Raw genomic sequence first — 219,994 nt, 5'->3', positions numbered from 1 at the left:
CGAGCGCCTCGTCGATGGCGTTGTCGACCACTTCGTAGACCATGTGGTGCAGGCCCGAGCCGTCATCGGTGTCGCCGATATACATGCCTGGGCGCTTGCGCACCGCGTCCAGGCCCTTGAGAACCTTGATGGAATCGGCGCCATAGGCGGCATCCTCGAGGTCGCGGGCAGCATCGCTCATGGTGGGGTCCTTCGGCGGGCGAGCAGGCGCCCGCGATGATCTTGATTCGTCAGGAGAATATAGGGCTTCAGGATGGCTTTTTCACGTGCGCACGCCCGCGTACGCGAGAGTGGCGGATTTAGCCAGAGAATGTCGCGATCGCATCGAGGAAAACCTCGCCGTATTGGGCGAGCTTGCGTTCGCCGACGCCTTCGATGGCCCGCATCTCCTCGAGGCCGGGCGGCCGCTCGCGCGCCATGGCGATCAGCGTTCGGTCGGTGAAGATGATGTAGGCGGCGACGCCTTCCTCGCGCGCCAGTGTCAGGCGCAGCTGGCGCAGATGCTCGAACAGGGCGGCGGTATCACCATCGAGCCCGTCGGCCCGCGCTGCCTCGCGCTGGCCGCGGCGCGAGCGTCGTTCGCCCAGGGGATCGACGCGCAGTGCGATCGGCTCACGGCCGAACAGGATGTCCTCGCCTTTTCCCGTCAGACAGAAGCCGCCATGCTCGCTGCTGGCTTCGGCGAGCGCGCCGGCGGCGAAGAGCTTCCGGGTCAGCGCCATCCAGGCGCCCTTCGGCTTGTCATTGCCGACGCCGAAGGTCTTCAGCCCGTCATGGTTCTGGCGGCGGATCGCCTCGGTCTGGGTGCCGGTCAGGATGTCGGCGAGATGGCTTGCGCCGAAGCGCTGGCCCGAACGCGCCACCGCCGAAAGCAGCTTGCGTGAATCCAGCGTCGCATCGGCGAGCTCGGGCTTGGTCGGACCGCACAGATCGCAGCGGAACGGCGCATTACCGTGCCGACAGGGTGGCACCGCCTCACCGAAATAGGACAGCAGGGCCGAGCGCCGGCAGAGTGCCGATTCGCACAGGTCGATCATGGCGTTGAGGCGCTTGTGCTCGATCCGGCGGCGCTCGTCGTCGATCTGCTTCTCGTCGATCTGGCGGCGGCGCAGCGCCATGTCGTCGACGCCGTAGAGGGTCAGCGTATCCGCCGGCAGCCCATCGCGCCCGGCACGCCCGATTTCCTGATAGTAGCTCTCGATCGAGCCTGGCATGTCGGCATGGACGACGAAGCGGACATCCGGCTTGTTGATGCCCATGCCGAAGGCGATGGTGGCGCAGACCACGACACCGTCCTCCTGCAGGAAGATGTCCTGGTTGCGATTGCGCTCCGCCTGCTCCAGGCCGGCATGATAGGCATAGGCCTTCCAGCCCTTTTCGCGCAGGCCCTCGGCGAGACGCTCGGTTCGGCTGCGCGAGGAGCAGTAGACGATGCCAGAGCCGCCGCGATGGACTTTCAGGAAATCGTCGATCTGCCGGCGCGGCTGATCCTTCGGCGCGAAGGCGAGTTTCAGGTTCGGCCGGTCGAAGGAATGGACGACGAGGTGCGGCGGCTGCGGGAAGAGCTGCTGGGCGATGTCGTCGCGCGTCTGGCGGTCGGCGGTCGCAGTGAGCGCTGTCACCGGAACATCGCCGAGCGCCTCGCGTACCTTCGACAGCAGCCGATATTCCGGGCGGAAATCATGGCCCCATTGCGAGACGCAATGGGCCTCGTCGATGGCGAGCCTGGTGACGCCGAGGCGGCGTAGGCGGGCGACCAGTCCTTCGCCCGCGAGGCGCTCCGGCGAGACGAACAGCAGGCGCAACTCGCCGGAATTGAGCTTGTCCCAGGCCTGTGCCGCTTCGGCCTCGCTGTTCATCGAGTTGAGCGAGGCGGCCGAGACGCCAGCGCGCACCAGTTGGCCGACTTGGTCGCGCATCAGGGCGATCAGCGGCGAGACCACCAGCGTCAATCCGCCCGCGACCAGAGCCGGCAGCTGGTAGCACATCGATTTGCCCGAGCCGGTCGGCATCACCGCGAAGACGTCGCGGCCGCCGAGCGCGGCCTCGATCACCTCCCATTGTCCGGGACGGAAATCGTCATAGCCGAAGACCGACTTCAGGATCGCGCGGGCTTCTGATTCGCGGGGCGCCGACATGGCCCGGATGTGCCGGATTCGGGCGCTGAAAGCCAGCCATTGCGCTATTCCGTCCCCGGCTCCCGCAAGTTCGCTTGATCGTCCCCGGGCTGTGCTTCACCTTGCGTCAGCCAGGTTGGAGTAGCGCCATGCGCCTATCGCTGACTGCTGCCATCTGCTGTCTTGCCGCGATCGCGCAAGCCCGGCCGCTCGAGCGTGAGCTGCCGCCCAAGGGCAATGTCTGCTGGGAGCGCAGCTACGATGCCGCCCATCTCGCCAGCCATCCCCGGCAGAAGGTGGCGAGGATCCGCCTGCTGCACAGCCCGCAGAACTGGCAGCCGGGCGCAGGCGGCAGCCTCTACGTCATGCTCTACTTCAACCTGCGCGGGCGCGTGAATCCCGGCCAGAGCTTCGATTACCAACTCAGCGGCTTCTGCCGGGCAGCCGGGCAGGGCCTGCGCTGCGTGCCGGAATGGGAGGCCGGCAGCTGGCGGATCGAGCCTGGCCCGAACGGCACGCTCGATATCCGCAATGCCGGCATCACCGCCAATCCGAACCCTTACGATGCCGAGGAAATCGCCGACGATGCGGTAAGCATTCCGGCGAAGCCTGACGATGGCCTCTGGCGCCTGTCGCCGGCAAGCGGGCGCTGCGAGATCGAGTAGCCGCGCTCTAAGGGCGCAGCGCCGCGACCTTGACCAGACGTGCCACCATCTTGTCGCGCATGCTGCGCAGGCGCTTCTCGGTGAAATCGCCGTCCTCGCCATAGGCCTTGTCGGCGCCGGCGACCGCGAGCATCTCCGGCACCAGCAGCGCACCGAATCCGAGCTCCAGCACACTGCGCAGCTGGGTCAGGCAGCGATAGGTACCGAGGCTGCCGGCCGAGGCGCCGCCGATCGCGACAACCTTCTCGCGCAGGCCGGGGCCACCGGATCGGACGATGCTGATCCAGTCCAGCGCATTCTTCAGCGCCGGCGGATAGCCGGAGTTATATTCGGGGCTGGCGATGAAGAGCCCGTCATGAGCATCGACCAGCGCCGCCAGCGCCTTCGCCTGGGCCGGTGGGTCGTTGTCATAGGCGCGGGCGTCGATCAGCGGCAGCGGATAGTCACCGAGCGAGATTTGCGTCACCTCAGCCCCCGCATCTGCAAGATTTCCAGCGATTAGGGTCGCGAGCCGGGCATTCATCGAACCCGGGCGCCAGGAGCCGGCGAAGACGAGGATCTTTGGCATGGTCACTCCGACAGGCAGCCGGGCGAACAGCCCGGCCTTCTCATGTCGCGATGTCGGGGCGATGCGGGGCTGGCGTCAAGCCCGCGCTGTCACGGCTTGGCGCGGCGATAGACCCAGACGCGCGCCGGCGGGATGTTGCGCAGCACCCAGTCTGAGACCTGCGCCTTGAGGTGGGAACCCTTGCGCGGCACCGGCGAGATCACCGCATAGGTGAACTGAATGAAGGGTGCGCCGGGCTTGAGCACATTGGTGAAGGCGTCCTGCACCAGCTCGGTCCGCTCGGCTGGCGGCTTGTTGAACAGCGGCAGCGAGGAGACCACTGCGCTCGCCTTCTCGGTCAGATACCCGGTGAGTGTCGTCGAGAGCGCATAGGCATCGCCCTCGATCACCGTGGCCTGCGGGAAGCGGCGGCGCAGCAGTTCGCAGAATTCCGGGCTGTACTCCACCAGGATCAGCCTGGACTCGTCGACGCCGCGCGCGATCAGCGCCTCGGTGACCGGGCCGGTGCCGGGGCCGATCTCGACCACCGGTCCCTCGGCCAATGGGTCGACGTAAGCAGCCATGCGCTTGGCCAGGAATGGGCTCGACGGCGCGACCGCGCCGGTGCGGCCAGGCGAATCGATCCAGGATTTGAGGAAGCGGGCATCGTCGCCGAAACGCGCCTTCGCCTCGTCGGCCGCCTTGCGGACGCGCGACTTGAACTTGTCGGCGGTGTTGCGGACCTCGTCCTCGACCTTGTAGCGCGCCGCAGCGACCCGCAATCTCGCTTCTGCGACGCTGTCGACGAGGTCGGCCGCGGTCAACCGCACCTCATGCTCCAGCCGCGCGGCGACAGATGAGCGCCCGAGGCGGGTGGTGCGCAAGCGCTGACCGGAAGCGGAGTGGGCCATCCAGAACCTCAGTTTGGCGACGGAAATGGCCGCGCCGAAGCGACATGACAATGCCGTGACGTTACGCCGCTGTCATATGGGGTCAAGAGCAGCCCGAAGCCAGCGATTTCTCAAGCAATCGCGGAGCGGGGTGCTCAGATCAGCGGGCGCGGCTGCAATTCGCTGTCGAAAAGCAGCGCCATGCGTTCCGTCAGCCGCGGATTATGGACAGTGAGGCGGCCACGCTCGAGCGAGAACATCCCAGCTTTTCGTAGTTTTGCCCATGTCTTGCTGGTGTGGACGAGCGACAGACCGAGCGCGTCGGCGAGCTGCTGCTGCGTCAACGGGAAGGCGAAGCTGTTCTCGACGACGAGGCCGAGCGCATCGGCCCGGCGATAGAGCGAGATCACCAGCGCCGCGATCCGTTCCTGGGCGCTGCGCTGGCCGACCGAGGTCAGGTTCTCGTCGATCAGGCTCTCCTCGCGTGATCCGAGCCAGGCAAGCTCATAGGCCAGTGCCGGCATCCGCCCGAAGAATTCATAGGTGCGCCGGCGCGGGAAGGCGCAGAGCTCGACCTCGGTCAGCGCCTCGATGCCATGCTGGGAGGCGCTGAGCAGCGAGGCCTGCAGGCCGACGAGATCGCCCGGCAGCAGAAAGTTGAGAATCTGCCGGCGCCCGTCCGGCAGGGATTTGTAGCGAAAAGCCCAGCCGGAGAAGAGTGTGTAGAGCTCGGCATCCTCCTGGCCGGGATGGATGATGTCGCTGCCCGCCGGCAATTGCCGGTGGTCGAGCTTCATCGTCTGGATAAAGCGGATTTCCTCGTCTGACTTGTCCTTGAAGGCCGGCTTCAGACGCAGCGGACAGGCAAGGCAGGACGGACTGCGGTGATTGCGGTGATTGCTCGATGCGACGATCACGCCGGGCTCCCTCGCTCGCCCGGAACTCATGGCGAACGCTTGCGTTTTCTGTGTGGCGCGAAAGCCGTGGCTTAGCAATCGCGCCCGTCCCGGCATAGCAGATCGGCTCAGGAGGCCGCCGCATGAAATCACATGCCTCCGGGCTGCGGCGCTCGCGCCTGCGCCAGTTCTTCCGTGTGGCCCGGCGCTTCTGGACCGGGCAGACCCGGCTGCGCGCTTGGGGCCTCACCCTGGCGGTGCTGCTATTCGTCGCTGCTCAGCTTGGTGCCGCGGTCGGCGTCAACAGCTGGAATCGACTGTTCTTCGACGCGCTGGAGAAGCGCGACCTCGACAAGGTCTGGACGGCCGTCGGCTGGATGCCGCTGATCGTCGCGGCTTCAGCGGCTTCGCTATCCTGCCTGGTGATCAGCAGGATGCTGCTGCAGGTGCGCTGGCGCGAATGGCTGACGCATCGCCTCGCCGGCTGGTGGATCGCCGACCAACGCTATTACCGGATGCAGTTCGTCGCGCGCGAGCAGAGCGCACCGGAATACCGCATCGCCGAGGATGTCCGCCTCGCCATCGAGCCCCTGGTCGAATTTGCGATCGGACTGCTCAGCGCCTTCGTGACGGCTGTGACTTTTGCCGCGATCCTCTGGCAGGTCGCAGGGTCGGCGCATTTCACCCTCGGCGGAACCGAGGTCGTGATCCCCAGCTATATGGCAATCGCCGCGATCGTCTATGCGGTTATCGCCTCGCTGGCGGCCTATTTCGCCGGTCGGCCTCTGGTGCCGCGCATCGCCGCCAAGAACGAGGCCGAGGCGCAGTTCCGGGCCGAGATGACGCGGCTGCGCGAGAATGCTGAGAGCATCGCCTTGATCAAGGGCGATGCCGATGAGCGCGATTCCGTGGGCGAGAACTATGGCCGGGTCGTCGCCGCCTGGCTCAAGGTGATCCGGCAGCAGGGCGTCATCGCGATCGTGCTCAACACCAACGGCGCATTGTTTCCGATCGTGCCGTTGCTGCTGATCGCGCCGAAATACCTGTCGGGCGAGATCACGCTCGGCGCGGTCATGCAGGTCGTCGCTGCCTTCAGCGCCGTGCAGGCGGCCTTGATCTGGTTCGTCGACAATTTCGTCCGGCTGGCGGAGTGGTTCGCTTCGGTGACGCGCGTCGACGAGTTGGCGGAGGCGCTTGAGGCACTCGATGTCGGCGCGATCATGGAGGGTGAGACACAGATCGAACTGGGCGAGAGCGGGGACGATGGCATCCACATCGCCGATCTTTCGATCGCCCACAGCAATGGACGGATCGTCATCGCCGACGCGTCGGTGGTGATTGCCGCCGGAGAGAAGGTACTGATCGCCGGCGAGAGCGGGACGGGCAAAAGCACCTTGATCCGGGCGATCGCGGGCATCTGGCCCTGGGGCTCGGGCTCGATCAAGTTGCCGCCGGGCAAGCGCATCGCCTTCGTGCCGCAGAAGCCCTATCTGCCGATCGGCACGCTGCGCGACGTGCTGCTCTACCCGGAAGCCGAGAGCCGCGTCGACGACGAAGTGGTCAAGGATGCGCTGAAGCGCTGCGGTCTCGCCTCGCTCGGCCGACGACTCGACGAAGAGGAGCGTTGGGACCAGACCTTGTCTGGCGGCGAGCGTCAGCGCGTCGCCTTCGCGCGCCTGCTGATCCAGAAGCCCGACATCATCATCATGGACGAGGCGACCTCGGCGCTCGACGAGGCCAGCCAGGACTCGCTGCTCGGGCTGATCGAGACCGAGCTCTCCTATGCGACGATCATCAGCGTCGGGCATCGCCCCGGTCTCGAGGATTTCCACGAACGCAAGATCACCTTCGAGAAACGCGAGGCTGGCGCGCACCTGACCTCGAAGCGCCTGACGCGGTCACTCTGGCGGCTGTTCCGGCGCCGCGAGGTCGCCAACGACGAGCGGGCAGCCTGAAAAAGAATCCGGATCACTGCGAAATCGGGGCAAACCGGAACAAATCTTCGCCGAACGGGTTGAGAAGCCGTCCCCGCCTTTTTGGGCGACCACACGAACGGGAGAGCGAAGATGACCACTGCCAGCCTTGCCCCCCTCAAGCGCGCCGCCACCTTCTTCGGCGGCATGGCCTTGGTCGTGACCGCGCTCACCATGGGCGCCTCGATCCAGAACGGCTTCGGTGAGAGCTCGGAAGCGGTCGCCCAGGCCAAGCTCCAGCGCGGCGCTCCGACGGACGTCCAGTTCGCAGCGGTGAACCCGGCAGAGATGCGTCGCGACCTCGCCCACCGGGTCGTGCCGACCTCGCAGCGCGAGGCCAGCCTCAAGGGCAACACCGTTCTGCGCTGATACGAAGTTTTGGCGGAACCGATCCGCCCCTCGCGCGTACTCATCTGTGCCCGATCAGCAAAGCCGCCGCGAGGCGGCTTTTTGCTGTACGGAGAGATCGAGGCCGGCTGGGGACGAATATGTATCTGCGCATTCGCCACGCGACGACCTATCGCTATGCCGCGCCGGTCAGTTTCGGCCCGCATCGGCTGATGCTGCGCCCGCGCGATTCCTTCGATCTTCGTGTGATCGACACGGCGATCACGATTTCACCGCAAGCTAATCTGCGCTGGATGCACGATGCGTATGGCAATCCAGTCGCTATGGCGACGTTCGCTGGCAGCTCCGACACGCTCGACGTCGTCAGCGAGCTTGTTGTCCAGCGCTTCGGCTCGGCCTTGCCGCGCAGCAGAGTGGAGCCCGACATCGAGAGTTCGGAAATCAGCTATACGCCGGCCGAGCGCGCCGTGCTCCAGCCCTATCTCGATCTGGCCGCTGCCGATCCCGACGGCGCCCTCGATGCCTGGTTGCAGGAATTCAGGGCACGGTTGAATGGCGGCCATCTGCTTCGGGCGCTGGCGCACGAAATCAGCACCGGCCTGACTTATGCCGTTCGCTATGACGAGGGTACGCAGCACCCGCTCGACACGCTGCAGATGGCGGCAGGCTCTTGCCGCGATTATGCTTGGCTGTTCATCGAGCTGGCGCGCCGGCTCGGCTTCGCCGCTCGCTTCGTCACCGGCTACATCCATGACCGTTCGCCGGAGAGCGGAGCAATGGCCTCCGTAGCCGGGCTGACCCATGCCTGGGCCGATGTCTTCATCCCCAATGACGGTTGGGTCGAGTTCGATCCGACCAACGACCTCGTCGCCGACCGGCAATTGCTGCGCGTCGCGGTGGCGCGGGTGCCGGAGGACGCCTCGCCGATCTCCGGTAGCTATGTCGGTCCGACCGGGGCTTTCATCGGGCTCAGCGTCGGAGTGGCGATCACGCCGGCGGAAGGGCTGGGCTGACCTTCGTTGCCCTTTTGCGGCACGCCATAGCCGAGCCGCCAGACGCCGAGACTCCGGCCTTGCGGCGGGCTGATCTCGACCGCCTCGATCTGCATCAGCAGCCCGGCGAACAGACGTGGCGGCGCGATCCGCGGAGCATCGCGATCGGTTGTGATCGCGATGTCGATGAGGTTCTCTCCGGCATGCGTCACGGCAAGGTCGATGCCGATGCCGGGAGCGGCCCGCAGCGCGCGGGTGATCACATCGACGATCAGGAAGCCGAGCGGGATGATGCGGTCGATCGGCAGGGCAGCTTCCGTTTCGATCCGGCTCTCCAATCGCTGCGTCCGGGCAAGGATCAGGCTCGAAATCATCGCGACGACGTCATCGAGGAAGAGGTCGATGCGCACCGGCTGCATCTCGCCGTCGGCGAGGGTGAAACGATAGGCCGCGGACAGCACGTGGACGCGGCATTCGGCGTCCGAAAGCGCCATGCGCGCCTCGCCCTGATGGTCGCGCTTGGTGAGGCCGATATAGCTCTGCACCACCTGCAGGCTGTTCTTGACCCGGTGATGCAGCTCGCGGACCAGGAAACGGTTGTCGTCGAGCGCGAGCCTGAGCTTGCTCTGGCGCACCTCCTGCTCGTCAACCATCGTATTGAACGCTTCGGCGACGCTGCGAATATCGCGTGGCATCTCATCCGAGAGCGGGACGCGGGCGCTGGCCGAACTGGATCTAGCCCGGGCGGTCGCTTCGATGCCGCGCAACCAGCGGACGCAATGCTGGTCGATCGCCTTCATGTAGACCAGCCCGAGCAAAGCGAGGGTCAGCAATGGCGCCAGCAGCAAGGTGTAGAACAGGGTCGTTGCGGCTTGCTCGGCTTTGCCGTCGAAGCTTACGACGACGTAGAGGTCCGGTTCGGCCACCATGCGGGCGGCGTAGGCCCGGCCTGACCCGGCCCGGCTTGAGGCCGTCCAAAGCGCTGCCAGTTCCGGCACTATCTCAGCCTTTGGGAGCCATGATGCATCAGCCTGCGCGCCGCCGCGCGCCACCACGACCTCGCCGCCCCTTCGGACCAGCGCCGCCATCATGCCGGGATCGCCGCTACCGAGGTCGAAGACATCGTCGAGCGGGTCCGGCTTGGTCAGCAGGAGGGCGTCGCCTTCGTCGAACTGAGTGTAGATGGCGAGATAAGAACGACCCGCGATCGCGACCTGATCGTAGCGGGCCTTTGCGAATTCGGTGCCGCCCCAGAGCTTGATGGGTGGGAGGGTTGCGAGTTGGCTGGTGATTGCCGCGAGCTCGCTATGGGCAATGCTGCCGTCCAGCCCGCCGAGGCAATCCGGCCGGCCCGAAACCCGCAACAACAGAGCCTCATAGCCCGAGACTGCGGCGATCGCCCTCTCGGCGACCCGGTCGCAAGATTCCGAAGGCGGTGGCATGGCACGGAGTGCCGTAGCGCTGGCGACCAGCGAACGCAGCGCGCCGCGATACCAGACGCGGGCGCGCACGGCGAAATCATCGGCCGCCCGCGTGTGCGACGTCTGGATCGCCTCGAAGACCGTTCGGTAGGTCGCGACCGCCGCCGCTGCCGTGAGGCAGGCTATCGGCAGGACGATCGCAACCATCAGTGCCAGCAGGCGGCCGCGGACCGTCCTGAACAGCGAGAGAGCCATTAGCTGCCGACGGTTTCGGGCCCGGCGCGCTGGACGGCTGCGGTGATCCGGCGATCGGGGCCGAGATCGTCGACGCCGCCGATGGACAGAAGCTCCGCCAGCTTGGCGCGCGCCCGGTTGACGCGACTCTTGATTGTACCGATGGCGACGCCGCAGATCTCAGCCGTCTCCTCGTAGGAAAGCCCGGTGGCGCCGACCATGATCAGCACCTCGCGCTGTTCTTCAGGCAGCTTGGCCAGCGCCTTGCGGAAATCGGCGAGGTCGAGATGGCTCTCCTGGTTGCCATGGGTGGCGAGCCGGTCAGCATAGGTGCCGTCGCTGTCCTGCACCTCGCGTCCGCGCTTGCGGTAGAGCGAATAATAGGTGTTGCGCAGGATGGTGAAGAGCCAGGCCCGCAGACTGGTGCCGGGCTGGAACTTTTCGGCATTGCCCCAGGCCTTGAGCAGAGTGTCCTGGACCAGATCGTCGGCAAGCTGCATCGACCCCGACAGCGACGCGGCGAAGGCACGCAGGTTCGGGATTTCGGCGATCAGCCCTTCCTTGAAGTCAGCTGCGCTCATTGGCACCATCCTCGGTGCTCAGGCGTCGCTCGGTCGCCTCGAGCTGGGCCAGCAAGGCCAGGAAGCGATCCGGGATCGGCGCCGTGACGAGGTCCTCATAATGAGCCTTGAGAGATCGGCCGATCGATTCCTGCACCCGCGGATCGAGCACCACGTCCTCGTCGGTTTCGGCTCGGGCCGCCTCGGGCGGATCGGCATTCATCAGATTCATGATCCCTCGCTCCATCGACGCGCCGACATTTTTGTCGATCACGCCTTTCCACGTGTCGCACGCCCGTTGACACGCTTGCACGCGACTGCCCCGAAACGCACTTCATTCGGCCCAATAACGAGGCGGAACGAAAAAGGTTCCGCCGGGAACAAAAAATATTTTTCTTGTCATAACAGTGACTTGGGTGCTCTTCTCCGCCAACTTTGACTGGAGCCGGATCCGATCAGATTGGACCAATCCGATCGGTGAATCCGTCTCTCACTTTTTGGTTGGAGCCCGTTCCGATCCGCTTGCACAGGCAGCTGATCGGAACGGGCTCTGGGGGATAGCACGATGTCGATCGCCACTGAAATTGCGCCGCATTTGCCGTACCTGCGGCGGTTCGCGCGGGCGTTGAGCGGCACGCAGGCAAGCGGCGACGCTTACGTCGTCGCTTCGCTGGAAGCGCTGATCGCCGACCCCAGCACCTTCCCGCGCGAGTTCGGCCCGCGAGTCGGCCTCTATCGCCTGTTCCTGCAGATGTGGTCGTCCGTCGGCCTCAACACGCAGGCTGCTGCGCCAGAGGTGGACCGCTCGGCCGCAGAGCGCAATCTCGATGCGCTGACGCCGCGTTCGCGCCAGGCCTTCCTGCTGCGGACGGTCGAAGGGTTCCCGATCGAGGAGGTCGCCCAGATCATGAACGTCACCACAAGCGACGCCGCCGGCCTCGTACAGTCCGCCGGCCAGGAGATTGCCGAGCAGGTCGCCACCGATGTGCTGATCATCGAGGACGAGCCGATCATCGCCCTCGACATCGAGACCATGGTCGAGGAGCTCGGCCACAGGGTCACCGGTGTCGCCAGGACGCATCGCGAGGCGATCGCACTCGTCGCCAAGAAGCGCCCCGGCCTGGTGCTCGCCGATATCCAGCTGGCGGATGGCAGCTCTGGTCTCGAGGCGGTCAACGAAATCTTGAGTGCGATCGAGGTGCCGGTGATCTTCATCACTGCCTATCCGGAGCGGTTGCTCACCGGCGATCGGCCGGAGCCGGCCTTCCTGATCACCAAGCCGTTCCAGCCGGAAGCCGTGAAGGCTGCGATCAGCCAGGCGCTGTTCTTCGACCGCCGCGCTGGCCGCAAGGCCGCCTGACACCGACTCCGGTGACCGGGAACAAACCGGCCGTCCCTCGCGTTGCCCCGGCCCGGGCGATGCGAAGGAGATCGGTCATGTCCATGGCTCTGCTGGCAGCGCTGATCGTCGCAGCTTCTCTGACGGTCCTGTTCTCGGCCGTCGGCTGACGGCATGCGAAAGCGCTCGCTTGTCAGGCAAGGCGGCTATGCAGTCGTGATCGTGGTGGCCGGGTTTGCCGGCGTCGGCCTCGCATGGGGCCGCGAGGCCAGGCCGCCGACGGCGCCTCTTCCTCCACCTCGACCGGCTTCCCTGCCGGCACCCACTCCCGCGCCGCCGACCGCGCCAGCCAATCGCGAGCCCGTGGTCGCAGCCGAGGGTGGCGCCTGCATCCGTATGCTGACCGGCGTGGCTGGAAACCAGATTCGCCCGGTAGTGCCGGCCGCAAAGCCGGAGGCGGAAGATTGCCGGGTGGTCGATCCGGTCGTGGTCGAGGCGCTGGCGGTCCGCACTCCGTCGGGACCGGCGCAGGTCAGGTTGCTTCCCCCGCCGACCGTGAGCTGTGAGCTGGCGCGCGCGGTTTCGCTCTGGCTCGACACGAGCCTGCAACCCCTGGCGCGTGGAGCGTTCACGCGCGAGTTGACGGCACTTCGCGTTGGTGGCGGGCATGAATGCCGCAGGCGCAATCGCCAGACGCAAGGTCAGCTGAGCGAGCATGCCACGGGGAGGGCGCTCGACATCTTCGCCTTCCAGATCGACGATGAGAAGCAAGGTGGGGTAGCGGTGTCAGTCGAGCGACCCAACGGTCTGGAGCAGGTACGCTTCCTGGATGCGGTGCGCCAATCGGCCTGCGGCGCCTTCATGACGGTCCTTGGGCCTGGCTCGGACGCAGCCCACGCCAATCACCTTCATGTCGATATTCAGCAGCGCCGCGCGGCATCGAGCCGCTTCTGCCAATGATGCCGGCTAGGCTCTATGACGCGATCGTGAAGATGCTGTCGGGTGCGTCCGACTGCGCAACCACTGGCGGGGGGCACTTGCCGCTCGACCAGCTGTCACGCCGACGCGCGAGCTCAGCCAGTGCCGAATCGTGGTCGAAACCTTCGCGCAGAAGTTGTTCGAGGTCCCAGAATGGCGGAAGATCGCGCGCCAGGGTGGGCGTTGGGAATATGCGCACCGGGTCGGTCCGTCCTTGCTTTGGCATTTGCGCGTCCACTGTTCTGTTCCCGTCAACGCAAGCACCGGATTGAGGTTCCGGATTATTTGGGAACTATGGAGCGATTGGGGCGCTTTGGTGCGGTTTCGAGGCGCGGTACGGGTTGTGGAATCGGTTCCGAGCCGGGCGTAGGAGAGAGTGAATGAGACATTTGATCGGAATGCTCCTCCTGGCGGCCGGATCGAGCCTGTCCGCAGCTCCGGGCCTGGCGCAGAGCGGCGCGCCGGCCGGGCGCCTGACCTGCACGATCGGCGCGGGTCTCGCGCAGGCCGTCGCGACCCAGAAGCCGCTCGACTGCCGCTTCCGGCCGCGGCGTGGGCCCCTGCAGACTTACTCGGGTGTGATTCGCGGCTTCGCGCTCGATGCCAGGACGGTCGGCCGCAGCCTGCTCGCTTGGCGGGTCTATGGTCCCTATGCGCGTGCGCCGCTCGGTGTTCTCAACGGCCCCTATGCTCGCAAGCAGGGCGAGGTCGCCCTGACCGGCAGCGTCGACAACGATGTCAGGCTGGTGCCGCGGTCCCTGCCGCTGCAGCGCGGGGCCAATGTCGCGCTCGGCGTCACCGCCTTCGAGCTCAATCTGGTCCGGTCGCCGCGCAAGCGCTGATCGTCGATGCTTACCTTTTCCTAACCATATCCTAGCAATTTGAATTGAATTTGAAGAGCTTACAGCGGAGAATCCGGCCCAGAGCGGAACAAGGCTGATCGAGCAGGCGTTCATGAAGCTCACAAGCAGGTAAATCAGCTTGGGGCGTATCGTGAAAATAGAAGGTTATCTGGGGTTCATGTCCGGTATTCGGGTTCTCATCGTCGAGGACGACCCTTTTATCGCGATGGATATCGAGAGCGCCGTGAGCGAAGAGCTCGGTGACGACGCTGAGCTGATCGTGGTCGAATCGCTGTCGCAGGCGCGCCGCGCCGCCGACCAGCCACTCGACTGCGCCTTGCTCGACATCGACGTCATCGGCGGCAAGACCTTCGGCATCGCTGCCAGCTTGCGCGCCAAGGGAACGCCGCTGGCGTTCGTTTCAGGCTCGGCGCCGAGCGAGGTGCCGCCCGAGCTGCGCGATGTCCGCTTCGTGCGCAAGCCCTTCTCCGCCGGCGAGCTCGGCCGCTTCGTCTCCAAGGTCGTGAACAAGGCCTGAGACCGGCCGGCTATTCCGCAGCCTCCTCCTCGACCAGCTGCTCCCGTTTCGGGAAGGTGACGGCGACGCGCGTGCCGGGGCGCGTGGCGGCGTCCGAGGAGAGTGGTGTGACCTCCATGGTAGCCCGCATGCTGCGCAGCAGGCTGTTGATCACCGACTTGCCCAGCCCGGCTGCCTCCTGATCCTCCGGCATTCCAACGCCGTCATCCTCGACCGAGAGGACCAAATCCTCTTCGGGCGTGCGGCCGAGGCGGATCGTGATCTTTCCCGCGGCACCATCGGGAAACGCGTGCTTGATCGCGTTGGTCACCAGCTCGTTGATGACAACGACGAAGGAGACGGCGTCGCGGCCCGGCAAGCGGATCGCATCCATCACCAGGTCGATCTCGATCGGCCGGCCTTCCGCCGCCTTGCCGATCTCGGCGAGCAAGTCTTCCAGATAGGGCTGAGCCTCGATCTCGTCGGCCTCGATGTCGAGCCGCAGACGGCGCTGGCCCGCCGCGATCGCCTGGATGCGAGATTGCGCCTGGGCGAGCGCCTGTTTGACGGCCGGCTCGCGCGTCTGCCGGCTCTGGACGTTCAGGAGCGCCGAGACCATCGCCAGATTGTTGCCGACGCGATGATTGACGTCGCGCAGCAGCGCCTCGATGCGCAGGCGTTCGTTCTCGAGCTGGAGCGTTCGTTCGCTGACCTTCCGCTCCAGCTCGGCATTCGAGCTGGAGAGCGAGACGGCACGGCGATGCCGAACCCGCAATTGCAGCCAGGCTGCGAAGCACAGACCGGCCAGGGCGACGAGGATGCCGACGCTGGCGAGGACGCGGCGGCGCGCCTCGCGGCGACTGCTGGCGTTCAGGCGAAGGTTCTCTTCGAGCTGGATCGCGCTCACGACCTCGCGCAGTTCCTGGGTGAGCCGGTTGCCGGTACCCTGCGCGACAAGCGCGATAGCATCACTGCGCTGACCGCGCCGCACCAGCGCGATCGTCTCGGCCATTTCGCCGAGCTTCCTGGTCGTAATGGCGCGGGCGCGCTGGAGGCGCTGCAGCTGCGTCGGGCTATAGGCCACGAGCTGCTCGATCTGGTCGAGGCTCGGCAGCAGCTCCGCCCGTCTTTCATTGTAGGGCTCGAGATAGAGCTCGTCGCCAATGAGCATGAAGCCACGCTGCCCGGTTTCCGCGTCGAGCAGGTTGCCGAGGAAGCGTTCGCTTCGTTCACGGATGTCGATCGAGCGCGAGACCAGCCGCGAGGCTTCGTCGGCCTGCATGTTGATCCAGGTGGCGATAAGCACTGCGGCCGTGACCACAGCGATCGCGATCGCCGCTGAGGAGGCGGTGTAGAGGCGCGCACCGAGCAAGGGTAGTCCCGGCAACAGCCAGCGTGGACGGAGCTTCAGCTGGGCATTCATCAATGCCTTGAATAGACGCTGATGACGGATCGCCAAAGGTAAAAAGACACATCACCGAAAGGCGTCCCTGCAAAGGCCGCCGTTTCAGGAGCGATACGCCTTATTTTTCAGTGTCGTCGCCCTGTGCGAACTGTCTCCCCAGAATGAGTCCGAGCAGGACGACGCCGCCGACGAGCCCGGTCCGCCAACCGAGCTTGCGACTACCGACCAGCGATGCCGCGATCGGGGCGGCGGCTACCGCGGCGGCCAGACGCCGATCCGGGCGCGGCCGGTTCTTCACATAGAGCGCGATGCCGAGGGCAAGCAGTGCGGCAGCGAGCAGGCCGCCGGCGATCGACAGGCTGGCGATGATGGCGCCGTAATGCAGCGTCAGCACCGTGTGCAGCGCATCAAGCGCGTAGCCGACGGCAGCAGTCACCAGCACCCCGGCCAGCAGATAGAGCACGATGACCGTGACGTTGCGGCGCACGGCGCCACCGATCTCGCGCGTGACCAGGCCGGTCAGCCCCCCCAGCATGGTCTTAGCGCGCCGAGAGGAAGCCGACGAACAGCCCGACCGCCGCCGCCAGGCCGAGCGCCCGCAAGGGCCGCTCGCGGATCTCGCGGATGATCAGCTCTTCGAGGTCGCCAGCCTGCTCGCGGGCGATTTCGACCATACGGTCGGTGTCGACGCCGACAGATTTCAGCTTGCTACTGACCGTAGCGGCAAGGTCTTCGGCTCCTCGCGTCAGGCTGGCCTCGATTTCCTCGGCCTCGTCCTGCACGCGACGGCCGGCGCGGCGGGCGCGCTGCGTCATGTCGGAGGCGGCGTCGGTCACCTCGTCCTTGGCGCGTTTGACCGAGGCCGCGGCCTGTCGCTTCGCAGTGGTGCTGGTGGCGGCCATCAAACGGCTCCTTTGGTGTTGGAATGGCGACGATGCCATGTGCAATGGCATGGCGCAAAGCTCAACGCGCCAGTGCCGGAGCAGTTCCGGCAGCGGCCGAAGTGCCGGGCGCTGTCCCGCTTTCGGCTTGCTCGGCGTCCTGCTGCGCTTTTCGGTAGTTGGCGATCTCCTCTCGGGCGAGGAGGCCGACCAGCAAGATCGGCGTCGAGAGCACCGCGCCAATCGGTCCCCACAGCCAGAGCCAGAAGATGAAGGAGATGAAGACGAGGAAGGGCGAGATCGTCAGCCGCCGGCCGACGAAAACGGGTGTCACCGCATTGCCTTCGATCAGGTGCACGATGAAGTAGGCTATCGCCGGCCAGGCTGCGACGAGCAGCGAGGATGGTGACAGCAGGCCGGCGGCGAAGAACGCGACCGTGACCATGATCGGCCCGATAAAGGCGAGATAGTTGAGGAAGAAGGCTAGCGCCCCCCAGAACACCGGATAGGGAAGGCCGGCGGCCCAGGCGATCGCCATCGAGATCACGCCCATGCCGAGATTGATCAGCGTTACCAGGCCGAAATAGCGGGCGGTGCGGATCTCGATCTCCTCGAAGAAGGATCCTGCCGATCGACGTGCGCCGCGTCCGAAGCAGAGCCTGAGTACACGGGCCTTGAGATGGCGCCGCGTCGCCAGCCAGAAATAGACTGTCGCGACGAAAATCAGGATCCCGCCCGCGGCCGCGGTCGAGGAGACCGCGATCGAAACCAGCGGATTGCCGTCGGAGACACTGACCTTGGCCCCGTCGCTGGTGGAGAAATTCTCGGCGAATTTCTTGAAGTCCTCCATGAAGGCGAGCACGCCGACGAGCTTAAACTTCAGCGCGGCTACCATCTTCGGGAACTGATCGCTCCAGGCGGCGATCGGGACGGTCAGCGTGCCGATGAGCAGCAGCAGTAGGAGCATTCCGAGCAGAACCACCAACGCCGCGGCAAGGTGCTGCGGCACGCCGCGTCGCACCATCGCGTCGACCGGGGGGCCGAGCACCAGGCCGAAGATCACGCCCGCGGTTATCGGCAGCGCGATGACCCGGGTCAGGTAGAGCGAGGCGGTGGCGAGAATGACGAAGATGCCGACGATCGCGTAGCGGACAATGAGGTCATGGTCCTGGGGCGTGATCTCGCTGGAGGGCGTATCGTCCTCCGGTTCCGCCATATAGCGAGGAAAGGGTCTCCAGGCCGAGGCGTTGAGCATTGTGACCATCCAGTGCGCAAATTGCGCCCCCCGGCGCACTTCGCCTGCTCAACGCGGCGGTTGCGGCGAAGGTTCCGAGGTTCGGGCTGCTGCTCTCAGTGCGCCTCGTCCCAGTTGTCGGCGGCGCGTGCATCGACGACCAGCGGCACTTTGAGCTGCACGGCCGGCTGCGGCGCCTCGACCATGACCTTGCGGATCACCGGGAGCACCGCCTCCACCTGGCCCTCCGGCACTTCGAAGACCAGTTCGTCATGCACCTGCAGCAGCATGCGTGCGTCGAGCTTGGCTGCGGCGAGCGCATCCTCCATGCGGATCATGGCACGGCGGATGATATCGGAGGCCGAGCCCTGGATCGGCGCGTTGATCGCCTGGCGCTCGACGAAGGCCCGCTCGGACGGGTTCTTCGAGGCGACCGCCGGGAAATGGCAGACGCGGCCGAAGATCGTCTCGACCGCGCCCTTGGCGCGCACGGTGGTGCGAGCCTGGTCCATATAGTCGCGGATGCCGGGGAAGCGCTCGAAATATTTGCGGATATAGGCGCTGGCCTCCTCGCGGGATATGCCGAGCTGGTTGGCGAGGCCGAAGGCCGAGATGCCGTAGATGATGCCGAAATTGATCGCTTTGGCACGCCGGCGCACCTCGCTCGGCATGCCCGCGACCGGCACGCCGAACATCTCGGAGGCCGTCATCGCATGGATGTCGACGCCATCGGCGAAGGCCTGCCGCAGCTGCGGAATGTCGGCCATGTGCGCGAGAATGCGCAGCTCGATCTGGCTGTAGTCGGCCGAGACCAGCTTGTGGCCCTTCTCGGCGACGAAGGCGGTCCTGATCTTGCGGCCGGCCTCGGTGCGGATCGGGATGTTCTGCAGGTTGGGGTCGGAGGAGGAGAGCCGGCCGGTGGTGGTCGCAGCCAAGGCGTAAGACGTATGGACCCGGTGGGTCTGCGGGTTCACATAGGTCGGCAGCGAGTCGGTGTAGGTCGATTTCAGCTTGGCGAGCTGGCGCCAGTCGAGGATGCGCGCGGGCAGTTCGTTGCCCTGCTCGGCGAGGTCTTCGAGCACGCCTGCGCCGGTCGCCCATTGCCCGGTCGCGGTCTTCTTGGCGCCGGGCAGGCCCATCTTGCCGAACAGGATGTCGCCAAGCTGCTTGGGGCTGCCGATGGTGAACTTCTCGCCGGCGAGCGTGTGGATCTCGTCCTCCAGCCGCGCCAGCGACTGGGCGAATTCGCCCGAAAGTCGCGACAGTATCTGCCGGTCGATCGAGATGCCGCGCCGCTCCATCCGCACCAGAACCGGCACGAGCGGGCGCTCCATCGTCTCGTAGACCGTGGTCTTGCGCTCGGGCACCAGCCGCGGCTTCAGCGCCAGCCAGAGCCGTAGCGTGACGTCGGCGTCTTCGGCCGCATAGGCGGTCGCCTTGTCGAGCGGCACCTTGTCGAAGGTGACCTGGCTCTTGCCGGTGCCTGCGACCTCCGAATACGCGATCGGCTTATGGCCGAGATGGACCTCGGAGAGCCGGTCCATGCCCTGTCCGCCATTGCCGGCGTCGAGGGCGTAGGAGATCAGCATGGTGTCGTCGATGGGGCCGACCTCGACCCCGTGCCGGTTGAAGACGGCGATGTCGTATTTGAGGTTCTGCCCGATCTTGAGCACGCCGGGATCGACGAGCAGCGGCTTCAGCTCGGTCAATGCCTGGTCGAGCGGGATCTGGCCTTCGAGCAGGCCTGAATCGAAAAGGCCGTCGCCGGCGCGATGCTGCAGCGGGATATAGCAGGCCTTGCCCGGCGCGACCGCGAGCGAGATGCCGATCAGGTCGGCCTGCATCACGTCGAGCGAGTTGGTCTCGGTGTCGAGCGCGACGAAGCCGGCCTCATAGGCCCAGCCGATCCAGCGGGCGAGATCGGCAACCGTGCGCACGCACTCGTAAGCCGCGTGGTCGATCTTGACTGCCAGCGCCGCGTCCTTGCGCGCTGCGGCGAGATCGGCCGGCCGCAGCCAGCCATCGGCTGCAGGAGATGTCGCCGGCGCGGCGCCGTTCGCGGCGGGAGCGGCGGTTGCGGTCTCGCTCGTCGCAGCGACCGGCACATCGGTCTCGGCATAGAGCGCCTTGAGAGCAGCGGCGCGGGCGCCGCCTGGGGCGAGGTCGGGATCGGCGTCGATCGCCGAGACATCGGCCTCATAGGCCTCGGCCGCGCGCTTGGTGATGGTGGTGAATTCCATCGCCTTGAGGAAGGCGATGAGCTTGGCCGGATCAGGCTGGTTCAGGGTGAGCTCACCGAGCGGCGTCTCGACCACGACATCCTCGACCAGCGTGACCAGCTTGTGCGAGATGCGGACCTTCTCGATCACCTCGGGATTGGTCAACGTCTCCCGGCGCTTGGGCTGCTTGATCTCGCCGGCGCGGGCCAGCAGCGTTTCGAGGTCGCCATATTCGCCGATCAGTTGCGCCGCCGTCTTGATGCCGATGCCGGGCGCGCCCGGGACATTGTCGGTGGCGTCGCCGGCCAGCGCCTGGACGTCGGTGACCTTGTCCGGCGTGACGCCGAAATACTCGACGACCTCGGGCTCGCCGATCCGTCGCTCCGGCCGGAATCCGACGCCCTTCTTGGCGTCGCCGGAGGCTGGGTCGTACATGGCGACGCCCGGCCGCACGAGCTGCATCAGGTCCTTGTCGGCCGAGACGATCAGCACGTCGGCGCCGGCCTCGCGCGCCTGCCTGGCGTAGGTCGCGATCAGGTCGTCGGCCTCGTAGACGTCCTGCTCGACCGGAATCAGCCCGAAGGCACGCACGGCATCACGCATCAGCGGGAATTGCGGGATCAGATCCGGCGGCGGATCGGAGCGGTTGCCCTTATAGGCCGGATAGATCTCCTTGCGGAAGGAGTTCTCGCTCTTGTCGAAGACGATGGCGAGATGAGTTGGCTTCACCCCGAGCACGCCTTCGCGCACGAACTGGAACAGTTTTGTCGCGAACAATCGGACCGCGCCCGAGGGCAGCCCGTCCGAGCGGGCATTGTATTTCCGGTCCTGGTTGATCGACTGGAAATAGGCGCGGAAGATGAAGTTCGAGCCATCGACCAGGAAGAGGTGGTCGCCGGGCTTGAGCTGTGAGGCCGGGTTCGTCATGGGCGGGACCATAGGGCGGCAAACCGGGATGGTCTATTGTGCAAGCAGCAGTGCCCGCAAGAAGCTGTCAGGAGGAAATCGATGAACGCCTACGTCACCATGCCGCTCACCTTCCAGGGCCTGCCCGAGGAGGAGATGAAGGCACAGGCGCTCAAGTTCCTGGAGACGATGAGGAAGCGCCGCACGGTGCGCGATTATTCCGACAGGCCGGTGCCGCGCGAGGTGATCGAGGCGGCGGTCGCGACCGCCGGCACAGCACCATCAGGCGCCAATCAGCAGCCCTGGACCTTCGTCTGCATCTCCGATCCCGAGCTGAAGAAGAAGATTCGCGAGGGGGCGGAAGAAGAAGAGCGTGAATTCTATGCCGGCCGCGCCGGGGAGGAATGGCTCGGTGCCCTCGCCCATCTCGGCACCGACGACCACAAGCCCTTCCTCGATACCGCGCCCTGGCTGATCGCGATCTTCGCCCAGCGCTGGGGCTATGACGCCGAAGGGCGAAAGGTGAAGCACTATTATGTGCCTGAGTCGGTCGGCATCGCCGCCGGCTTCCTGATCGCCTCGCTGCATCAGGCGGGCCTGGCGACGCTGACCCATACGCCGGCGCCGATGAACTTCCTCAACGAGCTCTGCGGCCGGCCGGACAATGAGAAGGCGCTGATCCTGCTGGTCGTCGGCTATCCCGCCGAGGGCTGCGTCGTCCCGGCGATCGGCAAGAAGCCGCTGGAGGAGATCGCCAGCTTCCTCTGAGCTGTTGCCGCACTTGAGCAATCGCGCCGGCCATGGCTGATAGGCTGCTATGGCCGGCGGGAGATTCGTTCACGTCATGCAGACCAATTCGCCGCCGATCCGCCGGGCCATGGTGCTCGCTGCCGGGCTCGGCAAGCGCATGCGCCCGATCACCGACACGATGCCGAAGCCGCTGGTCGTGATCGCCGGCAAGACCATGCTCGACCATGCGCTCGACCGGCTGGCTGAGGCCGGGGTCGAGGACGCCGTGGTCAATGTCCACTATCTCGCCGAACAGATCGAGGTGCGCGTCGCCGGGCGTACCAGCCCGCGCATTACCATCTCCGACGAGCGCGACGTGCTGCTCGAAACCGGCGGCGGCGTGAAGAAGGCGCTGCCGCTGCTTGGCGACGAGCCCTTCTTTCACGTCAATTCCGATTCACTCTGGAGCGAGCGCGGCGCGTCGAACATGTCCGCCATGGCAGCTGCCTGGGATGCCGGGCGCATGGACATGCTGCTGCTGCTCGCCGAGCGCGAGACAAGCGTCGGCTTCGACGGCGCCGGCGATTTCTTCCGCGACGAGGCTGGCCGGCTGACGCGGCGCGGAAAGGCTTTGAGCGCGCCTTACGTCTATGCCGGTGTCGCGATCATCAAGCCGGAGCTCTTCACCGATACGCCTGACGGGCCGTTCTCGCTCAACCTGCTGTTCGACCGCTGCATCGCCGCAGGAACCCTTTTCGGCCATCTGCTCGACGGGCGCTGGCTGCATGTCGGCACGCCCGAGGCGATCCCGTTGGCGGAGCAGGCCTACGCCGCCCATCAGGCGAGTTGAGGCCACGATGGCCGGGCTCAACCTGTTCAGCATCCCGGCCGGCGCGCCCTTCCTCTCCGTGCTCGCACAGGCGCTGATCGCAGGTCGCTTTGGCAAAGCGTTCGATCCTGGCGATCCCACGGCGCTTTCGCGCACCACGCTCTATCTGCCGACGCGCCGCGCCGCGCGCGCCTTCTCGGCGGTCCTTTCGGAAAAGCTCGGCGGCCGGCCGCTGCTGCTGCCGCGGATCGTACCGTTGGGGGATGTCGATGAGGCCGAGACGGCGCTGATCACCGGCGCCAGCGATGCTTTGGCACTGGAGCGGACCGCTCCGATCGACCCCTTACGCCGCCGCTTCATCCTGACGACGCTGATCTCGGCCTGGGGCCGCACCGCCAACCGGCAGCACCTCAAGCTCGATCCGGCCGAGCCTTCGCTGATGCCGGCGACCTTGGCCGAGGCCTGGGGGCTCGCCGGCGACCTCGCCCATCTGCTCGACCAGTTGCAGACCGAAGGCGTCTCGCCGGCGCGATTGAAGGGGCTGGACGCCGCCCGCTTCGACGAGATCTGGCAGTTCAACGCCCGCTTCCTCGGCATCATCGCCGAAGCCTGGCCGGCGATCCTGGAGCAGCGCGGCGAATGCGATCCGGCCGAGTTCCGCAACCGCATGCTCGCAGCCGAGCGTGACCGCCTGCTCGCTGGCGACTTCCACGGGCCGGTCATCGCGGCGGGCTCGACCGGAACGGTGCCGGCGACTGCCCGCCTGCTCGCCGCGCTCGCCCGCGCCCCGAACGGCGCCGTCGTGCTGCCCGATCTCGACGAGGCGCTTTCGGAGCAGGGCTGGCGCGCCATCGTCCAGGAACCGGCGCCTTCGCATCCGCAAGCGGCGCTGCATCGCCTGCTCGACGAGATCGGCGCGAGCCGCGACGAGGTTGTCGCCCTGGCCGAGCCATCGCCGACGCTGGCAGCCCGCCGTGACCTGCTGCGCCGTGCCTTGCTGCCGGCCTCGATCACCGATGACTGGGCCGGCGCCGCGCCCCTCGCAGCCGGAGCGCTCGACGGGCTGCGCATCGTCGAAGCCGCGGATGAGCGCGAGGAGGCGCTGGTCGCAGCCTTGGCCTTGCGCGAGGCTCTGGAAGAGCCCGGCGCCCGCGCCGCCCTGATCACGCCGGATCGCGGCCTTGCCGAGCGCGTCGCGGTCGAGCTCCGGCGCTGGGGCATCCAGGCCGATGATTCGGCCGGCCTGCCGCTTGGCCGCTGGCCGGCTGGCGCGTTGCTCCGGCTGGCGCTGGATGCAGTCGATGGCAATCTCTCGCCGGCGAGCCTCGTGGCGCTGCTGGCGCATCCGCTCTGCCGGCTCGGCCTCTCAGAAGTACGCCTGCGACAGGGTGCGGCAGCGCTGGAGATCGGCTGCTGGCGTGGCGAGGCCGTTGGTCCCGGTTTCGCCGGCCTGCGCCGGGCCTTCGAGGCGATGCCGGAGCTGCGCAAGGCGACCTATGCGCCACGCCCGCGCCGCAAGCTGACGGACGAGGATGTCGGCGCGGCCGAAGAGGTGTTGGCGGCGCTGGAAGATGCGCTCGCTCCGCTCGTCGCGGCCTTGGCCGGCCCTGCGCCGGAATTGCGCGAGATCGCGGCGCAGGCCCGCCGCGCCGTCGAGAAGCTGAGCGGCGACGAGGCCGGTGCGATCCTCGCCTGGCGAGGCCCGGATGGCGAGGCGCTCGCTGCGCTCTTCGACGATCTCGATGCCGCCTTGCCTGAAGCGCCCGGCGAGGGCCGCGCCCGCGACTGGATCGCCATTCTCGAAGGCCTGATCGGCGAGCGCGTCGTGCAGCGCCGCGATCCCGGTCATCCCCGCGTCAAGATCTGGGGCCTGCTCGAAGCCCGCCTGCTCGAAGCCGAACATGTCGTGCTCGGCGGCCTGATCGAAAGCGTCTGGCCGCCGGCGACCGAGACTGATTCCTTCATCAACCGGCCGATGCGGGCCGAGCTCGGCCTCTCGCCGCCCGAACGGCGCATCGGCCAGACCGCGCATGATTTCGTCGCGGCGGCGCTCGCCAGCAAGGTGACGCTGACCCGTGCCCGCAAGGCCGGCGAGGCCGAAACCATCCCCTCGCGCTTCTGGCAGCGCCTCAAGGCGGTGGCGCCGGCTGACGCCTGGCAGGCGGCCGAGGCGCGCGGGCGCGATCTCACAGCCTGGGCCGGGCTGCTCGGCAAACCCGCCGATCTCCTGCCGGTGGCGCGGCCAAAACCCTATCCGGCGGCGCATCTGCAGCCGAAGCGGCTCAGCGTCACCGAGGTCGAGACGCTCTATCGCGATCCCTATGCCGTCTACGCCCGCAAGATCCTCAGGCTCGACGCGTTGCCGGAGCTGGTGGAGGACCCCGGCGCGACCGATCGCGGCTCGCTGCTGCACGACATCGTCGGCAGCTTCGCCGAGACCTATCCCGAGCAGGTGCCGGCCGGCGCCTTCGGCAGCCTGATCGAGATCGGCGAGCGGCTCTTCCGTGCCTATGACGAGACGCCCGAGGTGCGCGCCTTCTGGTGGCCGCGCTTCCTGCTGATCGCGCAGAATTTCATCGGCTGGGAGGAAAGGCGGCGGCCCGGGCTTGCCCGCGTCGCGGTCGAGCGCGACACGCAGGCCGAGTTCCCGCTGATCGACGGCGCCTCGATCCTGCTCACCGGCCGGGCCGACCGCGTCGAGATCACCCGCGAGGGCGCCTTGCGCATCATCGATTTCAAGACCGGCGCGCCTCCGAGCGATGATCAGGTCCGCCTCGGCTTCGCCCCGCAATTGACTCTGGAAGCCGAGCTCGCTTTGCGCCACGGTTTCGCCCCGGACATCCTGCCCGGCCCGGTCGAGGCGCTGCTCTATCTCAGGCTCAACCATGATCCCAAGAGCTGGGAGAAGGACAAGAAGCTGTCGTTCAAGGACGAGGCGCAGGCCGACGTCACCGCCCGCCATCTCGCGCAACTGCTTGATCATCTCGCTGTGCTGCGCGCCGGTCGCGAGCCCTGGTTGTCGCGCCGCGCCCCCGCCTACATCAAATATGCCAGCCCCTATGACCAGCTCGCCCGGGTCAAGGAGTGGTCGGCGGCGCCCGATCTCGGTGGCGATGCCGGAGACGAGGCATGACCCCCGCCGGCTGGACGATTCCCGAGCAGACGCGCCGCAACCAGGCGCTGGCGGCCGAGCCTGATCTCAGTGCCTGGGTCTCGGCCAATGCCGGCTCGGGCAAGACCCATGTGCTGGTCAACCGGGTGCTGCGGCTGCTGCTCGACGGCGTCGCGCCCGGCCGGATGCTCTGCATCACCTATACCAAGGCCGCTGCCGCCAACATGTCGAACCGGGTCTTCCGGGCGCTCTCGGTCTGGGCCGTCGCCTCCGATTCGGTGCTGTGGGCCGCCCTGTCTGCCCTGACCGGCCAGTTGCCGGCGGCGAGCGACATCAGCCGGGCTCGGCGCCTGTTCGCGCAGGCGCTGGAGACGCCGGGCGGCCTGAAGATTGAGACGATCCACGCCTTCTGCACCCGCGTGCTGCAGAGTGCGCCCTTCGAGGCCAATGTCCCGCCGCGCTTCGAGGTCGCCGACGATCTCGCCCAGGACGAATTGATGCGCGACGCCAGGCGCGACCTGCTCGCCGCTGCCGAGGCCGATCCTGATGGGCCGCAGGCCAGGGCGCTGCGCTTCATGGCCGAGCATGCGGCGCAGGACACCTTCGACCAGATCATGCGCGAGGCGCTGCACCAGCGCGCCGTGTTCAGCGATGCGGAAGGGCGGGCGCGCAAGCCCGAAGAGATCGTTTCAGGACTCTCCGCCTTCCTCGGCATTGCGCCGGAGCTGACGGCGGAGACAGTGCGCGAGCGCTTCCAGCGCGAGCTGGCTGGCCTGCCCGATCTCGAGCGGCTGGTCGCCGCCTTCGAGGCCGGCAGTGCGACGCGTGCCAAGGCGGCGGCGGCGATCAGGCTCGCGCTTTCGGATGCGCCTGGCATCGATCCGGTCGCGGCCTGCCGCGCCGGTCTGCTCACGGCCGAAGGCAATGTCGCCCAGCATGTCCGCGGCAAGGGCAACAGCGCCCTGCCGGCCGATCTCGACGCGGCACTCGATGCACTCGCCGACTGCCTGACCGCTGCGATTGACCAGCTCAACGCCATCGCGGTGCGCGAGCGCAGCGCGGCGCTCGCCGTGCTGGTGACCCATATCCTCGCCGCCTATCGCCGTTTGAAGGCACAGCGCTCCCTGCTCGATTATGACGACCTGATCGCCAAGGCACGCTCGCTGCTCGACCGGGTCGATCCGGCCTGGGCGCTCTACAAGCTCGACGCCGGCATCGACCACATCCTGCTCGACGAAGCCCAGGACACCAGCGAGGCGCAATGGGCGATCCTGCGCCGCCTCGCCGAGGAGTTCTCGGCCGGAGAGGGCGCGCGCGAATTGGTCCGGCCGCGCACCGTCTTCGTCGTCGGCGACGAGAAGCAGTCGATCTACGGCTTCCAGGGCGCGGCACCGGCGCATTTCAGCGAGGAAAGGCGGCTTCTCGGCCGGCGCCTTTCGGAGGCCGGCCAGCGCTTCGAGCCGATCAGCCTCACCACCTCCTTCCGCTCGGCGCCCGACATCATGCGCGCGGTCGATGCAGTGTTCGCGCCGAAGGAGCACTGGCGTGGCCTCGTCTTCGACGGCGGTCCAGGGCCGGAGCGGCACGATACGGTCAGGCGGGCTTCGATCGGTGCGGTCGATCTCTGGCCGGTCTCGGGCGACGATGCCAGCGAGAAGCCCGATGCCTGGACCGCGCCGGTCGATGCGCCCGAGCGGCGCTCGGGCCTGGTCAAGCTCGCGGCCCGCATCGCCGATGTGCTGAAGCGCTGGAGCGAGGCCGGCCGCGACGATATCGGCCGGCCGTTCAAGCCCGGCGACGTGATGATCCTGCTGCGCCAGCGCGGCGCGCTGTTCGAGGCGATCGTCAAGGCGCTGAAGGATCGGGAGGTGCCGGTCGCCGGCCGCGATCGCCTCACGCTCGCCGACCATCCCGCAGTCGAGGATCTCGTTGCGCTCGGGCGCGCGATCCTCTTGCCGCAGGACGATCTCTCGTTGGCGATCACGCTGAAGACGCCGCTCTTCGGCCTCGATGACGACGATCTGATGCGGATCGCCCCGGAGCGCAAAGGCTCCTTGCGCGAGGCTTTCCATCAGGCGGCGCAGGCCGAACCGCGTTACGCCGCGATCGAGGCACGGTTGACCGAACTCGCCGAGGAGGCCGGACGCTGCGGACCCTTCCGTTTCTTCGCCGGCCTGCTCGGCCCGAGCGGCGGTCGCAATCTCGCCCTCGCCCGGCTCGGCCCGGAAGCAGGCGATGCGCTCGACGCTTTCCTGAGCGCCGCGCTCGACCATGAGCGGCGCTATGGCCCCTCGCTTGCGGGCTTCCTGCACCATATCGGCGCGGTGGCGACGCAGGTGAAGCGCGACCTCTCGGCCAGCGCCGGCGAGGTCCGGGTGATGACCGTGCACGGCTCGAAGGGTCTGGAGGCGCCGGTCGTCATCCTGGCCGATCTCGGCATCGCCCCGGGCGAGCGGCGTTTGCCGAAGCTGATGGCAGTCGAGCCGCCGCGCGGCGCGCAGGTCCCGGTCTGGCCGACGAAGCGGGCCGATGATCCCGCAGCGATGCGGCGCGCCAAGGATGCGATCGTCGCGCAGATGGTCGAGGAGCATCACCGCCTGCTCTATGTCGCGCTGACCCGCGCTGAGGAGCGCTTGATCCTCTGCGGCGTGCAGGCCAAGGGCGAGGCGCCCGAGGGGTCCTGGTACGCCATGGCCGAACTCGGCCTCGCCGGCTCCGAGCCCTGGCTGCGCGACGTGCCGGCTCCCGACGGCGACGGCGAAGTCCGCCGCTTCATGGTCTCGCAGCCAGGAGAGATCGCGGCCGAGGAGAGCGTTTCCGCATCGCCTGCGGCCACACCGCCGGACTGGCTGACGCGTGCCGCGCCTGATGAGGCCGAGCCGGCGCCGCCGCTGCGCCCGTCGAGTGCGCTGGCAGCTGCTGATGCACAAGATCGTCCTAATGACGGGCCGTTCCTTGCCGGAGCGGCTGCGGCCGGCCGGCTTGCGCATCTGTTGTTGCAGGTTCTCCCGGAGGTGCCGCCCGAACGGCGCGTCAGCACCGCCCGGGCACTGGCGAAGGCGCGTGGCGGCTCGTTGCCGGGGGAGCGGCGCGGCCAGATCGCAGAGGATGCGCTGGCGCTCATCGCCGAACCAGAATTCGCCGGGTTGTTCGGGCTAGGCAGCCTCGCCGAGGTGCCGCTCGCCGGGGAGATCACCATGGCGGATGGTGTGAGGCGCCCGGTGCAGGGCCGGATCGACCGGCTCGCCGTTGGTGCTGACGAGGTCCTGATCGCCGATTTCAAGACGGCCGCCCGCCCGCCAGAGAACGCGGCCGCATTGCCGACCTCGACGCTGGCGCAGCTTGCGGTCTATCGCCGGCTGATCGGCGAGATCTATCCCGGCCGCCGCGTCCGCGCGGTGGCGATCTACACGGCGAGCCTGAAGCCGCTGGAGCCGGCCCCCGAACTCCTCGACGCCGCCCTCGCGGCGATGACGGATCAGCCCCGCTTCACCGGAAGGTGAGCCAGTCTTGACCCTGCGGCTGCCCGTTCATAGCTTCGCTGCTGAATGGCGGCGTTGTTGCCGCGCGCGAATCGAAAGGCGATGAGCCATGGCGACGATCAAAGTGACCGATGCGAGCTTCGAGGCCGATGTGCTGAAGTCGAGCGAGCCAGTGGTTGTGGATTTTTGGGCCGAGTGGTGCGGTCCTTGCCGGATGATCGGCCCGGCCCTCGAGGAGATCGCCGGCGAGCTCGACGGCAAGGTCAAGATCGTCAAGATGAACGTCGATGAGAACCAGCAGATCCCGGCCCAGTTCGGCATCCGCTCGATCCCGACGCTGATGCTGTTCAAGGACGGCAAGCTGGCCTCGCAGAAGGTCGGCGCCGCCCCGAAGAGCGATCTCTCGCGCTGGATCTCGGCCGCGGTCTGATCCAACGGTCTTAGAATTAGGGAAGGCCCGCCCTCAACGAGGGCGGGCCTTCTTTGTTTCAGATGTTCCGGATTACTTCGAGCGGTTGTCGAGCGCGAAGGCGCCGGCGCCGGCGAAGACCAGGTAGAAGAAGACGAAGCAGTAGAGGATCGCGGCGTCGCCATTGTTCAGCAGCGGGTAGACGTTCCGCGGCGCATGGAACATCCAGTAGGCATAGGCCATCTCGCCGGCGAGGATGAAGGCGACGGGACGGGTCCACAGGCCGATCAGGATCAGCAGGCCGCCGAAGGCCTCGAGGATCGCGCCGAACCAGAACAGCGTGAACATCGCCGGCAGGCCGCTGGCCGGCGGAGCCGGGAAACCGAACAGCTTCTGCGTGCCATGGGCGATGAATATCAGCGCCGTCGCGATGCGCAGCAGTGCCAGCGCCTGCGGCGCATAGCGAGTCAGGGAGTTGAGAGCCTGCATGGGCGGGTTGCCTTCCGTCCGATTTGAATGGATCTAAGTAATTGTGTTTGCTGGCGAAGAAGCGACTCTGCGCCCGCCGTGCTTGTCCTTGCGCAAAGAAAGCGGATCAAGTCACGTTTTCGTTTGCAGCGCAGCAAAATCGCCGAGCGGCAAATCCGCAACAGCTGAACCCTCGTTCACCATCGCGGAAAATTCGCCGAAATCGGGCTTAACCACCCCTTAAAAGCGCCATGTTTGAATCCTGTCTGGAAAATCGTCGGGCTGGCGTATCGCAGCGCGGTGATGGGGCCTGAACGGGGCGGTATGAACGACCGGTCAAAACGAGGCGGAGAGCGGCGTGAGCCGTCTTTCGAGCGTGCGCGCGACGACTACGAGCGCGACGACGGCGATCTGCGCCTGTCGGCCGAGGATCGCCCCTATCGCGGAGGAAGGAATCCGGTGGCACCGCGCCAGCAACCGAGCCGCCAGAAGACCCCGCCGCGTGGCGGCCGCAAGCAGCGCCGCAAGCGCGGCTCCTTCTTCGGTCGCATTGTCTATTGGGGTTTCGTGCTTGGTCTCTGGGTCGTGCTCGGGCTTGGCGGCGTGGTCGCCTATCACGCTGCGCAATTGCCGCCGATCGACCAGCTCACCGTACCGAAGCGGCCGCCCAACATCGCCATCCTCGCAGCAGACGGCACGCTGCTCGCCAATCGCGGCGAGACCGGTGGGCGCACGATCACGATCGGCGAGGTGCCACCCTATCTGCCCAAGGCCTTCGTCGCGATCGAGGACAAGCGCTTCTATGAGCATTTCGGCATCGACCCGATCGGCCTCAGCCGCGCCGTCGTCAACAATCTGACGAAGCGCGGCGGCGTGCAGGGCGGCTCGACCCTGACCCAGCAGCTTGCCAAGAACCTGTTCCTGACCCAGGAGCGCACGGCAGCGCGAAAGATCCAGGAAGCGATCCTCTCACTCTGGCTGGAGCGGACCTACACCAAGGACCAGATCCTCGAGCTCTATCTCAACCGCGTCTATTTCGGCTCAGGCGCCTATGGCGTCGAGGCGGCGGCGCAGCGCTATTTCAACAAGTCGGCACGCTCGGTCTCGATTGCCGAGGCAGCCATGCTCGCCGGCCTCGTTCAGGCACCCTCGCGCCTTGCGCCCAACCGCAACCCCGAGGCGGCCGAGAAGCGCGCCCAGCTCGTCATCGCCGCCATGGCCGATCAGGGGCTGATCTCGCAGGCCGCGGCCAAGACGGCGCTCGTCGCCCCGGCCGAGGTGCCTGAGCGCGTCGGGGCCGGCTCGGTCAACTATGCCGCCGACTACGTCATGGACGTGCTCGACGATTTCATCGGCGCGATCGAGGGCGACGTCACCGTGCTGACCACGGTCGACACCAAGCTACAGAGCTCGGCTGAGACGATCCTGGTCGACGCGCTCTCGGCGCAGGGGGCCAAGCTCAACGCCTCGCAGGGCGCGGTGGTCTCGCTGGCGCCGGACGGGGCGATCCGCGCGCTGATCGGCGGGCGCGACTACACCAAGAGCCAGTTCAACCGCGCCACGGCCGCCCATCGCCAGCCGGGCTCGTCCTTCAAGCCCTTCGTCTATCTCACCGCGATCGAGAAGGGCCTGACGCCGGATACGATCCGCGACGATTCCCCGGTCTCGATCAAGGGCTGGGAGCCGGAGAACTTCTCCCGCACCTTCCGCGGCCCGGTCACGTTGCAGACCGCCTTCGCCCATTCGCTGAACACGGTCGTGGCGCGCCTGATCCAGGAGGTGACGCCGCGCGAGGTCGTTCGCACGGCCCAGCGCCTCGGCATCAACTCGTCATTGCAGCCCAATCCGTCGCTGTCGCTCGGCACCTCGGAGGTGACGCCGCTCGAGATGACCGCCGCCTATGCCACCTTTTCTAACGGCGGCCAGTCGGTGCTGCCCTATGTGATCCGCGAGGTCAGGTCGACGAGCGGCAAGGTTGTCTACGCCCGCAAGGCCAACAACTTCGGCCCGGTGATCCAGCCGCAGACGCTCTCGATGATGAACTCCATGTTCCATGCGGTGATGACCGGCGGCACCGGCAGCAAGGTCAACCTTCCCGGCTGGGAGGTCGGCGGCAAGTCGGGGACGACGCAGGATTATCGCGACGCCTGGTTCGTCGGCTTCACCGGGCGCCTCGTCACTGCTGTCTGGGTCGGTAATGACGACAACTCGACGATGAAGCGCGTCACCGGCGCCGGCCTGCCGGCCGAGATCTGGGGCAAGTACATGAAAGCGGCCCATGCCGGCCAGCAGCCGGTGCAGCTGCCGGGAGGGCTCTGGCAGTCTGCGCCCAAGTCGATCTTCGACAGTGGCGAGCCGGTCGCCGGCGTCGCGCCGTCGCCGCGGACCCAGCAGGCCGCCACCGGCGACCGCGCCTGGACGCCGCCGGCGCCGCAGGAGAAGAATTTCTTCGAGCGTCTGTTCGGCGGCTGATCCATCAGGTCCCGCGCGGCTTGGCGCGGGTCGTCGGCGCTGCCGCGGAGGGATCGTCCGGCCAGGGATGGCGCGGATAGCGCCCTTTCATCTCGGCCTTCACTGCCGCCCAGGAGCCGCGCCAGAAGCCCGGCAGGTCGCGCGTCACCTGGATCGGCCGGTGCGCCGGGGAGAGCAGCTCCAGCACCAGCGGCACGCGCCCGCCTGCGAGCGAAGGGTGCTGCGCCAGCCCGTAGAGCTCCTGCACCCGGACGGAGATCGTCGGCCCGGCCTCGGCGCCATAGTCGACCGCGAGCTGCGAGCCGGTCGGCGCTGCAAAATGCGTCGGCGCCTCCACCTCGAGCCGGCGCTTCAGCTCCCAGGGCAGCAGGGTCGAGAGAGCTGCGTCGAGATCGCTCGGCGTGATCGCCGAGAGCGAGTTTCGCCCGACAATGTGCGGCGCGAGCCAGTCCGCGGCGGTCTCGGCGAGCCCACTATCGGACAGGTCTGGCCAGCCGGCATCCTCGCCTTCGGCCGCACGCAGGAAGGCGATGCGCTCGCGCAATTGCGCCTGCGCCTTGCTCCAGGTCAGCGCATCGATGCCGAGCGCGGCGATCCCCTTCGCCAGCACCTCGGCATTCTCCGGAGAGGCCTCGACCGGCAGTGGCCGTTCGGCCAGCACCAGCGCCCCGTATTTGCGCGCCGCCCGGGCTCGCAGCGCCCGTGCCTGCCGGTCGAACACGGTCTCGTTGCGCTCTGACAGGCCGATCCGGATCAGGCCGGAGGCGGCGAGCGCGGCGATCTCGTTTTCGCTGATCGCGGCGGCGCTGAGGATGCGGGCCTGCTGGGCGCTTCCGGTCATCTCGCCGACGACGAGATAGGGCTCGCGCGCCAGCCTCTGGCCGGGTTCGAGAGCCGCGCCGCGGCCATTGGCCAGCAGATATTGCCCGGAGCCGGGCTGGCGCGCCTTGGCGACGCGATCAGGGAAGGCGAGGGCCAAAAGGAAACCGGGCGAGAGCGCTTGCTCCGCGCCTGCCGGCGTCCTGCTTGCCGCCTGCCGGGCCCAGCCCTCCGCGAGGCGGCGCATGTCGCCGGCACGGCCGCCGCGCTCGCGTCCGAAACGCTCCAGTCGCTCAGCGAGGTCGATCGTATCACCGCCGAGCCCGCGCTCGACCAGCAGTGCCGCCAGCAAGGCCGCAGGCCCAGCCTGGCGAGAATGTGCTGCGCCGACACACATATGCGCGAGCCGTGGTGGTAGCGGCAGCGCCTGCAAGGCCTTGCCGCCATCGGTGATGCGGCCGTCCGGATCGAGCGCATCGAGATCATTGAGCAGCGCCCGCGCCTCCTTCAGCGCCGGGGCCGGCGGCGGATCGAGGAAGGTGAGCGAGGCCGGATCGGATACGCCCCAGGCGGCGCAGTCGAGCAGGAGCGGGGCGAGATCGGCCGAGAGGATCTCCGGCCGGGCAAAGGCTTCGAGCGCGCCGTTGCCCGCCTCTTCCCAAAGGCGGTAGCAGATGCCGGGCTCGGTGCGGCCGGCGCGGCCGCGGCGCTGGTCGGACGCCGCCCGGCTGGCCCGCTGGGTGACGAGGCGGGTCACGCCGATATCGGGCTCGTAGAGCGGCACGCGGGCGAGACCGGAATCGATGACGACGCGCACGCCCTCGATCGTCAGCGAGGTCTCAGCGATCGACGTGGCGAGCACGACCTTACGTCTGCCTTTCGGCGCGGGCAGCACGGCGCGGTCCTGTTCCGACTGGTCGAGCGCGCCATAGAGTGGTGCGATCTCAACTGAGGAATCGCGGACCTTCTCGCGCAGGCGCTCCTCGATGCGCCGGATCTCACCCTGGCCTGGCAGGAAGACGAGCAGGGAGCCGGCCTGCTCGTTCAGCGCCTGCAGGACGGCTTCCGTGACCTGGTCCTCGATCCGCTTCAGCGGGTCGCGGCCGAGATAGCGCGTCTCGACCGGATAGGCACGGCCCTCGCTCTCGATCACCGGGGCGTCGCCAAGGAGTCTGGCGACACGCGCGCCGTCCAGCGTCGCCGACATCACGAGGATGCGCAGATCCTCGCGCAGGCCTGCCTGCGCATCGAGCGCCAGGGCCAGCCCGAAGTCGGCATCGAGTGAGCGCTCGTGGAATTCGTCGAACAGCACGGCGGCGATGCCGTCGAGCGTGGGATCGTCGAGGATCATCCGGGCGAAGACGCCTTCGGTGACGACCTCGATCCGCGTCTTCGGGCCGATCTTCGAGCCGAGCCGCACGCGCAGGCCTACCGTCTCGCCGACACGCTCGCCGAGCGTCTGCGCCATGCGATTGGCCGCGCCGCGCGCTGCGAGGCGCCGCGGCTCCAGCACGATCAGTTTGCCGCCGCTGGTCCAGGGCTCGCCCAGCAGAGCGAGGGGCACGCGCGTTGTCTTGCCGGCGCCGGGCGGCGCGACGAGCACGGCATTCGGTCGCTTGCGCAGCGAGCTGGCGAGAGCGTCGAGAACCGCGTCGATCGGAAGAGCTGTGTCGAAGGCGCGCATCAGCTTGCGATGTGGCGCAGGCGGCATGACTGCGCAAGCCAGCTCAGGCGGCCTGCTTCAATCCAACCTCGAACGGCGTCATGCTGACCGCACCCGCTTTTGCCGAAACCAGCGTGTTGCAGGGCAGCGCCTGCCAGCAGTCGCGGGCGGCATCGACCGGCTCGGAGGCGATGATCACCGCATCGCCACGATCGCAGAGATAAAGCGTCGGCGGCTTTGAGTCGGAGGACCAGCGCACCGCATGGATTGTCTCGCCATCGGCGAGGGCGGCGGCGCAGCGCAGGGGCTCGCGCACCCCGGCCTCCTGCATCAGCGCCAGCGCGTCACCGAGCGCTCCGGCGAGGGCCTCGCCGGGAGAGGCGCCTTCGGCGATGCGCGCCAGTGCCAGCAGGAACAGCGCCTCGGAATCGGTTGTGCCGACGCGGGCGTCATAGAGGCCGTCCGGAATCAGGCTCTCCAACCTGCGCCTGATCAGCGCGTAGCCGCCGATCTGGCCGTTGTGCATGAAGAGATGCCGGCCATGGACGAAGGGGTGGCAGTTCGCCCGCGTCGTCGCCGTGCCGGTCGCGGCGCGCACATGCGCGAAGAACAGATGCGAGCGCACGAGGCGCGCGATCGAGAGCAGGTTCTCGTCAGACCAGGCCGGCCTGATCTCGCGATACTGGCCGGGCTCCTCCCGCTCGCCATACCAGCCGACGCCGAAGCCGTCGCCATTGGTGCCGGTCTTGGCCTCCTCGGCGTGCAGCGACTGGTGGATCAGCGAATGGCAGGGCGAGGCGATGAAGTCCTCGAGGAAGACGGGGGCGCCTGCATAGGCGAGGAAACGGCACATGGTGGTCCCGAATCAGGTGCGGGCGGGACGCCGCAAGAGAAGATTATTCCACGAGAATGAATGCAGGCATAACGATTCATCTCTCGCCCGCTCATCCGGGTCTCCTTCGTTGGAGAACAGCGGCTGCAGTGCGAGCGAGCCTGTGTCGTTGCGAGCCGCATAGCCTTGATATAACCGTCGCGGCGATGGGTGGCGACGACGTCCCGCGGCAAGCGGGTGGGGAAGGGGCCGATTTTCATGCTGACGAAGCTCGCCGGCGCTACGTTCCTATTCGCCCTGGCTCCGCAAGTCGCCTTCGCCGCTGGCGACATCGGCGGCGCGAGCATGGGAGTCGCCTGGGCCCTGCCCTTCGCCGGCATGCTGCTCTCGATCGCGCTCGGCCCGGTGCTGTTCCCGCATTTCTGGGAGCTGAACTACGGCAAGTTCGCAGCCTTCTGGGCCGTGCTGGTGGTGGTGCCGCTCGTGCTGTTCCGCAGCCTCGATCCCGCGCTCGGCGCGCTGCTGCACACCGGGCTGCTCGACTACATCCCCTTCATCATCCTGCTCTTTGCGCTGTTCACTATCGCCGGTGGCATCCTGATCACCGGCAACCTGCACGGGACGCCGCTGACGAACACCGTGCTGCTCGCGATCGGCACGCTGATGGCGAGCTTCGTCGGCACCACCGGCGCCTCGATCATCATGATCCGCCCGGTTCTGCGCGCGAACGACAACCGGCGCCATAACGTTCATGTCGTCGTCTTCTTCATCTTCCTGGTCTCGAATATCGGGGGATCGCTGACGCCGCTCGGCGACCCGCCGCTCTTCCTCGGCTTCCTGCGCGGCGTCTCCTTCTTCTGGACGACCACGCATCTCCTGCCGGAGACGCTGTTCGCGGTTGCGGTCCTGCTTGCTGTATTCTTCGCGCTCGACAGCTGGTTCTTCCGCAAGGAGGAGACCTATCCGCCGCTGCGCGATCCGACGCCGGACCGCGCCATCAAGCTGTTCGGTAAGGTCAATCTCCTCCTGCTCGTTGGCGTCATCCTCGCCATCCTGATGTCGGCGAACTGGAAGCCGGGCGTCGCCTTCACCATCCATGGCGTCGCCGTCGAATGGCAGAATCTGGCGCGCGATCTTGTCCTGCTCGTGCTGGCAGGCCTGTCGCTCGCCTTGACGCCGAAGCCGGTGCGCGCCGGCAACGAGTTCAGCTGGGGACCGATCAAGGAGGTCGCCAAGCTCTTCGCTGGCATCTTCGCCTGCATCATCCCGGTGTTGGCCATGCTCCAGGCCGGACGCAACGGCGCTTTCGCGCCGCTCGTCGCGCTCGTCAGCAACGCCGATGGCAGCGCCAACAATGTCGCCTATTTCTGGCTGACCGGTGCGCTCTCCTCCTTCCTCGACAACGCCCCGACCTATCTCGTCTTCTTCGAGCTCGCTGGCGGCGATCCCAAGGCGCTGATGACGACCGGAGCGCTGACGTTGACCGCGATCTCGGCTGGAGCTGTCTTCATGGGCGCCAACTCCTATATCGGCAACGCCCCGAACTTCATGGTCTATGCCATCGCCAAGGACCGGAAGGTCGCGATGCCCAGCTTCTTCGGCTACATGCTCTGGTCCGGCGCGATCCTGATCCCGCTCTTCCTGCTTGAGACGCTGATCTTCTTCCGCTGACAGTCCGTGCCGCCGCCTCGACAGGCTGGCAGGGGCGACATAAACCGGCGGCCACCGACCGAGAGCCGCCGAACCATGCCCCTCCGCCCCGATACGCTGGCGATGACCGCCGTGCTCGCCATGCTGACGGCGCTCGGCCCGCTCTCGACCGACTTCTACCTGCCCTCGCTGCCCGAGATTGCGCGGGTGATGGGAACGGATTTTGCCGGCGCGCAGGCGACGCTCTCGGCTTTCCTGTTCGGCTATGCCGCGGGCCAGATCATCTGGGGGCCGCTCTCGGACCGGCTCGGCCGCAGGCCGGTGCTGATGATCGGTCTCGGCCTGTTCATCGCGACCACGCTCGCCTGCGCTTTCGCGCCATCGATCGAGGCGCTGATCGGCGCCCGCTTCGCCCAGGCACTTGGCGCATCGGGCCCGATCGTGCTCGGCCGCGCCATGGTGCGCGATCTCTATGAGGGGCCGCGTGCCGGCCGCGAGCTCGCCCGTATGGGCATGATCATGGGTCTCGTCCCGGCGATCGCGCCGGTGATCGGCGGCGTGCTGCAAAACGCCTTCGGCTGGCGCTCGACCTTCCTGGCCTCGCTCGTCTTTGCGCTCGCCATGCTCGCCATCATCGTGACGATCATGCCGGAGACACTGCGTCAGCGTTCACCCGAGCGTCTTTCCCCGTTCGCGATCGTCCGCGGCTATCGGTTGCTGCTGCAGAACCCGGCTTACCGGGTCTACGTCGCCCTGACCGCGCTCGCCTATGCCGGGCTCTTCGCCTTCATCTCGGGGTCCTCCTTCGTGCTGATGGGCGTTTACGGCCTGTCGGCGCCGGCCTATGGGCTCTCCTTCGGTTGTGCCGTACTCGGCTTCATCCTCGGGACGATCATCGCGCAGCGCCTGGTCGGACGGCGCGGACTCGATGGCGTGATCGCGCTCGGCGTCGCCTGCCTCGCCGCGGGCGGGCTCGCCATGCTGGTTTGCGTTGCGGTCGGTTTCGGCGGGCCGTTCGGCGTCATCGGTCCGATGGCGCTCTATGCCTGCGGCATCGGCCTGACCATGCCGCAGGCCCAGGCTGCGGCGATGATGCCGTTCCCCGAGCGGGCAGGCGCGGCCTCGTCCCTGACCGGCTTGTGCCAGATGCTGCTCGCGGCCTGCGTCGGCCTGTTCGTTGGCCATCTGCTGAAAGGCAGCGCGTTGCCTCTGCCAGCCGTCATGTCGGTGATCGGCGTGGCGACACTCATCCTTTTTCACGCCAGCGCGGCGATCCGCGGCAAGGCCTGAGGGTCAGTTCCCCATCCGGTCGCGCCATTGCCGCTCGCCCTGCAGGCAGGAGAGGCGCGATGCCGGGGCCTGCTGTGCCTTTTGGATGAGGGCTTCGGGTCCCGAGGCCGGCATTTCCGCGATCTCGCGCACCAGCTTGGTTCGGGTCGCATCGACGAATTGCTTGCGTTCGCGGATCGGGATGACGAAGGCGCCGATACCGGTGATGACGCACTCCTCGTAGTAGATGTCGAGGTTGTCGATGTCGAAATAGCTCGCCTGCTTCAGCATCACCGGCAGGCCGTTGATGGAAATGCCTTTGTCGCGGGCGGCGTCGCGGGCCTGCGTCACCGGGCGCCCGTCATTGTTGGCGCCGTCGCCGGAGATGTCGATGACGCGGCGCATCGCCGCGACATTGCTCGTCTCGAGTAGCGAGACTGCAAGGTCGATCGCACCCGAAATCGAGGTGCGCCGTCCGCGCCTGGTCGGCGCTTCGCCGAGCTCCTCAGCGAAGGCGATCGCCGATTGCGGGGTCTCGATCACGGTCCAGGGCTTGACGATGTGCTGGAAGTCGCCGCCCGCCCATTCGAAATAGCTGACGGCGATCTTGCCGATCGCGCCCTTGGCGATCGCATCGTGCAACTCCTTCGAGCGGAACGCCTCGATATAGCCGTTGCGCTGCAAGGCGAGCTCGTCGAGATCCATCGAATAGGAGACGTCGACCGCCAGCACCAGCGCGACGTCGACTTCTTCGGGAGGCGCAGCTGCTTGCTGCGCATTGGGCGCGGCGGCGGGCCAGGCACCGGCCACCGCGAGACAAAAGAGACCGAACAGCCAGCGCCGCATCGAAACCTCCGTCATCTGTCGTCGAAGCGTGACGCCGAAAGGAGGCTGAGTTTCGGACGAAGGCAGGCTTCAAACGAATGTCATTGAAGTCTGCGCCCAGTTTCGATTCGCGCCAAGTACGAAAGCGGGAGTATCAGCCTGAAAAGTGGGCACCACTTCGAGCAGGCCGATGCGCCGCAGGGTTAGCCTCGTCTGCGGTTCTCCACGATGGCGAGCGCAGCCTGGAAGGCCTCCTCGACGCCGAGCGCCGAGGTATCGAGCAAGACAGCGTCTTCCGCCGCTTTCAGCGGCGCATCGCCGCGGCCTGAATCCCTGGCGTCGCGGCGGCGGATGTCCACCAGGATGCCGTCGAGTGTCGCGGCTTCGCCGCGCCCGGCCAATTCCTTGTGCCGGCGCGCGGCGCGGACCTCCGGGGTCGCGGTGACGAAGAGCTTCACCGTCGCATCCGGGCAGATCACCGTGCCGATGTCGCGCCCGTCGAGTACGGCCCCTGCACCCGCCGCGGCAAAGCGGCGCTGCCGGTCGATCAGGGCGCGCCGGACCGCGGGCAGCGCAGCCACGACGGAAGCGGCCTCGCCGATCTCTCGGCCGCGCAGCCGCGCCTCGTCGATCGCGGTATCGTCGAAGCCTGCGGCCGCGGCGGCGGCGGCCTCGACATCGTCGAGTGGCTCGCCGGCATCGAGCATGGTGCGGGCAACCATGCGGTAAAGCAGGCCGGTGTCGAGATAGGGCAGGGCGTAGTGGGCTGCGAGTCGGCGCGCCAATGTGCCTTTGCCGGAGGCTGCCGGCCCGTCGACGGCGATGACCAGGCGAGCCCGGTTGGTCGCGGAAGCGGGCGGCTGGGCGTCGGGCACGGCATCGTCTTTCATCTGGCGGGTGTCGGGCAGATTTCTAAATCACCGGAGGCGATGATGCGAAGCAGTTTTGCAGCCGACGTCGGGGATTTGCGCCTTGACTCAATCAGGATTTGACAGGGACGCTTGGCCCGACTAACGGACGCCCCTGCTTTTTTCGAACTCAGCACGAACACGAAGGTCCGACGCAGTGGCGAAACCGGAACTTGGCACCAAGCGCGTCTGCCCGGTAACGGGGCGCAAATTCTACGATCTCGACAAGGATCCGATCGTTTCGCCCTATACCGGCCAGTCCTACCCGCGCTCGCTGTTCGAGCCGCAGGCCAAGGCAGCGGCGGCGGCGCCTGCGCCCAAGCCGAGCGATGACGAGGAAGAGGTCGATGCCGCTGACGGCGCGGTCGAGCTCGTCTCGCTCGACGATGCCGATGCGGAAGCCGCCGAGAAGGAGCCGGTGGTCACCAGCGACGACGACATCGAGATCGAGGATGACGGCGCCGCCACCGATGACGACACCTTCCTGGAAGAGGACGAGGAAGGCGACGATGATGTCGCCGACCTGATCGATGGCGACATCGAGGGCGACGAGGACGTCTGAGTCGCGTCGAGATTGCGTCAAAGTCGCGCCTTGGAAAAAAGCGCGACAGGAACGTGACATCAGTGCTTGTGTCTCGGCGCAAGCTTGCCTATAGAGCGCTTCGTCGCTGCGGCGGCGGGCGCGGACCGGCTCCTAGAGAGCCTTCTGGACCGCGACGATTTCCCGGCCTTTTCCCAAGAAGGCCGGCAGAGTGGGGCCATAGCTCAGTTGGGAGAGCGCTTGAATGGCATTCAAGAGGTCGGCGGTTCGATTCCGCCTGGCTCCACCAAATCTCCTCCGTAAAGAGCTGATATTGCAGGCTTTTCGGAGCGCTGCTTAGACGCTACCCCAACATTTACCCCAACAGCATGCGCAATTCGGATCGGGCCGGAACGGGCTGCTATGGTGATATGTCGCACCTTAGCTAGTGGCCACCAGTTGTCGGGCGAGGCGGGCGCTATCCCGCTTCGCTTGAGCTGCGCCATCGGCATAGGTCGCGCCCGCAGGCAGCTGGAGTGCCGCGCAGGTCTCGGACGGCATCGTAGCCACATCATCCTTCAGCGCGACGCACAGCCGGTTAAGCGCCACGATCAGTAGTCCACCCGAGGAGGCCTCAACGACCTCACCCTCGGGGTGCTCAACCAGGGCGCAGAACGCCCGCCTGAGCGCTGGCTTGTCATCGCTGCCTATGGCGTCGGTGATGTCCCGAAGTTTCATGTCATCCAACCGCCTTGCCTGTGCTGCGAGCCCCATTGCTCCGCCTCGCCATCGAAATCCGCTATGCCGTTGTCATCTGGCATCCCTTCGTCGTCGCACTGCCCGCCCTCGTCCTCACACTGCTCTTCAAGATCCGGATCGCCGTCGATCTCATCCATGAAGGTGACGATGGCACCGGCAATGGCGTCGAGCCTGCGCCGGAGGCCGGCGGCGGAGTTGGTGGCGCGTGTCAGCCGGTTCGCGACTTCTCCCAGGATCAGGAGCACATCGCGAGATTCGGCCGGCGTTAGATCTTCGCTTCCGGAGAGTGGCTGAGCGAAGAGCGGGAAGAGGTTCTCGGCCGCGAGGCTCATAACCGCGCTCCCGCTTCGACGCGCGCCTTGAACGCGAGCGCGTAAGGCCATTCGCAATCCATCTCGATATCCGTGCAGCACGCCCAACGGCGCAGGTGGTCGCCAAAGTTGACTTCGTCGCTCCACCGAGCGGCATACCAACCAGGCCAGCCCGGCACGGCCTCAAATGTCGCGCCGCAGCGATCGAGGTAGGCCAGGACGCGAGGAATCCGTTTGGCCTCAGCTTCGACTTCATGGGCGTAGACGGTCGCGGCGGCGACTGGCGTCTCGCGGAAAAACTGCTGGCGGTTCATGCGCTGCGCTCCAGCGGAATGACGCGGCGCCCGATGACCAGCCCTCCGCCGATGTAGATGACCGGCAGATGGCCGTAAAAGGAGAACGTCGGCAGGCTGACGGGCTTGGCCTTGCCCCGGCGGCGATTGGTCTTGAACGGGCTCATGAGTTTTCCCCCATAGGAGCGAGGCGGACGACTGCGGCGGCGAGGCGAGCGAGCCACTGCCCATTGAGGTCCGCTGATGCGCGCTGCGCCTGCGGGATGGCCGCAACCGTATTCAAGGCGTGCGCCCGCGCCGTCAGCTCGGCTCGGTCCATGGGCTCAGCTTCCATCAGCCCGGCAACATGGGCCAGCAGTTCCGTCCGGGCCTTATCCAGCGCCTCCCGAGCGGCAGGGATGCCGGCGGCAAGCTTCACGCGCTCGCAGGCCAGTTCATAAGTCTCGGCCTCGGTCATGGCGGCTTGCGCTGCCTCGCGAAGCAGGGACCAATCTTCCACCGGCAGATTGCGCCGCCGCGCCGTGCCCTCCATTCGGCCGCACCGTTTGACTTCGCGGGCGAAATGCTTGGCGCCGAAAAACTTGCGCCAGGGCTGGCGCGAGACGCCCAACAGGTCGCGCTCCAGATCGCCCCCGAGGACGAAAGCGGGTGCCGTGATGGCATCGGGCGCCTCGGGCCATTCTGCGCCCCATCGCGTCCCGATGGCGGCGAGCGTGGCGGCCGCGACGTGATAGTCAGCAGCGAGCCGGGTAGTTGTGGCGACAATGGCGGTGGGGTTCATGCGCCCGCCCTCGCAACGGCTTCGATCTCGGCGAGCAGTGCGAGGACCGCTTGCGGCCCGTAATCGCGCTCCTTCTCCGGCGCGACGACCTCATGCATCGGAACCGCATCGAAACAGGCGACCTTGGCCTTTGCTGCGATGCCGGCAATCGTAGTCGCGCGCATCGCTCGAATCTGATCCGCGATGCTCTGGACCAACGCCAGCGCGGCGTCATTTGCATCGCTGGCCTCGTCGCCGCCAAGCTCAGTGAAGATCGAATTGACGGCAGGTGCGCCATGCTCGGCAAAGCTCATGCCCTTCGCCTCGAAGGTGGCTTGCCATTTGTTCTCGATGCGCTGCCATTCCTTCCAGCACAGCACCCAGGCTGCATGCGCCTGATCGAACTTGACGCCTAGATCCACAAGCGCGGCATCAGGACTGCCGGCGGCAGCGATGACGGGCGGGATGCATCCAGCAACGGTTACGGGGAATGCAATGGCGATCGAAGGAGCTGCGGACTTGAGGACGGTTCTGCGGTTCATGACTGCTCTCCAAAATGCGAAGGATTGGCAGCGGGCGCCCGCATAAGGCGCCCGGCTGGGGCGGCTCAGGCGTTGCGGGCGATGCGGAGAATTGAGGCGGCGATGCGCTCGCCGTAGCCCTCATGGAGGCTGACCGCGTTGCCTTTCCACACGACCCGCTGAATGTCCGGGACGTGCGCCACTGCCTGCAGCGCCTCGGCCTGGATCAGCACGCCGGCCATGGTCGCGGGCTCCAGCACCATGATGGCGCGGGTATGGGCCAACAGCGCATCCCGCGCTGCTTCCTCGGCCGCTTGAGCCGGGATGATGCCCGACGCGCGCCGGATGCCCGCACACTGGCTGTGATACGCATTGAGCGCTTCCAGCGTGCTTTCCCGCTCTGCCTCGAGGGCGCTCCATGCCGCGTTGGCTCGGGCGACGCGCTCGGGCTTGGCCCCCTTGCGCAAGGTGTGCGACGGTATCCGCGCGATGCTGTCCTGCAGCTTTTCGCGGTCCCAAATCCAAACGCAGTCCGGGGCCATACGGCCGGTCAGATCGGTTTCGGCCTGAGAGTAGGAGCCGGGGTTGTGGATGCTCTTGGGAGCGCTCGGCCACTTCGGCGCCCACTTCCGCACGATGGCTTCGCGGGCCTCAATCGCCTGCCGATAGTTGGCGAGGGCGAATGGAGTTTTCGCGCCAAGGTCCATCAGCTCGGCGGCCTCGGCAGGCGCCTGCGCACCGGCAGCGACCGCGATGGGGCCGGCGGCGGCAGTTGACGCGGCAGCGAGGCCGAGGAGCATGCGGCGGCGGTTGAAGATGGCGGAGGGCAAGCCGGTAGCGGCTGCCCGAACGATAGCGTTCGGCATTGGGTATCTCCAGCGATGTTGAAGGCGTTGAGGGTCAGTGCGTCTCTGGGCGCGAGAGGTCGTGCGCCAGGTCGGCGATATCCGCAGGGCTCTCGCCGCATCGGCAGGCGTGCATGATCAAGCGATGCGCTCGCTCGTGGCTTGCCCACCGGTCGGATGGGCGGCGACCACGCAGCTCCGCCACCACCAAATCAATCTCGGTGGCAATGCCTTCGAAGCGGGCGCTCAGATACTCGTGAAGAGCTGTACCCCGAATTCGCGGCGAGTTGGTCTTTGACGCAATCGCATCTTCGGCAGCTAGCAGGGCGTCATAAAGCGCGTCCAACTCCGAGATGGTGAGCCTGGAAAGGGGCGGCGTGGAAGCGGCCTGCGGCGCGCATGCGGCAGTGACGATAAGTGTCATGTCTTAGGCTCCCATTTGGTTGAGGGCGGCTTGCAGCCGATCGATGGCGGCGAAGTTCGCTCGGTCGCGGTAGTTCTCGCTGGCGATGGCCTGCCGGATCGCAGCGGCGTCGTTTCCGAGTGAGGTGGCGAGATTGACGCTCTCGGCGGCGCGCGCCCTCAGAGCAGCAACGGTGCGAACCTCCTGCTCGGCGCGCTGGCGAAGGGTGTAGGCCTCGCTCTTCGCCTCAACCCAAGCCTTCCGCAGAGCCCGCGAGCGCTGCTCATTTCGCTGGGCGGCTGTGTGACAGAGCATCAGCACGAAGCGGGCGTGCTCGTATGCCCGGCGCATGATAGCGGCCTTGTCGAACGCAACGCCGTTCAGGATGTTGAATGCGTGCGCCATGTGCTATCTAAGTCCTGCACCGAGTTAACTAGGTACAGTACCTACATTGCTAAATGGGTGCTGTCAATGCTTATCTAGGTGCCATACATAGCTATCTCATTAAGGGTTAAAGATGCTCACTACAGGCAACCAGCTGAAGGCCGCCCGCGTGTTGGCTGAGATAGATCAGACGGCGCTCGCGACCCTGGTCGGCGTGAACGTCAACACCATCAGAAACATGGAGGCTGCCGCCTCCGGCCCGATCGCTGGGAGGGCAGCTACGGTCCAGGCAGTACAGCGGGCGCTAGAAGCTGCTGGCGTAGACTTTCTCAACCATGGCCAGCCCGGCGTCAGACTGGCTAAGCGAGGCGGCGAATAAAGTGGATCAGCGCGAACTTGATCTAGCAGCAGACTACGCCAGGCACTCGGCCGAAGTCGCGAGATTGAAGGCTCGCGTCGAGCAAGCCGACAACCGGCGTTATGCTGCTTGGTTTGGCTGCATCCTTGGAGCGGCAGCTTTGATGGGCTTGGTATCCGGCAATCCTGAAATGAAGCCGTATGCGGCCGTGTTCCTCATCACGGGGATCTGCGGGGTGATTTGGCTGCTGATTGATCGGAAGAGCGCGGCGGAGGAAGTTGCGGCTCTGGCTCGCGCGACCCAGTACCGAGATAACGCTGCGCAAAGCCTCAAGGTGCGCGCCAACTCGACATGAGGGCGCACTCCGGGCTCCTGTAGACCTAGGCATTAGGCGCAATTGCAGACAACGAATACCCACCCGAGCGCACGCAAATGGCCTACCAGATGGGCGACCTTTTCCCCGACAACGCCGAAGCCGCGCGTTCCTCCATGGAGGCGCTCGCGCCGTGATCGACCTTGTTGAAGCGGTCAAATTCTTCGGTGGCATCGCTGGTCTAGGAACCGCCGGATTCACGATCTACGACCGGCTGTTGAAGAGCCGCCCCATCATCAGCATCTGCGCGGCGGAATCGTTCGGCGTGGGCCAAGCTTACCTGCGGATCAAAAATCGGTCTGACTTCGATGTCGTACTGACTGCCATCGAAACGAACAGCGCAGCCCGTGTCATTTTTCACGGTGATACGCGGTCGATCGTAGAGAACGTTGTAGGCATCGAGCAGCACCGAGCGCTCGCGCCGGGAGAAACCGTCCATTTGGAAATCACGCTGCCGTTCGAATTTCGCGAGACGCTGGAGCGGGGCGCCACGGCACTGAATTTCTGTGTTCGGTGGCATCGAGCGGCAGGGCCCACCTGGCTTCAAGGCTGGCGGCTCAGGGTTTCAATCCGAGGCTCTGACTTGCATCACATGTTGGTTGATGCATCACGGCGGAAGGTGGAGGCGCCTGCATGACGGTCCGCGAAGCAATAGCCTATCATCAGGCCGAGCATGCTGTGATCGGACAACGAATGCGCTCAGCTGTTGCGATGCGCATTCGAAGCCTCACGGTGCGACAATTTGACTCTCTGCTGTCAAGCGGTTGATCGTCGTTAACTAAATAGAAAGGGGCCTCCGCACTCCATGAATCGGTGTTTGTGCCGTGGCGTGGATTGTGCAAGCAGACGCTCCAGCACACGGGGAGATTGCCATGACCGTCGTCGGCGCATTTTGGCGACCACTTGGAGTCGGCAGCGCGCAGCGCTCTGACTACTCGCACCTCTCAGGATACTCAAACCAGTCGGTTCGAGTTGACCCGCACGTGCATATCGCTCCGAAGACCAGCCAGATGGACCTTGCGAAGGTCATTGAACTGGTGCGAGCGCGCCCGTCCACTCCAGTGGTTGAGGCGATCAAGGATGACGACAAAAAGTGAGGCGGCGGCAGCGGTACCCGCTGCGGAGGAGCAATTTCCGCGCGGTAAAGCAATGCCGCGACAGTCGCCACTCTTTTGGGTCACCGAGAAGGACCGATATCTTCGGCAGCTTTTGATCCGTGACATACAGGCGACCACGAGCCGCACGCTGCTCGTCTACTTTGGGCTGCCGGAGCTTGTCCAAGGACAGATTAGCCCTGGAGATGACGCCTACCTGATCGAGTTGCTGCGAGACGCGAAGGGCGGTCCGGTTGATCTGTTGATTGAGACGCCGGGCGGGTACACAGACGCGGCCGAAAAGCTAGCGTCAGTCCTGCGCCAACTTGCTCCTGATCTGCGAGTTATCGTGCCGTGCCGCGCTAAGAGCAACGGCACCATGCTAGCTGTCGTCGGGTCGTGCGTTGTGATGGGGCCGGGATCAGAATTGGGGCCAGCGGATCCGCTGATAACGGTCGCTCAGAACAACTCGATACCGGCACATTTTATCTTAAGTTCGCCGCCCGGCACCATTGATCCGATCTTCGTGCAAGCTGCTGCTCATGCCGTCGCGCAGACGACTAAACTCGCGACCGATTTGCTATCGACCGGGATGATGAGAGGCAAGACACCAGCCGAAATCGCAGCGACTGTTGAGGCGCTCTCTTCGCGCACTACTTACAAGTCACATGGGTCGGTGATCGATGCAGATGAAGCGACCCGGTTGGGATTGGATGTGCTCAAGCTCGACGTGAACGATGACCTTTGGAATCGGCTTTGGCTGCTTCGCTGCATGTATGACCACGATATCCGCAAGGCAGGCGCGGCCAAAATGTTCGAAGGGCCTTCGATAAGCAACACCCTTCGCGCTCCGCCTCCGCCCTAGCGCGGCCGAACGAGCACCCACAGTCCTATCGCCACTAGAGCGACCACCCGATCCTCAATGTCTGCGTCTCCCTTAAGGAGATTCAGATGCCGAGCAACTCTCAGGCTCGGGAAGGCCTCCCTAGGCGGGGGCTCCATCAGAGCGCTTCTAGCTCTGTCAGCATCAGCTCGCAGATTTCGACGACGGTAGCGTGGTCGCTCACCATTTGCGCATGAAGCCGAATAGGCCTCCCATCTTCAGGCCCATTGCCGAAGGCGTGCATCATCAGCGGATCAAAACGACCGAGGCGACGCATCTCAATTCCAAGCCTGTCAGCGTCTTCGTAGTCTTGACGTTGCCAAGCGGCGAGTTGGTTGCGCTCAAGGTCGCGGTACCGCTCTTCGTCAGCCGGTTCGAATATCCTAGGCGGGATGTAGAGCGGAATTCGATGCGCGAATGCATCTCGATAATTTTTTAGATATCCGAACCATTGATCCATCTGCTGCAAATAATCGCGAAACGCATCAGTTAGCGAATTTCGCACGCGCTCATACCGAGGGCCTAACCCTATCTCCATGGGTGGTATTGCACCTACAATTGGATCTCGGCGACCGCGCTCCAAGCACCAAATACGCGCGAGGTTATCCATTACACCGGTCGCGTGCATGATGAAGGCTTGCAGCAGTATTGCTGCTTCAGCCAATGCGTCGCTGTACGGATTGTCTGCATCTACCGGGAGCACCTGAAACAGCCTGTCGATGCACCACCGGATAGTCGTGAGTCGTCTTAGTGCTCCATGTCTGGCGTACTGCTGGGCGTCGGGGCTCACGAAAGCGTAGTCGAAGAGTCGATCCCGCGCGCGATCTTCCCGTTCCCGGTAAGCCCGCTGCATCTGGCCCATTCGTTGGATGTCTTCTTGGGTATAGGGCATAGTGGTGGGCAACCTCGAAATCGCGCAGGGCCGTTGCTTAGAAGAGGCTACCCTGCGGCGGCGGACCGTGCGCGGCCGGTGGCGCCTCGAACTCGACCGGTGCGGCCGTCGCAGGGTCATCATCACCAGCGCGGACGTTGTTCATGCGCCGGTTAACTATCCACTCCTGCAACTCCGGCGGCGCCTTCATCAGGATCTCCTTGTCGGCTGAGCCGACGAGCCAGGCGTCGAAGTCGTTGGGATGCAGCATCGCCGGCATGCGGTTGTGGATGCTCTCCATGAAGCGATCAGCGTCACGGGTGATGATGCTGGCGCTGATCACTTCTTCGCCGCTCTCGTCGTGCCAGCGCTCCCATATGCCGGCGAAGGCGAGGAGCGTGCCGTCCTTTGCGCTGATGTAATGGGGCGTCTTGTCGCCGTTCGCTTCGGTGGTCCACTCGTAGAAGCCGCTGGCCGGAATGATGCACCGGTTCTTCACATAGGCGCGCTTGAACAGGTTGTTGCTGTCGACCTTCTCGATGCGAGCGTTGATGTGCGGGATGACGCCCTTGAGCGAGCCCTTATGCCAGGGCGGGATCAAGCCCCAGCGCACCTTCCAGATTTCTCGGCCGGCCGGCGTCTTGACGATGATGTCGATCAGCGTGGTCGGGCCGATATTGTAGCGAGCCTGCTGATTGCGGGCTGGCTCGGCCGGGACTGTGAGCGGCTGGCTGAAGGCGTAGATCTCACCCCAGGTGTAGGCTTGGCTGAACCTGCCGCACATTCCAGACCTCTACTGCAAAGGCGCCCGCTTCGCCTGGATGGCGCTCGCGCGCGCCAGGAAGGCCTCAAGCTTAGCACTTGCTTCGGGTCTGAAGTGAAGGTCGATGATCTGCCCACCCAGCACTTCGACCGTAACAACCGTTCCGCCGGCAGCGTCTTCGGTGATGATCATCCGCTTGATCTGGACGACCTCAAGGTCAAGTTTTGGGAGCCGATCCATCTGCTACCTCGTCCGCGCGAAGGCGCCCTAACGGGTGGGCAACTGTGGATTTGGCGTCGAGCGTATCGCGCAAATAGCGCGCGACGGCCAACTCGGCCAGGTCGCTGGATGGATCGTCACGCCAGAGTGCGATCAGGATGTAGCCGAGCAACTCGCGCGCGCGGGATTGGTCAGTGGGCTCAACCGGCGCTTGCCGATTGATGACGATCCAGGCCACATCAAACGCGGCCGAGAGTTTGGCGAGCTCCTCCGGCGTCGTGACCAACGATCTAAACGGCATTCACGCCTCCCCCAGCTGCAGGGATATAAAGGCGCTAATGCGAAGTGTTACAAGCTAGGAATCGAGGCGCAGCCATTGCTCGCTGAGCGTCATGGTGGCGCTGTAGATTGGGACAGGCCCGCGCCGAACTAGGATGCCGATCGAGCTGTCCCCGCCCTGAGGAATATCGTTGTGAGCGAGGTCTGCGAGGCTCTGCAAGGCAGTTGCGCGCGCGGCTTCATCATCGGGCAGCTCAACGCCCTCGACATCGACAAGGTGCTTGTCGCCGCTGATGAGGTCGAAAAGATACTTGGGCATCTGACCACCGCGCTCACTCACATGTTCTCCCCCATGAAGCTATCGTAGCGATGCAGGTTCCGTCTCGGGGCCGCGGACAACCATAGGCGCCGCATAGGGACTGCCCTGCGCACGTCATGAAGCTCGCGGCCTTTCAGAAATCCTCGAGCCCTCGGCTGCCGTAGCCGGCCGCATCTTTCTTGGCATCGTGGAGCGCACCGTTGAGCTGCATGTCGGCCAGGTTCAGGGCGTCAGTAAGTGACTGCAGCGAGACGTAAACGGTCGTGCCCAGCGGGATCTCGCCGCACCATTTGCGGACCTCCCATTGAAAGGTGCGCAGCGTCGCCTTCATCTCCGCCGCCTTGCCAGGGTGCAGGCTACGTTGCGAGCGCTTGACCATCTCAGGCAATTTCTTCGTTGATCGGACGGCGAGCGCCTTCTGAAAATCGCCCACGTAGGAAGCCGTGCGAGGTCGCGCTGTCCGCCTGATGCAACAGGGCGTCGCGGTCCTCCAGCAGGGCGGCAATCGCAGCTCGGGCATCGCCTTTGAACTCGGCTAGCACTTCGTCGGCTCGACTGGTCATAGGGGCGCGCTCCGGCGCCATCGCTGGCTCGGGTGATGTCATGTCGCTCTGATCTCGGTTGTGAGAACATACAAAGAACATAGCTGGCAGAGAGTCAACGGCGATATCGGCTGAGCTAGGACAAGCTGGTTCGGGCTGTAACAGTTAAATAGCTGATATCATTGAGTATTTCTGCATATCAGCCTATTATGGCCGCCAACGCTGGAAGTCACGATGCAGACCGCTACCCGGAAGCGAACCGCCCACATCAACTTCGTCGCTGAGCCCGAACTGAGAGACGCCCTTCAGCAGGAAGCCGCTCGCCGCGATACGTCCATGTCGAGTGCTATCCGCGCGCTGGTCCGTGCGCAGCTCGCCGCGCAACATCCCGCCGGGCGGCAATTGGTGGGCGGCCAATGACCAACCTGTCTCATAGCTCCGTAGAGGCTGAGCCGCCGCGGCCGGAGAGCTTCGCGCCCTCGTTACCGACCGAGCACCACATTGTGGCGGCGGCGCTGATGGCCGAACGCCTCCGCGTCTTGTCGGAGCAATTGCTGCTGGTGCTCCAGCACGCCCCCAGGGATGCCGACATGTTCACCCGCGTCCACGGCGAAGCCCTGACAGCCTGGTGCGACATGGACGACCACTACCGGGCCTATCAGGCCATTCTCGAATGCAAAGGCCAGGGCTGATGGCGAACTACGGACCACCCGCTATCGACTTTTCCGGTTTGAACCAGGGCATCGCAGCCCTTGGTCAGGGTATCGCAGCATATCGTCGCCGCAGCCGCCTCAGCGAGCTTGGCAAGTCGCTCACCGGAGAGAACCCGGACTACGGCGCCGCCGCGCAGGGCTTCTTCGACGAAGGCGATTCAGACACGGCGCTCAAGATCCTGACCTATCGCGATAGCCTGAAAAAGCAGGGCCTGACGGAGAGCGCGACGCGCGACCTGATCGGAGCCATCGGGGGCGGGGCAGGCGGGCAACCGACGCAGTCTCTGGGGGCCCTTGGCCAGCCCGCACCAGTGGCGAACCTAGGCAACCCGACCGAGATCGAGAACCGTTTCCTCGGTACGGTCAAAGGAGCGGGTTTGACCAATCCGGTTGGTCTTGGCGCGGTCGCGGCCTATGGCAAGGCGGAAAGCGGGTTCTCTCCGCAGAACGTCAATCGCTCGTGGAATGATCCATCTGAGAGCGGTCAACCGGGCACGGCCGGCGGCATCATGTCGTGGCGTGCCGAGCGTTTGGCCAATCTCCAGAACTTCGCCAAGCAACGTGGCGAGGCACAGCCTTCGGTCGAGACGCAGGCCCTGTTCCTTGCGCAGGAAGACCCGACGCTGATCCCGAAGCTTCAGGCCGCACGGACGCCGCAGGAAGCCAACCAGATCATGGCGAATGCCTGGCGCTTTGCAGGGTACAACCGCGAAGGCGGTGAGAACGCACGTCGTGAAGCCCTAACGGCTCAGTATGCGAGCCGTTTCGGAGGTCAGGCGGACGTTCCGGCGCCGGGAGCCCAGCAGGCTGCTATTCCGGGCGACGGCGGCGGGTTCGCAATCCCCGGCCAGCCCTCGATGTCCGGTCGCACGTTCGACGCTATCACTGCCGGCGAATCACCATTGCAGCCGGTCTTTCAGTCGGAAGGCGCAAGCCAGCCTTGGATGGGAAGCGCGCTTCAGCGTCAGCAGCCTCGACAGGTTGCTCGCACCATGGCGCCTCAGCGACCCTATAACCTCGGCGCGGATTTGCCCGCCCCCGGTGCGGTCCCTGCCGTTGGCCAGATGCCCCAGGCCGTGCCCCCGGATCTATCCAATACGAACGACGCCGGCGCAAAAGCCTTTGCGATGTCGCAGGGTGCCAGTGCCGCGAACCCGGTAGCTGCAGCATTTCAGCAACCGGCCCCGCCCTCCGCGCCCGGCACCTCGCCCATGGCTCGTGCTCCTGCTCCCGCGCTCGGCCAAGGCGCTGCTCGGTCTGATATGCCGGCGCCAGGTGCTGTGCCCATGCAGGGACAGGCAGTCCTCAGCAGCGACATGCCCAGGCCGACCAATGCGGCCGAGTGGCGCGACGTGGTGCAGACCCGTCAGATGGAAAGTGCGAAAGGACAGGTTGGAAAGCTCGCTGCGGCCCTAGCCAATCCCAATCTCCCGGCCAACGCCCGCGCAGTCGGCGAAATCTTCCTGAAGGAGGCGCTGGAGAACTCGAAGGCACCCGATAGCGTCAAGGAGTTCATGTACGCCCGCTCGATGGGTTGGACCACAGCCAAGAGCCCGAACGAATACGCGAAGGAGAAATCCAAGACGACGCCGCAAGAGGAGGTCGATGGCCGTAAGGCTGCCGCCGCATCGATCGGCATGAAGCCCACCGATCCGCGATACGAGAGCTATGTGCTCACCGGCAAGACCCCGCGCGAGGATGCGCAACCGCTCACGGCGACGGACAAAAAAGCCATCCTCGAAGCAGACGAAGGCGTGCTCGCAGCCCAGACAGCCATCGGCGCGCTTAAGACCGCCAAGCAGCTTTCCCCGCAGGCGCTCGGCGGTTGGGGCGCTAGCGGCAAGGCTTCGGTTGCGAACAACCTTCCCGATTGGATGGTCCCGGATCGCTTGGTCGGCAGCCCGCAGAAGGGCGAGGCCACTGCCGAGCTGGAGAACGTCGTCACAAGCCAGGCGCTAGCGCAGCTCAAGTCCATCTTCGGGGCGGCGCCCACGGAGGGCGAGCGCAAAATCCTGATGGAAATCCAGGGCTCGATCGGCCAACCCGACAATGTGCGCCAGAAGATCTACGACCGGGGCATCGCCATGGCCGAGAAGCGTCTTGCCTTCAACCAGCAGCGGGCGGCCGAGCTTCGTGGTGGCGACTTCTATAAGTCCGGCAACGGCCAGGGGCGGCAGGCTGGTGGGGCTCAGGCAGCGCCGCAGCAGAGCCTACCTCAGCAGCAGCGCCAGTCCGTCTCAGCGCCGCCACAGGCCGTCGAGTTCCTGCGGGCCAATCCCGGCGCCCGCCAGCAGTTCGATGCCAAATATGGACAGGGCGCTGCGGCGTCCGTGCTGGGGCAGTAACGATGGCAGGAAACGTCTTCGACCAGTTCGACACGCCAGCCCCGGCTCAAAGTCGCGGGCTCACACCGACGCAGCCACCGGGTGGGGACAATGTCTTCGACCAGTTCGATGACGCGCCATCAGCGATTTCGACCGGCGGCGAATTGGCCGCTCCGCCGTCAGGCTTCGCCACGCGTGCACAGCGCGAGGGTAGCGAGACGGATATTCGGCAGGCCGGCTACCTTGCCGACGCTGTCCGCATTCGGCAGGAGCAGGACCGGGGCGGCGTCTTCGGCAATCTGGACGCTGCGGCGCGTGGCTTCGCCGGCTGGATTCCGGGCATGGACAAGCTGGCGGCCGGTGCTGATGCCGCGTTCGGACAAGGCGATGGCGCTTCCTTTGGCGAGCGCTATGGCTCCAATTTGGAGCGTCAGCGCGCCATGGACGAAGCAGACCGGCTGATGAACCCGGCCGCGCGCTTCGCGGGACAAGGTGCTGGCCTCGTAGGCACCGCCATGGTGCTGCCCGGCATCAATGTCGTCCGCGAAGGTGTGAGAGGTTCGGCTACGGCCAACGCTGCAGCTACGGGCGCGCTGTATGGCGCGGCAACCGGTGCGATCGAAAGTGACGGCGGGCTGACGGAAAAGGCTACGGCCGGGTTGCAAGGTGGCTTGCTTGGCGGGGCTATCGGCGCAGCGGCTCCTACCTTTGTTCGCGGAGCCGAGGCCTTCGCCCAAGCTACCGGTAAGCTCGCGGGCCGGGCCGCTGCCCCCTTCCGTGCCGCGGCCAATCCCGAGGCCGAAGCGGTCCGCAGGGTCAATGAAGCCCTTGCCCGCGATGGCGTGACCGAGCCGGCCGCGCGCCTCGCCGAACTGCAATCAACCGGCGCGAATGCCGTCATCGGCGATATCGGCGGCGAGACGACCCGCAGGCTCGCGCGGTCTGCCTCCAATCTTTCTTCGGAAGCCGGTGAAGCTTTGTCCGGCGCCGTGTCGGATCGCTTCGCCAGCCAGGGCGACCGCGTCGTCAGCATCCTGCGCGGCTTTGGCCCATCCGCCGCCGGCAAGACGATGGACGAGCTGGAGCAGGCCGCGCGCCTGGCTAATCGCCCAGCCTATGGCCGTGCATACATGCAAGGCGGCAACGGACTGTGGAACGACAATCTTGCATCTCTTTCGCAAGCTCCGGCCGTGCAGGACGCCATTCGCTCGGTGATCAAGACGGGTGCCAACAAGACGGTGGCCGATGGCATGCCGCCGATCCGTAATGCCTTCACCACAGACGCGGCCGGGAACCTGACGCGGGCGCGCCGACCGGACGGCTCGGTCGCGACGCCTAATCTGCAGTTTTGGGATTATGTCGCCCGCGAGCTTCGCGGCAAGGCGGGTGAAGCCGGCCGCGGCGGCAACAAGGATCTGGCCGGAGACTACACCAACCTGCGCCGAATGATTCTGAGCGAACTCGATACCGCTGTCCCGGCCTTCAAGGAGGCACGCACCGGAGCCGCACAGTTCTTCCAGGCCGAGGACGCGCTGGAGGCTGGGCAGAAATTTGTCACCTCGCGCATGGCGAACGACGAGGCGCGCAAAGGAGTCTCGAGGATGAAGCCGCAGGACCGTGAGCTGTTCGCGGAGGGCTTCCGATCGGATCTCATCGCCAAGATCCGGGAGATCGGCGACGGGCGGGACGTTGTGAAAGCCGTCTTCGGTAATCCGGCGATGCGCGAGCGGGTCGAAGTTGCCCTTGGCAAGAGTCAGGCAACCCAGCTTCAGGCAGCGCTAACGGTCGAGCAAGCGCTGCTGCCATTGCAGGCGGCAGTGAAGGGGAATTCGACCACCATCCAGCAACTGCTCGCGAGCGGCGCCGCCGCATCAACTCCAGCCGCAATTGGAGGTGCAGCGGGCTTCCTTCAGGGGCGTGATACCGCGAGCACTGTTGCAGGAGCGCTTGCTGGCGCAGCTCTCCGACGCGGCAACACGAAGATTCAGCAGGGCTTGGCCAAGGAGATCGGCAAAATGCTGGCTTCTGACGACCTCAAGCTAATCCAGCGGGCCTCACATATCGCGAGCAAGAGCCCGGCCGTGATGCGCTTCATTCAGGACTTCGCGGACGAAGCGGCCAAGCTCGGCGGCCTATCAGCCTCGCCACTTGAGGTAACGGTCAGGCCGAGGGGTGCGCCGGTAAACCTGCCAGCCGCAGCAAACGACGAACAGCGATAGGCCCCAGGGATGAGCAGGCAACATCAATACAGCGGCCATCAGTGCAGCCTCGGCGGTGTCCTTCATTTCTCGCCCAGGCGACGCTTTATGCTCTCATCGGCGGCGACCACGACGGCGCCCACAAGCAAAATGGTGAAGGCATATGGCCCGAGCCATCCGAGCCCCAGCGTGTACAGGACGAGAGGAGCCACGACTGCTCCACCGATGAGGACGCTTCCGACCCTTTTGGCGTCTGCCATCGCCGCCTTTCCTGTTCGCGCCACAACCTGCCTTTTCCACCGCCCGCTCGCAAGAGCAGCTTTCCATTGGAGGTCGTGATGTCAGGCGCTGGAGCGCTCGATGCCCCGTTTACGATGACGAGTGCAGAGAGCCTTTTGATCACCCTCAAAATCGTCGATGGAGCGACCCCCAGCGACTACAGCTGGTCCTACGATCTGAAGGGTTGCCAATCGCTCTCCCTGACCGAAGCAAACGGCATCACGGTCGATGACGGGACAATGATGGTCACGATCGATCCCGGATCGGAATATCGGCTCGCACCCGGCAACTACGAGCACGGGTGCGTGGTCGTTCACAAAATCACTCAGCAGGCGCAGCAGATCTTCGACGGCTGCGGGACCGTAACGCGGAGCCCGAACACATGAACATCAACGTTCGTCTGAGGAACGCTCCAGCGATCAAGCTGCGGTTCCAGCCAGGCGCGACAGGCCCATCCGGTACCGTCGCAGTCAATCCAACGACAATCACGGGCGCACCAGGCACTGACGCTTCGGTCGCGAACACCGGCACCCCCACGGCTGCGGTTCTCCAGTTCACAATTCCACGGGGCGACACAGGTGCTACCGGCGCAACCGGGGCGACCGGCGCTACGGGTGCAACCGGCCCCCAAGGACCACCGGTCGCTGACGGCGACAAAGGCGATGTCGTCGTCTCGTCGAGCGGCACGGTTTGGACCGTAGACACCAACGTCATCGGCGACACTAAGCTTCGCCAGGGCACTGCGCTGACGGTCATAGGCCGCGCCAGCAACTCGACTGGCAATGTCGCAGACATTGCCGCTGGGACGGACGGCCACGTTCTGCGCCGCTCAGGGACGACGCTTGGATTTGGAACGACCGCCACCGCCGGCATAGCGGACGACGCCGTTACCAACGCCAAGCTTGCCAACATGGCGGCCGGCTTGATCAAGGGCCGCGCCACGGCATCCACCGGAGATCCGGAGGACTTAACGGCCGCTCAGGTCCGCGCGGTCATCGGGGCAACGGCTGTCGGTGAGGCGGTCTTCATGGCAGCCGACGCCGCCGCGGGGCGTACCGCGATCGGTGCGGGCCCCCAGCCGCAGACAGGGGCGGGCGTCGGGCAGTTCGTCAAGGGGCCCGGCGTGGACGCCACCCCGTTCACGCTGCCGGCTGGCGGCACCTGGCTCTGGTATTACTACGGAATCGGGGTCGCCACCGGAGCAGTGAATTTCGCTCAAACATCCGGCATATCCGCCGGAGGGACGACTGTAGCCACCGGTGCAAGCGGGACCGGTTGGTGGGGCTGGGCTCTGAGGATCACATGATTGACCTGACCTATCGTAGGAGCGACGGCTCGTTCGTCGTGCAAGTCGGCGGCATGCCGTATCATGTGGTCGAAGGCGATGAGCCGTTGTGGTCAGAAGCAGTAGAGCGCGCCATAGAGATGGGCGACGACCTAGGTTTGGAGCCCCCGCGGCCTGAACCAGAACTCACGATTGAGCATTACGGCAGCGCCATTCAGAACCACGTCGATGCGGCGGCGCAGGCTCGCAGTTATGATAGCGGCATCACCTGCTCGTCCTACGTGAACTCGACAAACCCGGGATGGGCGGCTGAGGCTGAGGCTTTCGTCGCCTGGCGTGATGCGGTTTGGACCTATGCCTATGGCGAACTGGCCAAGGTTGAAGGCGGCCAACGCCCCCAGCCGAGCGTCGCTGAAATCATCGACGAGCTTCCGTCTATCAGCTGGCCGCTCGGCTCATGCTGCGAGGTGTGATGTGACCGAGGAGCCGCGCAAAAGCGCAAGCAATGCGCGAGGCCGGCCATTTGCCCCCGGCAACCCTGGCAAGGCCAAAGGCACACGCCACAAGGTCACGCTGGCCATAGAAGCCATCCTAGAAGGCGAAGCGGAATCGTTGACCCGGAAGGCCGTGGAGCTTGCCCAGGCGGGCGACATGACCGCCCTACGCCTATGCATGGACCGGCTCGCTCCCGTCCGCCGTGACCGGCCCGTCACCTTCGACCTTCCGAAGATCGAGACAGTGGATGACCTGCCCAAAGCGACGCGTGCAATCATGGAGGCGGTGGCCGGCGGCGAACTCACGCCATCGGAAGCGGCAGAACTCGGCAAGCTGGTCGACGCACACGCCAAGGCAATCGAAGTGACGGACCTGCATCGCAGGCTCGCAGCACTGGAGGGAGGCCGGACATGACAAGGCATATTGCCATGCGCATCGAGCGCTTGGAGCAGGCCTGTGAAGTCCAGTCAGGCCGCTTCATCATGTGGTCGGATTCCGACGAGCCGGACGCACCACTTGAGCGGATCGAGCTATGCGGTCTCTCGCATGAGGAATGCTTGGATCTGCTGGACGAGCCTGAGGCGCTGCAATGACCGGCGCCATCCTCGCCCGCATCATTAAGCTGGAAGAGCGCCGCCGGCCGGTGCTCGAAAGACTCACCAAGGAGTTGCGCGACGCTCAGGTTCGGGCGGCGCTTTCCAATCCGGCACAGGTCATTGCTATCCGCGAGCGGCTGCTCGGTTCAGGGAACGAAGCGTTCGCCCGGAACGGGTTGCCTGCCATCATAGCAGCGTTGAGGGCTGACACATGAGCATCGCGATCGAACGCCGACTGCGAGCGCTGGAGCTACACGCAGGCAAAGGAGCGCGACCAACCACGGCATTCGTTATCAGGACCGATAATCCTGGCCAGGCCAAGGCGCTGCTGGCCCGAGCCATCGCGAGCAATCAGGTCCGTTCCGGCGATCCGGTGCTGATGCTGACGTGCATCGGATTCGGTGCGGGTGATTGGCAGGACATCGCTGACCTGTCGCTCGCCGATCTCTCGGCCCTCGCTGAAGGTGGGCAGTACTCACCCGATGCAGCCCGCATGAGCGACAACGAGCTTCACGCCGCTATCGTCGATGGCTTGCGGAGGGTCGCATGAGAAGCTTCGCCGATCGTATCGCCAAATTGGAGGCCAGCCGCGGCGCTGGCGCACGAACGCGCCGCATTGTGCAATATGTCCTCGACTGCGCCCCATCCGAGAGGGAGGCGCGCCTCGCCGCGATCGAGACAGCGGACCCGGATGCATTTCACATCGTCCGCGTTGTGGTCCGGCCAGCGGAGAGGATTGCCGCATGAGCACCGGGTTGGAGCGCAGGTTGGCGAAGGTTGAGGCCAAGCACCATGCCGAACGCGGGCTGGATAGACGCATCCAGCGAATGACCGATGCTGAGCTGGATGAAGCCATCCGAACCTGCAATAGCCAGCTCGAATCCGAGATAGGACCCAACTGGCGCGCGTGGCTGGCGGAGAATGAGCCGAAGACCGAGGTGTTGTTTCGTCAGCTTGAGAGTGAAGGCGTCGAACTGTGAGCCGAGAGCTGGAACGGCGACTGACTGCATTGGAGCGGGCAACCTCGCCTGACCGTGTCCGGTACATCGTCAGCGACCGTCCGCTGAGCGACGAGGAATGGCAAGCGACGAAGTGCAACGGTGAATACAGCGAAACGGACGCGATAAGCCAGGTCCTCACAGAGGCCGAATGGGTCGCGCGCTTCTGTGCGAACGGCAAGCACCGGTTGGATTGCGTGGTTTTCAGTGAGCCCGCTTTGCCGGCCGGCAGCGTCACCGCGACGTAGGGGCTTCCAGTCTTGCCGCTCTCCGGTTGCCGCCGGATCTCTGCATTAAGCTAAATCTCATAGTCAGCGCACTCTCCTGGAGGTGAGTGCCGATAGCATGGAACTCGCAAACTCGCCTTTTAATTACCCTAGTTCTCGTCATCTAGAAGTAGTCGCTTTACCTGCTCTAGACGGGCCTCGCCGTCTGCTCCGGTGATGTAAGAATCAGCAAGGGTAAAAAGGCCGTCTATATTTTTTTCTGAAGCATCATCCAAATCATCGCTCACGCCGTTCAGAGTAATCTGCCATCGAATGTAATTATTGTGGCGTAATATTCGCTGTGCTGTGTAATGTGCGCTCTCCGCTGACCCGTCCATAATTACATCGAGCATTGGCCTGACCCATTGTGCCGGGTTCCAAAATTTACTTTCATTGGTCGTGATACGTCGGATTAGGTTACCAGTGCCCAGTGACAATACTTTAAACCTCGTATGCTTATGGAAATCTCTAATCCCATCGCCAGAGTCACGGCGTAGGGCCTCTGCCATCGCTAGCATAACAGGATTATTTGCAAAAACACCACCATCCACCATTGGATGGTCTATCCCTTTGATATCCATAACATGCGCAGGAAAATATGTCGGGGCTGAACAGGACGCCGTGCAGGCTTCCCAAGTAGGGATATCTCTATAATCTCCAGAATGAGACTTCATTATTATTGGCTGCCGGGTAAATACGTCGTACGCAGGTATAAGAAGCTGAGTCTCTGCTTCCTTGAGTTTGTGCCCAGCCCCTAGAAGACTCTTAAGTGCATCACTCAAAGGTGCAGACACATAAGAAGGCCCATCGAGGGAGAGATATCGAAGCCACCGAAAGCGGCGCAAACCTAAAGTCCCCACCGGGAATATCTCGGGCCCTTGCTCGCGATAGAGGGGTAGGGCCTCTTCCACGGTTCTGCCAGATGCCGCCACTGCCGCAATTGCTGATCCAGTTGAGGTGCCGGCAATTAGATCGAAGTGCTTGTATAGTGCTCCGCCAAGTAATTTCTCGATTTTCGAAAGCCAGACTGCCGGAAGAATTCCTCGGATGCCTCCACCGTCGATCGAGAGAATTTTAAAGGACTGCATGCGCTTGCCTCCAAATCGGCAATATTCCACTTGTTGCGCTTTAGAGAGATGAGGCGCTCTGCTAGGCGCAGAGGTTTATAAGGTGGCTACAAAAACAACTTAGCAAACATTGCCCATCAGCCACAATTCGCTGCGGCACATGGTTGTGTGTACCCGTTTAAGTTTAAGTTGGCGTCGCTCGGCGCGTCAACCGAAAGTAGTTTGCGTCTAGGTGCCGCCGCTGGCCGGTTGGACGGCGCGGCCCATAGCGGCCGGCAGCGAGCCTACTCTTCTTTAGTCAACCGTCACCAACGATTGCGCGAACGGCCGTACCCATCGCCATAGCCGCCGTTGTGTTGGTTGTAGTTTCCATAGGAGCCGTAGTTGTTCGAGCGGCTGCTGTCTGGATTGGTCCGATAGTGGCCGCCCGTGTAGTTGCCGGTGTTGTTGTTATAATGCGGTCTGACATAGTGGCTGTTGCTGTTTGATCCAGTGCCGTACTGGAAAGTGCTCTGCGCATTGGCGCCAGCGGCAAAGCCCGCAATCATCGCAGCGGACAGAATTAGAACTCGCATCGTCAGCCTCCCGTTATGGTTGCGGTCACTCTTACCTAGGGGAAAGGCGAGAGTCGAGTCGTGGGCTGCCCCCCACCTCAGCCCTCCCAGCGGTTCATCAGTTTCCATTCCAGCAGCGGCATAGTCCTGCTTTCCATAGAATGGCCCGGTCCCATCAGGCCGTGATGCTCACGAACCAGCTCTTTCATTGCCTCGACCGCGGCAGCTTCTCCGTCGCACTCTAGACGCTTGGTGAAAGCTTCTTCGACTGATGATGGTCCCGTGTGGCGATAGATCTCGAAGAGCGCGACCCATGTGCCCTTCCCGGTGCGACGTAGGCGTTTCAGCTCAAGCTGCCGCTCACCTTCGAAGGCAGCAGCTTCCCAGAAATATTGCTCCTCCGGTTCGTCCTTAGCCCTCTTTCGAGCTTGTTGGATGAAGCCAGGAAGCGACCTCTCCGAAAGCTGGCCTACCGACCAGGGTACGAGCGAAAGTTTTGACCCGATCTCATTCAACGCGCTCTTGGCCTCATAGCTCAGCGGTGCATGCTTTGCGGCAAAGCCATCGACGCTTGGCAAAGCCTTGGTTCCCGGCTTTCGAGCGAGGTCGGCAATGATGGGATCAAGGAGTTGGGGTTCCGGCTTCCAACGATTTCGTTCCTCCCAAATCTGATGTTCCCGCCGGCCCTTCATCGAGACGACATTGTCCTCCGGGCTTTGATGTTCGGGAAATGCTGCATTCATCACCGCCCGGAGATTTTCTCTGAGGCTTTCATCCACGCGTCCTTCCGGGTCGAAGTCGAGATAGTAGCCGATCGTCTTGATGATGCCCTGGGCCTTGCCTCCTTCGTTCTCCACAATCAATTCCAGCACGCGCTGACGCGTACCGGCATATGCAGGAATAGCGTCATCTCCGGATGTCATCTTATCGGCTACGCGTCGCGGGATGCGTTTGATCGTGCCGTCTTCCTCGATCAGATAAAGTCGAACTGTCAGCGCCATGGTCTCTCCTTCCTGCTGAGATTCTAGCAGGCGGCAGCGCGAAATCTCCGACAAAATCAGCCAGAAATCCGGTCATTCCGTGCGCAATCTTGGGTGTCCTGCCCGCGGGCGCGGAATTTCCGACCGCATTTGCTTGTCGCGAGGCAAAGACCGATTTGATTTCGGCCACGGAACCGCTGCTCGGTCAGTCCGTTAGAACGTCATTGCGGCGATGCACGGCGCAGACAGGCTCAGCGGCGGTGAAAAAAAGGGGCTCAGGGATGGAAGACGGCTTCAAGGCAATGTCTCAGAAGGCCGAAGGCGGATCCTCGCAGGACGGTCCCTCAGATCGTCTCAAGGCCTATGGTGTGGACACGGACGTGATGACCGAGGCAGCGACTGAGCGCGCAAGCGAATTGCAGCAGATCATCATGGTCGAAGTTCGGGCACGCCCTCTCCGGGCGCTCGGGTGGGCCGCTGCCGCGGGTGTCGTATTCGGCTTCTGGGCCGCGAAATAAGTCGTGGCTGGATTGCTGGCCTATTTTGCTGCACGAGCGACGCTTACCCTCAAGCGAGCTGCGATCAGCTATGGCCTCATGGCGCTCGGCGCGTTGATCGCCGTCTTCGCGCTGGGTTATGCGCTAAACGCCGGCTACCCCGCACTGATGGTCCGCTACGGTCCAATAGCGGCCAGCCTGACAATAGCTGGTGGCCTGGCCGCGGTGGCGGCGAGCTGCGTTGTCGCCGCGCGCATCGTAAGCAGGCGGCCTCGGCGAGTGGTCTCAGCCCCGCCGGAGTTGAATCCGCAATATTCGCATCTGCATTTAGCGCGAGCCGCACGCCCGCGCGTGCTCGCCCTGAGTGCGGGCTTGGCAGGTGCGGCAACCATGGGGGCGGCAATTCTCGGCTTCCGAAAGCGGAGAAACGTCCGCAATAGGATTAGTGCGAGGACTGCGGACTAGTCATCGCCATGTGGGTTCGATTTCCAGTTGTTCAGTCAACTCAGGCTTGCCGAGATCGGCGCAGGATGGCGCCGATTACCCGAGCGCGCCCGATCATGAATGAAGCGCAATCGGCTTTACAAGCATCCCTAGGGCTAGCGCTGCATTCGACGAAATTGCCAACCAGATCCAGAATTCCAATGGAACGCGGTACAGCATTGGATCTCTCCTTCGTTGCGGTACAATCGCCGAAGCCGAAGGCCGTTCCAGGAGAGCATCCCATTTGAGGCAAATGCCGCGGATCGTGGTGAATTATGAGTTAATGCTGGCGCCGTTCAGCAGTACCTTTCTCTTCTCCCCGCTCATCCCTGACCACCACCCTTGCGCCAAGCCGCGAGGCCCATTTCTCTGCATAAGCTTTCACTTCGTCGAGATTTGAGGATCGGCAGTAGAAGGAGCCAGTAGCGTCCTTCATGGCCCAATCGCTGCCCAGTCGGCAGACCTTCAGGATCTGGCTCATGTCGTTCCCTCCCAAGGGTTCGACAATTCAACCTCGTCCGGCGGTGGTTGGTTCCGGCACAGGGGGCCATTCGCGCCCTCCGCGCGCCGCTGAGAGTCATCGGCCGCTCGCCGCTACGCCCCTAGCCCGCACCATCGCCAAGCCAGCCAGCCAGCGGCCACGCCTGAGTCACGGCGAGGCATCGCAGCACTGCGCCATCGTCCGATAGCCTATTTACAGCGGTTGAAGGTTAGTCCGTCGCTGGCGCCCCATGGAAAGCCCTTGAGCGTCAGGACGAGCGCGTGGCCCGATCGACGGAACTCTGCTCTGCCATGCGTGAGCTGACTGCCGCCCTTCTGACATGTGGCCGCATAGCTAATTCCCCCGTCGACGGGCGAGCCGGCTCCGACGCTGCAGCCCACCTCGTAAAATGCGAAGTCGTCCTTGCCGACCGACAGCACGTCGATCTCGCCGTTTACCTGCTTGCAGATGTGCCAGTCAGTTGACCACTCGCCTCGGAACTCCGGAGCAATTTCGGCATGAGCCGAGGAGGCCCCAGCAAAAATGCAGCCGGTGATGAGCGTCAACGCCATCCATCTCATGCTGCGCCTCTTTCAATCAGCAACGTCATCAGCTGGCAGGTTGGCTAGCCAGAGTGGCTGCAAGAGGGCAAGTGCCAGTTCCTGAGTTCGACGGAACCGCCCTCCTTCGAACCCACGGTACGGTTTCCTGGCTTGCGCAGCCTGCTCCGGCATAATGGAGTAGGGCCGGCCCGCCTGCTTGGACTGACAAGGAGTTCCTGATGACGAAGCTTTTCGTGGCCGCGTGTTGCATCCTGATAGGCGGTTGTGCCGCTACCGGCATGTCGGGACCGGCTGGCCTCGATCCAATGCAAAGTGATGGATCGACCTATGTGCCTGCGGGTGTCGAGGGCACATATCAACCGTCTGCCGACGAGCGCCTTACCTCCACCTGCACGATGAGGGGGAAGGGCGTGGTTTGCCGCTGAGCGGGCGGTGCGCCTAGGAGTAAATTTGCATACCCGCTTGGCTGATCGTAGTTCTCGTGGTGGTCAAGCTTGGGGGCTAGCCTTGGACGAGATCAATCTCAGGATGAGGTGGGTCGCTTGTCTGATGGAGTTGGCTCTTCCTGAAATACAGGGCGGCCGCCAGTGATAGTTCAGTGGGGAAATAGCGGCAGTGTCCAACTTGGACGAGCGCCCTGCGCCGGCAAAAACCGGCTCAATACCTCAAAATTTGTGGGTCGCTCACTGGGCCGAAAAATCGGCTCAATACTGCCGTTCATGTGGGTCAGATTTTTCGCCATCCAATCTGGGCAGGAGGCGCATCATCAGAAGTGATGGATTTCGGTCTGAGCATTGACGTATTGCTATCTCGTCTCCTCACCGCGGGCGTAGCCCAACCGCCAAGATTAAGCATGAAGCTACAACCCCCCGGCGCTCCTATCCTAATCGGTGCGTGGAGCCGTGATGATGACTTTGCTATTCACCCGGTTGGATCGAAACCAAAGAGGACTGTGATCTGCCCCGAAGCGGAAACACGGCCGTTCCTCATCCCGAGCCACACCTACTTGTTCAAGATTGCGACCGGGTGGAAAGCACAGCAGCTCTGGGCTGAGGTCATCGCCTATCAGATAGGATGCCTTGTCGGACTGACCGTACCACCAGCATTCCTGGCCTATGACGAGAGGACGGGGGAGCTCGGGGTGCTAATCGAATTTTTCTATGGCTTCCCCGGCGAGGCGGAACCTGCCCGATTCTTCCACGGCATCGATTTTATTCGACGGTTCCGCGAAGCGTCCAATGGTGACCGCCCGCACGATCTTCGGACTAATATTTCGATCTGTCGCGCCTATCGGGTGCCGAACCATCTCGAATGGTGGGCTCGAACCTTGGCATTCGACGCGCTCATTGGGAATACGGACCGTCATACCGAGAACTGGGGCTTTCTGATCCGGTCACGTCCTGGCAGGGGACATCACTATGAATTGGCGCCCGTTTACGACAATGGGACAAGTCTCGGGTTTCAGCAGGCCGATCTCAAAAAGCTGCTCGAACCGGGAGCGATGGCAGGATTTATCGCCAAAGGATTGCACCATTGTGGGTGGGATAGAAACACTGATGCACCGACCCCACATATGGATCTGTGTGAAAAATTAGCCGTCGCTTCGGCCATTGCTGGCGCTGCGATGCGAAATGTGATTCGATTCGGCGAAGATGATTTGCGGAGCCTTGTGAGCCGGAACGTCTGCGCTGAGATCGACGTTCCGTTTTGTACCGAAAGAGCAGAATTGGTTACGGCTATCGTACTGGCGCGTCGCGCTCGCCTGAGTGCCGTACTGGGAGAATGATAGTGGAAAACTGGATCACGACGGTGCAGGAGCCTCGAACGCTCTTCCTCGCGTGGCAGGCACCGGACCACTATAAGGAGCGCTATCGTTGGGCAGTTGGAATGCTGTCGCCCACGGGAAACGACCTTCAACTGCGCTACTTCTCCGATACCGAGTTCCGTCAGTTCAACGATGGGAAGCCGATCGATGCCGCCCGGGCGCTTTCCTACGAGGGCTTCCCTTCGTTCGACCGGAAGCGCCAGATACATCAGGCAGGAGTGGCTGATGCCTTTTTGCGGCGTTTGCCGCCGCAGTCCCGTGCAGATTTTCGCGACTTTATGAAGCAGTTTCGGCTCGCTCCAGATCGACCTTTATCTCCTTTGGCACTCTTGGGTCGCACAGAAGCCAAGCTTCCGAGTGACGGATTCTCAGTGGTCGACCCGCTCGATCCGACTCAAGCGTCATGCGATCTGATGTTAGAGATTGCCGGGTTTCGTTATTATGTGAAGGAAGAGCCTCTAGGCGTCGGCGTAGGGCACGAAGTCACAATCGAGGCGGAGCCAGATAATCAATACGACGCGGGAGCTGTGAAGGTTTCCTTAGGGGGGCGGAAGATTGGAAATATCAACCGCTTACAGGCCCCAACATTCCTCCAGTGGCTGAGGCATCGCAAAGTGACCGCGGTTCTCGAACGCCTCAACGGTAAGCCTGATAGCCCTCGAGCCTTTGTGTTTGCGCGGGTGCGTCCCGCGATGCGCGCCGCGGCCTGAACGGCAGGCGGCCTTCACTAGGCCGCGTCATCGGCCACGAACGGCCTGCGGATCCCCGCTGCGGCCGTTCCTCTCTTGGGCTATGCCCCCCGCGGCTACCTTCACAACGCCAGCCAGCGGCTTCGCCTGAGTCATGGCGGGGCAATCAATCTTGCGAGGAAGGCTTCTTGCTGCGTTGCTGCCGCGAGAAGCGCGTCGAACGATTCCAGTGCGGCCTCCACAATTGGATGGACGAACGCGCGCAAATCGCAGCGCCATTCCTCAGACGATTGCTCCCAGCTGAACTGGCGCTTCTCGCGAGCGCTTTCGTGAAGGGCTTTTGCCCCCGCCTCGATTGCGAGGTCGATGCGTGTGTTCGCCATTGCCTTCTCCTGCTTTGGACGCCACGCACAAAAACTGCGGTATTGAGCCCTTTTTCGCGCGCGTCACATTTGCGGTATTGAGCCTCCGAAACAGGGCGCAGAAGAACTGAGGTATTGAGCGTATTTTTGATGCCGACACTGCTCAAGTTGGACAACGGTTTGCGAGCTTCTTCCGCCAGTTGGACACCGTCTGCGGGCTAACTCCGGCGCGCCGCCCAATTTCGCGATCTGACAACTGCGCAGCAGTGCTCAAGATGGACAGAACCTCAGCGCGACGGTCGGCTTGTGTCCGCCTGTCTGAGGCTGTGACTGTCGCGTCTTCAGCCCGCCCAGATTGGACAGAGTCGACGAACTTTTGGAAATCGGCGGCGAGGCGAGCCGCGAGGGCGGTGTCTTCTGTGCTGGTCCGATAATGGTCCTGGGCCGCGAGGTGAGAGAGCCAGGTTAGCCGTGCGCTGATACCTCCGGCGGATGCATCCGGCATCGTGTCCATGAGATGCTCCAGGCCAGCGATTCTCGCTGAGATGTGCGGTTCGGGGCTGTCCTGGCTCACGTCTTGCCAATGGTGATACTCTGCCCAGACTGAAGCGAGGTCGCCCGGCATTGGGTGGTCGGCTGCGTCCAATGCCGCAATCAGAGCCGGCGTCACCGGTTGTCCAAAACGCCAGCCAGCAAAGCCGCAGATCCAAGGCCTGTCGGTCATGTCAACGCCGGCCTCCTGCACGCGCGGGGTGAGGGAGATGCGGAGCTTTCGTTCCAGATCTGAATTGGCCACGGTCGTCACGCGAGCGCTCCCGCTTCGCGCAGCACCTTCCGGCATTCCTCGATACGAGCTGGCAGCTCGGCGAGGCCGCGGCCTTCGGGCGTGACGTTGCCGGCAAGCAGCGCATCCCACATGTCGCCAGCTCGATCTCGGTGGCCACGGTCGCGAGCACCGTTGCGCCAGCCATGCCAGTAGGAGCGCGAGCGATTGTCGCCGCAAGGCAGCCCGCCCGCTCCATCCTGATAGCCCTCCGCCATCTCGTCGTCGTCCAGCAGAGCCAGGTCCATGAGCGAGGTGACGGGCTCCCGGTTCGGATTCTTGAAATCAGGTTCGTTCGACATTTCTGCTCCAGTGATTGCGCCAGTCAGTTGGCTGCGCCACTTGCGCCAGTTCAGTCCCCCTTAAGGGGTGACTGACTGGCGCAGATTTTGCGCCGGTCTGCGCCAGTCGTGCGCCAGTCAGAAAACGCGACTGGCGCAGCCTCTTCACGCTGCTTTTCCGGGGATGATGTACGACCGCATTTTGCGCTGCTCGTCTTGGCGGCGCTCAATCGCGAGAGCGCCATTTTCGATCCAGATGCGAAGCACTCGGTTGACCTGTTCGCGGTCTGCCTTCCGATCTACATCAAGGCCGAGCACGTCCCCAATCGCGAAGCCGATCCAGTTGCTAGCCCGGCTGTCGTGCCGGTAGGTCGGATCGGTCCGGACCATGGCAATCACGCGCTCGCAATCGTCCGCCGTGACACTGTCGAGCACGCCCGGCATTTCCCATGCGGTGGCGACGCCGACATTGTCCTCGGGCTCCAGCCCGCGGCCATTGCCGAGCCCGACGCTGACCATCTTGAACCAGCTTGCGCGCTCCATCGGCGGGGCCATGTTCGCCTTGCCGTCGTCCACCCGAAAATGCAGCCGGCGGTGGCCCTCTTCGATACCAGCCCGCTCAGCCTCCTCCTTCGACATGGCGTTCAAGACCCGAGCGTTACGGACAGCGCCGAGCAGGGAGGAACCGCCGCGGGCGTCCTCGACGGCGTAGCCCTCCGGTCCGCTGGCGGTCTTGCGCACGTGGTGCACCAGCTCGATCGCGCAGTTGCACCGCTCGGCGATGCCGGCCCATGTCTTGGCGACGCGGTCGATTGCCCCGTTGTCGTTCTCCGGCACACCGTGCGAGGCGACGAAAGGGTCAATGACGAGCAGGTCAATCCGGTTGTCGCGGATAGCCTGCTCAACGCCCTCGACAGTCGGCACGGCAACAATGGTACGCTGCCCAGGCCCCATCTCGGCGATGCGGATAGGCAGATCGCGCCCGCTGTCGACGAACAGCCGATCGGCGATATCATCCGCGGCGATTTCGTAGTGCAGGCACGCTGCAGAAATGCGGCGGTCCAGTTCGTCCCGCGGATCTTCGCCGTTCCACAACCAGGCCCGCAGCGGCTCGCGCACTCTCACCCCGAGCAGATCGCGCGCCGTCACCATGGCGAGCGCTTCGACGATGCCCAGCGACGACTTGCCGAGTCCGCCCGGGGCAACCGTCGTGCTGACGAAACGGCGCACGTAATGCCGGCCGTACAACCACTCGCGCGTCGGGATGGTGCTCGGGTCCATGAGGACGAAGGGCGTCGCTTTAATGCCGGAACTCCCGGCATTAATCGGCTCGGCAATTTCTTCGTCCGCCCCGAACTCGCGGAAGTCGAGCACGTCTTCGCCGTCGCCCTTGCGCGCCTGCCAGGCATCGTTCGTGTCCTTGCCGAGCCCTTCCTTGGGCAGGGCAATCAAGACCTCGCGGCCAGCGTCGCGCCAGCGCACACCGCACGACCGCGCCGCCGCGGCGTTGGCCGCGTCGTGCTCCCCAAGAATGGTGAGCGTGTCGACGCCATTCACGACCGGCAGCTTGGCGATGGCTCCAGCCGATCCCATGGCCCACGCAGGGGCGAAGCCCATCCCGAGGCCAGAAAGCGCGCTTTCAATGCCTTCGCCTACTGCGAGCGTCCCGCGCTCTGCGTCCAGATCGCCGAACATGATGGCGGCGCCGATGACGGGCCCGAGCATCTTGCGATCGATCTTCTTCGCGCCCGGAGTCAACGCGGTGCGATGGATTGCCACGACCTCACCGCTCTCGATCGAGCGGAAAGCAGCGACCAGGCAGGGGTGGCGCGCGCCCTCGCCAAAGGGACAATCGGCGTGGAAGCGCAACGTCGTCATCGCGACACCGTCCGGAACCTGAAGCCTGCGGGAGGCGAGGTAGGTTGCGGCGAGCGTGCCACGAGGGTCGACACTCTCCTGCCAAATGCGCAGCGCCTGCATATGGCGCTTGTCGCTGGTCCGAAATTCCGGCTGAGCATGGCCGTTCGCATGCCCGTTGAGCTTGAGCGCCCGAGCCTGCATGCGCTCGAAAGCGCCAGTGTCATGCTGTTGGCCTTCCGGCCGCCAGACGATGCCCAGCTTGCGCTCGACATAGGCCTTGCACGCCATGTCGTCGTCGCCGGAGTGGCTATGGACGATGAGCTTGCCGCTCTCGCCGATCTTGACGGACATCGAGCGGTCCTTGGAGCTGTGGCCGGGGCCAGGTGCAAGCACCTGACCGCCGGTGACGATGCCGCCGAGCGCTTTCGCGATATTGGGGAGGGACATCAAGTGGCGGCCCTCCCGTCCTTGTCGGTAGGGAATGCGAGCACCTTGGCTATCAGTTCGTCGCCGCGGAACGGAACGCCATAGCGCTCCGCCATGTCGCGACCAGCGGCCACCGCGGCGATGATGGTGGGGAAAGGCCCATCGATGCCCGAGCTGTCGCCGTGGCGGCTCTCGTGGATAGCAAGCCAGCCGCGTTCATCTTTCGCGAGGTAGATTTCGGCGCCGCTCATTCGTCGCCTCCATCACCGCGTTCGGCGTTCGGCACCCGATCGCCCCACACGAAGCGGAGGAGCCACGGGCCGGGCACCAACTGCATATCGGCCGAGTAGTAGATTTCCGGCGGATCGCGGACGAGGCCGTTCGAGAGGACGAGGCCGGAGAAAATCAGGCACGAAGTGGCGTTCCTGATCTCGCTCCCAATCTCCTCCTCCGGCATCCCGGAGGCGTCGAGCGCGCGCCGGAATACGGCGTCGTAGCTGAGAGTGGAAGGCGTCGCTGCGATATGCTCGACGATGCCTGCGATAACCTGCGCGCGCAGGTCCGAATTGCTCGCGGTGCTCAATGCTGCCTCCACTTGTCTTCAGGGAGGACGGAGGCCTCCAAGTCGACGTCGAGCATCTGCACGGCGATTTCCGTGAAGCGGACCTCGTTGCCCTTTTCCAGGCGCCGATCAGGGTAGCGAAGCAGCACAGGAACATTGAGCGCCAGACCGCGATCGATCAGTTCGGGAGCGGCCTCATCCGTGTATTCGTCGCCATCGGGGCCAACGCCATTTGCATCGACATCGCGGATTTGAGGCGCGGCGATGTGGTTGATGACCGGCAGCCCGCACATTTCGAACGCGAGCTGAACAGTCGCCACATAGTGGGAGGCCTCGTCAGGCAGGGCGCCGTCGTAGTGTAGGAAGGCTTCGGTCCAAGCCTTGAGGAAGACCGTTGCGCCCATCTCCCGCCAATGGGCGACCATGCCCTTGAACTCGGCCAGAGCTTGGATCGGATTGGCCTCGGCTACGGCCTTCACGCGCGCCATATCGAGAGGTTCGGTTGCGCTGGAGTGAATCAAGCGACCTCTCCTTTCGCCGTTCCGTAGTCGACGCTGACGATTTGAACCGCCGTCGTCAGGCGATACCTGGCATGTGTCCCGATGCCGTGGCTTTCCGAGCCGGTTTCGATGCCGACGCCCATGCCGCGCAAATCGAAGACGTAGGCGCCGAGGCGAAAGGCTGGGCCACCCGGAAATTCAATTCCGGTCACGCCCTTGGCGCCGCGTTCAACGAGGGTGAGAAGAGTCAGGGCCTCGCGACCGTTGACGGAGATGGTCGGGCCCTCCGCGACGCGGGCGAGCAACTTGGGGAAAGCGCGTTTTGCCATCAGTCACGGCCCTCCTTCGGCCCGATCGAGGCGAGGCGGAGAACCGTCAGGGCGTGCAGCTCGGAAAGGCCGAGCCGGCGTTGGAGCCGGTTGACGAGGATGGTGTGGATGGTAGATTCGGAGGCGCTAGCTGCCAGGCAAGCAATTCCTCCGAGGCCGGTTTCGCGCCCCCGCGCGGCCGGCCTCATCTCGTTCAGGTGCATGATGCTTACGCGGCCTCCTTCTTGGAGGGCTCGCGGACGGGCAGGGCCAGAAGCCACGCCCTGGCATCCTCGTACATGATGATGAGTTTGCCGGCGGACTTGCGCGCCTTCAGGCGTCCGGCGGCAATGTCCTCTTGGATCTTCGACCGGCCCCAGCCGGAAGCCTTGATGAGCCCCTGCATATCGTAGGCGAGGGGCGCTGGTTCGTGGTGCGTGGTCGCCATTTTCGTCTCCTGCGCCGCCTCAAGCCGGAATGGCTTGGATTGGACGCAGGGAGACGGTTGCAGATGGCGAATCCCGCCGTCTTTACCGCCACTTACCCCGCCAGCGAGAAATTTGGCGGGGTAGTGGCGGGGTTATCCGGCATCCTTCGATCCGGACTCCTTCCATTTGTCCGGCGCGCATTCGTTGCGCACCGTGCGGGCATCTTTGCGCCCTAGCTGGAAGTGCTCTTTCATCAGAGCGAAATCTTCTTCGGCTCTTGGACCTCGCGGGCTACCCGTCCATTGTTCGACACGCTGGCAATACCACTTACGAGCTTCGGCCATGCGGATCGGCCTGGCCGCTTTTGGCTTGGTCGAAGGCGCTGCGAACGATCCGTTACTGTTGCGCTGCTCGTTGGCGGGATCGACTTCCGCCGATCCTCCGCCAAGATCGGAGCCCCCATTCTTAAGCAAAGGGGCGCCGCTCTCCCTCGACGCAGCCTGAGCCTGCTCTTCATGAATCCGAATGAAGGCCCAATCTGCCCCCGTGAACACAGAGCCGTTATCAGTGAAGAACATCGGAGCGCGGGGGCCCAGCCATTCCCCCGTTGGAAGGTCAGTGACCGAACCATCGCGCCATAACTGAATGACCGTGGACACGCGACCGCTAGCCGCCACTCGGCGGAGGCGGTCTTCTGCTGGCGCGCAGCCATTGATGAACTCTTCTCCATCTCCGGCCCGCTCGAACAGCTTCACGGCGGCCTGCATGCTCAAAAAACCAGGCGGTTCGAGCAGAGGCGGCGGTGAATCCCATTTGATAGGGTCTGCTGCAGCTCGCGAGAGTTCGATGGTTGCTTGTGCTGCCAGTGCTGCAATGCGGATGCGATCAGAGGGGTGTGGCAAAGACTGTGTCCGCTCCTCTGGAGCGGCAGCTTCTGTATCGACCTGCGGGGACTGGTTACGCGCCGGGGAGGCGTCAGGCGCCCCCTCCGTAGTCAGTTGCTCGAGATCAGCGCGCAGGACAAAAATTGGAGCCGTCCCCGGCGAAGCGAATTTGCGGTGCGGCACCGTGCAATCGCCGAACAATTGGTGAATATTGAAGTCCGCCCAGGCATCCGCGGCAATCGGGGCGTTCCCGAACTGGCCCTTTTTGCGGGCCACAGTGCGAAGCCGCCCGAAGGTGGCGTGCTCGACAATCGCTTTTTGAGCGCTGATGAGGCGGTTCCAAGAAGGTCGGCGCGATTCGATGGTCGCCTCTTGGATCTCCCGTGCCATCTTCCATTCTAAATCCGTGAACTTGTAGTCAACGACAGTCACACCCGGGGACAGCCTGTTAAGGCTGCCGGGAAACTGTTGATCGTCCGGCTTGACCTCATACATGGGGTCACCAGCGAGCAACCTGTGCGCCTCTAGCCGGTCTCTACGCGTCGCCTGCCGCTGCAGTGGCAGGGGGATTACCGGCGCCGCAATTGGCTCGTCACCAGTCCACGCGTGCGGGTAAAGCGCCTTGCCGAAAAGATGGAGCGCGCGACCGAGGAACACGTGCGTGGCGGTATCTCGCGGCCAATCCGCATTCTCTCTCCAGAACTGTGCGTATTCCATCTGCCGCGCTCCGCGACGCACCATCTGGAGCATGGGGAAATGGGGCGGTGCTTCCCCACTTATCAGCTGGCCGGCCTATCCCCATGCGTCTCTTTGCCTATCCGGCTTTCACGCGGATGGGCGTCACGTTGCTCTTCTTGATCGTCGGGCCGCCAGCGAATCGCGCCCAAGCGTCCATCAGTTTGCGCCGTTTCTCCAGCGCGTCACCGCGGCGATAGGCTCGCTCCGTTTCGTCCCCAACGATATGAGCCAAAGCCCCCTCGGCGACCTCGCGAGGAAACGACGTGCACTCACCCGCCCAATCGCGGAACGAACTTCGGAAGCCGTGAACTGTCAGGCCTTCGTGCTTCATCCGCTTCTTGAGCAGGTTCGCCATCGCCATGTTCGAGAGAGGTTTTCCCTGGCGAGCGCCCGGGAAGACGTACTCGTTCTGCTTCACCTTTTCGGCAGCATCGAGAATTGCCAGGGCGCGCTCGGTGAGGGGTACGCGATGCTCAAGGCCAGCCTTCATCCGCTTGCCGGGAATGGTCCAAACCTTCGCCTTGCGATCGAACTCGCCCCAGGTCGCTCCCAGCACCTCGCCCGAACGGCTAGCGCATAAGATCGTGAGTTCAAGCGCGAGCGCAGCGGTAGCATCTCGCTTTCGCAGATCCACCACGAAGTCGGGGACATCTCCATAGGGCATCGCCGGATGGTGGCCGCGCTGAAGCTTCTGCCGCCGCGGCAAGAGGTGGTCCAGATGCCCACGCCAGCGGGCCGGATTGTCGCCGACTCGAATCCCCTTCGCCTTCGCGGCATCTAGGACACGTTCGATCCGGCCGCGCAGGCGTGAAGCCGTCTCCTGCTTGTTGGTCCAGAGCGGCTTGAGCACCTCCAGTACATGCTCGGTGGACACGGCTTCGATCGGAATGGGGCGCAATGAGGCTGCGTAGGTCTTGAGCGTATGCGACCACTGCCATTTGTGTTTTTCGTTTCGGAAGCCGCCTTTGATGTCCTCGACTAGCTCGTCTGCGAACTGACCGAAGGTCTTACCGGCTTCAGCCGCCGCCTCGGCCTCGCGCTTGGACTCGATCGGGTTGATCCCGGCTTTCACCTGCTTGCGGGCATCGGCTGCCTTGTCTCGGGCATCGGCGAGCGAAACGGTGGAGACGCCGCCCAGGCCCATCTCCTTGAGCTTGCCTTGCCACCGGAACAGAAACAGCCATCGGCGGGCGCCGCTTGGGTCGATCACGAGATACAGCCCATCACCGTCGCTATGGCGACCGGGCTTGGTCAGCGTTGTGACGGTTCGTGCCGAGAGCTTTTTGACCTGGCGGGCCATGGGCTACCCCAACTTCTACCCCAACGAATGACGCGCATCATAACAAGCTGGGATGAGCCGGGATAGGCGAGGCGCCCTCTAAGCCACTGGAAAAGCGAAGCCCTCCCAAGCCAGGAAAAGCTAGGGCGGGCTCCAGTTGTGTGGAGCCTGGCTCCACCAAATCTCTCCGACAGTTCCGATATCTGGTTGTCCCGGCGAGAAGCCTCGATGAGGCTTGAGCGGTTCTGATGCCGTAAAGGCGATGGGTTCGGCCGCCGGCAACGGCTCGATCGAACGGCAGGTACGCCACCTGCACAGCCCCCGCGATACGAAGCATGCCATTGGCTCGAGCCGTCGGATGCTCTTCGCCCTGGGGTGAATTCGGCTTGCCGGAAACGCGATGCTTGGAAGCCGGATGCCGTTTGAAACGGCGGATCCGACCCGCCTGGTGCTCCGGTGTGTTGTCGAAAGGCTGCGTCTGAGCTTCGGAAATTGGCTGAGATGGTTCTTTTAATTCGCGAGCCAAAAACAGAGAATATTTATCAAATAAATACGCTAAATCGGAAAACTATTCTGGTGAATGAGTTTGACAAGGTCGACATTTTACAATGATAATCTCCTGCCGCGAGCATTCTTTTTAAAAAACACTTCTCTTGACCATGCGCGGAGCCGTCCGTCATCGTAAAAGGCAGGGATCGCGAGGTTCGCGCCCCGTCAGAACATTCGCTTTTTGCGAGGTGCGCGATGTCCAGTGCTGGCCGCCAGCTCACGCTCAACCTGTTCATTTATCCCGGCGGCCATCACGAGGCCGCCTGGCGCTACAAGGACTCCGAGCCGGCGCGGGTCCTCGACATCCGCTACTATCAGGAACTGGCGCAGAAGGCCGAGGCCGCGAAGTTCGATGCGATCTTCTTCGCTGACGGGCCGTCGCTGCCGGAAAACGTGCGCTATTCCTCGCGGGTTCGTTTCGAGCCGATCACCTGGCTGACCGCGATCGCGGCGGCGACCGAGAAGATTGGCCTGATCGGCACGGCCTCGACCACTTACAATGAACCCTACAACCTCGCCCGGCTGTTCGCCTCGCTCGACCATATCAGCGGCGGCCGCGCCGGTTGGAACATCGTCACCACGAGCGATGCTGGGGCCGCCCATAATTTCGGCCTGCCGGAGCATCCGCCGCATGGCGAGCGCTACGAGAAGGCCCGCGAATTTCTCGACGTCGTCACCAAGCTCTGGGACAGCTGGGAGGACGACGCGCTCGTCGCCGACCCAGAGAGCGGCGTCTTCGCCGATGCCGACAAGGTCCATCGCATCGACCATGTCGGCAAGCACTACCGCGTGCGCGGGCCGCTCAACGTCTCGCGCTCGCCGCAGGGGCGGCCGGTCTATGTCCAGGCCGGCTCCTCGGAGGATGGCCGCTCCTTCGCGGCTCAGTTCGCCGAGGCGATCTTCACGGCGCACCAGACGCTCGGAAGCGCGCAGGAGTTCTACTCCGACATCAAGGCCCGTGCCGCCACTCTAGGCCGCCGGCCGGATCACTTACGCATCCTGCCCGGGATCAGCCCGTTCCTCGGTTCGACGCAGGCTGAGGCAGATCGGCTCGAGGAGGAGATCAACGAGCTGATCCAGCCCGCCGCCTCGCTCGACCAGCTCAAGCGCATGATCGGCGTCGACCTCAGCGGTTACGATCTCGATGGACCCGTGCCGCGCCATATCATCGATACGAATGGACCGAAGGGGCTAGCGAGCCGCTTCCAGCTCGTCGTCGACATCGTCGACCGCGAGAACCCGACGATCCGTCAGCTAATCCAGCGCCTTGCCGGTGCGCGCGGACATCGTGTCGTCGTCGGCACACCGGAGCATGTCGCGGGCGAGATCCAGACTTGGTTCGAGCAGGGTGCCGCTGACGGGTTCAATGTGATGCCGCCCTGGATCCATGGCGGCTTCGAGGTCTTCGTCGCCGAGGTCGTGCCGATCCTGCGCAAGCGCGGCCTGTTCCGGCAGGACTATTCCGGATCGACCCTGCGCGATCACTACGGCTTGCCACGTCCGGATAGCCTCTTCGCCGCAGAGCAGCGCAAGAGCGCCTGAGCCTGCCCGCCGGTAATTCCCGATCCAGCCATGACGCGACGGGCCCTGCCGGCCCCGCAGAGGACATCCGATGAAATTGACTTACGCCCTGCCACTTGCCGCCGCGCTGCTCGCCAGCCCTGCCGCAGCCCAGAAGCTTCCGGAGACCGCGCCGATCCCCGAGCGCGTCGCGCCGGGGACGACGCTGGTGATCGGCGATCCGCAGACCAGGGTGGCTCTTACCTTGTCGGGGGAGCTCGCCAAGCTGCCCTTCAAGGTCGAATGGGCCAACATCTCCGGTGGCCCGCAGACGATCGAGGCCTTTCGGGCCAAGGCGCTGGACATCGGCTCCGTCGCTGACATCCCACCGATCCATGCGCAATGGACCGGCCTCGAGGTCAGGATCGTCGCTGCCAAGTTCCGGCGCGATCCGGTCGGCCATCCGATCTATGTGATTGCCACGGCGCCGGGCTCCGGCATCACCAAGCTCGAGGACATCAAGGGCCGCAAGATCGCCTTCAGCCCCGGCCAGGCGCAGGGTGCGCTCGTACTGCGTGTGCTGAAGAAGCTGAATCTCAGGCATGACGAGGTTCAGCTCGTCGAATTGCCGAGCGTCGGCGACGCCTACGTCAACGCGCTGGCGAGCAAGCTCGTCGACGCCGCGCCGATCGCGGAGGCGAACAAGCAGCGCTTCGTCCAGAATTACGAGCGCGACGGCGCCAAGGCGCTGCCGCACGGCTTACGCGACGATCCCGCCTATCTCTACGTGGTGAAGGCCTCGCTGGAGGACCCCGGCAAGGCGGCGGCGATCCGCGCCTATGTCCAGGCCTGGGGACGCGCCACGAAGTGGATCGAGACCCATCCCGAGGAGTGGATCAAGGGCTATTACGTCAAGGACCAGGGGCTGAAGGCCGATTCCGGTCGCTTCCTGGTCGAATCGAACGGTGATCCCGACGTGCCGCTCGACTGGGGCGGGGCGATCGAGCGCCAGCAGGAAACCATCGACCTCCTCGCCGCCGAACTGAAGAAGCCGGTGCTCAAAGCCGCGACGCTGTTCGACCGGCGCTTCGAGCAGGTCGCCGGCGCGGCCTATCAGGGAGAGTGAGCCATGGCTGACATCTCGCTCTCCAGCGCGCATGGCGCCGCCGACCCGGCCTGGCTCAAGCTCTCCCGAGCGGAGCCTGCCGGCACGGCCGAGAAGCCCCGCCGCCGGCGCAAGCTCGGCCCCGGCCGGCCGATCCCCTATGGCGCCGCGCTCGGCCCGGCCCTGCTGCTGATCCTCTGGAGCATCGGCTCGGCGATCGGCTATATCGACGACCGCATCCTCTCGGCGCCCTGGACGGTGGCGACCACTGGCTGGGAACTGATCCAGGACGGACGCCTGCAGGAGAATCTCTGGACCTCGTTTCAGCGCTCCTTCTGGGGCCTGTTCTGGGGCATCATCGCCGGCGCCACGCTCGGCGTCATCGCGGGTCTTAGCCGCATCGGCGAATACCTCGTCGACGGCCCGATCCAGATCAAGCGCGCCATCCCAGCGCTGGCGCTGATCCCGCTGCTGATGCTCTGGTTCGGCATCGGCGAGGGCATGAAAATCCTGACGATCGCGCTGATCACCTTCGCGCCGATCTATATCCAGACCCATGACGGGCTTCGCTCGACCGATGCCCGCTTCATCGAGCTCGCCGAGACCCTCGACCTCTCAAATGCGCAGTTCCTGCGCCATGTCGTGCTGCCGGCGGCGCTGCCCGGCTTCCTGCTCGGCCTGCGCTTTGGCGTCACCTATTCCTGGCTCGCTCTCGTCGTGGTCGAGCAGGTCAACGCCACCTCCGGCCTCGGCTACATGATCAACCTCGCCCGCACCTATGGTCAGACCGAGGTCATCATCCTGTGCCTCGCCGTCTACGCCGCGCTCGGCCTGAGCTCGGACTGGCTCGTCCGCTTCATCACCCGAAAGGCTCTGCCATGGCGCAAGATTCTGGCCGACTGACCCAGCAGCCCGTGGTCGCGGTCCGCGGCCTCACCCGCCGCTATGGCGAGCGCACCATCATCGACGATGTCGATCTCGACATCGGCCGCGGCGAGTTCGTCGCCTTGCTCGGCCGCTCGGGCTCGGGCAAGAGCACCTTCCTGCGCGCGCTTGCCGGGCTCGACCATGGCGTGCCCGGCTCCGGCCGGCTCGGCACGCCCGATGCGGTCTCGGTCGTCTTCCAGGATGCACGCCTGCTGCCCTGGAAGAAGGTCGTCGACAATGTCTCGCTCGGGCTGAAGAGCGAGACCCCTCGTGAGCGCGCTTTGCACGCTCTCGCCGAGGTTGAGCTCACCGCGCGGGCACAGGCCTGGCCGACGCAACTCTCCGGCGGCGAGCAGCAGCGCGCCGCGCTGGCGCGCTCGCTGGTGCGCGAGCCCGAGCTGCTGTTGCTCGACGAGCCCTTCGGCGCGCTCGATGCGCTGACCCGGCTGCGCATGCAGGCGCTGCTGCTCGATCTCTGCGCCCGCCATCGCCCGGCGGTGCTGCTCGTCACCCATGACGTCGACGAAGCGATCCATCTCGCCCAGCGTGTATTGGTGCTCGATGAAGGTCGCTTCGTCGTCGACCTCGATGTCGACCTGCCGGCCGAAGCCGGGGCACGGCAGCGGCGCTTCGCCGAGGTGCGCAGCGAATTGCTGAGCAGCCTCGGCGTGACCCAGGAGGAGCTGCGCCGCGTCGCCTAGAGCATTTTCGAGCGAAGTGGACACCGGTTCGCGTGAAGAAAATGCGATAAAATAAAGAATCAGAACAATTCCGCGATTCGAAGAATTGCGGAACTGTTCTGGCGGTCCTGCTACTTCTTGATCGCCGGGCAGGCGCTCTGGGCGAGCGGGCGGAAGGCCTGGTCGCCGGGGATGGTGGCGACGAGGTCGTAGAGGTCCCATTCGCCTTTCGACTCCGCCGGCTTCTTGACCTGGAAGACGTAGAAGTCGTGGACCATGCGGCCATCCTCGCGCAGCTTGGCGTTGCGCACGACCTCGTCCTCGATCGGCAGCTCGCGCATCTTGGCGATCACGGTCTTGGCCTCGTCCGACTTCGCCGCGACGACCGCCTTGAGATAGTGCCGGACCGAGGAATAGACGCCGGCCTGGATCGCCGAGGGCACCGCGCCGTGCGCTGTCTTGAAACGCTCGGAGAAGGCGCGGGTGCGCTCGTCGATGTTCCAGTAAAAGCCTTCGGTCAGGATCGTGCCCTGCGCCGAGGCGAGGCCGACGCTTTTTACGTCCATCGCGGTCAGGAAGAAGGCGACCAGCTTCTGCTTGTCCTGGCCGATGCCGAAATCGCGGGCGGTCTTGATCCCGGCGACTGTGTCGCCGCCGGCATTGGCGAGCGCGATCAGGTCGGCGCCCGAGCCCTGCGCCGTCAGGAGCTGGGAAGAGAGATCGACCGCCGGGAAGGCATGCCGGACCGAACCGGCATAGACCCCGCCCTTGGCGGTGACGAGCGTCTTGGCGTCGGCCTCGAGTTGGTGGCCGAGAGCATAGTCGGCGGTGACCAGGTACCATTTGGTGCCGGGCTTGGTCAGGTGGTTGGCGATCCCTGCGACCTGGACATAGGTGTCCCACATCCACTGGACGATATGGTCGGGCTGGCAGGCATCGCCGGTCAGGCGCGCCGTGCCGCCGGGGAACAGGCCGACCCGGTTCTTGTCCTTCAGCAGCGGCGGGATCGCGAGCTGCAGCGAGGCGTTCGACATGTCGGCGAGCACGTCGACGCCCTGCCGGTCGATCCATTCGCGGGTGATCGCCGAGCCGACATCCGCCTTGTTCTGATGATCGGCCGAGACGACCTCGATCTTCATGCCGGCGCATTCGGCCTTGAGGCAGTCCTCGACCGCCATGCGGGCGGCGGTGATCGAGCCCTTGCCGGTGATGTCGGAATAGACGCCGGACATGTCGGTCAGCACGCCGATCTTGACGGCGCCGTCCGAGATCTCGGCTGCGGCGGGCAGGGCGCCGAGCAATGCGGTGACGATGGCGAGCGCCGAAACCAGACCCTTCATGTGAATTCCTCCCGTTATGTTTTTCGTCGTTGCTAGCGGTCGTGCCAGTGCGCCATCGGCAGGCCGGCGACCGGTGATCTGAATGAGGGGATGCGGCTGCCGCGCAGGCTGCCGATATGGGCTGTGCGAAGGTCGGGGCCGCCGAAGGTGATGCTGGCGAACCAGGGCGCGATCGTCCCGCCGCAGGCCAGCATCAATTCGGGCGTCGCCTCGTCGCGGGCGAAGGCGGCCATCAGCGCCTCGCCGGCCTCGCTGCCGCGATCGTCGTCGAGCAGGATGCGAAGGTCGCCTTCGGGCGTGAGCGCGAAGACCCGGTCGACCATCACATGCGTGCCCCAGAGATTGCCATGGGCGTCGAAGGCGATGCCGTCGATAAAGGCGCCATGGTCGCTCGGGCCGAAGACCTCGCGATCGATGAGGCTGCCATCGGGCTGGACCCGCAATCGCGTCACCCGGCAGGCGCAGGTCTCGGCGACGTAGAGCCATTCCTCGTTGGCATCGAGCCTGATCTCGTTGGTGAAGGCGAATCCGTCGGCGACGATGCGCAGGCGCCCGCCATCATAGAGCGCGACATAGCCGTCGCGAACATTGGGGCTCATCGCCCGCATCCAGTTTGTCGTCCGCGTCGAGATCGTCAGCCAGATCCGGTCCCGGCTGTCGCGCAGGACGAAATTGACCTTGCCGATCGCCTGCCCGTCGATCGTATCGACCAGCACGCGCGTCTCGCCCGAGCGCGTCATCACCTCCAGCCGATCGGTGCCGAAATTCGAGATCAGCACGTCGCCATTGCGGGCGAAGGCGAGGCCGTTCGGCAAGGTGCCGGAGACGAAGCGCGCCTCCTCGTCGGCAGCCTCGGCGAAGCCGCGGCTCGCCGTCTGCGTGATCAGTTCCTGCGTGCCATCAGCCCTGATATGGACGACGCCGCCGCGCGCATCGGCGCTCCAGAGCGAGCCGTCGCGCTCGGCCAGAATGCATTCGGGCCGCTGCAGGCCGTCGCCGACATAGCTGATCGCGGCGGGATCGATGACGAAGCCGTCGAGCGGGTTGGGGCGAGGCGACATCAGAAGTTCACGCGGTCGCCGCCCTTGAGGCCGAGCGTGGCGCGAGCCTCCTCGGGCGTGGCGATCTCGTAGCCGAGCTCCTCGACGATGCGGCGGATTTTGGCGACCTGCTCGGCATTGGAGGTCGCGAGCTTGCCCCTGCCGATGAACAGGCTGTCTTCCAGCCCGACCCGGACATTGCCGCCCAGCATCGCGGCTTGCGTGCAGAAGGCCATCTGGTGGCGCCCGGCGGCGAGCACCGACCAGTGGTAGTCCTTGCCGAAGAGCTTGTCGGCGGTGCGCTTCATGAACATCAGATTGTCGGGATCGGCGCCGATGCCGCCCAAAATGCCGAAGATCAATTGCAGGAAGACCGGCGGCCGGAACCAGCCGCGATCGAGGCAATGGGCGAGATTGTAGAGGTGGCCGACATCGTAGCATTCATGCTCGAACTTGGTGCCGTGGCCCTCGCCGAGCAGCTTGTAGATGCGTTCGATGTCGCCGAAGGTGTTGCGGAAGATGAAGTCCTTGGTGTTGGCGAGGTAGGGCTGTTCCCAGGGATGCTTCCAGTTGCTGTACTTCTCCGCGAGAGGATGCAGCGCGAAGTTCATCGAGCCCATGTTGAGCGAGCACATCTCGGGCGCGGCCTTGAGCGGCGCGGCGAGGCGCTCCTCGACCGTCATGGTCAGGCCGCCACCGGTGGTGATGTTCACGACGGCATCGGTCGCCTGCTTGATCCGCGGCAGGAACTCCATGAACACGGCCGGGTCCGGTGTCGGGCGGCCATCCTTGGGGTCGCGCGCATGCAGATGCAGGATCGCCGCGCCGGCTTCCGCCGCCGCGATCGCCTGGCTCGCAATCTCGTCCGGCGTGATCGGCAGGTGGTCCGACATGGTCGGCGTATGGATGCCGCCGGTGACGGCGCAGGTGATGATGACCTTGCTCATGGCGTTCTCCTTCGGCGGTAGGGTCAGGCGGGCATGATCGCCACGGCACGCGTCCAGCCGGCCGAGCCGTTGCGGACCTTCACCGGCAGGCAGCTGATGGTGAAGCCGGTCGCCGGCAGCGCTTCGAGATTGTGCAGCTTCTCGATCTGGCAGTAGCCGACCTCGCGCCCGGCCTTGTGGCCCTCCCAGATCAGCGAGGCGTCTCCTGTCTCGGCAAAACGCCGGGCGGTATGGCTGAACGGCGCATCCCAGCTCCAGCCATCGGTGCCGACCACCTTGATGCCCTGGCGCACCAGATGCAGCGTCGCCTCGCGGCCGAAGCCGCAGCCGGAATCGACATAGTCGGCCTCGCCATAGCGCGCGCCGGCCCGCGTATTGGCGATGACGATTTCGAGGGGGCTGAGGATGTGGCCAATCCGCGCGAGCTCGGCGTCGATCTCGTCGGGGGTGACCACATGGCCATCCGGCAGATGGCGGAAGTCGAGCTTCACCCCCGGCTGCAGGAACCAGTCGAGCGGGCATTCATCGATCCTGAGCGCCGGCGCGCCGCCATCCTGCGTCGGGTGGTAATGCCAAGGCGCATCGACATGGGTGCCGTTATGGGTCGAGATCGTCGCGAGCTCGACCGCCCAGCCCATGCCATCAGGCAGTTGCTCGGGCTTCAGGCCCGGAAACGCCGCGGCGATGTCCTTCGCCGTCGCCTCGTGCGTGCGGTAGTCGATTCTGACCTTCTGGAAAGGCGGATCGGCAGGAACGTCGTTCTCGAGCGGAATCGACAGATCGACGAGGCGGCCTGGCAGCATGCCGGTATGTCCTCCCGTGAAGGTGTGCTCTCTATGGTTCGAATTTGGACGAACGTCCGACCTATAGCAGGCGCACCGCTTTCTGGTAAGAGGGGAATCGCTGGATTTTGGAGGGGGCTGGATGTCCGCGATGCCGACGAGAGATCGCATTCTCGACGCTGCCGAGCGGCTTTTTGCCGAACGCGGGGGTGCCGACGGCGCCTCGATGCGCGATCTTGCGGCGGCGGCGGGCGTACGGCTCTCGCAGCTCAGCTATCATTTCGGCTCGAAGGAAGCGCTCTACCGCGCCGTCTTCGCCCGCCGGGCCCATGCCCTGGCGCTAGCGCGTGCGCAGGCGCTCGGTGAGGCCATGGCCCGGCCGGCTCTCGACATCGGCGAGATCGTCGCCGCCTTGATCGGCCCCTCCGTCCGCCAGCGATTCAGCGAGGGCGTGCAGGGCGCGGCCTTTGCCATGATGACCGCCCGCGAAGCCGTCGACCCGCGCGAGGCGGCACGCGGCGTCGTCGCCGAGCATTTCGATCCGACCGCACGGCAGTTCGTTGCGGCGCTGGGCAAGGTCTATCCGCAGGCGCCAGAGGGGGCGCTTGTCGACGCCTATCTCTTCATGGTCGGGGCGCTGGTCATGACCATGGCCGCCGGCGACCGCGCCACACGACTCGACCAGGAGCGCGATGCCGTGCCGGTGGTCGAGAATGCCGAACAGCTTTTGCAGCGCCTCACCGGCTTCTGCGCTGCCGGTATTGATGGCCTGCTACGGGGCCGGTGAGCGGGTTTATCCCACCGCAGACAAGGGAGAATAGATCACATCATGCGCCGTGAGATCATCGAAGTTCCCGTCATCTCCGAGGCGATCCGCCGGCTCGGCGCGCCGACCTCGGCACTGGCCCGCGTCGGCGACCTGCTCTTCACCTGCGGCATGCCGCCGATCGACACCGTAACCGGCGAGATCGTCAGTGGCGATATCGAGACGCAAACGCGCGCCGCGATGGATGCACTCGCGGTCACCTTGCGCCATGGCGGCTCCTCGCTCGATGAGGTGATCAAGGCGACGATCTTCGTCACCGATCCCGCGCTGATGGGCGGGGTCAACGCGGTCTATCGGACTTACTTCACCACGGGCTTCCCGGCCCGGACCAGCGCCGCGATCCGGCCCTGGCCATTGCCCTTCGACATCGAGATCGAATGTGTAGCGGCGATCGGCTGAAGCTCAGCGGTCCGCCCGCGCCACCACGGTGTGCAGCAGTACGTTGAGACCGGGCTTGAGATCATCCGGTGTGCAGAGCTCCTGATTGTTGTGGGTGATGCCGCCTTTGCAGGGTGAAAAGATCATCGTCGTCGGCGCGTGGCGGGCGACGAAATAGGCGTCGTGCCCGGCCTGGCTCAGGATATCGCGCGTGCGGTAGCCGAGGCCGAGCGAGGTGGCGCGGACCTGTTCGATCAGCTCGTCGGCGAAGACCTTGCCGCCCCAGTTCCAGACATCGAGGATCTCTGCCGTGCAATCGGCCCGCGCCGCCGCCTCATGCACGGCGCGGCGCACGCGCTCGGCCATCACCGCAGCAGTTTCCGGGTCGGCATGACGGACATCGCAGGTCGCCTGCGCCCAGTCCGAAAGGATGCCCGGCTTGTTCGGCCAGGCCACCAGCCGCGAGGCCGTCGCCTTGCCGCCGCTGCCGGCGTGCTCCCAGCCGAGATCGTCGACAGCGACGAGCAGGCGCGCCCCGGCGATCAGCGCGTTCCTGCGCCGCTCCATTGGCCAAGGGCCGGTATGAGCGGTTTCGCCCTTGAACTCGACCAGCATGCCGGTGCTAGCGTAGCCGCCGGTGACGACGCCGACCTGCATGCCCTCGCGGTCGAGGATCGGTCCCTGCTCGATATGGAACTCGACATAGGCATCGAAGGGGTGGGGAGCTGCCTCCATCTCGCCGCGATAGCCGATCCGGTCGAGTTCCTCGCCGATCGTCCTGCCGTCGTCGTCGCGCCGGCCCAGCGCCCAGTCGAGCGTATAGGCGCCGGTGAAGCAGCCCGAGCCGACCATCGGCGGCGAGAAGCGCCCGCCCTCCTCATTGGTCCAGTTGACGACCTCGATCGGCCGTTTCGTGCGGTGGCCGAGCTGGTCGAGCGTGCGGCAGACCTCAAGCCCGCCGAGCACGCCGGCGATGCCGTCGAAGCGCCCGCCATTCACCTGCGTGTCGAGATGGCTGCCCATCACCACCGGCGGCAGGCTGTTGTCCTGCCCGGCTCGGCGCGCGAAGATGTTGCCGATACCGTCGACCCGTACGCTCAGGCCCGCCTGCCGGCACCACTCGACGAAGACGTCGCGCACCTCTCTGTCGGCATCGCCGAGCGCCAGCCGCGACAGCCCACCCGGCCGGCCGATGCCGATCTCGCCGGAGCGTTCGATCGTCGTCCAGAAGCGCCCGATATCGATGCGCGCAGTCGCTGGCAGACCCATGAATGTCCCCTGATCCCGGACGCTGAGCGCGCCGTTTCGATCAGCGACAATCGAGGCGACGGCCCGCTCCTGGCAAATCGATATTGGTGATGGGTTTCTCCGATCCGGGTGGAATGAACAGGCACACGCTCCGGTATGTGATCGGCGCAGAAGGCGCTTGACAGGCGTGCATGCGCAGTGGAATGATTATTCTATTGAATATCAAAAACGGTTTTTTTGTTTCGTTTTGAATGAAGCGCAGAGTCGGCGGCCGCGCTCGAAGTGCGTCCTCCCTTCTTCGCCATCCAGGTAGTCCGCGACGCTTCGCGGCCCGCCAAATCGCCCGACAACCGGCCGATCGCGCCCGATCGGACCGACAACGAAAGCGGGGGCATCCCCGCATGGGAGGATGAGATGAAGCGTTTTCTCGCAGTGATGATTGCTGTCGCCGCCATCGCCGTCGCCGGTGCGACGCCGGGCGTCGCCCAGAACACCAGGATCATCGTCGTCAGCCATGGCCAGGCCGCGGACCCGTTCTGGTCGGTAGTCAAGAACGGCGTCGCCAAGGCGGCAGCCGACCTCAAGGTCTCCGTCGATTATCGCGCCCCCGAGACCTTCGACATGGTGGCGATGAGTCAGTTGATCGACGCCGCGGTGAACCAGAAGCCGGCCGGCCTCGTCGTTTCGATCCCCGACGCCTCGGCGCTCGGCCCCTCCATCCAGAAGGCCGTCGCCGCCGGTATCCCGGTGATCTCGATGAACTCCGGCTCGGACGTCTCGAAGAAGCTCGGCGCCCTGCTGCATGTCGGCCAGGACGAGTTCGATGCCGGCAAGGCCGCCGGCGAGAAGCTCGCCAGCATGGGCGGCAAGGTCGGCGTCTGCGTCAACCACGAGGTCGGCAATGTCGCGCTCGATTTGCGCTGCAAGGGTTTCGCCGAAGGCTTCAAGGGCAAGGTCACGACCCTGCCGGTCTCGAACGATCCGTCCGAGATCCGCTCCAAGGTCAAGGCGGCGCTCTCCGACGCCAGCGTCGATACGGTGATGGCGCTCAGCGCCTCGCTCGGCGGCGAGCCGACCCTGGCGGGCGTCAAGGAAGCTGGCAAGATCGCCACCGTCCGCGTCGCGACCTTTGATCTCTCGGCCAATTTCCTCAAGGCGATCGCGGCGGGCGAAGCGGCCTTCGGCATCGACCAGCAGCAGTTCCTGCAGGGCTATCTGCCGGTCGCTTTCCTGGCGCTCAACGCCGAATACGGCCTCGTCCCCGGCGGCAACGTTCCGTCCGGCCCGAACCTGGTCACCAAGGAGAAGGCGGCTCAGGTCGTCGACCTCTCGGCCAAGGGCATCCGCTGAGGCTGCATGGGCGGCGCTGACCCGCGCCGCCCCTCCTCCCGGATCGTTCAGAAGCTTAGGAGGCGCGCCATGACGACGTCGACCGCCGATCTTGCCGCGGGCTCGTCCCGGCCCAATGACCCTGTCGCCACGGCTCGCGACGAACGGTTGCGCCGTGTCTCGCTCCTCGCCCGGCTGATGCGCCGGCCCGAGCTCGGGGCCGTCGCCGGCCTTGTCCTGGTGACCGCCTTCTTCGGCCTCACCGCCAACCCGGCGATGTTCACGCTTGCCGGGGTGATGACGGTGCTCTCGCCGGCATCGCAGCTCGGCATCCTTGCCATTGCGGCGGCGCTGCTGATGATCGGCGGCGAATTCGATCTCTCGATCGGCTCGATGATCGCCTTCGCGGGCCTGATCTTCGGCGCGCTGATCGTCGTCGGCGACCTGCCGCTCTTGGCGGCGATCGTCGCGACCTTCGTCTTCGCCGGGTTGATGGGGGCGGTGAACGGCCAGATCGTCATCCGCACGCGCCTGCCCTCTTTCATCGTCACCCTCGCCTTCCTCTTCATCCTGCGCGGGCTCTCGCTGGTCGGGCTGAAATGGGCGACGGGCGGCTCGACGCAGTTGCGCGGCATCGGCGACAAGGCGGGGCAGGGCGTGGTCCGCGAGCTCTTCTCCGGCCAGGCGCTGGAGGGGCTGTTCGCCTGGCTGGCGCAAGCCAACCTGATCGCCAAGTTCCCGAATGGCACGCCGACCGTGACCGGCGTGCCCGTCGGGGTCCTCTGGTTCCTCGCCATCGCGGCGCTCGCGACCTATGTCCTGTTGCGCACCCGCTTCGGCAACTGGATCTTCGCCGCCGGCGGCGACCCCAATGCGGCCCGCAATTCCGGCGTGCCGGTCAACATGGTCAAGACGACCCTGTTCGTGCTGACCGCCTGCGCCGCCACGCTCGTTGCTATCCTGACCGTGCTCGACGCCGGCTCGACCGATGCCCGCCGCGGCTTCCAGAAGGAGTTCGAGGCGATCATCGCCGCGGTGATCGGTGGCTGCCTGCTCACCGGCGGTTACGGCTCGGCGGTCGGTGCCTTCTTCGGCGCGATCATCTTCGGGATGGTCTCGATCGGCCTGACCTACACCAGCTTCGACAGCGACTGGTTCCAGGTCTTCCTTGGCGGCATGCTGCTGCTCGCCGTGCTGTTCAACAACTTCATCCGCCGCAAGGCGACAGGGGAGCGCTGAGCATGACGACAGCTCCGGAACAGGCCCCGCTCATCGAGGTCCGCGACATCGTCAAGCATTTCGGCTCGGTGATCGCGCTCTCGGGCGTCTCGCTCAAGGTCTCCTCAGGCGAGGTGCTCTGCCTGCTCGGCGACAATGGCGCCGGCAAGTCGACGCTGATCAAGACGCTGTCGGGTTGCCATAAGCCGAGCTCGGGCGAGTTCCTGGTCGAGGGCAGGCCGGTGGCCTTCTCGAGCCCGCGCGACGCGCTCGATGCCGGCATCGCCACCGTCTACCAGGACCTGGCGATGATTCCGCTGATGTCGATCACGCGGAACTTCTTCATGGGCCGCGAGCCGATCCGTGGCTTCGGTCCGCTGAAATGGATCAATTTCGACCTCGCCCATGCGGTGACCCGCGACGAGATGCACAGGATCGGCATCGACATCCGCGATCCGCATCAGGCGGTCGGCACGCTCTCGGGCGGCGAGCGCCAATGCGTCGCCATCGCCCGCGCCGTCTATTTCGGCGCCAAGGTGCTGATCCTCGACGAGCCGACCTCTGCACTCGGTGTCGCCCAGACCTCGATGGTGTTGAAATACATCAATCTGGTGCGTGCCAAGGGCCTGGGCGTGATCTTCATTACCCACAATGTCCGCCACGCCTATGCCGTCGGCGACCGCTTCACCGTGCTCAACCGCGGCAAGACGCTTGGCACTTACGCCAAGTCCGGCATCGCCATGGACGAGCTGCAGAACCTGATGGCCGGAGGCAAGGAATTGCAGGCGCTCTCGGCCGACCTCGGCGGCACGGTCTGACGCTCGGGAAATCACCCGCTCTCCCTTCTTCGCTACGGAGATTGCCCATGCGCGCGCTTGGCGTTGGCCTGATCGGCACCGGCTATATGGGCAAGTGCCATGCGCTCGCCTGGAACGCCGTCGCGCCGGTCTTCGGCGATGTGCCCCGTCCGAAGCTCGCGGTGCTCTGCGAGGTCGACGAAGCCCTTGCGGCGCAGCGCGCCGGCGAGTTCGGCTTCACGGAGTCGACCACCGACTGGAAGGCGCTCATCGCCCATCCCGATGTCGATGTCGTCTCGATCACCACGCCGAACGCCTTTCATGCTGAGATGGCGATCGCGGCGCTTGAGGCCGGCAAGCATGTCTGGTGCGAGAAGCCGATGGCGACCAGCCTCGGCGATGCTGAAGCGATGCTGGCGGCGGCGAAGGCGGCCGGCACGGTTGCGGCGCTCGGCTACAACTACATCCAGAACCCGGCGATCCGGCTGGCGCAGCGCCTGATCGCCGATGGTGTCATCGGCGCGGTCAACCATGTCCGCGTCGAGATGGACGAGGATTTCATGGCCGATGCCGGCGCGCTCTTCTCCTGGAAGAGCGATGCCGCCTCCGGTCATGGCGCGCTCGACGATTTCGGCGTGCATGCCTTCTCGTTGATCAAGGTGCTCATCGGCGAGGTCGAAGCCGTCATGGCTGACATGGCCAGGCCCTATGCCGAGCGCTCACTCGCAGCCGGCGGCAGGCGACCGGTCGAGACACACGACATCGCCACCTTGCTGCTGCGCCTGTCTTCCGGTGCATCGGGGCTCGTCGCACTCAATCGCTCGGCCTGGGGCCGCAAGGGCCGGATCGCGCTGCAGGTCTTCGGTGCGAAGGGCACGATCGCCTATGATCAGGAGCGGATGAACGAGATCGAGCTCTATACCGCCGAGGGCGCCAGCGATGTCCAGGGCTTCCGCCGCATCCTGACCGCCCCAGCGCACGAACCTTATGGTCGCTTCATCCCGGCGCCTGGCCACGGCCTCGGCTTCAACGAACTCAAGATCATCGAATGCCGCGAACTGCTGCGGGCCATCGCCGGCGAACCGACGCATCTCCTCGATTTCGAAGCCGGATTGCGCATCGAGCGCACGGTCGATGCCGCAGCCACGAGCTTCCGTGAGGGACGCTGGACGACGGTTTGAACGGCGGCCACCGCTGTGGCGTTGGACGCGCCCAAGAAAACGGTTAGGAATGTCGTTCGTATACGAACGAGGATCAGCGATGGCGCGACCGAGCAGTGCGGCCGAGACGTCCGAGCCTGCCGAGGAAGCTTATGACCTCGCTGAACAGGTCGGCTTCATCATGCGTCAGGCGGCGCAGCGCCATGTCTCGATCTTCAACGAGATCATGGGCAGCGACCTGACGCCGACGCAATGGGCGGTGCTGGCCCGGCTTTATCAGGACGGCGGCTCCTCGCAGAACCTGCTCGGCCGCCAGACGGCGATGGATGCCGCCACGATCAAGGGCGTGGTCGACCGTCTGCTCAAGCGCAAGCTGGTGCAGACCAAGCCCGATCCCGAAGATGGCCGCCGGCTCATCGTCGAGCTCAGCCCGGCCGGCGTCGACTACACCCGCGAATTGCTGCCCAAGGCCGAGACGGTGACGAAGGTGACGCTGGCCCCGCTCGCGACCAATCAGCGCGCCACGCTGATCGCCCTGCTGAAGCAGCTGCGCTGAGGCGTTACCGCTAGCCGATCATGTAGCAATCACACCCTTCCGCCATCGCCTTCGCTTCATCGAGATCGCTCGAGGCGCTGGCGTGGATGACAAAGAGCGGATCGCCCACCGCGACGCGGTCGCCGACATGACGGCGCAGGTCGATGCCAGCCGCCTTGTCGAAGGGCGCGCCAGCGCGCCGCGCGATTCCCGCGACCGCCCAGCCGTCGATCTCGCTGACCGTGCCGGCCTTGGGCGAGCGCACCGTATGGACGAGCAGACCGGGCGCGACCGGCGGTTCGCGCCGGCCCTGCGCGTCGATGATCCGCTCGAAGGCGGCGCGCGCTGCGCCGGAGCGCAGTAGCTCCTCTGCCCGTGCACGCCCGGCCGCGACCGAGCCCAGCGCCGGGTCCCAGCCGAGGATGCGGCTGGCGAAGAATAGTGCTTTCTCGACGAGGTCGGTCGGCGCCTGCGGGTCGTTGTCGAGCACCCAGCCGACATCGCGGCATTCCAGCGCCGGGCCGATGCCACGCCCGATCGGGCGGGTCCCGTCGGTCGGGAAGGCTTTGACCACGAGGCCGAGCCCGGCTCCGACCGTCTCGAACAGTTTCGCGAGCTCGGCTGCCTCCGCCCCGCTTTTCAGCTTGGTGCGTGGGCCATAGGGCAAGTCGACGATGACATGGGTCGAGCCCGCGGTGAGCTTCTTCGACAGGATCGAGGCGACCGACCAGCGGTTCGAATCGATGCCGAGCGGCCGCGTGATCGCGTTCATCACGTCATCAACGACGGAGTGGTTCAACCGCCCGTTCCAGGCGATGCAGCCGCGTGCTTTTTCGACGCAAGCGCGCAGCTCTGCCGGGTTGAGCTCGACGCGGGCGAGCGCCTCCATCGCGTCGGCCGTGCCGGCGGCGGAGGTGATGGCGCGCGAGGAGGTTTTGGGCATCAGCAGAGTGCCGTGCGCGGCAACGATCGGCACCACGATCAGGGTGATCCGGCTCCCGGGAATTCCGCCCATCGAATGCTTGTCGACGACGATCTTGTCGGGCCAGGTGATCCTCTGCGCAAAGCGCGTGCGCACCCGCGCCAACGAGACGACCTCCTTGTCGGAGAGCTTCTGCGTCGCCGCGACCAGGAAGGCCGCGACCTCGCCATCGGGATAGCGCGCTTCGACGATGTCGCGGATCAGCGTGTGGTACTGCTCTTCCGACAGTTCGCCGCCCTGGATCTTGCGGGTCAGCGCCGCGCGGCTCTCGGGCGAGGGCGTGCGTCGGAGCGTGACCTCGCTGCCCTCGGGCAAGCCGAGCTCGTCGAAAGCCTCCGCTGACAGACCGATCTCGTCGCCGGCCAGCAGCGAGGGCAGGTCGATGACCTGCACATCCGAGCGGGTGCTGGCTGTCGCTCCCGAAATCTCGATCCGGCCCGGCCCGAGATAGTCGAAGCCGTTGACGATCTCGCCCTTGGCCGGGAGATAGGCGCAATGCGCTCTGCCAGCGAAGAGCGGCAGCCGGCGCAGCCGCATCGTGTTGGCGGCGGCCTCGACCGCGGCGATGAAGCGCTCGACGCCGATCTCGACGCTCTGGTCGTTGCAGATCGTCGCCGCCCTGATCCCTTCCGGACGCGGCTCGACCGTGCGCGACAGGCGTTTCTCGATCGCCTCGCCACTCTCGCGCCCGCGCCCGGCGATGCGGGCGGCGAGCACCTCGGGCGGCGCGGTGACCTCGACGACGACGAAGCGCGGCAGGCGGCCGGCGAGCGCCGCGATCGTGGCGCGCGAGCCGTTGGCGATGACGTTGCGGCCGGCCTCGACCAGGCGCTTCAGCTCGGCCGGCAGCCCATAGCGCAGGCCATGGGCGCCCCAGGTGATCAGGAAGTCGCCCTTGGCCTCGCGCGCGTCGAAGGCCTCGTCCGTCGCCGCCTCGTGATCCTCGCCCGGCGAGCCGGCCGGGCGGGTCACGACGCGACGGGCGAAGACATAGCGGCCGGTCGGCTCCAGCAAGGCGCGGGCGCCGTCGATCAGCGAATCCTTGCCGGCCCCGCTCGGGCCGACGACGAGGAAGAAGGTACCGGGCCGCATCTTTGCTCAGGCTTCGTCGAGGCCGATGTCCACCGCCGGCGCCGACTGGGTGATCTTGCTGGTCGAGATGTAGTCGACACCGGTCCTGGAGATCGGGCCGATCGTGTCGATGTTGATGCCGCCGGAGGCCTCGACCTTGGCGCGGCCGGCGATCAGCTCGACCGCCTTGGTCATGTCGGCGACCGACATGTTGTCGAGCATGATCACGTCGGCGCCGGCCTTCGCCGCCTCTTCGACCTGCTCGAGCCGGTCGCATTCGACCTCGAGCTTGGTCAGCACCGGCAGCTTCTTGCGGGCGCGCTCGACGGCGGCGGTGATGCTGCCGCAGACGGCGATGTGATTGTCCTTGATCATAACGCCGTTATCGAGGCCGAGCCGGTGGTTGAGGCCGCCGCCGCAGGTCACGGCATGCTTTTCCATCATGCGCAGGCCCGGCGTCGTCTTGCGGGTGTCGATCAGGCGCGCCTTGCTGCCGGCCATGGCGGCGGCATAGCGGGCGGTCTCGTTGGCGATGCCGGAGAGGCGCTGGGCGATGTTGAGCGCGGTGCGCTCGGCGGTGAGCACGCTGCGGGCGGCGCCCTCGATCTCGACCAGGATCGCGCCCTTCTCAACCTTGTCGCCATCCTTGACCAGCAGGGTCACCTTGAGCTCGGGATCGTAGCGCTTGAACACCCGGGCGGCGATCTCGACGCCGGCGACGATCATCGGCTCGCGGGCGTTCATCTGGAACTTGCCGGTCTCGCCGGGTTCGATCATCACCTGGACGGTGAGGTCGCAGGCGCCGATGTCTTCGATCAGCCAATGGTCGATCAGGCGATCCGTGGCGAAGCTGTCATACATGGCAGGCCCTCTCTCCCGCGGCGACGCCGCTTCAAATATGTTTGTATGCAAACAATAGCAGCGGGAAAATTTGGCTGTCAATGCGCCATTGATGCCGTGCTTGCAACCGTCAATCGCGTCATCTCGGGGTCATCTCCGCCGGGTAGGAAACCCACCCGACGCTGCCGTAAATAATCTTGTATGCAAGGTTGAGTGGCCGCTCCTCCTTTTTGCTGACGAATCAGCGCGAGCGCGGCCCGGGCGGCTGAGGCCGTGGGCCAACACCGGAATCGGGCGTAGAGTGGGCGTCGCCTCACGCCTCGCCGCTGTCTTGACTTGGTCTAAGAGGCGCGCCAGTATCGTTTGTACACAAACAAAATCCTTAAGACCCGCTTTGCGGGAGGATCAAGCATGGCGCTGGACGAAGCGAGCCCGGTCGCGGACGACAAGATCCGCTGCGATGCCTGCCCGGTGATGTGCTTCATCAAGCCCGGCGCCGTCGGCGCCTGCGATCGCTACGGCAATGTCGAGGGCGAGCTGGTGCGGATGGAGCCGCATGTCGTGCTGGAGCGCACGCTGGAGCATGGCGGCGAAATCGTTCCCTTCGCCGGATCGCGCGAGTGGGACGGCGAGATCGTACACCAGCAGGGCACCTTTATCACCGCGATCGGCGCCGGCACGACCTATCCCGACTACAAGCCCGCCCCGTTCATCGTCTCGTCCGAGGTCGATGGTGTCGACATGGTCACCGTCGTGACCGAGGGCATCTTCAGCTATTGCGGCGTCAAGGTGAAGATCGACACCGACCGCTTCCTCGGCCCCGAACAGGCGACGGTGCGGGTCGAGGGCGAGGCGATCGGCCACGTCACCACCGGCGAATACGGCTCGCAGATGCTGTCGCTCGGCGGCGTCCACCACCTCACCGGCGGCTCGAAGAAAGAGGGCCGCGTCACCTGCGACGCGCTGCTCCAGCTCAGCAACGGCAAGGCGGTTGAGCTCACCATCGACGACGGCGAGACCGTGATCGTGCAGGCCGGCAAGCCGCCGATCGTCAATGGCATCCAGGAAAGTCGCATGCGTGTCGGCTGCGGCTCGGCCACGATCGGCATCTTCGCCAAGCAATGGCATGGCAAGGTCGACGAGGTCGTCGTCGTCGACGACCACATCACCGGCGTTCTTTCGGAGCACCAGGCCGGCAAGCTGCTGGGCATGGCGGGAACCGGCATCAAGCTGAAGGGCCGGCGCTCGACGCCCGGTCGCTATTTCCAGGTGGCACAGCCCGGCACCGGCTGGGGCGGCACCAATATCAGCGATCCGCTCACCATTCTCGGGCCCTTCGACCCCAAGGTCGCCTATCCCGGCCTGCGCCTGCTGATGGTCTCGACCACCGGCGAGCACGCCGCCTATTACGAGCTCGACGAGAACCTCGTGCCGGTCGAGACGCAGATGCCGCAGCCGCTGGTCGAGCCGGTCGAGCGCATCGCCGAGAACTGCGAGCCGGCGCTCTCGACCGTGCTGTTCATCGGCGGCGCCGGCGGCTCGCTGCGCGCCGGCGTCACCGAGAACCCGGTCCGCCTGACCCGCTCGGTCAAGGACGCGCTGACCTATGTCACCTGCGGTGGCGCCCCGGTCTACATCTGGCCGGGCGGCGGCATCACCTTCATGGTCGACGTCACCCGCCTACCCGAGAACGCCTTCGGCTATGTGCCGACGCCGGCATTGGTCGCGCCGCTCGAATTCACCATGGGCCGGACCGATTACGAGGCACTCGGCGGGCATATGGACGCGATCCAGCCGCTTGCCTCGCTCAAGGGCGGCAGCCAGCTGCGCCTGCCGCAGCGCCCGGACAATCCCTGGCCGCTGGCGCCTGAGCAGCCGCGCCGCTCACTCGGCTAGGGCGATGTGGGAGAAGCCCTCCGCGCGCGTCCTGCCGGATGGCAGGCGCCTGCTCCTGCAGCAGGGGCCGATCGATCTCGTCATCGAAGCCGTCGGAGCGCAGGACGCGGTGAAGGCAGCGCACGAGGCGGCCAGTCGCCGCTTCGACGGCCTGCTCGCCGAGCTTTGCGATGAGTTGACGCTGCTGCGGACTGCAGTGAGCCGGACGAGTCCTCTGCCGCTCGGGCCGGTCGCCCGGCGCATGCACGCTGCTGTGGCGCCCTTCGCCACCAGCAGCTTCATCACGCCGATGGCCGCCGTTGCCGGCTCGGTGGCGCAGGAGATCCTCGGTGTGATGTGCGTGGCCGCTCCGCTTCAGCGCGCCTATGTCAACAATGGCGGCGATATCGCCCTGCATCTGTCAGCCGGTGAGCAATTCCGCATCGGGCTGGTGAAGCGCCCTGACCGGCCGGAGTTCTTCGCCACCGCGACGATCCGGCCTGAGGACGGCGTCGCGGGCATCGCGACCTCGGGCTATCCCGGCCGCAGCTTTTCGCTCGGGATTGCAGAAGCGGTGACCGTGCTCGCGCCGTCAGCCGCCATGGCCGACGCCGCCGCGACCGTAATCGCCAATGCGATCGACCTGTCCGGCCATCCCGCGGTCGAGCGCCTGCCGGCCAGTTCCATCCAGGCCGACAGCGATCTAGGCGAACGCCTAGTGACTCGCAATGTCGGCCCGCTTGCCGCTGACGAGATCGAGACCGCGCTCGACGCCGGCCTCGCCGAGGCGGAGCGCCTGCGAGAAGCCGGCCTGATCGTCTCGGCCGCCATGCATCTCAAGGGCGTGAGCCGCACGCTCGCCACCTCTATGATCGTTCAAGAAGACCCCGAGAGGAGACTTGCCCGTGCCTGAGATCGCCGTCCGCAAATACGCCGTGACCGTCGAGGAGATCTATCATGAGGGCGGTCCCGCCGCTGCGGTGCCGCTGAAGCGCGGCGCGGCGCTGGCCGTGATCGCCAATCCCTATGCCGGCCGCTATGTCGAGGACATCCAGGGCTTCATGGATGATCTGAAACCCTTTGGCCTTGCCATGGCGCAGCGCCTGCTCGCGGCAATGGGCGGCGATGCCAAGGCGATCCAGGGCTATGGCAAGGGCGCCATCGTCGGCGCCGCCGGCGAGCTCGAGCACGGTGCGCTCTGGCATGTCCCGGGCGGCTACGCCATGCGCGAACTGCTGGGCGACGCCAAGGCGATCGTGCCCTCGACCAAGAAGGTCGGCGGGCCCGGAACGCGGCTCGACATTCCCGTCACCCATGTCAACGCTTCCTATGTTCGCAGCCACTTCGACGCCTTCGAGATCGGCATCACTGACGCGCCGAGGGCCGACGAATTGCTGTTCGCGCTGGTGATGACCACCGGCTCGCGCATCCACGCCCGCGTCGGCGGTCTCAAGGCGAGCGAGATCAAGGGCGAGGACGGTCTGCGATGAAAGCGAGGATCCGCAAGATCGTCACCATCCTCGACGAGACTCATAGCGAGCTCGGCCGGCCGGTCTCGCCGCCGATCATGCGCGCTGCGGCGGTCGCCGTGATCGCCAATCCCTTCGCCGGCAAATATCAGGACGATCTCTCCGAGCTGATCGACATCGGCGAGGAGCTCGGCGACCTGCTCGGCCGCCATGCGCTGGCTGTGCTCGGCATCGAGGGCGAGGCGGTCCAGGGTTATGGCAAGGCGGCCGCCGTCGGCGAAGACGGCGAATTGGAGCACGCCGCCGCGATCCTGCATCCCAAACTCGGCGCGCCCCTGCGCAAGCTGCTGGGCAAGGCGCCTGCGCTGATCCCGTCCTCGAAGAAGCGTGGCTCGCTCGGCGTCGTGCTCGACGTGCCGCTCGGTCACAAGGCGGCCGCCTATGTCCGCAGCCATTTCGACGGCATGGAAGTCCGGATTTCGGATGCACCGCGCGCCGGCGAGATCGTCGTCGCGGTGGCGCTGACCAGCGGCGGCCGGCCGCTGCCGCGCGTCGGCGGGCTCACCCATGCCGAAGCCAAGGGTGAGGACGGGTTGAGGTAGAAACTCTTGCTTCGCCCATGACGATAGGGCGCAGGGAACCCTCTCCTGGAAGGAGAGGGCAGGGTGAGGTGTAGGTCGTTGGACCAGTTTCGCGATCGCCGACCGCGCGGTTAGGTTCAGGCCAACGTGTGCAGTCCGAACACCTCGCCCCTACCCCTCTCCTTCCAGGAGAGGGGTCTTCTGTTGCGGCTCCTGCGTTCTACTTCCGCGCCCTTATCACCGCTGCCTCGATCCCTTCCCAAGCCGGCTTCCCGGGCGCGAACCGCCCGCGCAGATAACCCGCCAGCTCCACAATCTGCCGATCGTCGAGCGCGGTGGCGAAGGACGGCATCGAGCCGATGCCGTGCTGGCTGCCTTCGAGCAGCATGTTGATGAGATTAGCCGGTGTCGCAGCATGCAGCTTCGACGACAGGCCGAGCGCCGGACCGGCATTGAGCAGCGGCGCGGCGCGGCCGGTCTCGTGGCAGGCGGCGCAGGCGCCTTCATAGAGACGCGCGACAGGCGAGATTGTTGGGTTGGCAGCCCGCGCTGTCTGCTGCCCGACGTGCGCCGCCAGGGCTTCGGCTTCCGCTGCGGGTAGAGACTCATTCAGGGAGGCGAGATAGCTCGCCATCGCCCGAATATCGGCATCGGGCAATTCCCTGAGCTCGCCGATGACAGGCGCCATCGGCCCTGCCGCCGCGCCATGATGCTGCGAGGTGCCGGTCTTCAGATAGGTGTAGAGCTGCGCCTCGCTCCACGGGATCGGCCCGGCCGAGAGCTTCGTCAGCGCCGGCGCCTCCCAGCCTTCCGCCTCGCCGCCGGCGAGATAGGCGCTGCCGCCCTTCTCCGCGCCGAGCGCATTACGCGGCGTGTGGCAGGCGCCGCAATGGCCGAGTCCGTCGACGAGATAGCGCCCGCGATTCCATGCGGCAGAACGGGCCGCATCGGGCTTCAGCTCGCCTTGCCGGTTGAACAGCAGGTTCCAGCCGGCCATCAGCGGGCGCAGGTTGAACGGGAAGGTCAGCCGGCTCGGTCCATTCTCCCGGCGTACCGCCGGTTGCGACATCAGGAAGGCATAGAGCGCCTGCAGGTCGGCTTCGCTCGTCTTGGCGAAACTCGGATAGGGGAAGGCCGGGTAGAGCTGGCGGCCGTTGCGATGCAGGCCGTCGCGCATCGCCCGCTCGAAGGCGGCATAGGACCAGCTGCCGATGCCGGTCTCCGGATCGGGCGTGATGTTGGTGGTCATTACCGTGCCGAAGGGTGTCGGCAGAGCGAGCCCGCCAGCATAAGGGACGCCGTCCTTGCCGGTATGACAGACGGCGCAGGCGCCGAGCGCCGCGAGCTGGCGGCCGCGCTCGATCGTCGCCGGCGACCATGTCGAGGGATCAGGCCGGGCGATCGGCGCGATCGATGGCGCAAAGGCGAGCGAGACCGCGGCGAAGCTGGCGGCGCCCGCCACCGCGGCGCCGAGCTTGCTCCACCATGGCAGGCGTTTCGCAGGCGCGGGTGGCGGCTTCAGCAGCTTCGTGCCGTTGAGGCCGGCGAGCACGCGCTCCGGCGTTAGCGGCAATTCGCGGAAGCGCACCCCGGTCGCGTCGAAGACGGCATTGACGATCGCCGCCGCGCTCGGGACGGAGGCCGACTCGCCCGCGCCCATCGGTGGCAGATGCTGCCGGTCCATCAGCATGACGTCGATCGCCGGCAATTCCGGGAAGGCCAGCACCGGATAGGAGCCCCAGTCGCGGCTGGCGACGGCGGTGGTCTGCGAGAACGTCACCTCCTCGCGCAGCACCCGGCTGGTCGATTGCAGGACATTGCCGTGGATCTGGTGCGTCACCCCGGCGGGGTTGACCATCATGCCGGTGTCCTGGCCGACGGTGACGCGGGATACGGTGACCTCACCGGTCGTACGGTTGACCGCGACATCGGCGACCCAGGCCGCCCAGGCGGCGCCGACGCCCGGCCAGCTGCCATGGACATAGCGCGCCTGGGCGAAGCCGCGCCCGCGCAGCACTTCGCCATCGGCCTGCATCCGCGGGCCGACATGCGGCTGCCAGTTCGCCCGCTCCGCCGTGGCCCGCGTCAGCTCGGCGGCACGCTCGTCATTGATGTGGCGCAGGCGAAATTCGACGGGATCGACGCCGGCCTCATGCGCCAACTCGTCAATATAGCTCTCATGGGCGAAGACGTTCGGCATGGCCGAGACGCCGCGCAGCCAGGACGCCCGCACGATCGGCGGCATGTCATAGGCCGTCAGCCGCATGTTCTCGTAATTATACGAGGGCATCGCGGTGCGGTCGCCCATCCTGAGCGTTGCCGGCTGGTTCGGGATGCGCCCGGTCAGCAGCAGTGCCAGCGTCGGGGCAGCGTTCGACGGGTACCAGGTGTGGAAATCATAGGCTTTCAGCGAACCGCCGGAGCCGAGCCCGCCCTTGATGTCGATCAGCTGGGCCGCGCCCTTCGGCTCCCAGAGATGCTCCTGCTCGCGGGTGAGTTGGACGCGGACGGGCGCGCCGACCGCGCGCGACAGCAGCACCGCGTCGGCGACGACGTCGTCGGCGCAGTTGCGGCCATAGCAGCCGGCGGCCTCGAAGCGAATGACGTCGATCCGCTCCTTCGGCAGGCCGGTCAGCAGCACAAGGTCGTTCTGCAGCGGATAGGGATTCTGGCTGCCGGTCCAGACGGTGATGCCGTCCGCGCGCACATCGGCGACGGCGCAGGACGGGCCAATCGAGCCATGCATGTGGTAGGGCCAGACATAGGTCCGGTCGAGCCGGGTCTCGAGATTACCCAGCGCGGTCTCGACATCGCCCTCCTCGGCCAGAAGGCGCGGCGTCGAAGGATGCGTGCGCAAAGCCTGACCGAGATCGGAGAGGTCCGGCGGCGTGAACTCGCGCCAGTGCGTCTTGAGCTTGAGCGCAGCTTCCGCCGCCTGTTCCTCGCGCTCGGCGACGATGCCGATGAAGTCGCCTTCGACCACAAGGGCGCGGATGCCGGGCACGTCGGCGATCGAGTCGCGATCGACCGAGATCAAGCTGCGGCCGACGAAGTCGCCGGCGTCCATGCCGGCATAGGGCGGGCGCACCACCCGGCCATGCAGCATGCCGGCAACGCGGACATCGTGGACGTAAACGAAGCTGCCGGTGACCTTGGCTGGGATGTCGACGCGCGCGACCGAGCGGCCGACGAGCTTGTGCTGATCGACCTGCTTGAATTCGGCGCTTTCGGCCAGCGGCAGCAGGATGCGCTCATTGGCGAGCAACGTGTCCAGGGCGATGGCTTGAGCGTTCTCGCCCTTGCGTGAGATCACGCCGTCGGCGAGCGCAATCTCGTCCTCGCGGCAGCTGAGCGCCGCAGCCGCAAGCGTGATCAGTTTCGCCCGGATCTGGGTCGCCGCGATCCGCATCGCCACCGAGGTGACCTGGATCGTCTCGCTGGCGATGGTCGGCCCCTGGTCGGGCGTCTCGGCGGTATCACCGAGCACCATCTCGACCGCTTCGAACGGGAAATCGAGCTCCTCAGCCACCATCTGGGCGAGGGCCGTTCGGATGCCGGTGCCGAGATCGACATGGCCATTGAAGGCGAAGACACGGCCTTCCGCCGTCAGGCAGACATGCAGGTCGAGCCCATCCTCCGGCGCGGCGTCGGCAGCCGCATCCTTGCGCGGCGCCACCACGCCGATCACCCCGGCACGCCTCAACAGTGTCTTGCGCGAGATGGGCTCGCTCATGTGGCCGCCACGTCCTGCCGGCCGCGCTCGGCGGCGAGCAGCACCGCTTTGACGATCTCGACATGGGTGCCGCAGCGGCAGAGATTATGGCGCAGCTCTTCGCGCACCTCCGCCTCGCTCGGGTCGGGACGAACATCGAGAAAGGCCTTCGCGGTCATCACCATGCCGGCGATGCAGTAGCCGCACTGCGCCGCCTGCGCGTCGATGAAAGCCTGCTGCAGCGGATGCGGTGCTTCCATGCTGCCGAGCCCTTCGAGCGTGACGATCTCGCGCTCCGCCGCCAGCCGCACCGGCAGGGCGCAGGCGCGGGCCGCCTGGCCGTCGATCAGCACTGTGCAGGCGCCGCATTCGCCAAGGCCGCAGCCGAATTTCGGGCTGTTGAGTGCAAGGTCGTTGCGTAGGAAGAACAGCAGCGGCGTCTGGGCTTCACCCTCGACCTCATGGCTCGCGCCGTTGACGCGAAGCGCAAAGCGCCGCGTCGTCCTCATGGCTCGCCCAGGCGGGGCGAGGCGCGCCTGATGGTGCTGATCGTCACGGCCACCGAGATCGTTCGTATACGAATGAGAATAATGACAAATCGAAGTAGGCTGCAAGCGGGATCTTGGTGACGGTCACCACGTCATGCTCGGGCTTGACCCGAGCATCTCAGGCCCCAGGAAGCTCCATCCGCGCCTTCTCGTCATGAGATTCTCGGGTCTGCGCTTCGCTTCGCCCGAGAATGACGGCTGCGGCCGGGCGCCTAATGCGCCACTGAGGGAATCTTCTCCGCCGGCGGGGTGTTGCGGCTGATGCCGCTGCGGACGATGCCGTCGATCACGATCATGCCGATACCGGGTAAATCGCCGAGCTGGATCGAGTCGAGGAAATTCGTCCCGGCCGAATGCTGGGCCTTGTCCATGAAGACGAAATCGGCGCTGCGGCCGACCTCGATCAGGCCGCAATCGAGGCTGCGCATCCGGGCGGTGTTGCCGGTGGCGAAGCAGAAGGCGATTTCGGCTGGAACGTCGCCGAGCGAGGACAGCATCGAGACCATGCGGACGATGCCGAGCGGCTGCACGCCAGAGCCGGCCGGCCCGTCGGTGCCGAGGATGACGCGCTGCAGCTCGCCCATCTCGCGGGCGACACGCAGGGTGTAGAGCGCGGCGCGCTCATTGCCGTTATGGACCAGTTCGAGGCCGCGCTTGCAGCCCTCGCAGATGCAGCGGATTTCCCTGTCCGGCAGCGCGGTGTGGCCGCCATTGATGTGGCCGACCACGTCGGTATCGGCCTCCAGCACGACATCGGCGCCGATCAACCCCGAGCCGGGGATCGAGGGGCCGCCGGTATGGATGGTCGACTGAATCCCGTATTTGCGGGCCCAAGCCACCATCTCCCTGGCTCGCGCCCCGTCCTTGACGCCGCCGAGGCCAACCTCGCCGAGCAGTCTCACGCCAGCATCGGCCAGGTCCTTGAAATCCTGCTCGACCATGCCGGGCTCGATCACCGGTGCGCCGGCATGAACCTTGACGCCGCCGGGGCGGAAGGCGGTGAAGGCGCGCTGCGCGTAGATCGCCATCGCCTTCAGGCCGACGATGTCCTTGGGCCGGCCGGGGGTGTGGACCTCGCCGGCCGAGATCATGGTGGTGACGCCGCCATGCATGGTCGAATCGATCCAGCCGAGCTGGTTCTGGCGCGGCGTCCAGTCGCCGGCGACCGGGTGGACATGGCTGTCGATCAGCCCGGGCGAGAGCACCGTGCCGTTCGCGTCAATGACGGTGTCGGCCTGGTCGGTGTCGAGATCCTTGAAACGGCCGACCGCGGCGATCCGGCCGCCGATGGCAATGAGCGTATCGGCTTCCAGGATCGGGCGCTCGATGTCGCCGGAAAGCATCAGGCCGATATTCTTCACCACCAGCTTGTGCGTGCTGCTGATCGTCGTCGCCTGCTGTTCAGCCATCGTATCCGCCCTGTCGTCGTTGTTCGAAATCCGCCGCCATCCTCATCGCCACAAGCCCGATTGACAAGCACGGTGGGATGCGAGATATTGTTTGTATACGAATGAATTTTTGCCCCGTTTGAACCCGGCTGTCAAGCAGCAAGGATCGCGCATGCCTTACGCTGTCACCAGCGCCTGCATCCGTTGCAAGTACATGGATTGCGTCGAGGTCTGTCCGGTCGACTGCTTCTATGAGGGCGAGAATATGCTCGTCATCCATCCGGACGAATGCATCGACTGCGGCGTCTGCGAGCCGGAATGCCCGGCCGAGGCGATCGTCGCCGACAGCGCCGACGGAGCCGAGCAATGGCTGGTGCTGAACGCGCGCCTGGCGCCGCTCTGGCCGAACATCGCGCAGAAGAGCGAGCCCCCGGCCGATGCCGACGACTGGAAGGGAATACCGGACAAGATCGACCTGCTTTCCGAACGTCCGGCAATGTGATATTGGGTGGCCTGTATCCGATAATCTGCTAAATCGCTAGACTATCTGAGGATCGATGAGATGAGCAATTTCTACGAGGAGCGCGTGCTCTCAGTCCATCACTGGACCGATACGCTCTTCAGCTTCACGACGACCCGCGACACGACCTTCCGCTTCAAGAACGGCCAGTTCACGATGATCGGGCTCAAGGTCGGCGAGAAGCCGCTGCTGCGCGCCTACAGCGTCGCCAGCACCAATTACGACGAGAACCTCGAATTCTTCTCGATCAAGGTGCCGGACGGCCCGCTAACCTCGCGCCTGCAGAACCTGCAGGTCGGCGATCCCATCATCATCGGCAAGAAGGCGACGGGCACGCTGGTGCTCGACAACCTCAAGGACGGCAAGCGGCTGTTCCTGCTCGGTACCGGCACGGGCCTTGCCCCGTTCCTGTCGCTGATCCGCGATCCCGAGACTTATGAGCGCTACGAGAAGGTCGTGCTCATGCATGGCTGCCGCCAGGTCTCCGAGCTCGCCTATGGCGAGCGTATCCAGCAGGAATTGCCGAACGACGAGTTTTTGGGCGAGATGATCCGCGAGCAGCTGATCTACTACCCGACCGTGACGCGCGAGCCCTTCCGCAACCGCGGCCGCATCACCGATCTCATCACCTCTGGCCAGCTCTTCAGCGATACCGGCCTGGGCCCGTTCGACCCGGCCGGCGACCGCTTCATGCTCTGCGGCAGCCCGCAGATGCTGGTCGACCTTAAGCAGATTTTCGAGGAGCGCGGCCTCGAGGAAGGCAATCACGGCGAGGCCGGCGACTACGTCATCGAGAAGGCCTTTGCCGAGCGCTGAGTTCTAGCGAAGACCGCTTTGAATGGCCGGCCCGTACCCACAGGTCGGCCATTTTGTATTCATGGTTTGCCCAGCGACTTTGCCCCGACAGCCTGAGCCTGCTACCTGTCCGGCAAATCACCTCGACCGACGAGTAGCGCCATGACCGAGACCTTGCCCGACCGGCTGTCCTCCAATCCCAACAGCCCGTTCTACAACGAGGAGCTGCTCGCGAGGGATATCGGCGTCCGCTTCAAGGGCGCTGAGAAGACCAATGTCGAGGAATACTGCGTCAGCGAGGGCTGGGTCCGCCTGACCGCCGGCAATGCCAAGGACCGCCATGGCAACCCGATGACGATCAAGCTGAAGGGCGCCGTCGAGCCTTACTTCCGCAACGCCGAGTGAGGCTCGCCGCGGGCGAGCGACAGCGCGAAGGCGGCAAGCGCCAGCACGGATAGCCCGGCGCGGACGCCATGCAGCGCGCCCCAGCGCTCGATCAGCGCCCGGCTCGCCGCTCCCGCCTGCTCGGTGCCGAGCAGCAGGAGCGCGTTGTTCACCGGCGCGATCACGATCAGCGTGAACGGCAGGTTGGCGAGCATCAGCGCCGCGCCGACCAGCCAGAGCGGGCTTCGCGCCCGCCAGAAGGCGAGCACACCGACAAGGCTTGCCAGCACCGCGAGCCCGGCCTGCATCCGCGCCGCGCGGGGGTAGCTTTCCTGCCAGTGCAGCAGCAGCGGGGCATCTGTGAGCGCAAGCCGCGCCGGCTGCTCGGCGATGAGGATATAGATCGCCGCACCAGCAAACAGCGTCGCCAGGATCAGCGCGACGAGCCCCGTGGCGGAAGCACCGCTTTTCTGCGCGGTCGCGTCGGGACCGGAGTCAGGCATGGCCATCTCCTTGAAATGAACAGCATGCTATATATCATTGCATAGCATGCTGTTCAACTACAAGCTTTCCGGATTGAGCCATGCATGACCAGCTTCAAGACCAACTCCGCCGGCTATCTCGCCAATCATGTCGCCCGCCTGTTCGCGCGTGAGCTCGCCGAGGCGGTGCGCCCGCTCGGCCTCGCACCGGCGCAGTTCATGGTGCTGCTCGAGCTCTGGCGCGAGGACGGGTTGACGCAGAAGAATCTGGTCGGCCGGCTCGATGTCGAGCAGGCGACCATGGCGGCGACACTGGCTCGTATGGAGCGTGACGGCCTGATCGAGCGCCGGCCTGATCAGGCCGATGCGCGCGCCCGCCGCGTCCAGCTCACGCCGCGGGCGCGAGCGCTGCAGGAGCCGGCACTCGCCGCCGCGAAGGGCGTCAACGTACGGGCTTTGGCCGGTTTCTCCGATGACGAGCGCGAAGCCGTTCTCTCCGGCCTGCGTCGCATCGTCGGCGCGCTCTCGCGTGGCGCGGAACTCGGCTAGATCAGCGTCCTAACGACGGGGCCGTCGACGTCAGCTCGGCACGGCGCCGCGCAGTAGTCCTACGAGCTCGGCTTGGCGGGTCACGCCTGTCTTGGCGAAGACCTGCCTGAGCGTGGTGCGCGCCGTCCCTTCGGTCCAGCCGAGCATGACGGCCGCCTCGCGTGGGGCGTGGCCACCGGCGATCAGCGCGGCGAGCCGTGCTTCCGATGGGCTGAGGTCGAAGAGGCCGGCGACGAGGTCGGCTGACGGTGCCTTCGCCTGGACCAGCGGAGTTGCGACGAGGATCGCGGTCGCCTGGCTGAACAGATCGTGGGCCGCCCCCTTGATCGGGACCAGGTGAAAGATGATCGGCGGCAGGTCATTGCGCGCCCGCATCGGGATCGAACGGACCGCAGCCATCTGCCCGCCTTGGGCCAGCGCTTCCAGCGCGGTCGCGAAAAGCGCATCGGCGCCGGCATCGGTCAGTTTAAGGCGGGAGGGAAGGTCCTCGATCGCAGACGGCATCAGCCGCGTGAGAAGGCTATTCGCCGCGAGGATCCGGCCGCCCTTGCCGAGCACGGCTGCTGCCAGCCGCATGAGCTCTAGCGCCGCTGCGGCGCTACGGGCGCGCTCGACCTCCAGATGATTGGCGATCAAGGCTGCCCGTGCCAGATGCGGTCGGACCCGGTCGAGCGCCGCGACGATCGTCCGTGAGAACGGCCCGGCGTCGAACGGCTTTTCGAGATTGACCATCGCGAAGTCGCCAGAGGGGATGCTGATCGCGGTCGCGACGCCGGAGCCGTAGCCACGCGGGATCAGAAAGTCGCGATAGAGGGGCAATTGTTCGGCCTCGCCGGGCGCAAAGACATCGCCGTCGGTGATGAAGCCGGCGTGCTGAAAGGCGACGGCCCGCTTGGTGCGCTCGTTCTGCGCTCCGCCTTGGGCGAGCCAGATCTCGTCCCACATCTCCTTGAACGTCTCGCTCGTACTGACGATCGACAATCGCTCCTCGCCGATCCGGGAGAACAGCGCGGCCGTCGCGTCACAATCGCGTGCCAGCCCCCCGAGCCAGCCCTGCCATCGTTCGGGGATCACGGCGGCCTCATAGAGGCCGTCGATCAGCGCCTCGTATCCATCGCCGAATGGCAAACGTGTCTCCTCTCGCAACTGCAACCAGAGCTAGCACGCTTCTCGCGAAAACGCCTTGTAGAAGAAGGTCGAGCCGCAATCGCGCCCGTCGGGCATCAGCGCATAGCGCGGGATAGTGCCGACCTCGGTCCAGCCGAGACGGTTGTAGAGGCGCCGCGCCGCGCCGGCCTCGTCGGTATCGAGCACCAAAAGGTCGCGTCCCAGCGCCAGCGCAGCGGCCTCCGCTGCCCGCATCAGCGCCTCGCCGATGCCGCGGCGGCGTGCCCGCGAATGCACCAGGACCTTGGCGATTTCGGCCCGGTGCGGCTGATTTGGCTTCCCGACCGGATGGAGCTGCGCCGTGCCGACGATGCCGGTTTCGTCGCTTGCTACGAACAGCAGAACGCGGCCGGCTGCGACCTCGGCCGCGGTGCCGCGCCAGAAGCCCGAGAAATCATCCTGCGTATTCCAATCCATGAAGCCGACCGAGGCGCCATTGGTGACGGCGTCGTGAAGGATCTCGGTTAGCGCTGGGATGGCGGCTAGCGCTGCCTCCCCGTCGAGCTGTTCGATCGTCACGCTAGCTAACTCCGTCATGCTTCGCCTCCGCGCCGCCGGCTGACGGCCACGTCTACTATGCAAGATTAATTCCAATATAATAGATAGTAATAAACCCTGGCACTCTGCCCCGCCGTCAACCCGGATTTTACGACGTTTGGCGAATTCCGGTCTCTCCGGCCCAAATCCGGCAGGTGATTTCCGAAAAAGTCACGGGCTCGCGTGTTGCTTGAGGCGGAAGACGCCGGGAACGGCGCCGGCGCAGGGGAGGCGTCGATGAACAGGGGCTTGGAATACGTCGGCCGATCGGTGGTCCGCTTCATCACGCGCGGCAAGCCGCAAAGCGGCCCAGTCGACCGCAAGGCCCTGGCCCGCCTGAAGGCCGCGCTCAGACCCGGCGATGTGCTGCTGGTCGAAGGTCACATGAAGGTCTCGGCCGCGATCAAATACCTGACCCAGTCGACTTGGTCGCATGCGGCGCTCTATGTCGGCGACACCGGCAAGTTCAGTCCTGAGGGCGAACCGCTCGTCCTTGCCGAAGTCGAGATGGATGTCGGCTGCGTGCTCTCGCCCTTGTCGAAATACGGCGCCTTCGGCACCCGGATCTGCCGCCCGCAGGCCCTCGACCGCGAAGGCCGCCAGACCGCCGTCGACTACGTGCTCGAACGGCTCGGCACGCAGTATGACCTCAAGAACATCCTCGACCTGGCGCGTTGGCTGATCCCGATTCCGTGGGCGCCGGCCGGCTTCCGCCGCCGCATGATCGCGCTTGGCTCCGGCGATCCGACGCGGGCGATCTGTTCGACGCTGATCGCTCAGGCATTCGAGGCGGCGCGCTATCCGGTGCTGCCGACCGTCGAATATGCCAGCGCGATGGACGAGCAGGATTTCGAGGAGATCCTGCACATCCGGCACCATTCGCTTTATATGCCGCGCGATTTCGACATCTCGCCCTATTTCTCGGTGGTGAAGCCGACCCTGGAGGCCGGTTTCGACTATAAGCGGCTGAACTGGGCGCAGGAGCGCCTGCTCGCGGCAGGGTGAAACGGCGGCCGATCCGCCCCGCACTCTTGGCGCAAGGGGCGCGCACTGCTATGGCGCGCGCATGAGCACCCGCAGTTTCGACAACATCCGCAATTTCTCGATCGTGGCGCATATCGACCACGGCAAGTCCACCCTCGCCGACCGGCTGATCCAGCAGACCGGCACGGTGGCGGCGCGCGACATGAGCGAGCAGATCCTCGACTCGATGGATATCGAGAAGGAACGCGGCATCACCATCAAGGCGCAGACGGTCCGGCTGGACTACCTGGCCGAGGATGGGAAGACTTACATTCTCAACCTGATGGACACGCCCGGGCACGTCGACTTCGCCTATGAGGTCTCGCGCTCGCTGGCGGCCTGCGAGGGCTCGCTGCTGGTCGTCGACGCCTCGCAGGGCGTCGAGGCGCAGACGCTGGCGAATGTCTACCAGGCGCTCGACGCCGGCCACGAGATCGTCACCGTCCTCAACAAGATCGACTTGCCCGCGGCCGAGCCCGAGCGGATCAAGCAGCAGATCGAGGACGTGATCGGCCTCGACGCCTCCGAAGCGGTGCCGATCTCGGCCAAGACCGGCCTCAACATCGAGGGCGTGCTCGAAGCCATCGTCAAGCGGCTGCCGGCGCCGAAGGGCGATCTCGAAGCCCCGCTCAAGGCCCTGCTGGTCGACAGCTGGTACGACGCCTATCTCGGCGTCGTCGTGCTCGTGCGCATCATCGACGGCGTGCTGAAGAAAGGCATGACCATCCGGATGATGCGGGCAAACGCCGTCTATGGCGTCGATCGCGTCGGCGTGTTCAAGCCGAAGATGCTCGAAGTGAAGGAACTCGGCCCCGGCGAGGTCGGCTTCTTCACCGCCTCGATCAAGGAAGTCGCCGACACCGCGGTCGGGGACACCATCACCGACGACAGGAAGCCGATCGCCGAGCCCCTGCCGGGCTTCAAGCCGGTACAGCCGGTGGTGTTCTGCGGCATCTTCCCGGTCGACGCCGCCGATTTCGAGGTGCTGCGCAGCGCCATGTCGCGGCTTCGCCTGAACGATGCCAGCTTCTCCTATGAGATGGAGACGAGCGCCGCGCTCGGCTTCGGCTTCCGCTGCGGTTTCCTCGGGCTGCTGCATCTCGAGATCATCCAGGAGCGGCTCGAGCGCGAGTTCAACCTCAACCTGATCTCGACCGCCCCCTCGGTCGTCTACCATCTCAAGCTGCGCGACGGCACGACGCTGGAGCTGCACAACCCGGCCGACATGCCGGACGTAATGAAGATCGAATTCATCGAGGAGCCCTGGATCCGCGCCACGATCTTCACCCCGGACGAATATCTCGGCTCGGTGCTGAAGCTCTGCCAGGACCGGCGCGGCCTGCAGATCGACCTCAACTATGTCGGCTCGCGCGCCAAGGTCGTCTACGACCTGCCGCTGAACGAGGTGGTGTTCGACTTCTACGACCGGCTGAAGTCCATCTCGAAGGGATATGCCTCCTTCGACTACGCCATCACCGACTATCGCGAGGGCGACCTCGTGCGCATGTCGATCCTGGTCAATGCCGAGCCGGTGGACGCGCTCTCCATGCTGGTCCACCGCTCGCGCGCCGACGCGCGCGGCCGGGCGATGTGCGAGAAGCTCAAGGAGCTGATCCCGCCGCACATGTTCCAGATTCCTGTGCAGGCAGCCATCGGGGGCAAGATCATCGCCCGCGAGACGATCCGGGCGCTGCGCAAGGACGTGACCGCGAAGTGCTATGGCGGCGACGCCTCGCGCAAGCGCAAGCTCCTGGACAAGCAAAAGGAAGGCAAGAAGAAGATGCGGCAGTTCGGCCGCGTCGAGATCCCGCAGGAAGCCTTCATCGCCGCGCTAAAGATGGACGACTGAGCCAAGGGCTTAGCTCCAGCGTACGCATATCCGGGAACCATCCCGGCAATCACGGTGTTGATCCACGGCCCTGCACTCAAAGGGAGGACAGCACCGTGGACAGACGTTCCTTCATCGCAAGCCTGATCGGCGGCCTGGCTGCCGCAAGCTTCGCCTCGGCGGGATTGGCGGCGCAACCGTCAAAGATGCCCCAGCCGGGAGATCGGCGCCGGCCTGACGACGCCCCCAAGGTCGATTTCGAGGCCCTCGACAAGACCGAGGCCGACTACGCCCAGTACTACTATTATGGACGGCCACGACCCTACTGGCGGCGGCGATATTGGGGTCCCCGCTACTATGGTCCTCGCTACTATCGGCCCTACCCGTACTATCGGCCCTATGGCTACTACCGGCCCTATCGCCGCTTTTACGGAGGCCCGCGTTATTATTGGTAGCGCTCTCGGCTGAGCTACCAGCTCGAATGACACCCGCGCAGGAGGCTCCTGCGCGGGGATCGCTAAAGGCTTGTCAAAGATTGGCGCCGAGGCCTCGAAGCTCGGTCCTGAGATCGATCGGCTCGATGAAGTGCACCGCCTGCATGCCCACCGAGCGGGCAGCCTCAACATTCTTGCCGCTGTCGTCGACGAAGATGCACTCGCCCGCACTCAGCCCGTAGCGCTCCAGCAGCACATTGTAGATCGCCGGATCGGGCTTCAGCAGCCGCTCATGCGCCGAGACGATCACGCCGTCGAAGCTCTGCAGGAACGGGAAGCGGATCAGGCATTCCGCCCATTTCTCGCGCGAGAAATTGGTGATTGCGTAAACCTCTTCGCCCTTCGCCTTGAGATCGGCCAGCACCGCGACGCTATCCTCGATCGTGCCCGGTACGGTCTCGTGCCAGCGCTCGTCGAAGGCTTTGATCTCAGCTTCCCATTCGGGATGCTCGGCGACCAGCAATGCGACCGCCTCGGACCAGGGCCGGCCGCGATCCTGCTCGATGTTCCAGGCGGCCGTGCAGACGTTCTTCAGGAACCAGTCGCGCTTGGCGTCGTCCGGAATGAGATTGCGGTAGAGATGGAACGGGTCCCAGCGCAGCAGGACATTGCCGACATCGAACACGACCTTACGATTCTCAGGCACGACAGGCTTCTCCATTCCAGTTCGCGGCGATCGGATCGCGCGGCTCACGTCCTTGTGCGCGAGCGGGCGTAACTTTCACACCGATTCTGGCGTATTCGCGTTGAGGATAGACAATCAAGGTGACGAATGGCTTCCGCAGCAGCCAGCTACTGGCCCTGGAATGATCGGCAAGGGCGCTTCTCCGCTTTGCGCGCCGGCTGCTTCGCGCTCGTCCTCGTGCCGGCCCTGATCCTTGCCTGGCAGGCCTGGATGCATCAGCTCGGCTCGAAGCCGTGGACGCAGGCCGTGCACGACACCGGCACCTGGGCTTTGCGCATCCTCGTCATCACGCTGGCGGTGACGCCGTTGCGCCGCATCCTCGACTGGAACAAGTTGATCGGCATCCGCCGCATGCTCGGCCTGTCGGCAATGACCTACGCGCTCGGCCATCTCGCGCTCTACAGCATCGACCTTGCCTTCGACTGGGGTCTGATCCTCTCCGAGATCGTCAAGCGCTTCTATCTCGTCGTCGGCATAACCGCGCTCATCGGCCTCGTCGTGCTCGGCATCACCTCGACCGACGGCATGATCCGCCGCCTCGGTTCGGGGCGCTGGCAGCGCTTGCACAACCTCGTCTACCTGATCGCCTGCCTCGGCCTGTTTCATTTCGCACTGCAGTCGAAGATCGACGTCACCCAGCCGGTGCTGCTGACTGGCCTGTTCGCACTGCTGATGGCGTATCGCGGGCTGAACCGCCTTCGTATTCCGCTGAGCTTCGGCTCGCTCGCGCTGACGGCGCTTGGCGTCGGTCTCGCCACCGCACTGGCTGAAACCGCCTGGTATGCCTTCGCCACCGGCGCCTCGGCCTGGCTGATCTTCCAGGCCAATGCCGACATCGTCGTCTATCAGGACTGGACGGCGGTGCGCCCGGGCCACTGGGTCGCACTCATCGGGCTTGCGCTCGCCGTGCTGCACCTCTTCCGCAAGCCGGCGCCGAAGCCGGCGAGGCGCGAGCGCCGGCCGGCGATGGCCTCCGAGGCCGCGGGCGGCTGAACCCTGTCGTCATTGCGAGGAGTGCAAGCTCCGAAGCAATCCAGGGGCGGCAGAGCTCAACGCCCCCTAGATTGCTTCGCTTCGCTCGCAATGACGGAGTGGTCTGATTCAGCCCTCGCGCCGCGACAGTTCCAATATCGTCTCGATCAGCACGCGGATCGCGATGCCGGCATCAAGCTCGGTCATGTTCTCCAGCGGCGAATGGCTGATGCCCTTCTCGCAGCGTACGAACAGCATGGCCGAGGGGCAGAGCTTGGCCATTTCCATCGCATCGTGACCCGCGCCCGAGGGCAGGCGCCGCGCCGTCAGGTTCGAGCCGGTGCGGGCGATACCGGTGGCGAGCGCTTCCTGCAGGCCCTCGTCCATCGGCACAGCGTCGCCGCGTGAATAGGGCGTGATGGTCAGGCCGACCCCGCGACGTGCCGCGATCTCGGCGAAACGGCGATGGATCTCGCCGTCCATGCTGGCGACGGTCGCGCCCTCCGGAGCGCGGTAATCGATGGTGAAGTCGACCGCGCCCGGCACGACATTGGTGGCGCCGGGATCGGCCCGGAAGACGCCGACCGTGCCGACAGCGCGCTCATGCTCCAGGGCGATCGCCTCCAGGGCGATCGCCATCTCCGCTGCGGCCGCGAGCGCGTCCTTGCGTAGCCGCATCGGCACCGTGCCGGCATGGCCGGCCTCGCCGGTGACGCGGACGCCGGCGCGTCCCTGCGCGGCGATGGCGGTAACGATGCCGACCGCCTCGTTCTCGGCCTCGAGCACCGGGCCCTGCTCGATATGGACCTCGAGATAGGCCTTCACGGAGCCTGGCTTGCGGGCGAGCGCCGCGATCCCCGCCGGATCGCCGCCGAAGGCGATGAGTGCGTCCCGCAGCACGACGCCGTCGGCATCGCGCGCCGCGAGCCAGCTTTGGTCATAGCGGCCGGTCAGTGCCGCCGAGGTCGAGAGCGAGGTCGGGAAACGCACTGTCTCCTCGTCGCCGAAGGCGACCACCTCGACCGCGAAGGGCAGGGTGATGCCGGCATCACGGATCGCCTGCACCGCCAGGATGCCGGCGACGACGCCGAGATTGCCGTCGAAGCGCCCGCCATCGCGGACGGTGTCGATATGCGAGCCGATCAGCACCGCCGGCAGTCCGGGTGCCGCGCCCTCGCGCCGGCCCTGCACCGAGCCGGCGGCGTCGATGAAGGCGGTCAGGCCCGACACCTCCATCGCGCCTTTGACGTATTCCGCGCCCTGCCGATGGGACGGCGAGAGATAGAGCCGCGTCAGCTTGCCCGGCTCGTCGGTGAACCGGTTGAGGCCGGCGAGGGCGGCGAAGGCGCGGGCGCCGAGGACGGCGGGAGAAGGCAGGGGCGTGGTCATGGAATCAAACCTAGCGGGCCGGCCACGGGCATGGCCAGCCCGCTTTAGCGCGGCAGGAGCGATTTGGCTGTCAGTAGGTCGCGCGCCCACCGGACAGATCGAAGACCGCGCCGGTGGTGAAGCTGTTCTCGGCCGAGGCGAGGAATGCGACCATCGAGGCGACTTCGTCAGGCTGCAGGAAGCGTCCGCGCGGGATCTTGGCCAGCATGTAGCCGATATGCTCCTCGCTCATCTGGTCGAAGATCCGGGTGCGGGCGGCGGCCGGGGTGATGCAGTTCACCGCGATGTCCTGCTGCGCCAACTCCTTGCCGAGCGACTTGGTCAGCGCGATCACCGCCGCCTTCGAGGCCGAATAGGCCGAGGCGTTGGGGTTGCCTTCCTTGCCGGCGATCGAGGCGACCAGCACGAGGCGTCCGTAATTACGTTTGATCATGCCGGGGACCACCGCCTGGCAGCAATGCAGTGTGCCGTCGACATTGAGGCGCATGATCTTCGCCCATTCGTCGAGCGGGTATTCCCAGGTCTTCAGATTCGGCCCGGCGATGCCGGCGCTGGTGACGAGGATGTCGACGCTGCCATGGCGCTGCTCCAGCTCGGCTGCGGCGGCATTCACCGCCTTGGCGTCGGTCACGTCGATCGCAAGCCCGCTCGCGGCCGGCCCGATCGCCGCCGCCGCTTCATTGGCGAGCTTGCCGTCGAGATCCCAGATCGCGACCTTGGCGCCGCTGGCGGCGAGACGTTCGGCAACGGCACGGCCGATACCCTGCGCGCCGCCGGTGATGATGGCGACCCTGCCGTTCAAATCGATTTGATTCATTGAAATGACGCCCCTCCCTGGAACTGCGGGCGGACTTTAGCGCAAAGCCGTCCGCCGCAAAGTCGCGGTGGCTCAAGGGAGGGTTGCGTCAGGGCTGGAGCATGTTCCGCAAAAGTGGGAACCGCTTTTGCGATGAGAACCTGCTCCAGCTTTTTGATTTTGCGCGAATTCTTCTCGTTCGACCGATTCCGGTCGAACGGAAAGCGCGCAGTGCTCAGCGCGCGTTGCGAAAGGCGCTCGGGCTGAACACGGTGCGCAACAGGATGCCGAGATCGAGCCAGAACGACCAGTTGTCGATGTACCAGTGATCATAGGCGATACGCCGGGCCATCTTTTCGTCGGTATCGGTCTCGCCCCGCAGGCCGTTGACCTGGGCCCAGCCGGTGATGCCGGGCTTGACGTTGTGACGCCGCGCATAGAGCGCGATCTTGCGCTGGAACTCGCGGTCATGGGCGAGCGCGTGTGGGCGCGGACCGACCAGCGACATCTGCCCGGCGATGACGTTCAGGAGCTGCGGCAGCTCGTCGAGATTGTAGCGCCGCAGGAAACCGCCGATCCGCGTGATGCGCGGATCGTTGCGCGTCGCCTGCCTGACCACCTCGCCATCATCAGTCGTCGTCATCGTGCGGAACTTGAAGATCCGGAACGGCTGCTGGTTGAAACCGTAACGGCGCTGCAGGAACAGCACCGGACCCTTCGAGTCGAGCTTGATCGCAAGCGCGACCAGCAGCAGCAGCGGCAGGCTTGCAACGAGGATCGCGCTCGCGGCGAGGACGTCGAAGACGCGCTTGAATAGGATCTGGACGAAGGACAGGGCCGGGCGCGTCAGCCTGAGCGAGGCGAGCGAGCCGATCCGCACGATATGGGGATTGTCGAAGCGGTCCATGACGCGCTCCGGCGTCAGGTGGATCGCGACCGGCAGGTTCATGAAGGCGTCGATGCAGGCATCGATCGTCTCATGGTCCGACCAGGGCAGGGCGATGAAGACGGCGTCCGGCTTGAGGTCGCGGGCTCTGGCCGACGCCGTGGCGAGGTCGGCGGCGAGGGCCGCGGCGGGATCGTTGATCCGGCGCGAATCGTTGCTGCGCAGGAAGGCGACGTCGACGATCGAGAAGCCGATGTTCCAGGGCTGGTGGCGCGAGACGAAGGACATCACCTCGCTCTCGCGGCCGATCAGGAACACGCGCTCGGAGGTGATCCTGCCGGTTTTCGAGGCCATCGAGATGGTGCGCACGATCGCCGAGCGGGCGAGCGCGATCAGCGGCACGCCGGCGATATAGGTGACGAGGACGACGGCGCGCGAATACTGGTCGTTGACCTTGGCCATGAAGACGATGGCGACGAAGGCGATCATCGCCAGATTCCAGACCGTGAAGGCCGAGGTGATCTGGCCCTTGGTCGAGAGGTAGTTTTCCAGCCGGTAGCGGCCGCGCATCAGATTGGTGAAGACGAAGATCGCGGCGATCATCGAGGCGAGCTCGACGGTGACCTTGTCGTTGCCGAGATGGCGATAGGCGACGAAGTGGTAGACGATCGAGGTGCCACCGACCACGGTCAGGACGGTCACCGCATCGACCAGCGCGGTGATCAGGCCGATCCAGTGGCGCAGCACATTGGCGCGCTGGTCGGCTGCCGTGGTGACTTCATAGTTCAGGTCGTTGACGCTCATCATGCCGCACTCGCTCGGTCATGGGCAGTCCGGATTCGGCACAGGGGATGCGCCGAAAGGCCGCCTCACCCGTCGAGGTGGCAAGGGCGATGCCGTAGAGGCATGAAGCCGGTTTCGCAGAAAATGCGCCGGAATCGGCCCGGATGAACCGGAGTCAGGCGCAGCACGAGCGGAACGCGTCCCATTACGAAACAACCTGCGGGATAGAGGGCCAGCGGAGCGACAAGACCCACTCTCGGATCAGGGAAAGACAGCGTTCATCCTATGGCGGGGTTTCGCTTGACCCTGGCAAGAAACGCAACGAAGACAACAGCCTACGCCGTCAGCATGGCGACGTGTGCGCCAGCAGCGATCGAGATGAACGTCGTTCTCTTCCAGTCTTCGCAGCGACGGGCCGCCCTTTCCGCCCCGCCCGAACCGCCGCGCCGCGACATCGCCGGCGTCCCGGTCGCGGCGCTGACGCATGACGAGGCGCTCGCACTGGTCGGCCATGCTTTCGACGGCGGCGGCCATCTGCATCTGGCCTACTGCAACGCGAACCTCGTCAATATCGCCGCGCGTGATGCCGGCTTGCGCGAGCGTCTCGCCGGCTTCCTGGTCCTGCCCGACGGGATCGGCGTCGATATTGCCTCGCGCCTGCTCTACGGCACGACATTCCCGGCCAATCTCAACGGCACCGACTTCACGCCGGCGATCCTCGCCGCCCGCAGGCGGCCGCTCTCGGTGATGCTGCTCGGCGGCAAGCCGGGCGTCGCCGAGCGCGCCGCGGCGAGGCTGCGCGCCGATTATCCGCAGCATCGCTTCGCAGTCCTGAGCCACGGCTATTTCACGCCGCAGGAGGAGCCCGCTCTGCTGGCGCGGCTCGCGCATGAACGGCCCGATCTTCTGCTGGTCGCCTTCGGCAATCCGCGGCAGGAGCAGTGGATCGCCGATCGCATCGATGCCCGCCACTGCGCGGTCGCGGCCGGGATCGGCGCACTGTTCGACTTCCTCGCCGGCGAGGTGGCACGGGCGCCGGAAACAGTGCGCGCCCTGCGGCTGGAATGGATCTATCGGCTCTGGCTCGAGCCGCGCCGGCTCTGGCGGCGCTATGTCGTCGGTAATCCCGCCTTCCTGATGCGCGTGCTGCGCCAGAAGCTGGCAGGGCGCAGCGCCTGAGAGCGCCTAGGATTTCTTCCCGACGATGACGCCGAAGAGCGGGCCGGCGCCGATCATCACCAGGAAGACCCTGATGATGTGATGGGCCGCGACGAAGGCGACCTCGGTGTGCAGCGCCAGTGCGATCAGGCTCATCTCGGCAAGGCCGCCGGGCGAGTAGGCCAGGATCAGCGGCACCGGCTTGTAGCTCGAGACATGCGCCACCGCGAAGGCGAAGATCAGGGTCAGCACGACCAAGATCACGGTCGAGCCGAGCGAGAGCAGGAGGATGCGCAGGATCGCCTGCGGCGGCGTGCCGACAAAACGGCAGCCGATGGTGACGCCGAGGATCAGCTGGGCGACGTTGACGATCTCGTAGGGCGGCACGGAATCGCTGAGGCCGACGAGGTGCACGGCGGCCGAGACCAGCATCGGCCCGAGTAACTGCTTCGCCGGCAGCCGCAACGCATGGGCGAGCATCACCCCGGCGATTGCACTGGCGACCAGCCAAAACCAGCCCAGCGCCGATGTCTGGAACATCGACGGGCCCTGGTTGCGGTTGATGCCGAGCGAGACGCCTTCGAGCCATTGCACGATGAAGGGCAGCGTCATCACCACCAGCAGGATGCGGGCCGAATGGATCAGCGCGATGGTGCGGGCATCGCCGCCCTTCTCCTCGCCGGTGATCACCATCTCGACGAGGCCGCCCGGCATGCCGGAGAAGAAGGCCGTCACGGGATCGTAGCCGGCGACCCGGCGGAAATAGGTGACGCAGCATAGGCCGCAGGCGACCATGAACAGCACGAGCCCGCCGAGCGTCGGCAGCCAGTTCGGCATTTGCGCGACGATCTCCGGCTTGAAGCCGGAGCCGAGCAGTACGCCGATCACCGCCGACATCGGCGGGCGGATCACTGATGGCGCCGCCACCGGCGTGCGGGCGATCGCAGCCGCAGTGCAGAACACCATCGAGCCCAGCATCCAGGGCAGCGGCAGGCGGTAATAAGCGAAGAGCCAGCCGCCGAGCGTGCCGAGCGCGAGGGCGAAGAGGAAACGGCGCCAGGGAAAGCGTCGGGGCGATAGTTCGCTGATGCCGTTGACCGCATCCCTCAGCAGATCCCGCATCGCCCCGATCACCTCCCTGAGACGCATGCGCATGGCACCGTCACGGCGCTGCTATACGCCATCCGCATGGCGATGACAGGGCGTTGTCGGCATGGCGCCTTTGCCCTCTTGGCGGAGCGAGCGGATGTGGCGGCAACCCCGCCATGCTCGCAAGCCACTGACGAACGGGCAGAAAATCAGCGACAGTCAAGTCCTGCAGATATCTGATAGGCCGTCGGCGTCTTCCGCCCGGCTCGGGGCAGCCATGAGCGAAGACCGCCTTTCGGAAGCGATCGGTCGCGGCAGCGAAGGCATCGGCTTGGCCGAAGCGCTGCCTGTTTCGGCCGACGAGGACGCAAGTCCGACAGAGCCTCCCGAATCGCGCGGTCTCGAACGGCCGCTGCCGCCCGTTCTCTCCACCCCCTCTCGCGAGAGCTGGCTCGCGACCCGCCGCAATCGCGCCGGTTTGTGGTGGCGCAGGGCGAGCCCCAACCTGCGCGGCACCGTCTATATGATCACGGCGCTGCTGGTTTACGCGGTGATGGTCGGCGCTTTCAAACATCTGGGCACGGCGATCCCGCTGGTCGAGACGCTGATGATCCGCCAGATCATCATGAGCGCCGTGATCGTCGCCATCGCCGGCCGCGGCCTGAAGCGGGCATTGAAGACCGACCGGCCCGGCCTGCAGATCTTCCGCGGCTTGATCACGCTGGCCTCGATGCTCTGCGGCTTCAGCGCCCTCATCCACATTCCGCTGGCCCAGGCGACTTCGATCAGCTTCAGCCAAGTGCTGTTCGTCACCGTCGCGGCCGTGCTGATCCTGAAGGAGCGCGTCGACCGGGCGCGTTGGGTCGCGACCGTCCTTGGCTTTGCCGGCGTACTGATCATGCTGAACCCGTCGGCGGATGGGTTGAATTTCTGGGCGCTGATGTCGCTTTGCGGTGCGTTGTTCGGCGCCGGCATCACCATCAGCGTGCGCATACTCGGCACCAGCGAGCGGACCGAAACGATCCTGATCTATCAGGGCCTGGTGCTGATGGTCGTCCTCGCTTGGCCGGCCTTCACCTTCTGGGTCTGGCCGACACCGGAGCAATGGTTCTGGCTGGTGCTGCTCAGCCTGTTCGGCACTGCAGGGCAGTGGCTGATCACCAAGGCCTATCAGGTCGGCGAGGCGTCGGCGCTGGCACCGCTCGATTTCAGCCGCCTGATCTTGGCGGTTTTCACCGGCTTCGTCTTCTTCGCCGAGATCCCGACGCTGACGACACTCATCGGTGCCGCCATCGTCATCGGCGCGACGCTCTACACCATGCGCCGCAATGCCCGAGGCAGGATTGGCGCCGATCTCTCCACCCCGCCCTGACGCTCAAGCCACGAGACGCCCATGACGCATCATCAGCTCGATGCTTCCCTCGCCACCTGCCATTGGGGCTATTTCGACGCCGGGTTGAAGCCGGTGCTGGAGATCGACAGCGGCGACAGCGTCACCATCCGCACCGTCACCGGTGGCCCCGCCCACTTGCCGGAAGGCAATGCGACGATCCCGCCGGAGATCCACGAGATCCACGCCAAGGCCGAGCGCATGGTGCCCGGCCACATCCTCACCGGTCCGATCGCGATCAGGGGCGCCAAGCCTGGCCAGGTGCTGGAAGTGCAGATCAGGAGCGTCAAGCCGCGCACCGATTTCGGCTACACCATGTTCCGCCCGCTCGGCGGCACGCTGCCGGACGAGTTCGATTATCACGCCTTCCGCTACATCCATCTCGACCGTGAGCGGAACATCGCCAATCTGCCCTGGGGCATGGAATTGCCGCTTGCGCCCTTCTTTGGCGTGATGGGCACGGCGCCGCCGGCCCATTGGGGGCGGGTGACCTCGCTGATCCCGCGCGCCTTCGGCGGCAACATCGACAACAAGGAATTGGGCGCCGGCGCGACGCTCTACTTGCCTGTGTTCGTCGAGGGCGCGCTGTTCTCATGCGGCGACGGCCATGGCGCGCAGGGCGACGGCGAGGTCTGCATCACCGCGATCGAGACGGCACTGGAAGGCACCTTCGAATTCCATCTGCGCGAGGATCTCTCCTTCGCCATGCCGCGGGGCGAGACCAGAACCCATCACATCACCATGGGCATCGATCCCGATCTCGACATCTGTGCGAAAGACGCGCTGCGTGAGATGATCGGCCTGATTACTGCGCGGACGAAGCTGACGCGGGACGAGGCCTATATGCTCTGCAGCCTCGCCGCGGACCTGCGCGTGACCCAGACGGTCAACGGCTCCAAGGGCATCCACTGCATGCTGCCGAAGAGCCTGGTGCCCTGAGCGGCTACAACATCGGCAGACCGCGCGGCTTCGGTCCGCGCGGGAAGGCGGCGTCGAGCCGGGCGATATCCTCGTCACCGAGCTGCAGCGCGAGCGCGCCGGCATTATCCTCAGCATGACCAGCCTTCGCCGCTTTCGGGATGGCGAAGACGCAAGGCTTGCGCGTCAGGAAGGCGAGCGCGACCTGACGCGGGCTTGCGCCATGGGCGGCGGCGATCTCGGCCAGCACCTTGCCCTGCGCCGAGTGCCCTTCCGGGAAATCGTCTTGCCCGAACGGGCTGTAGGCGGTGACGGCGACGCCGTTGCGCTCGCACCACGGGATCACCGCATGCTCGATCGCCCGTTCGCGCAGGTGATAGAGGACCTGGTTGCAGGCGATCCTGCCCGGGCCGGCGAGCTTCAGTGCCTCGTCGAGATCTGGGACGTCGAAATTGCTGACGCCCCAGGACAGTATCTTGCCCTCGGCCCGGAGGTCCTCGAACGCCGCGAAGGTCTCGGCCAGCGGGTATGAACCGCGCCAGTGCAGAAGGTAGCAGTCGAGCCGATCCGTTTTCAGCCGCTTCAGTGATTGCTCGCAGGCCTTGCGGGTTCCGGCCTTGGAGGCGTTGTGCGGCAGCACCTTCGAGACCAGGAAAACCTCGTCGCGTCGCCCGGCGATCGCTTCGCCGGTGATCTCCTCGGCGCGGCCATCGCCATACATCTCGGCGCTGTCGATATGGGAGAGTCCAAGATCGAGCCCGCGTCGCAGCGCCGCGATTGCCTCGCCGCGCGGCGCGCGCTCGATGTTCCAGGTGCCCTGGCCAATTCGCGAGACCGCTGGACCGCCTTTGCCGAATGCCTGTGTCATTGCGCTCACCCTGTCGTTCAGCGGACCTCGACCTCGTAACGGCCATGACGGATTTCGCCGTCGGAATAGCGCACGCGCACCTCGAAACTGTCACGGCCGCGATAATCGGAGTTCGAGGTGTATTCGAAGGCGAGCGCTTTCCCGACCTTGCCGTCGCAATGCTGGTGGGCTCCAGGGCCATAGACCGCCTTGGCCTTGCGCGTCAGCATCCGGACCGTGCCGTGCTGCGGCTTCTGCGTCAGCACGGCGGTCGGCCGCTTCACCTGCCGGCAACGCTTGTCCATGGTCATGTAGGTCTGCTGCATGAAGGTCGGCTCGCCGGCGACGGCGCGGTCGATGCCGTCGTTACCTGCATCGCCCGAGGTCACGCAGCCTCCGAGCGCGCTGCAGAGCAGGATGAGGCCCAGCGTCATCATTCCGGGTACGGGCATGGCTCTCCTCGCGGCGCGGGGCCGATCACACCGGCGGCGTGCCGTTGGCCGCCAGAACCTCGCCGGCGAGATAGAGCGAGCCGCAGATCAGGATGCGCGGCGGCGCCGGCCAGCTCCGCGATGCGATCTCCCGCAGTGCCTGTTCCACCGAGCCTGCGACCTCGGCCTTGAGGCCCGCTTCGCGCGCCAGCGTCGCGACCTCGTCGGCGGAGCGAGCCGCGAGCTGGTTCTGCATGGATACGGCGAAGAGGCCCTGCGCCAGCCCCTTGAAATGGCCGAGCGTGGCGCGCGCATCCTTGGTCGCGAGCAGGCCGGCGATCATGACGAGTGGCGCCGGGTTCTTCTCTTCGAGATCGGCCATCGCCTGAGCAAGGACGCGACCGCCATCGGGATTATGGCCGCCATCGAGCCAGAGTTCGGCGCCGGGGGGTGCGAGCTCGGCCAGCCTGCCGCGTGCCAGGCGCTGCAGGCGCGCCGGCCATTCCGCCTCGGTCATGCCGCGCTCGAAGGCGGAGGCCGGCAGGCCGCCATAACCGGCGGCGCGCAAGGCCGCGATCGCGGTGCCGGCATTGATGTGCTGATGGCGCCCGGCGAGGCGCGGCAGCGGCAGGTCGAGCAGGCCGTCGCCATCTTCATAGACCAGCCGGCCGCTATCCTCGTGGACGCTGAAGTCCTGCATCCCGACCAGGATCTTCGACGCTCCCGCGCGTTCGGCTGCCGCTTCCAGCACGGCGGTCGGCTCCGGCTCTTGTGGCGCGATCACCGCCGGGGCGCCGCGCTTGAAGATGCCAGCCTTCTCGCCGGCGATCTTGGTGACGGTGTCACCGAGATATTCGGAATGGTCGAGCGAGACAGGTGTCACCACCGTGCAAGCGGGATGATCGATCACGTTGGTGGTGTCGTAGCGTCCGCCGAGCCCGACCTCGAGCAGGACGACATCGGCCTTGTGCTCGGCAAAGAGCAGCAGGGCAGCCGTGGTGGTGATCTCGAAGAAGGTGATGGAATCGCCGGCATTCGCCTTCTCGCAGCGCTCCAGCGCCTCGACCAGCACGGCCTCGTCGACGAAGCGTCCGCCGCCGGGCTGCCCCAGCCGGATGCGCTCATGGAAGCGCACCAGATGCGGCGAGGTGTAGACATGGACCGACAGTCCGGCAGCTTCGAGAATCGCTCGCATGAAGGCGATGGTCGAGCCCTTGCCGTTGGTGCCGGCGACATGGATCACCGGCGGCAGCGTCTTCTGCGGGTCGCCCAGCCGTTCGAGCAGACGCAAGATGCGTCCGAGCGAGAGGTCGATCAGCTTGGGATGCAGCGCGAGGAAGCGCGCCAGCAGGAGGTCGGATGTGCTCATGCGGGACCGGCTCCGGCCGGCGAGTTATCAGACGGCGGCGGCCGGCAGCGGCTCGGGTTCTGGGGCGTTGACGGCTGGCAGCTTCTGCTTGGTCAGGAGTCGGCCGAGCCGCGCCAGCGTCGCCGGGATCTGGTGGCGGTGCACGACCATGTCGACCATGCCGTGATCCTTGAGATACTCCGAGCGCTGGAAGCCCTCGGGCAGCTTCTCGCGGATCGTCTGCTCGATCACGCGCGGGCCGGCGAAGCCGATCAGCGCGCCCGGTTCGGCGATGTGGACATCACCCAGCATGGCGTAGGAGGCAGTGACGCCACCGGTGGTCGGGTTGGTCAGTACGACGAAATAGGGCAGGCCGGCCTTGCGCAGCATGCGGGTCGCAACGGTGGTGCGCGGCAATTGCATCAGCGAGAGGATGCCTTCCTGCATGCGCGCCCCGCCCGAGGCGGCGAAGACGACATAGGGCGTCTTCTTCTCGAGCGCCGTCTCGGCGCCCTTGATGAAGGCTTCGCCGGCGGCCATGCCGAGCGAGCCACCCATGAAGTGGAAATCCTGCACCGCGATCGTCATCGGCAGGCCCTGGACGCGGCCATAGCCGACCTTGAAGGCGTCGGCCGCTCCGGTCTTGGTGCGGGCGTCCTTGAGCCGGTCGACATAGCGCTTCTCGTCGCGGAACTTGAGCGGATCGGCAACCGCCTCCGGCAACGGCACGTCGACCCACTTGCCCTCGTCGAAGGTCAGCCGCAGGCGGTCCTGCGCGGTGACACGCATGTGGTGGTCGGAGCCGGGAATGACGAAGCCGTTGGCCTCGACGTCCTTATGGAAGACCATTTGCCCGGAATCCGGGCACTTGATCCAGAGATTCTCCGGGGTCTCGCGCTTGAACAGCGTCTTGATGCGCGGACGGACGACTTCGGAAATCCAGTTCATCGGATCATCCTTGAATTACGCAGGCGCTCAGGCCGCGGCCTTGGCGACCGAGCGGACGCCGGCCGCGAGCTCGGAGACCAGCGAGGTGACAGCCGAAACCGTCTTTTCCGTGGCCTTGCCTTCGGCGTCGAGCGAGAGCCGGACGCGCTCGACCAGGGCCGAGCCGACAACCACGCCGTCGGCGCCCTTGGCGATCGCGATCGCATCCGCCGGCGTCTTGACGCCGAAGCCGACCGCGACCGGCAGTTTCGTGTGCTGCTTGATCCGGGTGACCGCCGCGCCGACCGCGTCGTAATTCGCGATCGCGCCGCCGGTCACGCCGGTCATCGAGACGTAATAGACGAAGCCGGAGGTGTTCTGCAGCACGCGTGGCAGGCGCTTGTCGTCGGTGGTCGGCGTCGCCAGGCGGATGAAGCTCACGCCCGCGGCGAGCGCCGGCAGGCAGAGTTCCTGGTCTTCCTCAGGCGGCAGGTCGACGACGATCAGTCCATCGATTCCGGCGATGCGGGCATCCCTGAGGAAGGCGTCGACGCCATAGGCCCAGATCGGATTGTAGTAGCCCATCAGCACGACCGGCGTGTCGTGTCCGGCCTTGCGGAAAGCCGCGACCATGGCGAGCGTCTTCTTCAGCGTCTGCCCGGCCTTTAGTGCACGCTGGCCCGCGAGCTGGACCGGCACGCCGTCGGCCATCGGATCGGTGAAAGGCACTCCGAGCTCGATGATGTCGGCGCCAGCCGCAGGCAAGGCGTTCAGGATGGCGCTGCCGGTATCGAAATCAGGATCGCCGGCGGTGACATAGGTCACCAGCGCTGCCCGGCCATCCCTGGCGCAGGCGGCAAAGCGGGCTTCGATGCGAGCTTGTCCGGTCTCAGTCATGCCGGAGCGGTTAGCATGGCCGCGCCCGGCTGGCGAGAGGGCGCGGGTTCAGGCCGGGACTGCCAGCGCGGCGCGGTAGCTGCCGAAATACTTCATGCCGGTGTCGCACATCACGCCGACCACCGTCGCGCCTGGTCCGAGCTGCTCGGCGAGCCTTAAGGCGGCGATGACGTTGGCTCCGGCGGAGAGTCCGGCGAACAGCCCCTCCTCACGCGCCAGCCTGAGCGCCATCGCCTGTGCTTCCTGCGTCGAGACCTGCTCGATCGCATCGGCAGTATCGTCCTGCCAGAGCGGCACGACGAAGCCCGCGCCGATGCCGTCGATCTTGTGCGCACCGGGCGGGCCGCCGGAGAGCACCGGCGATTCCGCCGGCTCGACGGCGGCGATGCGGATGCTGTCCTTTCGGGCGCGCAGGCCGGCGGCGATGCCGCGCAGCGAGGCGGCGGTGCCGACGCTCTGGACGAAGCCGTCGATGTGTCCGCCCGTCTGTTCCCAGATCTCCGCCGCCATCGCCTCATAGGCGGAAAGCTGGTCGCGGTTCTTCATCTGGTCGGTCCAGAAGGCGCCGGTCTCCCCGGCGATCACGCCCGCCGTCGCGATCATGTCGCGGGTCAGTTTCTCCGTCATCTTGCCGCTCTCGCTTTCGATCACGGTCAGCTTCGCCCCGAGGATCGCCATGTGGTCGAGCTTTTCGCGGCTGAAGGCATCCGAGGTGACAATGCGCAGGGGATGGCGCTTCACCGCGCAGACCAGCGCCAGCGACACCCCGGTGCTGCCGCCGGTATATTCGACCACCGCCCCGCCCGGCTGTAATCGTCCATCCGCCTCGGCGGCCTCGATCATCGCGAGCGCCATCCGGTCCTTCATGCTGCCGGTCGGGTTCTCACTTTCGAGCTTGAGCAGGACGCGGGCGCCATTTGCCGGCGCGATGTGGCGCAGCGCGACGAGCGAGGTCTTGCCGATGCGGTCGAGAATGGTGGGTTGAGTCATGCGGCGGTCCCTTCGGGCGAGAGGCTTTCCGCCTTCTCGCCCGAAAGCCGGATCCAGTCAGGTCCGAAATCCGGACCGCCCTCAGGCGAGCTTGGCGCCGCGTTCGGCCAGCAGGGCCCGCAGCACCGAGCGGTGGCAATGGGCCTCGTCCTCGCAATAGCAGCCGACCGAAAAGTCGCTGCCATGCGACAGGGTCGCCAGCAGGTCGAGCGCATGGCGCGGCGCCGGCTCGGCCATCTCGGCCTTGAAGGCGCGAGTGAAGCCGGCCCAGTCCTTCTCGCTCTCGGCGGCCTTGGCCTGCGCCATCAGCTCCGGCGTCGGCGACAGCACCGGGAACCAGACGTCGAACCAGTTCTCGCTGGCATAGCGCTCCTTCGGCACGCCGCGCGGCACGCGCCGGACCGTGCCGATGCGCGTGCCCTCGGCGGGATCGCGCTCCGTGCCGAGGCGGACGATGCGGATACTCATGCGCTTGCTCTTTCATCGCGGCGCGCCGGCGCGACGCCGGCGAAGAGGTAGAGCTCGAACCAGCCCGGAAACGCCCGGATCAGCTCGCGCGGTCCCGATAGCGACAGGCCAAGGCGGTTGCTTCCAGCAAAGCTGACATCGCCGCGCCACCAGGCGACCAGCGCAGGCAGCGGGCCGCGCAAGGTAAGTGTCTCGGGAAAGCCCGGGTTCTGACTGCAGAACGAGGCTTCGGTGCGCTTGAGCAGCAGAAAGCGCAGCGGGTGGCCCGCGATCTCGAAGCGGATGACCAGCGGGTCGTCCGGCAGCGCTACGAAGCGCACGCGCCGCTGCATATCGACCAGCAACGGCTCGAGGTCGAGGTCTTCCTGCTCGGCATGGCGCGGCAGCCAGCGCTGGCCCCAGGCGCCCATCGCCTTGACCAGTTCGGCGAGCTCCAGCCCGGCTTCGGTCAGCCCGTAGTCCGGTCCGGTGGCACCTTCGCTGCGGCGGAGCGCACCTGCGGCGACCAGCGCCTGCAATCGCTCCGACAGCATCGTCTTGGAGATGCGTGGAATGCCGCGGCGGATGTCGTTGAAGCGGCTCGCGCCGCAGAGGATCTCGCGGACGATCAGCAGGGTCCAGCGCCCGCCGAGCGTCTCATGGGCGCGCGCCATCGCGCAGAACTGGCCATAGCTGGTCATGGTCCCAGCCTAGCATGAGTTGGATGCCGGTGCGGTCCGAAATCCGGACCGCACCATTTGCCGCCCTCCGCTCGGAGGGAGGCTGATTTACTTCTCGATCCGCCAGACCGTGCGCAGCGCGGCGCTGACGGTGACCTCGCCCGGCTCGACCTGGACCGGCGCGGCCCCGGCTGCCATGCGGTAGGAGCGCGTATCGGCCATCGGCCGCACCGGGGGCTCGGCTTCCGCCTCGACGATCGAGACGAGCTCGCCGACCTTGACGCCGAGGCGCTTGGCATAGATCTCGGCGCGGGCGCGCGCGGCTTCCGCTGCCTTGTCGCGGGCCTGGTCCTTGGCCTTGTCCTCGTCGGCGAGGCCGAAGCTGATGCCGGACATGTCGTTGGCGCCGGCAGCGACGAGGGCGTCGATCAGCGGGCCGGCCTTGGCGAGATCGCGCACGATCACGGCGATGCCGGTGCGGGCCTCGTAGCCGTCGATCTTGGGGGCGCGCGCCTGCGGCGAGGACGAGGCCGAAGGCTGCGTCATCCGCGGTGTCAGCGCGATCTGCGAGGTAGAGAGGTCGCCCTGGGCGACGCCGGCCGCCTTCACCGCCTCGATCAGCTTGGCAAGCGCCGGGGTGTTCTTCGACAGTGCTTCCGCCGCGGTCTTGCCCTCGCTGACCACGCCGGCCTGGACGGTAGCAAGATCGGGCTTCACCCTGACTTCGCCGGTGGTCTGGATCACGATGCCTTCCGCCGGCGCGAGCGGTCCAGGGACTTGCGCCTGGACGGGAGCGGCGAGCGCCGCGAGCGCGGCGATGAGCAGGGCCTTCTTGGTCTTCGACATGATCGTCCTTCGCTGAGGAATAGTCCGCAGAAGCGGGGACCGCTCCTGCGATCAGACCATTCACAACCTATTGGGGCAGCATCAGGACGATGCGTGTCACCGCGCCGGCTTTTCGAGGGCGGGCCGGCCAGGACGCCTATTTCTTAATCTGCCAGACTGTCTGCACCGAAGCCTTCACCGCGATCTCCCCAGGTTCGACCATCAGTGGTGTTACAGTCCCTGGGGCGGCTTTCCGGCTAGGTAGATCGAACATGACGTTATCGTCAGCCATGGAATATTCAGTTTCCGTGATCGAGATCAGCTCACCCAGTTGCAGGCCCAGCGCCTCTGCATAGAGCGAGGCTCTCTCCTTCGCCGCTTGGGCTGCCATGCGCCGGGCCTCGTTCTTGGCCTTGCCCGGTTCAGTCAAGGCGAAGGTCAGGCTCGAAATGGAGTTGGAGCCGGATTTGACGAGGTCGTCCACGAGCGGGCCGGGTTTCGTCAGGTCTCTGACAATGATTTCCAGCTCGGTGCGGGCCTCATAGCCGTCGATTGCCGGCGCTGCGCGTGGCGCGCCCGGGTTCAGCGCGGGCTGGGTATATTTGGGGTTGATTCTGAGCTGCGACGTCGTGACATCGACGGAAGCGATCCCGTACTTCCGCACGATCTCAACGGCGCGATTGATCGCAGGCCGGTTCTTCGAGAGAGCCTCATCGGCCGTCCTGCCTTCGGTCACGACGCCCGCGCGGATGATCGCGATCTCCGGTCGCAGCCGTACGATGCCTTCGGAATTGATGAAGATGCCTTGCTTGGAGATTTCGTTCGTTTGCGCGAAGCCGGGGCTCGCAAAGACACATAGGAACGCAAGCGCAAGCAGACGCTTCATCGATACCCCCAACCGATCCGGCGCTCAGATCAGCGCCCCGCCAGAATCTCCGCCACCTGCGGGATATCCTTGTCGCCGCGGCCGGAGAGGTTGACGACCATCAGATGGTCCTTCGGCTTTTTCGGGGCGAGTTCGGCGACGCGGGCCAACGCATGCGCCGATTCCAGCGCGGGGATGATGCCTTCGAGCTTGGAGATCAGCTGGAAGGCTTCGAGCGCCTCCTCGTCCGTCGCCGAGAGATAGGTGGCGCGGCCGGTCTCGTGCAGCCAGGAGTGCTCCGGGCCGATGCCGGGATAGTCGAGCCCGGCCGAGATCGAATGGGCGTCGTTGATCTGCCCGTCCTCGTTCATCAGCAGATAGGTGCGGTTGCCGTGCAGCACGCCAGGGCGCCCGCCGGTCAGCGAGGCCGCGTGCAGGCCGGACGGAATGCCGTGGCCGGCGGCCTCGACGCCGTAGATCTCGACGCTCTTGTCGTCGAGGAAGGGGTGGAACAGCCCCATCGCGTTGGAGCCGCCGCCGATGCAGGCGACGAGTGAATCCGGCAGGCGGCCCTCGAGTTCCTGCATCTGCACGCGGGTCTCGTTGCCGATGACGCACTGGAAGTCTCGCACCATCGCCGGATAGGGATGCGGGCCGGCGACCGTGCCGATGCAATAGAAGGTCGACGCGACATTGGTCACCCAATCGCGCAGCGCCTCGTTCATCGCGTCCTTCAGCGTCTTGGTGCCGGATTCGACCGGCACCACGGTTGCGCCGAGCATCTGCATGCGGAAGACGTTCGGCGCCTGCCGGGCGACATCGACCGCGCCCATGTAGACGATGCATTCGAGCCCGTAGCGGGCACAAAGCGTCGCGGTCGCGACGCCGTGCTGGCCGGCGCCGGTCTCGGCGATGATCCGCTTCTTGCCCATGCGCCGGGCGAGCAGGATCTGGCCGAGCACATTGTTAACCTTGTGCGAGCCGGTGTGGTTCAGCTCCTCGCGCTTCAGGTAGACCTTGGCGCCGCCGAAATGCTCGGTCAGCCGCTCGGCGAAATAGAGCGGCGAGGGCCGGCCGACATAATGCTTCAGCCCATAGGCGGTCTCGGCATGATAGGCTGGATCGGCCTTGGCGGCGTTGTAGGCCTGCTCCAGCTCGAGGATCAGCGGCATCAGCGTTTCGGCGACGAAGCGGCCGCCGAACTGGCCGAAGCGGCCATTCTCGTCCGGCCCGTTCCGGAAGCTGTTCGGTGCGTGCGGCGCGTTCATGCCTAGCTTGCCTTCTTCAACTGTGCAGCTGCCGAACGGGCAGCCCTGACGAATTCCGCGATCTTCTCGACATCCTTGATGCCGGGCGCGCTTTCGACCCCGGAGGAGACGTCGACGCCGGCCGGCCTAGTGATGCGGATGGCCTCCGCGACATTCGCCGGATCGAGCCCGCCCGATAGCATGAAGCGGAAAGCCGGGTCGAGACCGGCGAGCAGGCCCCAGTCGAAGGGCCGGCCATGCCCACCCGGGTAGGCCGCATCCTTCGGCGGCTTGGCGTCGAGCAGGATGCGATCGGCGACGCCGTGATAGAGCGCGACCTGGTCGAGATCGGCGGCGCTGGCGACGCCGAGCGCCTTCATCACCGGCAGGCCGGTCGCGGCCTTGATCGCGGCGACCTGTTCCGGCGTCTCCTTGCCGTGCAACTGCACCCAGTCCGGCTTTACAATCTTGGCAAGTTCGGCCGCCTGCTGCGGCTCGTAGTCGACGACCAGCGCGACGACTATCGTCCTGCCACGCGCCTGGACAGCGAGTCCGGCGGCTTGCGCGGGCGTGACATAGCGCGGGCTCTTCGGATGGAAATTGAGGCCGATCATCTCGGCGCCGGCGGTGAGCGCCGCCTCCAGCGTCTCCGGAGTCGAGAGGCCGCAGATCTTGATCGGGAAGGCATCGTCGCGTGTCATGCGGGCGCTCTAGCACATAGCCCTTGCTGCCGCACTCGTGACATGATGCCGATCGAAACCGGCAGTGCGGGGCGAGAGCGGGCGAGGAATGGGGCGGCGTTTCTTTGCAGGTCTGGCTGCGTTCCTGCTGATGGCCGGCCTCGTCGCGCTCGGCGTCTATATGTGGAGCCAGCCCAGGACGCTGAAGCTCGCGGTCGGCCCGCTCGGCTCGGACGATGCCAGGCTTGCCGCCGCCCTCGTCCAAGGGCTCAGCCGCGAGAAGAAGCCGGTGCGCCTGCGTCTCGTCCTGACCGAGGGCTCGGCCGAGAGCGCGCGGGCGATCGACGCCGGCAAGGTCGATCTCGCCATCGTCCGTCCCGATGTCGCCCTGCCGGCCAAGGCCGATACGGCGCTGATCACCCGCCGATCCTTCCCCTTCTTCATCGGCTCCAAGGATCTGGGCACCGACCGGATCTCGGGTCTGCGCGGCAAACGCATCGGCGTGGTACGTGCGCCATCGGGCAATCTCGATTTGCTGACACTCGTGCTCTCGCAATATGAGGTCTCGCCGGAGGCGGTGACCATCGTTCCGCTCGGGCCGGAGGATGTCTCCGCCGCCATCGCGGATGGCCATATCGACGTGCTCTTTGCCGTCAACGTGCTGAACGCCCGCGTCGTCACCGAGGTCGGCATGCGCCTGCACCGGGCTTTCGGCGAGAATCCGACCATCATTCCGATCCGTGAGGCCGATGCGCTCGCCGCCCGCAACCGCGCGATCGAGAGCGGCGAGATCGTTCGCGGTGCGCTCGGCGGCGACCCACCGCTGCCGGCCGAGAACCTGCCGAGCATCTCGATCACCTCGCGCCTGATGGCGGCGCAATCGCTCGACGACGCCAGGGTTGGCGAACTCGTCGGCGCGATCCTGTCATTGCGCGTGTCTCTCGCCGCCGACCTGCCGGCGATCCAGGGGCTGGAGACGCCCGAGACCGATAAGGACGCGCCGCTCGCCGTGCATACCGGTGCGGCGGCCTTCATCGATGGCGAGCAGGAGACCTTTTTCGAGCGCTATGGCGACTGGTTCTATCTCGGCGTGATGGCGCTCTCGCTGATCGGCTCCGGCGCGGCTGGCCTGCTCGGCTATGGCAGCTCGACGCGCCGCAAGCGGGCGATGGCGGATCTCAGCCGTCTCGTCGTCCTGCTCGGAGCGATGCGCACCGCGGCCGACGAGCCGGAGCTTTCGGCGATGGAGCACGAGGCCGACGCCATCCTCGCCGGGGTGCTGGCGAACTATGCGCGCGGCGACATCGATTCCGGCGGGATCGGCGCCTATCGCTTCGCCATGGACCAGCTCGGCCGTGCAGCGACCGAACGGCGTATCGTCCTGGCCGAAGCGGGGGCGGAGTGATCAGCTTTATTCCTGCCGCAAAGCCGGGTCATGCGAGTGGCGCGGCCGCCCGACAGCTCGAGACCCCCTGCATGACCTCCGCTCTGACCTCGCTCCTCCTCGGAACGCTGCTCGCGATCTCCACCATAGCGCCGCTCCAGGCCCAGGCTCCCGAGAATTGGCCAAAGGTGAAATGCGAGCGCTGGCGCAGCGCCTATGACGAGGCGCTCAAGCGCTTCGGCAAGAAGGGGCTGGGGCAGGAGTTCCTTGCCGGCAACGAGGCCTTCATCGCCTCGGGTTGCCAGAACCCGCCGGATGTCTGCCCGCGCAGCGCCGAGGAGCTAAACTTCGCCAATGTCATGGTGATGGCGGGCATGAACGCCGGGGTATCCTCGACCTTCATGCCCTTCGCCTGCCGGAAGTCCTAGGCCGGTTTTAGAGCAGCGACATGTGCAGGCCGGTCCCGGCGACGACGCCGTCGGCGACGGCGAGCGCGACGCTGTGCCGGGCGGTTGCGGCATCGCCCGCCGCATAGACGCCGGCGATGCTGGTCTGCTTCATGCCGTCGACGCGCAGCAGCGGGCCGAAGGGGCCAGTGTCGAAGGCGCAGCCGAGTTCCTCTGCCAGCGGGCTCGCTGGGCAGATGCCGGCGGCGACGAACAGCGCCTTGACCGGCGCCAGCCGGCCATCGGCGAGGCGCAGGCCCGCCATCGCCGTCCCTTCGCCTTCGGCTGCCACGATCGGAGCACGCTCGATCGCGACGCCGCGCCGCTTCAGCAGCGCGGTCGCTTCCGCGTCGGGCTCGGCCTCGCCGTTGAGAAACAGCGTGACCTCGCCCCAATCGGCGACGAGCGCCGCCTTCAGGGCCGAGAACGAGCCGCTCGCCAGTACGCCGAGTTTGCCGCCGCCGAGCTCGTAGCCGTCGCAATAGGGACAATGCAGCACGCTCTTGCCCCAGCGCTCCCTGAGGCCGGGGATCGCGGGCAGTTCGTCGCGCACGCCCGTCGCGAGCAGGAGACGGCGCGCCCGGTGCTGTTCGCCGCCGGAATCCGCGACCGCAAAACCGTCTTCCTTGACGTGAGCAGCATCCGCCTTGGCATCGCGCCAGGCGACGGTCGGATAGGCCAGGAGCTGTGCCTTCGCCTCGGCGACGATCGCCGTCGGCTCGCGCCCGTCCTGGCCGAGGAAGCCGTGCGAATGGCTGGAGAAGCGATTGCGCCGCTGGCCTTCGTCGATCACAAGGATGTTGCGGCGTGCCCGTGCCAGCTGCAGTCCGGCCGAGAGGCCGGCGAAACTGCCGCCGACGATGATGGCGTCATAGGGCTTTGTCGTGCTTGGCATAGGTCTGTCTCCGTTCGTCGAAGCGGCGGCTGAAATCCGCCGCGAGATCGGACAGCCGCACCCGGTCGAAATGACCTGCGAGCAACGCCTCGGCCTCGGCGAAGGCCTCGCCCAGCGCCGCGTTGACTGCCTGCTCGACCAGGCATTGCGGGTTCTCGCTGCGATGGCCGAGCGCGATCAAGGCGGGCTCGCCGAGCGCGCGGTGGACGTCGCCGAGCGTGATCGCATCGAGCGCGCGCGCCAGCGTCCAGCCACCGCCATGGCCCTTCTCGGAATGCACCAGCCCGGTTTCGCGCAAGCCCGCCATGGTGCGGCGGATCACGACCGGATTGGTGCCGAGGCAGACGGCGAGTTCTTCCGAGGTCATCGGGGTGCCGCGATCGGCCATGTGCAACAGCACGTGCAGGGTGGCTGAGAGGCGGCTGTCCTGTTTCATGTAACTTTCAATGTTACATGATTGGGTATCTGTCAAGCGCCCCGCGAAGCACGGGCATCGCCCGGTTTCGGTTGCCCAAACGGCGTCGAGGGTTTATGTGCAGCGCAACGAATTCCAGATTCACTCAAGGCACAGGCTGAGCCGGCCGGGGTTTCCCTGCCGGCTTGCGGTCATGAAACAAGGCCCATTCCGCATGTCCATGCGCAACATCGCCATCATCGCCCACGTCGACCATGGCAAGACCACGCTGGTCGACAAGCTGCTGCAGCAGTCCGGCGCCTTCCGCGAGAACCAGCGCGTCGCCGAGCGGGTGATGGATTCGAACGACCTCGAAAAGGAGCGCGGCATCACCATCTTGGCCAAGGCCACCTCGGTGGTCTGGAAGGATACGCGCATCAACATCGTCGACACCCCCGGCCACGCCGATTTCGGCGGCGAGGTCGAACGCATCCTGAACATGGTCGATTCGGCGATCGTGCTGGTCGACGCCGCCGAGGGCCCGATGCCGCAGACCAAGTTCGTGGTCTCCAAGGCGCTGAAGCTCGGCCTTCGCCCGATCGTCGCGATCAACAAGGTCGACAAGCCCGACGCTCGCGTCACCGAGGTGATCAACGAGGTCTTCGACCTCTTCGCCGCGCTCGACGCCAGCGACGAGCAGCTAGATTTTCCGATCCTCTACGGCTCGGGCAAGCAGGGCTGGATGGCGCCCTCGCCGGAAGGTCCGCAGGACCAGGGCCTGGCGCCGATGTACGACCTGATCCTGAAGCATGTGCCGGAGCCGCGCATCGAGGAGGGGCCGTTCCGGATGATCGGTACCTTGCTCGAGGCCAATCCCTATCTCGGCCGGATCATCACCGGTCGCGTCGTCTCGGGCACGGCCAAGCCGAACCAGACCATCAAGGTTCTCTCGGGCGACGGCAGCACCGTCGAGACCGGCCGCATCACCAAGATCCTGGCGTTCCGCGGGCTTGAGCGCACGCCGATCGAGGAAGCCATTCCCGGCGACATCGTCTCGATCGCCGGCCTGGTCAAAGGCTCGGTCGCCGACACCTTCTGCGACCCCAGTGTCGACACCCCGATCAAGGCCCAGCCGATCGATCCGCCGACGGTGTCGATGACCTTCATGGTCAACGATTCCCCGCTCGCCGGCACCGAGGGCGACAAGGTCACCACCCGCGTCATCCGCGACCGCCTATTCAAGGAGGCCGAGGGCAATGTCGCGCTGAAGATCGAGGAAGCCTCGGACAAGGACAGCTACATCGTCTCCGGCCGCGGCGAACTGCAGCTCGCCATCCTGATCGAGACCATGCGCCGCGAGGGCTTCGAGCTCGGCGTCTCGCGTCCGCGCGTCGTGCTGAAGCGCGATGAATCAGGCCAGCTGCTGGAGCCGATCGAGGAGGTCGTGATCGACGTCGACGAGGAGCATTCCGGCGTCGTCGTGCAGAAGATGTCCGAGCGCAAGGCCGACATGCTGGAGATGCGCCCCTCTGGCGGCAATCGCCTGCGCCTCGTCTTCCACGCTCCGACCCGCGGCCTGATCGGCTACCAGGGCGAATTGCTCACCGACACGCGCGGCACGGCGATCATGAACCGGCTGTTCCACGACTATCTTCCCTACAAGGGCGAGATCGGCGGACGCCGCAACGGCGTGCTAATCGCGATGGAGACCGGCGAGGCCGTCGCCTACGCGCTCTGGAACCTCGAAGACCGTGGCCCGATGATGATCGAGCCGGGCTGGAAGGTCTATCAGGGCATGATCGTCGGCGAGCACACCCGCGAGAACGATCTCGAGGTGAACGTGCTCAAGGGCAAGAAGCTCACCAACATCCGTACGACGTCGAAGGACGAGGCCGTCCGCCTGACGCCGCCGATCCGGATGACGCTGGAGCGTTCGCTCGCCTGGATCGACGACGACGAGCTGGTCGAGGTCACGCCGAAGTCGATCCGCCTGCGCAAGGGCATTCTCGATCCCAACGAGCGCAAGCGCTCGCAGAAGCAGAAGGCCGAGGTCGCCTGAGTTTGGCTGGGGCCGACGCCCCGGTCGAGATCCTGCTGATCACCGGCCCGGCCGGGATCGGCAAGTCGACCTTGTGCTGGGAGATGGGCGATGTGCTGGCTGAGGCCGGCATCGCCCATGCCGCGATTGAGAGCGATGAGCTCGACCGCGTCTTCCCCAAGCCCGGTGCGGAGGACCTCGCTCCCCTGGCGCCCGGCGCCCGCGACGTCAGCCAGCTTAATCTCGCCGCGCTCTGGGGCACTTATCGCGCGCTTGGCCACACCCGCCTGATCATGTCGGGCGTGATGCTCCATGTCGGTTTCGACAAAAGCTGGATCCTCGCAGCCATCCCGGAGGCTCGGATCACCGTGGTGCGTTTGCGGGGGAGCGAAGCAAGCTTGCTCGAACGGCTCGACCGCCGCGAGGCGGGCGCGAGCCGCGAGGCCCAGGTTGAACGCTCGCTGCGGCAGGCGAAGCGCATGGCGGCCCAAGCAACGGACGGTTTCGTGGTCGTCGACACCGACGGCCGCTCTCCGACAGAGCTGGCGCGCGAGGTGCTCGACAAGGTCGGCTGGCTGGGAAGCTCTGGCTGACAAGACCGCACTGTTCGGTCATCGCGCACCCGCCCTGCAGCAGGCGCGATTGTCTCTCGCTCTCGGCTCTGCTCCCTTGCGCTCCGCTATCAAGGGGAAGGATGTCACCATGCAGTTCCGCAATCTCGGCCGCTCCGGCCTGCGCGTCTCGCTCATCGGCCTCGGTTGCAACAATTTCGGCGGCCGGATTGATCTGGATGCGGCGCGCAAGGTCGTCGACGCGGCGATCGAACATGGCATCACCCTGTTCGACACCGCCGACATCTACGGCAATCGCGGCGGCTCGGAGCTCGCGCTGGGCGAACTGCTGGGCGCCCGCCGCAAGGACATCGTGCTCGCCAGCAAGTTCGGCATGAACATGGATGAGGAGGGCGTGAAGAAGGGCGGCTCGCGGCGCTACATCATCGAGGCGGTCGAGGCCTCGCTGAAGCGAATGAAGACCGACTGGATCGACCTTTACCAGTTGCACCGGCCTGACCCGCTCACCCCGATCGCCGAGACGCTGCGCGCGCTCGAGGACCTGATCCGCCAGGGCAAGATCCGCTATATCGGCTGCTCGAACCTGCCGTCCTGGCAAGTCGCCGACGCCTATTGGACGGCCAAGACGCTCGGCATCGAGGCCTTCGCCTCGGCGCAGGACGAGTACAGCCTGCTGGTGCGCGGCGCCGAGAAGGAGCTAATCCCGGCTGCCAGCCATTTCGGCATGGGCCTGCTCCCTTATTTCCCGCTGGCCAACGGCCTCCTCACCGGCAAGTACCAGCGTGGCGCCCCGATGCCGGAGGGCGCGCGCATGACCCGCGAGGCGCAGCGCGCCGGCGAGGTGCTGACCGAGGCGAACTGGGGTAAGACCGAGAAGCTCGCCGCTTTCTGCGAAGCGCGCGGCCGGACGCTACTGGAGCTCGCCTTCTCCTGGCTGGTCGCCCAGCCGGTCGTCTCCAGCGTCATCGCCGGCGCGACCAAGCCGGAGCAGATCGCTGCCAACGTCAAGGCAGCCGACTGGGCGCTGACCCCGGAGGAGCTGGCCGAGATCGACGCGATCACAGGCTGAAATCCGCCGCGAGAGCGCCTCAAAGAAGCCCAACGGCCAAGCGAGATCGTTAACCCTATCCCCCTGCCCATGCGACGGGGCAGGGAGGCTGTTGTCAAATCCTCGCGCCTAGGGCTTCCTTGCGTCGAACTGCGCCGGAGAACGCTGGTTTCGTGATGCGTATCGTTTCCCTTCTGGCTCTGGCTCTTTCGCTGCTCGCCCTGCCGGCGGTGGCGCAGGACAAGCCTGCCGCGGCGCCGCAGCCGGAGCCGATGCGCATCGTAGTGACGCGCAGCGCCGAACCCTGCGAGCCCGATTGCCGCGAATGGCTTGCCGCCCAGGGCGCGATCACCAAGGACACGCTCGCTGAGCTACGCCGTGCGATCGCCGAGCTCAACGGGCGCAAGCTGCCGGTGCTGGTCTACTCGACCGGCGGTACGGTCGAGATTGCGATCGCCATGGGCGAACTCATCCGCAAGAGCGGTCTCGACATTGCGGTCGCCCGCACCGTCTTCACCCAGCGTGATCCGGCGCTCGGCACGATCGACGAGCGCAGCCCGCTCTGCGCCTCCGCCTGCACGCTCTTCCTCGCCGGAGGGCAACGCCGGATCATCCCGTCGCAATCGCGCATCGGCGTGCACCAGCAGACCATCGTCGAGACCGAGACGACGACGGTGCGCGACTACAGGGTCGTGCGCGGGCGCAGGGAGCTGGTCGACGAGAGGACGGAGACGCGGACGGTCAAGCAGGAGCAGGCGACCGGCGAAATCGACGCCAAGATGAGACGCTATCTCGACACCATGGGTCTCGACCGCTCCTTCATCGAGGTGACGGTGTCGACGCCGGCCGACACGATGCGCTACCTCAAGCCCGATGAGATGCTCGCGACCACGATCGCGACGGAACTCGGCTCGGCGGCGCTCGCCTTCTCCAGCCTGCGCTCCGGATTGGCGCCTGGCGCGCCTGCCGGCTTGAACGCTGCGCCGGTGGTTCCTGCGACACTCACCGCGCCGGCGACCCCGATCGGTTCGGTCGAGCTTGGTCCGCATCGCGGCGGCACCTTGCGACTGGCACTCGCCGTCGCCGAAGGGCGCTACCAGCAGACGGCAGCCCTGCAGTTCCATCTCTTCATCGGCCAGGCCGCTCTTCCGACACGGCTGCGGACCGTCACGATCACCCTGCCGGGGAGCCCGCTGATCGTCGCCTCCAACGAGGATGGTACCGCGCCCGATGGACCGATGACGGCCGAGATTCAGCGCGAATTCCTGTGCCGTCTGACGGATCGGAGCTCGGTCTTCCTGCGTGTCGATCCGCCGGCCGAGGAGAGCAGTCCTGCCAGCTGGCAGCGCACCGGGACTGCCGCCGAGGTGCTGCGCCTGCCCGCCATGCGTGCCGCTCTCTGCCGCTAGAATAGCCGGCGATCAAATTCCGCCTGGAACCAAACGGTACCCAGCAGATCAGCCATGCTGCACGACGTCTTCGATCTGGCCGATCGCGTCAGCGTGATGAAGAACGGCAAGGTGGTCGGCACTGCCCATGTCCGCGACGTCACCCAGGACGAGATCCTGGGCATGATCATCTCGGGCAAATGACCGCCCGGCGCCGTCGCCGGGCCAGGGGCGCTGCGGATTTAGGATCGTGTGGCCGGGTCCGCGGGCCTGGCGGACCCGGCCGGTCGTTCAGGCCGTGGCGTGCGGCTCGTGCCGGTAGTCCCAGACCGCCCAGGCCGAGACGGCGGCCGTCAGCAGGCCGAGCGTCAGATGCGTCCAGAACGCGGCGAAGTTGCCGGTGAAGCCGAGCATCCAGGGCGCGGCGATCAGCCAGAGGCCGAGCGCCAGGTTCACCCATTCCTCCCATTCGGCGAAGGCGGCGAGCGCCGCGATCGCGATCACGGCGAGAACGGCGCCGACCAGCCAGGCATTGCGGGTCGGCGCGGTGTCGGCCAGGAAGCCCATCATCCAGGGCGAGATGAACAGGAGTGCGCCGAGGATCAGGTTGAGCCAGTCCTGCGGACGTTTTCCATTCATATTCGCGGTCAACATGATCACCTCCATCGGTGAAGATCATCCAACCACGGCGCCTCACGCACGAGGCGCTTGGTCCAGCACATTATACGCCTGTCGCCGAAACAGCTCAAGGACTGGCCAATAAATGGACATGGCCGGCGTGAGCCGGCCATGGGGTACCTGACGACTTGACGCAGGTGAGTTTCGACTTCGCCGTGACTTTGGCGAGCCGAGCGGCTCACTTGGCCGCGAGCAGTTCCTTGACCGAGAGCAGCACCAGTTCGTTGTCGTCCGCCTTCTTCGGGTCGCGCGACGACGAGAACGGCAGGTTGTTGTCGTTGCCGACGACGATGATGCCACCCGCGAGATCGACCACATCGACGTTCTCGATGGTGAAGAACGGGAAGGGCAGCACGCCGTCGATCGCGCCCTGCTTCGCCTTCTTGTCGGGGTCGGCGATCTTCATCAGGTCGATATAGCCGACCTTGCGGACGGGCTTGCCGACATTGGCGTCGGTCATCTCGATCTTCACGATGCGCTTAAACTTGGCGAGGTCGTGGAAGCAATCCGGGCCCTTCTGGCCGGCGGCGCAGGCGCGGTCGGCAGTGCCTTCGCCGTTATCACGCTCGATGATCAGCGCGGTGGTGGCGTCGATCATGTTGAAGTCGCCGATGGCGAGGCCCTTCTGCTCGAGCGGGAAGAACCAGGAGCGGCCGGTCCACTTCTCGGCCTGGACGTCGAATTCGAGGATGCGCAGCACTTCCTTGCCGTCGACCTCTTCATTGCCCTTGGTCTCGGCGTTCCAGAGTGGGCCTTCCAGCAGCGGATAGAGGAAGCGGCCGTCCGGCGACTGCGCCATGCCCTCATAGCCCTTAGAGCGGCGGACATTGAACTCGACCGGCAGGTTCGGCGCGCCGGGCGTCGTCACGGCGTAATGGTCGGGCGAGCGGGCCGGCTTGCCGTCGACGGTCGTCTCGAACACGGCCTCGACCTTGCCGTTGGCGTCGACGCGGATCAGGTAGGGGCCGAACTCGTCGCCGATCCAGTATTTGCCGCCGATCGGCTGGATCGATTCCGGATCGAAATCGGCGCCGGTCAGGTAGCGCTTTTCGGTGCCCTCGTTGGCGATGCGGAACGGCACCTTCTTGTCGGGATCGTGCAGGAAGGTGGTCGCGGTGCGCTCGATCTTGCCGCCGGCAAAATCGGCCTTGAGCTTATGGAAGAACAGCATCGCGTCAGGCGAGTTCGCCTTGGCACCGAAACCGTTATCGGTCAGCACCAGGAACTCGCCATTCCCCAGCGAGCGGATGCCGGAAAAGCCTTGCACCGGCTGGCCGGCGAAGGGGGTGGAGAGGCCGGTCGGGCGGCCGCCCGAGGTGCCCATCACCGTGCCGACCTGCTCGATGCGCTTGCCCGGCGTGGTGAACTTGCCGGAGACCTTGAGGTCGGCTGGCGCATCGGCCGGTGCCGGGATGATGGTGTTGGCCGGCAGCAGGGCATGCCCGACCAGCTTGGCCGGGAACTCCTTCGGCGCATCCTGTGCGCCAGCGAGCATGGTCGATGAAAGCAGGAGGGCGGCGGCGAGGCGCAGACGCATGGCGTGGAGCTCCGGTTGCGGAAAAGCGGGACGACCCCGCTTCGCGTCCGCATCTTGCAGTCGCGCGACAACGTCGTGACGCTTGCGTGACGGGGCTTACTTCGCCTCTGCCGCCCGGATCGCCTGGTCGAGATCCTGCCACTCATGGCAGCGTCCGCAGAGTTTGGTCAGCTTCTCAAGATTGGCCTTGGCCGAGGCCATGTCGCCGGTCTCGATGAACCATTCGCCCTGATATTCCAGCGCCGGCAGATAGGTCGGATCGCGCAGCAGCGCCGCGTCGTAGAACTGCTTCGAGACCGGATAGTTCTTCAATTTGCGTTGTGAGAAGGCTATCCAGTTGAGCAGCACTGGCGAATCCGGCTGATGCTTCAGCAGGGTCATCAGCCTCTCGATCGCCGGCGCGTAATTCTTCTCCTCGATCCAGCGCCGCGCCTGGCGATAATCGGGATCCTCGTCGAGATAGGTCCAGTCGGGGCCGACCGCTTGTGCTGCGCCCGCGCAGACGAGCAGCGCCAGCGCGCCGCCGAAAAAGCCGCTCCGCATCCTCTCCTCCCTGATCTGCCGAAACCAAAGCATGGCCCCGGCGTTTCAACCAGCAGAGCATCCTCCGTTTCCATGACGAAGACGTTGCGCCCAAGGACGTAAGATGAGCATCGCCCATGTCGACCTGACGCCACCGCTGCGTGTCGCCGAGAACGCCGGCAAGGGCCTGCGCCTGCGCCGGGACTTCAATCGCGGCGGCACCGTGATCGGTGCCGCCCGGGCCCGCGACCTCAGCAACCGCCGCCGGCTCAGCGCCGAGACGATCGAGCGCATGGTCAGCTATTTCGCCCGCCACGCTCTCGACAAGCAGGCAAGGGCTTCGGCGACGGCAAGGCGCCTTCGGCCGGCTACATCGCCTGGCTGCTCTGGGGCGGCGACGAAGGCTGCGGGCCAGGCGCAAGATGGCCGAGATCGCCGGGCAGGGCGAGCGCAAACGGGCGTGAGGGTCAGCCGGTCGCCAGCAGCCGCCGCGCGAAGCTCCCGCCGCCATCGCCGGTCGAGACCTCGCCGACACGGTTGAGCGAAACGAGAATTCCATGCACGGCCGGCTTGATCCGGAGCCCTTGGTGAAAGCGCAGGGCGATCGCCCCTGCGTCGAGCGGTGAATCCGAGGCGGCCAGAATCGCGAGGACGGTTGCAACACGCTCGACCGGTTGGGTTGGAAAGCTTGGCTTGACGGCCGGCGTCGGCATGACCAGCAATTCCGCGGCTGCGATCTGCTCGCCCGCCGCTGCGTCCCGGCCAAAGCGTGGCCGCTGATAGTCTGGTCTGAGCCAGCGCACCTCGCCGTGCCTCTCCTCACGGGTCCTTTGGCGGTTCAGCCCGACGAAGGCCTCCAGGACCGCCTCCTCGCTGGCATAGGCCGGCAGCCCGTAGGCTGCCGCGACCGCGGCATCGATCGCGTCGTGATGCTCGTTCAGGATCAACACCAGGCCGCGATCGCGGATGTCGGTTTCAGCAGGCGAGAGCGGTGCGCCGGACAGGATCGTCTGACGGACATTGTAAAGCTTGGTCAACGTCAGGTCGGGATACTCGACCAACACCTGCTTGCGCAACGCATCGAGCGCCTCGGCCGGAGCACGGATGGCTTCCTTCTGGGCCTCGCTTGCATCGGGAAAAGGGAAGGGATCGAAGCAGCGGGATTTTGAGTAGCGTGGGTCGTTGCTGATGCCGAGCCAGCCCCCGGCGCGCACGGCCCAGGCGCAGTGGACGCGCGATGACAACACGCCGAGATGGAAGGCGTCGGACAGCGCGACTGCGACCAGCATGTTGTCCGGCAGGATGCTGGCATCGAGAAACTGGAAGACGCGGTGCTTGGCCGTCTCGACGGTGGCGATATAGCGCTGGAGACCGTCGAGAGCTGGGCGCAGCTCCTTGCGCGGTTCTCCAAAAACCCACCAGAGATCGCGATAAGATTGGCGGTTGTTGGCATCCCGGCCGATCGACTTGCCATGAGCGTCCTTTGCTTCCTTCACGGTAAGCTTGACGTGTTGATAGACCTCCGGAAATTGATCGCGCACCTCGTTCGCCGTCAGTCCGAACAGGTCGATCGTCATGACGTGGCGCGGGCGCGCAGTGAGGTCGCGGCCGTTGCGATAACAGCGGATATGGCTTTCCAATCCGGGTCGCCGGCCGAGGCCCAGAGCCTGCGCTTCGGCGAGCGTGACGAGGAAGCCGGAGCCGTGGAGCTTGACGCCCGGCGAGCAGAGCCCGCCATTCGCCAAAAGTTCCTGCGCCGAGGAGACGTCGGTTCCGATCGTCAGGTCGGCATTGATCCGCCCCTGCCGTTCGCCCAGCGCGATCTGCGGCTGGTCGCTGTCGAGCGCCGCTTCGAAGATCACCTTGCGTAGCCGCCCCTCATACCGGCCGGCCTCGGCGACGGTCATGGCGATACGCACCGCCGCCGTATCCTTGCCGACCTTGGTCCAGGGATGGTCGGGGATCGCCAGCAGCAGAGAGATCGGCTTCTTGCCGTCGAGATGGCGTTGAACCACGCGGCGCTGGAAGACCTGGGTGATCGAGTTCGTCGTCACCAGGCCGAAGCGCCTCAGCCTGGTACCAGGGCGCGTCAGCAATTCCGCTGCCCGATCCCACCAATACATCACATAGTCGGCGCTTTCGTTCATCTGGGGATGCGCCGCCCATAGCGCCTCGGCATAGAGACCGCCGAGCCGCGCGCGGATGTCCTTGCCACCGATGAAGGGCGGGTTGCCGACGATGAACTCGGCCTCTGGCCAGGCCGGTCGGCGTGGATTGGGCAGTACCTCCTTGCCGTCGCGCCATTGCGGTACCGGCCAGCCATCCCATTCGAGCACGGCGTCGCGCCGGTAGATATGGTCGAGCCGCTCCAGGATCGGCTCGCGCGGAGCGTAACCGCGCGTCCGGAAATGCCATTGCAGATGGCCGATCCAGAGGACGAGGTCGGCGATCGCGACGGCGCGGCGGTTGGTGTCCATGCCGAGGAACTGGTGCGGGCCGACATGGCGATCGGCGATGCCGCCGAGTCGCTCGCGGCTGCCGAGCTCGCCGGCGGCATCGAGCACCTCGCCTTCGAGCTTCTTCTTCAACTCCTGCGCGACATGCAGGAAGTTGCCGGTGCCGCAGCCGGGGTCGAGCACGCGCGTCTCGCAGAGCGTGCGATGGAACTCCTCGATCAACGCGAGCGCCCGCCGATGGTCTCTGGAATCGCGCGCCTGCTGGGCGGCGCCGAGCACATGGCGCCAGTCCTCGCGCAGGGGCGCGATCACCGTCTCGACCACCAGCCGCTCGACATAGGCACGCGGTGTATAGTGCGCCCCGAGCCGGGCGCGCTCGGCAGGATCGAGCGCCTGTTCCAGCATGGTGCCGAAGATCGAGGGCTCGACTCCTTTCCAATCGTGCTCGGCGGCGGCCAGCAATTCGCCGATCTCGGCCTTCTCCAGCGCGAAGACGCGGGCGTCCTCGAACAGCTTGCCGTTGAAGCGCCGCATCGTCGTGCGCAGCGTGATCGAGTAGCCGCCCTTGTCCATCACCCGCCAGAGCTCCTCGACCAGCGGCCGGAAGGCGCTCGGATTGTCGCGGCAATCGCGCAGCAGCGCCTTGAACGAATCCTTCGGGATCAGTTCGGCGTCCTCGGCGAACATCGTGAAGACGCAGCGCATCAGGAACAGCGCGACCTCTTCCGGATCATGTTCGCGCTCCAAGGCCTTGGAGACCGCTGCGAGCCGCTCGGCGATCTTGCGCGTCACGCGCGCCGCATACCGGTTCGGATCGAGCGTCAGCGGCTCCCGCCAGATCGCGGCCATACGCCGGCGCACCTCCGGCTCGCGCAGATCGTCGAGATAGACCCGGTAGCGCTGCCGGTCCGGGAACTGGACGTAGTTCTTTCCCTGGCCAGTGAAATCGGCATAGAGCTCGAAGCAGTGCCCGACATCGCAGATGATCAGGAAGGGCGGCCAGCCATGCGCCGCCGGCAGCGCCTTGGCATAGTCCTCGGCTTGGCGGCGGGCGTTGAGCATCAGCACGTCCCAGCCGCGATCGGCACCACGCCGCCCGCGAGGGCCGCAGGGCTCGGCCGGGACGAGGCTGCCCTGCGCCGGCAGGATTTCCTTGGTCTGGCCCTTCAGCCGGCTCTGCTTGGCCTCGAGCACGAAGCAGGATTTCTTGTAGAGGTCGATCCGCCCGGTCGTGGCCACACCTGACGGGTCGCGGAACTTTACCGGATACTCGAAGCGATAGGTCACCGCCTCGGCATCGCTGGTCGGTGGCAGCGGCGTCTCGACGCCGATCAGCCGGCAGAATTCGGTCAGGAACTGCGCGTAGGCCGCGCGCTCGGCCCCTTCCGAGGCGCGCCAGCGCGTAATGAAGGCTTCGACATCGTCGCCGCCCCCTCCGACCTCGCCCCCCGACATGGTCGCCGCCTTATGGTTGATTATTAGTTAATAATACAATTAATGCGGGCAGCGCGGTTGCTGTCAACTCCTGTCACCAGAATGGTGCTTTCGGCACCTCGCCCTCTCGCATCGGCCGCAAATCGCGCCCATATTCCGGCCATGCCCAAGAGCTCAGACACCACGCCCGACGCGACCTCCGCCAAGCCCAAGGCCGCAAAGAAATCCGCCGCGACCCGCACGCCCAATTCCAAGGCGACCAAGCCGGATCTCAAGCCGCTGGAGGGCTACCTCGCCGATTTGCTCAACCCGGCGATCAACCGCGGCAAGGCGGTTCCCGGCGGTGCGTCAGGCTTCAGCGACACGCCGCAGGCCGGCTATGAGGCGCGGCCGGGCGATGCCGGCGAGTCGAAGCCGCGCAAGCTCTCGAAGAAGGCCGATGCCGCCTTCGATCCCGACAGCGACAGCGCGGCATCGCTGACGGCGAAATCGCTGCAGGCGCTGCTCGAGACCGGCAGCCCGTTCATCGAGCCCGGCAAGCCCTGGACGCCGCACCGGCCCGAACGACCCGAGAAGTCGGAGGGCGGTGTGCGCTTCCGCATGCAGTCCGATTTCGAGCCGGCCGGCGATCAGCCGACCGCGATCGCCGACCTCGTCGACGGCATCAGGCGGCAGGAGCGCGACCAGGTGCTGCTCGGCGTCACCGGCTCGGGCAAGACCTTCACCATGGCGCAGGTAATCGAGAAGACGCAGCGCCCGGCGCTGATCCTGGCGCCGAACAAGACACTCGCCGCCCAATTGTACGGGGAATTCAAAAGCTTCTTCCCCGACAACGCGGTCGAGTACTTCGTTTCCTATTACGATTACTACCAGCCGGAGGCCTACGTCCCGCGCTCGGACACCTATATCGAGAAGGAGTCCTCGATCAACGAGCAGATCGACCGCATGCGCCATTCGGCGACGCGCTCGCTGCTCGAGCGCGACGACGTCATCATCGTCGCCTCGGTCTCCTGCATCTACGGTATCGGCTCGGTCGAGACCTATACGGCGATGACCTTCTCGCTGAAGCTCGGCGAGCGCATCGAGCAGCGCCAATTGATCGCCGACCTCGTGGCGCTGCAGTACAAGCGCACCCAGCACGACTTTTCCCGCGGCTCGTTCCGGGTCCGCGGCGATACGGTCGAGCTCTTCCCGGCCCACTACGAGGATCGGGCCTGGCGCATCGGCCTGTTCGGGGACGAGGTCGAGAGCATCTCCGAGTTCGACCCGCTGACCGGGCAGAAGACCGGCGAGCTCGAATTCATCAAGGTCTACGGCAATTCGCACTACACCACGCCGCGCCCGACGCTGAACCAGGCGGTCAAGTCGATCAAGCAGGAGCTCAAGGGCCGGCTCGACGAGCTCAACCGCATGGGCCGCTATCTCGAGGCGCAGCGGCTCGACCAGCGCTGCACCTTCGACATCGAGATGATCGAGGCGACCGGCTCTTGCAACGGCATCGAGAATTATTCGCGCTACCTCACCGGCCGCAAGCCGGGCGAGCCGCCGCCGACCTTGTTCGAATACCTGCCCGACAACGCCCTCGTCTTCACCGATGAGAGCCATGTCACCGTGCCGCAGATCGGCGCGATGTACAAAGGCGACTTCCGCCGCAAGGCGACGCTGGCGGAGTACGGCTTCCGCCTGCCCTCCTGCATGGACAACCGGCCGCTGCGCTTCGAGGAATGGGATGCGATGCGTCCGTCCTCGGTCCATGTCTCGGCGACGCCCGGCGGCTGGGAGATGGACCAGACCGGCGGCGTCTTCACCGAGCAGGTCATCCGCCCGACCGGGCTGATCGACCCGCCGGTCGAGATCCGCCCGGCCAAGCACCAGGTCGCCGACCTCCTCGACGAGGTCAAGGAGGTCTCCGCCAAGGGCTACCGCACCCTCGTCACCGTGCTGACCAAGCGCATGGCCGAGGACCTGACCGAGTACCTGCACGAAAACGGCGTGCGCGTGCGCTATATGCACTCGGACATCGACACGATCGAGCGCATCGAGATCCTGCGCGATCTGCGCCTCGGCGCCTTCGACGTGCTGGTCGGCATCAACCTGCTGCGCGAGGGCCTCGACATCCCCGAATGCGGCTTCGTCGCCATTCTCGACGCCGACAAGGAGGGCTTCCTGCGCTCCGAGACCTCGCTGATCCAGACCATCGGCCGCGCCGCCCGCAATGTCGACGGCAAGGTCGTGCTCTATGCCGACCACATCACCGGCTCGATGGAGCGGGCGATGGCCGAGACCAATCGCCGCCGCGAGAAGCAGGAGGCCTACAACGCGCAGCACGGCATCACGCCGCAGACGATCAAGCGCGCCATCGGCGACATCCTCGGCTCGGTCTATGAGCGCGACCACGTCACCGTCGACAAGGGCCTGGTCGAGGGGCCGGTCGCAGGCCACAACCTCAAGGCCGCGATCGCCGATCTCGAGAAGCGCATGCGCGAGGCCGCGGCCGACCTCGAATTCGAGACCGCCGCCCGGCTGCGCGACGAGATCAAGCGCCTGCAGGCGACCGAGCTCGCCATCGCCGACGACCCGCTCGCCCGCCAGAGCGATGTCGAGTCCTCGGCCGGCAAGTATCGGGGCGAGCGCAGCTACGGCGCCTCGGCCAACCTGCCGACCCGCGCCCGCAAGCCGACCGACGCCGATATGGGCCCGCACAACTGGGGCGGCGGCGAGGGGCGGCCGAAGGCGAGCGTGGCGCGGCCGAGGAAGCCGACGCTCGACGAGATGGGGCCGGTGCCGGAGGCGCGGCCGAAGGGGGCGGGAGAGAGACGGGGGAGGCGGAGGTAGCTCCCAACCATCTCTTACAATCGCCGCGAAATGGGATTCACAAATCACAGCGGCAGTGTTATTCACACCGCCGCTGGTCTTCTCTCGCTAGACGCCCACGCTAAGCCGCCGCACCCGTGCATGGGTCGGCGGCTTTCTCATTTTGCCCGTGCCGCGTCCGTGAGCATGACAACGGCAAGAGCGACCCTCCTGATTCGCATCTGAGTCTCCTTCGCCGTATCTCTGGCTCATCGGAGGAAGGTCGTCAATCCCCCGCCCTCAGTCGTCTGGAGGGCTTCCTGTGGAGAGGGGTATGTGATATGTCGCTGTCATGGGAAATGGGGTGTGCAATGCCGCCTGAAACAGACGTCCTTCTTACCATTGGTGACGTGCGCAGATGGATCGAGGAGCGCAAAAAGATCGAAGCGCGGCTCGACGAGCTCAATCGCCTAATAGCAGCGATTGAACTTATTCTGCCGCCCGAGGTGCTTGCTGGTGTTGCGCGAGATGAAAAGTCGGGTGAGCCATCGAAGATTGATTTACCTTCGTGGATTCGAAGTTTCCTGATCGCAGCTAATGAAATAGTTGCGTATCGAGATCTGATGATCGCTGCGGAGCGTTCCGAATTTGGCGATCGCGTACGGCGCAACGCCAATTCTGTTTACAACACTGTCTCACGTATGGTCGATCGGGGGGAGATTAAGCGGCAGGGTAAAGCCTTGATAGCGACCGACGTTTATGACCGGTTGATGACGAAAGGCGTCGATCCGTTCGCGGGGTATGAGGAAGAAGAAGCTGCGCCTGACATCGTAAAAAAGATTATAGCAGGTCGATCTGTGGGAAATGAGATGAGCACTTCAGATATGACGCAAGCTATACGTGCTCATCATACTTTAGGGCAAAAAATACAACGAAACCCTCAATACGGATATACGGTGCTCGCTCGAATGGTCAAGCGCGGACAGCTAGGCCGTAATGACGCGGGGTACTATGAAGTCGATGATGTGGAGAGCTCTGGATGACGGGAAATTTGTCTTTCGCGAACTAACTGCCTTCATTTTTGCATCGTTGCGAGCGGTCAAAGTGAGGGGATGATAGTGCGAAGTGCTACTCTTGCGCTGGTGGTGAGGCGCTCCTATCGGCTCTCCCATAGACATGTCGGTTCTATCCTCCCGCAATGACCGCCCGCTCCACCTTCGTTTACCCATTACCCGATTTCGAACGATTCACGCTCGATGCATGAGATGAAAGAAAGGCGTGGGGAACCCCTCTCCCGGATGGGAGAGGGGCAGGGGTGAGGGCCTGCCGCTGATTACTTGAATGCAACGGAGCCGCTGCGGCCCCAATCGGTGAGGGCAGGCCCTCATCCGGCGCTCCGCGCCACCTTCTCCCATCCGGGAGAAGGCTGGGGCGAGGTTCCGGCGCCTCGATGCAGTCTCGCCATTCGTACCCGAAGAGCCCCAGCGGCGAAGCGCGCGGGGAACCCCTCTCCCGGATGGGAGAGGGGCAGGGGTGAGGGACCGCCGCTGATTATCTGAATGCAACGGCGCCGCTGCGACCTTCTGCGGCAAGGGCAGGCCCTCATCCGGCGCTCCGCGCCACCTTCTCCCATCCGGGAGAAGGAAGGGACGAGGTTCCGGCGCCTCGATGCAGTCTCGCCATTCGTATCAGACGAACCCCGGCGGCGAAGCGCGCGGGGAGCCCCTCTCCCGGATGGGAGAGGGGCAGGGGTGAGGGCCCGCCGCTGATCGTCTGAACGCAACGGCGCCGCTACGGCCTTCTGCGGCGAGGGCAGGCCCTCATCCGGCGCTTCGCGCCACCTTCTCCCATCCGGGAGAAGGCAAGGTTGAGGTTCCGGCGACCCCTGTCACAGCGAGGCCGTTGCGGTTCTGGCGCTCGCCGAGGCATCCTCACCTTATGACCACCGAGCAACGCAGCTTCGCCCGCAGGCTGCGCCGGCGTGCGACGCCGGCCGAGGAGGTCGCGTGGGAACTGCTGCGCAATCGCCGGCTCGACGGCCTCCGGTTCCGGCGGCAGGTGCCGCTGCTCGGCTACACGGTTGATTTCGTCTGCATCGAGCGCCGGCTGATCGTCGAGCTGGATGGCGTCCAGCATGATCACGAGCGGAACTACGACGCGGCGCGGACCGAAGAGATCGAGCGGCACGGCTTTACTGTGCTGCGCTACGCCAATTGGCAGGTGCTCGATGATCGCGATGCGGTGATAGCGGCGATCAGGGCAACGTTGCGGGTTTAGGCGGGTGAACCGCGGGGAACCCTTCTCCCGGATGGGAGAAGGGCAGGGATGAGGGCCTACCCTATCCGAAATAAGTCGCAGCGGCGCCGTTGCGTTTCAGTAATCAGCGGCGGCCCCTCACCCCTGCCCCTCTCCCATCCGGGAGAGGGGTTCTCCGTTGCGGCTCCCGCGTCCAACGGGGATAGACCGCAATCTTATCCCCGCCCTCCGAACCTCCCGTATGATCGCGCGCATCCCATCCCCGAGGGGCGGCCAACCGGAGGCATGTCGTTTGGCGGGGTGGGTGCGGCGCCTGCGGGCGAGGGTTGCGCCTCGCTCCCGGGAGGCTTCGGGAACCGACCTGGGGGTACTACGGCCCCTGCGCGAGGAGCTCGCTAGCTGGACGGCCTGCCGATGACCAACCGCCCGGCCGCCGACGCGACGACCCGATGAGGGGCACTGGCGAAGGCGGCGGGCGGGATCGGCGGTGTGTCCGAATGAAGCGCGGCCCGGAGCTTAAAAATCGCCGATGGCGGAGCGCCACGGGGCGTGCGGGTGGTGGCTCAATCCATCCGCGCCGCTTCCGTAGCTCACGGAAGCGGATCACTAAACCAGCGCCTCGCGGCGCTCCGCTGCCCCTCTCATGCAAAACGCCCGCAGGATCAGCCTGCGGGCGGGGAAACCCCATGCGTCATTCTCGGGCGGAGCGCAGCGCAGACCCGAGAATCTCAGGACCAGAAGGCATTAGCGCCTCTTCCAGCCTGAGATGCTCGGGTCAAGCCCGAGCATGACGCGCGTATCAGCTCTTTGAAGAAGAGGCTCCCGCGCTCCGCTGTCAGCTCCGCCCGAGCCGCACGCCGCTTTCCGCGTCGAAGACGTGGACCTTGTCGGGGTCGACGGAGATCCAGAGCCGCCCGGGCTGGGCCGCGACCTCGCCGGTCGCCGCCTGCATCACGAAGGGCTTGCCGGCGAGCTGGCCGTGGAAGAGCTGGGTCGCGCCGAGCTCCTCGATGAACTCGACGTCGAAGGGCAGCGAGCCGGCGGCGCCCTCCGAGGCGATCTCGATGTCCTCTGGTCGCAGGCCGACCTCGACGGCGGTGCCTACGGCTAAATCCTCGCGCAGGTCGCGCGCTTGCAGCAGGGCATCGCCGAGCGCGATGATGCCGGCGCCGTCGACCTTGGCCGCCAGCAGGTTCATCGGCGGCGAGCCGATGAAGGTGGCGACGAAGCGGCTCGCCGGCTTGCGGTAGACTTCCGAGGGCACGCCGATCTGCTCGACCTGGCCGCCATTCATCACCACGAGCTTGTCGGAGAGCGTCATCGCCTCGACCTGGTCGTGGGTGACGTAGATCGCGGTGACGCCGAGGGCGCGCTGCAATTTCTTGATCTCGACGCGCATCTGCACGCGCAGCTTGGCGTCGAGATTGGAGAGCGGCTCGTCGAACAGGAAGACCTGCGGCTTGCGCACGATGGCGCGGCCCATGGCGACGCGCTGGCGCTGGCCGCCGGAGAGCTGGCGCGGGCGGCGCTGCAGGAAGGGCTCGATGGCGAGGATGCGCGCGGCTTCCTGCACGCGCTTGTCGATCTCGTCCTTGGGCGTGCCGCGGTTGCGCAGACCGTAGGCCATGTTGTCGTAGACGCTCATATGCGGATAGAGCGCGTAGTTCTGGAAGACCATGGCAATGTCGCGGTCGGCCGGCTCGACCTGGTTGACGACACGGCTGCCGATCGCGACCTCGCCGGCCGAGATCGTCTCGAGCCCGGCGACCATGCGCAGGAGGGTCGACTTGCCGCAGCCGGAGGGGCCGACGAGGACGCAGAAGCCGCCATCGGGGATGTCGAAGGAGACGCCCTTCACCGCCTCGACGCCGCCGGCATAGATCTTCTTGACGTTGTTGAGCGTGACCTGAGCCATAAGCGGGCTACTTCTCTGTCTCGACGAGGCCCTTCACGAAGAGCCTCTGCATGGCGATGACGACGAGGACCGGCGGCAACATGGCGAGCATGGCGGTCGCCATGGCCATCTGCCATTCGGTCAGGGCGTCGGAGGTGGTGATCATCTTGCGGATGCCGATCACGATGGTCTGCATCGAGTCCTTGGTCGTGATCAGCAGCGGCCAGAGATACTGGTTCCAGCCATAGATGAACTGGATGACGAACAGCGCCGCGATCGTGGTCAGCGACAGCGGCAGCACCGTGTCCTTGAAGAACTTGAACGGGCCGGCGCCATCGATCTTCGACGCCTCCAGCAGCTCGTCCGGGATGGTCATGAAGAACTGCCGGAACAGCAGCGTGCCGGTGGCTGAAGCGATCAGCGGCACGGCGAGGCCCTGATAGCTGTCGAGCATGCCGAGATCGGAGACGACCTTGAAGGTCGGGAAGATGCGAACCTCGACCGGCAGCATCAGCGTGACGAAGATGATCCAGAACGCCGCCATCCGGAACGGGAAGCGGTAATAGACGATGGCGTAGGCCGAGAGCACCGAGATGAAGATCTTGCCGAGCGCGATCGTCATCGCCATCACGAAGGAGTTGAACATCATGCTCGCCACCGGTTCGCGGGTCGAGCCGGAGGTGCCGACGAAGAGGATGCGGTAGTAGTTCTCGAAGAAGTGCGGGCCGGGATAGAGCGGCAATTGCCCGTTGATGATGGTGGCGTTGTCCCAGGTCGAGGCGACGAAGGTCAGCCAGACCGGAAAGGCGCAGATGAGCACGCCGATCGTCAGGATCACATAGGCGATCGCGTCGCCAAGACGGCGGTCCTCGACCATCAGCCCTGTCCTCCGCGGTCATTCAAAAGCTTCGCCAGCGCATCCGCCGCCGCGTCGAGGAAGGCGGTGCCCTTCGCCGGCGTCGCCTTGCGGGCATCGCCGATCACGCCGGTCTGCGTCATCTCGCGGAAGGGCTGGTAACGGCCGACGGTCGGGCGGGTCAGCGCCGTCAGGTCGGCATCCAGCATGCCGAACGCCTCGGCGAGTCGCTCGCTGCGGACAGTCTCCGGCGCCAGCACCATCATCATCGAGGTCTCGACCTCGCAGGCATGCAGCACGCTGACCTGGTCGTCCATGAAGGGCGCCATCGCCTCCTGCGCCAGCAGGAAATAGGTGGTGGCGCGGATCGAGAGCGAGGTCTCGCGGGCAAAGTCCGGCAGGAAGGCGGCGAGCGCGGCGATGTTGCCGCCATGGCCGTTGACGATAACCACGCGGTGGAAGCCGTGGCGCTCGATGCTCTTCAGCAAAGCGAGGAGGACGGCGCGATAGGTCGGGATGTCGAAGGTGAAGGTGCCGCCGAAGGCCATATGGTGCTCGGCCATGCCGCACCACAAGGTCGGCGCGACGACGACCTCGACATCGTCGGCGCGCTCGGCTGCCAGCTTGCAGACGCCGCCGCACAGGATGGTGTCGACGCCAACCGGCAGATGCGGGCCGTGCTGCTCCATCGAGGCGACCGGCAGCACGACGACGGCATCTTTCGCCGCCTTCTCGCGCAACTCCTCGGCGGTGAGCTCCTGCCAGAGTACGGAGCCCATCAGTAGTTCACCTTCCGCTCGATGAAGCGGAACTGGAAGGCGGTCATGCCGATCACCATGATCAGCAGGATCACCGATTGCGCCGCCGAGCCGCCGAGATTGGTGCCGCCCTTGCCGTCGGAATAAACCTTGTAGACCAGCGTCTCGGTCGCGCCCGAAGGCCCGCCGCCGCTGATGGTGTCGATGATGCCGAAGGTGTCGAAGAAGACATAGACGAGGTTGACGACGAGCAGGAAGAAGGTCGTCGGAGAGAGCAGCGGGAAGACGATGGTCCAGAAGCGCCGCATCGGCCGGGCGCCATCGATCACCGCCGCCTCGATCACGCTCTTCGGGATCGACTGCAGGCCGGCGAGGAAGAACAGGAAATTGTAGGAGATCTGCTTCCAGGTCGCGGCAAGGATGACCAGCGTCATCGCGTCATTGCCGTTGAGGCGTGGGTTCCAGGCGACGCCGAGCGATTGCAGCCCGCGTGCCAGCATGCCGAGCGAGGGATCGAACATGAAGATCCAGAGCACCCCGGCGATGGCGGGCGCGACCGCATAAGGCCAGATCAGCAGCGTCTTGTAGATCTCGGCGCCGCGGATCTGCCGGTCGGCCATCACCGCAAAGAGCAGCGCCAGCGAGAGCGAGAGCAGCGCGACGAAGACCGAGAAGATGCCGGTGTTGATCAGCGCCTTGTAATATTCCGGCTTCGAGAACAGGTCGCGATAGTTCTCGAACCAGACGAACTCGGTCGAGATGCCGAAGGCGTCCTGCAGCAGGAAGCTCTGCCAGACGGCCTGGCTCGCCGGCCAGTAGAAGAAGACGACCGTGATCGCAAGCTGCGGCAGGAGCAGCAGCAGCGGGATCGTCAGCCCCTTGAAGTGAGCATATTTCTGCATCGGCCAGCCCGGCGGGAAAGAAAGGCCGGGACGAAACGTCCCGGCCCTCGATCGTCTCTTTACTTGGCGGTGCGCTCGAACTGGCGCAGCGCCTGGTTGCCGCGGTCATTGGCCGCGTCGAGCGCCGCCTTCGGCGTCTTCTGGCCGTTCAGCGCAGCCTCGATCTCCTCCGACCAGATGTCGCGGATCTGGACCAGGCCGCCGAAGCGGACGCCGCGCGAGTTATCGGTCGGCTCCTTGTTGTTGAGCTCGAGCAGCGGGGTCTCGAGATAGGGGTTCTGCTTGTAGAAGCCCGAAGCCTTGACCTTCTCATAGGCCGCCTTGGTGATCGGCAGATAGCCCGACTCGGTGTGCAGCTTCACCTGCCGGTCGACATCCGAGAGGAAGGTGAAGAACTTGGCGACGCCCTTGTACTCGTCGGCCTTCTTGCCGCCCATGACCCAGAGCGAGGCGCCGCCGATGATCGAGTTCTGCGGCGCGCCGGCGACATCCGGATAATAGGGCATCGGCGCGTTCGACCAGTCGAACTTGGCGTTGGCCTTGACGTTGCCGAAGAAGGCCGAGGAGGTCAGGAAGAGCGGGCATTCGCCCGACGTGAAGCGGCCCTCGCCGGTGTTGGTGCGGCCGGAATAGGAGAACACGCCTTCCTTCTGCAGGTTGGCGAGATTGGTCAGGTGCTTGACGAAGAGATCGCTATTGATGCGGAACTCGGTGTCGAAGCCGTCGAAGCCGTTGGCCTTGGTGCCGACCGGCACGTTGTGCCAGGCGCCGAGCTGCTCGATGTTCGCCCAGGTCGTCCAGGCGGTCGAGAAGCCGCACTTGTCGAAGCCGGCGGCCTTCAGCTTCTTGGCGGCCTCGAAGACTTCCGGCCAGGTCTTCGGCGGGGCTTCCGGCAGGCCGGCCTTCTTCAGCGCGTCCTTGTTGTACCACATCACCATCGAGGACGAGTTGAACGGGAAGGAGAGCATCTCGCCCTTCGTCGTCGAATAGTAGCCGGTGATCGCTGGCAGATAGCTCTTCGGGTCGAAGCTTTCGCCGGCGTCCTTCATCACGTCGGCGACAGGCTTGATCGCACCCTTAGCCGACATCATCGTCGCGGTGCCGACTTCGAAGACCTGCATGATGTGCGGCGCATTACCGGCACGGAAGGCGGCGATGCCGGCGTTCAGCGTGTCGGGGTAGGAACCCTTATAGGCGACGACGACCTTGTAGTCCTTCTGCGAGGCGTTGAACTCCTCGGCCAGCTTGACGACGACGTCGTTGTTGGCGCCGGTCATGGCGTGCCACCACTGGATTTCGGTCTGCGCCAGAGCCGGCGAAGCAGCGGCGAGCGCGAACGCGCCGACCGCGGTCAGGGTCTTCAATTTGAAGGTCATGATCAGCTCCCTCTAAGCCCCCGATATGCGCGGGCGTTCTTGTCGTTGGTGCGCAAGCTAGCATGAAGCCGGGGCGACAGTTCAATGACAAAACGATGACATTTCCGCCCCGCTGTGGACGCGCATCCGCGCACTTGCGATTTTCCGCGGAAGCGGCTGTTCTTCCCGCCCTTTCTGTACACTGCACACAGTCGGATCAGCCATGCCCTCGCTCTCGCTCACGCCCGCCAACACATTGCCGGCCGATGCCGGCCGCGCCGCGCTGGCGGGCCGGATCTGGCGGCCGGATCTCGCCGGGCCGTCGGTGGTTAAGCTGAAGGGCGACGAGGTCATCGACGTCACCGCGACCTTCCCAACCATGCGCGATCTCTGCGAGACGGCCGATCCGGCAGTAGCTTTGCGCGCAGCAGACGGCGAAAGCTTGGGCTCGCTTGCCGATCTTCTCGCCAACAGTTCGGTGACCGCCCGCAATGACGGCAAGCCCTGGCTGCTCGCTCCGGTCGACCTGCAGGCGGTCAAGGCCGCCGGCGTCACCTTCGCCGTCTCGATGCTCGAGCGCGTCATCGAGGAGAAGGCCCGCGGCAACCCGGCGGCCGCCGCCGAGATCCGTGCCGAGATCGGCAAGCTCATCGGCGACGATCTCTCCAAGCTCAAGCCCGGCTCGCCCGAAGCGATGAAGCTGAAGGAGGTGCTGATCGCCCAGAACAGCTGGAGCCAGTATCTCGAGGTCGGCATCGGGCCGGACGCCGAGATCTTCACCAAGGCGCCGCCGATGTCGGCGGTCGGCACCGGCGCCGATGCCGGCCTGCATCCGGGTTCGAGCTGGAACAATCCCGAGCCGGAGATCGTGCTCGTCGTCGCCTCGGATGGCCGTATTGTCGGCGCCAGCCTCGGCAACGACGTCAATCTGCGCGATTTCGAGGGCCGCTCGGCGCTGCTTCTGGGCAAGGCCAAGGACAACAATGCGGCCGCCGCGATCGGCCCGTTTATCCGCTTCTTCGACGGCGACTTCTCGCTCGACCATGTCCGCAGGACGACAGTGAGCCTCACCGTCGAGGGCGAGGATGGCTTCACGCTGGAAGGCTCGTCCTCGATCGCCATGATCAGCCGCGACCCGGCCGATCTCGCCGCGCAGATGCTCGGCCCGCACCACCAATATCCGGACGGGGCGGTGCTCTATCTCGGCACCATGTTCGCGCCGATCAAGGATCGCGACTCGGTTGGCGGTGGCTTCACCCACAAATACGGCGACATCGTCACGATCGCTGCCCCCGAGCTCGGCGCGCTGGTGAACCGGATGCGCCGCACCGACGAGTGCGAGCCCTGGCGCTTCGGCGCCTCGCATCTGATGCGCAACCTCGCCAAGCGCGGGCTGCTGTGACGCGGCTCGCCTACATCGACTACCACACCTGCGGTGAGCCGGTGCGTATCGTCACCGGTGGGTATCCCACGCTCACTGGCGCGGCGATCCTCGACAAGCGCCGGCAGGCCCGCGAGCGCTACGATCATTTGCGTCGCGCAATGATGCTGGAGCCGCGCGGACATGACGGCATGTATGGCGTCATCCCGGTCGCGGCGAGCCATCCGGAAGCGGCCTTCGGCGTGCTGTTCACGCACAACGAGGGCTATTCGACCATGTGCGGCCACGCGACCATCGCGCTTGGCCGCTATGTGATCGAGCAGGGATTGGTGAAGGCCGTCGAACCGGTGACCCGCTTTGCCATCGAGGCTCCCTGCGGCCTGCTGCGCCTTGCCTGCGAGGTCGAGGATGGCAAGGTCGGCGACGTCAGCTTCGAGAGCGTGCCGGCCTTCGTCGAGGCACGCGATCTCGTTGTCCCGGTGCCCGGCTATGGCGATGTCAGCACCGACATCGCCTATGGCGGCGCCTATTATTGCATCCTGCCGGCCGCTCGCTTCGGGCTCGACCTGATGCAGACACCGGTGGAGGAGATCGTCGCGGCGGCAGGCGCGCTGACCGACCAGGTCCGCGCGACGCTCAACATCACGCACCCGACCGAGCCGGATCTCGGCTTCCTCTATGGCACGATCGTCACCGACGAGGCCGGGCCGGATCAGGACAGCTTCAATCTCTGCGTCTTCGCCGAGCGCCAGATCGATCGTTCGCCGACCGGATCGGGCGTCACCGCCCGGATGGCGCTCGATCATGCCAAGGGGCTGATCCCTGCCGGCCAGAGCCGCAGGATCCGCAGCATCACCGGCGGCACCTTCACCGGAAGGGTGATCGGCCCAGTCGACTTTCCGGCCGCGGGTGCGGTTAAGGTCGAGGTCGGTGGCCGCAGTCATCTTTCCGGCGAAGGAAACTTCGTCATCGAGGCCGACGATCCGCTCGGTCACGGCTTCACACTGCCGAGACACTTCGCGGAGATCGCAGGCTCCTGAGCCGGCTCAATCCGGTTGGCGAAAGTTCAGGACGATCTCGCGCCAGCGCGGATAGAGCGCACCGTGCCGCTTCAGCCCGTCATAGGGCGCGCAGCGGATGACCGCCCGCCTTGCGCTCTCGGCCAGAAGCGCCACACCCGCCTTCAAGGGCTGATCGAGTACGACCGGCGCACCAATCAACCCACCATCGCGGTCGAGCTCGAACCGAATACGCACGATCGTGCCCGTCGGCGCTGCTGCCGGCGGAACGTTCCAGCACGCGGTGACCTTGTCGTGCACGTAGCGAACGGCATCCGCAAAGGCGCGGTCCTGCGCCACGACGGGAGTCGTTACGGCCAACACCAAGGCAAAGCCAAGGAGCATGGTCCGGAGTAGCGGCGAGCGTGCGAACTGTCTTGCCACCGAATGACCTCGCAAACCCCGGAAACAGCCAGCCTGTTGGAGGTAAACCCGCTTTTCATCTTGTCGGGAAGGAGCGTGGTAAGATTTTGTCGCTACCTTGCCGTGCGTGACGGTGGAACGACCATGAGCGCGAGTACGGACCAGCCGGTCGCCACGGGAGCCGCGAAGGCGCTCGTCGCCACGCGCCTTTGGGCCAGTCCCGCGATCTGGCTCGCGGCCTTCGTTGCCTTCGTCTTCGTCGGCCTCCTGCTGCCGCTGCGCCTGCCGCTCGGGTCGTATTACTGGGACACGGCGGTCTATTTCGACGCCGCCCAGCGCATTCGCGAGGGCCAAGTCCCCAACATCGACTTCTTCGCCCCGGTCGGCCCGCTCGGCTATTATCTCGTCGCGGGTCTCGACCGGCTGTTCCCGAACGCCCATCCGTTGCTGACCGCGAACTGGGGTCTGCTGCCGATCACGCTGCCGCTGCTGGCGATCCTCGTCTTCCATGTCGCACGATCCTCACGCGGGCTCGCGCTGGCGCTGCTGCTGCCCTTCCTGCTTTTCGCCTCGCTGCCGATCAACCTGCACGAGGTCTATCCGCTGCCGGGCTTCGACGGCTACGGCCATTACAACCGGCATGTCGCGCTGCTGCTCTATGTCCTCGTCGCCGTGCTGATGTTCGCGCGCAATCGGTCGCTGACGATCTGGCTCGTCGCGGCGCTGATGCTGACGCTGTTCCTGGTCAAGGTCACCGGCGCCGTCGCCGGGGCGATGTTTGTCGGCTATGCCGTCCTGACCGGGCGGATGCGCCTTCGCGATGCCTGCCTTGCCGCCGCCGCAACGATCGGGGCCCTCGCTTTCATCGATCTTGCGACCGGCGGGCTGACCCGAGCCTATATCGACGACATCCTGACCCTGCTCAAGCTCAACACCGACGCACTGCTGCCGCGCTTCCTGACGGTCGCCTCATTCAAGTTCGAGGTGATCGGGCCAACGCTCGTCCTCATCTGCCTGCTCGCCTATGCCGCCTGGCGGACGCGGTTGGCGGGCCTGGCGGCCTGGCTGCGGGAGTTCGCGATCTCACCGGCGGGCTGGCTCGCCATTGCTTTGCTGGCGCTCACCTTCTTCGAGACGCAGAACACCGGCAGCCTCGAATTCATCGGGCTCTGGCCGATCCTGCTCGCCCTCCTGCTCGACTGGCGCCGGCGCAACGACAGCCTGCGGCGCGCCGTGCTGCTTCTGATCTGCGTCATTGCGGCGCCCTCGGCCGTGAACTTCATCGAACGCAGCGCCCGCGCCACGCTCGGTGCGCCGACCTATCTCCCACTTGAAGTCGACGATGTCGGCAAGCTCGGACGGGTCAGCGTCAAGCCCGATATCGCGGAGCGGGCGCCGATCATGCTGCAGCATTACGCCAGCCATCAATCGGCCTATGCTGATCTCGCCGCGACGGGCCAGCAGCCCTCGCTGACCCTTTACTCCGAGATCGACCACCACGCGATCTGGCTGCTCGAGATCGAGCAGGCCATCGTCGCAATCGAAGCCTGGGAGCATGCCAACCAGCGCATGTTCAACGGCATCTTTACGCTCGATTTCGTCGATGTGCTCAATTACCTCCTCGACCGTCGGCCGCCGCGCCATCTCCCGATCGGCATCGATCCGACCCGGAGCAATCCGAAGCTCGATACGGAAATGATCGAGAGCTTGCGCCAGACTGATGCGATCCTGGCGCCAAAATGTCCGCTGACCTCGATCCGCGCGGCGATCCTCAAGCACTTCGCCCGGGCGCTCGAGGGCCGCAACAAGGTCGCGCTGGCGCCTTGCTGGGACCTGTACGTAAAGCCCTGATCAGGCGCTCGCGGCAACCCGCTGCGACAGGGCGGTCTCGACCGAAAGCCGGAGGTCTCGCGCCGCAGCTGCGATGTCGTCACCACCGAACAGCGCGCCGATCACGGCAACGCCATCGGCTCCCGCCGCAATGACCGAGCCCGCATTGGCGGCGGTGATGCCGGCGATGGCGCCGACCGGCAAGGCACCGAGGACGCGCGCGGCCGCCTGGCGTAGGCTCAAAAGCCCGTCCAGCCCGAGCGGCGCGTCGGTATTATCCTTGTGCGCTGTCGGGAAGACACCGCCGATGCAGGCATAGTCGATCTTCGCGGAAGCGAGTTCGGGCAGCTCCCCCGCATGCTTCAGCGTCGCGCCGATGATGGCGCGCGGCCCGAGCAGGCGGCGGGCATCGACCAGCTTCATGTCGTCGGCGCCGAGATGGACGCCGTCGGCGCCGGAGGCGAGTGCGACGTCGACGCGGTCGTTGATCAGCAGCGGTACATTGGTGCCGTGCAGGGCCGAGCGGATGGCGCGCGCCTCGCGCACCATTTCGCGCGTCGTCTCGGTCTTGGCGCGCAACTGGATCAATGTCGCGCCGCCCTCGACCGCCGCGCGCGCCATGTCGGCCATGGAACGGCCATTGGCGATCTGAGGATCGACGATGCCGTAGAGGGTGATGTCGACGCTCATCGTCCGGTTTCCATTCGTGCAGCTAGCGTCGCCGCATCCATCGCTGCGACCGCGTCGATCAACTCGACTTCGAAGCTGCCCGGCCCGCGGCAACGTTCGGCAGCGATTTCGCCGGCAATGCCATATGCGGTCAAGGCCGCCGCCGCCGCGACTGCCTTGTCGGCCTCGACGGCACAGCAGGCCGCGATCAACGCGCCGGCGGCGCAGCCGATGCCGGTGACCTTCGTCATCAGCGGGTGGCCATGCGCGACGGAGAAGTTCGCCGTGCCGCTCTCGATGCGGTCGACCTTGCCGGTGGTGACCCGGGTGACGCCCTCCGCAGCCGCGAGATCGAAGGAAAGCGCCGCCATCTCGGTGGCGTTGCCGCGCACGAGAATGTCCGGCAGGCGCAGCACCTGTCCGGCGATATGTCGGCGCAGCGGTGAGAGCTCGACGAAGACCGGGTCGAAGACGACAGGCTTGCCGCGATCGCGCGCCACTTCGAGCAGCTTGGGGATGGCGAGCTCGCTCTCAGCATTGATCGTGCCGATATTGATCAGGATCGCGCCGGCGCCCTCCGCCATCGCCGCGACCTCGTCGACATGGATCGCCATCGAGGGGATCGCGCCGAAGGCCAGCAGCATATTGGCGGTGATGTTCTGCGCCACGGTGTTGGTGAGGCATTGCACCCGTGGACGGGTCTGCGCCACACGGGCGAGAACATCGGCGACCTCCTCAGGCCCCAAAGTCCGCATCGACGCCTTCAAGGTGGTGCTCGTCATCTCGCTTCCGTCGGTTTCACCAAGGGATATGGGAACGGGTCTAGCCCAGCGCCATCAGCGCAAGGTCGGTGGCCCCACGTGCGCTGAGCCGGCCGGCGGCACGCGCCGCCCTGATACCACTGCGACAGCAGAGCACGATGCGCCGGCCGTCAGCGTCATCCAGCGACAAGCGATCGATCTCCTCGACCGTGAGTCTGATGGCGTCCGGAGAAGCCGCGATCGGTGCCTCCTCGAGCCCGCGCAGCTCGACCACGATATCGCTGGCGGCGAGTTGCGAGGACGCGATGAAGGGAAAAGAACCTGCAAGCGGTTCCGGGGCTCCGGCAAAGGAAAAACCGCCGAAGGCGAGGCGACGCGCGTCGAAGCTTATCAGCCGGCCGAGCGGCGATGGCTCCAGGCCCAGTGCCAGCAGCAACGTCATTTGCGCCTGGAGCAGGCCGAGTGTGGCGACCGCCGGACCGAGCACGCCGGCCGTGGCGCAATCGCCGGCGCGCGCCGGCATTTCGGGGAAGACCGCGCGATAGCTCGGCCCGCCGCCGCAGAAGGCGCCGACATAGCCGGCAAGGCCGACGATCGATGCGCTGACCAGCGGCTTGCCGGCGTCATGGCAGGCATCGCTCAGAACATAGGTCGCGGCAAAACTGTCGGCGGCGTCGACGACGATATCGGCTCGCGCCACCAGCTCCGCGACATTGTCTGGCGCGAGCCTGAGCGCCACCGCCTCGACCTCTACGCCGGGATTATAGGCAACGAGCGCTGCCCGCGCCGCCTCGACCTTCAACCGCCCGACATCGCCCATCCGGTAGAGCGGCTGACGATGCAGATTGCTTTCCTCGACCCGGTCGGGATCGACCAGCAGCACCCGGCCGATGCCGGCGCCGACGAGATAGGACGATACCGGACAGCCCAGCCCGCCGGCCCCGACGACGAGGACCCTGGCGCGGGCCAGCCGCGCCTGCCCTTCGGGGCCGACCTCCGGCAGCACGATCTGGCGGGCATAGCGATCGGTCATGGTTCTCTCCCTCGTCAGCCGAGCAGGGCCCGGCCGAGCACCGGGGTCGACGGTGCGGCCATGTCGCGCGGCTCCATCGGCCCGGCTTCGAAGGCGAGGCGCCCGGCTTCGACCGCCCGGGCGAAAGCGGCCGCCATCGCAGCGGGATCGCCGGCTTTCGCCACCGCGGTGTTCAGGAGGACGGCGTCATAGCCGAGCTCCATCGCCGCGGCCGCATGTGAGGGCAGGCCGATGCCAGCATCGACGACGAGCGGGATATCGGGGAAATGCGCCCGCAGAGCCCGCAGGCCGTAAGGGTTGTTCAGGCCCTTGCCTGTGCCGATCGGCGCGCCCCAGGGCATTAGCACCCGGCAGCCGGCCTCGACCAGCCGCTCGGCGACGACAAGGTCCTCGGTCATATAGGGAAAGACCTCGAAGCCCTCGGCGCAGAGGATGCGCGCCGCCTCGGTGAGGCCGAACACATCGGGCTGAAGCGTATCGGCCTCGCCGATTACCTCCAGCTTGATCCAGGGTGTGCCGAAGACCTCGCGCGCCATCTGCGCCGTCGTCACCGCTTCCTTGACCGAATGGCAGCCGGCCGTATTCGGCAGCACTTTGACGCCAAGGCCCCGGATCAGCGCCCAGAAATCCTGGCCGCCGCCGAGCCGGCCGGCCTCGCGGCGCAGCGAGACCGTGACGACATCGACGCCGGCCACTTCGACCGCCCGCTGCAGCACGGCCGGTGAGGGATATTGCGCCGTGCCGAGGAAGAGGCGCGAGCGCGGGGCGAAGCCATAGAAATCCATCGCCTTAGCCTCCCTGCATCGGCGCGAGGATCTCGAGCCGATCGCCCTCGGTGAGGATCGTCTGCGCCCGCGCGGCGGCGGAGACGAAAGCCTCGTTCACGGCCGTGGCGACGACCGCGCCGGCATAGCCCAATTCGGCCAGCGTCTCGGCCAGGACCGGGGCGGCGACCTCACGCGTGTCGCCGTTGACGATGATCTGCATGGGACAGCTCCTGGGGTGCGAGGAGACGATCGGCGACCTGCCGAGCCAAGGCCGGCGAGAGCAGGAAGCCGTGGCGGAAAAGGCCGTTGAAACGCAGAACCCGGCCATCCTCGACGATGCGGGGCAGATTATCGGGAAAGGCCGGGCGGACATCGGCGCGCAGCTCGACGATCTCTGCCTCGCCGAAGGCCGGGTGCAGCGCATAGGCGGCGCTCAAGAGCTCGATCGCCGAGCGAGCGCTGACACGGCTGCGATCATCGCTCTCGATCATCGTCGCGCCGATCATGAAATGCCCGTTGGAGCGCGGCACGACATAGAGCGGAATGCGCGGATGCAGCAGCCGCACCGGGCGGCTGAGGCTGATCTCGTCGGTACGCAGCACCAGCATCTCGCCACGCACGCCGCGCAACTCGCCGATCTGGTCGCGGGCGGCAAGGCCTCGGCAATCGACGATGCGATCGGCATCGAGCGCCGTCTCGTTAGCCTCGACGCCATAATGGATCGGCACGCCGGCCGCCCGAAGCGCCTCAGCCAACGCCGCAATGGCCAGGCGCGGATCGAGGTGAGCCTCCTGCTCGAAGAACAGGCCTTGCCGGAAGCGGCCGGCGAGGTCGGGCGCCAGCGCGGCGACGCCGTCGGCATCGAGCCGCTCGAAGCCGCTCGTGCGCGCTGAAAAACGCGTCAGCTCGCCGGCATCGCGGACCGGGGCGAGCACGAGCGTGCCGTGGACGCGCGTGCCGGGATAATGGCGCGGCCACCAGTCGAGCGCCTGCCGGCCCAGGATCACGACAGCCTCCTCGGCGCTCTCGCGCTCGCACCAGGGCGCGAGCATGCCGCCCGCGGCCCAGGAGCAGGCCTGCTGGCCGAGCGCTGCACTACGTTCGAACACTTCGACCGCGATGCCCCGCTCGGCCAGCTCGAGCGCCGTCACGAGGCCGGCGACGCCGGCCCCGATCACAGCGACGCGCATGGCCTCTACTCCGCCGCCGGCAGATAGAGATTGCCCCCCTTTTTGAGGAACTCCTCTGACTTCGCCGCCATCCCCTGCGAGGCCATCGCTTCCAGCGCGGCGCGCTCGTTGTCGCCCATCGCCAGCACTTCGGCGCGCAGGTCCTGGGTGATCTTCATCGAGCAGAATTTGGGGCCGCACATCGAGCAGAAATGCGCGACCTTGTGGGCGTCCTTCGGCAGCGTCTCGTCATGGAAGGCGCGCGCCGTGTCCGGGTCGAGCGCCAGGTTGAACTGGTCCTCCCAGCGGAAGTCGAAGCGGGCACGCGAAACCGCGTCGTCTCGAATCTTCGCGGCCGGATGGCCCTTGGCGAGATCGGCGGCATGGGCGGCGATCCGGTAGGTGATGACGCCGGTCTTGACGTCGTCGCGATCAGGCAGGCCGAGATGCTCCTTTGGCGTGACGTAGCAGAGCATGGCGCAGCCGAACCAACCGATCATCGCCGCACCGATGCCGGAGGTGATGTGGTCGTATCCCGGCGCGATGTCGGTGGTCAGCGGTCCGAGCGTGTAGAACGGTGCTTCGCCGCATTCGCGCAGCTGCTTGTCCATGTTCTCCTTGATCTTGTGCATCGGCACATGGCCGGGGCCCTCGATCATCACTTGGCAGCCCTTGTCCCAGGCGACCTTGGTGAGCTCGCCCAAGGTCTCCAGCTCGGCGAACTGGGCGCGGTCATTGGCGTCCGCGATCGAGCCGGGCCGCAGGCCGTCCCCGAGCGAGAACGAGACGTCGTATTTGCGCATGATCTCGCAGATCTCGTCGAAGCGCTCGTAGAGGAAGCTCTCCTTGTGATGCGCCAGGCACCAGCGCGCCATGATCGAGCCGCCGCGCGAGACGATGCCGGTGACCCGAGATGCAGTGAGTGGAACGTAAGGCAGTCTCACGCCGGCATGGATGGTGAAGTAGTCGACACCCTGCTCGGCCTGCTCGATCAACGTGTCCTTGAAGACCTCCCAGTCGAGCTTGATCGGATCGCCGCCGACCTTCTCCAGCGCCTGGTAGATCGGCACTGTGCCGATCGGCACCGGCGAGTTGCGCAGGATCCAGGAGCGGATGTTGTGGATGTTGCGGCCGGTGGAGAGGTCCATCACCGTGTCGGCACCCCAACGGATCGCCCAGACCAGCTTCTCGACCTCCTCGGCGGCGCCGGAGGTCACGGCCGAATTGCCGATATTGGCGTTGATCTTGACCAGGAAATTGCGGCCGATCGCCATCGGCTCAAGCTCGGGATGGTTGATGTTGGCCGGGATGATGGCGCGGCCACGGGCGATCTCGTCGCGGACGAATTCCGGCGTGACGAATTCCGGCACCGAGGCGCCGAAGCTCTCTCCATCGGCATGGCGTTCCTTGGCGCCCTCCAGCATGGCGGCGCGGCCGAGATTCTCGCGATGCGCGACATAGATCATCTCGGGGGTGATGATGCCGGCTCGGGCGAACTCGTATTGCGTCGCCATCTGGCCGGATTTCGCCTCGAGGATCGGGCGCTGCGCCGGGCAGGCCGGCACGAGTTGAGCTTCGCTGATATGGCCGTTATCGGCGGCGGTGACAGCGCGGCCGGGCACGGTCTGGAAACCGCGGGCATCGAGCCAGGCGCGGCGCGGCTGCGGCAGGCCGGCATTGAGATCAATCGAGACGTCGGTCTCGGTGAAAGGGCCGGAGGGGTCGTAGATCCGCACCGGCGGCTCGGAATCCGTGGTGAGCAGCACTTCGCGGAAGGGCACCCGCATCTCGGGATGTCCGGGTGGCGCGACATAGATCTTGCGCGAACCGATGATCGGGCCGGTTGTCACCGACTGCGGCGCGGCCTTGACGCTGTTCTTCTGGGGTTTGGTGTGGGCATTCATCTTAGGATCTCCTCCCTCTCAGGTTCAGGAGATCCGGGGCGTCTGACGGTCCAGTCGCTGTCTGCGGATGCACTTGTGGCGCAGCCGCGTTCCAGTCCCTCCGCCGGTATGACCCGGATCAGGTTCGATGGGTTCGGCCATCAGGCCATCTCAGCTCTTGCGAGCACCCCTCGGAACGAGGCGGAGGTTAGAACTGTCCCGATCTCTGCGCAACTGGCAAAGGACCACGGCTTTGCGCCGCGCGGCCATGCGCGGTGAGCATTACACGTGGAGACGTCGGAAAATCAGGCAGTGATGTCGAGATTGCCGCCCTGGCCGGCGGGGAGCGTCGCCTGTTGCTGCTCGGCAGCCTGCTGGAGCATGGCGACCAGAGCTTGATCCGAATCGGCGTTCTGCTTGACCATTTCGAGCTGCAGCGCCTGCTGCGTCGCAGCCGACTTCATGCTGACCAGGCTTTGCGCGATCGCGACCGACATTTCGCTCATGGCAGGCTCCTCGCCACGACCATAGGTGGCGAGCCTTACCCGAATCTGAATCCGGAATGGCGACCTTTAAGGCCAGCTCCGATCAAGGCGCGATGATCGACGGCACCGGCTTCGGCATCGGAATCTCGCGGTTCGGCTCCGGCGGCCCCGAACGGTCTCGCGCCAGCCGCTCACGCTCGCGCCTTGCCTCGACGCGATCGGAGCGTAGCTCGAGCTTCTGCACCTCGCTCGCATTCGGCGCGATCGGCACACCGGGGGCGCGCTGACGCTGGAGTTGCGGCGGGGAGGACTGCGCGGCGGCGGCGTCCGCCACGATCAGCCCGGCGGCGATCAGTCCGAGGAGGACCCATGGGTTCTTGCGCATGGCATTGCTCCAGTCGGGCAGGCGCAAGACCAGCCTGCCCCAAGAAGGAACGCCAGGCAGGCCGGGATTGTTCCATGGCCCGACGAGAAAGGCGGGGCGGCTCGCACGCCGCCGCTCTTCATCTCACTGCTGGTTCTGGCCAGTCAGCAACGGCGTGATCCGGCGCAGGGTCACGCGGCGGTTCTCACGCGAATCGCCTTGCGTCTGGACCTTCGGGTACTGCTCGCCATAGCCCTGCGTCGTCAGGTTCTCGGCGGGAACACCGAAGTCGCGGGTCAGGATCTCGGCGACCGACTGCGCCCGCCGATCCGACAGCGAGAGATTGTCGACATCCGATCCGACCGCGTCGGTATGGCCCTCGACCATGAAGACCTCGTTCGGCGCGTGCTCGACTGCCTGGCGCACTGCTTGCGCGATCACCCGCAGGCGCCCGGCTTGATCCTGCGTGATGGTCCAGGAACCGGAGTCGAAATTGATCGTGTCGACGTCGACGCTGCGCATATGAGCGCGCAGATCGGGCGAGTAGCGGACCTCGTCGAGCGTGTAGCGGCGCGGCACCGGCGCGACCGGCGGGGCGGTGATCGTCTCGTAGATCAGCCGCTCGTCGGCGCGCTCGGCATCGACGATGTAGCGTTCGCGCGGGATGCGCAGCTCTGGCGGCGGCAGCACCACCACCTCCTCGGCGAAGCGGGCTTGCGGCCCGTCACGGCGAACGTTGTCGATCATCACGAACTCGGCGCCGTCGCGTTCGCGCCGCGACCGACGCAGCAGCCGGCCTTCGGTGTCGGTCACCGTGACGATCTGCGTGCCATCGGGGCGATTATAGATCGTCACATTCTCCTCGCCGCGGCGCTCGCTGCGGGTGTCGAGGCCGAGATCGCGGAAGCGCTGGGTCTCGTCGTAGCGGATGACGGCGCGGTCGTCGTCGCCGCGGATGATGGTGCGGCCGGGCTCGCGGATGATGGTGACATCGCCCTCGCGGCGCTCCTCGCGCCGGCCGCGGACATCATCGAGCCGCGTCGCGCCTTGCGTCGCCATGATGCCGCCGATCGCGGCGGCGCCGAGTCCGATCGCAGCCGCGCCGCCAAGGCCGATGCCGCCGCGGCGGCCCTGCCGGTCAGGCGCGGGTTGGCCGGCCGGCGCCTGACCTTGGGGAGGCTGCACCTGTCCGGGAGCAACGCCCGGCCGCAAGGGCGCGCCGGGCTGGCCGACGCCGGGCGCCGCTTGCGACGGCACCGTTCCCGGCTGGGCAGGAACGCTCGGCGCACTTGCGGCATTCGGGGCGACAGGCGGCTGGCCGGGAACGGCCTGTCCAGGCACGGCCTGAGCCGGAGCGGCCTGGCCGGGCTGGCGGCCGGGTCCGGCCGGTGGTTGGGACGGAGCCGTCTGCGTGGGTGCAGCAGTGCCAGGCTGCGAAGGTACAGTGCCGGGCTGCGCCGGGGCTACCGGGGTGCGGCCGACCGGCGGTACGGCTGAAGGCTGTCCCGGCTGAGGCTGGCCGGCCCTCGGCGCAGCCCCTGGGGCGGGAACCATCTGTCCCGGCGCGGGCTGGCCCGGAGCCGCTTGGCCGGGCTGGCGGGCCGGCCCCGGCGATGGTTGCGGCGGGGTGGGTTGTGACGGAGCCGCTCCGGGCTGCGGCGGAACTCCCGGCGGCCGGCCGGCGCCGGGCGCGGGCTGGCCGGGCTGCGGCTGAGTGCTACCACTGGGAGCGAGCTGGCCCGGCGCGGGGCGCGCAGGCGCGGCCGGCGACGACGGAGTAGCTGCGGGCGGCATGGTCGGGGCCGTCTGCGGCGACGCAGGGCGGCGCTGAGTGCCGTCACCCGCCGGCGCTCCCGGCGCGGGAGGCTGGGCCGATGGCGCGGCCGGCCGGGCGGGCGCCGGCTGCGGGGCGATCTGGCCCGGAGCGGGACGCGGCGGTGTGGTCGGCGCGACCGAGGGAACGCGCGGGGCGCCCTGCGGAGCGGGCGGCGCGACTTGACCCGGCGCGGGGACCGGAGGCGGCGCGGGACGGCGCGGCTGCTCGGGCTCGGCCCGGCCGGCCGGAGGCGCCGCTTGCGGCGCGGATGGCGGACGCGGGGCGCTCGGGGCCACCCCGGACGGACGTTCCGGCACAGCGGGGCGGGCCGCCGGCGGCTGACCCGGTGCAGGGCGAGCGCCGGGGCGTTCCTGTCCGCCGGGGGCGGGACGCTCCTGCCCGCCAGGGCGCTGGCGGCGCGGATCAGGCCGCTCGTCATCGCCCGACTGAGCCTGGGCAAGCTGGAGCGATGGAGCGGCGAAACTGCCCTGCGACAGTGTGATGGCGGGGATGAGGGTGCCGAGCAGGAGCAGGTTTTTCGTGCGCATCATGACATCCGTTTCCAGTTGTTCTTCCGGAGATGAACGCCCCCGCGCCCTGAATTCCGAATGAACCGAAAACGGCCGAAATCGGGCACGGTTCCGCTGACCCAGCGGCAACCGGCCGATATTTTGTGTCTGTCAGAGCCCCGCCTGCGCCTTCACATAGGCCGCGATCTCGGCATGCGTCGCGAACCAGACGTCGCCCTTCGCCTTGGCGTGGCGCACCAGTTCCTCGAGAATCCAGAAGCGCGAGCGATAAGTGATGATGTGCGGATGCATGGTGAGCAGGAAGAGCCCGCCTTCGGCGTAGGCGCCGTCGAATTCGCGCTTGAAGATGTCGAACACCGCCTCGGGCGCCGTATAGGGCCGCAGCGCCTGGAAGCGGTTCATGTTGAAATAGACCGCATCGTCGCGAATCCACTCGACCGGCAATTCGACCATGCCGGTCGGCTCGCCCTTCTCGATTAGCTCGTAGGGATCGTCATCGGCGAAGAGCGAGGAATCGTAGATCAGGCCAAGCTCCCGCTCGATGGCGAGCGTCACCTCGGAAAAATCCCAGGACGGCGTACGCATGCCGACGGGCCGGACACCCGTGACCTTTTCCAGCGTGTCGGCCGAGCGCAGATGCAGTTCGCGCTCCTGCTCGGGCGGCACGGCGGTGTTGACCTCGTGGATCCAGCCATGCAGGCCGATCTCGTGGCCTTCCGCGACGACGCGGCGCTGCTCGTCGGGATAGAGCAGCGCGGTCACGGCCGGCACGAAGAAGCTCGCTTTGATCTCCTCGCGCGCCAGCATGGAGAGGATGCGCGGCATGCCGACACGGTTGCCGTACTGGCCCCAGGAGAGCCGACCAACCGACTTGCCGCCGTCGCGCAATTCGTTGGTCTCGTGGTCGACATCGAAGGAGAGCGCCACGGCGCAACGCGCCCCGCCGGGCCAGGCCTTGGGCTTGAGATTGCGACCGGCACGGACCTGCTCGACCTTGCCGCGCCAGGTCTCCTCCGGCCATTGCCACGGCTTCAATTCGGTCATGGCGTTCCTCCTGTCCTCGCTCACGCCGCCGCTTCGGGCAGCATCGGCACGGCCGCGAGCAGCCGCTTGGTGTAGTTATGCTGTGGGTTGTCGTAGACCTCGGCCGCCGACCCCTCCTCGACGATGCGGCCGCGGTACATCACCGCGACCCGGTCGCAGAGATGCCGGACCACCGAGAGGTCGTGCGAGATGAAGATCAGGGTCAGGCCGAGCTCGGCCCGCAAGCGCATCAGCAGGTTGATGATCTGCGCCTGGATCGAGACGTCGAGCGAGGCGACCGGCTCGTCGCAGACGACGAGGTCGGGCTGCATGGCGAGCGCGCGGGCGATGGCGACGCGCTGGCGCTGCCCGCCGGAGAATTGATGCGGATAGCGATCGGCGAAAGCCGGATCGAGCCCGACAGCCGCAAGCCAGTCGCGGACATAGTCGCGAGCGCCGGCCTTGCCGACCAATCCATGGGCGAGCGGGCCCTCGGCGATGCCGTCGCCGATGCGCATGCGCGGATCGAGCGAGGCGAACGGGTCCTGGAAGATGGTCTGGATGCGGGTGGTGAGCTTGCGCGGCTCCTGCCCCTCGCTCATCACTGGCCAGCCTTCGAAGCGGACCGTGCCCGATGACGGCGCATAGATGCCGGCGGCCATGCGCCCGAGCGTGGACTTGCCCGAGCCGGATTCGCCGACCAGCCCGAGTGCCTCGCCGCGCGGCACGGTCAAGGTGACCTCGTCGACGGCCATCACGGCGGGAAGCGGCTGCACCAGGCCAAGTTTCACGCCGAGCCCGCGCAGCGCGCCGGGCCGGGTCTCGAAACGCTTGCTGACGCGATCAGCGACGAAATAGGGCGCGCCGAGCACCGGCGCTGCAGCGGCTGCTGCCGGCTTGCGGGCGGGCGGGGAAGCATCGGGCACGCCGCCTCCGCGCAGCAGGAATTCGCCGGGTTTGGCGCGCGAGGGCAGCGCATCGAGCAGGGCGCGGGTATAGGCGTGCTGCGGGCGCGTCAGTACGTCGAGCGTCGGGCCCGCCTCGACGATCTTGCCGAGCCGCATCACCGCGACGTGCTGGGCGATCGAGGCGACCGTGGCGAGGTCATGGCTGATCCAGATCAGCGCCGTCCCGAGCTCGGCGACGAGTTCCTTCATCTCGACGAGTATCTCTGCCTGGATCGAGACGTCGAGCGCGGTCGTCGGCTCGTCGCAGATGATGAGCTTTGGGTGGTGTAGGAGCGCGATCGCTATGGCGACGCGTTGGCGCATGCCGCCCGAGAGCTGGTGTGGGTAATAGTCGACCGTGTCCTCGGGCCGCGGGATGCGGACTTGCGCGAGGCCGGCAATGGCGCGCCGGCGCGCCTCGGCACTCGAAACCGTCTCATGCGCCTCCAGCGCCAGCCTGATCTGCTCGCCGATGGTCAGAACCGGGTTCAGCGTCATCAGCGGATCCTGGAAGACCATCGAGACGACACGGCCGCGCAGCTTGCGCAACTCGTCCGGCGGGAGGCCGACCAGCTCGCGACCGTCCAGCTTGACCGAGCCGCTGGCGACGCGGCCAGGTGGGTCGATCAGGCCGATGATCGAGAAGCCGGTGACGCTCTTGCCAGAGCCGGATTCGCCGACGAGCCCCATCACCTCGCCGCGACGCAGCGAGAAAGAGACGCCGTCTACCGCTTTCACGACGCCGGCGCGGGTGAAGAACTGCGTGGTGAGGTCGGTGATCTCGAGCAGCGGCGCTGCGGCCACGCCAGCCTTCATCGCTTCAGCCTCGGATTGACCTGGTCGCGGATCTGGTCGCCGACCAGGTTGATCGCGACGATCAGCAGGATCAAAGCGAGGCCCGGATAGATCGAGATCCAGTAGCGGCCCGACAGCATGTACTGGAAGCCGTTGGCGATCAGCGATCCCAGCGAGGGCTCGGTCACCGGCAGGCCGACGCCGAGGAAGGAGAGCGTCGCCTCGAGCGCGATGGCGCTGGCAACCTGCACGGTCGCGACCACGATCAGGGGTGGCAGGCAGTTCGGCAGGATATGGCGCCAGATCACCTGCCGCGCCGGCAGCGGCGTCGAGAGCGCTGCCTCGACATAGTCCTTGCCGCGCTCGGCCGAGGCCGCGCCATGGGCGGTGCGGGCGAAATAGGCGTATTGCGCCGCGACCAGCGCGGCGATCAGCTGCGCCTTGCCCTGGCCGAGCAGGGCCGAGATCACCAAAGCGAGCAGGATCGCCGGGAAGGCGAGCTGCAGGTCGATGACGCGCATGATGAAGGCCTCACGCCGCCCGCCGACATAGGCGGCGGAAATGCCGAGCGTGACACCGATGGCGAAGGCGATAGCGCCGGCGACCAGCCCCATCTGCAGGGAGATGCGCAGGCCGTAGAGAATGGCGGAGAGGAGGTCACGCCCCTGCGCGTCGGTACCGAGCCAATGGGTGTAGCCGCTGGAGCCGACATAGCCCGGCGGGCGGCGGGCATCGGACAGGACGAGATTGGCGAGGTCGTAAGGATTCTGCGGCGCGATCAGCGGGGCGAGCAGGGCAACGCCGATCATCAGGACGACGACGACAAGCGCCGCGACCGCAACCCGGCTCTCGCGGAACTCGCTCCAGAAGCGGGCGATCGGCGTTTCCGTCCGCATCATGCCCGTCCCTTCCGCAAGCGCGGGTCGAGCGCGAAATAGGTCAGGTCGACCAGGAAGTTGATCATGATGAAGACGAAGGCGACCAGCATCAGATAGGCGACCATCACTGGCCGGTCGAGCGACTGGATCGAGTCGATGATCAGCTTGCCGATGCCAGGCCAGGAGAAGATCGTCTCGGTCACCACCGCGAAGGCGAGCGTCGAGGCGAATTCGAGCCCGAAGACGGTAACGAGCGGGATCGAGATCAGGCGCAGCACATGCCGGCGCAGGATGACGCCTTCCGAGATCCCTGCGGCGCGGGCGAATTTCACCGTGTCGGTCAGCATGATCTCGCGCGTGCCGGCCCGCGCCAGGCGCGTCATCAGAGCGAGCTTGAAGAAGGCGAGGTTCAGCGCCGGCAGAAAGAGGTGCGAGAGCCCGTTGAGCGTCAGGAAGCTCCATTCGACGCCGAAAAGCGAAGCGGTCTCGCCGCGCCCGCCCGCCGGAAGCCATTGCAGCTCGACGGCGAAGGTCATGATCAGGACGAGGCCGATCCAGAAGGTCGGCACCGAGAAGCCGAGGATCGAGAGCGCCATGATTGCCTTGGAGAGGACGCTCTCCGGCCGGTAGCCGGCATAGATGCCAGCGGGAATGCCGATCAGCGCCGCGCTCAGCACGGCCGCGAGGGTCAGTTCCAGCGTCGCCGGCAGGCGCGACAGGATGAGCTGGAGCACCGGCATCCCGAAGACGAAGGAGCGGCCGAAATCGCCGTGCAGGACGCGGCCGAGGAAGGTGAAATACTGCTCCCAGAGCGGTCTATCGAGCCCGTAGCGGGCAATGGTTTCGAGCCTGATGTCCTGGCTGACATCGGGGCCGATCAGCACGTCGATCGGGTTGCCGATCGCATAAACGCCGATGAAGACCAGCGCCGACATGACCAGCATGACGACGAGGGCTTGCAGGATGCGTTCGGCGATGTGGGTCAGCATCCATGCCGTCCCATTGAGAAATTCACGGCCAGGTCTCGACCATGGCGGCGCGCGTCTCCTCGACCCCGACCGCCCAGAGCGCCAGCATCTCCTCGTCCGGACGCTGATAGCGGCCGTGGAAATTGCCGTCGCCGAGGATCTCGCGTTTCCGCTGCGGATTGGCAGCGTGATAAAGCGCAGCGTTGAAGGGCGGTTTTGCCGCATCCGGCAGGGTCACGCCCTCGAGGCGAGTCCAGGGGAAGTTCTCCATCCAGGAGGCATGCGAGGCGGCCGGATCGACCGCCTTCACCGCCGCCTGGAAGCGCGGGCCGGCCCACCAATTGTGCATCTTGACGCTGGCGTCGGGACGCTTGCCCATCCACTCGATCACCGCCGTCATCACCGGTGAATTGCCACCATGGCCGTTGACCAGGACGATGCGGCGGAAACCGGAGCGGTAGACGCCTTCGAGCAGATCCTCGATCAAGGCGATATAAGTGGTCATCCTGAGCGAGATCGTGCCAGGATAGGCGGTGAAGCCCGGCGTCATGCCATAGGCCTGCACCGGGAAGACCGGAATGCCGAGCGGCTCGGCCGCCTCGGCGGCGACGCGCTCGGACAGAATCGCGTCGGTGGCGAGGCTCAGATAGGCATGCTGCTCGACGCAGCCGAGCGGCAGCACGCAGCGATCGTCGCGCTTCGCCTGCTCTTCGATCTGCATCCAGTTCATCCGGGCGACGAGCACGGTGCTGATCCTTGCGTTTCGGCGAGACCGCGTCATCCTTGACAGCGGTATAAGAGACCGTCAAGTTCCATATGGAACTAAATGGGATGTCCGAGATGGCACGCGCCCCGACTTCCTTGTCCAAACTCGATCGCGACCGGGAGGCGGCGCTGCGCGAGCTCGATCCGCTGACTGTCACCAAGCTCTGGGACAACCCCTGTTGGCTGTCCTTCCGGCTCAATTTCATCGCCTTCCGCTTCAACGACCCGGTCTATCGCTGGATCGAGACGCGCTACGGCCTAGTGCGGCCGGAATTCGTTGCGCTTTACGCCGTCGGGCTCAGGGGCGGCGTCGCGGCCAAGAACATCGTCTCCTCCTCCGGCCTGCCGAAGAACACGCTCTCGCGCGCAATCCAGAAGCTGCTGCAGCGGCGGCTGCTCAAGCGCGAGACCGATCCGGACGATCTGCGCAGCTATGTGCTGGCGCTGACCCCGGCCGGACGCGCCATCTTCGACGAGACCATGCCGATGATGGTGGACCAGCAGACCGCGATGCTCTCCGCACTCACCGAGGCCGAGCAGAAGCAGCTCTGCGAGCTGATGGACAAGATGGTGATCGCCTCCCCGACCTGGCCTGCCGATCTCGAACCCGAAGGGACCTCAATATGACCAAGCCCTTGTCGCACCGGTCCCCGCTCTGGCGGACCGCCGCACTCGCCGCCCTGATCGGACTGCCGCTCTCCGGCGCCGCCCTGGCGCAGACCCTGACGATCGGCGTCCGCGCCGGACCTGAATCGATCGACCCGCATTTCACCGCGACCGGCACCCATGCCGAGGCGCTGAAGCATGTCTTCGACACCCTGACCTGGTCGGGCGACAAGCTGCAGATCGAGCCGCGCCTCGCCACGAGCTGGAAGGCGATCGAGCCGAGCGTCTGGGAGTTCAAGCTGCGCCCCGGCGTCAAGTTCCATGACGGCTCCGACTTCACCGCCGAGGACGTCAAGTTCTCGATCGAGCGCATCCCTGTCGTCGCCGGCCCCAACCCAACGACGATCTATGTCCGGCGCGTCAAGGAGGTGAAGATCGTCGATCCGCTCACCGTCCACATCGTCACCGACGGACCGGCGCCGAACCTGCCCAATGATTTCATCCGCCTGTTCATCGTCTCGCACAAGGCGGCGGCCGGGCTGACCAAGGACAATGCCAACGACGCCTTCAACACCGGCAAGGCGGCGATCGGCACCGGCCCCTACAAGTTCGTGTCGTGGACGCCAAAGGACCAGCTCGTGCTCGAGCGCTTCGACGGCTACTGGGGCGAGAAGGAGCCGTGGCAGCGCGTACTGCGCAAGGAATTGCCGAACGACGCCGCCCGTGTCGCCCAGCTCAAGGCCGGCCAGGTCGACATCATCGTGCGTGCCCCGGCCTCGGACGTGCCGACGCTGAAGCGCGACACCAAGCTCTCGGTCACCACCATCGACACGGTCTATGTCTTCAACATGGAGCTCGACATGCGGGACAAGTCCCCGCAGGTCAGCGCCAAGGACGGCTCGCCGCTGCCGAAGAATCCGCTGCAGGACGTCAAGGTGCGCGAGGCGATCGACCTCGCCATCGACCGGCCGGCGCTGGTGGAGATCGCGATGGAAGGGCTCGGCTCGGCCGTCAGCCAGCTGGTGACACCCGATATCGCCGGCTACAACAAGAGCCTGCCGCCGCTGAAGCCCGATCTCGCCAAGGCGAAGAAGCTGATGGAAGAGGCCGGCTATCCCAATGGCTTCAAGGTCTCCTTCTCCTTTACCAACGATCGCCTGCCGGGCGACCGCCAGGTCGGCACCTCGATCGCGCAGATGCTGGCGCGCATCGGGATCGACGTGAATGCCAACGCCCAGCCGGGCGCTGTCTTCTTCCCGGCGCGCCTGCGCGGCGAGTTCTCGCTGTCGATGTCGGGCTGGGGCACGCTGACCGGCGAGGCGAACTACACGCTTTCCTCGGTGGTGCATTCGAACGATCCGGCCAAGAAGCTCGGCGCCTTCAACGTGCTCGGCTACAAGAACGCCGATCTCGACAAGTTGATCGAGGACGCCGCGATCGAGATGGACGAGGCCAAGCGCAACGACCTCCTGGCGCAGGCCAATGCCATTGTCGCCAAGGACCGGCCGCGGCTGCCGATCCTCGCCGTCGGCTCGGCCTGGGCGATGCAGAAGGCCAAGGTGACGATCCGTCCGCGCGTCGACGAGGACACGCTGGCGATGGACATCAAGCCGGCGAAGTGAGGCCTGTTCTTCCTTCTCCCCTCGGGGGAGAAGGTGGCAGCGCGAAGCGCTGACGGATGAGGGAAGAACGGGTGCAGCCTGTCTTCCGCTCACCCAGTCGTGCGGCCCTCATCCGTCTGCTTCGCAGACACCTTCTCCCCCGAGGGGAGAAGGATTCATGTCGAGGATTTCATCATGACCATCGCCCTCGCCATCCACGGCGGCTGCGGCACCTTGCCCAAGGCCGAGATGTCCGACGCCGAATGGGCCGAGGCCAAGGCCCATCTTGCCAAGTCGCTGCGGGCCGGCTGGGCGATCCTGACCAAGGGCGGCGGCGCGGTCGACGCGGTCGAGGCCGCCGTGCTGGTGATGGAGGATTCGGTCCATTTCAACGCCGGCCATGGCGCTGCCTTCAATGCCGATGGCGAGCATGAGCTCGATGCCTCGATCATGGACGGCTCGACGCTGGCCGCCGGCGCGCTCTGCGCGGTCAAGCGCATCCGCAATCCGGTCAGCGCCGCCAAGGCGCTGATGCACCGCGGCGACCCGCTGCTGCTGACCGGTCCGGCCGGCGACGCCTTCGCCCAGGCCGAGGGGCTCGACATCGTCGAGAACGAGTATTTCTCGACCGAAAGGCGACGCAAGAACCTCGCCTCGATGAAGATCCGCGAGCTCGTCGGTACGGCCGACGAGGCGAGCGAGGCCGAGAAGCACGGTACCGTCGGTGCCGTCGCGCTCGACGCCAACGGCCATCTCGCCGCCGCGACCTCGACCGGCGGCTACACCAACAAGCCGCCAGGGCGCGTCGGCGATTCCCCGATCATCGGCGCCGGCACCTATGCCCGCGACGGGCGCTGCGCCGTATCGGGCACCGGCAAGGGCGAGTTCTTCATCCGCTATTGCATCGGCCACGAGATCGCGTCGCTGATCGGCTATGCCGGCCTCTCCCTGAAGGAGGCGGCCGATCGCGCCATCGCCGAGTTGACGACGCATAGGATCGGGGCGGGCCTCGTCGCCGTTGGCGTCGATGGTGCGATCGTCGCGCCTTATAATTCCGAGGGCATGTATCGTGGCTGGGTGACGCCGGACGGGCTCGTTCATGTCGCGACCCATGCCGATATCGAGGTGATGGGGCAGGCATGAGCAGCGAACCCATCCTGATCTGGGGCGCCGGCGCGATCGGCGGCACGCTCGGCGCCTATTGGGCAAGGGCTGGCGTGCCGGTACTGATGGTCGACATCGTGCCCGAGCATGTCGAGGCCTGCCGGACATCGGGGCTCTCGATCACCGGCCCGGTCGAGGAGTTCCGCCAGGTCGTTCCGGCGGTGACGCCGGACGAACTGACCGGCAGCTATTCGCGCATCGTGCTGGCGGTGAAGGCCGGCGCGACGGAAGCCGCACTCGCTGCCCTGAAGCCGCATCTCACCGCCGATGGCTTCGTGCTCTCAGCCCAGAACGGGCTCAACGAGATCGTCATCGCCAAGGCTGTCGGCGAGCAGCGGACCATGGGCTGCTTCGTCAATTTCGGCGCCGACTGGCACGGGCCGGGCGAGATCCTCTACGGCAATCGCGGTGCCGTGGTCGTCGGCGAGCTCGATGGTGTCGAGACCCCGCGCGTGCGCGAGATGCACCGGCTGCTCGCATTGTTCGAGCCGGATGCCATCCTGACCGACAACATCTACGGCTATCTCTGGGGCAAGCTCGCGTACGGCGCGATGCTGTTCGGGACAGCCCTGACCAATGACTCGATGTCGGCAAATTTCGCCGATCCGGAGCGCTTGCCGGTCTGGCTCGCGCTCGGGCGCGAGGTCGGTGCGGTCGCGGCGGCACGCGGGGTGAAATCACTCGGCTTCGGCAGTTTTGATCCGTTGGTCTTCGCGCCGGGCGCACCCGAAGGACCACAGGTCGACACCATCGCTTGGCTCGCCGACTACACCTCCAAGACGGCCAAGACTCATTCCGGCATCTGGCGTGATCTTGCCGTGCGCAAGCGCAAGACGGAAGGCCAGCCGCAGATCGGCATCATCTCGACGCTCGGCCGCGAGGTCGGTGTCGCCACGCCGGCATTGGAGCTGCTGGTCGCCCTGATCCGCGACATCGAGGACGGACGCCGCCCGATGTCATCAGACACGCTGAAGGTATTGATCGAGCAATGCAGATCCGCTTCGACAACCGCGTAGCCCTCGTCACCGGCGCCGCGCAGGGGATCGGCCGCGCCATCGCCGCAGCACTGGCCGAGACCGGCGCCCGCGTCCATCTCGCCGATCTCGATGCAGACGGCGTCGCCAACAGCGCAAAGGCGCTCGGCGCGAGCGCCCATGTCGTCGATCTCGGCAGCCCGGAGGCGACGCGGGAGCTGGTCGACGCGATCCTCGCCGCCGAGGGCCGGCTCGATCTCCTGGTCAATGCCGCCGGCGGTGTGCGCGGACAGGTCGGCCGGCCGATCGAGGAGATCTCCGAGAGCGACTGGCGCGCCGTCTTCGCCGCCAATGTCGATGCCGCCTTCTTCCTGTCGCAGGCGGCCGCCCCGGCGATGAAGCAGGCCGGCTACGGGCGCATCGTCAATATCTCCTCGGGCGCCGGCCTGCGGCCGAGCCTGACCGGCATCCAGGCCTATGCCAGCGCCAAACACGCTTTGGTCGGCTTGACCAGGCAGCTCGCCTGGGAGTTCGGCCCGCATGGCATCACCGTGAATTCGGTCGCGCCCGGCTTCGTTCGCTCCAATCCGGCGACCGAGCGGCAATGGGAATCCTATGGGCCGGACGGCCAGAAGCGGCTGATCGAGGGCATCCATACCCGAAAGCTCGGTACGCCCGAGGACATCGCCCATGCCAGCCTGTTCTTCCTCTCCGAGCAGGCAGGCTGGATCACAGGCCAGATCCTTTCGGTCGACGGTGGTCGCTCCTGAGCACACCTTGCTGCACGCCTGACGTGCAGTGAGCCGGCTGCGAACCGCGCTTCGTCACAGTTCTGCATTGAGCGCACCTTAAGTCGCCCCGATGGGCAAGGGCGCGAATCGCAATGCGCCGGGAGGAATAACGTTGGAGCGCAGTTTCGATCTCGCCATCGTCGGCGCCGGCATTGTCGGCCTTGCCCATGCGCTCGCGGCGGCGCGGCGCGGGCTGAAGGTCGTGGTGATCGACCGCGACGCGCAGGCGAACGGCGCCTCGATCCGCAATTTCGGCTTCATCACCGTGACCGGCCAGCAGGCCGGCGAGACCTGGCGGCGGGCGAAGCGCTCGCGCGATGTCTGGGCCGAGATCGCGCCCAAGGCTGGCATCGCTATCGCCCATCCCGGACTGTGCACGACTTCGCGCCGGCCAGAAGCGACGGCAGTGCTCGAAGCCTTCCTGAAGACCGAGATGGGCGAGGGTTGCGAACTCGTTACCGGCTCTGCGCTCGGCGAGCGCTTCCCCTTCCTCGCCGGCCAGGAGGTGGCGCTGTGGAGTCCGCATGATCTGCGCGTCGAATCGCGCGAGGCGATCCCGCTGCTCGCCGCCCATCTCGAACGCGACTGGGGTGTCACGATCCTGCGCCGGACCACAGTTCACGGCGTCGCGCTGCCGGTGATCGAGACCTCGGCCGGCACCTTTCGGGCCGATGCCGCGATCATCTGCCCTGGCGACGATTTCACCGGCCTCTATGCCGACGAGCTCAAGGCCGCCTATCCCGAGCTGACACGCTGCAAGCTGCAGATGCTGCGGGTCCGGACCGCGGCCACCGGCCCCGATTTGCCTTGCGCCGTGATGTCGGACCTCTCGCTGGTGCGCTATCTCGGTTATGCCGAATTGCCGGAGGCCACAGCGTTGCGCGCCCGGCTTGAGCGCGAGCAGCCCGAGCAGCTCGCCAACGGCATCCACCTGATCACCGTCGCCTCGGCCGACGGCACGCGCGTCGTTGGCGATTCCCATCACTATGCCGCGACGCCGGACCCGTTCGGCGACACCGACGTCGACGAACTGATCCTCGACGAGTACGAGGCGGTGTTCGGCGCGCGCCCGCCGGTCGAGGCGCGCTGGCTCGGCACCTATGCCAGCCTGCCCGACCGGCCGATGCTGCGCGAAACGGTCTCCGATCGCGTCAGCCTCGTCATCGTCACCTCGGGGACGGGAGCGTCCACCTCCTTCGCCATCGGCGAGGAGACCATTGCGGAGATGTTCGGATGAGCGCGCAGTCCTTGCTTCCCTTCCACGCCGTCAAGGCTGTGGTGCTCGACTGGGCCGGCACCGTCGTCGACTTCGGCTCGCGCGCCCCGATGGGCGCCTTCGTCGAGGTCTTCGCCCGCTTCGGCGTCACGATCACGATTCCCCAGGCGCGCGGCCCGATGGGCCTGCCGAAGCGCGCCCATATCGCAGCGCTGATGGCCGTGCCGGCGATCGCGCAGGCCTGGCGTACCGCCCATGGCGAGGCACCGGGTGAGGCCGCGATCGATGCGGTCTACGAACAATTCGTGCCGCTGAACGCCGCGGTCGTCACCGACTATGCCGACCTCATTCCCGGCGCGGCCGACAACATCGCCAATTTGCGCCGACGCGGGCTGAAGATCGGCTCGACCACCGGCTATACCCGCGAGATCATGGAGCGGCTGCTGCCGGTCGCGGCGGCGCAGGGTTATGAGCCCGACAACCTCGTCTGCGCCGGCGATCTCGCCGAGGGCCGCCCGAGCCCGCTGATGATGTATCGCTGCTTCGCCGATCTCGGCGTCTATCCGCCCTCCAGCGTGATCAAGGTCGACGACACCGAGCCCGGCATCGCCGAAGGCGCCGCTGCCGGCACCTGGACGGTCGGCCTGGCCGTCTCCGGCAATTGCGTCGGTCTCTCTTTGGCCGAGTGGAACGAATTGCCCCTGCTTGAGCAGCAGAAGCTGCGCGGCGAGGCGGCGGCGCGCCTGCGTGCAGCCGGCGCCGACTATGTCATCGACAGCATCGCCGAGCTCGTCGGCGTGGTCGAGGCGATCGAGGCGACGCTGGCGGCCCGGCAGGGCGTAAAGCAGTCCGCCTGACGGATTCTTCCGTCTTCGCGCTGCCGCCGGATGCGACAGGCCGCGCCTAATTTTGAATGATTGACAAACAAAAATCCGCGGCTGACAATTCATACGCATACAAACGAATTTCCACCTCGGCTTGGCGCCCCGCGTCCGGCCAGCCTACGGTAGGGAATCGCGCAGCGAGGGGCTGTGAATGCGTAAGTCGAGCGATCAACGGGAGAGCCATCGAATGGACCGTCGCCAATTCGTCAGCGGAGCTGCGCTCGGCGCCGTCACGCTGGCCACGCCGTCGCTGTTGCGCGCCCAAAGCGCGCCAATCAAGATCGGCGAGATCAACAGCTACACCTCGCAGCCGGCCTTCCTGAAGCCCTATCGCCAGGGCTGGGAGCTGGCGCTGGAGCAGGTCAACGCCGCCGGCGGCGTGCTCGGCCGCAAGGTCGAGACGCTGTTCCGCGACGATGCCGGCAAGCCCGAGGATTCGGTGCGCCTCGCCGGCGAACTCATCAACGCCGAGAAGGTCGACCTGCTCTCGGGCGGCTTCCTCTCCAATGTCGGCCTCGCCATCGCCGACTATGCCCTGCAGAACAAGCGGCTCTACGTCGCCTCCGAGCCGCTTTCGGACGCGATCGTCTGGGCCAAGGGCAACCGCTACACCTTCCGCCTGCGGCCCTCGACCTACATGCAGGCGGCGATGCTGGTGGAGGAAGCGGCCAAGCTCCCGGCTAAGAAATGGGCGACCGTGGCGCCGAACTACGAATACGGCCAGTCGGCGGTGAAGTGGTTCAAGGAGCTGCTGAAGAAGGCCAAGCCCGACGTCGAGTTCGTCGCCGAGCAGTTCCCGGCGCTCGGCCGCATCGATGCCGGCGCGACCGTGCAGGCGCTCGAGGCGGCCAAGCCCGATGCGATCTTCAACGTCACCTTCGCCGCCGACCTCTCGAACTTCGTCCGCCAGGGTAACACCCGCGGACTCTTCGAAGGGCGCACCGTGGTCTCGATGTTGACCGGCGAGCCGGAGTATCTCGACCCGCTCGGCGCCGAGACGCCGGTCGGCTGGATCGTCACCGGCTATCCGCATGCCGAGATCCAGACGCCCGAGCACGTCAAGTTCCGCGATGCCTACAAGGCGAAGTACAACGACTATCCGCGCCTTGGCTCCGTGGTCGGCTATGACACCATGAACGCCATCGCGGCGGGCCTCGCCAAGGCGGGCACGACCGACACCGAGAAGCTGGTCGATGCGCTGAAGGGGCTGAAATTCTCGTCGGCCTTCGGCCCGGTCGAGTTCCGCGCCTCCGACCACCAGGCGACGCTCGGCGCCTATGTCGGCAAGACCGCGGTCAAGGACGGCAAGGGCGTGATGGTCGACTGGCGCTATGCCGACGGCGCCAAATACCTGCCGTCCGATGCAGAGGTGAAGACGCTTCGCCCGGCGGGCTGAAGCGCCAGGCTTCGACCTGATCTAGACTATGGCTGACACGGCCGCGGCTGAACGCTGCGGCCGTGGGAGAATTGCGCCCTTTTTCGCCTGTTTCGATGGAATCCGGCATGATCGATCTGATCTTCGCGCAGACGCTCAACGGCCTGGCCTCGGCCTCGTCGCTCTTCCTCGTCGCCTGCGGGCTGTCGATCATCTTCGGCGTGACGCGGATCGTGAACTTCGCGCACGGCTCCTTCTACATGCTGGGCGCCTATCTCGCCTTCACGCTGGTCACCCGCTTCGGTCCTGCCGACGTGCTCGGCTTCTGGGGCGGGGTGCTGGTGGCGGCGCTGATCGTCGCGGCGCTCGGGGCCATCGTCGAGATCGTGATCCTGCGCCGGATCTATCAGGCGCCCGAGCTGTTCCAGCTGCTCGCCACCTTCGGCCTCGTGCTGATGGTGCAGGACATCGCGCTCGGCATCTGGGGGCCGGAGGACAAGCTCGGCCCGCGCGCGCCCGGGTTCAAGAGCTTCGTCGTGCTGATGGGCAGCCGCTTCCCGACCTACGAGCTATTCCTGATCGTGGTCGGGCCGCTGATGCTCGGCCTGCTCTGGTTCCTGTTCCAGAAGACGCGCTGGGGCACTTTGGTGCGCGCCGCGACGCAGGACCGCGAGATGGTCGGTGCGCTCGGCGTCAACCAGCGCCTGCTCTTCACTTCGGTCTTCGCCTTCGGTGCCGGCCTTGCCGCCCTCGGTGGCGCGCTGCAGCTCCCGCGCGAGGCGGTGAACCTGCACATGGACCTGTCGATGATTTCGGAGGCCTTCGTCGTCGTGGTCGTCGGAGGGCTCGGCAGCGTCACCGGCGCCTATCTCGCCGCCGTGCTGATCGGCATCATCCACGCCTTCGGCATCCTGGCCTTCCCGAAGATCACGCTGGTGCTGGTCTTCCTGGTGATGGCCGTCGTTCTCGTGATCAAGCCCTATGGGCTGATGGGCAAGCGCCCGGTCGGCAGCGCCCATGCCCACGGCCCGGTCGAGCCTCTGCTGCTGCCGGCCAGCGCGAACGTCAAGCTGATCGGTCTCGCGGCGCTCGCCGTGCTGCTGTTTGCCCCCTTCATCGTTGCCGATCATTGGCTCCTGACGCTGACCGAGCTCTCGATCTTCGCGCTCTTTGCGGCATCGCTGCACTTCATGATGGGGCCTGGCGGCATGGCCTCCTTCGGCCACGCCGCCTATTTCGGCCTCGGCGCCTATGGCGCGGCGCTGGCGGTAAAATGGCTGGGCATGCCGATGCTGCCGGCGCTCGCTTTCGCGCCCTTTCTCGCCGGCATCGCCGGCTTCGTCTTCGGCTGGTTCTGCGTGCGACTGTCCGGCGTCTATCTGGCTATGCTGACGCTCGCCTTCGCCCAGATCGCCTGGGCGACCGCCTTCCAATGGGTCGACGTCACCGGCGGCGACAACGGCATTCTCGGCGTCTGGCCGGCGGCCTGGGCGAGCTCTAAGCTGGTCTACTACTATCTCGCCCTGGCGGTCTGCGTCGCGGCGATCCTCGCTCTGCGTGTCGTCGTCTTCGCGCCATTCGGCTATGCACTGCGGGCCGGGCGCGACAGCCCGCTGCGGGCCGAAGCGATCGGCCTGCCGGTGATGCGCATCCAGTGGATCGCCTTCATCATCGCCGCCTTCGCCGCCGGCATCGCCGGCGCCCTGTTCGCCTTCTTCAAGGGCTCGGTCTTCCCGACCTATATGGCGATCCCGCGCTCGGTCGACGGGCTCCTGATGGTGTTGCTCGGCGGCGTCCAGACGGTGTCGGGTCCGATCGTCGGCGCCTTCGCTTTCATGGGCCTGCAGGAGCAGCTGATGAAGGCGACGATGTACTGGCGCTTCTTCATGGGCGCTTCGATCGTCCTGCTCGTCATCCTGTTCCCGCGCGGGCTGGTCGGTACGGCGCTGGCCTTCGCCGAACGACGCCGCGAGGCGAAGCCCGCTCCTCCCGTCGTCGCCACGCCGGAGCCCGCCCGATGACCCCGGTCCTCGAAGTTCGCAATCTCGGAAAGTCCTTCGGCGGCGTGCGCGCCGTCGACGATGTCAGCTTCTCGGTCGAGGCCGGCAAGCTCTTGGCGCTGATCGGCCCCAACGGCGCCGGCAAGACCACCTGCTTCAACATGCTGAACGGCCAGCTCCCGTCCGACCGCGGCGAGGTGATCTTCGACGGCAGGACGATCACCGGCCTCAAGCCGCGCGAGGTCTGGCGGCTCGGGGTCGGGCGCACCTTCCAGATCACGGCGACCTTCGCCTCGATGAGCGTGCGCGAGAACGTGCAGATGGCGCTGATCTCGCATGCCGGCGAGACCTGGACGCTCTTCGGCCGCGCCAAGGACCGCCATCTCGCAGAGGCCGACGCGCTGCTGAAGCAGGTCGGCATGCTCGACCAGGCCGAGCGCGCCTGCGGCGTGCTCGCCTATGGCGACCTGAAGCGGGTCGAGCTTGCTGTGGCAATCGCCAATAAGCCCAAGCTCCTGCTGATGGACGAGCCGACCGCCGGCATGGCGCCGCGCGAGCGCATCGCGCTGATGGCGCTGACCGCCGAGATCGCCCGGGAGCGCGGCATCGCCGTGCTGTTCACCGAGCACGACATGGACGTGGTCTTCGCCCATTCCGACGCGATCCTGGTGCTCGACCGCGGCAAGCTGATCGCCAAGGGCCGGGCCGAGGAGGTCCGCAACGATCCGGCCGTGCGCGCCGTCTATCTCGGCTCCGGCGCGACCTCGGGAGGCCACTGATGCTGGAGATCGAAGGCCTCAACGCCTATTACGGCCGCGCCCATATCCTGCACGGCGTCGGCTTCTCGATGGGGCGCGGCGAGGTGCTGGCGCTGATGGGCCGCAACGGCGCCGGCAAGTCGACGACGATGAAGGCGGTGATGGGGCTGGTGCCGCCGCAGGCCGGCCGCGTCACCTTCGAGGGGCACACCATCGTCGGCCGCGAGCCGTTCGAGATCGCCCGCCTCGGCATCGGCTATGTGCCGGAGGAGCGCCGCGTCTTCTCTGAGCTCAGCGTGATGGAGAACCTCTCCGTGGCGCAACGACCGAAGCGCGAGGGCGCGCCGCACTGGACGCCGGAGCGCCTGTTCCAGCTCTTTCCCAATCTCGGCCGCATGCGCGATCGGCCAGGCGGGGCGATGTCGGGCGGCGAACAGCAGATGCTGACGATCGCCCGCACGCTGATGGGCAATCCCAAGCTCGTCCTGCTCGACGAGCCTTCGGAAGGCCTCGCGCCGGTGATCGTCGAGGAGATGGCCAAGACCATCCTGGCGCTGAAAAGCGAAGGGCTCTCGGTGCTGATCTCCGAGCAGAACCTGCACTTCGCCGGCTCGGTCGCTGACCGCGCCACCATCATCGAGAAGGGCTTGATCCGCTTCACCGGCACGATGGACGAGCTCAAGGCCGACGAGGCGGTGAGGGCGCAGTATCTGTCGGTGTGAGCGGCTGATCGCGGAGCCACGCCGTCATTCCGGGGCGCTGCGCAGCAGCGAGCCCGGAACCCATGAACACGACGTCGTTCCAGTTCGTCATGCTCGCCCTTGTGGCGAGCACCCACGCCTTGAACACAACCCTCGACCAGCGAAGACGTGGATGGTCGGGACAAGCCCGACCATGACGGTAGTGGGCGTTCATGGGTTCCGGGCTCTTCGCTTCGCGAAGCCCTGGAAAGACGGCAAGCCCAAACGAAAAACCCCGGAAGCTTGCGCTTCCGGGGCAGGTGCCCAGCCGTGATCACGGCCAGGGGGAGGAGCCTTACCAGCCGGCGAGGACCGAGCCCTTGAAGCGCTCGGCGACGAAGGCCTTGATCTCGGGGGTGTGATAGGAGGCGAGCAGCGCCTTGACCCAGGGCTTGTCCTTGTCGGCCTCGCGCACGGCGATCAGGTTGACATAGGGGCCCTTCGGATCTTCGCGCAGGATCGCCGAGGTCGGCTCGATCTTGGCGTCGACGGCGTAGTTGGTGTTGATCGCAGCCGCGGCGACGTCGGCGAGCGAACGCGGCGTCTGGGCAGCCTCGATCTCGATGATCTTCAACTTCTTCGGGTTGCTGACGATATCGGCGACGGTCGGCTTGAAGCCGACGCCGTCCTTGAGCTTGATCGCGCCCTTGTCCTGCAGCAGCAGCAGCGAGCGGCCGCCATTGGTCGGGTCATTCTGGATCGCGACGGTGGCGCCATCAGGCACCTCGGTCCAGCTCTTGTACTTCGACGAGTAGATGCCGAGCGGGAAGTTCACGGTCAGGCCGACGCTGACCAGCTTGAAGCCGCGATCCTTCACCTGGTTGTCGAGATAGGGCTGGTTCTGGAAGGAGTTCGCCTCGAGCTCGCCGGCGGCCAGCGCCTGGTTTGGCACGACATAGTCGGAGAACTCGATGATCTTGAGGTCGAGCCCGTTCTTGGCGGCGATCGGCTTCACCTTCTCGAGGATCTCGGCATGCGGGCCGGGCGAGGCGCCGATGCGGACGACCTGGTTCTGCTGGGCGAGCGCCGGGGCGACGAGGACGAGCGAGGCGGCAAAGCCGAGCGCGAGGCGACGGCTGAAGAGAACAGACATGATGGCTCCTTGCTGAACTGAACGGGTTGGAAACGAAAGATCGATCAGGCGTGGCGCAGGCGCTTGTTGAGGCGGCGCGAGAGGCGGTCGCCGACGCTCTGCACGGTCTGGACGAGGACGATCAGCACGGCGACGACGATCGCCATCACATCCGGCATGAAGCGCTGATAGCCATAGCGGATGCCGAGATCGCCGAGTCCGCCGCCGCCGACCGCGCCGACCATGGCCGAGAAGCCGAGCAGACTGACCAGCGCCAGCGTCAGTCCGAGCACGATCGCCGGCAGCGCCTCGGGCACCAGCACCTTGCGGACGATCTGCAGCGGGGTCGCGCCCATCGAGCGGGCCGCCTCGACCAAGCCCTGGTCGACCTCGCGGATGGCGCCCTCGATCAGGCGCGCGATGAAGGGCGTCGCGGCCACCGTCAGCGGCACGGTCGCGGCGAAGGTGCCGATCGAGGTACCGGCGATCAGCCGGGTGAAGGGGATGATCGCGACGACCAGGATGATGAAGGGCGTCGAGCGCGTCGCATTGACCAGAGCGCCAAGCACGGCATTCACCGCAGGCGCGGCGAAGAGCTCGCCCTTCTTGCTGGTGGCAAGGAAGACGCCGAGCGGCAGGCCGAGCGCGGTGCCCAGCCCAGCGGCGATCGCGACCATCAGCAGCGTGTCGCCGGTCGCCTCGATGATCAGACGGATGAGTTCAGGAGACATGGCCGACCAGCTCCGCCTTGAGACCGAGGGATTTCAGCGCGCCGAAGACGGCGGCAAGCTCGGGCTCGCTCGCCGGCACCGAGACCAGCAGGCTGCCGAAGGGTTTTTCGCCGATCGCGTCGATGCGGCCGGCGAGGATGTTGACGTCGACGCCGATCACGGCGCTGAGGCGGCTGATCACCGGCGTCGTCGCGTTCTCGCCGGTGAAGGCGATGCGCAGCACCGCGCTGTCGCCGGCCAGCGCCTGCTTATGGATGCGGCCGTCGAGGTACTCGGGCACCTCGACGCCGGTCACCGCCTCGACAAAGCTCGCCGTGGTCGGATGCCGCGGCCGGGTCATCACCTCGAAGGTCTCGCCCTCCTCGACGATGTGACCGCCCTCGATCACCGCGACGCGGTCGCAGATTTCCTTGATCACCGGAATCTCGTGGGTGATCAGCAGAATGGTGATGCCGAGCTCGCGATTGACCTGTTTGAGCAGGGCGAGGATCGCGCGGGTCGTCTCGGGGTCGAGCGCCGAGGTCGCCTCGTCGCAGAGCAGCACCTTGGGCTCGGTCGCCAAGGCACGCGCGATGCCGACGCGCTGCTTCTGGCCTCCGGAGAGCTCGGCCGGGTAGCGCTCACGCTTGTCGGCGAGCCCGACCAGATCGAGCAGGCGGCTGACCTGCGCCTCGATCTTCGCCCGCGGCACGCCGGCGATCTCCAGCGGCAGCGCGACATTGTCGAACACCGTGCGCGACGACAGCAGGTTGAAATGCTGGAAGATCATGCCGGTGGCGCGCCGGCGCTCGCGCCAGCCGGCCTCGGTGAGATTGGTGACGTCCTCACCCTCGATCAGGATGCGGCCGGAGGTGGCGCGCTCCAGCCCGTTGACCAGGCGGATCAGCGTCGACTTGCCGGCGCCGGAACGGCCGATCACGCCGACGATACTACCGCGCGGCACGACGAGGTCGATGCCGGCGAGCGCAGTGACGGGCTCCTGGCCGTCACGGCCGGCGAAGGTCTTGCCGACTCCCTCGAAGCGAATGATCGCATCGGCGGGCGGCGCTGGAAGGATGTCCTCGACGCGAAAGGCGCCGGGCTTCACGGGGGCGTTCATCATGTCCTCAGAAATGCGTGTGGCACGACCAGTGCGCAATGCCCAATTGCTCGAGCGTGACCTCGCGGATCGAGCGGCGGCGCTCCTCGGCGCCGAGCTCGGCGAAAGAACGCTCCTGCCAGCGCGGCTCGCCTGCTTCGGCAGGCACCGCCCGCTCGAACCAGGACGCGACCAGCGCGCGCAGGGCTTCGAACAATTGCACCGGCGCGCTCCTCAGGCCGCCAGCCGCAGGCCGGGACGCCGCGAGCGGACAAGCTGGCGCGCCGCCAATTCGGCCGCGACTGGCGTGGCGAAGCGCTGGCCTTCGAGCCGGTCGAAGGCGGCCGAGGCGGAGATGAAGGTGTAAAAGCGCTCATCGGCGCCGCGGGCGACGAGCCCGGCCTGGGTCTCGCCGACCTCGATGACATAGGCCTGGCGAGCGGGTGCACTTGAGCTGAGGTGAGACTGGAACGACATGATGATCTTCGCCGCGTTGCGGCGCCCTGTATTGCGGTGATGTCGGAAATGATGCCGGAGAACGGCGTCAGCGCTGGATCAGCGGCGACAACAGCACATCATCGAACGAGCGAGCTGTTCGACAGGGCGGAGAACGGAGCCGGTCATGTTCATCTCCTCGATCTGGGGAGCCCACGACCACGTCGTGGCGCTTTAGCGTTTGGTGACGCGGCGCAAGCTGCTCGCTCAAATCTCCGCGGCCATCGGCGAACCGACGACAACTGCAATCTAGGAAATGCCGTTCTGCATGTCAATCCAAACGTTCTTTTAAAGGTACGCAGCAATCAGGAAGAGCCTTTCGCCGAACGGGCGGAGAAGGAAATTTTCTTTTCCGGCGCGGCCCGTACCACCCTCGGCGTAGAACAACCTGCCAATCTGGCATCGCCGGGCCGACCTGCTATCGTCCGCACCGACTCACGGCGGGGGCGGGATGAACGACAGGACGGACGGCGCCAGCATCGTGGACGGGCGGATGACGCTGCCGGGCGTGGCCGGCGCTTTCGTCCAGGACGCCGAGAAGCCGCTCGCCTTCACGGCGGAGGGGCTCGTCGCGGTCTCCGGACATGACTGGCGCGACGGCGCCTTGCACGATGCCGGGCGAATCGAAGGCCATGTCCGTCCGGATGGAGCGCGGCTCGCCCGGATCGGCCAGCCGGAGCCGGCGCAGGAATTGTCGCTGACGATCCGCTCCTTTCCCGGCGGGAGCGCACCGCTGCTGCGGCTCAGCCTTTCCGCCGGGGCGCAGGGAGATCTCGACGACCGGCTCGCCGCCGAGCTCTTCCTGCCGCAACCGCTGTTCGCCGGCCTGCGACAAGATCTCGCCGAAGGCCGCGCCGGCACTCTCTCCTTTGCGGCGACGACCAATCTCTGGCTGCGCGAGGGCAGCCCGGACGAGGAGCCACCCGTCTTCCATCTTGCGCCAGAGGCCGATGGCCGCAAGGCGCAGGCGCATGGCCGGGTGCAGAACATCAGCTGGCGGGCCGCCGCGACCGAAGCCGCTGGCGGCCCTGCTTTCCTCTCCGGGCAACCGGATCAGGCGTCCGAGACCGAGCCGCCGGAGGATCCGGTCGCCGAGCAGCTCAGGCGGATCAACTGGAGCCTGAAGCAGGTCCTGATCGTCCTCGCCTTCCTGATGCTGATAATCGCGCTGAAATAGCGCTATTCGGCCTGCGAGCGCTGGTTTGCTTGCGTCTCGTAGACCTGTTCGTTCTCAATCCATTTGCCGTCGAGACCGCGCCCGCGGTTGAGCTGCGTCTTGTCGCGGTTGGAGAGCACCTTGTGGTCGGGCAGCGAGGTCGGCCGCGTGCTCGTCGCGCCGGTGCCGTCTCCCTTGCCCTTGATGCTCGGACCGAGCTTCCCGCCAGCATTGGCCATCATCGTCTCCTGTGCGTGCGTTGAGCCCCCATGCTTTGCCAACGCCTCGGCCCAGCGATGGTTCGGCACGAACTTCGGCCGCACGCCTGCGTTGTTTCAAGCGCAAGCCAGGAGCCCGCCATGCTCGACATCCTTCCCGCCGCCGACCATGTGGCGGCCTTCCGCATCATCGGTACGCTCTCCGAGCCGGATTTCGACAGGCTGATCGCCGAGATCGAGAGCAAGCTCGAACGCCATGAGAAGCTCGGCATCCTCGCCGACCTCAGCGGCTTCGAAGACATGACCTTCCGCGCCGGCCTCAAGGATGCGCGCTACGGTTTCGGCAAAATCCTGCAATGGCATCGCTTCCCGCGCGAGGCCGTGGTCACCAACAAGGGCTGGATCGAGACGCTGGTCGCGATTGCGAGCCCGCTCGTGCCCTTCGTCGAGGTCAGGAGCTTCAAGCCCGACGCCTTCGACGCAGCGCTCGCCTGGGCGAGCGAGATCGAGGGCGGGCCGAACGCCTGAGTTCAGGCGGGACCCAGGTCATGCCGGCCTCCCAACGCTGTGGCGGAAACATGGCGCGCAGATGAACGGCAGCCGACTGCGCCGTTCAGGCGGGGTTCCATCCGGATGCGCTTCAATGGCGACAACTCAAAAGGAGATGCCCTATGCGCCACCTTCTCATCGCCGCGGCGATTGCGCTCGGCGCGGCCGTCACGCCGGCGGCCGCCAGCGAAGCCTTCAGCGGCGCTGCCGCCCTCGACAAGGTCGAGGCGACCTATACCCGCCACAACCGCGAGCACCGGATGTGGGAAATCCAGCGCAATATGGAGCGCCAGAACCGCTATGGCGGCCACCATCGTGGCTATGATCGCGGCTACGGCTATGGCCGTCACCGTGGCGGTCCCCCGCCCTGGGCCCCGGCCCATGGCCGCCGCCATCACGACCGCTACGACCGCTGGTAGAGGCGGCCTGTAACCCGCGCCCTTCGCCACCCTGTCCCCCAGGGCGAAGGGCGCGGGCTTTTTTCATTGAAAGGGCGCGAAAACCGCCACGCAAAACCACCCGCGCCCGAATGTCTCCTGGGTGGCGAGGGGATTCTGCGCTCTTGCCTTCGACGGCTGAGCCGGACCTCAACTCACCGGCGCGTATTTCACCACGCAGCCATAGGCCTTGGTCGCGGGTTCCGAGACCGCCTGGCCGGCCTTGAGCTCGGCCACCGCCTGGCGGACATAGCTCTTGGCACCGGTCAGGCTGGATGCGCTCGACGACGGCTTGTCGTCGATCGCTCCGGCATAGGCGAGCGTGCCCTTGGGATCGATGATGTACATGTGCGGCGTCGTCTGGGCGCCATAGGCGCGGGCGAGCTGGCTCTTCGGATCGAGCAGGATCGAGGCCGGAGCTGCGTCGCGCGTCTTGGTCAGTTCCTTGGCCTTGGCCGCATCGACATGGCCCTGCTCGCCGGCGGGTGAGGAGATCACCGAGAGCCAGACGATGCCGTCCTTGGCCATGTCCTTCTGCAGCGTTTGCATGGTGGCGCTGTTGTAATGCTTCCGGACATAGGGGCAGTCATGGTTGGTCCATTCGAGGACCACCGTCTTGCCGGCATAGTCGGAAAGCTTCTGCAGCTTGCCGTCGACATCGATGACCGAGAAATCGGGGGCTTTCGCGCCGGGCTTGGCCGCGCTCTGGGCGAAGGCGCCGCCAGAGGCGAGCGCCAGTGCGGTGGCGGCCACACCGGCGATGAAGGTCTGTCTGCTCACGGCTTTCATCGTCGGTCTCCTTCTGAGGTTGAAACGTCGGGGCTTGGCTTCACTTCTGGCTTGATGCGGTCTTCACCTCGCGGCCGGCGGCACGTTCGGCTGCGCTCACCACGGTCTCGGGAGTCAGCAATTGCGGCAGTACCTCGGCCTGCGCGCCCTTCGTTCCCGGGTAGAACAGGTAGAGCGGCACACCGGCGCGGCCATACTCGGCCAGCGTCGCGGCGATCTCGGCATTGCGATTGGTCCAGTCGGCCTTGAGATAGGCGACGCCGAGCTTGGCGAAGGCGTCCTTCACCTCCTGCCGCGACAGCGCGACTCGGTCATTGGCGAGGCAGGTGATGCACCAGGCGGCGGTGAAGTTGACGAAGACCGGCTTGCCCTGGACCTGCAATTCCGCGACCCGCGCTGGTGACCAGACGCCGGGTGCATCCGTGCCGGCCTGCGCGGTCGGCTGCGCCGAGGGCGTCGCGCTCTCGATCACGAAGGCCGAGGTTGCGCCGACGAGCAGGATCGCCGCAGCCGCTGCAACGATCCGCAAGCCACGTCCGCTGCCGCGCGTCACGCCGATCAGCCAGAGCGCAAAGCCGGCGATGAGGATCGCGACCAGCGCGGCGAGCGCGCCGTCGGCGCCGGCCTGCACGGTCGCGACCCAGACCAGCCAGATCGCGGTCGCGAACATCGGGAAGGCGAAAGCCTGCTTCAGCACGAGCATCCACCGGCCCGGCTTCGGCAATAGGCGTAGCAGCCCGGGCGCGAAGGACAGCGCCACCACCGGCGCGGCGAAGCCGAGCGCCAGCGCCATGAAGATCGACATTGCCGCGGCCGGCGGCTGCGTCAGCGCATAGCCCATCGCCGCACCCATGAACGGGGCGGTGCAGGGCGTCGCCACCACGACGGCGAGCGCGCCAGTCATGAAGGCGCCGACGGGGCCACTGCGGCTGGCGAGGCCGTCGCCGACCCCTTGCAGCCTGCCGCCGATCTCGAAGGCGCCGATCAGGTTGAAGCCGATCAGCGTCATCAGCACGGCGAGCAGGATGACCAGCGGCGGCGACTGCAACTGGAAGCCCCAGCCGGCGCCGAGCGCGATCACAGCTGTGGCCAGCGCGAAGAAGGTCGCGAGCACGCCGGCGAGGAAGAGCAAGCCCTGCTGGCGGACCTCGCTGCGGCTCGCCTGGGCCACCTGCGCGAAGCCGAGCGCCTTGATGAACAGCACCGGCAACACGCAAGGCATCAGGTTGAGGATCAAACCACCGGCAAAGGCGAAGGCCAGCGCCAGCCAGAGCGTCAGATCCTCGGCCGGGGGCGGCGGCAGCGTCACCTTCGCCGGCGGCTGCGCCGGGGCGGCAACCGCCTGCAGCAGGGCCGGCTCGACCTCGGCGCTAAGCGCAAGCGCGTGCTTGTTGCCGCCGTCGTCGAAGGTGAGAACGCCATCGGTTGCCGGTGTTCCGACCTTGAAGGCGGTTGATCGGGTCAGCGTGAGCACACCGTTCTCGACCGGCTGCGTTGCGGCATGCTCGATCAGTGTGTCGGAGACGGGGAAGAAGTGGATGTTGCTGGCGCCCGCCGGGAGGCCGGGCAAAGCGAGCGTGAGCTTGTCCTCGCCTTTCGCCGTCAGCTTGCCGGTGAAGCTGGCCGGTTTCGGCAGGGCAGCGCGCGCCTGCTCGATCCGAGCTTCTGCATCGGCATCGACTGCGCTGGTCGCCGCGATCGGCAGGTCGAGGGTGAAGGCTCCCTCTTCGGGAATGCAGATCTTCTCGCAGACCAGCCAGGTCGCCTTGGCCGAGAGCGTCAGCGTCTCGCCCGGCTTGGCATTGGCTGGGACGGAGATTTCGACCGGCAGCAGGACATTGTCCTCGAAGCCGAAATTGACCAGCGGCTCGACCCGGATCGCCTTCGGCGCCGGCCATTGGATCGCGCCGGCGCTCACGCCCTCCGGCAGGGTCCATTCGATTCGCGTCGCTTCGCCGGAATCGCCGGGGTTCTGCCAGTAGCTGTGCCAGCCCGGTGCGAGCTTCTGGGTGAGGGCGACCTGGAAGCGCTCGCCCGGTGCGACGGCATCGCGGCTCGACAGCAGCGTGGCGGTTACGCGCGCCGAGGTCACGGGCGCGGATTCGGCGGCGAGCAGCGGCGCGGGCGCCAGCAGGGCCAGTGCCATTGCGGCGCGTTGCAACAGCCGGTTGGCGGTCCGGTGTGGAAGGCTCGTCGCGATCATACCGGTCAAATGCCCTCTTCCATCGGGAAAAGCCAATGACAAGCGGGTGATAGCGGCACGAGGTCGCGGGCTTCAGCCCGCGCCGAGCCGCTCGCCGCGATAGACGCCGGAGCGGATCCGGCCCCACCAGTCGCGGTTCTCCAGATACCAGGCGATCGTCTTGCGCAGCCCGCTCTCGAAGCTCTCCTGCGGCCGCCAGCCGAGCTCGCGCTCGATCTTGGAAGCGTCGATCGCATAGCGTTGGTCATGGCCCGGCCGATCGGCGACGAAGCGGATCAGGCTCTCGCGCGGGCCGATCGCGACATCGGGCGCAAGCTCGTCCATCAGTGCGCAGATCGCCTTGACCACCTGAAGATTGCTGCGCTCGGCATTGCCGCCGACATTGTAGCTCTCGCCGATCCGACCGCTCTGCGCGATCAGGGCGAGCGCCCGCGCATGGTCCTCGACATGCAGCCAGTCGCGGACATTGGCGCCGGAGCCGTAGACGGGCAGGCCCTTGCCTTCGAGCGCGTTGAGGATCATCAGCGGGATCAGCTTCTCGGGGAAGTGATAGGGCCCGTAATTGTTCGAGCAGTTCGAGAGCACGACGGGCAGCCCGTAGGTATGGTGCCAGGCCCGCGCCAGATGGTCGGAAGCGGCTTTCGAGGCCGAATAGGGCGAGTTCGGCTGGTAGGGTGAGCTTTCGCTGAACAACCCGTCCTCGCCGAGCGAGCCGAAGACCTCGTCGGTCGAGATCTGGTGGAAGCGGAAGTCGGCCTGCTCCGCCGGCGGCAGCGAGCGATAGTGCCGCAGCGCCTCCTGCAGCAGCCCGAAGGAGCCGACGATATTCGTCTCGATGAAGGCGGCAGGCCCGTCGATCGAACGGTCGACATGGCTCTCGGCGGCGAGGTGCATGACGATATCGGGCCGGAAGTCGGCGAAGGCCTGCCGCATCGCCGCCGCATCGCCGATATCGGCCTCAAGAAATGATAGCCGCGGATCGTTCGAGACGGGCTCGAGATTGTCGCGGTTGCCGGCATAGGTCAGCTTGTCGACGACCAGCACCTGATGCGGCGTCTGCCGGATCAGGTGGCGCACAACTGCCGAGCCGATGAAGCCGGCGCCGCCGGTGACGAGATAGCGTTTCACGCGAAGTCCTCATAGCGGAACGGGCTGACGAAGCCGGCAAAGCCGGGCAGGGCTGCGTCCTTACCGGAAAGCTGCGCTTCAGTCTTGGAGACCGGCCAGTCGATCGCGAGTTCAGGGTCGTCCCAGGCAATGCCACCCTCGGCCTGCGGCGCATAGGGAGCGTCGACCTTGTAGACCACCTCGGTATCGGGCTCGAGCGTGCAGAAGGCATGGGCGAAGCCGCGCGGCACGAAGAGCTGTTCGGCGCCATCAGCGGTGAGCGTCGCCGCACACCATTTGCCGTAGCTCGGCGATCCCCGGCGAATATCGACCGTGACGTCGAAGATCGCGCCTTTCAGCACTCGGATCAGCTTGGCCTGCGCCGCTGGCGGGGCCTGAAAGTGCAGGCCACGCACCACTCCGCGCGCCGCCGAGAGCGACTGGTTGTCCTGCACGAAGACGGTGCCGATGCCGGCTGCCGCGAAGTCCTGCGCACTCCAAGTCTCCATGAAGTAGCCGCGTGCATCGCCGAATTTCTTCGGGCGGATCAGCACGATGGAAGGGATGGTGAGAGGCTCGAAGGCGAAGTTGCTCATGGTGCTCCAGTTGGCTGCGCGGCTGTTTCCCAGTCGCTTAGCCTCCTCGATCGTCCCGGGCGACCGCAGGGAGACCTGGGACCCATGCCTAAGCCTTTCCGATAGGGCTGAGGCATGGGTCCCGGATCGGCGCGGCTTCGCCACTTGTCCGGGACGACCTGCAATGGGTCGGTCGCCAAGTTTCAAACTATCGCAGCGCCAGCCTGTCAACGCCCTACCGCGATCCGCCCGCCGGTTATTGGCTCCAGCACACCGGTGGTCAGCGGGAAGGAGATCGGCAGCCCGGCTTTGCGGCGCATGGCGAGGAAGGCGAAGCATTCGGCCTCGATCGCGTCGCCGCGCCAGCCGACCGCCTCGGCTGGAATCGCCTTGGCGCCGGTGCGGGCATTGAGTGCCGCCATGATCGCCGGGTTGCGCCGCCCGCCGCCGCAGACGATTATTCGTTGCGGCCTGACCGGCAGAAGGTCGAGCCCGCGGCCGACCGCGCCGGCGGTGAAGGCGGTCAGCGTCGCCGCCCCGTCCGCGAAGGGGAGACCCTCGGCCATCGCGGCGGTGAAATCGTAGCGGTCGAGCGATTTCGGATAGGGCGCGACGAGATAAGGATGTTCCAGCAACCGCTTGAGCCGGGCCTCGTCGACAGTGCCGGCGAGCGAGAAGGCGCCGTCGCGATCCATCTCGCCCTTGCCGTGCTGCTTGATCCAGTCGTTCAGCGGCGCATTGCCCGGACCGGTGTCGAACGCAAGCACATGGTTGGCGTCGGCAAAGGCGCTGAGATTGCCGACGCCGCCGAGATTGAGCACCGCCGTCTCCTGCCCGGCCTTGATGCTGCGCATCAGCGCTGCATGGTAGCTTGCGACGAGGGGCGCGCCCTGGCCTCCGGCGCGGACATCGGCTGTGCGGAAATCGTAGACGACATCGATGCCGAGCTGCCGCGCCATCAGTGCGCCGTCGCCGAGCTGGCGGGTGTCGCCCTTGCGATCTTTGGTCGGGGCGCGATGCAACACCGTCTGGCCATGGAAGCCGATGGCTGCGACCTCGCTTGCCGCGATGCCCTCGGCGACAAGGAACTCAGCGACGGCATCCGCTTGCGCCGTGGTGAGCGCGCGCTCGGCCTCGGCGAAGATCGCCGGCTCTGCCCCCTCGAAACGCCAACCGAGCGCAGCCTGTACCGCCTGCGCCAGCAGGTCGCGGACCTCCTGGCGATAGGGCGAGAGCCGCCAAGGCCCGAATTCGGCCACGGCCGTGCCGTCCGTGCGGATGGCGGCGATATCGATATTGCCGTCGAGGACCGTTCCGGTCATCAGGCCGATCGCCCAGGCTGGCTGCATGCGCCGTATCTCCGTCTCGTCCGGGGTGATGCCTGTCACAGGCAAGCTTCGCCCGCAATCCTGACCCGATTCCGACGAAATCACTGCCTACCCAAGGCTAGCCTCATCTGGAGATCGGCCATGCTGACCCGTCGCTTCGTCCTGACCGCATGCCTCGGCCTCGTCCCGGCTGGATCGGCCTTCGCTCAGGCGCTGAGCGGCAGTGCGGTCGCGCCGCCGGTCGACATCCCGGCGCCCGGCGCGCCCATGGCGCCGCCGTACCCGCCCAGGCCACCGGCTCCCGCCTATGACGATGACGACGAGGACTACGGCATCAGCCGGCGCGAGGCCGTGCGGATCGCCCGTCGTAGCGGTGTGGTCGATGTCGAGAATGTCCGCCGCCGTCGTGGCGTCTGGATCGTCTCGGGAACCGATGGTGATGACGAGGACATCCGCGTCGTCATTAACGACGAGGGCGATGTCGTCGCTGTCAGGCGCGACTGAGGTCAGCCGGCTCGCAGCGCCGCGTCGAAAGCGTCCTGCAGCATCTCCCGGCATTGCCGCGCCTGCTCGCGGCTCGGCTCATGCAGGATATGCGGGGTGATGTCGGCGAGGTCGCGCAGGGCGAAGTCGATCGCTGACATGAGGTCGAGCGCATCGCCGTCGTACTCGGCGGCCGGTGGCTTCAACCGGAACTGCAAAACCTGACCCATCAGGACCTGACCCATTACGCGTCTCACGAGACTGGAAGGCGAATCGTTCTGACGAGTCTCGTCCGCAATCGGTCAGGAACCGGTTAACGCCGCGTCGGCGTCACTTCTTTTCGATGTTCCAGAACAGCATCACCGGCGCCGGCAGCACGCCCGAGACATTGGCGCGCCTGGCATAGGGCTGGTCGAACTGGCCGAGCACGCGATAGGGCTGCATCTCGGTCAACCGCTTGTGCAGCGCCTCGACCGCCGCCTTGCGGGCGGTATCGTCGGGCGCGTCGACCACTGCGCCGCGCAGCTTCTCGGCCTCGGCATCGCAGGGCCAGCCGGCCCAGGCCTTCTCGCAGGCCATGTTGGTGCCGATATTGGTCATCGGCGATTGCATGGTCGCGCCCGAGGCATAGGTCACGAACAGGTTCCAGCCGCCCTGGTCCGGCGGGCTCTTGTTCTGCTGGCGGGTGGTGACGGTGCCCCAGTCGGAGAACTGCACCTCGACATTGACCCCGACCTTCTTCAGCTGGGCTGCGGCGACCTCGGCCATCCGTCCGATCGCGGCGATATCGTTGCTGGTCGTCAGCACCAGCTTCTCGCCCTTGTAGCCGGCTTCCGTCAGGAGCTGCTTTGCCTTCTCCAGATCAGGCTTGGCGTAGCCTGCCGTCCCGACCTCGGTGCCGTTCGGGCCGCCGCAGATGAAATAGGCAGCGCAGCGCTTCCACCATTCCTCGTCGCCGAAGCCGCCGGCCAAAAACTCGGCCTGGTCGGTGGCATAGGCGAGAGCGAGCCGCGCCTTCGGGTTGTTGAAAGGCGGATGCAGGCTGTTCGGCCGCAGCATTACCTGGTTGGCGAGGTTGGAATAGCGCTCGACCTTGACGTCCTTGGCCGCCGCGACCACCGGGATCAGGTCCTGGCTCGGCTGCTCCCAGATGTCGATCTCGCCGGTCTGCAGCGCGGCCGCCGCCGTCGCCGCGTCGGGCATGATCAGCCATTCGACCCGGTCGACCTTGACGACGCGCCCACCGGCGAGCCCGTCGGCCGGTTCGGAGCGCGGCACATAGTCCGGGTTCTTGTCGTAGACGACCTTGGCACCGCTGCGCCATTCGGCGCGGTTGAACTTGAACGGGCCGGAGCCGATCGTCTCGGTCACCGGCTTCATCGGGTCGGTGGCGGCGTCGGCCTCGCGCATGATCACCGGGATCTGGCCGACGGCCGAGCCGAGGGCGAACGGCACCAGCGCCATCGGCTTCTTCAGCTTGAGCACGAAGGTCCTGTCGTCTTTCGCCTCCATGCCTTCGGTGTATTCGCCGAGCTTGCCGCCGATCGTGTCGCGCTTCATCCAGCGCGTCAGCGAGGCGATGACGTCGCGCGTGGTGACCGGCTGGCCGTCATGGAATTTGAGGCCGGGCCGCAAGGTGAAGCTCCAGGACAGCCCGTCCGGCGCAGCCGAAAAACTCTCGACCATTTGCGGCTTGGGCTGGAGGTTCGCGTCCCAGGCGAACAGCGTCTCGTAGATCATCAGCCCGTGCATTCGGGTGATGACGATCGAGGCGGCCACGGGATCGAGCGTCTTGAGATCGGCGTGCGGCGCGACGCGCAGCACGTTCTTCGGCGCGGGCTGAGCCTGCACGCCAGCGGCGAGCAGAAGTGCGGTCGTGCAGACAAGTGTCGCGACAAGGCGGGAACGGATCATGACTGGCCTCCCTCGATGCGGTGGAAATGCAGGATGCGCGAACGATGGCCGGCGAGGCGCAAGCTTCCATCCGGTTGCAGCCAGAGGCAAGGCCGGTGCCGCCACGGGCCATGCATCAGATCGGCCAGTGCCCGTCCGCCGGGCAGCGGCGTCAGCCGGGTCTCGCGGCCGATCGCTCCGGCCCAGGGCCAGGACGCCGTGCCATCGGCGCGGATCGTAATCTCGACCCCGAGCCGGTTATCGCGCCAGCGCCCGACGAGGCGTTCGTCGAGCTTCGTCTCGGCGGGAACCGGCAGCAGCCGGCGCGCCACTCCGCCGATCTTGCCGGCTAGTGCGCCATCGCCTTCGGTCTTGAGCCTGACGTCGAGATAGGCCGGCAGGCTGCGCATTCCGCCTTCGTTGTCCGAGACGAGCTTCTCATAGCCGCCCATGAAGCTGATCGCGCCGCCAGCGAACTCGGCCCAGAACGGCCCCTCCTCGGTGGCGTAGAGTCCGTTCGGAATACGCTCGGGATCGCCTGGCAAGGCCTCGCCGGTCAGCGCCGCCAGCACGCGCAGGGCCGGCCAGAGCGCGTCCTCCTCGCGATTGGTGAGGACGACGACGCCGACGTCTTCGTCCGGGGCCATCAGCATGTGGTTGCGATAGCCGGTCAGCGAGCCGCCATGGCCGATGATCGAGGTATCGCCGAGCTGGGTCGCAACCAGGCCGAGCCGGTAGAGGCTCTCGCTGCCATCGGCGAACTGGCGCGGCACGATCAGCTTGTCGAGCAGGCCGGAATAGGACTCGTGCCCGGCCATCAGGCCCGCGGCCCAGCGCGCCAGCCCGGCCGCGCTGCCGGCCATGCCGCCCGAGGCCGAGAAGTTGAAGCCGTAGAAGCCACGCCGCCATGCCTGCCCGTCATGCCAGTAGCCCGTGGCGAGGCCGGGGACGACTTCGCTCTCGTCGGAAACGAAGCGGATCGGCAGCACACCTGGCGCCATCAGCTCTTCGACCAGCTGCGCCGCGCCCTTGCCGGTCCGGCGCTCGAGGATCGCCTGCGCCAAGCGCCAGCCGGTGTTGGAATAGGCCATCTCGGTGCCGGGCTCGGCATTGAGGCCAGGCAGGCGGCAGGCGGCCGCAAAGACCTCGGCGGCGGAGAGGCTTGCGGTGAAGGGCGTGCCCTGCTGCCAGAGCGCTTCCATCGTGTCCGGCAGCGCCCCGGTCATGTCCAAGGCCCGGCAGAGGGTCACCACGCCCAGTGCTTTGGGCAACTCCGGCAGGAAACTGCCGAGCGTCGCTTCCAGCGACACGCCTTCGCGTAGCAGCAGAGTGGCGCAGATATGCTTGCTGATCGAGGCCAGCCGGTTCTGCGTATCAGCGGTGAAGGGCAGGCGGTGCTCGATCACGGAAAAACCGCCGCTCGCGCTCTCGCGCACGCCGTCGCGGTCGAACAGCACGACGGCGCCGCCCGGCCCGCCCTGTCGCGTCCAGGGCTCGGCGATCGCCTGTGCCTCGGCCCGCCCCTTTGTCCAGTCGACCATGCGCTTCTTGTCTCCGGCGTCCGTCCCGGATGGAACTGTCGCGGATATCGGTGCGGCTAGGCAATCCTCCTGGCCATGCGTCGGAAGCCGACCTACTCGTCATGAAAGCGGCACAATCTCTGGTCGATCCTGCCGCCGCGCGCGCGGCGGCGCGCTGGACCGCAGCCCTGCCTTGCTGGAGACTGCGGATTTGATGAAGGCATATTGAGGAGGCGGATTGGATGAGACGCATATTCTTCGTGGCGGGGGCCATTAGCCTCGCCGGCATCGCGGCAGGTTGCTCGCAGCCGCAGCGTTTCGGCGCCCCGCCTCCCGGCCTGGCACCCAGCCCTGCGCCCGGCGCCACCGCGATGACCAGGCGGATCGTCAGCGACGGTGCCGGTGGCCTGCAACTGCCGGATGGGACGCGCGTCCAGACCGACCAGAGCGGCGGCTTCGCTTTGCCCAACGGCGCCTATGTTCGGCGTGACCGCTCCGGGGCGCTCAACCTGCCGAACGGCTCACGCTGCGTGCCTGACAATCAGGGCGGCTTCGTCTGCCCATAAGGCGAGATTGGCTCAGTCCGTCTCAGCAACGCGGTTGAAGAAATCGGGCGTGCCCATCTGGCCGCCCTTCAGCACGATATCGAGGCCGTCGAGCCGGGGATCGTCGCTATGGGCGCGGCAGAGCGGCGCGCCCGGTGTGCAGGGCGAGCGATAGGACAGCCCCCAGAGGTCGAGTGAGCGGATCGCCAGCGTCGAGGTGTCGCCGCCGGCGACCACCAGCCGTGCGATCTGTGCCTCGGTCATGATGGCGCGCAGCAGGGCTCCGGTCGCGGCGGCAACCTTGCCGGTTTCGCTGGGCGCACCGCCCGGCTTGTCGGTGATCAGCGTGACGTTCCGCGCGGCCAGGCGGGCAAGCGCCTCAGTGCGCAGTTCATCGAGATAGGTGGGCTCGCCAGTCAGCCGCGCCGGATCGATCGCGATCGTCTCATAACCCTCGGCGAGTTCGACCTGCGCGCGGGTCACAGGCGAGAGGCTACCGACCAGAGCCAGCAGATTACCGCCGGAAGCGGGCCGCGCGAGCTTGGGCATCACAGGTCGAGCGGCCTGCGGGAAGCCGGCAAAGGCTTGCGCCGCCGAACTCGCGCCGATCGCGAGCATGGGCCCCGCTTTCATGTGCTCGCGTAGCAGGGCACCGATCGCCGTAAGATCGGAAGGGCGCGAGACGTCGAAGAGCACGGCTTCGGGCTGCGACGCCAGGGCAGCGTCCAATGTAGAGCCGGCTCCATCACCCTCATGGCTGCGATAATCGACGAGGGCGACGCGCTCCAGTCCCTGTGCCGCCAGATGCAGCCGCAGATCGGCTTCACCCATTGGGGTCACCGGGTGGACGCTCATGGTCGGGTGGCGATCGATGCGGTGGACGGTGCCGCCCGCTCCCGCCGCAGCGAAGAGAGTGCCGAACAGGCAATAGCGCCCGAGATTGGGCTGGCCGCCGATGACCGGCAGCAGCGGGTTCGAAAAATGCGGCCGCAAGGCGCGGGCCGCCGCGCCGAGGCTGCCGACCTCGGGAGCGCTGTCGAAGGTCGAGCAGCATTTGTAGTGGAGCAACGAGATGCCGAGGGCGGCAAAGAAGCGCCCGGCCTCGTCCAGCTCCCGCGCCATGGCGTCAGGCGCCATCGCCCGCGTCGCACCGGCGATACCGACTGCGTCGAGCGCTCCGGCACTGGCGAGTTGCTCGGGCGTCGGGATGCGCAGGAAGAGCAGAGCGCGCTGTCCGGCTTCCGCCAGTGTGGCGAGCGTGTCGGTGGCGCCGGTGAAATCGTCGCCATACCAGCCATAGCGGGGCGCCTCGTTCGCCATGCTCAGCCGCTACCCCTGCCGAAGAAGTCGAGCGCCTGCGCGAGTTCGTCATGCTCCTTCGCTGCCTCGCTCAGCGGCACGCCGGCCGCGACCGCCTGCCAGGCCTGGCGGATGCTGGCGACGCCGGCCGCGGGGCCGCTTGGGTGGGCGAGGATGCCGCCCCCTGCCATGAACAGGAGGTCGTCATGCCCGATCGCGTCCCAGGTTGGCTGCGCCGTGCCGGCCCATTGCCCGGAGGAGAAAGCGGGGAGGACGCGGTCGTCGATACCGTTCGTCAGCGGCGTCACGCAGTCCTTGGCGGAGGTCACCACCTCCTCGTCCTCCTGCGCGAACTTCCCCTGCAAGCCATGCACATGCATGTGGTCGACGCCGGCGAGCCGCCAAAGCGTCTGGTAGGCCTGGAAGCCGATGCCGAGCAGCGGATGGCGTGAGAGCGCGCCGAAGCCATTGCGATGGCCGTGCAGGGCAAGGCTGGTCGAGCGGCGCAGGGTTTCGACGGCCGAGAACCCGCACCAATTCAGGCTGACCATGACGCAGGAGCCGCCCTCGCGCTCGACCAGCTCGGCATGGCGGCGCATCTGGTCGGTCTCGGCCGTGATATTGAAGGCGACCATCACCGCCTTGCCGGTGCGATCCTGATGGCGACGCACCGCGGCCATCACTGCTGGAACACGCTGGGCCAGCGGCGCGTGGACCGGATCGGCCGAGATCTCGTCGTCCTTGATGAAGTCGAGCCCGGCGGCGCAGAGCCGGCCGACCAATTCTGCGGTCTCATAGGGGCGCAGGCCGACATTGGGCTTGATGATCGAGCCGATCATCGGGCCATCAGTCACGCCGGTCGCCCGGCGGGTGCCGGCGATGCCGCGCGTCGGTAGTGGGAAGAGGCGGCGATAGGCGGCCGGCAGAGCCATGCTTTCGAGCCGGAGCCCAGTGACCTCGCCGAGGTCGAACAGGTTGCCGGCGACGATCGACGCCAGCGTCGGCAGGTTGGCGCCGACATTGTCGACCGGGAAGGAGAGTGTGATCCGGGCGCGCCGCCATGGGCCGTTGACGCCTTTCCGCGCCAGCCAGGCATTGGGCAGGCTCGGCTCGGCGGCGCTACCCTGCTCCTCGACCGCGATGACGACGGCGCGGGTGCGGTCGCGCAGCTCGTCGGTCTCGCCGGCGACGCGGGTGAAGGTGCCGCTTGACTGCTCGCCCGCCATCACCTCGGCGACTTTAAGCGGATCGAGCGGCGTCTCGATCAAATAGGTGGCTTCGAACCGTTCAGCGGGCATGGTCATCTTCCGAAGTCGCCACCCCCGTCATTGCGAGCATAGCGAAGCAATCCAGGAGGTCTCGCGCAATCCTTCTGGATTGCTTCGTCGGCGTCGCCTCCTCGCAATGACGGGGAGGATGCTATGATCGCTCAGAGCTTGCTGAGATCGGGAAAGGGGCGCACCGGGTCCTTGCCGTCCCAGCTCTCGCCTGCCTCGCGGATCAGCCGGAACATCTCGCCCTTCGGTCCGGCGACCTCGGAGAGCTCGATCACCGTGCCGGGATGATAGTGCGTGTCGAAATAGATGAAGCGGCCACGCTCGCCGACCTCGCCCGACATCACCGGCTTGAAGCCCTCGGCCAGCAGCCGCTCCAGGTCGGCGTCATAGTCCGAGGTCCAGTAGGCGACATGCTGCAGGCCGCTATGGCCGGCATCGGTGAAGTCCTTGTACATGGACGGCACCGCGTTGCGGCACTGGATCAGTTCGATCTGCAGCGGGCCGGAATTGGCGAGCGCGACCGAGTTGTGCGGCTCGTAGGCCTGCCCCTTGTAGCGATAGTTCCTGATCGGGACTTTTGGATTGTAGAAGAACGGCCCGACGCCGAGCACCCGGCTCCAATAGTCCATCGCCGCCTCGATATCGGGGACGACATAGCCGGCCTGACGGATCTGGCCAAAATGACGGCTCATGGGTGCTTTCCTGCGAAGATCAGTGGTTGAGCGCTAGAGGAAGCCGATGGAGATCCACGGCACGGCGGCGACGATGACGAGGCCGATCAAAAGGGCGGCGATATAGGCCCAGATGTATTTCAGCCCCTCGTCGGGATTGATCTTCGAGATCGCGCAGGCGCCGTAATAGCCGACGCCGAAGGGCGGGGCGAAGAGGCCGATGCCCATCGCGAAGATCACGACCATGGCGTAGTGGACCTCGTGCACGCCGATCTGCTTGGCGATCGGGAAGAGCAGCGGCCCGAACAGCACGATTGCCGGAATGCCCTCGAGCACGCTGCCGAGGATGACGAAGGCGACGATCGAGATGGCGAGGAAGCCCCAGGTTCCGCCGGGGACCGCCGCCATGATCTTGGCGAGGTCCTGCGAGAACCCCGATTGCGTCAGCCCCCAGGCCATGGCGGTGGCGCAGCCGATGATGAAGATGATCGCGCCGGTGAGCGATGCCGTATCGACCAGCATGCGCTTGAGCCGGCGCCAGTCGAACTGCCGGTAAATCAGGATGCCGGCCAGTACCGCATAGGCGATGCCGATGGTCGAGACCTCGGTCGCGGTGGCAACGCCCTCGACGACGGCGGCGCGGATGACGAAGGGCAAGGCGATGGCGGGGGCCGCGATCAGGCAGAGCTTGCCGATCTCGCGCTTCGAATATTTGGTGACCTGACTGAGATCCTCGCCCCGGTTGCGCCACCAGACGACGAAGCAGAGCGCGATGCCGAGCACGACGGCCGGCAGCATGCCACCGGTGAACAAAGCCGCGATCGAGACGCCGGTGACCGAGCCGATGGTGATCAGCACGATCGAGGGCGGGATCGTCTCGGTCTGCGCGCCCGTCGCTGAGAGCAGCGCGACGAGGTCGCCCGGCTTGGCGCCGCGCTTCTGCATCTCCGGGAACAGCACGGGTGCGATCGCGGCCATGTCGGCGATCTTCGAGCCGGAGATGCCGGAAACCAGGTACATCGCGCCAACAAGCACATAGGACAGTCCACCGCGGACATGGCCGAGCAGCGAGGCCAGGAACTGGATCATCGCTCGCGCCATGCCGGTCATCTCGATCAGCGCGCCGAGGAAGATGAACAGCGGCACGGCGAGCAGGATGAGATGGCTCATGCCCTCGTCGAGCCGGCCGACCATCACGACCATCGGCGTCGAGGTCGTCAGCGAGAGATAGCCGAAGGTGGCGAGCGCAAAGGAGAAGGCGATCGGCACCCCGGCGAAGACGTTGGCCGCGACAACGCCGACGAAGAAGATCACGAGGTTGAGCTTGCCGAGCGGCTTCAGCGCCGGGCCGAGCAGCCAGAACAGGACGACGAGGGCCACCGTGAGCCCGGCGGCCTGCAGGACCGGCTTCCACGAGCCGAAGCGCAGCAGCCGGCAGAAGGCGGCGAACAGCATCAGAACGATACCGATCGGCAGCGCCGCGGCGCGCCAGGAATTGGCGATCTCCAGCGCCGGCGTGACGATGAAGCGCTCATCCTCGGCATAGTCCAGCGCGTCCGGCAGGATCATCACCAGGAAGGTGATCGCCGCGGTGATGGCGAGCGCCTCGAGCAGGAGGCGTGCCTGCGGCCCGACGCGGCTGACGAGCCCGGTCATGCGCATATGCTCGCCGCGGCGCAGCGCCACGACCGCGCCGAGCATGGAGAGCCAGAGGAACAGGATCGAGGCGAGCTCGTCGGACCAGACCAGCGGCGCGTGGAAGGCGTAGCGAGCCGTGACGCCCGCCCCGAGGATTATGATCTCGGCGAGGACAAGCACGGCCGCGACGAGCTCGACCACCACGCCGACGGCGCGGTCGAGCCTGTCGGCGAGGCGACCGAGGCCGGTCGCCGGCATGGCCGGCGGCGGCAGGGTGGCAGCGTGAACGTCCATGGCGTGTCCTCGAGATCCGATCCCGGCAAGCCTCAGGCGAGCTTGCCGACCGCTCCCTCGAGCAGGCCCCAGGCCTCGGCGCCGAAGCGCTCCTGCCATTCCCTATAGAACCCGCCGTCGCGGAGCTTGGCCCGGAAGCTGTCGGGGTTGGTTTTGTTGAAGGCAAGCCCCTTGGATTGCAGGTCGGCCTGCACGGTATCGTTGAGGCTCTTGATGTCGCCGCGCTGCGCGACGCCGGCGTCGTTGATCGCGGACGCCACGATCTTCTGGATGTCAGCAGGCAGGCCGCGCCAGGCGCGGCCATTGGCGATGAACCAGAAGCCGTCCCAGATATGGTTGGAAACCGCGCAGCTCTTCTGGACTTCGTAGAGCTTGGCGACCTGGATGATCGGCAGCGGATTCTCCTGCGCATCGACCACCTTGGTCTGCAGCGCCGAATAGACCTCGGAGAACTGCAGGCTGGCAGGCGCCGCGCCGAGCGCCTTGAACATCGAGATCGAGAGCGGCGAGACCGGCACGCGGATCTTGAGCGAGGCCATGTCGGCCGCCTGCTCGATCGCCTTGCCCGAGGTGGTCATCTGGCGAAAGCCATTGTCCCACATCTTCTCGAAGGCATAGAGATTGACCTTCTCGATCGCGGCCCGGACATGCGCGCCGACCGGCCCGTCCATCGCCTTCCAGACCTGGTCGTAATCGGCGAAGGCGAAGCCGACCGCATTGATCGCCGCGACCGGCACCAGGGTCGCGATCACCAGCGCTGACGGCGTGAAGAAGGTGATGCCGCCATTGCGGACCTGGCTCAGCATGTCGGTGTCGCCGCCGAGCTGGTTGTTCGGGAAGATCTTGATCTCGACCCGCCCGTTCGTCTCCTTGGCGACGCGCTCGGCCGCCTGCTGGGCGCGGATGTTGAGCGGATGGCTGAGCGGCAGGTTATTGCCGTATTTCAGCTCGATCTCGGCCGCTCGCGCGATCATCGGCATGCCGATCAGCGATGCGGCGGGGGCGGCGGCGAGGCCCTTGATGAGCGTGCGGCGGCTCGGTCCGGTCATGATGTCCTCCCTGGACGTGCTGATGCGATTTGATCGCTCTTGAATGCTTGACGCTCAGCATAGAAATCGTTTCTGATGGTCTTCAAGCTCATTTTCTGATGGGTTTTGATTGGATGAACGCGCCGATCCCCAAGCTTGCCGAGGAAGTTGAGCCGTCCGCACCGCGCCGCCGCCAGATGGCACGGGTCGAGGATGTCGCGCGCCTTGCCGGCGTCTCGACGGCGACGGTCGACCGCGTACTGAACCAGCGTCCAGGCGTCAGGCCGGCGACGGTGCAGCGCGTGCTGAAGGCCGCGGGCGAGCTCGGCTACGTCATGGAAGGGGCGCTGCCGGCGAGCGCGCTCCGGCCGCTGCGCCTCGGCTTCCTGTTGCCGGCCGGAAACAACCGCTTCCTCGGCCTACTCGGCCGGCTGATCGTTGGCTCGCAGGACCAACTCGCCTCCTTCAACATGCGTGCCCGGGTCGAGCATATCGAGAGCTTCAAGCCGGAACTGCTCGCTCATGAGCTCAGGCGGATCGGCCGCGAAGTCGACGGCGTCGCCTTCATGGCGCTGGAGCACCCGACCGTGCGCGAGGCGGTCGACCTTCTGGCCGAGCGCGGCGTGCCCAGCGTGACGCTCATCTCGGACATCGCCAACACCGCCCGCGCCGCCTATGTCGGCCTCGACAACCGCGCCGCCGGACGCACCGCCGGCCAGCTCATCGCCCGCTTCATCGGGCCGCGCCGCGCCAAGGTGGCGATGATCGCCGGCAGCCTGAGCTATCGCGCCCATGAGGAGCGCGAGATGGGCTTCCTGCATCTGTTCGAGGAGCTTTATCCGGACATCGAAGTCGTCGGCCTGCGCGAAGGCCATGACGACGAGGCCAAGAACTACCGCCAGACCAAGACCCTGCTCGGCCAGCATCCGGATCTCGCCGGCATCTACAATATCGGCGGCGGGCCCGAGGGCATCGCCCGGGCGCTGAAGGAGGCCGGGCGGCAGGATGTGGTCTTCGTCGGCCATGGGCTGACACCGGAGACGCGAGGCCTCCTCGTCGACGGCACCATGGATGCGGTCATCACCCAGCAGCCGCTGGCGACGCTGATGAGCTGTGTTGCGATCTTCGCCAATCTGCGCGCCGGGCGGCCGGCGGCGGAGGGCACAGCCCGACCCGGCATCGAGATCGTGCTCCGCGAGAACCTGCCTTGAAAGCTCAGGTGGTGCGGCCGACCTCGCGTGCCACCTCAGAGAACGACCGCATGCCGCCTTCCGGCCGGGTCGCGATCGACAGGAAGCGGGCAGCGAAGGCGAGCGAGTCGCGCTGGCTCGGGCTGAGCTGGTCGCAGCGCTGCCGATCGCCCAGCCCGGTCTGCTCGGCCTCCGTCAGCGCGGCCTTGAGCTGTGAATCAGTCAGTGCGCCCGAAGTCACCAGCGAGCGCAGCACGGCCGTGAAGGCCAGCAGCATGCCTTCGAGCTGTAGATTGGCGACGTTCATCTCGTCCTCCCGACGGTAGCCGATCGGGCGGTCGGACGGCCGCCGGACATGCCTGCGCCGGGGCCGCTCTCCGGCGCCCGGCGCATCTTGACATGGTAAGCCGGCCACGGCGACCGGCTTGTTGGCTCAGGCCGCCTGCGGCTGCGCGGCGTCACCGAGATAGGCGCCCTGGAAGGTCGTCATCACATGCGCGACCATCTCGCGGGCAATGTGGAGCTGGTCGTCCTCGAAGGCGATGGTACGCGGCGAGTTGAGCACGATCTCGTAGCTTGGGAAGTAGTCGACGTAGTCGAAGCGGCGGAACAATTCCTCGGCTACGGAGCGCAGCAGCGATTTCGAGGCGCTGTTGGCGACGATCACGTCGGCATCCTTGAAGGTCGCGCCGAACGGCACCGGCGAGACGGTGACGATGAAACGCATCTCCGGATGGCAGTGCTCGCGGATCAGCCCGATGATGTCGAGCATGTCGGCCAGCGTCGCGTCATAGCCGTAGTCGACGAAGCGGAAGCGCTCCGGCATGCGCTGCAGCCAGCTCGGGCCGGGATGCGCGTTCATCGCGATCCCCGTCTCGGCATCGAGCCAGGTCTCGGTCAGGCCGAGCGTGAAGAAGCAGATGCGCGCATTCTTGATCTGCGCGGTCGCCTCGCTGAGGCGCTTGCGGTTGGCGAAGGCGGTCTCGCGGTCGAGCAATTTCAGGCCGCTGGCATGTGGATCGAACCATTGCCCGGGCGCCAGCTCGATCAGCCCGTCATTGGGATAGTTCTCGCCACGCAGCACGCGCTTCAGCTCGTGCGTCATCGAGCGGACCGAATATTTGTTGAGCGCGCCGCGGCTGAGCTGGCCGCGATCGGCGCCGCCGCCGCGGCCGGTCTCCTCATCCCAGCTCTCGAAATGCTCGGCCGGCACGCCATGGCCCTTCAGCAGCAGCGGCAGGCCGCGCATCATCAGGATGTTCTCGACCTCGCGGGCGAAGCACGAGCCCATGGTGAAGATCGGCCAGGACGGGTCGATCTTGAATTTCGATTTGTGCTCGACGGACAGGTAGTTGCCGGTGGTCAGCCGTTCCTTGGCCATCTTCTCCGGCTTGCCCGAGATCCAGCCGCGCACGGGATTGCCGCGCATGATGGATAGGGCCGTGCCTGCATTGTATTCGATCTTCATGATCGTCTCCTGCGTTCGAGGAACCTCTCGGGCTCGACGGTGCGGACTCGAAAGCCTTGGGTGCTCGCCGGGCGCTTGCTGATGGCCCGGTTACCTCCGGGCATTTCCTCCAACCGGCGCGATCTTCGCCGCGCCGGGTTTGGTCTCACATGCGGTGGGGAATGCCGTTGTGGTCGAGGAAGCCGCGCATCCGGTCATAGGAAGCGGCATAGCTCTTCGCGAGGTTGTTCAGCGCCGCCTCCTGATAGACCGCGCGCCAGCCGCCTTCGGCGAGCGCCGCTTCCGAGACGACAGGGATCTTCAGCGTCTCGGCCAGTTCCTGGCTGCGCGTGTCATAGGCGACGAGCACGCCCGGGACGCCCTGCGCGACCGCCGGCAGCACGCCATGGACGCGGTAGCCGACGGCAAGGTCGATCGAGCGCGCGAACTCGTCATAACGCTCGACGTCGAAGAAGGAGAACAGCTGCTTCTCGTAGATGCGCCGCATCGGCGCATCGTCCGGGCCGTCCCACCACTTGGTCTTGACGAACTCCGCAACCGCCTTTTCCTTCGCCGCCGGATCGCGCAGGAAGAAGGCCTTCTCCTCCTGCTCGCCATGCGAGGACATCACCATCTCGCTCTGGCCGTCGACCTTGAGCAGCGCGGCCTTCTGGTTACGCAGATAGGCGTCCGGGTCGGCGGTGTAGCTCTTGTCGGCCTCGCGGCGCAGGCTGAAGGCGACCTTGCGGATCTCGCGCTGGTCGGGGATGCGGATCTTGAGGTCGCGATTGCGGGTCCGGAAGATCGACGGGCAGCCGACGACCTCGACATTCTTGATGCCATTTTGGCGCAGGGTCTCGGCGCTGAAGGCGCCGCGCACGCCGATCGCGGCCGAGCGTTCGCCGACGATCGACCAGAAGCGCTTCGACGCCTCGGGCAGCTCGATTTTGCGGTTCTGGCTCGCCTGGGCGCCGACGCCGATAGCGTAGACCGGCAACTTCACCTTCTCCAGCACCTCTACGGCGCGGAACCATTCCATGTTCTCGTGGATGAAGTTCGAGCCACGCACGAAGACGAAGTCGAATTCGCTGGCGTAGCGCGCGATGTCGGCATCGGTCGGCGACATGATCTTCATCGGCTCAAGATGCGCATAGCGCAGGAGCTTCAGCGTCGAATCGTAGACGATCATGTCGCCGATGTTGAAGTAGTCGCTGAGCAGTTTCTCCATCGGCGCGCGGTACCAGCGCACCTTGTCGTGCTCGTAGACCTCGCCGGCCGGATAGATCACCAGCGCGCGCAATTTGGTCTCGGTCGCGATCGGACGCAGATTCGAGCCCGGGGCGAGCGTGCCTGTGGCTGCATCGGCGATCGCGACCGAGTGGGGGCGCCCATTGGGCAAGCTCGGCAGCGGGATGGTCAACTCGGCGACATCCGCCTCAGCCGTGACGATCGCGCCGGGCTGGATGGTGGCGTATTCCTGCCCGTCGAGCATCAGCTTGAGCGTGGGCCAGCTCCGATCGGGCCGGCGCCCGATGGCGACGACGACCTCGCCGGTGGTGGCGCGTAGGATCTTGATGGCGTTCTGCGCCGAGACCACGGAGCCGAGATTGAGCACGGGCGCGTTCATGGCCCCTCCTTGACGAACTGAACCTTGAGGCGGACCAGGTCGCGGTCGGGGCCGAGCTTGCAGTCGGCGACCTTCATCCTGGTCATGAAGAGAAAGGCCTCGTCGCCGGTCGTCTCGAAATTGCGCGAGCGCGAGGTCGGATCGGCGAGGGCGCCATAGCCGTAGCGCAGCCGGTCGCTGCAGTTCTTGCTCCACATCGTCGGCTGCACCATCAGCGTCTGCAGCGGCGACCAGCGGATCAGATCGTCGGACCAGCTATAAGCGACGCGGCCGCCGGCGATGTTCTGGCTCGGATCGGGGCCGAGGTGGAGGAGCGCGAGCCATTTCCCGCTCGCCTCGTGCCGGGTCAGCGATCCCACCGTGGTCGGCAGCGGCTTGAGCGTCTGGCAGGGCCGCGCCTGGCTGAGGTCGTCGCGATAGGGATCGACGGCGCGGATGGTGAAGTCCTGCCCGTCGAAGGCGCGCCAGGAGGTCGGGTCCTTGATGTTGGTCGAGCGGAACAGGCAGACGCCGTTCTTCTGGCCCTCACCGCCGGTGGTCATGATCAGCGCATACCAGGCGCCGTCCTTCTGGACGATGTTGGAGGGGTTGAAGAAGCCGCGATGCCGGCCCTGGCCGACCTCCTGGGGGAAGCCGGGTGCCGCCACCAGCGGGCGCGGCTCGTCGGTCTTGAAGCTCAGGCCGCCATCGCTGGAATGGGCGGCGGTGACGACATTGTACCAGCAGCTCATCGCATCCTTGAAGCGGCAGGCGCCGGGATGCTTGTCGGCATGGTATTCGGCGTGCACCAGTGCCTCGACATTGCGGCCATCGCCGGTCCAGGTCGCGGCGATCCAGCTCTTGTCGCTGAACTGGCTCGGATCGGCGCTGCTCTTCGCCTCGAAGGAGACCGCGCAGCTCTTGCGGATCGCGCCGAGATTGCCGCCGATCAGCGGCCGGCTGCGGTAATGGCTGGCGAAGGCAACGACCTCGCCCTTGTTGTCGCGGAAGGCGCGCAAGGGCGCATCCGGCAGGTCCCATTCCTCGCAGCGCTCGCGCGCCCAGGAGACGACCGTCTCCTCCTTCGCGTCGGGCGCGATCTCCAGCCGGTAACCTGCGGCGACCGGTGCGCCCGGCGCCTGCGCGAAGCCGGCGACGGGCGCGGTGATTGCCAGCAGCGCCGCCGGCAGCCAGGCGAGGGCGGTGCGCGCGCTCCTCATGCCACCTTCCTTTCCGGCTCGGGAGCCGGTGGTGCGGACGTGGCGGCCGCAGCAGGCTTCGCCATCTTGTGGTCGACCTTGTTCTCGCTGAGGAAGGCGCTCATCGCGCCATAGACGCGGGCATAGGCCGCGTTGAAGCGGTCGAAGAGCGCCTGGTTCCAGTACTCTTCCAGCTTGAACGGCTTGTCGCCGAAGACGTCGACGCTCGGAATCTGGAAGGTCTCGGCGAATTCGACCGTGCGGCTGTCATAGGTGAAGTAGATCGAGGGCGTGCCGTTGGCGAGCGCCATCAGATTGCCGTGCAGCCGGTAGCCGAGCACGAGATCGAGCTTGCGGACGAGCTGCTCATGTCCGGCGACGACGTCCGAATAGAACATCCGGTCACGGTAGAGCGCTTCCATCTGCTCATCGAGATACCATTGGGTCGCCCAGCCGTTCTCGCGCAGGGCCGCCATGCCCTCCAGCTTCTGCTCGGGCGTGCCGAGAGCGAGCTTCTTCTCCTCGACCTCGCCCTGGGACATAAGCGTGACCTCGAAGCGGTCCGCCATCGCCTTCACCAGGTCGCGGTGGAAGGTCAGGTAGCGCTTGATGTCCTTGGCGTAGTGCTTGGAGACCTCGCGGCGCAGCGTGACGCCGACCTGCTTCACGCTGTCGAGCGCCGGCAAGCGGATGGCGAGGTCGGGCCGGTTGTTGCGGAAGGCGGTCGGGCAGCCGATGATCCGGGCGTTCTTGATGCCGAGCTCGTGCATCACCTCGGCCGAATAGGTGCCACGCACGCCGACCGACGCGGTCGAATCCGAGATCAGCTTGAGGACGGTCTTGCTGTCCTCGCTGAGTTCGAGCTTGCCGCTGACCGGAGCCTGCGCGCCGATGCCGAAGGCGAGCACCGGCAGCTTGAGCCGGCGCAGCACCTCGGCGGTGCGGCTCCAGTTCATGCCGGCGTGCACATAGTTCGAGCCGCGCAGGAAGACATAGTCGAACTCGGCGTTGAACCGGTCGATCTGCTGGGGGTCGATGCTGGTGATCGGCAATTCCTCGAGCTTCTCGAAGTTGAGCAGCTTCAGCGAGGAATCGAAGACAAAGGCGTCGCCGATGTTGTGGTAGTGGTTGATGTGGCTCTGCAGGTCGGCATGGCGATACCAGCGGACATTGTCGTGGTTGTAGACCTCGCCCGAAGGGCTGATCACGAGGATGCGGGCCATGGTTGCGTTCTCCCTTCTTGTGTCCGCGCAGCTCACGCGATCATCGGCGCGGCGGCGCGATTGGCCGGAGCCGGCATGCCCCGCTCGGCGATCAGGCGCTGGTAGAGCGCCAGGTGCTGGTCGGCGCAGTCGACATGGCTGAGCGGCTTCTTGATGCCTGCGCGCAGGCGCTCCCAGAGCCCAGGCTCGCTCAGCGCCCGGGTCATGCAATCGACGAGATCCTCGGGGCTGTTGGAGCGGAAATGCAGCCCGTCGACTTCGTCGGTGATCTTCTCGGCCATGCCGCCGAGATTGCTGGAGAGGATCGGGCGGCCGTGGAAGAAGGCCTCCTGGATCACGATCGGCGAATTCTCCCACCAGACCGAGGGCATCACCACCCAGTCGACCGAACGCATCAGATTGGGCATCTCGTGGTTCTGGAAGGGGCCGCAGAAGCGCACGCGCCGCCCAGCCGCCTCGACCAGGTCGGTGAACTTCTTCTTATAGGCCTCGGGCTGGCGGTCGAGATTGCCGCCATAGACGAGGAGCACGCTGTCCTCGCCCCAGACCTGCTCCGGGATGCGGGTGACGGCGTCGATCAGCACGTCGGCGCCCTTGTAGGGCGTGAGCTGGCCGAAATAGGCAAAGCGCGAGCGCCGGCCATTGGCTTCGGGCACAGGCCGCGGCGGCGCCACCTCGGCGACGTCGATGCCATTCTCGATGACCGAGAAGCGTTCGGCGGCGAGCCCCCATTGCTGGTAGCGCTCGGCCAGGAAGCGGCTTGGCGAGATGAAATGGTCGGCGAGGTTGAGGATGCCCTTGATGAAGGTCTCGCGGGCGAGGAAGCGCGCCGGCGAGATGTCGGGGAAGCAGGCGTTGCAGTCGCTTGGCGAAGCCCGGTAGCAGAGCTTGAAGGCGCCGGTCTTCACCATCTGGCCGTGGTGGTGGCAGATCGAGAGATACTCGTGGAAGGTCACCACGATCAGCGCATCCGGCAGCGTGTCGCGCACCGCGAACAGGCATTCGAGGCCGAGCCCGATGAAATGGTGGAAATGCACCACGTCAGGCTTGAGGTCGCGCAGCACGCGGACGAAGTCGCGCTCGATCTCGTCCGTGGCGCGGTTCGACAGCAGGAAGTGGTCGTACTCCTCGGCGTAGTAGAGCAGTTCGCCGCCGCGCTGGCGCAGGCTCATCAGCGCCGTGCCGCCATGGCGCGGCGTCGGCGCGCCGACCCGG

General features: G+C 66.0%; 223 protein-coding genes, 1 tRNA gene, 2 pseudogenes and 1 riboswitch (2 of these 227 only partly in view). Of the genes and pseudogenes, 94 read left to right on the top strand and 132 right to left on the bottom strand.

What is annotated here, in order from left to right; genetic code table 11:
- Positions 1-181, bottom strand: partial view of a DNA topoisomerase (ATP-hydrolyzing) subunit B gene (gene gyrB / locus BLM15_RS20460; protein ID WP_126114489.1) — the start only. It extends 2,258 nt beyond the left edge of the window; 181 of the gene's 2,439 nt are visible here — the first part of the coding sequence; it begins with the start codon at positions 179-181; its stop codon lies off the left edge, out of view.
- 118 nt (positions 182-299) lie between these two features.
- Positions 300-2,138 carry a DNA helicase RecQ gene (gene recQ, locus BLM15_RS20455; protein WP_126114488.1) on the bottom strand — a complete coding sequence of 613 codons (1,839 nt, stop codon included), beginning with the start codon at positions 2,136-2,138 and terminating at the stop codon, positions 300-302.
- A 128-nt stretch (positions 2,139-2,266) separates the two neighbouring features.
- On the opposite strand from recQ, the gene BLM15_RS20450 reads away from it, so the two are divergent.
- Positions 2,267-2,782, top strand: a complete 516-nt coding sequence (locus tag BLM15_RS20450) for a hypothetical protein (RefSeq protein WP_126114487.1) — start codon at positions 2,267-2,269, stop codon at positions 2,780-2,782.
- 7 nt (positions 2,783-2,789) lie between these two features.
- On the opposite strand, the gene BLM15_RS20445 is transcribed toward BLM15_RS20450, so the two are convergent.
- From BLM15_RS20445 to BLM15_RS20435, 3 genes are all read right to left on the bottom strand, one after another.
- Positions 2,790-3,350: an NADPH-dependent FMN reductase gene (locus BLM15_RS20445; protein ID WP_126114486.1), complete on the bottom strand. Its 561-nt coding sequence runs from the start codon at positions 3,348-3,350 to the stop codon at positions 2,790-2,792.
- An 89-nt stretch (positions 3,351-3,439) separates the two neighbouring features.
- Positions 3,440-4,240: a class I SAM-dependent methyltransferase gene (locus BLM15_RS20440; RefSeq protein ID WP_126114485.1), complete on the bottom strand. Its 801-nt coding sequence runs from the start codon at positions 4,238-4,240 to the stop codon at positions 3,440-3,442.
- Positions 4,241-4,374: 134 nt separating this feature from the next.
- Positions 4,375-5,136: a Crp/Fnr family transcriptional regulator gene (locus tag BLM15_RS20435; protein ID WP_236846360.1), complete on the bottom strand. Its 762-nt coding sequence runs from the start codon at positions 5,134-5,136 to the stop codon at positions 4,375-4,377.
- Between the two features lie 122 nt (positions 5,137-5,258).
- Between BLM15_RS20435 and BLM15_RS20430 the strand changes: the two genes are divergently transcribed.
- The 3 genes from BLM15_RS20430 to BLM15_RS20420 all read left to right on the top strand — a co-directional run bounded on the left by BLM15_RS20430 (position 5,259) and on the right by BLM15_RS20420 (position 8,449).
- The gene (locus BLM15_RS20430) at positions 5,259-7,070 is read left to right on the top strand and encodes an ABC transporter ATP-binding protein/permease (protein ID WP_126114483.1); all 1,812 of its coding nucleotides are present in this window, start codon (positions 5,259-5,261) and stop codon (positions 7,068-7,070) included.
- A 111-nt stretch (positions 7,071-7,181) separates the two neighbouring features.
- Positions 7,182-7,457 carry a hypothetical protein gene (locus BLM15_RS20425; RefSeq protein WP_126114482.1) on the top strand — a complete coding sequence of 92 codons (276 nt, stop codon included), beginning with the start codon at positions 7,182-7,184 and terminating at the stop codon, positions 7,455-7,457.
- 119 nt (positions 7,458-7,576) lie between these two features.
- The gene (locus BLM15_RS20420; protein ID WP_126114481.1) at positions 7,577-8,449 is read left to right on the top strand and encodes a transglutaminase family protein; all 873 of its coding nucleotides are present in this window, start codon (positions 7,577-7,579) and stop codon (positions 8,447-8,449) included.
- Here BLM15_RS20420 and BLM15_RS20415 read toward each other — a convergent pair.
- The 3 genes from BLM15_RS20415 to BLM15_RS20405 are packed head-to-tail and all read right to left on the bottom strand — an operon-like array spanning position 8,374 to position 10,875.
- Positions 8,374-10,104 carry a sensor histidine kinase gene (locus BLM15_RS20415; RefSeq protein WP_126114480.1) on the bottom strand — a complete coding sequence of 577 codons (1,731 nt, stop codon included), beginning with the start codon at positions 10,102-10,104 and terminating at the stop codon, positions 8,374-8,376. The genes BLM15_RS20420 and BLM15_RS20415 overlap by 76 nt on opposite strands.
- A complete protein-coding gene (locus BLM15_RS20410; RefSeq protein ID WP_442859384.1) occupies positions 10,104-10,673 on the bottom strand; it encodes a sigma-70 family RNA polymerase sigma factor in 570 nt (189 codons plus the stop codon). Before BLM15_RS20410 ends, BLM15_RS20415 begins: the two co-directional genes overlap by 1 nt.
- Positions 10,651-10,875 (bottom strand): NepR family anti-sigma factor, encoded by a 225-nt coding sequence (locus BLM15_RS20405; protein WP_236846359.1) that lies wholly within the window; start codon positions 10,873-10,875, stop codon positions 10,651-10,653. Before BLM15_RS20405 ends, BLM15_RS20410 begins: the two co-directional genes overlap by 23 nt.
- A gap of 333 nt (positions 10,876-11,208) precedes the next feature.
- Here BLM15_RS20405 and BLM15_RS20400 point away from each other — a divergent pair, with 333 nt between their 5' ends.
- The 4 genes from BLM15_RS20400 to BLM15_RS20385 all read left to right on the top strand — a co-directional run bounded on the left by BLM15_RS20400 (position 11,209) and on the right by BLM15_RS20385 (position 14,340).
- Positions 11,209-12,003: a response regulator gene (locus tag BLM15_RS20400; RefSeq protein ID WP_126114478.1), complete on the top strand. Its 795-nt coding sequence runs from the start codon at positions 11,209-11,211 to the stop codon at positions 12,001-12,003.
- Between the two features lie 375 nt (positions 12,004-12,378).
- Positions 12,379-12,942: an extensin-like domain-containing protein gene (locus BLM15_RS20395; protein WP_164547591.1), complete on the top strand. Its 564-nt coding sequence runs from the start codon at positions 12,379-12,381 to the stop codon at positions 12,940-12,942.
- 398 nt (positions 12,943-13,340) lie between these two features.
- Complete coding sequence (locus BLM15_RS20390) at positions 13,341-13,802, top strand: DUF992 domain-containing protein (protein WP_126114476.1); 462 nt, start codon at positions 13,341-13,343, stop codon at positions 13,800-13,802.
- 178 nt (positions 13,803-13,980) lie between these two features.
- Complete coding sequence (locus BLM15_RS20385; protein WP_126114475.1) at positions 13,981-14,340, top strand: response regulator; 360 nt, start codon at positions 13,981-13,983, stop codon at positions 14,338-14,340.
- Positions 14,341-14,350: 10 nt separating this feature from the next.
- On the opposite strand, the gene BLM15_RS20380 is transcribed toward BLM15_RS20385, so the two are convergent.
- The 5 genes from BLM15_RS20380 to polA all read right to left on the bottom strand — a co-directional run bounded on the left by BLM15_RS20380 (position 14,351) and on the right by polA (position 20,985).
- Complete coding sequence (locus tag BLM15_RS20380; RefSeq protein ID WP_126114474.1) at positions 14,351-15,742, bottom strand: sensor histidine kinase; 1,392 nt, start codon at positions 15,740-15,742, stop codon at positions 14,351-14,353.
- A gap of 100 nt (positions 15,743-15,842) precedes the next feature.
- Positions 15,843-16,259: a hypothetical protein gene (locus BLM15_RS20375; protein ID WP_126114473.1), complete on the bottom strand. Its 417-nt coding sequence runs from the start codon at positions 16,257-16,259 to the stop codon at positions 15,843-15,845.
- Between the two features lie 4 nt (positions 16,260-16,263).
- Positions 16,264-16,626 (bottom strand): DUF883 C-terminal domain-containing protein, encoded by a 363-nt coding sequence (locus BLM15_RS20370; protein WP_126114472.1) that lies wholly within the window; start codon positions 16,624-16,626, stop codon positions 16,264-16,266.
- A 61-nt stretch (positions 16,627-16,687) separates the two neighbouring features.
- A complete protein-coding gene (locus BLM15_RS20365; protein WP_164547590.1) occupies positions 16,688-17,860 on the bottom strand; it encodes an AI-2E family transporter in 1,173 nt (390 codons plus the stop codon).
- A 95-nt stretch (positions 17,861-17,955) separates the two neighbouring features.
- A complete protein-coding gene (polA, locus tag BLM15_RS20360; RefSeq protein ID WP_126114470.1) occupies positions 17,956-20,985 on the bottom strand; it encodes a DNA polymerase I in 3,030 nt (1,009 codons plus the stop codon).
- Positions 20,986-21,066: 81 nt separating this feature from the next.
- On the opposite strand from polA, the gene BLM15_RS20355 reads away from it, so the two are divergent.
- The 5 genes from BLM15_RS20355 (at position 21,067) to trxA (ending at position 29,546) form a co-directional block, all read left to right on the top strand.
- Positions 21,067-21,732 carry a nitroreductase family protein gene (locus BLM15_RS20355; protein WP_126114469.1) on the top strand — a complete coding sequence of 222 codons (666 nt, stop codon included), beginning with the start codon at positions 21,067-21,069 and terminating at the stop codon, positions 21,730-21,732.
- A 76-nt stretch (positions 21,733-21,808) separates the two neighbouring features.
- Positions 21,809-22,543, top strand: coding sequence for a nucleotidyltransferase family protein (locus BLM15_RS20350; protein ID WP_126114468.1), 735 nt, complete (start codon positions 21,809-21,811; stop codon positions 22,541-22,543).
- Between the two features lie 7 nt (positions 22,544-22,550).
- On the top strand, positions 22,551-25,655 hold the full coding sequence (gene addB, locus BLM15_RS20345; RefSeq protein ID WP_164547589.1) for a double-strand break repair protein AddB: 3,105 nt from the start codon (positions 22,551-22,553) through the stop codon (positions 25,653-25,655).
- Positions 25,652-29,137 carry a double-strand break repair helicase AddA gene (gene addA, locus BLM15_RS20340; RefSeq protein ID WP_126114466.1) on the top strand — a complete coding sequence of 1,162 codons (3,486 nt, stop codon included), beginning with the start codon at positions 25,652-25,654 and terminating at the stop codon, positions 29,135-29,137. The genes addB and addA overlap by 4 nt, the downstream gene beginning before the upstream one ends.
- 88 nt (positions 29,138-29,225) lie before the next feature.
- Positions 29,226-29,546 carry a thioredoxin gene (gene trxA / locus BLM15_RS20335; RefSeq protein WP_126114465.1) on the top strand — a complete coding sequence of 107 codons (321 nt, stop codon included), beginning with the start codon at positions 29,226-29,228 and terminating at the stop codon, positions 29,544-29,546.
- Between the two features lie 72 nt (positions 29,547-29,618).
- Here the strand turns inward: trxA and BLM15_RS20330 are convergent, their stop codons facing one another.
- Positions 29,619-30,014, bottom strand: coding sequence for a DoxX family protein (locus BLM15_RS20330; protein WP_126114464.1), 396 nt, complete (start codon positions 30,012-30,014; stop codon positions 29,619-29,621).
- A 303-nt stretch (positions 30,015-30,317) separates the two neighbouring features.
- Here BLM15_RS20330 and BLM15_RS20325 point away from each other — a divergent pair, with 303 nt between their 5' ends.
- Positions 30,318-32,465 (top strand): transglycosylase domain-containing protein, encoded by a 2,148-nt coding sequence (locus tag BLM15_RS20325; RefSeq protein ID WP_126114463.1) that lies wholly within the window; start codon positions 30,318-30,320, stop codon positions 32,463-32,465.
- 4 nt (positions 32,466-32,469) lie between these two features.
- Here BLM15_RS20325 and hrpB read toward each other — a convergent pair whose 3' ends face one another.
- Positions 32,470-34,995, bottom strand: a complete 2,526-nt coding sequence (gene hrpB / locus BLM15_RS20320) for an ATP-dependent helicase HrpB (protein WP_236846358.1) — start codon at positions 34,993-34,995, stop codon at positions 32,470-32,472.
- Between the two features lie 16 nt (positions 34,996-35,011).
- Positions 35,012-35,800, bottom strand: coding sequence for a class II glutamine amidotransferase (locus tag BLM15_RS20315; RefSeq protein ID WP_126114462.1), 789 nt, complete (start codon positions 35,798-35,800; stop codon positions 35,012-35,014).
- Positions 35,801-36,037: 237 nt separating this feature from the next.
- Here BLM15_RS20315 and BLM15_RS20310 point away from each other — a divergent pair, with 237 nt between their 5' ends.
- Together BLM15_RS20310 and BLM15_RS20305 are read left to right on the top strand one after the other, a co-directional pair.
- On the top strand, positions 36,038-37,450 hold the full coding sequence (locus BLM15_RS20310; protein ID WP_126114461.1) for a sodium:proton antiporter: 1,413 nt from the start codon (positions 36,038-36,040) through the stop codon (positions 37,448-37,450).
- A gap of 75 nt (positions 37,451-37,525) precedes the next feature.
- Positions 37,526-38,719 (top strand): multidrug effflux MFS transporter, encoded by a 1,194-nt coding sequence (locus BLM15_RS20305; protein ID WP_126114460.1) that lies wholly within the window; start codon positions 37,526-37,528, stop codon positions 38,717-38,719.
- Between the two features lie 3 nt (positions 38,720-38,722).
- Here BLM15_RS20305 and BLM15_RS20300 read toward each other — a convergent pair whose 3' ends face one another.
- Together BLM15_RS20300 and cmk are read right to left on the bottom strand one after the other, a co-directional pair.
- Positions 38,723-39,544 carry a DUF1194 domain-containing protein gene (locus BLM15_RS20300; RefSeq protein WP_126114459.1) on the bottom strand — a complete coding sequence of 274 codons (822 nt, stop codon included), beginning with the start codon at positions 39,542-39,544 and terminating at the stop codon, positions 38,723-38,725.
- Between the two features lie 182 nt (positions 39,545-39,726).
- A complete protein-coding gene (gene cmk, locus BLM15_RS20295) occupies positions 39,727-40,353 on the bottom strand; it encodes a (d)CMP kinase (RefSeq protein WP_164547703.1) in 627 nt (208 codons plus the stop codon).
- Positions 40,354-40,588: 235 nt separating this feature from the next.
- Here cmk and BLM15_RS20290 point away from each other — a divergent pair, with 235 nt between their 5' ends.
- Together BLM15_RS20290 and BLM15_RS20285 are read left to right on the top strand one after the other, a co-directional pair.
- Positions 40,589-40,993 carry a TIGR02300 family protein gene (locus BLM15_RS20290; RefSeq protein ID WP_126114457.1) on the top strand — a complete coding sequence of 135 codons (405 nt, stop codon included), beginning with the start codon at positions 40,589-40,591 and terminating at the stop codon, positions 40,991-40,993.
- Between the two features lie 192 nt (positions 40,994-41,185).
- Positions 41,186-41,261 (top strand) — tRNA-Ala (locus BLM15_RS20285).
- A gap of 131 nt (positions 41,262-41,392) precedes the next feature.
- Here BLM15_RS20285 and BLM15_RS20280 read toward each other — a convergent pair.
- From BLM15_RS20280 to BLM15_RS20245, 9 genes are all read right to left on the bottom strand, one after another.
- Positions 41,393-41,689: a hypothetical protein gene (locus BLM15_RS20280; protein WP_126114456.1), complete on the bottom strand. Its 297-nt coding sequence runs from the start codon at positions 41,687-41,689 to the stop codon at positions 41,393-41,395.
- The gene (locus tag BLM15_RS20275) at positions 41,686-42,042 is read right to left on the bottom strand and encodes a hypothetical protein (RefSeq protein WP_126114455.1); all 357 of its coding nucleotides are present in this window, start codon (positions 42,040-42,042) and stop codon (positions 41,686-41,688) included. Before BLM15_RS20275 ends, BLM15_RS20280 begins: the two co-directional genes overlap by 4 nt.
- Positions 42,039-42,335 (bottom strand): hypothetical protein, encoded by a 297-nt coding sequence (locus tag BLM15_RS20270; protein WP_126114454.1) that lies wholly within the window; start codon positions 42,333-42,335, stop codon positions 42,039-42,041. The genes BLM15_RS20275 and BLM15_RS20270 overlap by 4 nt, the downstream gene beginning before the upstream one ends.
- Positions 42,332-42,481: a hypothetical protein gene (locus BLM15_RS31435; RefSeq protein ID WP_164547588.1), complete on the bottom strand. Its 150-nt coding sequence runs from the start codon at positions 42,479-42,481 to the stop codon at positions 42,332-42,334. Before BLM15_RS31435 ends, BLM15_RS20270 begins: the two co-directional genes overlap by 4 nt.
- Entirely contained in the window at positions 42,478-43,095 is a 618-nt protein-coding gene (locus tag BLM15_RS20265; protein ID WP_126114453.1) for a hypothetical protein, read from the bottom strand. Before BLM15_RS20265 ends, BLM15_RS31435 begins: the two co-directional genes overlap by 4 nt.
- Positions 43,092-43,616: a hypothetical protein gene (locus BLM15_RS20260; protein ID WP_126114452.1), complete on the bottom strand. Its 525-nt coding sequence runs from the start codon at positions 43,614-43,616 to the stop codon at positions 43,092-43,094. The genes BLM15_RS20265 and BLM15_RS20260 overlap by 4 nt, the downstream gene beginning before the upstream one ends.
- A 65-nt stretch (positions 43,617-43,681) precedes the next feature.
- Positions 43,682-44,461, bottom strand: coding sequence for a hypothetical protein (locus BLM15_RS20255; protein WP_126114451.1), 780 nt, complete (start codon positions 44,459-44,461; stop codon positions 43,682-43,684).
- Between the two features lie 34 nt (positions 44,462-44,495).
- Complete coding sequence (locus BLM15_RS20250) at positions 44,496-44,864, bottom strand: hypothetical protein (protein WP_126114450.1); 369 nt, start codon at positions 44,862-44,864, stop codon at positions 44,496-44,498.
- A gap of 3 nt (positions 44,865-44,867) precedes the next feature.
- Positions 44,868-45,248 (bottom strand): hypothetical protein, encoded by a 381-nt coding sequence (locus BLM15_RS20245; RefSeq protein ID WP_126114449.1) that lies wholly within the window; start codon positions 45,246-45,248, stop codon positions 44,868-44,870.
- Positions 45,249-45,562: 314 nt separating this feature from the next.
- Here BLM15_RS20245 and BLM15_RS20235 point away from each other — a divergent pair, with 314 nt between their 5' ends.
- From BLM15_RS20235 to BLM15_RS20220, 4 genes are all read left to right on the top strand, one after another.
- The gene (locus BLM15_RS20235; RefSeq protein WP_164547587.1) at positions 45,563-45,940 is read left to right on the top strand and encodes a hypothetical protein; all 378 of its coding nucleotides are present in this window, start codon (positions 45,563-45,565) and stop codon (positions 45,938-45,940) included.
- A gap of 151 nt (positions 45,941-46,091) precedes the next feature.
- A complete protein-coding gene (locus BLM15_RS20230; RefSeq protein WP_126114446.1) occupies positions 46,092-46,595 on the top strand; it encodes a copper chaperone PCu(A)C in 504 nt (167 codons plus the stop codon).
- 235 nt (positions 46,596-46,830) lie between these two features.
- Complete coding sequence (locus BLM15_RS20225) at positions 46,831-47,055, top strand: hypothetical protein (protein ID WP_126114445.1); 225 nt, start codon at positions 46,831-46,833, stop codon at positions 47,053-47,055.
- Entirely contained in the window at positions 47,039-47,917 is an 879-nt protein-coding gene (locus BLM15_RS20220; protein WP_126114444.1) for an SDH family Clp fold serine proteinase, read from the top strand. Before BLM15_RS20225 ends, BLM15_RS20220 begins: the two co-directional genes overlap by 17 nt.
- A gap of 136 nt (positions 47,918-48,053) precedes the next feature.
- Here the strand turns inward: BLM15_RS20220 and BLM15_RS20215 are convergent, their stop codons facing one another.
- The 7 genes from BLM15_RS20215 to BLM15_RS20185 all read right to left on the bottom strand — a co-directional run bounded on the left by BLM15_RS20215 (position 48,054) and on the right by BLM15_RS20185 (position 50,949).
- Positions 48,054-48,827: a hypothetical protein gene (locus BLM15_RS20215; protein WP_126114443.1), complete on the bottom strand. Its 774-nt coding sequence runs from the start codon at positions 48,825-48,827 to the stop codon at positions 48,054-48,056.
- A gap of 37 nt (positions 48,828-48,864) precedes the next feature.
- Positions 48,865-49,590, bottom strand: a complete 726-nt coding sequence (locus BLM15_RS20210; RefSeq protein ID WP_126114442.1) for an SOS response-associated peptidase — start codon at positions 49,588-49,590, stop codon at positions 48,865-48,867.
- Positions 49,591-49,599: 9 nt separating this feature from the next.
- Complete coding sequence (locus BLM15_RS20205; RefSeq protein ID WP_126114441.1) at positions 49,600-49,809, bottom strand: hypothetical protein; 210 nt, start codon at positions 49,807-49,809, stop codon at positions 49,600-49,602.
- Positions 49,787-50,089 (bottom strand): hypothetical protein, encoded by a 303-nt coding sequence (locus BLM15_RS20200; RefSeq protein WP_126114440.1) that lies wholly within the window; start codon positions 50,087-50,089, stop codon positions 49,787-49,789. The genes BLM15_RS20205 and BLM15_RS20200 overlap by 23 nt, the downstream gene beginning before the upstream one ends.
- Before the next feature lie 54 nt (positions 50,090-50,143).
- Positions 50,144-50,407: a DUF6894 family protein gene (locus tag BLM15_RS20195; protein ID WP_126114439.1), complete on the bottom strand. Its 264-nt coding sequence runs from the start codon at positions 50,405-50,407 to the stop codon at positions 50,144-50,146.
- 112 nt (positions 50,408-50,519) lie between these two features.
- The gene (locus tag BLM15_RS20190) at positions 50,520-50,765 is read right to left on the bottom strand and encodes a hypothetical protein (protein ID WP_126114438.1); all 246 of its coding nucleotides are present in this window, start codon (positions 50,763-50,765) and stop codon (positions 50,520-50,522) included.
- A 1-nt stretch (position 50,766) separates the two neighbouring features.
- A complete protein-coding gene (locus BLM15_RS20185) occupies positions 50,767-50,949 on the bottom strand; it encodes a hypothetical protein (protein WP_236846357.1) in 183 nt (60 codons plus the stop codon).
- Positions 50,950-51,162: 213 nt separating this feature from the next.
- Here BLM15_RS20185 and BLM15_RS20180 point away from each other — a divergent pair, with 213 nt between their 5' ends.
- The 12 genes from BLM15_RS20180 (at position 51,163) to BLM15_RS20130 (ending at position 59,798) form a co-directional block, all read left to right on the top strand.
- Positions 51,163-51,348 (top strand): hypothetical protein, encoded by a 186-nt coding sequence (locus BLM15_RS20180; RefSeq protein ID WP_126114437.1) that lies wholly within the window; start codon positions 51,163-51,165, stop codon positions 51,346-51,348.
- A gap of 98 nt (positions 51,349-51,446) precedes the next feature.
- Positions 51,447-51,620: a hypothetical protein gene (locus BLM15_RS31430; protein ID WP_164547586.1), complete on the top strand. Its 174-nt coding sequence runs from the start codon at positions 51,447-51,449 to the stop codon at positions 51,618-51,620.
- Positions 51,620-53,986, top strand: coding sequence for a phage tail tip lysozyme (locus tag BLM15_RS31940; RefSeq protein WP_126114436.1), 2,367 nt, complete (start codon positions 51,620-51,622; stop codon positions 53,984-53,986). The genes BLM15_RS31430 and BLM15_RS31940 overlap by 1 nt, the downstream gene beginning before the upstream one ends.
- Positions 53,987-53,988: 2 nt before the next feature.
- A complete protein-coding gene (locus BLM15_RS20170) occupies positions 53,989-56,184 on the top strand; it encodes a hypothetical protein (protein ID WP_126114435.1) in 2,196 nt (731 codons plus the stop codon).
- Positions 56,185-56,501: 317 nt separating this feature from the next.
- On the top strand, positions 56,502-56,828 hold the full coding sequence (locus BLM15_RS20165) for an immunoglobulin domain-containing family protein (protein WP_126114434.1): 327 nt from the start codon (positions 56,502-56,504) through the stop codon (positions 56,826-56,828).
- Positions 56,825-57,748: a hypothetical protein gene (locus tag BLM15_RS32200; protein ID WP_126114433.1), complete on the top strand. Its 924-nt coding sequence runs from the start codon at positions 56,825-56,827 to the stop codon at positions 57,746-57,748. Before BLM15_RS20165 ends, BLM15_RS32200 begins: the two co-directional genes overlap by 4 nt.
- Positions 57,745-58,200 carry a hypothetical protein gene (locus BLM15_RS20155; RefSeq protein ID WP_126114432.1) on the top strand — a complete coding sequence of 152 codons (456 nt, stop codon included), beginning with the start codon at positions 57,745-57,747 and terminating at the stop codon, positions 58,198-58,200. The genes BLM15_RS32200 and BLM15_RS20155 overlap by 4 nt, the downstream gene beginning before the upstream one ends.
- A gap of 1 nt (position 58,201) precedes the next feature.
- The gene (locus BLM15_RS20150; protein WP_126114431.1) at positions 58,202-58,636 is read left to right on the top strand and encodes a hypothetical protein; all 435 of its coding nucleotides are present in this window, start codon (positions 58,202-58,204) and stop codon (positions 58,634-58,636) included.
- Positions 58,633-58,815, top strand: a complete 183-nt coding sequence (locus BLM15_RS20145; protein WP_126114430.1) for a hypothetical protein — start codon at positions 58,633-58,635, stop codon at positions 58,813-58,815. Before BLM15_RS20150 ends, BLM15_RS20145 begins: the two co-directional genes overlap by 4 nt.
- Positions 58,812-59,033, top strand: a complete 222-nt coding sequence (locus tag BLM15_RS20140; protein WP_126114429.1) for a hypothetical protein — start codon at positions 58,812-58,814, stop codon at positions 59,031-59,033. Before BLM15_RS20145 ends, BLM15_RS20140 begins: the two co-directional genes overlap by 4 nt.
- On the top strand, positions 59,030-59,368 hold the full coding sequence (locus tag BLM15_RS20135) for a hypothetical protein (RefSeq protein WP_126114428.1): 339 nt from the start codon (positions 59,030-59,032) through the stop codon (positions 59,366-59,368). Before BLM15_RS20140 ends, BLM15_RS20135 begins: the two co-directional genes overlap by 4 nt.
- 193 nt (positions 59,369-59,561) lie before the next feature.
- Complete coding sequence (locus BLM15_RS20130) at positions 59,562-59,798, top strand: hypothetical protein (RefSeq protein ID WP_126114427.1); 237 nt, start codon at positions 59,562-59,564, stop codon at positions 59,796-59,798.
- 394 nt (positions 59,799-60,192) lie between these two features.
- Here BLM15_RS20130 and BLM15_RS20120 read toward each other — a convergent pair whose 3' ends face one another.
- From BLM15_RS20120 to BLM15_RS20110, 3 genes are all read right to left on the bottom strand, one after another.
- Positions 60,193-61,170 carry a patatin-like phospholipase family protein gene (locus BLM15_RS20120; RefSeq protein ID WP_126114425.1) on the bottom strand — a complete coding sequence of 326 codons (978 nt, stop codon included), beginning with the start codon at positions 61,168-61,170 and terminating at the stop codon, positions 60,193-60,195.
- 284 nt (positions 61,171-61,454) lie between these two features.
- On the bottom strand, positions 61,455-61,724 hold the full coding sequence (locus BLM15_RS20115; RefSeq protein ID WP_126114424.1) for a hypothetical protein: 270 nt from the start codon (positions 61,722-61,724) through the stop codon (positions 61,455-61,457).
- A 77-nt stretch (positions 61,725-61,801) separates the two neighbouring features.
- Positions 61,802-62,704 (bottom strand): hypothetical protein, encoded by a 903-nt coding sequence (locus BLM15_RS20110; protein WP_126114423.1) that lies wholly within the window; start codon positions 62,702-62,704, stop codon positions 61,802-61,804.
- Positions 62,705-62,964: 260 nt separating this feature from the next.
- On the opposite strand from BLM15_RS20110, the gene BLM15_RS20105 reads away from it, so the two are divergent.
- Entirely contained in the window at positions 62,965-63,201 is a 237-nt protein-coding gene (locus BLM15_RS20105; protein ID WP_126114422.1) for a hypothetical protein, read from the top strand.
- 742 nt (positions 63,202-63,943) lie between these two features.
- Here the strand turns inward: BLM15_RS20105 and BLM15_RS20100 are convergent.
- Both BLM15_RS20100 and BLM15_RS20095 read right to left on the bottom strand, forming a co-directional pair.
- Positions 63,944-64,144 (bottom strand): hypothetical protein, encoded by a 201-nt coding sequence (locus BLM15_RS20100; RefSeq protein ID WP_126114421.1) that lies wholly within the window; start codon positions 64,142-64,144, stop codon positions 63,944-63,946.
- Between the two features lie 209 nt (positions 64,145-64,353).
- Positions 64,354-64,716, bottom strand: coding sequence for a hypothetical protein (locus BLM15_RS20095; RefSeq protein WP_126114420.1), 363 nt, complete (start codon positions 64,714-64,716; stop codon positions 64,354-64,356).
- Positions 64,717-65,560: 844 nt separating this feature from the next.
- Here BLM15_RS20095 and BLM15_RS20090 point away from each other — a divergent pair.
- Positions 65,561-66,493, top strand: coding sequence for a HipA domain-containing protein (locus BLM15_RS20090; protein WP_164547584.1), 933 nt, complete (start codon positions 65,561-65,563; stop codon positions 66,491-66,493).
- Between the two features lie 2 nt (positions 66,494-66,495).
- A complete protein-coding gene (locus BLM15_RS20085) occupies positions 66,496-67,242 on the top strand; it encodes an HIRAN domain-containing protein (protein WP_126114418.1) in 747 nt (248 codons plus the stop codon).
- A gap of 131 nt (positions 67,243-67,373) precedes the next feature.
- On the opposite strand, the gene BLM15_RS20080 is transcribed toward BLM15_RS20085, so the two are convergent.
- The 11 genes from BLM15_RS20080 to BLM15_RS20030 form a co-directional block, all read right to left on the bottom strand.
- A complete protein-coding gene (locus BLM15_RS20080; RefSeq protein WP_126114417.1) occupies positions 67,374-67,604 on the bottom strand; it encodes a hypothetical protein in 231 nt (76 codons plus the stop codon).
- 142 nt (positions 67,605-67,746) lie between these two features.
- Complete coding sequence (locus BLM15_RS20075) at positions 67,747-68,388, bottom strand: AsnC family protein (protein WP_164547583.1); 642 nt, start codon at positions 68,386-68,388, stop codon at positions 67,747-67,749.
- On the bottom strand, positions 68,385-68,708 hold the full coding sequence (locus tag BLM15_RS31655) for a hypothetical protein (RefSeq protein WP_206438547.1): 324 nt from the start codon (positions 68,706-68,708) through the stop codon (positions 68,385-68,387). The genes BLM15_RS20075 and BLM15_RS31655 overlap by 4 nt, the downstream gene beginning before the upstream one ends.
- Positions 68,709-68,852: 144 nt before the next feature.
- Positions 68,853-70,994, bottom strand: a complete 2,142-nt coding sequence (locus BLM15_RS20065; protein ID WP_126114415.1) for an AAA family ATPase — start codon at positions 70,992-70,994, stop codon at positions 68,853-68,855.
- Positions 70,994-71,224, bottom strand: coding sequence for a hypothetical protein (locus tag BLM15_RS20060; protein WP_126114414.1), 231 nt, complete (start codon positions 71,222-71,224; stop codon positions 70,994-70,996). Before BLM15_RS20060 ends, BLM15_RS20065 begins: the two co-directional genes overlap by 1 nt.
- Positions 71,221-71,556: a hypothetical protein gene (locus BLM15_RS20055; RefSeq protein ID WP_126114413.1), complete on the bottom strand. Its 336-nt coding sequence runs from the start codon at positions 71,554-71,556 to the stop codon at positions 71,221-71,223. The genes BLM15_RS20060 and BLM15_RS20055 overlap by 4 nt, the downstream gene beginning before the upstream one ends.
- Positions 71,553-72,056: a hypothetical protein gene (locus tag BLM15_RS20050; RefSeq protein WP_126114412.1), complete on the bottom strand. Its 504-nt coding sequence runs from the start codon at positions 72,054-72,056 to the stop codon at positions 71,553-71,555. The genes BLM15_RS20055 and BLM15_RS20050 overlap by 4 nt, the downstream gene beginning before the upstream one ends.
- On the bottom strand, positions 72,053-72,364 hold the full coding sequence (locus tag BLM15_RS20045; RefSeq protein WP_126114411.1) for a winged helix domain-containing protein: 312 nt from the start codon (positions 72,362-72,364) through the stop codon (positions 72,053-72,055). The genes BLM15_RS20050 and BLM15_RS20045 overlap by 4 nt, the downstream gene beginning before the upstream one ends.
- 208 nt (positions 72,365-72,572) lie before the next feature.
- Positions 72,573-72,791, bottom strand: coding sequence for a DNA-binding protein (locus tag BLM15_RS20040; protein WP_126114410.1), 219 nt, complete (start codon positions 72,789-72,791; stop codon positions 72,573-72,575).
- Between the two features lie 132 nt (positions 72,792-72,923).
- A complete protein-coding gene (locus BLM15_RS20035; RefSeq protein ID WP_126114409.1) occupies positions 72,924-74,372 on the bottom strand; it encodes a hypothetical protein in 1,449 nt (482 codons plus the stop codon).
- A 97-nt stretch (positions 74,373-74,469) separates the two neighbouring features.
- Positions 74,470-75,693, bottom strand: coding sequence for a tyrosine-type recombinase/integrase (locus BLM15_RS20030; protein WP_126114408.1), 1,224 nt, complete (start codon positions 75,691-75,693; stop codon positions 74,470-74,472).
- A 723-nt stretch (positions 75,694-76,416) separates the two neighbouring features.
- Between BLM15_RS20030 and BLM15_RS20025 the strand changes: the two genes are divergently transcribed.
- The 4 genes from BLM15_RS20025 (at position 76,417) to BLM15_RS20010 (ending at position 80,454) form a co-directional block, all read left to right on the top strand.
- A complete protein-coding gene (locus BLM15_RS20025) occupies positions 76,417-77,763 on the top strand; it encodes an LLM class flavin-dependent oxidoreductase (RefSeq protein ID WP_126114407.1) in 1,347 nt (448 codons plus the stop codon).
- Positions 77,764-77,833: 70 nt separating this feature from the next.
- Positions 77,834-78,847, top strand: coding sequence for an ABC transporter substrate-binding protein (locus BLM15_RS20020; protein WP_126114406.1), 1,014 nt, complete (start codon positions 77,834-77,836; stop codon positions 78,845-78,847).
- Between the two features lie 3 nt (positions 78,848-78,850).
- Positions 78,851-79,729 (top strand): ABC transporter permease, encoded by an 879-nt coding sequence (locus BLM15_RS20015; protein WP_126114405.1) that lies wholly within the window; start codon positions 78,851-78,853, stop codon positions 79,727-79,729.
- Positions 79,705-80,454 (top strand): ABC transporter ATP-binding protein, encoded by a 750-nt coding sequence (locus BLM15_RS20010; RefSeq protein ID WP_126114404.1) that lies wholly within the window; start codon positions 79,705-79,707, stop codon positions 80,452-80,454. The genes BLM15_RS20015 and BLM15_RS20010 overlap by 25 nt, the downstream gene beginning before the upstream one ends.
- A 110-nt stretch (positions 80,455-80,564) precedes the next feature.
- Here BLM15_RS20010 and BLM15_RS20005 read toward each other — a convergent pair whose 3' ends face one another.
- From BLM15_RS20005 to BLM15_RS19990, 4 genes are read right to left on the bottom strand one after another with little or no spacing between them, the layout of a single operon-like run.
- A complete protein-coding gene (locus BLM15_RS20005) occupies positions 80,565-81,773 on the bottom strand; it encodes an ABC transporter substrate-binding protein (RefSeq protein WP_126114403.1) in 1,209 nt (402 codons plus the stop codon).
- Positions 81,774-81,805: 32 nt separating this feature from the next.
- Positions 81,806-82,834 carry an SMP-30/gluconolactonase/LRE family protein gene (locus tag BLM15_RS20000; RefSeq protein WP_126114402.1) on the bottom strand — a complete coding sequence of 343 codons (1,029 nt, stop codon included), beginning with the start codon at positions 82,832-82,834 and terminating at the stop codon, positions 81,806-81,808.
- Positions 82,834-83,760 carry a 3,5-dioxohexanoate:acetyl-CoA acetone transferase gene (kce, locus tag BLM15_RS19995; RefSeq protein WP_126114401.1) on the bottom strand — a complete coding sequence of 309 codons (927 nt, stop codon included), beginning with the start codon at positions 83,758-83,760 and terminating at the stop codon, positions 82,834-82,836. The genes BLM15_RS20000 and kce overlap by 1 nt, the downstream gene beginning before the upstream one ends.
- A 23-nt stretch (positions 83,761-83,783) precedes the next feature.
- Positions 83,784-84,560, bottom strand: coding sequence for a cyclase family protein (locus tag BLM15_RS19990; RefSeq protein ID WP_126116265.1), 777 nt, complete (start codon positions 84,558-84,560; stop codon positions 83,784-83,786).
- Positions 84,561-84,693: 133 nt separating this feature from the next.
- Here BLM15_RS19990 and BLM15_RS31925 point away from each other — a divergent pair, with 133 nt between their 5' ends.
- Together BLM15_RS31925 and BLM15_RS19980 are read left to right on the top strand one after the other, a co-directional pair.
- The gene (locus BLM15_RS31925; protein WP_269467518.1) at positions 84,694-85,329 is read left to right on the top strand and encodes a TetR/AcrR family transcriptional regulator; all 636 of its coding nucleotides are present in this window, start codon (positions 84,694-84,696) and stop codon (positions 85,327-85,329) included.
- Between the two features lie 42 nt (positions 85,330-85,371).
- Positions 85,372-85,767 (top strand): RidA family protein, encoded by a 396-nt coding sequence (locus BLM15_RS19980; protein ID WP_126114399.1) that lies wholly within the window; start codon positions 85,372-85,374, stop codon positions 85,765-85,767.
- Positions 85,768-85,770: 3 nt separating this feature from the next.
- On the opposite strand, the gene BLM15_RS19975 is transcribed toward BLM15_RS19980, so the two are convergent.
- Positions 85,771-87,015 carry a Zn-dependent hydrolase gene (locus BLM15_RS19975; protein WP_126114398.1) on the bottom strand — a complete coding sequence of 415 codons (1,245 nt, stop codon included), beginning with the start codon at positions 87,013-87,015 and terminating at the stop codon, positions 85,771-85,773.
- A gap of 393 nt (positions 87,016-87,408) precedes the next feature.
- On the opposite strand from BLM15_RS19975, the gene BLM15_RS19970 reads away from it, so the two are divergent.
- The 5 genes from BLM15_RS19970 (at position 87,409) to BLM15_RS19950 (ending at position 92,054) form a co-directional block, all read left to right on the top strand.
- Positions 87,409-88,344 carry a sugar ABC transporter substrate-binding protein gene (locus BLM15_RS19970; RefSeq protein WP_126114397.1) on the top strand — a complete coding sequence of 312 codons (936 nt, stop codon included), beginning with the start codon at positions 87,409-87,411 and terminating at the stop codon, positions 88,342-88,344.
- 69 nt (positions 88,345-88,413) lie between these two features.
- Positions 88,414-89,562 carry an ABC transporter permease gene (locus BLM15_RS19965; protein WP_126114396.1) on the top strand — a complete coding sequence of 383 codons (1,149 nt, stop codon included), beginning with the start codon at positions 88,414-88,416 and terminating at the stop codon, positions 89,560-89,562.
- Positions 89,563-89,564: 2 nt separating this feature from the next.
- Positions 89,565-90,359, top strand: a complete 795-nt coding sequence (locus BLM15_RS19960; RefSeq protein ID WP_126114395.1) for an ATP-binding cassette domain-containing protein — start codon at positions 89,565-89,567, stop codon at positions 90,357-90,359.
- 47 nt (positions 90,360-90,406) lie between these two features.
- On the top strand, positions 90,407-91,519 hold the full coding sequence (locus BLM15_RS19955; protein ID WP_126114394.1) for a Gfo/Idh/MocA family protein: 1,113 nt from the start codon (positions 90,407-90,409) through the stop codon (positions 91,517-91,519).
- Positions 91,520-91,598: 79 nt separating this feature from the next.
- On the top strand, positions 91,599-92,054 hold the full coding sequence (locus BLM15_RS19950) for a MarR family winged helix-turn-helix transcriptional regulator (RefSeq protein ID WP_126114393.1): 456 nt from the start codon (positions 91,599-91,601) through the stop codon (positions 92,052-92,054).
- 10 nt (positions 92,055-92,064) lie between these two features.
- Here the strand turns inward: BLM15_RS19950 and phnN are convergent, their stop codons facing one another.
- Together phnN and nadC are read right to left on the bottom strand one after the other, a co-directional pair.
- Positions 92,065-94,107 (bottom strand): phosphonate metabolism protein/1,5-bisphosphokinase (PRPP-forming) PhnN, encoded by a 2,043-nt coding sequence (gene phnN, locus BLM15_RS19945; protein ID WP_126114392.1) that lies wholly within the window; start codon positions 94,105-94,107, stop codon positions 92,065-92,067.
- Between the two features lie 6 nt (positions 94,108-94,113).
- Entirely contained in the window at positions 94,114-94,947 is an 834-nt protein-coding gene (gene nadC / locus BLM15_RS19940) for a carboxylating nicotinate-nucleotide diphosphorylase (RefSeq protein ID WP_126114391.1), read from the bottom strand.
- Between the two features lie 390 nt (positions 94,948-95,337).
- Here nadC and BLM15_RS19935 point away from each other — a divergent pair, with 390 nt between their 5' ends.
- Genes BLM15_RS19935 through BLM15_RS19920 form a run of 4 tightly spaced genes read left to right on the top strand, consistent with a single transcriptional unit; the run spans position 95,338 to position 98,872 of the window.
- Entirely contained in the window at positions 95,338-96,822 is a 1,485-nt protein-coding gene (locus BLM15_RS19935) for a 6-hydroxynicotinate reductase (protein ID WP_126114390.1), read from the top strand.
- 4 nt (positions 96,823-96,826) lie between these two features.
- Positions 96,827-97,714 (top strand): UPF0280 family protein, encoded by an 888-nt coding sequence (locus tag BLM15_RS19930; RefSeq protein ID WP_126114389.1) that lies wholly within the window; start codon positions 96,827-96,829, stop codon positions 97,712-97,714.
- Complete coding sequence (locus BLM15_RS19925; RefSeq protein ID WP_126114388.1) at positions 97,707-98,291, top strand: amino acid synthesis family protein; 585 nt, start codon at positions 97,707-97,709, stop codon at positions 98,289-98,291. Before BLM15_RS19930 ends, BLM15_RS19925 begins: the two co-directional genes overlap by 8 nt.
- Positions 98,288-98,872 (top strand): amino acid synthesis family protein, encoded by a 585-nt coding sequence (locus tag BLM15_RS19920; RefSeq protein ID WP_126114387.1) that lies wholly within the window; start codon positions 98,288-98,290, stop codon positions 98,870-98,872. Before BLM15_RS19925 ends, BLM15_RS19920 begins: the two co-directional genes overlap by 4 nt.
- Positions 98,873-99,071: 199 nt before the next feature.
- On the opposite strand, the gene BLM15_RS19915 is transcribed toward BLM15_RS19920, so the two are convergent.
- The 3 genes from BLM15_RS19915 to BLM15_RS19905 form a co-directional block, all read right to left on the bottom strand.
- Positions 99,072-102,584 (bottom strand): molybdopterin cofactor-binding domain-containing protein, encoded by a 3,513-nt coding sequence (locus BLM15_RS19915; RefSeq protein ID WP_126114386.1) that lies wholly within the window; start codon positions 102,582-102,584, stop codon positions 99,072-99,074.
- Complete coding sequence (locus BLM15_RS19910) at positions 102,581-103,072, bottom strand: (2Fe-2S)-binding protein (protein ID WP_126114385.1); 492 nt, start codon at positions 103,070-103,072, stop codon at positions 102,581-102,583. Before BLM15_RS19910 ends, BLM15_RS19915 begins: the two co-directional genes overlap by 4 nt.
- 251 nt (positions 103,073-103,323) lie before the next feature.
- Positions 103,324-104,520, bottom strand: coding sequence for an amidohydrolase family protein (locus BLM15_RS19905; RefSeq protein WP_126114384.1), 1,197 nt, complete (start codon positions 104,518-104,520; stop codon positions 103,324-103,326).
- A 151-nt stretch (positions 104,521-104,671) separates the two neighbouring features.
- Here BLM15_RS19905 and fdxA point away from each other — a divergent pair, with 151 nt between their 5' ends.
- From fdxA to BLM15_RS19890, 3 genes are all read left to right on the top strand, one after another.
- Entirely contained in the window at positions 104,672-105,001 is a 330-nt protein-coding gene (fdxA, locus tag BLM15_RS19900; protein ID WP_126114383.1) for a ferredoxin FdxA, read from the top strand.
- Positions 105,002-105,061: 60 nt separating this feature from the next.
- Complete coding sequence (locus tag BLM15_RS19895; protein WP_126114382.1) at positions 105,062-105,835, top strand: ferredoxin--NADP reductase; 774 nt, start codon at positions 105,062-105,064, stop codon at positions 105,833-105,835.
- Between the two features lie 141 nt (positions 105,836-105,976).
- Positions 105,977-106,219 (top strand): DUF3297 family protein, encoded by a 243-nt coding sequence (locus BLM15_RS19890; protein ID WP_126114381.1) that lies wholly within the window; start codon positions 105,977-105,979, stop codon positions 106,217-106,219.
- On the opposite strand, the gene BLM15_RS19885 is transcribed toward BLM15_RS19890, so the two are convergent.
- Positions 106,198-106,701 (bottom strand): anthrone oxygenase family protein, encoded by a 504-nt coding sequence (locus BLM15_RS19885; RefSeq protein ID WP_126114380.1) that lies wholly within the window; start codon positions 106,699-106,701, stop codon positions 106,198-106,200. The two genes, BLM15_RS19890 and BLM15_RS19885, sit on opposite strands and share 22 nt — an antisense overlap.
- Positions 106,702-106,785: 84 nt before the next feature.
- Here BLM15_RS19885 and BLM15_RS19880 point away from each other — a divergent pair, with 84 nt between their 5' ends.
- Positions 106,786-107,229, top strand: coding sequence for a MarR family winged helix-turn-helix transcriptional regulator (locus BLM15_RS19880; protein ID WP_126114379.1), 444 nt, complete (start codon positions 106,786-106,788; stop codon positions 107,227-107,229).
- Positions 107,230-107,259: 30 nt separating this feature from the next.
- On the opposite strand, the gene BLM15_RS19875 is transcribed toward BLM15_RS19880, so the two are convergent.
- The gene (locus BLM15_RS19875; protein ID WP_126114378.1) at positions 107,260-108,357 is read right to left on the bottom strand and encodes a helix-turn-helix transcriptional regulator; all 1,098 of its coding nucleotides are present in this window, start codon (positions 108,355-108,357) and stop codon (positions 107,260-107,262) included.
- Positions 108,358-108,387: 30 nt separating this feature from the next.
- Positions 108,388-108,933 carry a GNAT family N-acetyltransferase gene (locus BLM15_RS19870; RefSeq protein WP_126114377.1) on the bottom strand — a complete coding sequence of 182 codons (546 nt, stop codon included), beginning with the start codon at positions 108,931-108,933 and terminating at the stop codon, positions 108,388-108,390.
- A 237-nt stretch (positions 108,934-109,170) separates the two neighbouring features.
- On the opposite strand from BLM15_RS19870, the gene BLM15_RS19865 reads away from it, so the two are divergent.
- The 3 genes from BLM15_RS19865 (at position 109,171) to BLM15_RS19855 (ending at position 112,239) form a co-directional block, all read left to right on the top strand.
- Positions 109,171-109,938 (top strand): YiiX/YebB-like N1pC/P60 family cysteine hydrolase, encoded by a 768-nt coding sequence (locus BLM15_RS19865; protein WP_126114376.1) that lies wholly within the window; start codon positions 109,171-109,173, stop codon positions 109,936-109,938.
- 61 nt (positions 109,939-109,999) lie between these two features.
- Complete coding sequence (gene lepA / locus BLM15_RS19860; RefSeq protein WP_126114375.1) at positions 110,000-111,805, top strand: translation elongation factor 4; 1,806 nt, start codon at positions 110,000-110,002, stop codon at positions 111,803-111,805.
- A 95-nt stretch (positions 111,806-111,900) separates the two neighbouring features.
- Positions 111,901-112,239, top strand: coding sequence for a hypothetical protein (locus tag BLM15_RS19855; protein WP_126114374.1), 339 nt, complete (start codon positions 111,901-111,903; stop codon positions 112,237-112,239).
- A gap of 73 nt (positions 112,240-112,312) precedes the next feature.
- Here BLM15_RS19855 and BLM15_RS19850 read toward each other — a convergent pair whose 3' ends face one another.
- On the bottom strand, positions 112,313-112,924 hold the full coding sequence (locus tag BLM15_RS19850) for an HAD family hydrolase (protein ID WP_236846356.1): 612 nt from the start codon (positions 112,922-112,924) through the stop codon (positions 112,313-112,315).
- 126 nt (positions 112,925-113,050) lie between these two features.
- On the opposite strand from BLM15_RS19850, the gene BLM15_RS19845 reads away from it, so the two are divergent.
- Positions 113,051-113,956 (top strand): protein-methionine-sulfoxide reductase heme-binding subunit MsrQ, encoded by a 906-nt coding sequence (locus BLM15_RS19845; protein ID WP_126114372.1) that lies wholly within the window; start codon positions 113,051-113,053, stop codon positions 113,954-113,956.
- A 108-nt stretch (positions 113,957-114,064) separates the two neighbouring features.
- Here the strand turns inward: BLM15_RS19845 and BLM15_RS19840 are convergent, their stop codons facing one another.
- The 3 genes from BLM15_RS19840 to BLM15_RS19830 all read right to left on the bottom strand — a co-directional run bounded on the left by BLM15_RS19840 (position 114,065) and on the right by BLM15_RS19830 (position 117,813).
- Positions 114,065-115,324, bottom strand: a complete 1,260-nt coding sequence (locus BLM15_RS19840) for an allantoate amidohydrolase (RefSeq protein WP_126114371.1) — start codon at positions 115,322-115,324, stop codon at positions 114,065-114,067.
- 70 nt (positions 115,325-115,394) lie between these two features.
- Positions 115,395-116,141, bottom strand: coding sequence for an SDR family NAD(P)-dependent oxidoreductase (locus BLM15_RS19835; protein WP_126114370.1), 747 nt, complete (start codon positions 116,139-116,141; stop codon positions 115,395-115,397).
- A gap of 214 nt (positions 116,142-116,355) precedes the next feature.
- Positions 116,356-117,813 carry an undecaprenyl-phosphate glucose phosphotransferase gene (locus BLM15_RS19830; protein ID WP_126114369.1) on the bottom strand — a complete coding sequence of 486 codons (1,458 nt, stop codon included), beginning with the start codon at positions 117,811-117,813 and terminating at the stop codon, positions 116,356-116,358.
- A 354-nt stretch (positions 117,814-118,167) separates the two neighbouring features.
- Between BLM15_RS19830 and BLM15_RS19825 the strand changes: the two genes are divergently transcribed.
- The gene (locus BLM15_RS19825; protein WP_126114368.1) at positions 118,168-118,968 is read left to right on the top strand and encodes a WecB/TagA/CpsF family glycosyltransferase; all 801 of its coding nucleotides are present in this window, start codon (positions 118,168-118,170) and stop codon (positions 118,966-118,968) included.
- 6 nt (positions 118,969-118,974) lie between these two features.
- On the opposite strand, the gene BLM15_RS19820 is transcribed toward BLM15_RS19825, so the two are convergent.
- On the bottom strand, positions 118,975-120,102 hold the full coding sequence (locus BLM15_RS19820) for an AbrB family transcriptional regulator (protein WP_236846355.1): 1,128 nt from the start codon (positions 120,100-120,102) through the stop codon (positions 118,975-118,977).
- A 211-nt stretch (positions 120,103-120,313) separates the two neighbouring features.
- Between BLM15_RS19820 and BLM15_RS19815 the strand changes: the two genes are divergently transcribed.
- Both BLM15_RS19815 and BLM15_RS19810 read left to right on the top strand, forming a co-directional pair.
- Complete coding sequence (locus BLM15_RS19815) at positions 120,314-121,408, top strand: DMT family transporter (protein ID WP_164547582.1); 1,095 nt, start codon at positions 120,314-120,316, stop codon at positions 121,406-121,408.
- Positions 121,409-121,429: 21 nt separating this feature from the next.
- Positions 121,430-122,365, top strand: coding sequence for an acetamidase/formamidase family protein (locus BLM15_RS19810; protein ID WP_126114366.1), 936 nt, complete (start codon positions 121,430-121,432; stop codon positions 122,363-122,365).
- Positions 122,366-122,369: 4 nt separating this feature from the next.
- Here the strand turns inward: BLM15_RS19810 and BLM15_RS19805 are convergent, their stop codons facing one another.
- From BLM15_RS19805 to BLM15_RS19750, 12 genes are all read right to left on the bottom strand, one after another.
- Positions 122,370-123,212, bottom strand: coding sequence for an aldo/keto reductase (locus BLM15_RS19805; RefSeq protein WP_126114365.1), 843 nt, complete (start codon positions 123,210-123,212; stop codon positions 122,370-122,372).
- Between the two features lie 17 nt (positions 123,213-123,229).
- Positions 123,230-123,643 carry a hypothetical protein gene (locus BLM15_RS19800; protein WP_126114364.1) on the bottom strand — a complete coding sequence of 138 codons (414 nt, stop codon included), beginning with the start codon at positions 123,641-123,643 and terminating at the stop codon, positions 123,230-123,232.
- Between the two features lie 25 nt (positions 123,644-123,668).
- Entirely contained in the window at positions 123,669-124,991 is a 1,323-nt protein-coding gene (locus tag BLM15_RS19795) for a bifunctional folylpolyglutamate synthase/dihydrofolate synthase (protein WP_126114363.1), read from the bottom strand.
- A gap of 27 nt (positions 124,992-125,018) precedes the next feature.
- A complete protein-coding gene (gene accD / locus BLM15_RS19790; RefSeq protein WP_126114362.1) occupies positions 125,019-125,918 on the bottom strand; it encodes an acetyl-CoA carboxylase, carboxyltransferase subunit beta in 900 nt (299 codons plus the stop codon).
- 27 nt (positions 125,919-125,945) lie between these two features.
- The gene (gene trpA / locus BLM15_RS19785) at positions 125,946-126,794 is read right to left on the bottom strand and encodes a tryptophan synthase subunit alpha (RefSeq protein WP_126114361.1); all 849 of its coding nucleotides are present in this window, start codon (positions 126,792-126,794) and stop codon (positions 125,946-125,948) included.
- Positions 126,795-126,842: 48 nt separating this feature from the next.
- Entirely contained in the window at positions 126,843-127,784 is a 942-nt protein-coding gene (locus tag BLM15_RS19780) for a PLP-dependent cysteine synthase family protein (RefSeq protein WP_126114360.1), read from the bottom strand.
- Positions 127,785-127,865: 81 nt separating this feature from the next.
- The gene (locus tag BLM15_RS19775) at positions 127,866-128,252 is read right to left on the bottom strand and encodes a DUF488 domain-containing protein (RefSeq protein ID WP_126114359.1); all 387 of its coding nucleotides are present in this window, start codon (positions 128,250-128,252) and stop codon (positions 127,866-127,868) included.
- Positions 128,249-128,932: a winged helix-turn-helix transcriptional regulator gene (locus BLM15_RS19770; RefSeq protein ID WP_206438546.1), complete on the bottom strand. Its 684-nt coding sequence runs from the start codon at positions 128,930-128,932 to the stop codon at positions 128,249-128,251. Before BLM15_RS19770 ends, BLM15_RS19775 begins: the two co-directional genes overlap by 4 nt.
- A gap of 87 nt (positions 128,933-129,019) precedes the next feature.
- A complete protein-coding gene (locus BLM15_RS19765; protein ID WP_126114358.1) occupies positions 129,020-129,757 on the bottom strand; it encodes an SIMPL domain-containing protein in 738 nt (245 codons plus the stop codon).
- Between the two features lie 136 nt (positions 129,758-129,893).
- Positions 129,894-130,622 (bottom strand): SIMPL domain-containing protein, encoded by a 729-nt coding sequence (locus BLM15_RS19760; protein ID WP_126114357.1) that lies wholly within the window; start codon positions 130,620-130,622, stop codon positions 129,894-129,896.
- 29 nt (positions 130,623-130,651) lie between these two features.
- On the bottom strand, positions 130,652-131,869 hold the full coding sequence (gene trpB, locus BLM15_RS19755; protein ID WP_126114356.1) for a tryptophan synthase subunit beta: 1,218 nt from the start codon (positions 131,867-131,869) through the stop codon (positions 130,652-130,654).
- 2 nt (positions 131,870-131,871) lie between these two features.
- Positions 131,872-132,549, bottom strand: coding sequence for a phosphoribosylanthranilate isomerase (locus BLM15_RS19750; RefSeq protein ID WP_126114355.1), 678 nt, complete (start codon positions 132,547-132,549; stop codon positions 131,872-131,874).
- 88 nt (positions 132,550-132,637) lie between these two features.
- Here BLM15_RS19750 and BLM15_RS19745 point away from each other — a divergent pair, with 88 nt between their 5' ends.
- Positions 132,638-133,933: a TAXI family TRAP transporter solute-binding subunit gene (locus tag BLM15_RS19745; protein WP_126114354.1), complete on the top strand. Its 1,296-nt coding sequence runs from the start codon at positions 132,638-132,640 to the stop codon at positions 133,931-133,933.
- 71 nt (positions 133,934-134,004) lie between these two features.
- A complete protein-coding gene (locus BLM15_RS19740) occupies positions 134,005-134,340 on the top strand; it encodes a hypothetical protein (protein ID WP_126114353.1) in 336 nt (111 codons plus the stop codon).
- A gap of 7 nt (positions 134,341-134,347) precedes the next feature.
- On the opposite strand, the gene BLM15_RS19735 is transcribed toward BLM15_RS19740, so the two are convergent.
- Positions 134,348-135,253 carry an NAD(P)/FAD-dependent oxidoreductase gene (locus BLM15_RS19735; RefSeq protein ID WP_126114352.1) on the bottom strand — a complete coding sequence of 302 codons (906 nt, stop codon included), beginning with the start codon at positions 135,251-135,253 and terminating at the stop codon, positions 134,348-134,350.
- Positions 135,228-135,689, bottom strand: coding sequence for an Rrf2 family transcriptional regulator (locus BLM15_RS19730; protein ID WP_126114351.1), 462 nt, complete (start codon positions 135,687-135,689; stop codon positions 135,228-135,230). Before BLM15_RS19730 ends, BLM15_RS19735 begins: the two co-directional genes overlap by 26 nt.
- 193 nt (positions 135,690-135,882) lie before the next feature.
- On the opposite strand from BLM15_RS19730, the gene typA reads away from it, so the two are divergent.
- The 5 genes and pseudogenes from typA to BLM15_RS19705 form a co-directional block, all read left to right on the top strand.
- Positions 135,883-137,706: a translational GTPase TypA gene (gene typA, locus BLM15_RS19725; protein ID WP_126114350.1), complete on the top strand. Its 1,824-nt coding sequence runs from the start codon at positions 135,883-135,885 to the stop codon at positions 137,704-137,706.
- A gap of 2 nt (positions 137,707-137,708) precedes the next feature.
- Positions 137,709-138,278, top strand: coding sequence for a P-loop NTPase family protein (locus BLM15_RS19720; RefSeq protein ID WP_126114349.1), 570 nt, complete (start codon positions 137,709-137,711; stop codon positions 138,276-138,278).
- 109 nt (positions 138,279-138,387) lie between these two features.
- Positions 138,388-139,326: an aldo/keto reductase gene (locus BLM15_RS19715; protein WP_126114348.1), complete on the top strand. Its 939-nt coding sequence runs from the start codon at positions 138,388-138,390 to the stop codon at positions 139,324-139,326.
- Between the two features lie 155 nt (positions 139,327-139,481).
- On the top strand, positions 139,482-140,714 hold the full coding sequence (locus tag BLM15_RS19710) for a COG3904 family protein (protein ID WP_126114347.1): 1,233 nt from the start codon (positions 139,482-139,484) through the stop codon (positions 140,712-140,714).
- Positions 140,715-140,771: 57 nt separating this feature from the next.
- Positions 140,772-140,897: pseudogene (locus tag BLM15_RS19705) on the top strand (sugar ABC transporter ATP-binding protein); the annotation flags it as partial.
- 87 nt (positions 140,898-140,984) lie between these two features.
- On the opposite strand, the gene BLM15_RS19700 reads toward BLM15_RS19705, so the two are convergent.
- From BLM15_RS19700 to BLM15_RS19690, 3 genes are all read right to left on the bottom strand, one after another.
- Positions 140,985-141,347: an SPW repeat protein gene (locus tag BLM15_RS19700; RefSeq protein ID WP_164547581.1), complete on the bottom strand. Its 363-nt coding sequence runs from the start codon at positions 141,345-141,347 to the stop codon at positions 140,985-140,987.
- A 202-nt stretch (positions 141,348-141,549) separates the two neighbouring features.
- Entirely contained in the window at positions 141,550-142,908 is a 1,359-nt protein-coding gene (locus BLM15_RS19695) for an esterase-like activity of phytase family protein (protein WP_126114346.1), read from the bottom strand.
- A 96-nt stretch (positions 142,909-143,004) separates the two neighbouring features.
- The gene (locus BLM15_RS19690; RefSeq protein WP_126114345.1) at positions 143,005-143,451 is read right to left on the bottom strand and encodes a tetratricopeptide repeat protein; all 447 of its coding nucleotides are present in this window, start codon (positions 143,449-143,451) and stop codon (positions 143,005-143,007) included.
- 103 nt (positions 143,452-143,554) lie between these two features.
- Here BLM15_RS19690 and BLM15_RS31920 point away from each other — a divergent pair.
- A pseudogene (locus BLM15_RS31920) lies at positions 143,555-143,835 on the top strand (hypothetical protein); the annotation flags it as partial.
- 62 nt (positions 143,836-143,897) lie between these two features.
- Here the strand turns inward: BLM15_RS31920 and BLM15_RS19680 are convergent.
- Entirely contained in the window at positions 143,898-147,341 is a 3,444-nt protein-coding gene (locus BLM15_RS19680) for a class I SAM-dependent DNA methyltransferase (RefSeq protein ID WP_126114344.1), read from the bottom strand.
- A gap of 141 nt (positions 147,342-147,482) precedes the next feature.
- Between BLM15_RS19680 and uvrB the strand changes: the two genes are divergently transcribed.
- The 3 genes from uvrB (at position 147,483) to BLM15_RS19665 (ending at position 152,390) form a co-directional block, all read left to right on the top strand.
- Complete coding sequence (gene uvrB, locus BLM15_RS19675; RefSeq protein WP_126114343.1) at positions 147,483-150,155, top strand: excinuclease ABC subunit UvrB; 2,673 nt, start codon at positions 147,483-147,485, stop codon at positions 150,153-150,155.
- A gap of 299 nt (positions 150,156-150,454) precedes the next feature.
- On the top strand, positions 150,455-151,156 hold the full coding sequence (locus BLM15_RS19670; RefSeq protein ID WP_126114342.1) for a hypothetical protein: 702 nt from the start codon (positions 150,455-150,457) through the stop codon (positions 151,154-151,156).
- 895 nt (positions 151,157-152,051) lie between these two features.
- Entirely contained in the window at positions 152,052-152,390 is a 339-nt protein-coding gene (locus BLM15_RS19665) for an endonuclease domain-containing protein (RefSeq protein ID WP_126114341.1), read from the top strand.
- A gap of 814 nt (positions 152,391-153,204) precedes the next feature.
- Here the strand turns inward: BLM15_RS19665 and BLM15_RS19660 are convergent.
- The 5 genes from BLM15_RS19660 to ugpB are packed head-to-tail and all read right to left on the bottom strand — an operon-like array spanning position 153,205 to position 158,155.
- Positions 153,205-154,284 carry a sn-glycerol-3-phosphate import ATP-binding protein UgpC gene (locus BLM15_RS19660; RefSeq protein ID WP_126114340.1) on the bottom strand — a complete coding sequence of 360 codons (1,080 nt, stop codon included), beginning with the start codon at positions 154,282-154,284 and terminating at the stop codon, positions 153,205-153,207.
- 7 nt (positions 154,285-154,291) lie between these two features.
- Positions 154,292-155,140, bottom strand: coding sequence for a sn-glycerol-3-phosphate ABC transporter permease UgpE (gene ugpE, locus BLM15_RS19655; protein WP_126114339.1), 849 nt, complete (start codon positions 155,138-155,140; stop codon positions 154,292-154,294).
- Complete coding sequence (locus BLM15_RS19650) at positions 155,140-155,898, bottom strand: creatininase family protein (protein WP_126114338.1); 759 nt, start codon at positions 155,896-155,898, stop codon at positions 155,140-155,142. The genes ugpE and BLM15_RS19650 overlap by 1 nt, the downstream gene beginning before the upstream one ends.
- Entirely contained in the window at positions 155,898-156,779 is an 882-nt protein-coding gene (gene ugpA, locus BLM15_RS19645) for a sn-glycerol-3-phosphate ABC transporter permease UgpA (RefSeq protein ID WP_126114337.1), read from the bottom strand. Before ugpA ends, BLM15_RS19650 begins: the two co-directional genes overlap by 1 nt.
- Positions 156,780-156,838: 59 nt before the next feature.
- Positions 156,839-158,155, bottom strand: a complete 1,317-nt coding sequence (gene ugpB / locus BLM15_RS19640; protein ID WP_126114336.1) for a sn-glycerol-3-phosphate ABC transporter substrate-binding protein UgpB — start codon at positions 158,153-158,155, stop codon at positions 156,839-156,841.
- A gap of 202 nt (positions 158,156-158,357) precedes the next feature.
- Between ugpB and BLM15_RS19635 the strand changes: the two genes are divergently transcribed.
- Positions 158,358-159,536 carry a fumarylacetoacetate hydrolase family protein gene (locus BLM15_RS19635; RefSeq protein ID WP_126114335.1) on the top strand — a complete coding sequence of 393 codons (1,179 nt, stop codon included), beginning with the start codon at positions 158,358-158,360 and terminating at the stop codon, positions 159,534-159,536.
- The gene (locus tag BLM15_RS19630; RefSeq protein ID WP_126114334.1) at positions 159,533-160,555 is read left to right on the top strand and encodes a proline racemase family protein; all 1,023 of its coding nucleotides are present in this window, start codon (positions 159,533-159,535) and stop codon (positions 160,553-160,555) included. Before BLM15_RS19635 ends, BLM15_RS19630 begins: the two co-directional genes overlap by 4 nt.
- Positions 160,556-160,561: 6 nt before the next feature.
- Here the strand turns inward: BLM15_RS19630 and BLM15_RS19625 are convergent, their stop codons facing one another.
- Positions 160,562-160,873 (bottom strand): hypothetical protein, encoded by a 312-nt coding sequence (locus BLM15_RS19625; protein WP_126114333.1) that lies wholly within the window; start codon positions 160,871-160,873, stop codon positions 160,562-160,564.
- A gap of 207 nt (positions 160,874-161,080) precedes the next feature.
- On the opposite strand from BLM15_RS19625, the gene BLM15_RS19620 reads away from it, so the two are divergent.
- Positions 161,081-162,787 carry a hypothetical protein gene (locus BLM15_RS19620; protein WP_126114332.1) on the top strand — a complete coding sequence of 569 codons (1,707 nt, stop codon included), beginning with the start codon at positions 161,081-161,083 and terminating at the stop codon, positions 162,785-162,787.
- On the opposite strand, the gene thiE is transcribed toward BLM15_RS19620, so the two are convergent.
- The 15 genes from thiE to BLM15_RS19545 all read right to left on the bottom strand — a co-directional run bounded on the left by thiE (position 162,788) and on the right by BLM15_RS19545 (position 177,599).
- Positions 162,788-163,456 (bottom strand): thiamine phosphate synthase, encoded by a 669-nt coding sequence (thiE, locus tag BLM15_RS19615; RefSeq protein WP_126114331.1) that lies wholly within the window; start codon positions 163,454-163,456, stop codon positions 162,788-162,790.
- A complete protein-coding gene (locus tag BLM15_RS19610) occupies positions 163,453-164,217 on the bottom strand; it encodes a hydroxyethylthiazole kinase (protein WP_126114330.1) in 765 nt (254 codons plus the stop codon). The genes thiE and BLM15_RS19610 overlap by 4 nt, the downstream gene beginning before the upstream one ends.
- Before the next feature lie 40 nt (positions 164,218-164,257).
- Complete coding sequence (locus BLM15_RS19605) at positions 164,258-165,229, bottom strand: HesA/MoeB/ThiF family protein (protein WP_126114329.1); 972 nt, start codon at positions 165,227-165,229, stop codon at positions 164,258-164,260.
- A 14-nt stretch (positions 165,230-165,243) separates the two neighbouring features.
- A complete protein-coding gene (locus BLM15_RS19600) occupies positions 165,244-166,014 on the bottom strand; it encodes a thiazole synthase (RefSeq protein ID WP_126114328.1) in 771 nt (256 codons plus the stop codon).
- Positions 166,015-166,018: 4 nt separating this feature from the next.
- A complete protein-coding gene (thiS, locus tag BLM15_RS19595) occupies positions 166,019-166,216 on the bottom strand; it encodes a sulfur carrier protein ThiS (protein ID WP_126114327.1) in 198 nt (65 codons plus the stop codon).
- Entirely contained in the window at positions 166,185-167,186 is a 1,002-nt protein-coding gene (gene thiO / locus BLM15_RS19590; RefSeq protein ID WP_126114326.1) for a glycine oxidase ThiO, read from the bottom strand. The genes thiS and thiO overlap by 32 nt, the downstream gene beginning before the upstream one ends.
- A gap of 5 nt (positions 167,187-167,191) precedes the next feature.
- A complete protein-coding gene (gene thiC / locus BLM15_RS19585) occupies positions 167,192-169,069 on the bottom strand; it encodes a phosphomethylpyrimidine synthase ThiC (RefSeq protein ID WP_126114325.1) in 1,878 nt (625 codons plus the stop codon).
- Positions 169,070-169,146: 77 nt separating this feature from the next.
- Positions 169,147-169,250: riboswitch (TPP riboswitch) on the bottom strand.
- 103 nt (positions 169,251-169,353) lie between these two features.
- On the bottom strand, positions 169,354-169,554 hold the full coding sequence (locus tag BLM15_RS19580; protein ID WP_126114324.1) for a hypothetical protein: 201 nt from the start codon (positions 169,552-169,554) through the stop codon (positions 169,354-169,356).
- An 82-nt stretch (positions 169,555-169,636) separates the two neighbouring features.
- Positions 169,637-169,918 (bottom strand): hypothetical protein, encoded by a 282-nt coding sequence (locus tag BLM15_RS19575; RefSeq protein ID WP_126114323.1) that lies wholly within the window; start codon positions 169,916-169,918, stop codon positions 169,637-169,639.
- A gap of 123 nt (positions 169,919-170,041) precedes the next feature.
- Positions 170,042-171,238, bottom strand: coding sequence for an OmpA family protein (locus BLM15_RS31915; protein WP_236846354.1), 1,197 nt, complete (start codon positions 171,236-171,238; stop codon positions 170,042-170,044).
- Between the two features lie 1,155 nt (positions 171,239-172,393).
- Positions 172,394-173,287 (bottom strand): polysaccharide deacetylase family protein, encoded by an 894-nt coding sequence (locus BLM15_RS19565; protein WP_126114322.1) that lies wholly within the window; start codon positions 173,285-173,287, stop codon positions 172,394-172,396.
- 20 nt (positions 173,288-173,307) lie between these two features.
- Positions 173,308-175,029 carry a dipeptide ABC transporter ATP-binding protein gene (locus BLM15_RS19560; protein ID WP_126114321.1) on the bottom strand — a complete coding sequence of 574 codons (1,722 nt, stop codon included), beginning with the start codon at positions 175,027-175,029 and terminating at the stop codon, positions 173,308-173,310.
- Positions 175,026-175,907, bottom strand: coding sequence for an ABC transporter permease (locus tag BLM15_RS19555; protein ID WP_442859383.1), 882 nt, complete (start codon positions 175,905-175,907; stop codon positions 175,026-175,028). The genes BLM15_RS19560 and BLM15_RS19555 overlap by 4 nt, the downstream gene beginning before the upstream one ends.
- The gene (locus BLM15_RS19550; protein ID WP_126114320.1) at positions 175,904-176,875 is read right to left on the bottom strand and encodes an ABC transporter permease; all 972 of its coding nucleotides are present in this window, start codon (positions 176,873-176,875) and stop codon (positions 175,904-175,906) included. Before BLM15_RS19550 ends, BLM15_RS19555 begins: the two co-directional genes overlap by 4 nt.
- 22 nt (positions 176,876-176,897) lie before the next feature.
- Entirely contained in the window at positions 176,898-177,599 is a 702-nt protein-coding gene (locus BLM15_RS19545) for a creatininase family protein (RefSeq protein ID WP_126114319.1), read from the bottom strand.
- A 95-nt stretch (positions 177,600-177,694) separates the two neighbouring features.
- Between BLM15_RS19545 and BLM15_RS19540 the strand changes: the two genes are divergently transcribed.
- The 11 genes from BLM15_RS19540 to BLM15_RS19490 all read left to right on the top strand — a co-directional run bounded on the left by BLM15_RS19540 (position 177,695) and on the right by BLM15_RS19490 (position 189,710).
- Complete coding sequence (locus tag BLM15_RS19540; RefSeq protein WP_126114318.1) at positions 177,695-178,246, top strand: MarR family winged helix-turn-helix transcriptional regulator; 552 nt, start codon at positions 177,695-177,697, stop codon at positions 178,244-178,246.
- On the top strand, positions 178,243-179,847 hold the full coding sequence (locus BLM15_RS19535) for an ABC transporter substrate-binding protein (protein ID WP_126114317.1): 1,605 nt from the start codon (positions 178,243-178,245) through the stop codon (positions 179,845-179,847). Before BLM15_RS19540 ends, BLM15_RS19535 begins: the two co-directional genes overlap by 4 nt.
- A gap of 171 nt (positions 179,848-180,018) precedes the next feature.
- Complete coding sequence (locus tag BLM15_RS19530) at positions 180,019-180,969, top strand: isoaspartyl peptidase/L-asparaginase family protein (RefSeq protein WP_126116259.1); 951 nt, start codon at positions 180,019-180,021, stop codon at positions 180,967-180,969.
- Positions 180,966-182,006: a ketopantoate reductase family protein gene (locus tag BLM15_RS19525; RefSeq protein ID WP_126114316.1), complete on the top strand. Its 1,041-nt coding sequence runs from the start codon at positions 180,966-180,968 to the stop codon at positions 182,004-182,006. The genes BLM15_RS19530 and BLM15_RS19525 overlap by 4 nt, the downstream gene beginning before the upstream one ends.
- The gene (locus BLM15_RS19520; RefSeq protein WP_126114315.1) at positions 181,979-182,734 is read left to right on the top strand and encodes an SDR family NAD(P)-dependent oxidoreductase; all 756 of its coding nucleotides are present in this window, start codon (positions 181,979-181,981) and stop codon (positions 182,732-182,734) included. Before BLM15_RS19525 ends, BLM15_RS19520 begins: the two co-directional genes overlap by 28 nt.
- Before the next feature lie 133 nt (positions 182,735-182,867).
- Positions 182,868-183,992 carry a TIGR03364 family FAD-dependent oxidoreductase gene (locus tag BLM15_RS19515; RefSeq protein ID WP_126114314.1) on the top strand — a complete coding sequence of 375 codons (1,125 nt, stop codon included), beginning with the start codon at positions 182,868-182,870 and terminating at the stop codon, positions 183,990-183,992.
- Positions 183,989-184,828 carry a phosphonoacetaldehyde hydrolase gene (gene phnX / locus BLM15_RS19510; protein ID WP_126114313.1) on the top strand — a complete coding sequence of 280 codons (840 nt, stop codon included), beginning with the start codon at positions 183,989-183,991 and terminating at the stop codon, positions 184,826-184,828. The genes BLM15_RS19515 and phnX overlap by 4 nt, the downstream gene beginning before the upstream one ends.
- Before the next feature lie 214 nt (positions 184,829-185,042).
- The gene (locus tag BLM15_RS19505; protein ID WP_126114312.1) at positions 185,043-186,251 is read left to right on the top strand and encodes an ABC transporter substrate-binding protein; all 1,209 of its coding nucleotides are present in this window, start codon (positions 185,043-185,045) and stop codon (positions 186,249-186,251) included.
- Positions 186,252-186,358: 107 nt separating this feature from the next.
- Positions 186,359-188,251: an ABC transporter permease gene (locus BLM15_RS19500; protein WP_126114311.1), complete on the top strand. Its 1,893-nt coding sequence runs from the start codon at positions 186,359-186,361 to the stop codon at positions 188,249-188,251.
- Complete coding sequence (locus tag BLM15_RS19495) at positions 188,248-189,009, top strand: ABC transporter ATP-binding protein (protein ID WP_126114310.1); 762 nt, start codon at positions 188,248-188,250, stop codon at positions 189,007-189,009. Before BLM15_RS19500 ends, BLM15_RS19495 begins: the two co-directional genes overlap by 4 nt.
- Positions 189,006-189,710 (top strand): ABC transporter ATP-binding protein, encoded by a 705-nt coding sequence (locus BLM15_RS19490; RefSeq protein WP_206438686.1) that lies wholly within the window; start codon positions 189,006-189,008, stop codon positions 189,708-189,710. The genes BLM15_RS19495 and BLM15_RS19490 overlap by 4 nt, the downstream gene beginning before the upstream one ends.
- Positions 189,711-190,023: 313 nt before the next feature.
- On the opposite strand, the gene BLM15_RS19485 is transcribed toward BLM15_RS19490, so the two are convergent.
- From BLM15_RS19485 to BLM15_RS19465, 5 genes are read right to left on the bottom strand one after another with little or no spacing between them, the layout of a single operon-like run.
- Positions 190,024-190,821 carry a MetQ/NlpA family ABC transporter substrate-binding protein gene (locus BLM15_RS19485; protein WP_126114308.1) on the bottom strand — a complete coding sequence of 266 codons (798 nt, stop codon included), beginning with the start codon at positions 190,819-190,821 and terminating at the stop codon, positions 190,024-190,026.
- A 44-nt stretch (positions 190,822-190,865) separates the two neighbouring features.
- Positions 190,866-191,531 carry a methionine ABC transporter permease gene (locus tag BLM15_RS19480; protein WP_126114307.1) on the bottom strand — a complete coding sequence of 222 codons (666 nt, stop codon included), beginning with the start codon at positions 191,529-191,531 and terminating at the stop codon, positions 190,866-190,868.
- A complete protein-coding gene (locus BLM15_RS19475; RefSeq protein ID WP_126114306.1) occupies positions 191,521-192,630 on the bottom strand; it encodes a methionine ABC transporter ATP-binding protein in 1,110 nt (369 codons plus the stop codon). The genes BLM15_RS19480 and BLM15_RS19475 overlap by 11 nt, the downstream gene beginning before the upstream one ends.
- Before the next feature lie 7 nt (positions 192,631-192,637).
- Positions 192,638-192,832 carry a hypothetical protein gene (locus BLM15_RS19470; protein WP_126114305.1) on the bottom strand — a complete coding sequence of 65 codons (195 nt, stop codon included), beginning with the start codon at positions 192,830-192,832 and terminating at the stop codon, positions 192,638-192,640.
- Positions 192,833-192,843: 11 nt separating this feature from the next.
- Complete coding sequence (locus tag BLM15_RS19465) at positions 192,844-193,086, bottom strand: hypothetical protein (RefSeq protein ID WP_126114304.1); 243 nt, start codon at positions 193,084-193,086, stop codon at positions 192,844-192,846.
- A 469-nt stretch (positions 193,087-193,555) separates the two neighbouring features.
- Here BLM15_RS19465 and BLM15_RS19460 point away from each other — a divergent pair, with 469 nt between their 5' ends.
- Positions 193,556-194,281: a hypothetical protein gene (locus BLM15_RS19460; RefSeq protein ID WP_126114303.1), complete on the top strand. Its 726-nt coding sequence runs from the start codon at positions 193,556-193,558 to the stop codon at positions 194,279-194,281.
- Positions 194,282-194,283: 2 nt separating this feature from the next.
- Here the strand turns inward: BLM15_RS19460 and BLM15_RS19455 are convergent, their stop codons facing one another.
- Complete coding sequence (locus BLM15_RS19455) at positions 194,284-194,499, bottom strand: hypothetical protein (RefSeq protein ID WP_126114302.1); 216 nt, start codon at positions 194,497-194,499, stop codon at positions 194,284-194,286.
- A gap of 120 nt (positions 194,500-194,619) precedes the next feature.
- Between BLM15_RS19455 and BLM15_RS19450 the strand changes: the two genes are divergently transcribed.
- Positions 194,620-195,006: a SpoIIAA family protein gene (locus BLM15_RS19450; RefSeq protein WP_126114301.1), complete on the top strand. Its 387-nt coding sequence runs from the start codon at positions 194,620-194,622 to the stop codon at positions 195,004-195,006.
- A gap of 143 nt (positions 195,007-195,149) precedes the next feature.
- Entirely contained in the window at positions 195,150-195,446 is a 297-nt protein-coding gene (locus BLM15_RS19445; RefSeq protein ID WP_126114300.1) for a hypothetical protein, read from the top strand.
- Positions 195,447-195,614: 168 nt separating this feature from the next.
- Here BLM15_RS19445 and BLM15_RS19440 read toward each other — a convergent pair whose 3' ends face one another.
- The 5 genes from BLM15_RS19440 to BLM15_RS19420 all read right to left on the bottom strand — a co-directional run bounded on the left by BLM15_RS19440 (position 195,615) and on the right by BLM15_RS19420 (position 201,487).
- Positions 195,615-196,253: a thioredoxin family protein gene (locus tag BLM15_RS19440; RefSeq protein ID WP_126114299.1), complete on the bottom strand. Its 639-nt coding sequence runs from the start codon at positions 196,251-196,253 to the stop codon at positions 195,615-195,617.
- Positions 196,254-196,293: 40 nt separating this feature from the next.
- Entirely contained in the window at positions 196,294-198,456 is a 2,163-nt protein-coding gene (locus tag BLM15_RS19435; RefSeq protein ID WP_126116258.1) for a protein-disulfide reductase DsbD family protein, read from the bottom strand.
- 72 nt (positions 198,457-198,528) lie between these two features.
- The gene (rfbB, locus tag BLM15_RS19430) at positions 198,529-199,584 is read right to left on the bottom strand and encodes a dTDP-glucose 4,6-dehydratase (protein WP_126114298.1); all 1,056 of its coding nucleotides are present in this window, start codon (positions 199,582-199,584) and stop codon (positions 198,529-198,531) included.
- Positions 199,581-200,159 carry a dTDP-4-dehydrorhamnose 3,5-epimerase gene (rfbC, locus tag BLM15_RS19425; protein WP_126114297.1) on the bottom strand — a complete coding sequence of 193 codons (579 nt, stop codon included), beginning with the start codon at positions 200,157-200,159 and terminating at the stop codon, positions 199,581-199,583. The genes rfbB and rfbC overlap by 4 nt, the downstream gene beginning before the upstream one ends.
- Before the next feature lie 206 nt (positions 200,160-200,365).
- Positions 200,366-201,487, bottom strand: a complete 1,122-nt coding sequence (locus BLM15_RS19420; RefSeq protein ID WP_126114296.1) for an anhydro-N-acetylmuramic acid kinase — start codon at positions 201,485-201,487, stop codon at positions 200,366-200,368.
- Between the two features lie 120 nt (positions 201,488-201,607).
- Between BLM15_RS19420 and BLM15_RS19415 the strand changes: the two genes are divergently transcribed.
- Positions 201,608-201,970, top strand: coding sequence for a PepSY domain-containing protein (locus BLM15_RS19415; protein ID WP_126114295.1), 363 nt, complete (start codon positions 201,608-201,610; stop codon positions 201,968-201,970).
- Between the two features lie 2 nt (positions 201,971-201,972).
- Here BLM15_RS19415 and BLM15_RS19410 read toward each other — a convergent pair whose 3' ends face one another.
- From BLM15_RS19410 to BLM15_RS19400, 3 genes are all read right to left on the bottom strand, one after another.
- A complete protein-coding gene (locus BLM15_RS19410) occupies positions 201,973-202,194 on the bottom strand; it encodes a hypothetical protein (protein WP_126114294.1) in 222 nt (73 codons plus the stop codon).
- 85 nt (positions 202,195-202,279) lie between these two features.
- On the bottom strand, positions 202,280-203,863 hold the full coding sequence (locus tag BLM15_RS19405) for an ABC transporter substrate-binding protein (protein ID WP_126114293.1): 1,584 nt from the start codon (positions 203,861-203,863) through the stop codon (positions 202,280-202,282).
- Positions 203,860-205,383 carry a serine hydrolase domain-containing protein gene (locus BLM15_RS19400; RefSeq protein WP_126114292.1) on the bottom strand — a complete coding sequence of 508 codons (1,524 nt, stop codon included), beginning with the start codon at positions 205,381-205,383 and terminating at the stop codon, positions 203,860-203,862. The genes BLM15_RS19405 and BLM15_RS19400 overlap by 4 nt, the downstream gene beginning before the upstream one ends.
- A gap of 221 nt (positions 205,384-205,604) precedes the next feature.
- Between BLM15_RS19400 and BLM15_RS19395 the strand changes: the two genes are divergently transcribed.
- Positions 205,605-205,928: a hypothetical protein gene (locus BLM15_RS19395; RefSeq protein WP_126114291.1), complete on the top strand. Its 324-nt coding sequence runs from the start codon at positions 205,605-205,607 to the stop codon at positions 205,926-205,928.
- A gap of 12 nt (positions 205,929-205,940) precedes the next feature.
- Here BLM15_RS19395 and BLM15_RS19390 read toward each other — a convergent pair whose 3' ends face one another.
- The 5 genes from BLM15_RS19390 to BLM15_RS19370 form a co-directional block, all read right to left on the bottom strand.
- Positions 205,941-207,227, bottom strand: a complete 1,287-nt coding sequence (locus BLM15_RS19390; protein ID WP_126114290.1) for a four-carbon acid sugar kinase family protein — start codon at positions 207,225-207,227, stop codon at positions 205,941-205,943.
- 2 nt (positions 207,228-207,229) lie between these two features.
- A complete protein-coding gene (locus BLM15_RS19385; RefSeq protein WP_206438543.1) occupies positions 207,230-208,504 on the bottom strand; it encodes a ribulose-bisphosphate carboxylase large subunit family protein in 1,275 nt (424 codons plus the stop codon).
- A gap of 131 nt (positions 208,505-208,635) precedes the next feature.
- On the bottom strand, positions 208,636-209,175 hold the full coding sequence (locus tag BLM15_RS19380; RefSeq protein ID WP_126114288.1) for a VOC family protein: 540 nt from the start codon (positions 209,173-209,175) through the stop codon (positions 208,636-208,638).
- A gap of 33 nt (positions 209,176-209,208) precedes the next feature.
- Positions 209,209-211,086 (bottom strand): TRAP transporter large permease, encoded by a 1,878-nt coding sequence (locus BLM15_RS19375; RefSeq protein ID WP_126114287.1) that lies wholly within the window; start codon positions 211,084-211,086, stop codon positions 209,209-209,211.
- 32 nt (positions 211,087-211,118) lie between these two features.
- A complete protein-coding gene (locus BLM15_RS19370; RefSeq protein ID WP_126114286.1) occupies positions 211,119-212,135 on the bottom strand; it encodes a TRAP transporter substrate-binding protein in 1,017 nt (338 codons plus the stop codon).
- A 113-nt stretch (positions 212,136-212,248) separates the two neighbouring features.
- On the opposite strand from BLM15_RS19370, the gene BLM15_RS19365 reads away from it, so the two are divergent.
- Positions 212,249-213,325, top strand: coding sequence for a LacI family DNA-binding transcriptional regulator (locus tag BLM15_RS19365; RefSeq protein WP_126114285.1), 1,077 nt, complete (start codon positions 212,249-212,251; stop codon positions 213,323-213,325).
- A 4-nt stretch (positions 213,326-213,329) separates the two neighbouring features.
- Here BLM15_RS19365 and BLM15_RS19360 read toward each other — a convergent pair whose 3' ends face one another.
- The 6 genes from BLM15_RS19360 to BLM15_RS19335 form a co-directional block, all read right to left on the bottom strand.
- Complete coding sequence (locus BLM15_RS19360; protein WP_126114284.1) at positions 213,330-213,611, bottom strand: hypothetical protein; 282 nt, start codon at positions 213,609-213,611, stop codon at positions 213,330-213,332.
- A 126-nt stretch (positions 213,612-213,737) separates the two neighbouring features.
- Positions 213,738-214,772: a GSCFA domain-containing protein gene (locus BLM15_RS19355; protein ID WP_126114283.1), complete on the bottom strand. Its 1,035-nt coding sequence runs from the start codon at positions 214,770-214,772 to the stop codon at positions 213,738-213,740.
- A gap of 145 nt (positions 214,773-214,917) precedes the next feature.
- Positions 214,918-216,378: a polysaccharide pyruvyl transferase family protein gene (locus BLM15_RS19350; RefSeq protein ID WP_126114282.1), complete on the bottom strand. Its 1,461-nt coding sequence runs from the start codon at positions 216,376-216,378 to the stop codon at positions 214,918-214,920.
- Positions 216,375-217,577 carry a hypothetical protein gene (locus BLM15_RS19345; RefSeq protein WP_126114281.1) on the bottom strand — a complete coding sequence of 401 codons (1,203 nt, stop codon included), beginning with the start codon at positions 217,575-217,577 and terminating at the stop codon, positions 216,375-216,377. Before BLM15_RS19345 ends, BLM15_RS19350 begins: the two co-directional genes overlap by 4 nt.
- Complete coding sequence (locus tag BLM15_RS19340) at positions 217,574-218,779, bottom strand: polysaccharide pyruvyl transferase family protein (protein WP_126114280.1); 1,206 nt, start codon at positions 218,777-218,779, stop codon at positions 217,574-217,576. Before BLM15_RS19340 ends, BLM15_RS19345 begins: the two co-directional genes overlap by 4 nt.
- A 32-nt stretch (positions 218,780-218,811) precedes the next feature.
- Positions 218,812-219,994: the 3' portion of a glycosyltransferase family 4 protein gene (locus tag BLM15_RS19335; protein WP_442859382.1), read on the bottom strand. The gene runs 122 nt beyond the window's last position; 1,183 of the gene's 1,305 nt are visible here — the last part of the coding sequence; the start codon falls outside the window, past its right edge; its stop codon occupies positions 218,812-218,814.

The sequence above is a fragment of the Bosea sp. Tri-49 genome, assembly GCF_003952665.1.
GTDB lineage: Bacteria > Pseudomonadota > Alphaproteobacteria > Rhizobiales > Beijerinckiaceae > Allobosea.
The sequence above is the reverse complement of the archived record's forward strand: the minus strand, read 5'-3'. Positions and strand labels throughout refer to the sequence as shown.

Bases quoted from the DNA above. Each gene is read 5' to 3' on its own strand.
- recQ (WP_126114488.1), bottom strand. From the start codon at position 2,138: ATGTCGGCGCCCCGCGAATCAGAAGCCCGCGCGATCCTGAAGTCGGTC.
- BLM15_RS20450 (WP_126114487.1), top strand. From the start codon at position 2,267: ATGCGCCTATCGCTGACTGCTGCCATCTGCTGTCTTGCCGCGATCGCG.
- BLM15_RS20445 (WP_126114486.1), bottom strand. From the start codon at position 3,350: ATGCCAAAGATCCTCGTCTTCGCCGGCTCCTGGCGCCCGGGTTCGATG.
- BLM15_RS20440 (WP_126114485.1), bottom strand. From the start codon at position 4,240: ATGGCCCACTCCGCTTCCGGTCAGCGCTTGCGCACCACCCGCCTCGGG.
- BLM15_RS20430 (WP_126114483.1), top strand. From the start codon at position 5,259: ATGAAATCACATGCCTCCGGGCTGCGGCGCTCGCGCCTGCGCCAGTTC.
- BLM15_RS20425 (WP_126114482.1), top strand. From the start codon at position 7,182: ATGACCACTGCCAGCCTTGCCCCCCTCAAGCGCGCCGCCACCTTCTTC.
- BLM15_RS20420 (WP_126114481.1), top strand. From the start codon at position 7,577: ATGTATCTGCGCATTCGCCACGCGACGACCTATCGCTATGCCGCGCCG.
- BLM15_RS20415 (WP_126114480.1), bottom strand. From the start codon at position 10,104: ATGGCTCTCTCGCTGTTCAGGACGGTCCGCGGCCGCCTGCTGGCACTG.
- BLM15_RS20410 (WP_442859384.1), bottom strand. From the start codon at position 10,673: ATGGTGCCAATGAGCGCAGCTGACTTCAAGGAAGGGCTGATCGCCGAA.
- BLM15_RS20405 (WP_236846359.1), bottom strand. From the start codon at position 10,875: ATGAATCTGATGAATGCCGATCCGCCCGAGGCGGCCCGAGCCGAAACC.
- BLM15_RS20400 (WP_126114478.1), top strand. From the start codon at position 11,209: ATGTCGATCGCCACTGAAATTGCGCCGCATTTGCCGTACCTGCGGCGG.
- BLM15_RS20395 (WP_164547591.1), top strand. From the start codon at position 12,379: ATGCTGACCGGCGTGGCTGGAAACCAGATTCGCCCGGTAGTGCCGGCC.
- BLM15_RS20390 (WP_126114476.1), top strand. From the start codon at position 13,341: ATGAGACATTTGATCGGAATGCTCCTCCTGGCGGCCGGATCGAGCCTG.
- BLM15_RS20385 (WP_126114475.1), top strand. From the start codon at position 13,981: ATGTCCGGTATTCGGGTTCTCATCGTCGAGGACGACCCTTTTATCGCG.
- BLM15_RS20380 (WP_126114474.1), bottom strand. From the start codon at position 15,742: ATGAATGCCCAGCTGAAGCTCCGTCCACGCTGGCTGTTGCCGGGACTA.
- BLM15_RS20375 (WP_126114473.1), bottom strand. From the start codon at position 16,259: ATGCTGGGGGGGCTGACCGGCCTGGTCACGCGCGAGATCGGTGGCGCC.
- BLM15_RS20370 (WP_126114472.1), bottom strand. From the start codon at position 16,626: ATGGCCGCCACCAGCACCACTGCGAAGCGACAGGCCGCGGCCTCGGTC.
- BLM15_RS20365 (WP_164547590.1), bottom strand. From the start codon at position 17,860: ATGCTCAACGCCTCGGCCTGGAGACCCTTTCCTCGCTATATGGCGGAA.
- polA (WP_126114470.1), bottom strand. From the start codon at position 20,985: ATGACGAACCCGGCCTCACAGCTCAAGCCCGGCGACCACCTCTTCCTG.
- BLM15_RS20355 (WP_126114469.1), top strand. From the start codon at position 21,067: ATGAACGCCTACGTCACCATGCCGCTCACCTTCCAGGGCCTGCCCGAG.
- BLM15_RS20350 (WP_126114468.1), top strand. From the start codon at position 21,809: ATGCAGACCAATTCGCCGCCGATCCGCCGGGCCATGGTGCTCGCTGCC.
- addB (WP_164547589.1), top strand. From the start codon at position 22,551: ATGGCCGGGCTCAACCTGTTCAGCATCCCGGCCGGCGCGCCCTTCCTC.
- addA (WP_126114466.1), top strand. From the start codon at position 25,652: ATGACCCCCGCCGGCTGGACGATTCCCGAGCAGACGCGCCGCAACCAG.
- trxA (WP_126114465.1), top strand. From the start codon at position 29,226: ATGGCGACGATCAAAGTGACCGATGCGAGCTTCGAGGCCGATGTGCTG.
- BLM15_RS20330 (WP_126114464.1), bottom strand. From the start codon at position 30,014: ATGCAGGCTCTCAACTCCCTGACTCGCTATGCGCCGCAGGCGCTGGCA.
- BLM15_RS20325 (WP_126114463.1), top strand. From the start codon at position 30,318: ATGAACGACCGGTCAAAACGAGGCGGAGAGCGGCGTGAGCCGTCTTTC.
- hrpB (WP_236846358.1), bottom strand. From the start codon at position 34,995: ATGCCGCCTGCGCCACATCGCAAGCTGATGCGCGCCTTCGACACAGCT.
- BLM15_RS20315 (WP_126114462.1), bottom strand. From the start codon at position 35,800: ATGTGCCGTTTCCTCGCCTATGCAGGCGCCCCCGTCTTCCTCGAGGAC.
- BLM15_RS20310 (WP_126114461.1), top strand. From the start codon at position 36,038: ATGCTGACGAAGCTCGCCGGCGCTACGTTCCTATTCGCCCTGGCTCCG.
- BLM15_RS20305 (WP_126114460.1), top strand. From the start codon at position 37,526: ATGCCCCTCCGCCCCGATACGCTGGCGATGACCGCCGTGCTCGCCATG.
- BLM15_RS20300 (WP_126114459.1), bottom strand. From the start codon at position 39,544: ATGCGGCGCTGGCTGTTCGGTCTCTTTTGTCTCGCGGTGGCCGGTGCC.
- BLM15_RS20280 (WP_126114456.1), bottom strand. From the start codon at position 41,689: ATGAAACTTCGGGACATCACCGACGCCATAGGCAGCGATGACAAGCCA.
- BLM15_RS20275 (WP_126114455.1), bottom strand. From the start codon at position 42,042: ATGAGCCTCGCGGCCGAGAACCTCTTCCCGCTCTTCGCTCAGCCACTC.
- BLM15_RS20270 (WP_126114454.1), bottom strand. From the start codon at position 42,335: ATGAACCGCCAGCAGTTTTTCCGCGAGACGCCAGTCGCCGCCGCGACC.
- BLM15_RS31435 (WP_164547588.1), bottom strand. From the start codon at position 42,481: ATGAGCCCGTTCAAGACCAATCGCCGCCGGGGCAAGGCCAAGCCCGTC.
- BLM15_RS20265 (WP_126114453.1), bottom strand. From the start codon at position 43,095: ATGAACCCCACCGCCATTGTCGCCACAACTACCCGGCTCGCTGCTGAC.
- BLM15_RS20260 (WP_126114452.1), bottom strand. From the start codon at position 43,616: ATGAACCGCAGAACCGTCCTCAAGTCCGCAGCTCCTTCGATCGCCATT.
- BLM15_RS20255 (WP_126114451.1), bottom strand. From the start codon at position 44,461: ATGCCGAACGCTATCGTTCGGGCAGCCGCTACCGGCTTGCCCTCCGCC.
- BLM15_RS20250 (WP_126114450.1), bottom strand. From the start codon at position 44,864: ATGACACTTATCGTCACTGCCGCATGCGCGCCGCAGGCCGCTTCCACG.
- BLM15_RS20245 (WP_126114449.1), bottom strand. From the start codon at position 45,248: ATGGCGCACGCATTCAACATCCTGAACGGCGTTGCGTTCGACAAGGCC.
- BLM15_RS20235 (WP_164547587.1), top strand. From the start codon at position 45,563: ATGGCCAGCCCGGCGTCAGACTGGCTAAGCGAGGCGGCGAATAAAGTG.
- BLM15_RS20225 (WP_126114445.1), top strand. From the start codon at position 46,831: ATGACCGTCGTCGGCGCATTTTGGCGACCACTTGGAGTCGGCAGCGCG.
- BLM15_RS20220 (WP_126114444.1), top strand. From the start codon at position 47,039: ATGACGACAAAAAGTGAGGCGGCGGCAGCGGTACCCGCTGCGGAGGAG.
- BLM15_RS20215 (WP_126114443.1), bottom strand. From the start codon at position 48,827: ATGCCCTATACCCAAGAAGACATCCAACGAATGGGCCAGATGCAGCGG.
- BLM15_RS20210 (WP_126114442.1), bottom strand. From the start codon at position 49,590: ATGTGCGGCAGGTTCAGCCAAGCCTACACCTGGGGTGAGATCTACGCC.
- BLM15_RS20205 (WP_126114441.1), bottom strand. From the start codon at position 49,809: ATGGATCGGCTCCCAAAACTTGACCTTGAGGTCGTCCAGATCAAGCGG.
- BLM15_RS20200 (WP_126114440.1), bottom strand. From the start codon at position 50,089: ATGCCGTTTAGATCGTTGGTCACGACGCCGGAGGAGCTCGCCAAACTC.
- BLM15_RS20190 (WP_126114438.1), bottom strand. From the start codon at position 50,765: ATGGTCAAGCGCTCGCAACGTAGCCTGCACCCTGGCAAGGCGGCGGAG.
- BLM15_RS20185 (WP_236846357.1), bottom strand. From the start codon at position 50,949: ATGACCAGTCGAGCCGACGAAGTGCTAGCCGAGTTCAAAGGCGATGCC.
- BLM15_RS20180 (WP_126114437.1), top strand. From the start codon at position 51,163: ATGCAGACCGCTACCCGGAAGCGAACCGCCCACATCAACTTCGTCGCT.
- BLM15_RS31430 (WP_164547586.1), top strand. From the start codon at position 51,447: ATGGCCGAACGCCTCCGCGTCTTGTCGGAGCAATTGCTGCTGGTGCTC.
- BLM15_RS31940 (WP_126114436.1), top strand. From the start codon at position 51,620: ATGGCGAACTACGGACCACCCGCTATCGACTTTTCCGGTTTGAACCAG.
- BLM15_RS20170 (WP_126114435.1), top strand. From the start codon at position 53,989: ATGGCAGGAAACGTCTTCGACCAGTTCGACACGCCAGCCCCGGCTCAA.
- BLM15_RS20165 (WP_126114434.1), top strand. From the start codon at position 56,502: ATGTCAGGCGCTGGAGCGCTCGATGCCCCGTTTACGATGACGAGTGCA.
- BLM15_RS32200 (WP_126114433.1), top strand. From the start codon at position 56,825: ATGAACATCAACGTTCGTCTGAGGAACGCTCCAGCGATCAAGCTGCGG.
- BLM15_RS20155 (WP_126114432.1), top strand. From the start codon at position 57,745: ATGATTGACCTGACCTATCGTAGGAGCGACGGCTCGTTCGTCGTGCAA.
- BLM15_RS20145 (WP_126114430.1), top strand. From the start codon at position 58,633: ATGACAAGGCATATTGCCATGCGCATCGAGCGCTTGGAGCAGGCCTGT.
- BLM15_RS20140 (WP_126114429.1), top strand. From the start codon at position 58,812: ATGACCGGCGCCATCCTCGCCCGCATCATTAAGCTGGAAGAGCGCCGC.
- BLM15_RS20135 (WP_126114428.1), top strand. From the start codon at position 59,030: ATGAGCATCGCGATCGAACGCCGACTGCGAGCGCTGGAGCTACACGCA.
- BLM15_RS20130 (WP_126114427.1), top strand. From the start codon at position 59,562: ATGAGCACCGGGTTGGAGCGCAGGTTGGCGAAGGTTGAGGCCAAGCAC.
- BLM15_RS20120 (WP_126114425.1), bottom strand. From the start codon at position 61,170: ATGCAGTCCTTTAAAATTCTCTCGATCGACGGTGGAGGCATCCGAGGA.
- BLM15_RS20115 (WP_126114424.1), bottom strand. From the start codon at position 61,724: ATGCGAGTTCTAATTCTGTCCGCTGCGATGATTGCGGGCTTTGCCGCT.
- BLM15_RS20110 (WP_126114423.1), bottom strand. From the start codon at position 62,704: ATGGCGCTGACAGTTCGACTTTATCTGATCGAGGAAGACGGCACGATC.
- BLM15_RS20105 (WP_126114422.1), top strand. From the start codon at position 62,965: ATGGAAGACGGCTTCAAGGCAATGTCTCAGAAGGCCGAAGGCGGATCC.
- BLM15_RS20100 (WP_126114421.1), bottom strand. From the start codon at position 64,144: ATGAGCCAGATCCTGAAGGTCTGCCGACTGGGCAGCGATTGGGCCATG.
- BLM15_RS20095 (WP_126114420.1), bottom strand. From the start codon at position 64,716: ATGGCGTTGACGCTCATCACCGGCTGCATTTTTGCTGGGGCCTCCTCG.
- BLM15_RS20090 (WP_164547584.1), top strand. From the start codon at position 65,561: ATGAAGCTACAACCCCCCGGCGCTCCTATCCTAATCGGTGCGTGGAGC.
- BLM15_RS20080 (WP_126114417.1), bottom strand. From the start codon at position 67,604: ATGGCGAACACACGCATCGACCTCGCAATCGAGGCGGGGGCAAAAGCC.
- BLM15_RS31655 (WP_206438547.1), bottom strand. From the start codon at position 68,708: ATGTCGAACGAACCTGATTTCAAGAATCCGAACCGGGAGCCCGTCACC.
- BLM15_RS20065 (WP_126114415.1), bottom strand. From the start codon at position 70,994: ATGTCCCTCCCCAATATCGCGAAAGCGCTCGGCGGCATCGTCACCGGC.
- BLM15_RS20060 (WP_126114414.1), bottom strand. From the start codon at position 71,224: ATGAGCGGCGCCGAAATCTACCTCGCGAAAGATGAACGCGGCTGGCTT.
- BLM15_RS20045 (WP_126114411.1), bottom strand. From the start codon at position 72,364: ATGGCAAAACGCGCTTTCCCCAAGTTGCTCGCCCGCGTCGCGGAGGGC.
- BLM15_RS20040 (WP_126114410.1), bottom strand. From the start codon at position 72,791: ATGGCGACCACGCACCACGAACCAGCGCCCCTCGCCTACGATATGCAG.
- BLM15_RS20035 (WP_126114409.1), bottom strand. From the start codon at position 74,372: ATGGAATACGCACAGTTCTGGAGAGAGAATGCGGATTGGCCGCGAGAT.
- BLM15_RS20030 (WP_126114408.1), bottom strand. From the start codon at position 75,693: ATGGCCCGCCAGGTCAAAAAGCTCTCGGCACGAACCGTCACAACGCTG.
- BLM15_RS20025 (WP_126114407.1), top strand. From the start codon at position 76,417: ATGTCCAGTGCTGGCCGCCAGCTCACGCTCAACCTGTTCATTTATCCC.
- BLM15_RS20020 (WP_126114406.1), top strand. From the start codon at position 77,834: ATGAAATTGACTTACGCCCTGCCACTTGCCGCCGCGCTGCTCGCCAGC.
- BLM15_RS20015 (WP_126114405.1), top strand. From the start codon at position 78,851: ATGGCTGACATCTCGCTCTCCAGCGCGCATGGCGCCGCCGACCCGGCC.
- BLM15_RS20010 (WP_126114404.1), top strand. From the start codon at position 79,705: ATGGCGCAAGATTCTGGCCGACTGACCCAGCAGCCCGTGGTCGCGGTC.
- BLM15_RS20005 (WP_126114403.1), bottom strand. From the start codon at position 81,773: ATGAAGGGTCTGGTTTCGGCGCTCGCCATCGTCACCGCATTGCTCGGC.
- BLM15_RS20000 (WP_126114402.1), bottom strand. From the start codon at position 82,834: ATGTCGCCTCGCCCCAACCCGCTCGACGGCTTCGTCATCGATCCCGCC.
- kce (WP_126114401.1), bottom strand. From the start codon at position 83,760: ATGAGCAAGGTCATCATCACCTGCGCCGTCACCGGCGGCATCCATACG.
- BLM15_RS31925 (WP_269467518.1), top strand. From the start codon at position 84,694: ATGCCGACGAGAGATCGCATTCTCGACGCTGCCGAGCGGCTTTTTGCC.
- BLM15_RS19980 (WP_126114399.1), top strand. From the start codon at position 85,372: ATGCGCCGTGAGATCATCGAAGTTCCCGTCATCTCCGAGGCGATCCGC.
- BLM15_RS19975 (WP_126114398.1), bottom strand. From the start codon at position 87,015: ATGGGTCTGCCAGCGACTGCGCGCATCGATATCGGGCGCTTCTGGACG.
- BLM15_RS19970 (WP_126114397.1), top strand. From the start codon at position 87,409: ATGAAGCGTTTTCTCGCAGTGATGATTGCTGTCGCCGCCATCGCCGTC.
- BLM15_RS19965 (WP_126114396.1), top strand. From the start codon at position 88,414: ATGACGACGTCGACCGCCGATCTTGCCGCGGGCTCGTCCCGGCCCAAT.
- BLM15_RS19960 (WP_126114395.1), top strand. From the start codon at position 89,565: ATGACGACAGCTCCGGAACAGGCCCCGCTCATCGAGGTCCGCGACATC.
- BLM15_RS19955 (WP_126114394.1), top strand. From the start codon at position 90,407: ATGCGCGCGCTTGGCGTTGGCCTGATCGGCACCGGCTATATGGGCAAG.
- BLM15_RS19950 (WP_126114393.1), top strand. From the start codon at position 91,599: ATGGCGCGACCGAGCAGTGCGGCCGAGACGTCCGAGCCTGCCGAGGAA.
- phnN (WP_126114392.1), bottom strand. From the start codon at position 94,107: ATGCGGCCCGGTACCTTCTTCCTCGTCGTCGGCCCGAGCGGGGCCGGC.
- nadC (WP_126114391.1), bottom strand. From the start codon at position 94,947: ATGTATGACAGCTTCGCCACGGATCGCCTGATCGACCATTGGCTGATC.
- BLM15_RS19935 (WP_126114390.1), top strand. From the start codon at position 95,338: ATGGCGCTGGACGAAGCGAGCCCGGTCGCGGACGACAAGATCCGCTGC.
- BLM15_RS19930 (WP_126114389.1), top strand. From the start codon at position 96,827: ATGTGGGAGAAGCCCTCCGCGCGCGTCCTGCCGGATGGCAGGCGCCTG.
- BLM15_RS19920 (WP_126114387.1), top strand. From the start codon at position 98,288: ATGAAAGCGAGGATCCGCAAGATCGTCACCATCCTCGACGAGACTCAT.
- BLM15_RS19915 (WP_126114386.1), bottom strand. From the start codon at position 102,584: ATGAGCGAGCCCATCTCGCGCAAGACACTGTTGAGGCGTGCCGGGGTG.
- BLM15_RS19910 (WP_126114385.1), bottom strand. From the start codon at position 103,072: ATGAGGACGACGCGGCGCTTTGCGCTTCGCGTCAACGGCGCGAGCCAT.
- BLM15_RS19905 (WP_126114384.1), bottom strand. From the start codon at position 104,520: ATGGCTGAACAGCAGGCGACGACGATCAGCAGCACGCACAAGCTGGTG.
- fdxA (WP_126114383.1), top strand. From the start codon at position 104,672: ATGCCTTACGCTGTCACCAGCGCCTGCATCCGTTGCAAGTACATGGAT.
- BLM15_RS19895 (WP_126114382.1), top strand. From the start codon at position 105,062: ATGAGCAATTTCTACGAGGAGCGCGTGCTCTCAGTCCATCACTGGACC.
- BLM15_RS19890 (WP_126114381.1), top strand. From the start codon at position 105,977: ATGACCGAGACCTTGCCCGACCGGCTGTCCTCCAATCCCAACAGCCCG.
- BLM15_RS19885 (WP_126114380.1), bottom strand. From the start codon at position 106,701: ATGCCTGACTCCGGTCCCGACGCGACCGCGCAGAAAAGCGGTGCTTCC.
- BLM15_RS19880 (WP_126114379.1), top strand. From the start codon at position 106,786: ATGACCAGCTTCAAGACCAACTCCGCCGGCTATCTCGCCAATCATGTC.
- BLM15_RS19870 (WP_126114377.1), bottom strand. From the start codon at position 108,933: ATGACGGAGTTAGCTAGCGTGACGATCGAACAGCTCGACGGGGAGGCA.
- BLM15_RS19865 (WP_126114376.1), top strand. From the start codon at position 109,171: ATGAACAGGGGCTTGGAATACGTCGGCCGATCGGTGGTCCGCTTCATC.
- lepA (WP_126114375.1), top strand. From the start codon at position 110,000: ATGAGCACCCGCAGTTTCGACAACATCCGCAATTTCTCGATCGTGGCG.
- BLM15_RS19845 (WP_126114372.1), top strand. From the start codon at position 113,051: ATGGCTTCCGCAGCAGCCAGCTACTGGCCCTGGAATGATCGGCAAGGG.
- BLM15_RS19840 (WP_126114371.1), bottom strand. From the start codon at position 115,324: ATGACCACGCCCCTGCCTTCTCCCGCCGTCCTCGGCGCCCGCGCCTTC.
- BLM15_RS19835 (WP_126114370.1), bottom strand. From the start codon at position 116,141: ATGAATCAAATCGATTTGAACGGCAGGGTCGCCATCATCACCGGCGGC.
- BLM15_RS19830 (WP_126114369.1), bottom strand. From the start codon at position 117,813: ATGATGAGCGTCAACGACCTGAACTATGAAGTCACCACGGCAGCCGAC.
- BLM15_RS19825 (WP_126114368.1), top strand. From the start codon at position 118,168: ATGAACGTCGTTCTCTTCCAGTCTTCGCAGCGACGGGCCGCCCTTTCC.
- BLM15_RS19820 (WP_236846355.1), bottom strand. From the start codon at position 120,102: ATGCGCATGCGTCTCAGGGAGGTGATCGGGGCGATGCGGGATCTGCTG.
- BLM15_RS19815 (WP_164547582.1), top strand. From the start codon at position 120,314: ATGAGCGAAGACCGCCTTTCGGAAGCGATCGGTCGCGGCAGCGAAGGC.
- BLM15_RS19810 (WP_126114366.1), top strand. From the start codon at position 121,430: ATGACGCATCATCAGCTCGATGCTTCCCTCGCCACCTGCCATTGGGGC.
- BLM15_RS19805 (WP_126114365.1), bottom strand. From the start codon at position 123,212: ATGACACAGGCATTCGGCAAAGGCGGTCCAGCGGTCTCGCGAATTGGC.
- BLM15_RS19800 (WP_126114364.1), bottom strand. From the start codon at position 123,643: ATGCCCGTACCCGGAATGATGACGCTGGGCCTCATCCTGCTCTGCAGC.
- BLM15_RS19795 (WP_126114363.1), bottom strand. From the start codon at position 124,991: ATGAGCACATCCGACCTCCTGCTGGCGCGCTTCCTCGCGCTGCATCCC.
- accD (WP_126114362.1), bottom strand. From the start codon at position 125,918: ATGAACTGGATTTCCGAAGTCGTCCGTCCGCGCATCAAGACGCTGTTC.
- trpA (WP_126114361.1), bottom strand. From the start codon at position 126,794: ATGACTGAGACCGGACAAGCTCGCATCGAAGCCCGCTTTGCCGCCTGC.
- BLM15_RS19780 (WP_126114360.1), bottom strand. From the start codon at position 127,784: ATGACTCAACCCACCATTCTCGACCGCATCGGCAAGACCTCGCTCGTC.
- BLM15_RS19775 (WP_126114359.1), bottom strand. From the start codon at position 128,252: ATGAGTATCCGCATCGTCCGCCTCGGCACGGAGCGCGATCCCGCCGAG.
- BLM15_RS19770 (WP_206438546.1), bottom strand. From the start codon at position 128,932: ATGACCAGCTATGGCCAGTTCTGCGCGATGGCGCGCGCCCATGAGACG.
- BLM15_RS19765 (WP_126114358.1), bottom strand. From the start codon at position 129,757: ATGTCGAAGACCAAGAAGGCCCTGCTCATCGCCGCGCTCGCGGCGCTC.
- BLM15_RS19760 (WP_126114357.1), bottom strand. From the start codon at position 130,622: ATGAAGCGTCTGCTTGCGCTTGCGTTCCTATGTGTCTTTGCGAGCCCC.
- trpB (WP_126114356.1), bottom strand. From the start codon at position 131,869: ATGAACGCGCCGCACGCACCGAACAGCTTCCGGAACGGGCCGGACGAG.
- BLM15_RS19750 (WP_126114355.1), bottom strand. From the start codon at position 132,549: ATGACACGCGACGATGCCTTCCCGATCAAGATCTGCGGCCTCTCGACT.
- BLM15_RS19745 (WP_126114354.1), top strand. From the start codon at position 132,638: ATGGGGCGGCGTTTCTTTGCAGGTCTGGCTGCGTTCCTGCTGATGGCC.
- BLM15_RS19740 (WP_126114353.1), top strand. From the start codon at position 134,005: ATGACCTCCGCTCTGACCTCGCTCCTCCTCGGAACGCTGCTCGCGATC.
- BLM15_RS19735 (WP_126114352.1), bottom strand. From the start codon at position 135,253: ATGCCAAGCACGACAAAGCCCTATGACGCCATCATCGTCGGCGGCAGT.
- BLM15_RS19730 (WP_126114351.1), bottom strand. From the start codon at position 135,689: ATGAAACAGGACAGCCGCCTCTCAGCCACCCTGCACGTGCTGTTGCAC.
- typA (WP_126114350.1), top strand. From the start codon at position 135,883: ATGTCCATGCGCAACATCGCCATCATCGCCCACGTCGACCATGGCAAG.
- BLM15_RS19715 (WP_126114348.1), top strand. From the start codon at position 138,388: ATGCAGTTCCGCAATCTCGGCCGCTCCGGCCTGCGCGTCTCGCTCATC.
- BLM15_RS19710 (WP_126114347.1), top strand. From the start codon at position 139,482: ATGCGTATCGTTTCCCTTCTGGCTCTGGCTCTTTCGCTGCTCGCCCTG.
- BLM15_RS19700 (WP_164547581.1), bottom strand. From the start codon at position 141,347: ATGTTGACCGCGAATATGAATGGAAAACGTCCGCAGGACTGGCTCAAC.
- BLM15_RS19695 (WP_126114346.1), bottom strand. From the start codon at position 142,908: ATGCGTCTGCGCCTCGCCGCCGCCCTCCTGCTTTCATCGACCATGCTC.
- BLM15_RS19690 (WP_126114345.1), bottom strand. From the start codon at position 143,451: ATGCGGAGCGGCTTTTTCGGCGGCGCGCTGGCGCTGCTCGTCTGCGCG.
- BLM15_RS19680 (WP_126114344.1), bottom strand. From the start codon at position 147,341: ATGTCGGGGGGCGAGGTCGGAGGGGGCGGCGACGATGTCGAAGCCTTC.
- uvrB (WP_126114343.1), top strand. From the start codon at position 147,483: ATGCCCAAGAGCTCAGACACCACGCCCGACGCGACCTCCGCCAAGCCC.
- BLM15_RS19670 (WP_126114342.1), top strand. From the start codon at position 150,455: ATGTCGCTGTCATGGGAAATGGGGTGTGCAATGCCGCCTGAAACAGAC.
- BLM15_RS19665 (WP_126114341.1), top strand. From the start codon at position 152,052: ATGACCACCGAGCAACGCAGCTTCGCCCGCAGGCTGCGCCGGCGTGCG.
- BLM15_RS19660 (WP_126114340.1), bottom strand. From the start codon at position 154,284: ATGGCTCAGGTCACGCTCAACAACGTCAAGAAGATCTATGCCGGCGGC.
- ugpE (WP_126114339.1), bottom strand. From the start codon at position 155,140: ATGGTCGAGGACCGCCGTCTTGGCGACGCGATCGCCTATGTGATCCTG.
- BLM15_RS19650 (WP_126114338.1), bottom strand. From the start codon at position 155,898: ATGGGCTCCGTACTCTGGCAGGAGCTCACCGCCGAGGAGTTGCGCGAG.
- ugpA (WP_126114337.1), bottom strand. From the start codon at position 156,779: ATGCAGAAATATGCTCACTTCAAGGGGCTGACGATCCCGCTGCTGCTG.
- ugpB (WP_126114336.1), bottom strand. From the start codon at position 158,155: ATGACCTTCAAATTGAAGACCCTGACCGCGGTCGGCGCGTTCGCGCTC.
- BLM15_RS19635 (WP_126114335.1), top strand. From the start codon at position 158,358: ATGCCCTCGCTCTCGCTCACGCCCGCCAACACATTGCCGGCCGATGCC.
- BLM15_RS19620 (WP_126114332.1), top strand. From the start codon at position 161,081: ATGAGCGCGAGTACGGACCAGCCGGTCGCCACGGGAGCCGCGAAGGCG.
- thiE (WP_126114331.1), bottom strand. From the start codon at position 163,456: ATGAGCGTCGACATCACCCTCTACGGCATCGTCGATCCTCAGATCGCC.
- BLM15_RS19610 (WP_126114330.1), bottom strand. From the start codon at position 164,217: ATGACGAGCACCACCTTGAAGGCGTCGATGCGGACTTTGGGGCCTGAG.
- BLM15_RS19605 (WP_126114329.1), bottom strand. From the start codon at position 165,229: ATGACCGATCGCTATGCCCGCCAGATCGTGCTGCCGGAGGTCGGCCCC.
- BLM15_RS19600 (WP_126114328.1), bottom strand. From the start codon at position 166,014: ATGGATTTCTATGGCTTCGCCCCGCGCTCGCGCCTCTTCCTCGGCACG.
- thiS (WP_126114327.1), bottom strand. From the start codon at position 166,216: ATGCAGATCATCGTCAACGGCGACACGCGTGAGGTCGCCGCCCCGGTC.
- thiO (WP_126114326.1), bottom strand. From the start codon at position 167,186: ATGCGCGTCGCTGTGATCGGGGCCGGCGTCGCCGGCCTCGTGACGGCG.
- thiC (WP_126114325.1), bottom strand. From the start codon at position 169,069: ATGAATGCCCACACCAAACCCCAGAAGAACAGCGTCAAGGCCGCGCCG.
- BLM15_RS19580 (WP_126114324.1), bottom strand. From the start codon at position 169,554: ATGAGCGAAATGTCGGTCGCGATCGCGCAAAGCCTGGTCAGCATGAAG.
- BLM15_RS19575 (WP_126114323.1), bottom strand. From the start codon at position 169,918: ATGCGCAAGAACCCATGGGTCCTCCTCGGACTGATCGCCGCCGGGCTG.
- BLM15_RS19565 (WP_126114322.1), bottom strand. From the start codon at position 173,287: ATGACCGAATTGAAGCCGTGGCAATGGCCGGAGGAGACCTGGCGCGGC.
- BLM15_RS19560 (WP_126114321.1), bottom strand. From the start codon at position 175,029: ATGAAGGCTGGCGTGGCCGCAGCGCCGCTGCTCGAGATCACCGACCTC.
- BLM15_RS19555 (WP_442859383.1), bottom strand. From the start codon at position 175,907: ATGATGCGGACGGAAACGCCGATCGCCCGCTTCTGGAGCGAGTTCCGC.
- BLM15_RS19550 (WP_126114320.1), bottom strand. From the start codon at position 176,875: ATGCTGACCCACATCGCCGAACGCATCCTGCAAGCCCTCGTCGTCATG.
- BLM15_RS19540 (WP_126114318.1), top strand. From the start codon at position 177,695: ATGGCACGCGCCCCGACTTCCTTGTCCAAACTCGATCGCGACCGGGAG.
- BLM15_RS19535 (WP_126114317.1), top strand. From the start codon at position 178,243: ATGACCAAGCCCTTGTCGCACCGGTCCCCGCTCTGGCGGACCGCCGCA.
- BLM15_RS19525 (WP_126114316.1), top strand. From the start codon at position 180,966: ATGAGCAGCGAACCCATCCTGATCTGGGGCGCCGGCGCGATCGGCGGC.
- BLM15_RS19520 (WP_126114315.1), top strand. From the start codon at position 181,979: ATGCAGATCCGCTTCGACAACCGCGTAGCCCTCGTCACCGGCGCCGCG.
- phnX (WP_126114313.1), top strand. From the start codon at position 183,989: ATGAGCGCGCAGTCCTTGCTTCCCTTCCACGCCGTCAAGGCTGTGGTG.
- BLM15_RS19505 (WP_126114312.1), top strand. From the start codon at position 185,043: ATGGACCGTCGCCAATTCGTCAGCGGAGCTGCGCTCGGCGCCGTCACG.
- BLM15_RS19500 (WP_126114311.1), top strand. From the start codon at position 186,359: ATGATCGATCTGATCTTCGCGCAGACGCTCAACGGCCTGGCCTCGGCC.
- BLM15_RS19495 (WP_126114310.1), top strand. From the start codon at position 188,248: ATGACCCCGGTCCTCGAAGTTCGCAATCTCGGAAAGTCCTTCGGCGGC.
- BLM15_RS19485 (WP_126114308.1), bottom strand. From the start codon at position 190,821: ATGTCTGTTCTCTTCAGCCGTCGCCTCGCGCTCGGCTTTGCCGCCTCG.
- BLM15_RS19480 (WP_126114307.1), bottom strand. From the start codon at position 191,531: ATGTCTCCTGAACTCATCCGTCTGATCATCGAGGCGACCGGCGACACG.
- BLM15_RS19475 (WP_126114306.1), bottom strand. From the start codon at position 192,630: ATGAACGCCCCCGTGAAGCCCGGCGCCTTTCGCGTCGAGGACATCCTT.
- BLM15_RS19465 (WP_126114304.1), bottom strand. From the start codon at position 193,086: ATGTCGTTCCAGTCTCACCTCAGCTCAAGTGCACCCGCTCGCCAGGCC.
- BLM15_RS19460 (WP_126114303.1), top strand. From the start codon at position 193,556: ATGAACGACAGGACGGACGGCGCCAGCATCGTGGACGGGCGGATGACG.
- BLM15_RS19455 (WP_126114302.1), bottom strand. From the start codon at position 194,499: ATGGCCAATGCTGGCGGGAAGCTCGGTCCGAGCATCAAGGGCAAGGGA.
- BLM15_RS19450 (WP_126114301.1), top strand. From the start codon at position 194,620: ATGCTCGACATCCTTCCCGCCGCCGACCATGTGGCGGCCTTCCGCATC.
- BLM15_RS19445 (WP_126114300.1), top strand. From the start codon at position 195,150: ATGCGCCACCTTCTCATCGCCGCGGCGATTGCGCTCGGCGCGGCCGTC.
- BLM15_RS19440 (WP_126114299.1), bottom strand. From the start codon at position 196,253: ATGAAAGCCGTGAGCAGACAGACCTTCATCGCCGGTGTGGCCGCCACC.
- BLM15_RS19435 (WP_126116258.1), bottom strand. From the start codon at position 198,456: ATGATCGCGACGAGCCTTCCACACCGGACCGCCAACCGGCTGTTGCAA.
- rfbC (WP_126114297.1), bottom strand. From the start codon at position 200,159: ATGAGCAACTTCGCCTTCGAGCCTCTCACCATCCCTTCCATCGTGCTG.
- BLM15_RS19420 (WP_126114296.1), bottom strand. From the start codon at position 201,487: ATGCAGCCAGCCTGGGCGATCGGCCTGATGACCGGAACGGTCCTCGAC.
- BLM15_RS19415 (WP_126114295.1), top strand. From the start codon at position 201,608: ATGCTGACCCGTCGCTTCGTCCTGACCGCATGCCTCGGCCTCGTCCCG.
- BLM15_RS19410 (WP_126114294.1), bottom strand. From the start codon at position 202,194: ATGGGTCAGGTCCTGATGGGTCAGGTTTTGCAGTTCCGGTTGAAGCCA.
- BLM15_RS19405 (WP_126114293.1), bottom strand. From the start codon at position 203,863: ATGATCCGTTCCCGCCTTGTCGCGACACTTGTCTGCACGACCGCACTT.
- BLM15_RS19400 (WP_126114292.1), bottom strand. From the start codon at position 205,383: ATGGTCGACTGGACAAAGGGGCGGGCCGAGGCACAGGCGATCGCCGAG.
- BLM15_RS19395 (WP_126114291.1), top strand. From the start codon at position 205,605: ATGAGACGCATATTCTTCGTGGCGGGGGCCATTAGCCTCGCCGGCATC.
- BLM15_RS19390 (WP_126114290.1), bottom strand. From the start codon at position 207,227: ATGGCGAACGAGGCGCCCCGCTATGGCTGGTATGGCGACGATTTCACC.
- BLM15_RS19385 (WP_206438543.1), bottom strand. From the start codon at position 208,504: ATGCCCGCTGAACGGTTCGAAGCCACCTATTTGATCGAGACGCCGCTC.
- BLM15_RS19380 (WP_126114288.1), bottom strand. From the start codon at position 209,175: ATGAGCCGTCATTTTGGCCAGATCCGTCAGGCCGGCTATGTCGTCCCC.
- BLM15_RS19375 (WP_126114287.1), bottom strand. From the start codon at position 211,086: ATGGACGTTCACGCTGCCACCCTGCCGCCGCCGGCCATGCCGGCGACC.
- BLM15_RS19370 (WP_126114286.1), bottom strand. From the start codon at position 212,135: ATGACCGGACCGAGCCGCCGCACGCTCATCAAGGGCCTCGCCGCCGCC.
- BLM15_RS19365 (WP_126114285.1), top strand. From the start codon at position 212,249: ATGAACGCGCCGATCCCCAAGCTTGCCGAGGAAGTTGAGCCGTCCGCA.
- BLM15_RS19360 (WP_126114284.1), bottom strand. From the start codon at position 213,611: ATGAACGTCGCCAATCTACAGCTCGAAGGCATGCTGCTGGCCTTCACG.
- BLM15_RS19355 (WP_126114283.1), bottom strand. From the start codon at position 214,772: ATGAAGATCGAATACAATGCAGGCACGGCCCTATCCATCATGCGCGGC.
- BLM15_RS19350 (WP_126114282.1), bottom strand. From the start codon at position 216,378: ATGAACGCGCCCGTGCTCAATCTCGGCTCCGTGGTCTCGGCGCAGAAC.
- BLM15_RS19345 (WP_126114281.1), bottom strand. From the start codon at position 217,577: ATGAGGAGCGCGCGCACCGCCCTCGCCTGGCTGCCGGCGGCGCTGCTG.
- BLM15_RS19340 (WP_126114280.1), bottom strand. From the start codon at position 218,779: ATGGCCCGCATCCTCGTGATCAGCCCTTCGGGCGAGGTCTACAACCAC.